Origin of the sequence: Arthrobacter sp. YAF17, assembly GCF_052113365.1 — a bacterium.
Lineage (GTDB): Bacteria > Actinomycetota > Actinomycetes > Actinomycetales > Micrococcaceae > Arthrobacter.
The window spans coordinates 1-181170 of sequence record NZ_JBFRDB010000005.1 but is presented as its reverse complement, the minus strand read 5'-3'; the positions used below and the strand labels follow the sequence as shown (position 1 = coordinate 181170).

Annotated in this window: 168 protein-coding genes, 2 tRNA genes and 4 riboswitches; of the genes, 126 read left to right on the top strand and 44 right to left on the bottom strand. The window is 66.7% G+C overall.

What is annotated here, in order from left to right; translation table 11 throughout:
* Positions 1–584: 584 nt before the first annotated feature.
* Together AB4Y67_RS06770 and AB4Y67_RS06765 are read left to right on the top strand one after the other, a co-directional pair.
* Positions 585–1085, top strand: a complete 501-nt coding sequence (locus AB4Y67_RS06770; RefSeq protein ID WP_441405010.1) for an SRPBCC domain-containing protein — start codon at positions 585–587, stop codon at positions 1083–1085.
* Between the two features lie 150 nt (positions 1086–1235).
* Positions 1236–2603 (top strand): FAD-binding oxidoreductase, encoded by a 1368-nt coding sequence (locus AB4Y67_RS06765; RefSeq protein ID WP_441405009.1) that lies wholly within the window; start codon positions 1236–1238, stop codon positions 2601–2603.
* A gap of 27 nt (positions 2604–2630) precedes the next feature.
* Here the strand turns inward: AB4Y67_RS06765 and AB4Y67_RS06760 are convergent, their stop codons facing one another.
* The 4 genes from AB4Y67_RS06760 to AB4Y67_RS06745 form a co-directional block, all read right to left on the bottom strand.
* Positions 2631–4067, bottom strand: coding sequence for a DUF4032 domain-containing protein (locus AB4Y67_RS06760; protein WP_441405008.1), 1437 nt, complete (start codon positions 4065–4067; stop codon positions 2631–2633).
* Positions 4068–4184: 117 nt separating this feature from the next.
* Positions 4185–5267: an ABC transporter ATP-binding protein gene (locus tag AB4Y67_RS06755; RefSeq protein ID WP_441405007.1), complete on the bottom strand. Its 1083-nt coding sequence runs from the start codon at positions 5265–5267 to the stop codon at positions 4185–4187.
* A 257-nt stretch (positions 5268–5524) separates the two neighbouring features.
* On the bottom strand, positions 5525–6337 hold the full coding sequence (otsB, locus tag AB4Y67_RS06750) for a trehalose-phosphatase (RefSeq protein ID WP_441405006.1): 813 nt from the start codon (positions 6335–6337) through the stop codon (positions 5525–5527).
* On the bottom strand, positions 6327–7847 hold the full coding sequence (locus AB4Y67_RS06745) for an alpha,alpha-trehalose-phosphate synthase (UDP-forming) (protein ID WP_441405005.1): 1521 nt from the start codon (positions 7845–7847) through the stop codon (positions 6327–6329). The genes otsB and AB4Y67_RS06745 overlap by 11 nt, the downstream gene beginning before the upstream one ends.
* A 178-nt stretch (positions 7848–8025) precedes the next feature.
* On the opposite strand from AB4Y67_RS06745, the gene AB4Y67_RS06740 reads away from it, so the two are divergent.
* From AB4Y67_RS06740 to AB4Y67_RS06720, 5 genes are all read left to right on the top strand, one after another.
* Complete coding sequence (locus AB4Y67_RS06740; RefSeq protein WP_441405004.1) at positions 8026–8916, top strand: DsbA family protein; 891 nt, start codon at positions 8026–8028, stop codon at positions 8914–8916.
* A gap of 167 nt (positions 8917–9083) precedes the next feature.
* Positions 9084–9157, top strand: a tRNA-Thr gene (locus AB4Y67_RS06735).
* Positions 9158–9294: 137 nt separating this feature from the next.
* Positions 9295–9786: a GyrI-like domain-containing protein gene (locus AB4Y67_RS06730; protein WP_441405003.1), complete on the top strand. Its 492-nt coding sequence runs from the start codon at positions 9295–9297 to the stop codon at positions 9784–9786.
* A 200-nt stretch (positions 9787–9986) separates the two neighbouring features.
* On the top strand, positions 9987–10289 hold the full coding sequence (locus AB4Y67_RS06725; protein WP_056741192.1) for a DUF4193 domain-containing protein: 303 nt from the start codon (positions 9987–9989) through the stop codon (positions 10287–10289).
* A 235-nt stretch (positions 10290–10524) separates the two neighbouring features.
* A complete protein-coding gene (locus AB4Y67_RS06720; protein WP_441405002.1) occupies positions 10525–11070 on the top strand; it encodes an AMIN-like domain-containing (lipo)protein in 546 nt (181 codons plus the stop codon).
* A gap of 28 nt (positions 11071–11098) precedes the next feature.
* Here AB4Y67_RS06720 and AB4Y67_RS06715 read toward each other — a convergent pair whose 3' ends face one another.
* Genes AB4Y67_RS06715 through AB4Y67_RS06700 form a run of 4 tightly spaced genes read right to left on the bottom strand, consistent with a single transcriptional unit; the run spans position 11099 to position 14351 of the window.
* Positions 11099–11506 carry a flagellar assembly protein FliW gene (locus AB4Y67_RS06715; protein WP_441405001.1) on the bottom strand — a complete coding sequence of 136 codons (408 nt, stop codon included), beginning with the start codon at positions 11504–11506 and terminating at the stop codon, positions 11099–11101.
* Positions 11503–12426, bottom strand: coding sequence for a flagellar hook-associated protein FlgL (flgL, locus tag AB4Y67_RS06710; RefSeq protein WP_441405000.1), 924 nt, complete (start codon positions 12424–12426; stop codon positions 11503–11505). The genes AB4Y67_RS06715 and flgL overlap by 4 nt, the downstream gene beginning before the upstream one ends.
* A 4-nt stretch (positions 12427–12430) precedes the next feature.
* Complete coding sequence (gene flgK, locus AB4Y67_RS06705; RefSeq protein WP_441404999.1) at positions 12431–13852, bottom strand: flagellar hook-associated protein FlgK; 1422 nt, start codon at positions 13850–13852, stop codon at positions 12431–12433.
* A 10-nt stretch (positions 13853–13862) separates the two neighbouring features.
* Complete coding sequence (locus AB4Y67_RS06700) at positions 13863–14351, bottom strand: flagellar protein FlgN (protein ID WP_441404998.1); 489 nt, start codon at positions 14349–14351, stop codon at positions 13863–13865.
* Positions 14352–14629: 278 nt separating this feature from the next.
* Between AB4Y67_RS06700 and AB4Y67_RS06695 the strand changes: the two genes are divergently transcribed.
* The 31 genes from AB4Y67_RS06695 (at position 14630) to AB4Y67_RS06545 (ending at position 41011) form a co-directional block, all read left to right on the top strand.
* Positions 14630–15463, top strand: coding sequence for a flagellin N-terminal helical domain-containing protein (locus AB4Y67_RS06695; RefSeq protein WP_441404997.1), 834 nt, complete (start codon positions 14630–14632; stop codon positions 15461–15463).
* A 187-nt stretch (positions 15464–15650) separates the two neighbouring features.
* Complete coding sequence (fliD, locus tag AB4Y67_RS06690; protein ID WP_441404996.1) at positions 15651–16982, top strand: flagellar filament capping protein FliD; 1332 nt, start codon at positions 15651–15653, stop codon at positions 16980–16982.
* Entirely contained in the window at positions 16979–17485 is a 507-nt protein-coding gene (locus AB4Y67_RS06685; protein ID WP_441404995.1) for a flagellar export chaperone FliS, read from the top strand. Before fliD ends, AB4Y67_RS06685 begins: the two co-directional genes overlap by 4 nt.
* On the top strand, positions 17478–17897 hold the full coding sequence (locus AB4Y67_RS06680) for a hypothetical protein (RefSeq protein ID WP_441404994.1): 420 nt from the start codon (positions 17478–17480) through the stop codon (positions 17895–17897). Before AB4Y67_RS06685 ends, AB4Y67_RS06680 begins: the two co-directional genes overlap by 8 nt.
* Positions 17898–18066: 169 nt before the next feature.
* Positions 18067–18408 carry a flagellar basal body rod protein FlgB gene (locus AB4Y67_RS06675; protein ID WP_441404993.1) on the top strand — a complete coding sequence of 114 codons (342 nt, stop codon included), beginning with the start codon at positions 18067–18069 and terminating at the stop codon, positions 18406–18408.
* On the top strand, positions 18408–18800 hold the full coding sequence (locus AB4Y67_RS06670; protein ID WP_346927724.1) for a flagellar basal body rod protein FlgC: 393 nt from the start codon (positions 18408–18410) through the stop codon (positions 18798–18800). Before AB4Y67_RS06675 ends, AB4Y67_RS06670 begins: the two co-directional genes overlap by 1 nt.
* On the top strand, positions 18800–19105 hold the full coding sequence (locus AB4Y67_RS06665) for a flagellar hook-basal body complex protein FliE (protein ID WP_441404992.1): 306 nt from the start codon (positions 18800–18802) through the stop codon (positions 19103–19105). The genes AB4Y67_RS06670 and AB4Y67_RS06665 overlap by 1 nt, the downstream gene beginning before the upstream one ends.
* Positions 19105–20712, top strand: coding sequence for a flagellar basal-body MS-ring/collar protein FliF (fliF, locus tag AB4Y67_RS06660; protein ID WP_441404991.1), 1608 nt, complete (start codon positions 19105–19107; stop codon positions 20710–20712). The genes AB4Y67_RS06665 and fliF overlap by 1 nt, the downstream gene beginning before the upstream one ends.
* Complete coding sequence (fliG, locus tag AB4Y67_RS06655; RefSeq protein ID WP_346927727.1) at positions 20709–21725, top strand: flagellar motor switch protein FliG; 1017 nt, start codon at positions 20709–20711, stop codon at positions 21723–21725. The genes fliF and fliG overlap by 4 nt, the downstream gene beginning before the upstream one ends.
* Positions 21715–22368: a FliH/SctL family protein gene (locus AB4Y67_RS06650; protein WP_441404990.1), complete on the top strand. Its 654-nt coding sequence runs from the start codon at positions 21715–21717 to the stop codon at positions 22366–22368. Before fliG ends, AB4Y67_RS06650 begins: the two co-directional genes overlap by 11 nt.
* Entirely contained in the window at positions 22365–23693 is a 1329-nt protein-coding gene (locus tag AB4Y67_RS06645) for a FliI/YscN family ATPase (RefSeq protein ID WP_441404989.1), read from the top strand. The genes AB4Y67_RS06650 and AB4Y67_RS06645 overlap by 4 nt, the downstream gene beginning before the upstream one ends.
* Positions 23690–24124: a flagellar FliJ family protein gene (locus AB4Y67_RS06640; protein WP_441404988.1), complete on the top strand. Its 435-nt coding sequence runs from the start codon at positions 23690–23692 to the stop codon at positions 24122–24124. The genes AB4Y67_RS06645 and AB4Y67_RS06640 overlap by 4 nt, the downstream gene beginning before the upstream one ends.
* Positions 24121–24798 carry a C40 family peptidase gene (locus tag AB4Y67_RS06635; protein WP_441404987.1) on the top strand — a complete coding sequence of 226 codons (678 nt, stop codon included), beginning with the start codon at positions 24121–24123 and terminating at the stop codon, positions 24796–24798. The genes AB4Y67_RS06640 and AB4Y67_RS06635 overlap by 4 nt, the downstream gene beginning before the upstream one ends.
* Before the next feature lie 1028 nt (positions 24799–25826).
* On the top strand, positions 25827–26537 hold the full coding sequence (locus AB4Y67_RS06630; protein ID WP_441404986.1) for a flagellar hook-length control protein FliK: 711 nt from the start codon (positions 25827–25829) through the stop codon (positions 26535–26537).
* An 18-nt stretch (positions 26538–26555) separates the two neighbouring features.
* The gene (locus AB4Y67_RS06625; protein ID WP_441404985.1) at positions 26556–26990 is read left to right on the top strand and encodes a flagellar hook assembly protein FlgD; all 435 of its coding nucleotides are present in this window, start codon (positions 26556–26558) and stop codon (positions 26988–26990) included.
* Between the two features lie 31 nt (positions 26991–27021).
* Positions 27022–28203, top strand: a complete 1182-nt coding sequence (locus tag AB4Y67_RS06620; RefSeq protein ID WP_441404984.1) for a flagellar hook protein FlgE — start codon at positions 27022–27024, stop codon at positions 28201–28203.
* 187 nt (positions 28204–28390) lie between these two features.
* Entirely contained in the window at positions 28391–29059 is a 669-nt protein-coding gene (locus AB4Y67_RS06615) for a CPBP family intramembrane glutamic endopeptidase (protein ID WP_441404983.1), read from the top strand.
* Between the two features lie 110 nt (positions 29060–29169).
* Positions 29170–30168 carry a zinc-binding metallopeptidase family protein gene (locus tag AB4Y67_RS06610; protein WP_441404982.1) on the top strand — a complete coding sequence of 333 codons (999 nt, stop codon included), beginning with the start codon at positions 29170–29172 and terminating at the stop codon, positions 30166–30168.
* Between the two features lie 102 nt (positions 30169–30270).
* Positions 30271–30558 (top strand): flagellar FlbD family protein, encoded by a 288-nt coding sequence (locus AB4Y67_RS06605; protein WP_441404981.1) that lies wholly within the window; start codon positions 30271–30273, stop codon positions 30556–30558.
* 3 nt (positions 30559–30561) lie between these two features.
* Positions 30562–31377 (top strand): motility protein A, encoded by an 816-nt coding sequence (locus tag AB4Y67_RS06600; protein WP_441404980.1) that lies wholly within the window; start codon positions 30562–30564, stop codon positions 31375–31377.
* Entirely contained in the window at positions 31374–32201 is an 828-nt protein-coding gene (locus AB4Y67_RS06595) for an OmpA/MotB family protein (protein ID WP_441404979.1), read from the top strand. Before AB4Y67_RS06600 ends, AB4Y67_RS06595 begins: the two co-directional genes overlap by 4 nt.
* 109 nt (positions 32202–32310) lie before the next feature.
* Positions 32311–33207 carry a flagellar motor switch protein FliM gene (locus tag AB4Y67_RS06590; RefSeq protein ID WP_441404978.1) on the top strand — a complete coding sequence of 299 codons (897 nt, stop codon included), beginning with the start codon at positions 32311–32313 and terminating at the stop codon, positions 33205–33207.
* Entirely contained in the window at positions 33204–33932 is a 729-nt protein-coding gene (fliN, locus tag AB4Y67_RS06585; RefSeq protein ID WP_441404977.1) for a flagellar motor switch protein FliN, read from the top strand. The genes AB4Y67_RS06590 and fliN overlap by 4 nt, the downstream gene beginning before the upstream one ends.
* Positions 33933–34511 carry a flagellar biosynthetic protein FliO gene (fliO, locus tag AB4Y67_RS06580; RefSeq protein ID WP_441404976.1) on the top strand — a complete coding sequence of 193 codons (579 nt, stop codon included), beginning with the start codon at positions 33933–33935 and terminating at the stop codon, positions 34509–34511. It abuts the gene before it with no gap.
* A gap of 89 nt (positions 34512–34600) precedes the next feature.
* The gene (gene fliP / locus AB4Y67_RS06575; protein WP_441405020.1) at positions 34601–35434 is read left to right on the top strand and encodes a flagellar type III secretion system pore protein FliP; all 834 of its coding nucleotides are present in this window, start codon (positions 34601–34603) and stop codon (positions 35432–35434) included.
* Positions 35431–35706, top strand: coding sequence for a flagellar biosynthesis protein FliQ (gene fliQ / locus AB4Y67_RS06570; protein ID WP_224048616.1), 276 nt, complete (start codon positions 35431–35433; stop codon positions 35704–35706). The genes fliP and fliQ overlap by 4 nt, the downstream gene beginning before the upstream one ends.
* A gap of 1 nt (position 35707) precedes the next feature.
* Complete coding sequence (locus AB4Y67_RS06565) at positions 35708–36466, top strand: flagellar biosynthetic protein FliR (RefSeq protein WP_441404975.1); 759 nt, start codon at positions 35708–35710, stop codon at positions 36464–36466.
* Positions 36466–37545, top strand: a complete 1080-nt coding sequence (locus tag AB4Y67_RS06560; protein ID WP_441404974.1) for an EscU/YscU/HrcU family type III secretion system export apparatus switch protein — start codon at positions 36466–36468, stop codon at positions 37543–37545. Before AB4Y67_RS06565 ends, AB4Y67_RS06560 begins: the two co-directional genes overlap by 1 nt.
* A gap of 37 nt (positions 37546–37582) precedes the next feature.
* Complete coding sequence (locus AB4Y67_RS06555) at positions 37583–39628, top strand: flagellar biosynthesis protein FlhA (protein WP_441404973.1); 2046 nt, start codon at positions 37583–37585, stop codon at positions 39626–39628.
* Positions 39606–40673, top strand: coding sequence for a hypothetical protein (locus AB4Y67_RS06550; RefSeq protein WP_441404972.1), 1068 nt, complete (start codon positions 39606–39608; stop codon positions 40671–40673). Before AB4Y67_RS06555 ends, AB4Y67_RS06550 begins: the two co-directional genes overlap by 23 nt.
* A gap of 74 nt (positions 40674–40747) precedes the next feature.
* Positions 40748–41011 (top strand): carbon storage regulator, encoded by a 264-nt coding sequence (locus tag AB4Y67_RS06545; RefSeq protein WP_441404971.1) that lies wholly within the window; start codon positions 40748–40750, stop codon positions 41009–41011.
* Positions 41012–41031: 20 nt separating this feature from the next.
* Here AB4Y67_RS06545 and flgN read toward each other — a convergent pair whose 3' ends face one another.
* Positions 41032–41586 (bottom strand): flagellar export chaperone FlgN, encoded by a 555-nt coding sequence (gene flgN, locus AB4Y67_RS06540; protein ID WP_441404970.1) that lies wholly within the window; start codon positions 41584–41586, stop codon positions 41032–41034.
* 226 nt (positions 41587–41812) lie between these two features.
* Between flgN and AB4Y67_RS06535 the strand changes: the two genes are divergently transcribed.
* Both AB4Y67_RS06535 and AB4Y67_RS06530 read left to right on the top strand, forming a co-directional pair.
* Complete coding sequence (locus AB4Y67_RS06535) at positions 41813–42631, top strand: sigma-70 family RNA polymerase sigma factor (protein WP_441404969.1); 819 nt, start codon at positions 41813–41815, stop codon at positions 42629–42631.
* Positions 42632–42828: 197 nt separating this feature from the next.
* Positions 42829–43308, top strand: coding sequence for a Dps family protein (locus tag AB4Y67_RS06530; RefSeq protein WP_441404968.1), 480 nt, complete (start codon positions 42829–42831; stop codon positions 43306–43308).
* A gap of 94 nt (positions 43309–43402) precedes the next feature.
* On the opposite strand, the gene AB4Y67_RS06525 is transcribed toward AB4Y67_RS06530, so the two are convergent.
* On the bottom strand, positions 43403–45064 hold the full coding sequence (locus AB4Y67_RS06525) for an MFS transporter (protein ID WP_441404967.1): 1662 nt from the start codon (positions 45062–45064) through the stop codon (positions 43403–43405).
* 70 nt (positions 45065–45134) lie between these two features.
* On the opposite strand from AB4Y67_RS06525, the gene AB4Y67_RS06520 reads away from it, so the two are divergent.
* From AB4Y67_RS06520 to AB4Y67_RS06495, 6 genes are all read left to right on the top strand, one after another.
* The gene (locus AB4Y67_RS06520) at positions 45135–45674 is read left to right on the top strand and encodes a TetR/AcrR family transcriptional regulator (RefSeq protein ID WP_441404966.1); all 540 of its coding nucleotides are present in this window, start codon (positions 45135–45137) and stop codon (positions 45672–45674) included.
* Between the two features lie 138 nt (positions 45675–45812).
* Positions 45813–45911: riboswitch (glycine riboswitch) on the top strand.
* 1 nt (position 45912) lies between these two features.
* Positions 45913–46029: riboswitch (glycine riboswitch) on the top strand.
* Between the two features lie 39 nt (positions 46030–46068).
* Entirely contained in the window at positions 46069–48951 is a 2883-nt protein-coding gene (gene gcvP, locus AB4Y67_RS06515; protein WP_441404965.1) for an aminomethyl-transferring glycine dehydrogenase, read from the top strand.
* A 13-nt stretch (positions 48952–48964) separates the two neighbouring features.
* The gene (gene gcvT, locus AB4Y67_RS06510; RefSeq protein WP_441404964.1) at positions 48965–50098 is read left to right on the top strand and encodes a glycine cleavage system aminomethyltransferase GcvT; all 1134 of its coding nucleotides are present in this window, start codon (positions 48965–48967) and stop codon (positions 50096–50098) included.
* A gap of 662 nt (positions 50099–50760) precedes the next feature.
* Positions 50761–51144, top strand: coding sequence for a glycine cleavage system protein GcvH (gene gcvH / locus AB4Y67_RS06505; protein WP_441404963.1), 384 nt, complete (start codon positions 50761–50763; stop codon positions 51142–51144).
* Positions 51141–52469: a serine hydroxymethyltransferase gene (gene glyA / locus AB4Y67_RS06500; RefSeq protein WP_441404962.1), complete on the top strand. Its 1329-nt coding sequence runs from the start codon at positions 51141–51143 to the stop codon at positions 52467–52469. The genes gcvH and glyA overlap by 4 nt, the downstream gene beginning before the upstream one ends.
* Before the next feature lie 168 nt (positions 52470–52637).
* Positions 52638–54035 carry an L-serine ammonia-lyase gene (locus AB4Y67_RS06495; RefSeq protein WP_441404961.1) on the top strand — a complete coding sequence of 466 codons (1398 nt, stop codon included), beginning with the start codon at positions 52638–52640 and terminating at the stop codon, positions 54033–54035.
* A 15-nt stretch (positions 54036–54050) separates the two neighbouring features.
* Here AB4Y67_RS06495 and AB4Y67_RS06490 read toward each other — a convergent pair whose 3' ends face one another.
* Positions 54051–54545 carry a TspO/MBR family protein gene (locus AB4Y67_RS06490; protein ID WP_441405019.1) on the bottom strand — a complete coding sequence of 165 codons (495 nt, stop codon included), beginning with the start codon at positions 54543–54545 and terminating at the stop codon, positions 54051–54053.
* A 209-nt stretch (positions 54546–54754) separates the two neighbouring features.
* On the opposite strand from AB4Y67_RS06490, the gene AB4Y67_RS06485 reads away from it, so the two are divergent.
* Complete coding sequence (locus AB4Y67_RS06485) at positions 54755–55828, top strand: lipid II:glycine glycyltransferase FemX (protein ID WP_441404960.1); 1074 nt, start codon at positions 54755–54757, stop codon at positions 55826–55828.
* Between the two features lie 31 nt (positions 55829–55859).
* Complete coding sequence (locus AB4Y67_RS06480) at positions 55860–57356, top strand: threonine/serine ThrE exporter family protein (protein WP_441404959.1); 1497 nt, start codon at positions 55860–55862, stop codon at positions 57354–57356.
* A 151-nt stretch (positions 57357–57507) separates the two neighbouring features.
* Here AB4Y67_RS06480 and AB4Y67_RS06475 read toward each other — a convergent pair whose 3' ends face one another.
* Both AB4Y67_RS06475 and AB4Y67_RS06470 read right to left on the bottom strand, forming a co-directional pair.
* Positions 57508–58347, bottom strand: coding sequence for a siderophore-interacting protein (locus AB4Y67_RS06475; protein ID WP_441404958.1), 840 nt, complete (start codon positions 58345–58347; stop codon positions 57508–57510).
* Between the two features lie 51 nt (positions 58348–58398).
* Positions 58399–59184, bottom strand: a complete 786-nt coding sequence (locus AB4Y67_RS06470; RefSeq protein WP_441404957.1) for a uracil-DNA glycosylase — start codon at positions 59182–59184, stop codon at positions 58399–58401.
* A 107-nt stretch (positions 59185–59291) separates the two neighbouring features.
* On the opposite strand from AB4Y67_RS06470, the gene AB4Y67_RS06465 reads away from it, so the two are divergent.
* From AB4Y67_RS06465 to AB4Y67_RS06440, 6 genes are all read left to right on the top strand, one after another.
* Complete coding sequence (locus AB4Y67_RS06465) at positions 59292–59609, top strand: DUF3263 domain-containing protein (RefSeq protein ID WP_441404956.1); 318 nt, start codon at positions 59292–59294, stop codon at positions 59607–59609.
* A gap of 81 nt (positions 59610–59690) precedes the next feature.
* Positions 59691–60299: a LytR C-terminal domain-containing protein gene (locus AB4Y67_RS06460; RefSeq protein ID WP_441404955.1), complete on the top strand. Its 609-nt coding sequence runs from the start codon at positions 59691–59693 to the stop codon at positions 60297–60299.
* A gap of 200 nt (positions 60300–60499) precedes the next feature.
* Positions 60500–60703 (top strand): cold-shock protein, encoded by a 204-nt coding sequence (locus AB4Y67_RS06455; protein ID WP_056426478.1) that lies wholly within the window; start codon positions 60500–60502, stop codon positions 60701–60703.
* A 98-nt stretch (positions 60704–60801) separates the two neighbouring features.
* A complete protein-coding gene (locus AB4Y67_RS06450) occupies positions 60802–62064 on the top strand; it encodes an ABC transporter substrate-binding protein (protein ID WP_441405018.1) in 1263 nt (420 codons plus the stop codon).
* Positions 62065–62383: 319 nt separating this feature from the next.
* On the top strand, positions 62384–64021 hold the full coding sequence (groL, locus tag AB4Y67_RS06445; RefSeq protein ID WP_144673165.1) for a chaperonin GroEL: 1638 nt from the start codon (positions 62384–62386) through the stop codon (positions 64019–64021).
* A gap of 263 nt (positions 64022–64284) precedes the next feature.
* On the top strand, positions 64285–65301 hold the full coding sequence (locus tag AB4Y67_RS06440; protein WP_441404954.1) for an RNase H family protein: 1017 nt from the start codon (positions 64285–64287) through the stop codon (positions 65299–65301).
* Between the two features lie 27 nt (positions 65302–65328).
* On the opposite strand, the gene AB4Y67_RS06435 is transcribed toward AB4Y67_RS06440, so the two are convergent.
* From AB4Y67_RS06435 to AB4Y67_RS06410, 6 genes are all read right to left on the bottom strand, one after another.
* Positions 65329–65616 (bottom strand): WXG100 family type VII secretion target, encoded by a 288-nt coding sequence (locus tag AB4Y67_RS06435; protein ID WP_441404953.1) that lies wholly within the window; start codon positions 65614–65616, stop codon positions 65329–65331.
* A 122-nt stretch (positions 65617–65738) separates the two neighbouring features.
* Positions 65739–67226 (bottom strand): ATP-binding protein, encoded by a 1488-nt coding sequence (locus AB4Y67_RS06430; protein ID WP_441404952.1) that lies wholly within the window; start codon positions 67224–67226, stop codon positions 65739–65741.
* 5 nt (positions 67227–67231) lie between these two features.
* Positions 67232–67942 (bottom strand): response regulator transcription factor, encoded by a 711-nt coding sequence (locus AB4Y67_RS06425; protein WP_441404951.1) that lies wholly within the window; start codon positions 67940–67942, stop codon positions 67232–67234.
* Positions 67943–68036: 94 nt separating this feature from the next.
* A complete protein-coding gene (locus AB4Y67_RS06420) occupies positions 68037–69683 on the bottom strand; it encodes a DNA repair helicase XPB (protein WP_441404950.1) in 1647 nt (548 codons plus the stop codon).
* Positions 69680–72172 (bottom strand): helicase-associated domain-containing protein, encoded by a 2493-nt coding sequence (locus AB4Y67_RS06415; protein WP_441404949.1) that lies wholly within the window; start codon positions 72170–72172, stop codon positions 69680–69682. Before AB4Y67_RS06415 ends, AB4Y67_RS06420 begins: the two co-directional genes overlap by 4 nt.
* A 10-nt stretch (positions 72173–72182) precedes the next feature.
* Complete coding sequence (locus tag AB4Y67_RS06410; protein ID WP_144673147.1) at positions 72183–72416, bottom strand: hypothetical protein; 234 nt, start codon at positions 72414–72416, stop codon at positions 72183–72185.
* 178 nt (positions 72417–72594) lie between these two features.
* On the opposite strand from AB4Y67_RS06410, the gene AB4Y67_RS06405 reads away from it, so the two are divergent.
* Genes AB4Y67_RS06405 through AB4Y67_RS06395 form a run of 3 tightly spaced genes read left to right on the top strand, consistent with a single transcriptional unit; the run spans position 72595 to position 75017 of the window.
* Positions 72595–72978 (top strand): cold-shock protein, encoded by a 384-nt coding sequence (locus tag AB4Y67_RS06405; RefSeq protein WP_024366560.1) that lies wholly within the window; start codon positions 72595–72597, stop codon positions 72976–72978.
* Between the two features lie 9 nt (positions 72979–72987).
* Positions 72988–73653 carry a DUF3027 domain-containing protein gene (locus tag AB4Y67_RS06400; RefSeq protein WP_441404948.1) on the top strand — a complete coding sequence of 222 codons (666 nt, stop codon included), beginning with the start codon at positions 72988–72990 and terminating at the stop codon, positions 73651–73653.
* 44 nt (positions 73654–73697) lie between these two features.
* Complete coding sequence (locus AB4Y67_RS06395; protein ID WP_441405017.1) at positions 73698–75017, top strand: MFS transporter; 1320 nt, start codon at positions 73698–73700, stop codon at positions 75015–75017.
* 92 nt (positions 75018–75109) lie between these two features.
* Here AB4Y67_RS06395 and serC read toward each other — a convergent pair whose 3' ends face one another.
* Positions 75110–76237, bottom strand: coding sequence for a phosphoserine transaminase (gene serC / locus AB4Y67_RS06390; RefSeq protein WP_441404947.1), 1128 nt, complete (start codon positions 76235–76237; stop codon positions 75110–75112).
* A gap of 264 nt (positions 76238–76501) precedes the next feature.
* Here serC and AB4Y67_RS06385 point away from each other — a divergent pair, with 264 nt between their 5' ends.
* The 9 genes from AB4Y67_RS06385 (at position 76502) to AB4Y67_RS06345 (ending at position 87141) form a co-directional block, all read left to right on the top strand.
* On the top strand, positions 76502–77197 hold the full coding sequence (locus AB4Y67_RS06385; RefSeq protein WP_441404946.1) for a metal-dependent transcriptional regulator: 696 nt from the start codon (positions 76502–76504) through the stop codon (positions 77195–77197).
* Between the two features lie 145 nt (positions 77198–77342).
* Positions 77343–77556: riboswitch (cyclic di-AMP (ydaO/yuaA leader) on the top strand.
* Positions 77557–77560: 4 nt separating this feature from the next.
* Positions 77561–78379: a M23 family metallopeptidase gene (locus AB4Y67_RS06380; protein ID WP_441404945.1), complete on the top strand. Its 819-nt coding sequence runs from the start codon at positions 77561–77563 to the stop codon at positions 78377–78379.
* A 136-nt stretch (positions 78380–78515) separates the two neighbouring features.
* A riboswitch (cyclic di-AMP (ydaO/yuaA leader) is annotated at positions 78516–78685 on the top strand.
* Positions 78686–78994: 309 nt separating this feature from the next.
* On the top strand, positions 78995–79753 hold the full coding sequence (locus AB4Y67_RS06375; RefSeq protein WP_441404944.1) for an NlpC/P60 family protein: 759 nt from the start codon (positions 78995–78997) through the stop codon (positions 79751–79753).
* A gap of 219 nt (positions 79754–79972) precedes the next feature.
* A complete protein-coding gene (locus AB4Y67_RS06370) occupies positions 79973–80473 on the top strand; it encodes an HNH endonuclease (protein ID WP_441404943.1) in 501 nt (166 codons plus the stop codon).
* Positions 80474–80576: 103 nt separating this feature from the next.
* Positions 80577–81287: a molybdenum cofactor guanylyltransferase gene (mobA, locus tag AB4Y67_RS06365; RefSeq protein ID WP_441404942.1), complete on the top strand. Its 711-nt coding sequence runs from the start codon at positions 80577–80579 to the stop codon at positions 81285–81287.
* Positions 81271–81558 (top strand): DUF6457 domain-containing protein, encoded by a 288-nt coding sequence (locus tag AB4Y67_RS06360; RefSeq protein ID WP_441404941.1) that lies wholly within the window; start codon positions 81271–81273, stop codon positions 81556–81558. The genes mobA and AB4Y67_RS06360 overlap by 17 nt, the downstream gene beginning before the upstream one ends.
* A complete protein-coding gene (locus AB4Y67_RS06355) occupies positions 81555–83066 on the top strand; it encodes a molybdopterin-binding protein (RefSeq protein WP_441404940.1) in 1512 nt (503 codons plus the stop codon). The genes AB4Y67_RS06360 and AB4Y67_RS06355 overlap by 4 nt, the downstream gene beginning before the upstream one ends.
* 76 nt (positions 83067–83142) lie before the next feature.
* Entirely contained in the window at positions 83143–84015 is an 873-nt protein-coding gene (fdhD, locus tag AB4Y67_RS06350) for a formate dehydrogenase accessory sulfurtransferase FdhD (protein ID WP_441404939.1), read from the top strand.
* A 102-nt stretch (positions 84016–84117) separates the two neighbouring features.
* The gene (locus AB4Y67_RS06345; protein ID WP_441405016.1) at positions 84118–87141 is read left to right on the top strand and encodes an alpha-mannosidase; all 3024 of its coding nucleotides are present in this window, start codon (positions 84118–84120) and stop codon (positions 87139–87141) included.
* Between the two features lie 226 nt (positions 87142–87367).
* On the opposite strand, the gene AB4Y67_RS06340 is transcribed toward AB4Y67_RS06345, so the two are convergent.
* From AB4Y67_RS06340 to AB4Y67_RS06325, 4 genes are all read right to left on the bottom strand, one after another.
* Positions 87368–88111 carry a hypothetical protein gene (locus AB4Y67_RS06340; RefSeq protein ID WP_441404938.1) on the bottom strand — a complete coding sequence of 248 codons (744 nt, stop codon included), beginning with the start codon at positions 88109–88111 and terminating at the stop codon, positions 87368–87370.
* Positions 88112–88212: 101 nt separating this feature from the next.
* Entirely contained in the window at positions 88213–88929 is a 717-nt protein-coding gene (locus tag AB4Y67_RS06335) for a hypothetical protein (protein WP_441404937.1), read from the bottom strand.
* Positions 88926–89525, bottom strand: a complete 600-nt coding sequence (locus AB4Y67_RS06330; protein WP_441404936.1) for a hypothetical protein — start codon at positions 89523–89525, stop codon at positions 88926–88928. The genes AB4Y67_RS06335 and AB4Y67_RS06330 overlap by 4 nt, the downstream gene beginning before the upstream one ends.
* 125 nt (positions 89526–89650) lie before the next feature.
* On the bottom strand, positions 89651–90397 hold the full coding sequence (locus AB4Y67_RS06325; RefSeq protein ID WP_441404935.1) for a hypothetical protein: 747 nt from the start codon (positions 90395–90397) through the stop codon (positions 89651–89653).
* A gap of 228 nt (positions 90398–90625) precedes the next feature.
* Here AB4Y67_RS06325 and AB4Y67_RS06320 point away from each other — a divergent pair, with 228 nt between their 5' ends.
* Complete coding sequence (locus AB4Y67_RS06320) at positions 90626–92296, top strand: ABC-F family ATP-binding cassette domain-containing protein (protein ID WP_441404934.1); 1671 nt, start codon at positions 90626–90628, stop codon at positions 92294–92296.
* Entirely contained in the window at positions 92293–94206 is a 1914-nt protein-coding gene (locus AB4Y67_RS06315; RefSeq protein WP_441404933.1) for an ABC transporter ATP-binding protein, read from the top strand. The genes AB4Y67_RS06320 and AB4Y67_RS06315 overlap by 4 nt, the downstream gene beginning before the upstream one ends.
* Here AB4Y67_RS06315 and AB4Y67_RS06310 read toward each other — a convergent pair.
* From AB4Y67_RS06310 to AB4Y67_RS06300, 3 genes are all read right to left on the bottom strand, one after another.
* Positions 94203–94607, bottom strand: a complete 405-nt coding sequence (locus AB4Y67_RS06310; RefSeq protein ID WP_441405015.1) for an NUDIX hydrolase — start codon at positions 94605–94607, stop codon at positions 94203–94205. The genes AB4Y67_RS06315 and AB4Y67_RS06310 overlap by 4 nt on opposite strands.
* Positions 94608–94618: 11 nt before the next feature.
* The gene (locus tag AB4Y67_RS06305) at positions 94619–95110 is read right to left on the bottom strand and encodes a DUF6314 family protein (protein ID WP_441404932.1); all 492 of its coding nucleotides are present in this window, start codon (positions 95108–95110) and stop codon (positions 94619–94621) included.
* Between the two features lies 1 nt (position 95111).
* Positions 95112–95184 (bottom strand) — tRNA-Arg (locus AB4Y67_RS06300).
* A gap of 86 nt (positions 95185–95270) precedes the next feature.
* On the opposite strand from AB4Y67_RS06300, the gene AB4Y67_RS06295 reads away from it, so the two are divergent.
* Complete coding sequence (locus tag AB4Y67_RS06295) at positions 95271–96041, top strand: hypothetical protein (protein WP_441404931.1); 771 nt, start codon at positions 95271–95273, stop codon at positions 96039–96041.
* 48 nt (positions 96042–96089) lie between these two features.
* On the opposite strand, the gene AB4Y67_RS06290 is transcribed toward AB4Y67_RS06295, so the two are convergent.
* Positions 96090–97622, bottom strand: coding sequence for a chitinase (locus tag AB4Y67_RS06290; RefSeq protein ID WP_441404930.1), 1533 nt, complete (start codon positions 97620–97622; stop codon positions 96090–96092).
* A 557-nt stretch (positions 97623–98179) separates the two neighbouring features.
* On the opposite strand from AB4Y67_RS06290, the gene AB4Y67_RS06285 reads away from it, so the two are divergent.
* The 3 genes from AB4Y67_RS06285 to AB4Y67_RS06275 are packed head-to-tail and all read left to right on the top strand — an operon-like array spanning position 98180 to position 102178.
* Positions 98180–100213: a glycosyltransferase family 2 protein gene (locus AB4Y67_RS06285; protein ID WP_441404929.1), complete on the top strand. Its 2034-nt coding sequence runs from the start codon at positions 98180–98182 to the stop codon at positions 100211–100213.
* On the top strand, positions 100210–100662 hold the full coding sequence (locus AB4Y67_RS06280) for a DUF7793 family protein (protein WP_441404928.1): 453 nt from the start codon (positions 100210–100212) through the stop codon (positions 100660–100662). Before AB4Y67_RS06285 ends, AB4Y67_RS06280 begins: the two co-directional genes overlap by 4 nt.
* Positions 100652–102178, top strand: a complete 1527-nt coding sequence (locus AB4Y67_RS06275; protein ID WP_441404927.1) for a putative bifunctional diguanylate cyclase/phosphodiesterase — start codon at positions 100652–100654, stop codon at positions 102176–102178. The genes AB4Y67_RS06280 and AB4Y67_RS06275 overlap by 11 nt, the downstream gene beginning before the upstream one ends.
* A 66-nt stretch (positions 102179–102244) precedes the next feature.
* Here the strand turns inward: AB4Y67_RS06275 and AB4Y67_RS06270 are convergent, their stop codons facing one another.
* Positions 102245–102394 (bottom strand): hypothetical protein, encoded by a 150-nt coding sequence (locus AB4Y67_RS06270; protein ID WP_441404926.1) that lies wholly within the window; start codon positions 102392–102394, stop codon positions 102245–102247.
* A gap of 210 nt (positions 102395–102604) precedes the next feature.
* On the opposite strand from AB4Y67_RS06270, the gene AB4Y67_RS06265 reads away from it, so the two are divergent.
* Positions 102605–103630: a hypothetical protein gene (locus AB4Y67_RS06265; protein WP_441404925.1), complete on the top strand. Its 1026-nt coding sequence runs from the start codon at positions 102605–102607 to the stop codon at positions 103628–103630.
* 108 nt (positions 103631–103738) lie between these two features.
* On the opposite strand, the gene AB4Y67_RS06260 is transcribed toward AB4Y67_RS06265, so the two are convergent.
* A complete protein-coding gene (locus AB4Y67_RS06260) occupies positions 103739–104392 on the bottom strand; it encodes a hypothetical protein (protein ID WP_441404924.1) in 654 nt (217 codons plus the stop codon).
* Positions 104393–104502: 110 nt separating this feature from the next.
* Here AB4Y67_RS06260 and AB4Y67_RS06255 point away from each other — a divergent pair, with 110 nt between their 5' ends.
* The 6 genes from AB4Y67_RS06255 to sucD all read left to right on the top strand — a co-directional run bounded on the left by AB4Y67_RS06255 (position 104503) and on the right by sucD (position 112819).
* Positions 104503–105360 (top strand): inositol monophosphatase family protein, encoded by an 858-nt coding sequence (locus AB4Y67_RS06255; RefSeq protein WP_441404923.1) that lies wholly within the window; start codon positions 104503–104505, stop codon positions 105358–105360.
* 322 nt (positions 105361–105682) lie between these two features.
* A complete protein-coding gene (pcrA, locus tag AB4Y67_RS06250; protein ID WP_441405014.1) occupies positions 105683–108211 on the top strand; it encodes a DNA helicase PcrA in 2529 nt (842 codons plus the stop codon).
* A gap of 187 nt (positions 108212–108398) precedes the next feature.
* On the top strand, positions 108399–109766 hold the full coding sequence (locus AB4Y67_RS06245; protein ID WP_441404922.1) for a glycosyltransferase: 1368 nt from the start codon (positions 108399–108401) through the stop codon (positions 109764–109766).
* A 39-nt stretch (positions 109767–109805) separates the two neighbouring features.
* Entirely contained in the window at positions 109806–110513 is a 708-nt protein-coding gene (locus tag AB4Y67_RS06240; protein ID WP_441404921.1) for a hypothetical protein, read from the top strand.
* Between the two features lie 223 nt (positions 110514–110736).
* Positions 110737–111906, top strand: coding sequence for an ADP-forming succinate--CoA ligase subunit beta (gene sucC / locus AB4Y67_RS06235; RefSeq protein WP_441404920.1), 1170 nt, complete (start codon positions 110737–110739; stop codon positions 111904–111906).
* Between the two features lie 10 nt (positions 111907–111916).
* On the top strand, positions 111917–112819 hold the full coding sequence (gene sucD / locus AB4Y67_RS06230) for a succinate--CoA ligase subunit alpha (protein ID WP_441404919.1): 903 nt from the start codon (positions 111917–111919) through the stop codon (positions 112817–112819).
* 115 nt (positions 112820–112934) lie between these two features.
* On the opposite strand, the gene AB4Y67_RS06225 is transcribed toward sucD, so the two are convergent.
* Together AB4Y67_RS06225 and AB4Y67_RS06220 are read right to left on the bottom strand one after the other, a co-directional pair.
* Complete coding sequence (locus tag AB4Y67_RS06225) at positions 112935–113417, bottom strand: SRPBCC family protein (protein ID WP_441404918.1); 483 nt, start codon at positions 113415–113417, stop codon at positions 112935–112937.
* Positions 113414–113779 (bottom strand): ArsR/SmtB family transcription factor, encoded by a 366-nt coding sequence (locus AB4Y67_RS06220; RefSeq protein ID WP_441404917.1) that lies wholly within the window; start codon positions 113777–113779, stop codon positions 113414–113416. Before AB4Y67_RS06220 ends, AB4Y67_RS06225 begins: the two co-directional genes overlap by 4 nt.
* A gap of 281 nt (positions 113780–114060) precedes the next feature.
* On the opposite strand from AB4Y67_RS06220, the gene AB4Y67_RS06215 reads away from it, so the two are divergent.
* From AB4Y67_RS06215 to AB4Y67_RS06175, 9 genes are all read left to right on the top strand, one after another.
* The gene (locus AB4Y67_RS06215) at positions 114061–114465 is read left to right on the top strand and encodes a tautomerase family protein (RefSeq protein ID WP_441404916.1); all 405 of its coding nucleotides are present in this window, start codon (positions 114061–114063) and stop codon (positions 114463–114465) included.
* A 225-nt stretch (positions 114466–114690) separates the two neighbouring features.
* Positions 114691–115695, top strand: coding sequence for a 5-dehydro-2-deoxygluconokinase (iolC, locus tag AB4Y67_RS06210; protein WP_441404915.1), 1005 nt, complete (start codon positions 114691–114693; stop codon positions 115693–115695).
* A complete protein-coding gene (locus tag AB4Y67_RS06205; RefSeq protein ID WP_441404914.1) occupies positions 115692–116654 on the top strand; it encodes a Cgl0159 family (beta/alpha)8-fold protein in 963 nt (320 codons plus the stop codon). The genes iolC and AB4Y67_RS06205 overlap by 4 nt, the downstream gene beginning before the upstream one ends.
* A gap of 39 nt (positions 116655–116693) precedes the next feature.
* A complete protein-coding gene (iolD, locus tag AB4Y67_RS06200) occupies positions 116694–118622 on the top strand; it encodes a 3D-(3,5/4)-trihydroxycyclohexane-1,2-dione acylhydrolase (decyclizing) (RefSeq protein ID WP_441404913.1) in 1929 nt (642 codons plus the stop codon).
* A gap of 59 nt (positions 118623–118681) precedes the next feature.
* Positions 118682–120193 (top strand): CoA-acylating methylmalonate-semialdehyde dehydrogenase, encoded by a 1512-nt coding sequence (locus AB4Y67_RS06195; RefSeq protein WP_441404912.1) that lies wholly within the window; start codon positions 118682–118684, stop codon positions 120191–120193.
* A gap of 91 nt (positions 120194–120284) precedes the next feature.
* A complete protein-coding gene (locus tag AB4Y67_RS06190; RefSeq protein ID WP_441404911.1) occupies positions 120285–121196 on the top strand; it encodes a sugar phosphate isomerase/epimerase family protein in 912 nt (303 codons plus the stop codon).
* Between the two features lie 28 nt (positions 121197–121224).
* Positions 121225–122238: a Gfo/Idh/MocA family protein gene (locus tag AB4Y67_RS06185; protein ID WP_441404910.1), complete on the top strand. Its 1014-nt coding sequence runs from the start codon at positions 121225–121227 to the stop codon at positions 122236–122238.
* A gap of 79 nt (positions 122239–122317) precedes the next feature.
* Positions 122318–123193 carry a sugar phosphate isomerase/epimerase family protein gene (locus tag AB4Y67_RS06180; RefSeq protein ID WP_441404909.1) on the top strand — a complete coding sequence of 292 codons (876 nt, stop codon included), beginning with the start codon at positions 122318–122320 and terminating at the stop codon, positions 123191–123193.
* Positions 123190–124611 (top strand): sugar porter family MFS transporter, encoded by a 1422-nt coding sequence (locus AB4Y67_RS06175; protein ID WP_441404908.1) that lies wholly within the window; start codon positions 123190–123192, stop codon positions 124609–124611. Before AB4Y67_RS06180 ends, AB4Y67_RS06175 begins: the two co-directional genes overlap by 4 nt.
* Before the next feature lie 127 nt (positions 124612–124738).
* On the opposite strand, the gene AB4Y67_RS06170 is transcribed toward AB4Y67_RS06175, so the two are convergent.
* On the bottom strand, positions 124739–125188 hold the full coding sequence (locus tag AB4Y67_RS06170) for a MarR family winged helix-turn-helix transcriptional regulator (protein ID WP_441404907.1): 450 nt from the start codon (positions 125186–125188) through the stop codon (positions 124739–124741).
* A 173-nt stretch (positions 125189–125361) separates the two neighbouring features.
* On the opposite strand from AB4Y67_RS06170, the gene AB4Y67_RS06165 reads away from it, so the two are divergent.
* The 7 genes from AB4Y67_RS06165 (at position 125362) to AB4Y67_RS06135 (ending at position 132897) form a co-directional block, all read left to right on the top strand.
* The gene (locus tag AB4Y67_RS06165; protein ID WP_441404906.1) at positions 125362–126603 is read left to right on the top strand and encodes an MFS transporter; all 1242 of its coding nucleotides are present in this window, start codon (positions 125362–125364) and stop codon (positions 126601–126603) included.
* A 261-nt stretch (positions 126604–126864) separates the two neighbouring features.
* A complete protein-coding gene (locus AB4Y67_RS06160) occupies positions 126865–127860 on the top strand; it encodes a substrate-binding domain-containing protein (protein ID WP_441404905.1) in 996 nt (331 codons plus the stop codon).
* A 53-nt stretch (positions 127861–127913) separates the two neighbouring features.
* A complete protein-coding gene (locus tag AB4Y67_RS06155; protein WP_441404904.1) occupies positions 127914–128963 on the top strand; it encodes an ABC transporter permease in 1050 nt (349 codons plus the stop codon).
* 14 nt (positions 128964–128977) lie between these two features.
* Complete coding sequence (locus tag AB4Y67_RS06150; protein WP_441404903.1) at positions 128978–129892, top strand: ATP-binding cassette domain-containing protein; 915 nt, start codon at positions 128978–128980, stop codon at positions 129890–129892.
* A 34-nt stretch (positions 129893–129926) separates the two neighbouring features.
* Positions 129927–131057: a Gfo/Idh/MocA family oxidoreductase gene (locus AB4Y67_RS06145; protein ID WP_441404902.1), complete on the top strand. Its 1131-nt coding sequence runs from the start codon at positions 129927–129929 to the stop codon at positions 131055–131057.
* On the top strand, positions 131057–131851 hold the full coding sequence (locus tag AB4Y67_RS06140; RefSeq protein ID WP_441404901.1) for a TIM barrel protein: 795 nt from the start codon (positions 131057–131059) through the stop codon (positions 131849–131851). The genes AB4Y67_RS06145 and AB4Y67_RS06140 overlap by 1 nt, the downstream gene beginning before the upstream one ends.
* A complete protein-coding gene (locus tag AB4Y67_RS06135) occupies positions 131848–132897 on the top strand; it encodes a Gfo/Idh/MocA family oxidoreductase (protein WP_441404900.1) in 1050 nt (349 codons plus the stop codon). The genes AB4Y67_RS06140 and AB4Y67_RS06135 overlap by 4 nt, the downstream gene beginning before the upstream one ends.
* Positions 132898–133016: 119 nt before the next feature.
* Here the strand turns inward: AB4Y67_RS06135 and iolB are convergent, their stop codons facing one another.
* From iolB to AB4Y67_RS06120, 3 genes are all read right to left on the bottom strand, one after another.
* Positions 133017–133913, bottom strand: coding sequence for a 5-deoxy-glucuronate isomerase (gene iolB, locus AB4Y67_RS06130; protein ID WP_441404899.1), 897 nt, complete (start codon positions 133911–133913; stop codon positions 133017–133019).
* Positions 133914–134013: 100 nt separating this feature from the next.
* Positions 134014–134754, bottom strand: a complete 741-nt coding sequence (locus AB4Y67_RS06125; protein ID WP_441404898.1) for a GntR family transcriptional regulator — start codon at positions 134752–134754, stop codon at positions 134014–134016.
* A gap of 176 nt (positions 134755–134930) precedes the next feature.
* Positions 134931–135719 (bottom strand): gamma-glutamyl-gamma-aminobutyrate hydrolase family protein, encoded by a 789-nt coding sequence (locus tag AB4Y67_RS06120; protein WP_441404897.1) that lies wholly within the window; start codon positions 135717–135719, stop codon positions 134931–134933.
* Positions 135720–135772: 53 nt separating this feature from the next.
* Here AB4Y67_RS06120 and AB4Y67_RS06115 point away from each other — a divergent pair, with 53 nt between their 5' ends.
* Complete coding sequence (locus AB4Y67_RS06115) at positions 135773–136273, top strand: polyketide cyclase / dehydrase and lipid transport (RefSeq protein WP_441404896.1); 501 nt, start codon at positions 135773–135775, stop codon at positions 136271–136273.
* 8 nt (positions 136274–136281) lie between these two features.
* Positions 136282–137415 carry an LOG family protein gene (locus tag AB4Y67_RS06110; RefSeq protein ID WP_441404895.1) on the top strand — a complete coding sequence of 378 codons (1134 nt, stop codon included), beginning with the start codon at positions 136282–136284 and terminating at the stop codon, positions 137413–137415.
* A gap of 4 nt (positions 137416–137419) precedes the next feature.
* On the opposite strand, the gene AB4Y67_RS06105 is transcribed toward AB4Y67_RS06110, so the two are convergent.
* Positions 137420–138328 carry a matrixin family metalloprotease gene (locus AB4Y67_RS06105; RefSeq protein WP_441404894.1) on the bottom strand — a complete coding sequence of 303 codons (909 nt, stop codon included), beginning with the start codon at positions 138326–138328 and terminating at the stop codon, positions 137420–137422.
* Positions 138328–139485, bottom strand: coding sequence for a VIT1/CCC1 transporter family protein (locus tag AB4Y67_RS06100; RefSeq protein ID WP_441404893.1), 1158 nt, complete (start codon positions 139483–139485; stop codon positions 138328–138330). Before AB4Y67_RS06100 ends, AB4Y67_RS06105 begins: the two co-directional genes overlap by 1 nt.
* Positions 139486–139760: 275 nt before the next feature.
* Here AB4Y67_RS06100 and AB4Y67_RS06095 point away from each other — a divergent pair, with 275 nt between their 5' ends.
* On the top strand, positions 139761–139994 hold the full coding sequence (locus tag AB4Y67_RS06095) for a hypothetical protein (protein WP_441404892.1): 234 nt from the start codon (positions 139761–139763) through the stop codon (positions 139992–139994).
* A gap of 183 nt (positions 139995–140177) precedes the next feature.
* Here AB4Y67_RS06095 and AB4Y67_RS06090 read toward each other — a convergent pair whose 3' ends face one another.
* A complete protein-coding gene (locus AB4Y67_RS06090; protein WP_441404891.1) occupies positions 140178–141701 on the bottom strand; it encodes a sodium:solute symporter in 1524 nt (507 codons plus the stop codon).
* 302 nt (positions 141702–142003) lie between these two features.
* Between AB4Y67_RS06090 and AB4Y67_RS06085 the strand changes: the two genes are divergently transcribed.
* A complete protein-coding gene (locus AB4Y67_RS06085) occupies positions 142004–142579 on the top strand; it encodes a helix-turn-helix domain-containing protein (protein WP_066433908.1) in 576 nt (191 codons plus the stop codon).
* Positions 142580–142722: 143 nt separating this feature from the next.
* Here AB4Y67_RS06085 and AB4Y67_RS06080 read toward each other — a convergent pair whose 3' ends face one another.
* On the bottom strand, positions 142723–143547 hold the full coding sequence (locus tag AB4Y67_RS06080) for a DUF559 domain-containing protein (RefSeq protein ID WP_441404890.1): 825 nt from the start codon (positions 143545–143547) through the stop codon (positions 142723–142725).
* A gap of 669 nt (positions 143548–144216) precedes the next feature.
* Between AB4Y67_RS06080 and speB the strand changes: the two genes are divergently transcribed.
* The 10 genes from speB (at position 144217) to AB4Y67_RS06030 (ending at position 157918) form a co-directional block, all read left to right on the top strand.
* Positions 144217–145305, top strand: a complete 1089-nt coding sequence (gene speB / locus AB4Y67_RS06075) for an agmatinase (RefSeq protein ID WP_441404889.1) — start codon at positions 144217–144219, stop codon at positions 145303–145305.
* Entirely contained in the window at positions 145302–146966 is a 1665-nt protein-coding gene (locus tag AB4Y67_RS06070) for a thiamine pyrophosphate-binding protein (RefSeq protein WP_441404888.1), read from the top strand. Before speB ends, AB4Y67_RS06070 begins: the two co-directional genes overlap by 4 nt.
* A gap of 185 nt (positions 146967–147151) precedes the next feature.
* Positions 147152–147631 (top strand): MarR family winged helix-turn-helix transcriptional regulator, encoded by a 480-nt coding sequence (locus tag AB4Y67_RS06065; RefSeq protein ID WP_441404887.1) that lies wholly within the window; start codon positions 147152–147154, stop codon positions 147629–147631.
* 10 nt (positions 147632–147641) lie between these two features.
* Complete coding sequence (locus AB4Y67_RS06060) at positions 147642–149357, top strand: MFS transporter (protein ID WP_441404886.1); 1716 nt, start codon at positions 147642–147644, stop codon at positions 149355–149357.
* Between the two features lie 256 nt (positions 149358–149613).
* Positions 149614–151347, top strand: coding sequence for an ABC transporter ATP-binding protein (locus tag AB4Y67_RS06055; protein WP_441404885.1), 1734 nt, complete (start codon positions 149614–149616; stop codon positions 151345–151347).
* A 146-nt stretch (positions 151348–151493) separates the two neighbouring features.
* Positions 151494–153425 (top strand): ABC transporter ATP-binding protein, encoded by a 1932-nt coding sequence (locus AB4Y67_RS06050; protein ID WP_441405013.1) that lies wholly within the window; start codon positions 151494–151496, stop codon positions 153423–153425.
* Positions 153426–153499: 74 nt separating this feature from the next.
* Entirely contained in the window at positions 153500–153928 is a 429-nt protein-coding gene (locus AB4Y67_RS06045; RefSeq protein ID WP_441405012.1) for an acyl-CoA thioesterase, read from the top strand.
* Between the two features lie 121 nt (positions 153929–154049).
* Positions 154050–154328 (top strand): hypothetical protein, encoded by a 279-nt coding sequence (locus AB4Y67_RS06040; RefSeq protein ID WP_441404884.1) that lies wholly within the window; start codon positions 154050–154052, stop codon positions 154326–154328.
* 103 nt (positions 154329–154431) lie between these two features.
* Positions 154432–156663, top strand: coding sequence for an McrB family protein (locus AB4Y67_RS06035; protein WP_441404883.1), 2232 nt, complete (start codon positions 154432–154434; stop codon positions 156661–156663).
* A gap of 37 nt (positions 156664–156700) precedes the next feature.
* Positions 156701–157918: a 5-methylcytosine restriction system specificity protein McrC gene (locus tag AB4Y67_RS06030; protein WP_441405011.1), complete on the top strand. Its 1218-nt coding sequence runs from the start codon at positions 156701–156703 to the stop codon at positions 157916–157918.
* 20 nt (positions 157919–157938) lie between these two features.
* On the opposite strand, the gene AB4Y67_RS06025 is transcribed toward AB4Y67_RS06030, so the two are convergent.
* A complete protein-coding gene (locus AB4Y67_RS06025; RefSeq protein WP_441404882.1) occupies positions 157939–158199 on the bottom strand; it encodes a hypothetical protein in 261 nt (86 codons plus the stop codon).
* Positions 158200–158351: 152 nt separating this feature from the next.
* On the opposite strand from AB4Y67_RS06025, the gene AB4Y67_RS06020 reads away from it, so the two are divergent.
* Entirely contained in the window at positions 158352–158978 is a 627-nt protein-coding gene (locus AB4Y67_RS06020; protein ID WP_441404881.1) for a TetR/AcrR family transcriptional regulator, read from the top strand.
* Here AB4Y67_RS06020 and AB4Y67_RS06015 read toward each other — a convergent pair.
* Entirely contained in the window at positions 158975–159481 is a 507-nt protein-coding gene (locus AB4Y67_RS06015; protein WP_441404880.1) for a very short patch repair endonuclease, read from the bottom strand. The two genes, AB4Y67_RS06020 and AB4Y67_RS06015, sit on opposite strands and share 4 nt — an antisense overlap.
* Positions 159482–159607: 126 nt before the next feature.
* On the bottom strand, positions 159608–160042 hold the full coding sequence (locus AB4Y67_RS06010) for a pyridoxamine 5'-phosphate oxidase family protein (protein WP_441404879.1): 435 nt from the start codon (positions 160040–160042) through the stop codon (positions 159608–159610).
* A 180-nt stretch (positions 160043–160222) separates the two neighbouring features.
* Here AB4Y67_RS06010 and AB4Y67_RS06005 point away from each other — a divergent pair, with 180 nt between their 5' ends.
* From AB4Y67_RS06005 to AB4Y67_RS05940, 14 genes are all read left to right on the top strand, one after another.
* Positions 160223–160879 (top strand): DUF6318 family protein, encoded by a 657-nt coding sequence (locus AB4Y67_RS06005; protein ID WP_441404878.1) that lies wholly within the window; start codon positions 160223–160225, stop codon positions 160877–160879.
* Between the two features lie 439 nt (positions 160880–161318).
* Positions 161319–161819 carry a PKD domain-containing protein gene (locus tag AB4Y67_RS06000; protein ID WP_441404877.1) on the top strand — a complete coding sequence of 167 codons (501 nt, stop codon included), beginning with the start codon at positions 161319–161321 and terminating at the stop codon, positions 161817–161819.
* A gap of 141 nt (positions 161820–161960) precedes the next feature.
* Positions 161961–163031 carry an alkene reductase gene (locus AB4Y67_RS05995; RefSeq protein ID WP_441404876.1) on the top strand — a complete coding sequence of 357 codons (1071 nt, stop codon included), beginning with the start codon at positions 161961–161963 and terminating at the stop codon, positions 163029–163031.
* 235 nt (positions 163032–163266) lie between these two features.
* On the top strand, positions 163267–163974 hold the full coding sequence (locus tag AB4Y67_RS05990; protein ID WP_441404875.1) for a GntR family transcriptional regulator: 708 nt from the start codon (positions 163267–163269) through the stop codon (positions 163972–163974).
* A gap of 139 nt (positions 163975–164113) precedes the next feature.
* Positions 164114–165454, top strand: a complete 1341-nt coding sequence (locus AB4Y67_RS05985; protein WP_441404874.1) for an MFS transporter — start codon at positions 164114–164116, stop codon at positions 165452–165454.
* Entirely contained in the window at positions 165451–166521 is a 1071-nt protein-coding gene (locus tag AB4Y67_RS05980; RefSeq protein ID WP_441404873.1) for a 2-hydroxyacid dehydrogenase, read from the top strand. The genes AB4Y67_RS05985 and AB4Y67_RS05980 overlap by 4 nt, the downstream gene beginning before the upstream one ends.
* 76 nt (positions 166522–166597) lie before the next feature.
* The gene (locus tag AB4Y67_RS05975) at positions 166598–167602 is read left to right on the top strand and encodes a sugar phosphate isomerase/epimerase family protein (RefSeq protein ID WP_441404872.1); all 1005 of its coding nucleotides are present in this window, start codon (positions 166598–166600) and stop codon (positions 167600–167602) included.
* Between the two features lie 108 nt (positions 167603–167710).
* Positions 167711–169468, top strand: a complete 1758-nt coding sequence (gene dhaL / locus AB4Y67_RS05970) for a dihydroxyacetone kinase subunit DhaL (protein WP_441404871.1) — start codon at positions 167711–167713, stop codon at positions 169466–169468.
* Positions 169465–169947 carry a ribose-5-phosphate isomerase gene (locus AB4Y67_RS05965; protein ID WP_441404870.1) on the top strand — a complete coding sequence of 161 codons (483 nt, stop codon included), beginning with the start codon at positions 169465–169467 and terminating at the stop codon, positions 169945–169947. The genes dhaL and AB4Y67_RS05965 overlap by 4 nt, the downstream gene beginning before the upstream one ends.
* Position 169948: 1 nt before the next feature.
* On the top strand, positions 169949–170935 hold the full coding sequence (locus tag AB4Y67_RS05960) for a 3-hydroxyacyl-CoA dehydrogenase family protein (RefSeq protein WP_441404869.1): 987 nt from the start codon (positions 169949–169951) through the stop codon (positions 170933–170935).
* Positions 170936–170969: 34 nt separating this feature from the next.
* Positions 170970–171737 (top strand): SDR family NAD(P)-dependent oxidoreductase, encoded by a 768-nt coding sequence (locus tag AB4Y67_RS05955; RefSeq protein ID WP_441404868.1) that lies wholly within the window; start codon positions 170970–170972, stop codon positions 171735–171737.
* 12 nt (positions 171738–171749) lie between these two features.
* Positions 171750–171875 (top strand): hypothetical protein, encoded by a 126-nt coding sequence (locus AB4Y67_RS05950; protein WP_441404867.1) that lies wholly within the window; start codon positions 171750–171752, stop codon positions 171873–171875.
* Between the two features lie 79 nt (positions 171876–171954).
* Positions 171955–173304, top strand: coding sequence for an MFS transporter (locus tag AB4Y67_RS05945; RefSeq protein ID WP_441404866.1), 1350 nt, complete (start codon positions 171955–171957; stop codon positions 173302–173304).
* An 89-nt stretch (positions 173305–173393) separates the two neighbouring features.
* Positions 173394–174191: a triose-phosphate isomerase gene (locus AB4Y67_RS05940; RefSeq protein WP_441404865.1), complete on the top strand. Its 798-nt coding sequence runs from the start codon at positions 173394–173396 to the stop codon at positions 174189–174191.
* Between the two features lie 163 nt (positions 174192–174354).
* Here the strand turns inward: AB4Y67_RS05940 and AB4Y67_RS05935 are convergent, their stop codons facing one another.
* Positions 174355–177996, bottom strand: a complete 3642-nt coding sequence (locus AB4Y67_RS05935; protein WP_441404864.1) for a TM0106 family RecB-like putative nuclease — start codon at positions 177994–177996, stop codon at positions 174355–174357.
* A 175-nt stretch (positions 177997–178171) separates the two neighbouring features.
* Here AB4Y67_RS05935 and AB4Y67_RS05930 point away from each other — a divergent pair, with 175 nt between their 5' ends.
* Both AB4Y67_RS05930 and AB4Y67_RS05925 read left to right on the top strand, forming a co-directional pair.
* The gene (locus tag AB4Y67_RS05930; protein WP_441404863.1) at positions 178172–178777 is read left to right on the top strand and encodes an SOUL family heme-binding protein; all 606 of its coding nucleotides are present in this window, start codon (positions 178172–178174) and stop codon (positions 178775–178777) included.
* 23 nt (positions 178778–178800) lie between these two features.
* On the top strand, positions 178801–181170 hold a 2370-nt coding region (locus AB4Y67_RS05925; protein ID WP_441404862.1), incomplete at its 3' end, for a Tex family protein.

Here is a 181170-nt window from a genome sequence, read left to right as displayed (position 1 = left end):
CCACAGCGCCGATGGTACTGCACCCGGGAGGGTGTGGGAGAGTAGGTCACCGCCGGAACATCATTACACGGTCGAGAGCCCCAACCACAGGTTGGGGCTCTCCCGCATTTAACCCACAAAACCAATATGGGCCACCCGCAGCGCGGCCCACCGGTCCAGGCACCGCGCCGAGTCAGCACGTCACGGCAATGCCACGCGCCAACACTGCCGCCAACTGCCCACTCACCGCAGATCATGCCGGCCACACCCGAACCCTCCCGCACGACCGGGGGCAAAAGGTCCAACCCTCCCGCACCTCCTGCCGGAGCGTCCAGGGCCCCACACCATCGCCGGCAACCACAACTGCCCCACCCGCCTCCGAACCGCAGACGACAGGCCAGCAGCCGGCCGGATACCGCCGTCGTCGGCCACCGGGACAAGCGCGGCAGCGTCGCCCCGGACACCACCCAAACTGCGTGAGCATCCGGGCGGATGCCGCCGGAGCTGCAGGAGCATCGCCATTATTCCTGCCGGATCTGTAGGAGCGTTGGCACCTAACCTGCCGGACGCGAGGGAGCGCCGGGGCGCGGGTAGAGTTGGTGCCCATGGACAACCTCTTCAGCCACGCAGCCCCTGACGCCGACGAGACGCCGGAACCAGAAGCGGCAGACGGGCTGGACCCTGTCGTCTATAGCGTCACTGTGCCGGGCGCCGTCGCCCGCGCGTTCGTGGGTTTCACCGAGCACACCCACCTGTGGTGGCCGCTGGAGGAGCACGGTGTCTTCGGCGCCGGCTCCTATGTGGAGTTCGAGGAGAACCTGGTCCTGGAGACTGCGGATGACGGCAGGACCTCCATCTGGGGGTCCATCGACGACTGGCAGCCGCCGCTCTCCTTCCACGCCAGTTGGCACCCCGGCTCGTCCGCTGCATGGTCCACGGAATTGCGAGTCGCGTTCCGGGCCGTCGAGGACGGTACGGAGCTGCGCCTCGTCCACAGCGGATGGGAGGGCGCCGAGGACCCTGCCGCAACGCGGGCGGCTTACGCCGCCGGCTGGCCCGGAGTCCTGGACCGGTTTGTGCGTTTCATGGGTGGTGCCAGCGACTGAGCGCGGCCTGATCGGCACTGAGCGCGCGGCAGGGGCACCAGCGATGCCGGACCCCAGCTGCCTGGAGCCACGCCACAAACAACCCGTCTCTCCGGCGCGCCCGGATCCGCGCCTTAGACTGAAGGCCGGATTCGACGAACTGGAGACCACATGAGCATCATCGACGAGCTCACCTCTGCCCTGGGCCCGGGGAAAATCACGCTGGATGCCCCCACCCTGAGTTTCTACGCCGTGGACCAGGCGCCGGTGCTGGACTATCAGCTGCCGCAGGCCGTTGTCCATGCCGAATCGATCGACGACGTCCAGGCCACCGTCCGCGCCTGCGCCGCCCGCGGAGTGCCGCTGGTGGCCCGCGGCGCCGGCACTGGCGTTTCGGGCGGAGCGCACGCGAGCAAGGACTGCGTCGTGCTGAGCCTGGAACGGATGAACCGCATCCTGGACCTCAACCCCGACGACGAGACGGCCGTCGTCGAACCCGGCGTAGTCAACGCTGACCTTAACGCCGCCGCGGCGCTCCACGGGCTGATGTACGCCCCGGACCCGGCCAGCTTCAAGCTCTCCACCATCGGCGGCAACGTCGCCACCAACGCCGGCGGCTTGCGCTGCGCCAAGTACGGGGTCACCCGGGACTCGGTGCTGGCGCTCGACGTCGTACTGGCAGACGGCTCGCTCATCCACACCGGCCACCAGACGTTCAAGGGCGTCGCCGGCTACGACCTCACGGGGCTGTTCGTGGGCTCCGAGGGGACGCTGGGAATCGTCGTCGGCATCACCGTCCGGCTCAAGTACCTCCCGCAGGACGTCCACACGATCGCCGCCTTCTACCCGGATTTCCGCAGCGCCGCGGCGGGCGTCCTCGCCGTAGGCAGGGCCCGCGTGCAGCCGGCCATCATGGAACTGCTCGACAGCGGCACCCTTGCCCAGCTCGATGAGATCCACGGCTCGGACCTCGCAACCCGCGGCCAGTCCCTGCTGCTGATCCAGACCGACGGCTTCGGCGCCGCGGCGGAGGCGGCGGCCATCCGGCCGGTCCTCGTGGCGGGCGGTGCCGTGGTGACGTTGGAGGCCAGTGCGGAAGCGGAGCGGCTCGTGGACCTGCGGCGCAACAGCCGGGGCGTGGAAGTCGACGATGAATACCGGGTGGGCGAGGACGTCGCCGTCCCGCGCTCCCGGCTGGTGGACTACGTCGCCGAACTGGAGGCCATGGCCGCGGAATACGGGGTCAGGCTCAAAGTGGTGGCGCACGCCGGCGACGGGAACCTGCACCCGACGTTCTGGGTAGACCGCGTGGACGCTGCCGTGGACGCCGGTGCCATGGAGCGCCTCGGTGCTGCCCTGGACAAGTCCATCACCGTAGCCCTGGCGATGGGCGGCACCATCACCGGGGAGCACGGGATCGGCCAGTTCAAGCTGCGCTGGCTGGGGCTGGAACAGAAGGAACCCGTGCGTGAACTGCAGCGCCGGATCAAGGAACTCTTCGACCCCGCCGGCATCCTGAACCCCGGCAAAGCGATTTAGCCCGGCTGTGCTGTTACCGGCGTGCCCCTAGTCGTCAGAGTCGGGGTATTCGTCGATTGACTCGTCGCCGCCGTAGCGAGATTCCTCGGTTTCGACCTCCAGGATCTTGAGCAGTCCCGTGTCCGGGTTGAGCATGATGGCGGCCTCGTCCCGGCGGTGGCGCAGCTCGGAGTCAATGTAGGACTGCACGGCTTCGGCCAGCGGGATGTGCCGGTTCTCCTTCTCAGACATGTACCAGCGGTGCTCCAGGATCTCGTGCACCGCTTCCGCCGGTTCCAGCTTCCCGGACAGGTCGCGGGGGATGGAACGGACGATCGGTTCGAAGATCTGGCTGACCCACAGGTGGGCGCTGTATTCCTCGTCCATCCCGGGGTTGTTGTCCGCCCGGAAGGAATCCATGTCGTTCAGGAGCCGGCGGGCCTGGTTTTCCTGCGCATCCAGGCCGGTCAGGCGCAGCAGCCGGCGCTGGTGGTGGCCTGCGTCGACCACCTTGGGCTGGAGCTGGATTGTGGAACCGTTCTGCGTCGTCTTGATCGCGTATTCCTCGACGTCGAACCCCAGCTCGTTGAGCTTCCGGATGCGGGCGGCCACGCGCCAGCGTTCGCCGATCTCGAACGATTCCTTCTCCGTCAGCTCGGTCCAGAGGCGGCGGTAGCTGTCCATGATGAGCTCGCTGGTGGCCACGGGGTCCACTTTTTCCTCGATGAGGCCGCCGTCGAGCAGGTCCATGAGCTCCCCGGCGATGTTGACGCGGGCGATTTCCAGATCGTATTCGCGCTGGCCGGTGGAGAGGTCCGGATACAGCTCGCCGGTCTCCGCGTCCACGAGGTAGGCGGCAAACGCGCCGGCGTCGCGGCGGAACAGCGTATTGGACAGCGAGACGTCGCCCCAGTAGAAGCCGATCAGGTGCAGGCGGACCAGCAGCAGGGCCTGGGCGTCGATCAGGCGCGTCAGGGTGTCCTTGCGCAGCATCTGTGAGAAGAGCGCCCGGTACGGCATGGAGAACTTCAGGTGCCGGGTGACCAGCACGGGGTTCAGCGGACGGCCTTCCGGGGTGGTGCGGCCCGTGATGACCGCGACGGGTTCCACGCAGGGGACGTCCAGCCGGGCGAGTTTGCGGAGCATGTGGTACTCGTGGCGGGCCACGTGTTCCGAGGTTTCCTTGATGGCGATGACCGAGCCGCCAAGATGGGCGAAGCGCACAATGTGGCGGGAGATGCCGCGGGGGAGGGCGGCGAGGTATTCCGCCGGCCAGTCTTCCAACGCGATATGCCACGGCAGGTCCAGGAGTTCCGGCTCGGTGGCGGCGGCCGTGATGCTCAGCGAGCTCGAGGCCACGGATCCCTTGCTGTCATTGGCGCTGGCGGCTTCGAACCGGGGCAGCTTGCCGATCTGGCCGTAGTCGGTGGGCTCGTCGTGCCACTGGGCGCTGTTTTCCTCGGTGCTGGGGCTTTGCTCGGTCATAAACCAATTCTTCCGTACTAAGGGCGCCGGCCCTAACGAATGGGTGCTGCAACGTCAGTTAAAGCCCGACGGCGGCCCTCCAGTGAGGAGGACCGCCGTCGGACGCGTCGGTGGGGACTAGTCGCCCAGGCGAAGACCCGTCTTGGTGTCGAACAGGTGTACGTGGCCAGACTGCGGGCGGACCCAGACGGTCTCGCCCTTCATCGGGGGACGGCGGCCGTCGACGCGGGCCACGATGTCGTGGTCCTTGCCGTCCAGCGTGGTGTGGCCGTAGACGTAGGCGTCCGCGCCGAGTTCCTCGACGACGTCGACCTCAACCTGCAGGCCCTCGCCCTCCGGTGCGGTCTCCAGGTCCTCAGGGCGGGAGCCGACGGTTACGGTCTGGCCGTGGGCTTCCTCGAGGACGTCGCGCGGTACCGGGTACACGGTGCCGCCGAACTGGACGCCGCCGTCGACGACGGGGAGTTCCAGGAGGTTCATCGCGGGGGAGCCGATGAAGCCGGCGACGAAGACGTTCTTCGGCTTGTCGTACAGGTTGCGCGGGGTGTCGACCTGCATCAGCAGGCCGTCCTTCAACACGGCGACGCGGTCACCCATGGTCATGGCCTCGACCTGGTCGTGGGTCACGTAGACCGTGGTGACGCCCAGACGGCGGGTCAGGGAAGCGATCTGCGTGCGGGTCTGCACGCGGAGCTTGGCGTCAAGATTCGACAGCGGCTCATCCATGAGGAAGACCTGAGGGTTACGCACGATGGCGCGGCCCATGGCCACACGCTGGCGCTGGCCGCCGGAGAGTGCCTTCGGCTTGCGGTCCAGGTACGGCTCGAGGTCCAGCAGCTTGGCGGCTTCACGGACGCGCTCGGCGCGCTCTTCCTTGCTGACGCCGGCGATCTTCAGGGCGAAGCCCATGTTGTCCGCAACCGTCATGTGAGGGTACAGGGCGTAGTTCTGGAAAACCATGGCAATGTCGCGGTCCTTGGGGGGAACGTCGGTGACATCGCGGTCGCCAATCAGGATTCGGCCGGCGTTGACGTCCTCAAGACCTGCAAGCATGCGCAGGGAGGTCGACTTGCCACAGCCGGAGGGTCCAACGAGGACCAGGAATTCGCCGTCGGCGATTTCAATGTTGAGCTTGTCAACAGCGGGCTTATCCGTGCCCGGGTACAGACGTGTTGCGTTATCAAAAGTAACTGTAGCCACAGTTATCAATCCCTTCACCGGCAGGTACGTGCCGGACGATCCGTAGTGAATGGTCTTATTCTTCAGTTGTTAATTCAGTTGTCAGCACCTAATCGTGCGCATACTCCCCGGCCGAAGCCGAGGAGTATCCAATGACGCCGCACGGTACTTGTGCGCCACATCACAACCAGAGTATGTCAGATGTATAGCAAAAGGGTCAAAGTGTTACAGATGTCACATGTGATTCGGCCGACTTCCGGGCCGGCCTGAGCTAGGGGTCACACGCCGAGAGCGCGCTTCCGTTCCCGCAGCAGGGCCTCCAGCAGTTCGGAAACGTGTACCGGAGCCTCGACCCGGAACTGGGCCTGGGTGAAGTCCAGGCCTACTTTCACGCCGATATCCCCGGGGAGCAGGCGGGCCAGGGCGTCCTCGTCGGTGGTGTCATCGCCGGCGAAGATGGTGGCGGTAGCGCCGGTCGCCTGGCGCAGGAAGGCTATGCCTTCCCCCTTCGAGGCATGGATCACGGAGGTTTCCAACACCCGGTTGCCGCTCTTCAGGAACACGCCGGGCCGGTCCTGCAGGACGGCCCGGGCCGCGGCGACGGCGTCCTCGGCAACATCGTCCGTGGCCAGCCGGGTGTGCAGTACGACGCCGGCCGGCTTGTCTTCCAGCAGGGTACCCGGCGCCACTTCCACGATGCCCTCCAGCTCGCGTCGGACGTCCGCGAGCAGTTCACGCCGGTCATCATCGAGTTCCAGCTTAGAAGACCCGGGTCCCATCCAGACCTCCGCACCGTGGCTGCCGATCAGCAGGGTCTTCTCCGGGGGGAAAGCGACCGCCCGCAGGCTGTCCAGTGCCCGCCCGGAGATGAGCGCCGTCGTCGTCCGCGGAAGTTCGGTCAGCGCGGCGAAGGCCGCGGCCGAGCGGGGGAGGGAGCGAGCATCCCCGGCATGGTCTACGAGCGGGGCCATGGTGCCGTCAAAGTCCATCGCGACCAGCAGGTGCTCCGTCGAGGCGATGGCGCGCAGGGCCGCCAGCAGGTCTGGGGAGAGCGAAAGGGGGGTCTGCTCCGGGGATAGCTCAGGAGTCATCGCGGATCACCTTCTCTTTGAGCGCGTTCAGGAAGTCGGCGGACCAGAGATCAACATCGTGGTCCAGGATCTGTTTGCGCATTGAACGCATCCGCCGCGCGGCTTCCGCGGGCTGCATGTTGACGGCCTTCATGATGGTGTCCTTGAGGCCGTCGATATCGTGCGGGTTCATGAGCAGGGCCTGCTTGAGCTGGTCCGCGGCGCCCGCGAACTCGCTCAGCACCAGCGCGCCGTCGTTGTTGGTCCGGGCGGTGACGTATTCCTTGGCCACCAGGTTCATCCCGTCCCGTAAGGCGGTGACGAGCATGACATCCGCTGCCAGGTACAGCGCCACCATCTCCTCGACGGGGTAGCTGTGGTGCAGGTAGCGGACCGCAGTGTTCTGCATCGTGTCGTAGGTGCCGTTGATGTGGCCGACGGTGCCTTCGACTTCCTCGCGGAGCAGGCGGTACTGCTCGACGCGCTCGCGGCTGGGACTGGCCACCTGGATCAGGGTGGCGTCCTCCACGGTGACCTCGCCGTCCGCCAGGAGCTCCTCGTAGGCCTTGAGCCGGTGCCGGATCCCCTTGGTGTAATCCAGCCGGTCGACGCCCAGCAGGATGGTCTTCGGGTTGCCAAGGTCCCGGCGGATCTGCTCGGCGCGCTCAATGATTTCCGGGTTGCGGGCCAATTCGCTGATCGCTTTGACATCGATGGAGATCGGGAAGGCCTGGGCGCGGGCAATATGGGTGGTCTCGCCGTCGTTGCCCTTGACGTGGACCTGCTGCTGCTTGACGCTGGCGCCGAGGAACCGGCGGGCGGAGCGCATGAAGTTGCCGGCGTCGCTGCTGCGCTGGAATCCGACCAGGTCGGCCCCGAGCAGGCCGTCGATGATGGCGCGGCGCCAAGGCAGTTGGGCGAAGATCTCCGGCGGCGGGAAGGGAATGTGGTTGAAGAAGCCGATCTTGAGGTCCGGGCGGGCTTCGCGGAGCATCTTGGGGACGAGCTGGAGCTGGTAGTCCTGCACCCAGACCGTGGCGCCGGGGCCGGCGTGGTGGATGACGGCGTCCGCGAACCGGCGGTTGACCTTGCGGTAGGAGTCCCACCAGGTCCGGTGGAACTCCGGCGGGGCAATCACGTCGTGGTAGAGCGGCCAGAGCGTGGCGTTGGAGAAACCCTCGTAGAAGAGTTCAATGTCCTGCGTGCTCAGCTGGACCGGAACGAGGTCGATGCCGCCATGGCTGAAGGGCTGGAGCTGCTCGTCCGGTGCGCCGTGCCAGCCGACCCACGCGCCGTCGGTCTTGGTCATCATGGGGGCGAGGGCCGTGACGAGGCCGCCGGGGGAGCGGCGCCAGCCATCCTCGCAACCGGGCTCGTCCGGGGAGCACCGGTCGACAGGCAGGCGGTTGGAAACCACCATGAAGTCATACTGCGCGTCCGGATCGGTGTCGCTGGTGCCGTGCACGGCGGTATCTTGCACGGACGCGTCTTCGGATTTTGGATCCGATTCGGCGTGTTTCGTGGCCTGCATTGGTGCCCCCTGGGGATCGCTCGTGGCTCCTATCCACCCTAGCCGGGCGGAATCTTCTGTGCTATTCGTCCGTTGGGACGCGTAGGGGAAGGTTGAAAGCGCAAGTTCCCAGTTTTCTCCCCTAAAATGATGAATTGCCACCCCGTGGACACCACAGGCCGATCGACCCGAGGAACTAATGAGCCCCGCAAACGAACCCCGTCAGTCCAAGTCAGAGCGCACTGCCGCGGCCCGCGAGAAAGCCCGTGAGATCCGCGAGGCGCAGCTGAAGAAGGACAAGCGCAACAAGCTGCTCATCGGCTGGGGCATCGTCGTCGCCGTCGTCGCCATTATTGTTGTGGTGGCGCTGGTTGTTACCACAAACCTCCAGAACAACGCGCCGGTCGCGGATGAGGGGCCGACCCCTGCCAACGGCAACGTTTACGGTGGCGTGACCCTGCTGGCCAACACCGAGGTGGCGAAGACCGAGCCCGCCACCGTCCGGGTCGCCGACATTCCCGCTCCGGCCGCAACCCCGCCGGCAGTGGTGACGGCGCCCGGTGCCGAGGCCGAAGCCGGCAAGCCGGTCAAGGTGGTCCTCTACATCGACTTCATCTGCCCGGTGTGCAAGAACTTCGAGGCCCAGTACAACGAGACCCTCACGAGCCTTCGCAACGAAGGAAAGATCACCGTCGAGTACCGTCCGCTCGGCTTCCTGGACACCCGCTCCACCACCAACTACTCCTCCCGAGCGGCCAACGCGGCGGCCTGCGTCGTGAATGAGTCGCCGGAGAAGTATGCGGACTTCGTCAATGTGCTCTTTGAGAAGCAGCCAAAAGAGGGCGGCGCCGGCATCTCGGACGCGGATCTGAAGAAGATGGCAACCGACATCGGGGCCAAGAGCATCGACACGTGCGTGGAACAGAAGACCTTCCGCCCGTGGGTCAAGTACACCACCCAGCAGGCTGCCTCCATCGGTGTCACCGGAACACCGACCGTCTTCGTTGACGGCCAGCAGTGGGGCAAGGGCGAGAGCGCCCAGACCCCGTTCGATCAGTTCCTGAAGGCCGCCATCGACGCGAAGCAATAAACGGCCCAGCTCATAGCCGGGCCCGTGATAACAAAAACAGGCCCGGCTCCGGATTCTTCCGGGGCCGGGCCTGTTTTTATGACCGGGCATCCGTGGGCTAACCTTATCTAGCGCCATGGCGCCAGGTCCTTCGTTTGCGGCCCGGTGCCGGCCGGTGCGCAGGAAATGCCTCCTTAGCTCAGTTGGCCAGAGCACCGCTCTTGTAAAGCGGGGGTCGTCGGTTCGAATCCGACAGGGGGCCCGAGAAGAACCGCGTCGTTACTGGGATGTTGCCCGGTGGCGGCGCGGTTTTCGTTTTGCCCTTACGTAGCCCGTTGCGCTGCTCCTGCGGGACGTTAGGCCCTAGACCGTATTAACGGTGAAGCGGAGTCTGGGCACATGAGCGAAACCAATCCGGGCAAGACGCCGGACATCAAGTCCACCGAACTCGATGAACAGCCGACGGCGGTGCTGCGCGAGACCGTTCCGATGAACGCCCTGAAGGAGTTCTTTGGGCGCGCCTACCAGGCCGTGATGACCGCGGCGGAACAGCAGCAGGTCCAACTGGCGGGCCCGCCGTTCGCCCTCTACCACGGGAAGCCGACCGACGTCGTGGACGTGGAGGCTGGCTTTCCGGTGGCCGCACCCCTGCCGTGGCCGGGCAGCCAAGGCGGAGTGACAGCGGGGTCCCTTCCCGCCGGCCGCGCAATGGAAGCGATGCACGTGGGTTCCTACGAGAAACTACCTGAGACCTACAGCGCCATCACGGGAAAAATGCAGGCCGAGGGGGTGACCCCCGGGAAGGTGATGTGGGAGTACTACCTCAGCGATCCGGCCGCCGAACCTGACCCGTCCACTTGGAAGACGCTCGTCGTCTGGCCGGTGGCCTGAGGGGTGTCCCGCCGCTGACCTGCCCCGGAACACGTCCATGGAGCCGCCGGCTGTGGCCCGTTGGGCGCGTCCCGGATACACGCGCTCGACGTAAACTGTCGGGTTCACCACACTATTCTTCAACTGCGTGCATAATGTCCTAAACTGCTTCACTGAGGTGCCTGAAATGGCGCTGCGCAGCAACGAAAGTGAACCCCCAAATGGCTACCGATTACGACGCACCACGCAAGACAGAAGAAGAGTCTCCCGCTGAGTCGCTGGAGGCCCTTCAGGCGTCCCGCGGCGGCGGCGCGCAGACTGCTGTCATCGACGTCGACGAGAACGACACCGCTGAAGGCATCGACCTTCCCGGTGCCGATCTTTCCGGCGAGGAATTGACCGTCATTGTTGTTCCCGAGCAGTCCGACGAATTTACCTGCTCCTCTTGCTTCCTGGTCCGTCACCGGTCCCAGGTTGCCAAAGAAAAGAACGGCCTGAAGTACTGCCGCGACTGCGAAGGCTAGGGGACCTTCCACCGCGCACCACCACCAAGGCAAAGCGAAGCGCCGGAACCCGCAAGGGGACCGGCGCTTCGCCGTTTCCACGAGTTTCCATGAACACGCACGACGGCGGCGCAACCGTCCCGTGACCCGGTGCGGCGCTGCTTAACGGTTGGACGCCTATCCGTCCGGAGCCCTCGATTCGGCAAGGAATCGCTCCTATTCTGGAGCTATCTCATCTCTTGAGGGGGCGGCCCAAATGAAGAAGTTCCGGGTGTGGCTGATAGCGATCCTGATGGCTGTTGGTTCGGGGCTCGTGGCGCCCGGGCCCGCATCAGCGGCTCCCTACTGCGGGCAGGTGTGGGGATCACTGGTCAAAGCGGACCCAGCCATGAGCCAGGCCAAACTGACCAACGTTCGCACCGGCCAGCATTACTGCTTCGACCGCCTGGTCATTGACCTCAACGGGCCCGTCGGCGGCTACACCGTCCGCTACGTGCCGCAGGTGACGCAGGACGGTTCCGGGGCGCCGGTCCCGCTGCGGGGGCAGGCGTTCATCCAGGCCGTGGTCAACGCCCCGGCCTATGACGACAACGGCAATGCCACCTACAACCCGGCAAACCCGAATGAACTGACCGACGTCAACGGCTACCAGACGTTCCGGCAAGTGGCGTGGGCGGGCAGCTTCGAGGGGTATTCAACCCTTGGCCTGGGAGTAAGGGCCCGTTTGCCGTTCCGCGTGTTCACCCTGGCCGGACCCGACACGGGCTCCCGGCTGGTGATCGACGTCGCGCACTTCTGGTGAGACGTGGTTCCGGGCAGGATGAGCGCCGTTAAAGCGAGTTGAGGTCCGCCCGGAGAGGGTATTCGCGGCCGTCCAGGACCAGCTGGGCACAGCGGCGCGTCACAGGGTTCAGCACAATCGGTGCCATCAGGTTCACCGTAGTGGCTTTGGGGGAGTGGTTGAGCACCACGAGGATCTGGAGATCCTGGTCCTGCTCCAGTTCCAGGGCCTGCAATGTGGCGTCCGGAACGGGCGGGGCGTAGCCCGGAACGAACACGGCGGCATCGGCGAGGAAGAGCCGGACCGGGCTGGGCGAACCGGCTTCCAACGCGTAGAGACCTGCGGCGCCTTCGACGCTGCGCAGGGTGAAGTCCTGAACGTTCTCGAGGCCCGGCATGGGCGCGGTGAACGTCACCGGGGTGTTGGTGACGGGCGCATCAGCCACAGGAGTGTTCATCGCAGGAAGTCCATCAGCGTGGGCTGCAGGACCCGCGCCGTGGCGGCCAGCGCCACCTGGTAGTTGGTCTCCTGGAGCTTCAGGTCCATGATGACGCTGCCGAGATCTGCCTTTTCAATGCCGGTCCGCTGGGCATCCAAGGTGGCCTCCAATTCTGTGTTGACGGTGCCTGCGCGTTCCAGCTGCGCCTGGCGTGTTCCTACTTCAGCACGTCCATCGACGATGCTATTAAACGATTTCTCAAGCGGTGCCAGATCCGAAGTGATATCCCCGCCGCTCCGGAGCTTCGCGGCGATGTTTGCCACCGTGGCAAAGACGGAACCGGCACCATTGCCGAAGATCTCTCCGCCGTCGGCGTCTACCCGGACCGTCTGCGTCGCACTGATGCGCCGGTCCACCGCACTGATGCCGGCTCCTTGGAAGACGGGCGGAGTGCCGGGGTCAGCCGGGTTGGCAGGGTCCCGCGGAGTGCCCGGCGTGAAGGCCTCTGACTTATCAGAGTTCCCGGCGAAGATGTTACGGCCCAGGTGCTTGGTGTTGGCGATTGAGACAAGGTCTTTGTTCAGGGCCTCCAGCTCGAGGGCGATGGCGTTTTTGCCGGACTGGTTCAGCGAGCCGTTACCCGCCAGCACGGTGAGGTCCTTGACGCGGTGCATGATATTAGTGGCCTGCTCGAGTGCGGAATCCGCTGCCGTCAGCCAGGTGTTGCCGTCGTCGATGTTCCGGCCGTACTGGGCGTTGGCGGCGAGAAGGGAGCGGGTCTCCAGCGCCTTGGCGGTAGCGGCGGGATCGTCCGAGGGGCGGGAGATCTTGTTGAGCGTGGTGGCCTTGTCCTGCAGCTCTGACAGCCGGGACTGCTGCGTCTGGAGGGTCCGCAGCGCGTTTGCGCTCATGGTCAGGTTTGTTACACGGTTCAGCATGGGTCTACCTTCCTACCAATCCGGTGCGGTTGATCAGGACGTCAAGGGCTTCGTCGACGGCGGTCATCACGCGCGCCGCGGCCTGGTAGGCGTGCTGGTTGGTGAGCAGGCTGACGTTTTCTTCGTCCAGGCTGACGGAAGTCTGGGAGGCCCGGCCGGTCAGGGCGGAGGCCTGGGCTGCGTTCGTGAGTGACTCGTGCTGCTGGGCACCACGGGACTGCACGCCGATCCCAGTGACGATGCCCGACCAGATCTTGTCCGGGGAATCCGCGCCGGTGCCGAGCTGAGAAAGCTTGTCGGCGATGCCGGTGTCCAGAGCGCCCTTGCCTGGCAGCCTGAGTGCAATGCCAGCGATGTCAGCGGGTCCCTTGATGCCAAGCGCCTCGCTTCCAGCCGGACCCACGGTGAAGAAGTCATGACCCCCCGGGTTGTCCGAAGTGTCGTCGGGGAGCTGGCCCCCGCGGTGGACTTCGTTGACGATCCTGGCCAGGTCGCTGGCGAAGCTGTTGTAGGACGCCGCCGCCTGGGCAATCGCACCGCCCTTGTCGGCTGGCGCCAGTACCGAGAGGGCGCCGGCGAGTTCGCCGCCGTCGAGGGCCGCGGTGCCACTGGGGTTGGTCCACTCGACGCGCGGGGCATCGGTGGCGGCGTTAGTCATGGCCGTCGCGCCCGCCAGTCGCAGGGTCCGCACGGAGCCGCCCGTGACGAGGGCATTACCGCTGATGAGGACGTCCACGGTGCCGTCGGGCTGTTCGCGGACGGTGCCGCCGGCGAGGCCAGCGATCTGGTCCGTGAGCTTGGCGCGCGCGTCGATTAGCTCGTTTGCCGATCCGCCTGCAGCGAGGGTGGAGCGGATGGTGGTGTTGTAGGAAGCAACCTGGGCGGCTGCCGCATTGACGGCGGTCACCGCGTCCTGCGCCTGGCCGCGGACACTGCTCCATTGGGAGTCGAGGGCTTTGTAGGCGGAGGAGATCTTGTCCGTCACGGAGTTGGCGGCGTTCAGGAGCAAGCCCTTGGGGCCCGACTTGTCGGGCTGGTTTGCGGCGCCCTGCCATGCTGACCAGAAGCCCTGCAATGCGGTGGAGATGCTGTTGTCGCCTGGTTCCTGAAGGACTCCCTCGATGCCCTGAAGCGCTGCGGAACGGACGCTGGCGTAGCCGGCCTGGGCGCCTGCGGAGCGGACACCGGCGTCGAGGAAGCTGCTGCCGAGCCGGGCGATGGCGTTCACGGAAACACCCTGGCCGGCCTGCAGCGCTTCGCCGCTGAAGAGTCCACGGGCGGGTGCTGCCACAGAAGACTGATCGACGCGCTGCCGCGTGTAGCCCTCGGTGGCGGCGTTGGCAATGTTCTGCCCGGCGACGTTCATGCCCTGCTGGGCCGCGGTCAGCCCGCGGTAGGCGGTGTTCAGGGCGCCAAAGGTACTCATGGTCGGTTCCTTAGAATTGCTTGTCGAAGATGCGGGAGCCGGCGGTGTCCCCGGTCTTACCGTGCGCGTCGTAGGTGCCCGCGGCGGCAGCCGGGCGCAGATCGGCCAGTGACTCCTGGGTGGAGCGGACGGCCGTGCGCAGGTACTGCTCGTTGGAGTCGCGCAATTCCTTGATCAGGGCGGTCTGGCGGGTGAGTGAGGTGAGGTGGGCAGTAAGGATCTCGGCCCAGGCACCTTCCGGGGCTGCAGCGGCGAGGTCAGCCAGGGACGCGTCCGTGGGGAGTCCCCAGACCTCGGCGACGACGGCGGCCTCGATAGTGCGTGCCAGGCTCGCTTGGGCCAGGTGCCCCAGGACCTGTTCTACTTCCCGGGTGCCGTGGGGCAGCCAGCGGGACTTGCCCGAGGTAAGCAGCAACTGCTCTTCTTCCAGCTTGAAAGTAAGAACGTCCAGGAGTTCACGCTCCCGCCACAGCAGGGCTGAAAGTTCGTGGATGGCCATGTTCCGGACGGCTCCCTCAAAGGTGACTAATACGGTGGTGCCGGGCATGCAGTACATAAGGAGTCAGCTGCAGCCTTCAGCAGGGTTCGTAGAAACTATCGGCAGGGGAGAGGGATGCGTTAGCTGGAATAAGGCTGATTACAGGCGGAATAGCGGGGAAAGCCGTCAGAAAAAGATTTTCGCAATTTTCCTTACGTGTGTATTCGAAAGGGCGATAGCTACTGCTGAAGGCCCACGGATGGGCCATCGCTTACAGTCCCACTCACGGAGGAAACATCATGGGCTTCCAGATCAACAACAACCTCGCGGCTAACAACTCTTACCGCAACCTCAACAACACCCAGAACGACCTCTCCAAGTCCCTGGAGAAGCTGTCCACCGGCCTGCGCATCAACCGCGCCGGCGATGACGCAGCAGGCCTGTCCATCTCCGAGGGCCTGAAAGCTCAGGTCACCGGTTCGGCCCAGGCCGCCCGCAATGCCCAGGACGGCATCAGTGTTATCCAGACTGCCGAAGGCGCCCTGACCGAGGTTCACTCCATTCTGCAGCGCGTTCGCGACCTTGCTGTCCAGGCCGGTAACGACTCGAACAACTCTGACGCCCGTGATGCGATCAAGGACGAAGTCAACGCACTTGGCGGCGAGCTCAAGCGCATCGGTGACTCCACCAACTTCAACGGCACGAAGCTGCTGAATGGCTCGGCGACGGCAGTTACCTTCCAGGTCGGTGCGGGTGACCAGGCTACAGAGGACCAGATCGTTCTGGATCTCTCAGGTGCCGACGTGTCGGCTCTCGGTACCACCATCTCAGCACTCACGTTTGACACTTCAGCCAATGCGCTTCTGTCCATCACTGCAGCCGACACCGCAATCAAGGACATCTCGGCCGAGCGTTCAAACCTGGGTGCAACTCAGAACCGTCTGGAGCRCACGATCAAGTCGCTGAACGTTGCCGGTGAKAACCTGCAGGCCGCTCAGTCCCGCATTGCCGACGTCGACATGGCTCAGGAAATGGTTAAGTTCACCAAGGCCAACATCCTGTCCCAGGCCGGCACCGCAATGCTGGCCCAGGCAAACCAGTCCAGCCAGGGTGTTCTTTCGCTCCTGCGCTAAACCGGTTCCGGCCGTTCGGTAGTCCAGCAGTAGGGCTGCCACTCTGATCGGACGAAGACTAAATCCCGATCAAGTTCCAGCGGAAGGGCCGGACGATGCGAGTAATCCATCGTCCGGCCCTTACGCGCAGCATTTGAACTTCCGAATATTTGGCACCAGCAGACACTTGCAGCAATGAGAGGCAGCGATGGGAATCTCACTCGACGGACTAGCCAGTGGGCTCGACACCACTGCCCTCATCAGTTCCGTGATGCAGGTTGAGGCCATCCCGCAGACGCTGCTGAAGTACAAGTCCCAGGACCTCCAGTCCATGGTGTCCGCGCTGCAGGGGCTGAACAGCAAGGTTGCCGCACTCGCCACCCAGGCCACCGCCGCGGCCAAGCCTGGCGCCCTGGACCTCAACACCGCAACCACCACCAGTGACAAGGTCACAGCCACCACCACGGCCGCAGCCAAGGCCGGTGCGATCGACTTCCAGGTCACCCAGCTCGCCCAGACCCAGGTCACCGTCACACCCAAAGTGAACGCTGTGGTCGGCTGGCCCTACACCACCATGACCATCAACAGCGGTGGCCAGTCTTACACCATTGAGCCGCTCTCCAGCGACCTCGACGACGTCGTGAAGTCCGTCAACGCGGCCGGAGCGGGCGTTACTGCGAGCAAAGTCGCCGTCGGCGCTGGCGAGTACCGTCTGCAGTTCACCGCTACCAAGCCCGGCGAAGCCGGTGCCTTCACGGTTGCGGACCCAGGCACGACGTTCACGAACGTCAAGACGGCGCAGGACGCCGAGATCTCACTCTGGCCTGGAACCACCGCAGCCCAGGTGGTGAAGTCCTCGACGAACACGTTCACCGACCTGCTGCCCGGTGTATCCATCACCGCCAAGGAAGTAAGCGCCACGCCCGTTACGCTCACCGTGGCCCGCGACGACGCCGGCATCACCAAGCTCGCCTCAGACCTCGTCTCCGGCGTCAACGGCATCTTCTCCTACGTTGCCGCCAGGATCGCCGTCACCAGCACCACTGGCACGAGCGGGACCTCCACCAAGGCTGGCATCTTCGCCAGCGACAGCGCCGTGCGCTCCGTGAACCAAAACATCCTCTCCGCCGCGTCCTTGCCGGTGGGCACCCCGCCGCGGTCGCCGTCGGAAATCGGGATCAGCATCACCAAGACCGGCACCATGGAATTTGACGAGAAGAAGTTCTCGGCCGCCCTCGCCGCCGATCCCGCAGGCACCGCAGCCAAGGTTCAGGAGATTGCCACGCGCGTCGCCGCGGCCGCGACTAATGCCTCAGACAAATACGACGGCACGCTGACCAAAAAAATCACTGGCCAGGAATCCGAAGTCCGTGACCTCGCGAACCGGATCAGCGACTGGGACACCAGACTTGAGTCCCGTAAAGCCACGCTGCAGCGTACCTATTCGGGCCTGGAAGTGGCCCTTAGCAACATGCAGGCCCAGCAGTCGTGGCTCACCGCCCAGCTCGGCGGCCTTTCTTCAGGAAGTAAATCGCAATGACCACCACGTCCTTCGGCAACGGCTACGGCGGCGCCGCCCAGCGCAACCAGTATCTCGCCGATTCCGTCCTCTCGGCCCCGCCGGCTCGCCTGCTCACCATGCTCTACGACCGCCTCATGCTGGACCTCGGCCGGGCGGAAAGCGCGCAGGAGTCTGCCAACTGGCCCGTCGCTTCGGAGAACCTCCTGCACGGCCAGGCCATCATCGCCGAACTTATCTCGTCGCTCAAGACGGACGCCTGGGACGGCGCCGACGGCCTCCTTGGCCTGTACAACTACGCCTTCACCGCCCTGGTCAACGCGAACATCCAGCGCGACCCGGCACTGACCCGCGAAGCCATCGAACTCCTGGAACCCTTGCGCCAGGCCTGGCACGAGGCGGCCGCCGCGATTCCGGCACCGGCCGGTGCCGCTGCATTCGCAGCCGCCCCCACGGGATTTTCCGCAGCGGGCGGATGGAACACCCAGCCAGGAACAGGTGGCGGGAGCCTCGGGTTTGGGTAACCAAACGGACGTGGAGACCGGCTTCGGGGGAGCCGGCATCCAGCTCTCCGAATCCACCCCGAGCACGCCCGCGGACACTGCCCTGGCGGCGTGGAATGCGATTCTGGACGTGCTTGAGATGGCCGTTGGCGCCGCAGAGCGCACCCTGAAGGACCCGCTCGGCCCGCTGTCCGCCGCACCCCAGTCCGTGGCGGCGCCCCTGCCGGAGACGCGTTGGCAGCCGCCGGCGCCTCCGGGGCCGTTGCCGGCCGAAGCCCGGCGCCGCGCAGTCGCGCTCTCGGCGGCCCAGGAGCGCGTCGCCAAGAGGCTCGAGGAGGCCCGGCTGGACGTCGCGAAGCAGCTGCAGGCGGTCGCTTCCGTTCCCGGCGTCGGCGGTCCCTCGGGTGCCGTCTACCTCGACGTGAACGGCTGACCGCACCCGGCCTCGCAGCCCGCCGAAACCACCCGGCAAAAAACCTGCAAAAATACTTTCACATTTTCTGCTAACGCGCGGCTGACCAGTGCCGATAACCACTGATAGAGCACGGATCGCTCGTTTACCGGCCACGGATCGGCCACCCCACCATCCCAGGCAGGACTCTGTGCTCGAATCCGTGACTTCCGCCGCCTTGGCCAGCGCCATGGACGGCCTCGCGCTGCGCCAGCGCGCCATCGCGAACAACATCGCGAACGTCAACACGCCGAACTACCACGCGAAGCGCGTTAGCTTCGAGGCAGCCCTCGCGGACTCCGTGCGGTCCGGTGTCGGCAGCGTCGGGGCCACCACCGGCACCTCGCTTGAGCCCACCCAGTTGAACGGCAACAACGTCAACCTGGACACCGAGACTCTGTCCAACATCGACACCGTGCTGCGCTTCCAGTTCGCGGCCCGCGCCATCGGCGGGGAATTCAATGCAGTGCGCGCCGCGATGAGGACCAACTAATGACCTTCGACGCAATCGGCATCGCCGGCTCAGCCTTGACGGTTCACCGCAAATGGCTCGACGCCGTCTCGGACAACCTGGCCAACATGAACAACGCCTCCCGCACCAACGGACCAGCATTCCAGGCCAAGTACGTCGAGGCCGCCGAAGGCGCCGAGGGCAGCGGCGTCTACGTCAAGAGCACCCAGCTCGGCAACGGCGAAGGCCGGATTGTCTACCAGCCGGACCACCCCCTGGCCGACGCCGACGGCAACGTGAAGTACCCGGACATCGACATGGCCGAACAGATGGGCGCCCTCATCATCGCCCAGCGCGGCTACCAGGCAAACGCCCAGGTTGTGGACCGCGCCCGTGAAAGCTACTTGGCCGCCCTTGAGATTGGAAGATCCTGATGCCTGTTTCCCCAATCGCTCCCGTCCAGGGCGTTATGCCCACCGACTACATCTCCGGTGCGGGCGCCGCCACCGGCACTGACGGCTCCGCCTTTGGCGCGTCCCTCACCGGTGCCGTCGACAACCTCCAGCAGCTGCAGTCAACATCGAAAGAGCTCGCCATCTCCGCCGTCACCGGCAACCTGGACGACATCCACAACGCCACCCTTGCCTCCAGCCGGGCCCAGATCACGCTCGAGCTCGTCGCCGCCATGCGCAACAAGGGCGTTGACGCGTTCAACGAGATCATGAGGATGCAGGCCTGATGCCTCCGCAGATTACGGGCTTCTTCCAGCGCTTCGGCGCGGGCCTCAAGGGCTTCACCACCGGTCAGCGCACCGTCGCCGTGATCGGCGCCGCCCTGCTGGTAGTCGGCATCATCGCCCTCTCGGCCTGGCTGTCCAAGCCCGCCCTGACGCCGCTATTTTCTGGTCTCAAAGACACCGACGCCAACGGAATCGTGGAGCAGCTGCGTAAGGACAACGTGCCGTATGAGCTCAGTGACGGCGGCTCCACCATTCTGGTGCCGCAGGACAAGGTCTACGACGAGCGCCTCAAAGCCGCCGCCGCGGGCCTCCCCACGGCCGCAGCTACCGGCTACTCCMTGCTGGACAAGATGGGCGTCACCTCCTCCGAGTTCCAGCAGTCCGTCACCTACAAGCGGGCCCTCGAAGGGGAACTGGCGAGCACCATCTCCGCTATGGACGGCGTCAAGACCGCCGCCGTCCGCCTCGCGATTCCGGAAAAGACCGTCTTCGTCTCCAAGACCCCGGACACCACCGCCTCCGTCTTTGTGGAGACCGCCCCCGGCTCCACGCTCTCCGGCGATAAGGTCCAGGCGATCGTCCACCTGACCTCTGCCGCCATCGAAAACCTCAAGCCCGCCAACGTCTCTGTCGTCGACTCTCAGGGCAACGTCCTGTCCTCCGTCGGCGGCGGCGCCACGGGATCCGCGTCCAAGCAGGCCACTGACTACCAGCAGCGCACCTCCGACGCCGTGAAGGCCGTCATGGACCGCGTGGTTGGCCCGGGGAACTCCACCGTGGCCGTGGCCGCGGACGTCACCGGCGAATCCGCCCAGCAGAAAAGCGAAACCTTCACCAACGCCGAGGGCGCCCTTCCGCTCAGCGAGTCCTCCAAGACGGAGAAGTACACCGGCACCGGGGGAGGCGCCGCGGGCGTCCTCGGGCCGGACAACATTGCGGTTCCCGGCGGCACCAGCGGCAACGGCAACTTCGATTCGTCCACCGAAACCAAGAACAACGCCGTCAACAAGATCACCGAGGACCGGGTGATCCCGGCAGGCGCCGTCAAACGGCAGACCATCTCCGTCGCCGTCGACCAGGCCTCCGCCGGTGGACTCAACCTCGCTTCGCTGACCGCGCTCGTCACCGCCGCCGCCGGCGTCGACGCCACCCGCGGCGACGTCGTGACCGTTGAAGTCGTGCCGTTCAGCACCGCCGCCGCGGACCAGGCTGCCGCGTCCCTCGAGGCCGCCAAAGCCGACCTTGAAGCCCAGAAACAGTCTGCGTTCTTCGGCACCCTGGTCACGGCAGGCAGCATCCTGCTCGGTTTGCTGATCCTCGCCCTCGTCATCGCCATGGTGCTGCGCCGCCGGCAGAAGCGCGAACCGGTGGATCTTGGCGAACGCCTCGACCTGGAGATGATTCCGGTAATGCCAACCGTCACGGCACTGCCGCCGGCACCCGCGACGTCGGCCATCCCGCTCACCGCGCTGCCGCCGATGGCCCCGCCGCCTGCCCAGGTGGAGGCGGAGCGCCGCCGCTTCGAGATCGAGAGCATGGTCGCCTCCAACCCGGAGAAAGCGGCCGACTACCTGCGCGGCCTCATGGATGACAGGCAGCCGGTATGAAACTAGCCGATTCGACCCTCACCGGCACCCAGCGCGCGGCCGTCGTGCTCATGCAGATGAGCCCGGCCAACGCCGCCAAGGTGATGGCCCAGTTCAACGACGCCGAGGCGGAGGACATCGCCGCGGAAATCGTCCGGCTCCGCAAGGTGGATCCTGACGTCGCCGAGCAGATCATGAAGGACTTCCACGAGGCTGCGATGTCCAGCCCCCGGCAGGCCCGCGGCGGCCGCGAGCTGGCTGAAGGCCTCCTCGAGGCATCCTTCGGCTCGGAAAAGGCCGCCGGCCTGCTCAACCGGCTCACCGTCAACATGGCCGGCAAGTCCTTTGAGTTCCTCGAGGACATCGAACCGGTCCAGATCCTTGCCCTGATCGACGGCGAGCTGCCGCAGACCATCGCCCTGGTCCTGGCCCACCTCAGCCCCCGCAAAGCCTCTGCCGTGATGTCCGGGCTGCCCGGCTCGCTGCGGGCCGACGTCGCCCTCAGCATCGCGACCATGGGTTCCGGTGCGCCGGAGGCAATCGGGATTGTGGCCGACACCCTCAAACTGCGCGGCGGCGCGGCTGTCTCACAGCAGGCGTCCAAGGTGGTGGGCGGCATCCAGCCGCTGCTGGAAATCATCAACCGGACCGACGCCGGCACGGAACGCTCCGTGCTGGACGGCCTGGACCTGCTGGATCCGGACCTCGCCGTGGAAATCCGCGCCCAGATGGTCACCTTCGACGACATCGTGAAACTGGAACGCCGCGACGTGCAGCTGGTCCTCCGCGGCCTCGACGCGTCCGTGCTGGCCGTGGCCATGAAGGGCGCCTCGGAGCCCGTCCTGGAGACCATCACCACCAACGTTTCCGGCCGCAACCTGGAGATCCTGGAATCCGAGATCGCCGCGCTGGGGCCGCTGCGCGCCTCCCAGATCGAAGAAGCCCGTGCCGCCGTGGTCCGGTCCATCCGCGAACTCGAGGCCGAAGGCCAGATCACCATCCAGCGCGGGGACGAAGAAGATTATGTCTACTGACGGGACCGCTACCGAAAGCGCCCCGGCCCGGATCATCTTCCCCTCGCTGCGCGCCAGCGGGCCCGCCAGCGAACAGGCCGGCTACACCGAAGGCCACGCCGCGGGCTACGCGGCCGGCGTCCGGGCCGCCGCCAAGGAACAGCGCCGTTGGCGCGACCGCATGACGGCCGAGCAGGCCGCCACGCTGGCCTCCGGGCAGCAGGATCTCGACCGAGCGGTCCGCGCCCTGGCCGTGGCCCGGACGGACTTCGCCCACCGAAACGTCCAGGCCCTGCACGACGCCGAGGAGGTCCTCGCCCGCACGGCGCTGGAACTCGCCGAGGCCATCCTGGGCTACGAACTGGCTGAGGGAACCCGGACCGCCCGCGCCGCCCTGGACCGGGCCCTCTCCGGAAACGACGCCGCCACAGTGCTGGCCATCCGGTTGAACCCGGCTGACATCGAGGTCCTCGCCAAGGAAGGCCAGGACCTGCCGGCCGGCCTGCCGCTGCTCGCCGACCAGTCGCTCAACCGCGGCGACGCCAAGGTCGAATACCAGCAGGGCTGGCTCGACGCGAGCCTCGGCAACGCCCTGGCACGCGCCCGCGCGGCGCTGCTGGGCGACCAGGACCGGGCAGAGAATTCTTCGGGGGACCAGCGATGATCGCCGAGTGGCGTCCCAAGGGGGCCGACTACGCCTCGGCCCTGCGCGCCGCCGCCCCGCAGCGGGTCGGCGTCGTGACCTCCGTCATGGGCCTTGGCCTTGAAGTGTCAGGACTCGACTGTGCCCTGGGTGACCTGGTGACCGTGGGCTCGCACCCGGGACTGGACGCAGAGGTGGTGGCGGCCCTGGACAGCTCCGTGCGGTGCATGCCGCTGGGCCGGCTCGCCGGTGTCGCGGCGGGCGATCCCGTCCGGGCCAAGGGCGGTGCCGTCCTGGTCCCCACCGGGCCAGGGCTCTTCGGACGTGTCATTGACGGACTCGGCCGGCCGATTGACGGTAAGGGCCCGCTCACCAGCGGCCCACGCGTGCCGATCGACAACGAAGCGCCCAATGCCATGAAGCGCGCCCGCATCGACACTGCCCTGCAGACCGGGGTCCGTGTGCTGGACACGATGACCACGCTCGGCAAGGGCCAGCGCATGGGACTCTTCGCCGGTTCCGGCGTCGGGAAATCGTCCCTGCTGTCGATGATTGCCCGCGGCACGGACGCGGAGGTCTCGGTGATCGCCCTCGTGGGGGAGCGCGGCCGTGAAGTCCGCGAGTTCCTCGAAGACGATCTCGGCCCTGCCGGCCTGGCCCGGTCCGTCGTCGTCGTCGCCACCTCCGACGAACCCGCCCTGATGCGCATGCGCGCAGCGTTCACCGCGACCCGCATCGCCGAATCCTTCCGCGACAACGGCCAGGACGTTGTCCTGATGATGGACTCCCTCACGCGCGTGGCGATGGCGCAGCGCGAGATCGGACTCTCCGCCGGCGAACCGCCCGCCACCCGCGGCTACCCGCCGTCGACCTTTTCCATCCTGGCCCGGCTGCTGGAACGCGCCGGCACCGCGGAGACCGGCTCCGTCACCGGCATTTACACCGTACTGGTGGACGGCGACGACCACAACGAACCGATCGCCGACGCGGCGCGCTCCATCCTGGACGGCCACGTGGTCCTGGACCGGAAGCTTGCCGTCACCGGGCACTTCCCCTCGGTGGACGTGCTCGGCTCGGTGTCCCGCGTCGCCACCAAGGTCAACGCCCGCCCGCACCTTGAAGCGGCGGCCACCCTGCGGCGCGTCCTCGCGGCCCGCAAGGCCGCGCAGGACCTGATCGACGTCGGCGCCTACCAGGCAGGTACCAACCCGCTGGTGGACGCGGCCCTGAACCACGAGCACGACGTCAGCGCCTTCCTGCAGCAGCCGATGGACGAATCCACGGCCCACCCCGAGTCCTGGCAGCGGCTAAACCACCTCACCTCGATCCTGGGAGCAGCAGCATGAACCGCCAATTCTCACTGGCAGGGCTCCTGCGCCTCCGCCAGATCCAGCAGGACCAGGCGGCCACCGGGCTGGCCAGCGCCCGCTCACGCTCCAGCTCCGTGCGGGCCCGCGAAGCGTCAGCGCGCCGCAGCCTCGCCGACGGCGACGCGCCCATTTCCAGCTCCGCATCCCTGCGGGCCGTCGCCGCGGCCCGGTCCTCCTCCCACAGCATGCTCGCGGACCTGCAGAACCTCTCGCGGATCGCGGAGACCGACGAGGCCACCGCCCGCGAGGAGTTCATCGCCGCCCGCACCCGTTCCGTCGGCCTGGAGAAACTGAAGGCCCGCCACGACGCAGAGGTCCACACGGCGGACCTGCGAGCCGAACAATCCACCCTCGACGAGATCGCCTCCACCGTCTGGCACCGCGAAGAGCAGGAGGTGAGGTCATGAGCATGACCGAGGCAATCGGCCGGATGCAGGGCATCCAGTCGATGATCGCTGAACTGACACGCCCCGCATCCTCCGAGGCCAACGCCGCCGCGCTGAAGTCGGCCGCCGCAACCTCACTCGCTACCGGGACGGGCAGCGGAGACGCGGCGTCCTTCACCGAGGCGCTGACCGCCGCGCTGGGCGGAACCAACGGCACCGACATCTCCTCTCTCACCAACAGCCTGGGGCTCGGCGGAACGACGGCGATCGGCGCACTGAAGGGCCTCACCGCACCAGCGACCGTTCCCGTAGCCGGCGCGGCGACAGGCACCGACGTCGTGGCCATGGCCAAGAAGTACATCGGCGTCCCCTACGTCTGGGGTGGAACCAACCCGGCCACCGGCATGGACTGCTCCGGCTTTACCCAGAGGGTCTTCAAGGACCTCGGCATCGAGATTCCCCGTGTGGTGAGTGACCAGATGCGCCAGGGCACGCCGGTGGCGTCCCTGGCCGAGGCCAAGCCCGGTGACCTGCTGGTGAGCTTCGGCGGGGACCACATCTCCATTTATCTGGGCAACGGCAAAGCCATCGACGCGCCGGTCCCCGGCAAGACCATCCAGATCCGCGACGCCTGGGAGCAGCACTCCAACCTGACCTCCATCCGGCGCATTGTCCCGGCAGGGACGGCGTCATGAAAGGCATGGATCTGGCCTCCTCCCTGGCCGCGCCGGTCCAGGGCCGCGTCCAGGAAGGCGCCCGCGGACAAGCGTCCGCCGGGAGCAAGGACACGGCGGCGTTCGCGGCGGTGCTCGACGACGTTCAGGGCTCAGCGGACTCAACGCAGGGTCCAACCCCCGACGCCGGCAGTGAGGTAGCCGATGACGCGCAGAACAACACTTCGTCCGGCGCCTTGGACCAGCAGCCCGGCGGGGGAGCCGACGGCGGGGCCGCCACTGTGCAGGATCCTTCCAACGCCGCCAACGTAGCGTCGCTTTCGGGTACCTCCTACACGGCGGCTGTTACTCAACTGCCCTCCGATGGCCAGGCCGGTCTGGCGAATACGCTGCCCGCCTCGGGTGTGCCTGCCGCTTCGGCCGTTCCCGCTATGGGTATTTCCGGTGTTCCGGGCACCGGCAGCCAGGAACAGGCCGGGACGCCCGTCGCCGACTCAGTGACAGCGACGCCGGGGCAGCGGCCCGGACTCGATCCCCGGTTTACGGCAGTCGCCGGACCGCAGCCTGGGACCGTGCAGCCTGGAACCGTACCGCCTGGAACAGCTCAGCCAACCGCACTGGCGGGGGCGCGGGGCGAACAGATCGAAGGCATGCTACCCAGCCAGGCACTTCGCGCTGCGGATGGACCCGCGGCGGTTCCCGGTACCGGCGCGATAGTGACGGCTGGCAAGGTGACAACAGCTTCCTTGGCGGCCCAGCAACCTGCCGCTGCGCAGGACCAGGCCCTGGCGCCGTCCCAAGCCGTCACCGCGGCGCTTCTAATGCCGCCCGGGGGTCCCGGCACGACCTCCCCGGCCGGTGCGCCTCAGGAATCCTGGCCGGTGCAAACAGTTTCCGCAGCCACAGCGGTGACTGGGGCGCCCGCAGCCCCTGCGGAAACTAAAACGGTTGCGGTAACCCCGTCCGTTGGGAAACCAGTACCACCAGCCGTTCCTGCAACGCCCGCTGCACTGCCGCCGGCAACAGCAGGCCAAGCCAATGTGCCCGCCGTGGCCGCCGGAACCGCCTCCGGTTTCCCGGGCACGGCGCCCGCCGAAGGCAGCACGTCCGGTGCCGCCCGCATTGAAACGACACCCGTGGCCGCATCAGCTGCCGCACCCGGCACGGCTCCCGCGGATGCGCTCGTCACGGCCGGAAGCGCAGCAGCCGCAACCCCGGTCAGCCAGCTGCCGTCGTCAACCGCTTCCGCGCCGCAACCCGCGGCCCCAGCGGCTCCCCAACCGGGCGCCACGCTCCAGCCGCAGTTGGCCAAGCCGCTCTTCACGCTCGCCGGAGCCCCGCAGGGGCAGCACATCATGACGCTGCAGGTCACCCCCGAGGACCTGGGCCCAATGACGGTCAGGGCGCACATTGATGCCGCAGGCGTCAGGATCGAACTCTTCGCCCCGGGCGACGCCGGACGCGAGGCCATCCGCGGGGTCCTGCCGGAACTCCGTAAGGAACTCGCCGATGCGGGCTTTGGTGCCAGCCTCGACGTCTCCGAACACACCGGGCCGGGCAACACAGCCCGGGACGGCACCAGGCAGGACGGAACCAGCCAAGGCGGCGCCGGGCGGGACTCCGGCTCCGGACCGGGCAACCGCAACGGATCTGGCGAACAACGGCCGGGCCACCGCTGGGAAGCCCTGGCCGATGGCGCGGCCCTGCGCGACGCCAGGATACTGAACGGCCCACAGACCACCCTCGACATTCTTGTCTGACACGAAGGAAAGCGACTCATGACGATTCAGCCCATCGCCTCCCAGCCCATCGGGGCCGCGGGGGAGACCGCCCAGGCTGCTGCCGTGCGGGCACCCGTGCAGACCATGGATTCGGAGGTCTTTATGTCCCTCCTGGTGGCTCAGCTCAAGAACCAGAACCCGAGCGCGCCCATGGACACCAACCAGATGATGAGCCAGACCATCCAGCTCTCCATGATGGAGAAGATGCAGGAACTGACAACCAACAGCAAGGAAGGGTTCTCCCTGCAGATGCGCCAGGCCGCCGCCCAGCTGGTCGGCCAGTCCGTCGACTACACACTGGGCGACGGCACCACAGGCACCGGAATCGCCAGTTCCGTTTCCTACTCCGGGGCAGTTCCCACCGTCAAGGTCGGCGAACTCTCCATCCCCCTAGACTCCATCACCGGGCTCACCGCACCGGCCGCTTCCTGACCAGTTTTCCACCCGTAGAAAGGCAGTTCCCATGCTCCGCTCGCTGTATTCCGGAATCTCCGGCCTCCGCGCCCACCAGACCATGCTGGACGTCACCGGCAACAACATTGCCAACGTCAACACGGCTGGGTTCAAGGCTTCTTCCACCCAGTTCCAGGACACGCTCTCCCAGATGACCCAGGGCGCCTCCGCGCCGCAGGGCGAGACCGGCGGCAGCAACCCCGCCCAGATCGGCCTCGGCGTCCGCGTCGCCGGCGTCAGCACCAACTTCGCCCAGGGCTCCTCGCAGAGCACCGGCCGCGCCACCGACCTGATGATCTCCGGCGACGGCTTCTTCGTCACCAGCAAGGGCGGCCAGCAACTCTTCACCCGCGCGGGCGCCTTCAGCCCCGACGCCGCCGGCCAGCTGGTCAGCCCCGACGGCGGCATCCTGCAGGGCTGGTCGGCAGACGTCGACGGTGTGGTCAACACCGGCGGCCCGGTCAATGGCATCACGCTGAACTCGAACACCCTGGTTCCGGCCAAGGCAACGTCTTCGGTTACGCTGGACGGCAATCTGCCCAGCGACGCCGCTGTCGCTCCGCCCGCCACACTTCAGCGCGTCGTCAAGGTCTACAATGCCGCCGGTGCCGAGCGGAACATCACTGTCGATTTCACCAAGACTGCGACCGGCTGGGGAGTTGCAGCCACCGACGGCGGAGCCACCTCGAACATCACCCTCACCCAGGGTGCGGGCGGCACGCTGACCCCGAGCGGTCCCTTGGCGGTCAACGGCGTCGACGTAGATCTCACCTCGGCGTCGGGATTCGCCGGGATGACTTCCCTCGCCGTCAGCGGCCAGAACGGCTCCGCTGCCGGCAAGCTGCAGTCCTACACCATCGGGAACGACGGATCCGTGATCGGTTCCTTCAGCAACGGCGTCAAGCAGGTCCTCGCCAAGATCGCGCTGGCCAACTTCACCAACCCCGCGGGCTTGGAGAAGGCTGGCGGCTCCTCGTACGTCGCCACCGCCAACGCCGGCGGCGTGCAGCTCGGCGGAGCAGGCGACGCCGGCATCGGCAGCCTCGCCGCCGGCTCGCTGGAAATGTCTAACGTGGACCTCTCCCAGGAATTCACCAACCTGATCGTCGCGCAGCGCGGCTTCCAGGCCAACGCCCGCATCATCACCACCTCGGACGAGGTGCTGCAGGAGCTCGGCAACCTGAAGCGCTAATTCTTCGGATAAGTTGGCTGTCTCCCGCTGATGGCGTCCACTCCCTGCCGAGCCTGGCGGAAGTGGGCGCCATCGTCGCGATCATTGCCCGGCACAACGCAACACGGACCACGAAGACGCTGCAGACACGAGGCGCGGATATCTCGCCTATCAGCGGGCCTGCGCTCGCTCGCCATACACTCACGGCATGACCACCCTTTCTGTCCGGCCACTGTTCCGCTCGCTTGTGCCGCTGAACCTCCGCACTGGCATCCTGCTGCTTGTCCTTTTCGGGCTGGCGCGCGTGGCGACCAAGGAAGGGCGCCAGCGCGTCGGCCTGGTCCGGCCGACGCGGCGACGCTGGATCGCGCCGGCCGCGATAGCCGGCGTTGCAATGGCCCTCTCAGTGCATTTCACGGCTGCCGCTGTGTGGGGGCAGAGCATGTCCAATCCGTTCGCGTACATCGCCCTTTCGTATTCAACCGTGCCGGCATCGCCCTCAGAGGACGACCGCCTGATCTACTTCATCATTTTTGCGGTTGTCGGGATGCTCTTCAGCCCGATAGGTGAAGAGGTGCTGTACCGCGGAGTGGCCCACGAGAGTTTCGCCGCGCAACTCGGTGACCGGCGGGCAGCCCTCATCGACGCGGCAGCGTTTGCAGTCACCCATCTGGCGCACTTTGGGGTGGTGCTTGTGGCCGGCTCCTGGGCGTTCCTGCCACTCCCGGCGCTGTTCTGGGTGGCTGCGATGTTCGCGGCGTCCCTGGCGTTCTACGGCTTCCGGAAGCTCACGGGATCATTGGCCGGGGCAGTAGTTGCTCATGCCGGGTTTAACCTCGCCATGAACTGGATCATCTTTTACGCGATCATGCCCTAACGACGACCGCGCCACCGCGGAACCGCCGGAGGAGACGGATCCGTCTGCTCAGGCTTGTGCAACGGTCGCGCGGCGGGTGCTGCGGCATCCGTCGCGGGTAGGATCGTGAGGTGAAAAAACAATCCTGCAGTGCCTGCGACTCGGCCGTGTTCTTTGAAAACTCAGTCTGCCTGCACTGCGGAACGAACCTCGGCTACGTGCGGGAGCTCCGCGCGATCGTCGCAGTGGACGGGCAGGGGCGGCACAAGGACTCCTCCGGCACCGAACGGTACATCTGCACGAACCTGATGCTCTCCGGGTGCACCTGGCTTGCCCCGAAAAGCGGCGGCCAGTGCTTCAGCTGTGACCTCACGCGGACACGCCCGAACGACAAAGACGCCAAGGGCCTTTCCCAGTTCATTGTGGCGGAGCGGGCCAAGCGTCAGCTCATCGCCGAGCTGGACGGGCTTGGCCTGCCGATCGTCACCCGCGCGGAAGACCCCAACAAGGGCCTCGCTTTCGACCTGCTGTCCAGTGCCAACGAGAACGTGGTCATCGGACATGCCTCCGGGATCATCACCATTGACCTCGCCGAGAGCGACGACGCTTACCGCGAAAGAATGCGCGCCCGGCTCGATGAGCCGTACCGGACGATGCTCGGGCATTTCCGGCACGAGGTGGGCCATTATTTTGAGGACGCGCTGGTCTTCAGCGATGACGAGCGGACCCGCGCGGCACGGGACCTCTTCGGCGACGACACCAAGGATTATCAGGCAGAGATTGACCGCCACTACTCCAAGGGCGCCCCAGCGAACTGGGAGCAGCACTACATCTCCCGGTACGCAACAATGCACCCGTACGAGGACTTTGCCGAGTCCTTTGCCCACTATCTGCACATCAGCGACACCATCGACACCGCCCGGGAATTCGGCCTGGTATCGAAGATGTCGGAGACCTCGTCTTTCCGCGCCATCGTGGAAACCGAGTGGCTGCCGCTCTCGATCGCACTGAACCAGGTCAACCGGAGCATGGGGAAAGACGATTTGTACCCCTTTGCACTCCCAGGCACGGTGATCGACAAGCTCGAGTTCGTCCACGCCCTCCGCACTTCAGCGAAGGCCTCCGCCTAACGAACCGGCCGCCTCTGCCGACAGTAGGAGGAGAACACCCTTCCCTTGCTGAACCACGCTGAGCGGAACACGCTGAGCAGAAAAACAGAGCAGAATCGGCCCATGATCGTCGTCACACGCCTCAACGGAACGCGCTTCGCGGTCAATCCGGACCTGATCGAGCGTATCCACGAGAGCCCGGACACCCATCTGGTGACCCTGGACGGCGCCGCCTATGTGGTGCTGGAAAGCCTCGCGGAAGTGGTCGAACTTATTGCCGACTACCGGGCGTACGTCCTGACTAAGGCGAGGGACTTTCCCGCCGTGACGGGATACCCGCTGAGCCTCGTGCCGCCGTCGGACCCCGCGGACGACGGCCGCCGCCCCGCACCTGAGCCACCAAGAAAGTAATCCATGGATCCCGCAACAGTCATAGGACTGCTCCTCGCCTTTGGCTCCCTCATCGTTATGGTCCTGCTGGAAGGCGGCAGCCTCTCCTCACTGCTGCTGCCCGCCCCCATGATCCTCGTTTTCGGCGCCACCCTGGCCATCGGGCTTGCCGGCAACACCCTCAAGGACGTCATCCAGGCGTTCAAAGCAGTGCCGGCGATGTTCATCGGGAAAACCGCGAAGCCGCAGGACAGCATCGACCAGATGGTCCGGTTCGCGGAAAAGGCGCGCAGCGAGGGCCTGCTGTCCCTCGAGGAAGAAGCCGCCAGCGTCAACGATCCCTTCCTTGCCCGGGCCCTGCAGAACATTGCTGACGGCACCGACGCCGAAGACCTCCGGATGCAGATGGAGGATGAAATCGACACGAAGGCGCGCAGCGACCACTCCAACTCGAAGTTCTTCGCGTCCCTCGGCGGCTACGCCCCCACTGTCGGCATCGTCGGAACCGTCGTGTCCCTGACCCACGTCCTGGAGAACCTGTCCAAGCCGGACGAGCTGGGGCACATGATCGCCGCCGCGTTCGTTGCCACGCTCTGGGGGCTGCTGTCCGCCAACTTCATCTGGCTGCCCTTCAGCGGACGCATGGCGCGGCTGTCCGAACTGGACATCGAACGCCGGACGCTGCTCATGGAAGGGATGCTCGCCGTGCAGGCCGGCGCCCAGCCGCTGTTGCTCGCCGAGCGGCTCCGCTCCATGGTTCCCGAGCACCAGCTTAAGAGCTCCGGAGGCGGCCGTAAGGCGGCTGCCGGCGACGCTGAAACGATGGACGCTGCGGCGTGAGTGGCCGCCGGAGCCCCCGCAAGAAACCCGAAGAGCACCACGTCGACGAACGCTGGATGGCGTCCTACATGGACATGGTCACGGTCCTCATGTGCCTCTTCATCGTCCTCTATGCCATGTCCACGGTGGACGCGAACAAGTTCGAGAAACTCCGCAATTCCCTCGCCACCGGCTTTGGAGCCGTCGCAAGCGAAACGGTGGACACCGCCGAGGGCACAGTGGTACCGCCGGAATTCGTGGACGAACACCTGGAAGCCTTCGCCGCGATGAAGGCGCAAGATTCAGCGGCGGCCCCCGACGCCCTCGCGGCGGCCCTCAAGGAAGTGGACCGGCTGCGTGCCCTGGAGGAGCAGATGAAGGCAGCCCTGGCAGCCGCCGGGCTCAGCGAAAACGTTGAGTTCCAGATCGACCAGCGCGGGCTCACGGTCAAGCTGGTCGGCTCCCAGACGTTCTTCGCACCGGACCGGCCGGAACTCACCGAGCGGGCCTCCCAGGTCTTGAAAATCATCTCGCCCATCCTCGGGCCAGCGGCCCTGGAGATCATGGTCGAAGGCCACGCGGCCAACGGTGTGACCGCCTACCCGTCCACGTGGGAGCTCTCGTCGGCACGTGCGGTGAATGTCCTGCGCTATATGGTGGACCGCGGCGGAATCGCCCCGGGAACCATCGGCGCCGTCGCCTTCGGCTCCGCGCGGCAGGTCAACGACGATTCCACGCCGGAGCTCATGGAGCTGAACCGCCGGGTCGACATCGTGATCATCTCGGACCAGCCCGACGTCGTCCGGGCACTGATTCCGGAAGTGCTGAAGCACAGCCAAAAATAGCGACTGTACTGCCTGCAATAGTGCCGCCTGAATTGCCGCCTGAATTGCCACTTGGATTGCCTCCGGCATACTGCTTACGCCACGCGATCCCTTGCCGATAGTGGCAACCGTGAGTGTTTTGGATGAGCGGGAAGTGGTGCGGGAGCGGACGGTAAGCGTCTACGACTTCCGGCGCCCCGCGACGCTCGCCCGCGAACACAGCCGCGTCCTGGAACTCGCCTTCGAAACCTACGCCCGCCAGTGGGGAACCCAGCTGACCGCCAAGGTCCGCGTCAAGTCCGTGGTGCGGCTCGAAGACGTCAGTATGCTCAGCTACGACGAATACGCCGCCTCACTGCCCGCGGTCACCGCGATGGTGCTGTGCACAGTGGAGGGCCACGATTCCAAGCTCGTGGTGCAGTTCCCCGCCCCGGCCGCCCTCGGCTGGGTGAACCGGATGCTGGGCGCCTCGAACGATTCGCCCATGCCGGACCGCAAGTTCACCCAGATTGAACAGGCCCTGGTCAAAGGCCTTATGGACGAGGCCCTTGAAGACCTTGGCTACTCCCTTGGGCCGCTGCTCAGCGAAACCGTCCGGGTGGACACCATCCAGTACAACTCCCAGTTCGCCCAGGCCGCAGCCCCCAGCGAACTGATGATCGTCGCGGCATTCACCATGAACGTCGGCGACATGAGCGCCCCCGCCACCTTGGCCGTCCCCGCGAGCATCCTGCTGGGCCGGCTCAAGAAGGTCAACCCGACCGACAACCGCGGAGATGCCGCAGCACGCGTCACCGCCCAGCTGGAACGGGTTCCGGTGGAACTTTCCGTCCGGCTTTCGACGTCGTTCGTCACCCCCAGCCAGGTCCTGGGCCTCGCGGTTGGCGACGTCCTGACCCTGCCGCACCTGGAAAACCGTCCGTTTGACCTCACCCTGGACGGCACGCGGCTCGCCACTGCCGCCCCGGCCCGCAACGGGTCCCGCGCGGCCGCCGTCATTGTCACAATCGAGGAGAATCACCGATGAGCATCACCCTGACCAGGCACGAATCGTCGGCGGAACGGCTCGTTGAAGAACTGCCGAGCCCGGTGGCGCTCAAGGTGCTGGCCCTCGTGCCGGCCCGTGCCGCCGCGCCCTACGCCCGCCAGGCCGTCACTGCGACCTTCGTCGGCTCCGTTACCGCAGACCTTGCCCTGATGTTGAGCGACCGCACCTTCCTCGACGAAGCCGCGGGTGGCATGGCGGGGACCCAGCCCGGCGTCGTCTCGGTGACCGACGTGCTGCGCCCTGCGATGGAAAGCGCCAGTTCCGTGTTCGGCGCCGGGGTCCTGAGCGACCTGCGTGAGTCCGATGCCTCCGGGCTGCTTTCGGACCCCGACACTGCTGTCTTCGAGCTTTCCGACGGCGCCAACGCCGCCGCTTGGTTCGCCGTCCGCCTCCGGGAGCACAGCACCAGTCAGGACCGTGCCGGGGACGTGTTCGCCGGCGGCGAGGCCGTAGCCGGCCGGCTCGGGCGGATCAACAACATCGAAATGGCCCTGACCGTGGAAATCGGCCGCACCCGGATGTCGGTGCGGGACGTGCTCTCGCTCGAACCGGGCAAGATCATTGAACTCGACCGCTCGGCTGGTGCCCCGGCAGACGTCCTGCTCAACGGCCGGCTGATCGCCCACGGCGAAGTGGTGGTTTTGGACCAGGACTACGCCGTCCGGATCACCCGCATCCTCGACGTTGCCGAGGGGCTCAGCTGAATGGACGCACTGATCCTCGGGCTGCGGGTATTCGTGGCCCTGGGCGCGGTGCTTGGCCTCATGTGGTTGCTGCAGCGCCGGCTCGGCAAAGGCACCGGACGGCGGCGGGCTGACCGTGCGCTGACCATTGTCAGCCGGCAGAGCGTCGGCCAGAAGGCCTCCGTGGTGGTGGTCGACGCCTCAGGGCAGCGCTTCCTGCTGGGCGTCACCGAACACGCCGTCAACGTCCTGCACACCGGCGACATCCCGGCCGAAGTCGAAGAAGCGTCGGTTCCCGAAGCCCGCCGCGGAGCCGGCGAATTTGCCCGGGTCCTTTCCGGGTTCGGCGCGCTTCCCAGCGGGCAGTCCAGCTTCGAAGAACTCCCCGGCGACGGCAGCGAAGACCCTGCCGGCTCCAGCCCCGGGAACGCCCCGCCGTCCCGCCGCAGCACCCTTCACCGGGACTCCCATGCGCGCGGGCCCGGGCTGCGCGGCAACGCGTCCGGCGCGGCCGGCCACCCGCCCCTGCACGGTTCGATCCTTGCCGGCTCCACGTGGAAGCAGGCCGCTGCCGCGCTCAGGAGCGGACGACGCAATTGAGCTCCCTGACTTTCCGCTCCGCCCCGGCAGTTTCGGCTGCCCCCACGCTCCCGCCCGTCGCTGCCGCTGAGACAGCCCGGCCGGGCTCCATCCAGCCGGCCCCGTTCCGATTTGGCAGGGCCGTGGTCCTGGGCCTTGCCGCCGTCCTTTTCGCGGTGCTGCTGCTGTGGCTGACCGCCTCGGCCGGCCACGCCGCCCCGATCGACCCCACCCCGCCGGTCGCCCCGACGGATCCGGCGAACCCCGGCGGCGGCAACGTCAACATCGAGATCAACGGTCTCGACGGCAAACCGTCGACGGCGGTCCTGACCCTGATCGGCATCACCCTGCTCTCGGTGGCGCCGGCGCTGCTGCTGATGATGACGTCGTTCACGAAGATCTTCGTGGTCCTGGCGATGACGCGCAACGCCCTGTCGCTGCCGTCCATCCCGCCGAACCAGGTCCTCGCCGGGCTGGCCCTGTTCCTCTCGATTTTCGTTATGTGGCCGGTCATTAACGAGATGAACACGCTCGGGATCCAGCCTTACCTCAACGGCACCCTGGACTTCAACGGGGCCGTGGGCGCTGCCAGCGGCCCGCTGCAGCAGTTCATGCTGGCCCACACCCGGGAAGAGGACATCGCCCTGATGTCCCGGGCCGCCGCACAGGAGAACCCGGCCACGCCCGAGGCCGTTCCCATGCAGACCCTCATTCCCGCTTTTATGATTTCGGAACTGCGCGCCGCGTTCATCATCGGCTTCGTCATCTTCATTCCCTTCCTCGTGATCGACCTCGTGGTCTCCGCGGCCCTTATGTCCATGGGCATGATGATGCTCCCGCCGGTGATGATTTCACTGCCCTTCAAGATCCTGCTTTTCGTCCTGGTGGACGGCTGGGGCCTGATCATCACGTCCCTCATCCAAAGCTATGCAGGCACCGGATGAACGCCAACGCCGTCCTGGACATTTGCCTCCAGGCCATGATCGTCGCGGCCAAGCTCTCTGCCCCCGTGCTGGTGACAGCACTCGTGGTCGGGCTTGCCATCGCGCTGCTGCAGTCCATCACGCAGCTGCAGGAAGCCACCCTGTCCTTCGTTCCCAAGGCTGCGGCCGTGGCCGTCGCCCTCGTGATCTGCGGCCACTGGATGATCTCGGAGATGGTCGCCTTCACCAACGATCTGTTCGCCAAGATCCCGGCGCTGCTGGGAGGCCTGTGAGGTGGGCATACCGATCGACCCGACGTGGCTGGAAGCGGTTCTGCTGGCCACCGTCCGGATGACGGCTTTCCTGATCGTGGCACCGCCCTTCGCGTCTCAGGCCTTCCCCGGCCGCGTGAAGGCCATGCTCGGGCTGGGGCTTGGCCTTGCGGTCTCCCAGTGGGTGTCCGCCGGCTACACACCGCGGGACACAGCCGGCTTCATCACGGGCGTGGTCCTCGAGCTGGTCACCGGGCTGGCTCTGGGTTTCCTGGTGCTGGTGATCTTCTCCGCCGTCCAGTCCGCCGGCAGCCTGATCGACCTCTTCAGCGGATTTCAGCTGGCCCAGAGCTTTGACCCCCAAATGAACGTCAACGGCGCCCAGTTCACCAGGCTGCTGCAGATGGCCGCGCTGGCGTTGCTGTTCGCCTCCGACGGATACCAGCTGGTCATCACCGGGCTCACGGGCAGCTTCGTGGCACTGCCCCTGGCCGGCGGCATCGATCTGGCCCAGCCGGTCCAGGCCATGACGTCGGCGGTCACCGGCATGTTCCTCGCCGCTGTCCAGATCGCCGGGCCGCTCGTGGTGGTCTTGTTCCTCGCCGACGTCGGGCTGGGCCTGCTGACCCGTGTGGCCCCGGCGCTCAACGCCTTCTCGCTCGGCTTCCCGCTCAAGATCCTGATGACGCTGATGCTGGCCGGGTTCATGTTCCTGGCGCTGCCCAGAATCGTCTCCAGTCTCGCCAACCAGGCCGCCAAGACTGTGCTGGGGGTGGGCTGATGTCGGATTCACAGGAGAAAACCGAAGAAGCCACCGACAAACGGATGAAGGAGGTCCGCTCCAAGGGCCAACTTTCCCGTTCCCAGGACCTCACCGCGTGGGTCGGCGTCGGCGCCGCCGCCATCATGATTCCGGCCACCGTTGAACGCGCCTCGAACGCCGCCACGGACCAGCTCTTCAGCGTCCGCGGCATAGTTGCGGCCCCGGACCCGGGCAAGGCCGTCAAAGCCCTGGAGGACGGGATGGCTTCCATGGCCGGGATCGTCGGCCCCATGCTGATTGTGGTGTTCATCGTGGTCCTCGCCGGGTCCGCGCTGCAGGGCGGCGTCCACATGAAGAAATTCAAGCTGGACTTCGAGCACTTCAAACTTCTCGAGGGCCTGAAGCGCGTCTTCGGCACCCAGGCGATCTGGGGCGGCGTCAAGGCGCTGCTGAAGGCCAGTGTGGTGGGGCTGGTCCTCTACGGCGTCGTGCAGGGGCTGGTTCCGGTGTTGCTGACGGCGGGGGGAATGCCGGTCTCGGGGGTTGTGCAGGCCGCCGGAGGCGGCATCGCCTCGCTGGTCCAGTTTGCCGTGGCGGCCGGCATCGTGCTGGCGGTGGCGGACTTCTTCGTCGTGATGCGCCGTAACCGCAAGAAGACCAGGATGTCCAAGAAGGAAGTCCAGGACGAGAACAAGAGCAGCGAAGGCGACCCCCTGATCCGCTCGCAGCGGCGGGCCCGGCAGATGGCGATGAGCCGGAACCGCATGATCGCGGCGATCGGGGACGCCGACGTCGTGCTGGTCAACCCCACACACTTTGCCGTGGCGCTTAAATACGAACCCGGAAAGTCCGCCCCCCGCGTGGTGGCCAAGGGCTCCGGCCACATCGCGGCCAGGATCAGGGAAGAGGCCGAAGCGAAGAACGTGCCGATGGTCCAGGACATTCCGCTGACCCGGGCCCTGCACAGCGCCTGTGACCTGGGCCAGGAGATCCCGGTGGATTTCTACCGCGCGGTGGCCGGCGTCCTGGCCTTCGTGATGTCGCTTAGGGCCCGCGGCGCTGCCAGCGGGATGCACCGGATGGCAACAGCCGTATGAACACTGCTCCAACCAGCGTCTGTGAAAGGACCGCATCATGAAGAAGTTCGCCCCGCTGACAGTGCCGATCGGCATCGTCGGTATTGTGCTGCTGCTGATTGTTCCGGTGCCCGCGCCTCTGCTCGACGTCCTCATCGTCTGCAATATCCTGCTGGCGCTCCTGGTCCTCCTGACCAGCATGTTCGTGAAGAAGCCCCTGGACTTCTCGGTGTTCCCCTCCCTCCTGCTGGTCGCCACCCTCTTCCGGCTGGGCCTGAATGTCGCCTCCACCCGGCTGATCCTGGGGGAGGCGCACGCCGGGCAGGTCATCGAGGCGTTCGGCCAGGTGACGGTGGGCGGCTCCATGATCATCGGCGCCGTCGTGTTCCTCATCCTTGTGGTCATCCAGTTCATCGTGGTCACCAAGGGTGCGGAGCGGGTGGCTGAAGTCGGCGCCCGCTTCACCCTCGACGCGATGCCGGGCAAGCAGATGGCGATCGACGCCGACCTCAATGCCGGGTTGATCACGGACACCCAGGCCCGCGAACGCCGCGCCGAAGTCTCGGCCGAGGCCGACTTCTACGGCGCCATGGACGGTGCCTCGAAGTTCGTCAAGGGTGACGCCATTGCCGGGCTGATCATCATTATCATCAACTTCGTCGGTGGCATCGCGATCGGCATGCTGCAGGGCGGCATGGAGATCGGCGACGCCGTAAACACGTACGGCATCCTGACCATGGGCGACGGGCTCGTGACCCAGATCCCGGCGTTGCTGATGGCAGTCTCCACGGGCATGATCGTGACCCGATCCAACGCCGAAGCGGACATGGGCCGCACTGCGTCCACCCAGCTGCTGCAGTCACCCAACGCGCTGATGATCGCCGGCGTCGCGGCCATCGCGATGGCCCTCATTCCCGGCATGCCGCCGCTGCCGTTCATCCTGGTCGGTGTTGGCCTGCTGTTGGCATCGCGCCGGATCGCGGCCCAAAAAGCGCAGGAGGCAAAGACCCTGGACGCCGAGGCCAGTGCCCTGAATTTCCCGGAAATGGATCCGAACGAGAAGCTGCTCGAGGACATGCGCGTCCATCCGGTGGAGATCCTGCTCGCCCCCGACCTCGTGGATATGGTCTCCGGCGCCTCCGATGACCTGCTGGCCCGGGTGAGGTCCCTGCGGCACAAGATTGCCATGGAGCTGGGCCTGGTCATTCCGCCGGTCCGCACCAGGGACAGCGTGGACCTGCCCCCGGCGAGCTACTCGATCCGGATCGCCGGAGTCGAGGCGGGCGCCGGCACCGCCCCCAGCGGCCAGATGCTGGCCCTGGGCGACAGCCTCGACTCGCTCCCGGGCATCGCGATGATTGAGCCTGTGTTCGGGCTGGCCGGGAAATGGATCCCGGCGGAAATGCGGCACAACGCGGAGATGACCGGCGCCACCGTGATCGACCGCGTTTCGGTCCTGGTTACACACCTGTCCTCGATCGTCACGGCCAACGCCGCCCGGCTGTTGTCCCGCGAGGACGTCCGGGTCCTGACCGAGGGAGTGCGGAAGCAGAGCCCCTCCGCCGTCGACGAACTCACCCCCGCGCTGCTCTCCCTCGCCGAGCTGCAGCGCGTGCTCCAGGGCCTGCTGGATGAGCAGGTGCCCATCAACGACCTGGCCAGGATCTACGAGGCGCTCACCCTCCGCGCGAAGGTCTCCACCGACCCGGAATCACTGGTCGAATCCGCGCGGCAGGCCCTCGGCCCGGCGCTGACGGCCAAGTTCATGGACGGCCCGGTGCTGAACGTAATCATGATCGACCCCGTCCTGGAACAACACATGCTCGAGGACATGCGGCCCGCCGAAGGCGGCAGCCAGATCGTGATGAACCAGGACAGGCTCGACGCAGTCCTCCGCTCAGTGCGTTCCGCCGTCGACTCCGCAGCGGCCGCCAACCGACCGGCAGTGCTGGTCTGCGCGCCGGCGCTTCGCCCCGCCGTCCGCCGCCTCGTGGGAGCGCAGCCCGGCTCGGTGCCGGTACTTTCTTACCGCGAAGTCACTTCAGCCAACGTCCGGATCGAAACAGTAGGAGTCGTTCGCCATGCAGAACCGCTTTCGGCTTAAGGGCGCCTCACTTGAGGAGATCCGCCGCAAGGCGGAACAGCAGCACGGCCCCGCGGCGCGCATCGTCTCGGCGGAACGGGTCATCAGCCCAGGGATCGCCGGACTCTTCGCCGGCGACCGTTACGAGGCGATCGTCGAGGTGGTGACGGGGCATGAGGTGGTCACCGGAGAGGTGGTTCCCGATCCCGACATCCTGGCCGAGGCTGACGCGCCGGCGGCACCGCCGGTAGAGGCTGCAACGCCCGCGGGGGCTGCGCCCGCCCACGACTTGAAAGGCGCCGCAATTGCGGCCCTGCTCGAGGAAGCCGACGCCGCGGAACTGAGCCTGCACCGCCCCGGCAACGCCGGGCTCTCGACGGAGTCCCCGGATTTCGCTGAACTGCTTGAACAGCTCGGCACCGGCCTGCGCGGCCCGGCCGCCGCCCCGGGTGTCCCGGGCAGCCGCAACCGGCAGGACTCCGGAGCGGCCACTGCCACGGCTCCTGGCGCAACCGAACTGACGGCCGGCGCTGCGGCTCCGGCAGCACCGGCGCCTGCCCCGGCCCAGGTGCTCGAATCCGTGCCGGTGCCGCTGAGCGGTACCGGTGATCTGGTGGTCCTGGTCGGGCTCGACGACGACGCGCTGGACACGGCCCTGGCGATGTCCACGGCCGCCGGCGGCGCCGATGTGCGCACGGCAGGAAAACTGTCCGCCTATGGCCATCTGCACGTGGAAGGACGCCAGGGCGCGACGGCGGCCCGCGCCCACGCCGTGATGACGGACCAGACCGTGCTCGTGGCCTTCGGCCTCGGGAAAGCCCGCGATGCCCTCGCCCGGCTCCAATCCGTCGCCATGCTCTCCGCCGACCAGCTGTGGGTAGTGGTCGACGCCGGACGCAAACAGGAGGACACGGCGCGCTGGGTCGGTGTGCTCGGCGCGCAGCTCGACATCACGGCGGTAGCGGTTGTGGGGGCGGCGGAGACCGCCACTCCGGAAACCGTCAACACGCTTGGACTGCCGGTGGGTTGGATCGACTCCGGCCAGGCCCGTTCGGTCAGGATCTGAAATGCACGGCACGATCCAGGCACCAGCAGCAGGATACGTCGGCAGCTCAGCACAGCGAAGGGTAGATTGAGAGGATGCTGGTACTTACACGCAAGCCGGGCGAACAGATCATGATCGGCGACGGGATCGTCATCACTGTTCTGGAAGGCCGCGGCGACGGTGTTCGGATAGGCATTGAGGCACCCCGCGGGGTGCCGATCCAGCGCCGGGAAGTCATCGAAGCCATTGCCGCTGCGAACCTGGCGGCAGCTGAAGCAGGCGCGGAATCCGGCCCGGACACGGAAGACGCGCTACGCGGGCTCCTGCCGCCGTCGGCCCCAGCCCCCGCCGCGGACTGAATGCCGGGACGGGAACCCGGTCAGCCGCGGTTGCCGCCGAGGTACTGGTCCAGAAGGGGCTGTTTGGTCCTGCGGGTGACTGCCAGGGCGCGCTCAATGTTCCCCGCCGTCGTCAGCTGATCAAGAACCCCAGCGGTGTCCGCCTGCACAGGCGCGGCGTCGCCGTTGCGCGGACCGGCCGACGCGCCGGACGCCACTGGACGGCTCAGGTTGCGCAGCGTGTCCTCGCTGGTCCGGGCGGCATCGTTGAGCTGCCGGACCAAAGTCCGCAGACCGTCCAGATGATCCTGCAGGACTTCGGCCCAGGCGCCGGGCGGTGCCCCCGCGACGAGCTCATTCAGCGTCGCCTGGGCGGGCAACCCCCACTCGGCCGCCACCGCTGCCGACTCGACACTCCGGGCCAGCGCTTCAAAGCGCAGCCGGTCAAGGACGCTTTCCACTTCGGAGGCGGTAAAGCTCAACCACTGCAGGTTGCCGGCCATGACATGGAGACGCTGCGTCTCCAGCCTGAATAAGAGCAATTCCAGCTGACGGCGCTCCTGCCAGAGAGCCGCCGAAAGATCACCTGCACCCATGGACCCCATTCCCCTTGCCGCCCCCGGCCGAGAAGCCTTACCGCATTTTCAGCCAAGCTTTTCCCTGAGGTTACACGCAGAGAGGGGATCAGGTGATAGGTTTCGTTCTGGGTGCTGCGCCCGGGTTTTTGAACTCCGACTTCCATGGGGGAGCACGGGGCCCATTTCGGGTGCGGCTCTCGGTCTTTTAAGGCTGCCGGATCCTGTCTCATGGGGGGACATTCTATTGAATCGCGTGGAACGCAACGAGATGGTCACACAGCATCTTCCGCTGGTGGGCTACCTCGTCTCAGACTTGTGCTCAAAGGCGTCACACCTTTCTCGCGATGACCTGGCGTCGGCGGGCGCCATTGCCCTGATCACCTCGGCGGACTCCTTCGACCCGGACCTCGGGGTGCCGTTCGGTGCTTTTGCGCGCCGGCGGATCCTGGGTGCTTTTGCCGACGAGATGCGGGCGAGCGACTGGGCCACCCGCTCGGCGCGGCGCCGGATCAAAGAGACGATGTCGGTCCAGGAAACCCTCGCCGCAGCCCTCGGGCGCACCCCCAGCGTCGACGAGATCGCCGCGGCCCTCGGTGTCCAGCAGAGCGTCGTCGAGGCAGCCCTCGCCGATGCCTCCCGGACGCTGACGCCCCTGGATGAAGCAGTCGTTGACACGCTGGCCGCCGAGACCCTGACCCCTGAACACTCCGTGCTCGCGGACGAGCGGCTCCAGTACCTCCGCGCGGCGGTGAAGTCCCTCCCCGAGCGGATGCGCTACGTCGTCGAGGAGATCTACTTTGGCGACCGGACCGTCAAGGATCTGGCCGCGGAACTTGGATCCACCCACGCGGCGGTCTCCCAGCAGCGCGCCGAGGCCATCCGGCTTATGCGTGACGGCCTGACCGCGCACTATTCGGACGATCCCGGGCAGGGCTTCGAGCCCCAGTCGCGGATCACCCCGAAGCGCCGAAATGACTACCTTGCCCAGCTGGCAGAGACCACCACGGGCGGCATTACGCGGGCTATCTTCCCGCAGGGGCCGGTGCTCAACCAGGCGGTCTGAGCGGTTTCGGACGTCCCCCCCGGCAGGTAGTAAGCCGACTTAGTAAGCTGACCGAGAAATTCTTCCCGGGGCGTCGCGTCCCTCTATGCCCTGGGGTAGCGTCGGTAGCATCGAATCCAGCGGTATCGAACGCAATAGCGGCTTGGTAACAGCGGATTCAACAGTCGCAACGGTATCGGACTTACTCAGGAGGACGCATGAAAGCATCACCAACGCTCACGACGAACCTGCAGGCAGTGCTCGTAGACCTGATCGAACTTCACGTTCAGGGCAAGCAGGCGCACTGGAACATCGTCGGGACGAACTTCCGGGACCTCCACCTTCAGCTGGATGAGATCATCGACGCCGCCCGCGCCTTCGCGGATGACCTGGCGGAGCGCATGCGCGCCCTGCACGCCCTCCCCGACGGCCGCAGCTCCACGGTGTCCAAGTCCACCTCGCTCGCTGAATTCCCGGCCGGCCTGATCAATACGAAGGACGCTATCGAGCGGATCGTCGCCGCCCTCGAGGCCGCCGTCGGAACCATGCGCAAGGTTCACGACGAAGTGGACGAGGAGGACCCCACGACGGCGGACCTGCTGCACGAGTTCATCGCCAAGTTTGAGCAGTACGCGTGGATGGTCAACGCCGAGACGATGCGGGCCAACGCCAGCGTCACCACGGCGGACAGCAAGTAGCAGCCGCCAGCAGTTTCAGCGCCCGGCGCCGGTTCCCCCCGGCGCCGGGCGCCCGGCATTTAATCCTGGTCTCCAAGATGCAGACTCCTACGGACTACCGCGCCGTTGGCACCTTCCGAAGGACGACGGCGGCGAGGACTGACGCTCCCGCCATCAAGACCAGCGCGATGGCTGCCGTGATGTGGACGCCCGAGTCGAAGGCGGCGCGGGCTGCGGTCATTACCGCGTCCGCCAGCGGTCCCGGGAGAGCCTCGGCCAGTTCCACGGCCCCGGCAAGGGTCTCGCCGGCCTGGGCGGACGCCTCGGCGGGGGCGCTCTCGGCGACGGCGGCGGGCAACCGGAGATTGCCCTGGTAGGAGGCCGTCAGGATCGAGCCCAGGATAGCGGTGCCGAGCAGTGAGCCGATTTCGTAGCCGGTCTCGGAAATTGCGGCCGCCGCGCCGGATTTCTCCGCGGGTGCTGCGCCCAGGATCAGGTCGTTGGAAATGGTTTCCGCGGCGCCCACGCCGAGGCACAGCACCAGCAGGGCCGCCAGCAGCAACGCGGGGCCATTGCCATGATCGCCGAAGGCTACCAGGAAGTAGCCCGCGGCGCTCAGGAGCAGCCCGCCGGCCACCACGAAACCGGGCCGGACCTTCTTCACCAGCGGGACCACCAGCAAGCCGGCCGCCACGGTGGCGATCAGGGCGGGAACCATGGCGACGCCGGATTCCGAGGGGGACTGGCCCTCGAGCAGCTGCAGGTGCTGCGCGAGGAACAGGATGAAGCCGTTGAAGGAGAACAGCGCCAGCACGTTCGCGATGATGGCGGTGCTGAAGACCCGGTTGCCGAAGAGGCTGATATCCAGAAGCGGAGCGGTGCGGTTCCGTGCCCCGGCGTCAGACGGTGCCGTCCTGTTCTGTGCCGGACCGCTTTGTGCCGGGGCTGCCGGCAGCAGGTGCCGCTGGCGCCGGATGAAGACGTAGCCCATCAGCAGGCCAAAGCCGATGGCGGCCAGCGGTTCCGCGGCCAGTCCGTGGGTGGCCAGGATCTTGATGCCATAGACCACGGGCACCATCACCAGCAGGGACAGGATGATGCTGGGCACGTCCACGCGGCCAGGATTCGGGTCGCGGGATTCCGGGATCAGGGCCGGCCCCAGGACCAGCAGCGGCAGGATGATCGGCACGGCCACGAGCAGGATCGCGCCCCACCAGAAGTGCTCCACCAGCCAGCCGCCGAAGATCGGGCCCAGCGCGGCGCCGCCGGAGAAGCCGGCGGCCCAGATGGCCACGGCCAGCCGGCGCCGGTTGGGTTCGGGGAAGATGTTGCGGATCAGGGAAAGGGTGGAGGGCATCAGCATGGCGCCGAAGAACCCCAAGCCTGCGCGTCCGGCGATCAGCCATTCGGCGCTGGGGGCGAAGGCGGTGACCGCCGAGACGGCAGCGAAACCCGTGCTGCCGACGAAGAGCAACCGGCGGCGGCCGATCCTGTCCCCGAGGCTACCCATGGCCACGAGAAGACCGGCCAGGACCAGGGGATAGGCGTCGACAATCCAGAGCAGCTCGACTCCGGTGGCGTCGAGGCTGCGCGCGATGGCCGGCAGCGCAAAGGTCAGGGCCGTGTTGTCGACGGCCACGAGCAGCACCGGAAACATCAACAGCGCCAGCGCCAGCCAGTCGCGCCACGGGGCACGCGGTGCATGGCTGGTTGTTGCCCCGGCGGCGGACTCGCCAACTGCGCCGGTGCTGTTGCGGGTGAAGGAAGTGTTGCTCATGGACTTAACTGTACCGTCTGGACGGTACAGTTAAGAAATGAAGCCCCCGCCAGGGGGCATGATAGGACCCATGGCCAGAAAACCCGTCGCCCGCGAAGCCGTCCTCGACGCGTTCGAATCCCTGCTGATCGAAGAGGGCGAGCGTGCCGCGACGCTGGATGCCGTGGCCCGGCTTGCCGGCGTCTCCAAGGGCGGGCTGCTGTACCACTTCCCCAACAAGGAAGCGATGATCTCCGTTCTGCTGGAACGGCTGGACCGGCTGCTCGCCGAGGACCTCGCTGCCATGGCCGCCGCCCCCGAAGGCGCTGCGGCGTTCTTCATCAAGTCCTCGGTCTGGGCTGACACGCCGCTGGACCGGGTCTTCGTCGCTGCCACCAGGCTCGCTGAGGTGGCCCATCAGGAAACCCTGCGGCGGATGGCCGCCGTGCAGGCGTCCTGGCTGGAACTGCTGGCGGCCGACGTCGGCCCTGCCATGGCCAAGCCGGTCCTTTATATGGGTGACGGGCTGTATTTCAATGCGATGCTGGCCCGCGGGCCAGGGGGATGGCTGCCGGAGGTCGGCCCCGACGTCGCAGGTCTCCTCACTGCCCTCGAGCGTCTCCGCGGCTAAGCCTGCGGCGGCCAGTCCGCCCCCGACGGCGGTCCCAGCGCGTAACTCTCGCAGGGGACCCGTCGCGGGTTTGCGGACGCGGGCCGGGCGTAGGACAATGAGAGCTGTGACTGTTGTCACGCCAAGTTAATATGCCTTTGATCTGCGGCGGGAGAGTTCTGCTTGTAGGTGCAAGCGGGCGCCGTAGGAGCAAATCCTCCCCAGGAATCTCTCAGGCCCATGTACCGCCGCGGCAAGGCAACTCTGGAAAGTAGCAGGCTGTCTTCTGACATGCTGTGCTCACCGACGGTGCAAGCGGAGCCATGCGAGAGCACGGTTGCGCGGAAACTCTCAGGTCCAATACAGAGCGGGGAGGAACCCGAATCAATGTGGCGTACCCTGCGCCGCCTTAGTTATGGAGTTCCTTGTGACTGTTACCTCAGCCTCCACGTCCTTCGTTGACCGGCACATCGGCGCCCGCCGTGAGTCCGACGTCGACGCCATGCTGAAGGCTGTCGGCTATGACACCGTCGACGCCCTCGTGGACACCGCCGTTCCGAAGGACATCCGCCAGGACTCCCCGCTCTCGCTCGGCGCAGCGCTCAGCGAAGTCGAAGTCCTCGCCGAACTGCGCCAGCTGGCCGCGAAGAACAAGACCGCGGTCCAGATGATCGGCCAGGGCTACTACGACACGGTCACTCCGGCCGTCATCCGCCGGAACATCCTCGAGGCCCCGGCCTGGTACACGGCCTACACGCCGTACCAGCCGGAAATCTCCCAGGGCCGGCTCGAGGCGCTGCTGAACTTCCAGACCATGGTCCAGGACCTCGTGGGACTGCCGATCGCCAACGCCTCGCTGCTGGACGAAGCCACCGCCGTCGCCGAGGCCGTGCTGATGATGCGCCGGGCGAATAAGAACAAGGCCGCCCACGACGGCAAGACCGTCCTCGACGCCGACTGCCTCCCGCAGACCATCGCGATCGTCCAAGGCCGCGCCGAGGCCCTCGGCTTCGAGGTCGAGGTCGCGGACCTCTCCAAGGGACTGCCCGACGGCGTCATCAACGGCGTCGTCCTCCAGCAGCCCGGCGCCGCCGGGCGCGTGTTCGACCACACCGCCGTGATCGCCGAGGCCAAGGAACGCGGCGCCCTCGTCACCGTCGCCGCTGACCTGCTCGCGCTGACCCTCATCACGCCGCCCGGCGAGCAGGGCGCCGACATCGCCGTCGGCTCTACCCAGCGCTTCGGTGTTCCGTTGTTCTTCGGCGGCCCGCACGCCGCCTACATGGCGGTCCAGAAGGGCCTCGAGCGGTCCATGCCCGGCCGCCTCGTCGGTGTCTCCAAGGACAACGCCGGCGTCCCGGCCTACCGCCTCGCGCTGCAGACCCGCGAGCAGCACATCCGCCGCGAGAAGGCCACCTCCAACATCTGCACCGCCCAGGCGCTGCTGGCCATCGTGTCCTCGTTCTACGCTGTCTACCACGGCCCGGACGGGCTGAAGGCGATCGCCGAGACCGTCCACGGCCACGCCAGGACCATCGCCGCCTCCCTGAAGGCCGCCGGCCTGAACGTGCTGCACACGTCGTTCTTCGACACCGTGACCGTCTCGGTGCCCGGCAAGGCCGCCGAAATCGTCGCGGCCGCCGACGCCAAGGGCATCAACCTGCGTTCCATCGACGCCGACACGGTCGGCATCTCCGCCGATGAGGCCACGACGGCGGCAATCGTCGCCGACGTCGTCGCCGCGTTCGGGGCTGGCGTCGCAGACAATGACGCCGGCTTCGCCCTGGACGCCGCCGTCGAGCGCACCTCCGACTACCTCCAGCACCCGGTGTTCAACACCCACCGCTCCGAAACCCAGCTGCTGCGCTACATCCGCCGCCTCTCCGACCGCGACCTCGCCCTGGACCGCACCATGATCCCGCTGGGCTCCTGCACCATGAAGCTGAACGCCACCGCCGAGATGGAAGCCATCTCCTGGCCGGAATTCGCCTCCATCCACCCCTTCGCCCCGGAATCCCAGACCGCGGGCTGGCGCGAACTGATCGAGGACCTCGAAGCCCAGCTCACGGAGATCACCGGCTACGACCAGGTCTCCATCCAGCCCAACGCCGGATCCCAGGGAGAGCTCGCCGGCCTGCTGGCCATCCGCGGCTACCACCTTTCCCGCGGGGACGAACAGCGCAACGTCTGCCTGATCCCGGCCTCGGCCCACGGCACGAACGCGGCCTCAGCCGTGCTCGCCGGCATGAAGGTCGTTGTCGTCGCCACCGCCCCGGACGGCACGATCGACCACGCCGACCTCTCTGCCAAGATCGAGCTGCACAAGGACGCCCTGTCCTGCATCATGATCACCTACCCGTCCACGCACGGGGTGTACGACGCCGACGTCCGCGAAGTCTGCGACGCCATCCACGCTGCCGGCGGCCAGGTCTACATCGACGGCGCCAACCTCAACGCCCTCGTCGGTCTGGCCCAGCCCGGCCTGTTCGGCGGCGACGTCTCGCACCTGAACCTGCACAAGACCTTCTGCATCCCGCACGGCGGCGGCGGCCCCGGCGTCGGCCCGGTCGCGGCGAAGGCCCACCTGGCACCGTTTATGCCCGGCAACGCGGCGGATCCGGCCAACGGCGAAAGCGGCACGCCGATCTCCGCCTCCCGCTACGGCTCGGCCGGTGTGCTGCCGATCTCCTGGGCGTACGTGAAGCTCATGGGCGGCCAGGGCCTCACCGAGGCCACCAAGTCCGCCCTGCTCGCGGCGAACTACATCGCCTCCCGCCTGAACGACTTCTTCCCGGTGCTCTACACCGGTGAAGGCGGACTCGTAGCCCACGAATGCATCCTGGACCTGCGCGAGCTGACGGCCAAGACCGGCGTGACCGCCGAGGACGTCGCCAAGCGCCTCATCGACTATGGCTTCCACGCGCCCACCCTCGCGTTCCCGGTGGCGGGCACCCTGATGGTCGAACCCACCGAGTCCGAGGACCTCGGCGAGATCGACCGCTTCATCACGGCCATGATCGCTATCCGCGCCGAAATCGACCAGGTGGCCCACGGCGACTTCACCGTGGAGCACAGCCCGCTGCGCAACGCACCGCACACCGCAGCAGCCGTCATCAGCACCGACTGGGCGCGCGAATACCCGCGCGAACAGGCCGTCTTCCCGGTGCACACGCTCCGCCAGGACAAGTACTTCCCGCCGGTCGGCCGGATCGACGGCGCGGCTGGCGACCGCAACCTGATCTGCTCCTGCCCTCCCCTCGAAGCCTTCGAGGACCATTCCGACGACTCCGCCAACTGAAGGACAGCGAACGATGACTGAGAACTACACGGCCCTTTACGAAGAGCACAAGAAGCTCGGCGCCTCCTTCACGGACTTCGGCGGCTGGCAGATGCCGCTTAAGTACAGCTCCGAACTCGCAGAGCACCACGCCGTCCGCAAGTCCGCGGGCCTGTTTGACCTCTCCCACATGGGAGAAGTCTGGGTCACCGGTCCGGATGCCGCAGCCTTCCTGGACTACGCCCTCGTGGGCAAGATCTCTGCGATGGCCATCGGCAAGGCCAAGTACTCGCTGATCTGCAACGAGGACGGCGGCATCATCGACGACCTCATCACCTACCGCCGTGGCGAGCAGAAGTTCCTCGTTGTCCCCAACGCCGGCAACGCGAAGGTCGTCGCCGCGGCCCTCGCCGAGCGGGCTGGCGCATTCGACGTCACTGTCGAGGACGCGTCCGCCGAAACCTCGCTGATCGCCGTGCAGGGGCCCAAGGCCGAGGAGATCCTGCTGCGCCTGGTCCCAGCCGCGCAGCACGAGCTCGTCACCGGGCTGAAGTACTACGCCGCCGTCGAAGTGCCGTTCATGTTCGGCGGCTCCAGCCAGGACCTCCTGCTGGCCCGCACGGGCTACACCGGTGAAGACGGGTTCGAAATCTTTGTCGCAAACGACGGCGCCGCCGCCCTCTGGCAGGCGCTCGTCGCCATCGCCGAAGACGGCGAACTGACCGCTGCCGGGCTCGCGTCCCGCGACTCACTCCGCCTCGAGGCAGGCATGCCGCTCTACGGCAACGAGCTCTCCCTCGACGGCGACCCGTACGCCGCCGGGCTGGGCCCGATTGTCGCGCTGTCCAAGGAAGGCGACTTCGTCGGCAAGGCCGCCCTGGCCGCGATGAAGGAAACCGGCGCCGGATCCACCACGGGCCGCAAGCTCGTGGGCCTCAAGGGCCTCGGACGCCGGGCCGGCCGCGGCCACTACCCGGTCCTCAAGGACGGTAACACCGTCGGCGAAGTCACGTCCGGCCAGCCCAGCCCGACCCTCGGCTACCCGGTCGCGATGGCCTACGTCGACGTCGAGTTCACCGAACCCGGCACCGCCCTGGACATCGACCTCCGCGGCAAGGCCGAGCCCTTCGAAGTTGTGGCACTGCCTTTCTACAAGCGCCAAAAGTAGCCCGGCTGTTCGGGGTCCTGGGTACCTCAGCGGTACCCGGCCCCGGGGTTGCGTAGGCCCGTCGGCCCCGACATCCTCTGCATGCTCGGTCGCGAAGACGCCCGCTGGGCGGACGTGACGCTCCCTTAGACGCATGCTGCCGGATGCCGGGCCCGAAGGGCCCGGCATCTCACCCGAGGATCAACTCACCTCTAGGACAAAAACCACAGCAGGACCAACGGGAACCGGCGCCTTTGAAAGCCAAAAGTGCTGGAGGATGAACCGCCTACCGAGGCGGCTCGTCCCAACGGTGTACTACGCCAAGCTCGATCATTGGGGGTTGAGCTTGACGGCACCATTGAAGCCGGGGGAGCAGCCAGGCCCTAGAAGAATACGAACGGCCACTGTTCTTTCCGGAACTGGCGGTCTGTCCGAAACTGTTTGATCGCCGAACTGAACTGAAAATTAGCGGCGGGGGCTCGGCATCCGGAAGCGTGCGTCTAAGCGAGTGCCCCATCGTCCGGGTTCCCTGACCGAGCTTGCGAGGTTAGGGGGACGGTGGGGTGTACGAGCGAGCACGCGGAGGATGGCGAACCCCGCCGCGTAACCCGGCCACGGTCGGCCCGTAACCCAGCAACAATAGATTTAGCACCATCGACCACTCCGAGACTTAGGAAAAACAAATGGCAAGAGTTGCCCCTGAACTGCAGTACTCCGACGAGCACGAGTGGGTTGCGCGGGAGGCCGGGAACGTTGTGTCCATCGGCATCTCCGCCGTCGCCACAGATGCCCTCGGCGACATCGTCTACGTGGACCTGCCCGAAGTTGGCGCCACGGTGACCGCGGGGGAGACCTGCGGCGAGGTCGAGTCGACCAAGTCCGTCTCGGACCTGTACTCGCCCGTCACGGGCGAGGTCACCGAGATCAACCCCGCCGTCGTCGACGACCCCGCGCTGATCAACAGCGATCCCTACGGCGCCGGCTGGCTCTTCAAGGTGGCTGCCGAATCGGACGGACCGCTGCTCTCCGCCCAGGAGTACGCGTCGAAGAACGGCGGCGAACTGTGAGCGCCGCTGCCGGCGCCGTAACCGGCACGTTCGAGCAGGTAGTCTCCCCGTCCCTGGACGCGGACCTGTCCGCGCTGGATCCGGAGATCGCCGCGAAGATCGACGCAGAGCTGACCCGCCAGCGGGACGGCCTGGAGATGATCGCCTCGGAGAACCACACTGCCAGGGCCGTCATGCAGGCGCAGGGCTCCGTGCTGACCAACAAGTACGCCGAGGGCTACCCGGGCAAGCGCTACTACGGCGGCTGCGAACACGTCGACGTCATCGAGCAGCTCGCCATCGACCGGGTCAAGGCCCTGTTCGGCGCCGAGTACGCCAACGTCCAGCCGCACTCCGGAGCGCAGGCCAACGCCTCCGTGATGCACGCCCTGATCCGTCCGGGCGACACCATCATGGGCCTGAACCTGGCCCACGGCGGGCACCTCACCCACGGCATGAAGATCAACTTCTCCGGCCGCCTCTACAACGTCATCCCGTACCAGGTCCGCGAGGAGGACCACCGGATCGACATGGCCGAGGTGGAGCGCCTGGCCCAGGAGCACAAGCCGCAGCTGATCGTTGCCGGCTGGTCCGCGTACGCCCGGCAGCTGGACTTCGCCGAGTTCCGCCGGATCGCCGACTCCGTCGGGGCCTACCTGATGGTGGACATGGCCCACTTCGCCGGGCTCGTCGCCGCAGGGCTGCACCCCTCACCGGTGCCGCACGCCCACGTCACCACCTCCACCACGCACAAGACCCTCGCCGGTCCGCGCGGCGGCATCATCCTCTCCAACGACGCCGACATCGCCAAGAAGATCAACTCGGCCGTGTTCCCCGGCCAGCAGGGCGGCCCGCTGGAGCACGTCATCGCCGGCAAGGCCGTGGCCTTCAAGATCGCCGCGTCCCCCGAGTTCAAGGAACGCCAGGAACGTGTGCTCGCAGGCGCGCGGATCCTCGCCGACCGGCTGGTCCAGCCGGACGTCACCGCCAAGGGCATCAACGTGATCTCCGGCGGCACCGATGTGCACCTGGTCCTCGTGGACCTGCGCAACTGCGAACTGAACGGCCAGGAAGCCGAGGACCGCCTCGCGGAAATCGACATCACCGTCAACCGCAACGCCGTCCCGTTCGACCCGCGCCCGCCGATGGTCACCTCGGGCCTGCGCATCGGCACCCCCGCGCTGGCCACCCGCGGTTTCGGCGAGGCAGCCTTCGCGGAAGTTGCGGATATCATCGCGGAGGCCCTGATCGCCGACGCCGGCGCCGACCTGTCCGGTCTGCGCTCCCGGGTGGAGGCCCTCGCTGCCGCCCACCCGCTCTACCCCTCGGTTGATAACCTCGCCTAAGGGACGTATTACAGAAGTAGTAGCAGTACAGATCACGACGCCGGGCCGCCGCCACAAGCTGCCGCCCGGCGTCGTGCATCCGGCGGCACTGCCGCCAACCGGCGGCCGGACCGCCTTCCGGCAGGACCCCCTGCCGGGCCACAGTTAAAAGCCAGTTAGGAACCGACAATGGCCGTTGGAGTCTTCGACCTCTTTTCCATCGGAATAGGACCATCCAGTTCACACACGGTGGGACCCATGCGGGCTGCCGCGGTGTTCGCCGAGGAGCTCAAGGCTTCCGGGGTGCTGGACCGGGTGGCATCGCTGCGCGTTGACCTCTACGGCTCCCTCGCCGCCACCGGCCACGGCCACGGCACCATGACCGCGATCCTGCTCGGCCTGGAAGGCTTCCACCCCGAGCTGATCCTCCCCGAGGAAGTCGAGGAACGGCTCGCCGCGATTGCCGAGACTGGAAAACTGCAGCTGGCAGGCTCCGTGCCGCTGCCCTACGGCGTCAAGGACATGATCCTGCGCCCCCTGACCATCCTCCCGCGGCACACCAACGGCATGACGTTCACCGTCTCCGACGCCGGCGGCGAAATCCTGCACTCCGCCACGTTCTTCTCCGTCGGCGGCGGCTTCATTGTCCGCGAAGGCGAGGAGGACGCCGCGCTCAAGGAACTCGACGAATCCAAGAAGGAACTGCCGCTGCCCTTCCGCACCGCCGCGGAGCTGCTGGGCCGCTGCCAGTCCAAAGGCCTCTCCATCGGCGAGATCATGTTCGTCAACGAGCGAGCCTCCCGCACCGAAGAAGAGATCCGCGAAGGCCTGCTGCACATTTACTCGGTGATGGAAGGCTGCGTCGAAGTCAGCCTCAAGCGCGAGGGGCTGCTGCCCGGCGGCCTCAAGGTCCGGCGCCGTGCGCCCGACTGGCACGAACGCCTCATGAAAGAGGACAAGGACCGGGACCCGAAGTATTGGCAGGAGTGGGTCAACCTGATCGCCCTGGCCGTGAACGAGGAAAACGCCTCGGGCGGCCGTGTGGTCACCGCCCCCACCAACGGGGCCGCCGGCATCATCCCTGCCGTGCTCTACTACGCCCTGCATTTTGCCCCCGGCATGGACAAGGCCACCCAGGCCGACCGCGACGACGTCATAGTCAAGTTCCTGCTGACCGCCGCCGCCATCGGGGTGCTGTACAAAGAGCAGGCCTCGATCTCCGGAGCCGAGGTCGGCTGCCAGGGCGAGGTGGGCTCGGCGTCGTCGATGGCCGCCGCAGGCCTGGCCGAAGTCATGGGCGGCACCCCGCAGCAGGTGGAAAACGCCGCGGAAATCGCGATGGAACACAACCTCGGCCTGACCTGCGACCCGATCGGCGGCCTCGTGCAGATCCCCTGCATCGAACGTAACGCCATCGCCGCGGCGAAGGCCATCAACGCCGCCAAAATGGCCCTGTGGGGCGACGGCACGCACCGGGTGTCCCTCGATGAAGTCATTGTGACCATGCGGGAGACCGGCAAGGACATGAGCTCCAAGTACAAGGAGACCGCGATGGGCGGCCTCGCCGTGAACGTGGTGGAGTGCTGAGACAGCTGTTCAGCGTCAGTTGTGCAGCGCCGCCCAGAGGTTCAGCGACGCGGCGAACACGATCCAGGACAGGTAGGGAAGCAGCAGCAGCCCGGCCGTCCGGCTGATCGGTCCGAAGTAGAGGATGGTGACGGCCACCGCCGCCGCCAGGGCGACGATAATGCCAAAGGCGATCCACAGCGCGGAGGTGCCGAGCGCCGGGTACAGGCCGAAGAAGACCGGCGTCCACAGCAGGTTCAAGACCAGCTGGACGGCATAGGCCGTCAGGGCGGGCCGGGTTCCCTCGGTCCGACGGCGCCAGACCAGCCAGGCGGCCACGGCTATTGCGGTGTAGAGGAGGGTCCAGACCGGCCCGAATACCCAGTTCGGCGGTGACCACGGCGCCTTGTCCGCGGTGGCGTACCAGCCGTTGACGTTGTTGGCGGTGGCAAGCCCGCCGAGCCCTGCCACCAAGGCGGAAGCAGCGAGGAAGGCCAGCAGTCCCAGCAGTTGGGGACCCAGCGCGCGCATCGGGGCCGGGTGTCCCTGGCGTCCGGATCCTGTGGCAAGAGATTGTTGGTCAGACGGCATGCTTCCAGCGTAGCGGCTCCGTTCCGGGCCGGCGTCTGGCCGGCGTATGGCCGGACCACGGACCGGACGACGGACCTTGGCGGATAGACTTGAATCTGCATGTCCGCATGCCGCCGACGCTCGTACCGCAATGATTGGATACCGCACCCTTGCGTGAATTCACTGCCCGCTTTGCCTCTGCCGAAGAGATCGCCAACTGGGATGCCCACGTCACCGCGAATCCCAACGGCGGCAATCTCTTGCAATCGGAGGCGTTCGCCGAGGTCAAGCAGCATTTCGGCTGGAAACCCCTTCACCTCGTGTATGAGACGGCCGATTACGCGAGCTACAACCTCGTCCTGGAGAAGTCCTTCCCGCTGCTGGGCAAACTCTGGTACTTGATCAAGGGCCCGGATGTGGCCTCCGTCGAGGACATCCCCGGCATCGCGGCGGCCAACGCCGAGTTCGTGAAGCGCGCCAGGCTGGGGGTCTTCGCCATCAAGATTGAGCCGGACATCGTGCTCTCCGAGGCCGCCAAGAGCGTGATCGAAGGCGCCGGCCTCGTCAAGACGCACAACCTGCAGCCAAACGACTCGACGGCACTGCTGGACATCTCCCCGGAAGAGAACCAGCTGCTGCGCAACCTGCACTCGCGGGGCCGCAACGCCGTTCGCCGCGCCATCCGCGAAGGGGTGGAGGTCCGCAACGTGGAGCCCACGGAAGAGAACTTCCGCGCTATGTACGCGCTGATGACCAACACCGTGGAAGCCAAGTCCCAGGTCCGCGTCCGCGAATACGACTACTACCAGCAGTTCTGGACGAATTTCATCAAACGGGACCAGGGGCGGCTCCTGTTCGTTTATGAGAACGGCGTGCCGTCGGTGGGCGCCTTCGTCATCAACTACGGCCGCAAGGGCACGTACAAGGATGGCGGCTCGTTGCAGAAGCGCGGCCAGTACGGTGACTCCCACCTGGTGCAATGGACGGCCATCAACCAGCTCAAGGACATCGGCTGTACTGAATACGATTTCTGCGGCACGCCTCCCAGCGACCAGCTCAAGGACACGTCCAACCCGTTCCACGGCCTGGGCCTGTTCAAGACCAGCTTCAGCAAGACCGTGACCGATTTTGTCGGCTGCTACGACCAGGTGCTGAACCCGCTGAAGTACAAGGCCTGGATGGCCGCGGGGGAGCGCGTTGCCCGCCAGCTCTACACCCGCCGCACGGGCCAGCAGTTCTACTAAACCGGCTGCCACGGAAACTGAGGACGCCGGAATGATCAAGGAACCTGACGGCCGCCGCAGGCCGCACACTGACGGGCTGCCCAAGACCGAGCCGATGTCGGCCACGCAGGTGCGGCAGAACGCCGCGGCCAAGCGGATGCTGCGCCGGCTGGTCCAGGGGGAGAACCCGCCCACCGCGCCGATGAGCATCGTGGACCGGCTCGCCGGCAGCCCCTACGCCAACCCGATGATCCAGGTGGGCGGGGTTGATGCCTCGGCCCGGAAGACCATCGACTTCGCGCTGCACCTGGCCGAGTCCATGTTCCGTTACGGCGCCGGTGCCCTCGAAGTGGAAACCAGCATCATCGCCATTACGGCCGCGCTGGGCCTCAAACACATCGAGGTGGACATCACCAACCAGTCGGTGGCCATCAATTACGCTCCCAAGGACCAGACGCCGATCTCGCTGCTGCGCGTCGTGCGGTCCTGGACCAACAACTACGCCGGCCTGTCCCAGGTCCACCAGCTGGTCACTGAAATCGTGGCCGGCGGGGTGGGCCGTGACGAGGCCGTGCGCAGGCTTGAGGAGATCACCCGCAGCGCCAAACCCTTCCCCCGCTGGATGGTCACCGTGGCGTTCGGAATCTTCTCCGCCGCCTTTGTTGGTGTCCTGGGCGGCGGACCGGGCGCCTCCGCGGTGGCATTCGTGTCCAACCTGCTGGTCAGCCTGCTGGCCCGGCAGTTGGGCCGCTGGCGTACCCCGGACTTCTTCATCACGGCCTCCTGTTCATTCCTGGTCACCTTCATCGCCCTGCTGTTATGGCGTTTCGGCGGCCTGGTGGGAATTCAGATTCCTCCGGCAATCGTGGTGGTCGGGGGGATCCTGCTGCTCCTGCCGACCGGGCGGCTGGTCTCCTCGGTCCAGGATGCGATCAACGGCTTCCCGGTCACCGCGGCCGGCCGGTTCCTGTCCACCATGCTGACCTTCGGCGCGCTCGTGGCCGGAATCGCCGTGGGATTCGTGGTGGGGGACATGATGGCGATGGAATCCATCGACGTCACCGAAACATTCCCGCCGGCGTATCCCTTGTTCGTGGTGATCCTTCTGATCGCCATTGCGGTGCTGATGATCGGCATCACCGAACAAACAAGCTGGACCCTGCTGCTGCCGACGGCGGCCGTGGGGGTGGTGGGCTATCTGGTCCTGTTGGAGGCAGGGAACCTGGGCATCGGCCAGCGTTTTTCGCCGGCCGTGGCCGCCGTCGTCATCGGCCTGCTTGCGCGGGTGGTGGCGCTCCGGATGGGCGCCCCCCAGCTGGTGGTCGCCGTGCCGGCCGCGCTGATCCTGCTCCCCGGCCTCACCATATTCCGTTCCATGTATGTACTGACCATCGAGGAATCGGAAATCCTGCTCGGCGCGGGGGGCATGCTCAACGCCGGTGCCATCGTGATGGGTGTGGCGGCCGGCGTCGTCCTCGGTGACACCCTTGCCCGGCCCCTGACCCGCGGCCTGGCCAGCAACGAACGACGGCGGGCGCGGCGCCGCTAAGCCTCCCGCAGACTGCGCCCCGGGTTTCCCCACCTTTGGCGGGTTCCGACGGCGTGGCGGGCCGCCACTCGGGGGAGTCCCGCCGTCGGGATGGCAAAGGTGGGGAAACTCCCCGGCGCCGTCAGGTCTTGGCTGTCCTAAATCTTCCCGGTCAGAGTTTCCCTATGGGGAGCTTCTTCTCCGCCTGGAAGTCGTCCTCCACACGGCCGTTTGCCCAGTAGCCGGACAGTGACACCTGAGCGCGTTCCAGCCCGTGGTGCACGTACAGCACATCCCGCAGGCTCTTCATGTAGCCGCGCTCGCCGTGCGCAAAGACGTGCACCCGGCCCTCGGGCCAGTCGGCGTCGCGCACGGCCGTGACCAGCAGGTCACTGGCCCCCGCCGGCACGCCGCCGCGCAGGAGCCAGCGAAGCTCGACGCCGGCCGGCGCGGCAATTGCCTGGACGTCCGCGTCGCCGTCCACCTCGAGGAAGGCGAGTCCGCGGGCGTCCGCCGGGAGCGATTCGATCGATGCACCGATGGCTGGCAGCGCTGACTCATCACCCGCGAACAGGTACCAATCCGCGGCCGGATCCGGGTTGTAGCCGCCGCCCGGGCCGGTGAACACCAGGGCGTCGCCGGGCTGAGCTGACGCTGCCCACGGTCCGGCCAGGCCTTCGTCCCCGTGGATCACGAAGTCGATGGCGAGTTCCCCGGCCGCCTCGTCGACCCAGCGGACGGTGTAGGTCCGGGTGTGCGGCCACTGCTCCCGCGGCATGGACTCCCGGATTTCCCAGAGGTCCAGCGGTTCCGGGTAGGTGATCCCGGGCTGCGGGAACACGATCTTGACGTAACGGTCCACGAAGGCGTTGTTCACGTAACCGGCGAAACCCGGGCCGCCGGCGATGATCCGGACCATGTGCGGCGAGAGCTGCTCGCGGCGCAGGACGGTGAGGTTGGTCTGCGGGCGGGAATTCCGGGTGGCCGAGGTGGCGGCGGGCACTGATGTCATAGTGCCAAGCCTAGCCAAGAAGCCTGAGCCCGGCCCCCACTGTGAAGCCGGCTAGGGAAGCGGCGGCAGTTCCCAGTCCACCGTGCCGTCGCCCTGTTCCCGCAGCAGCGTATTGGCCCGGCTGAAAGGCCGGGACCCGAAGAATCCCCGCGCGGCCGAGAGCGGGCTCGGATGGGCGCTGGCGATCACCGGGGTGGCACCCAGCAGCGGACGCACGGTCTCGGCGTCCTTGCCCCACAGGATCGCCACGAGCGGCGCGGGCGCGCCGCTCGGCGTCGTGCGGTTCACCAGGGCGCTGATTGCCGCCGCCGTGATGGCTTCCCATCCCTTGTTCCGGTGCGAGCCGGCCGCCCCTGCCCGGACACTGAGAACTCTGTTGAGCAGCAGTACACCCTGGTCCGCCCAGCCGCCCAGGTCGCCGTGGATCCGCGGCGGGAGCCCCAGATCGGCGTCGAGTTCCTTGTAAATATTTGCCAGGCTTCGCGGGATGGGCCGGGTGGCGCCGTCCACGGCGAAGGACAGCCCCACGGCGTGGCCCGGAGTCGGATACGGGTCCTGGCCCACGATCAGCACCCTGACATCCGCCAGCGGTTGCCGGAATGCCCGCAGGACGCTCGACGGCGGCGGCAGGACCGCGTGGCCACCGGAAACCTCGTCGCCCAGGAAGCGCAGGACATCCCGCAACTGCCCCTCGGCCGGCGCCAGCACTTCGGCCCAGCCGGGAGCCAAGAGCTCATTCAGCGGCAGGGCGGCCAGTCCGGCGTAGCCGACGGCCTCGGCTGCGGGGGCCCCCAGCTCAAACAAGGCATCGGAATCAAGGGAATCGGAGTTCGGCACAGGGCCATTCTCGCAGGGCGGCAAATGACAACCCTGTTATTCGTCCGTAGCATGGGGGAAGACTTTTCACCGGAACCAGCCGGGCCGGAACAAGCAGGGAGTGTGTGGTGGCCGAACAAGCGCAAGAGCACCTTTCGACGGCGGAGTCCGTTGCCGCGGATGTCCGCGCCGAGTCGCCCCTGAGTAGCCGGGATCAGCAGATGCTGGCGCTGGAACGGCAATGGTGGAAGTACGCCGGAGCCAAGGAACAAGCGATCCGGGAACTGTTCGATCTCTCCGCCACGCACTACTACCAGATCCTCAATGCCCTCATAGATACCGAGGATGCGCTGGCTCATGATCCGATGTTGGTGAAGAGATTGCGTAGACTACGTACGTCACGCCAACGTGCGCGCACTGCCCGCCGCTTGGGCTCAGACGCATAAAAGCACAGCCGGATGCGCGGATTCCCACGCACCAGCCGGCGTGGACAATTCGTCAGAAATCAGCAAGGACGTCGTTCTACCATGACCAAATACGCTCGGGATGAATTTGATCGGATCCCGGAGACCTCCACGCGCCAGGGTGTCCACCGGGCCGTCGCCGAATCCAGCCGCCGCCGTCTGGCGCCCATCCTGGCCGTCGGCGCTGCGGCCCTGGCCGTTGGCCTCGTGGCCTTCCTGATTCTGCCGAAACTCGGATTCTCCACCGGCGGTAACACGGTGGCCGTTTCGGCCGAGCAGGGTGCCGACAGTGCCGCAGCATCGCCCGCGCCCACAGCCTCCAGCCCCGCTCCCAGCGAGACACCGTCTGCGGCTGCCACGCCGTCCGCCACGCCGACGCCGACGCCGACTTCCGCCGTCGACAAGACCCAGCCGGTGGCGATTTACAACGGCACCACTACCGCGGGACTGGCCAACCGGGTTGGCGGGACCGTCTCCACCGCCGGCTGGAAGCTCGGCATGCTCGGAAACTGGGGAGGCGTGCCGCAGAAGAGCTCGGTCGTCTTCTACAGTGGCGCCGCGCAGAAGGGCAATGCCGAGGCCCTCGGCAAACTCCTCGGCATCCAAACCGTGGTGGACTCGGCCGAATTCCAAGTGCCGCTCGTCGTGGTGCTGGGCCCCGGCTTCGAGTAGCCCGTTCCGGTTACGCCTGAATAACTATTCGCAGACGGACCGGCCGGCTCCCTGCGCACCGGCCGGACGGTGTGGGTAGAGTACTTGCGGACAACTTTTGCATTCTGCGGCACGCTTTTTGTGTTGTGCATTCTGCCGCCCGCAGTCCGCGGCGCACATCGCGGTGTGCCGCCCGCAATCCGACTGAAAGTGTGGACACCATGGCACTGGGAACCGTCAAATGGTTCAACGCCGAAAAGGGCTACGGCTTCATCACCGTGGACGACTCCGGGGCCGATGTCTTTGTGCACTGGTCAGCGATAGCGGGCGAGGGCTACCGCGCCCTGGATGAGGGGCAGCGCGTGGAACTCGAAGTCGGCGAAGGCGAAAAGGGCCCGCAGGCCGAAAGCGTCCGGCCCGCCTAGTGACCTTCACCTCCGCAGCGCACGTGTCGCAGGACCCTGCCGCAACGATTTCCGGCCGGAAGGCTGCCGGCGGCACGGTCGGGCGCCGGAGGGTGGGCCTGCGGCGCGGCCGGGCCGTGGCCGTGGCGGCTGTTGCCGCCCTGGTCACCACGGCATGTTTGGGTCCGGCGGGCGGTGCCCGTGTCGAGCAAGCCGACGCCAGCGGCGACGGGACCCTGCGGATCGGCCTGATCCTCGACAACACCGGCCCGCAAGACTTCCTCAACGCGCCCCAACTCGCCGCCGCGAAGCTCGCCGTCAAGGAAATCAACGCTGCAGGCGGTCACAAGGGCAAACCGGTGGAGTTGCTTCCGTCGACCGTCAGCGGAGACACCGCAGCGCAGGCCAAGGCACTCGTTGCCGCCAAATCGGACATCGTCATCGGTCCGACGGACTCCAGCCGGGCGCCCGCCGCCATCGACGTCCTGTCCAACGCCAAGGTGGCCATGATTTCCCCCGCGAACACCGCCAGCGGGCTCAGCAGCTACGAGAGCAACGGCTACTACTTCCGCACCTCGGCGGCCGACATCGCCCAGGCCCCCGTTCTCGTCAAGCTAGCCAAGGACAGCGGCGCTGCAACCATTGCCGTTGTGTACGAGGAAGGCGCCTACGGCAAGGGCGTATCCAACGCGGTGGCCGCCGCGGCCAAGCAGGCCGGGCTCGGGCCACTCACCGTCGCCGGGTTCGCCCCGGGACAGGCGCAGCAGGCTGCTGCTGCAGCGAAGGCAGCGGCCCCCGACGCCGTCGTGCTGGTCTCCCGTGCCGGTGCCCAGGGTGCCATCGCCGAGCTGAACAACGCCGGCCTTGCCGGCAAGAAGCTCATCCTCAGCGACGGAGCGGTGAGCCAGTACGGTTCAGGGCTGGGTTCCCGCGCCCTCGACGGTGCGCGGGGGATCCTGCCGGGAACCTTTGCCTCAGCCCACTTCCAGGGCGAGCTGGTTTCCGTGGATCCTGGACTGAAGGACATGACGTTCGCCGCGGAGACCTACGACGCCGTCAACCTTGCCGCCATCGCGGCGGCCGCAGCGCAGGACGACGCCGGCACCTCCATTGCCGCGAGCCTGATCACCGTCTCGGGCGGGACGGGCCCGACGTCAGGCAACGGCGGGCCCGCCGGTGAGGCCGCGGTGTGCAAGAGCTACCAGGAATGCACCGACGCCATCCGGGCAGGCAAACGCCCCGACTACGACGGCGAATCCGGTCCGGTCGGCTTCGATTCCAACGGTGACGTCAGTTCCGCAAACTATGTTGTCTACACCTACGGGCCGGACAACACGGCAACCATGAGCGGCAACGAAACTGCCAGCAGCAGCGGGACTTAATCGCCCGTAGCGTAGTGTGCCGCGCCTGAGAGCCGCCAGCACGCCAATGGAGGGTCATCCTGCGCGGCCACTGCTTGCACTCTCCCCGGGGGAGTGCTAATTATTGAGTTAGCACTCCCGCGTATTGACTGCTAAAACGACGCCCGGTTCGCCCGGCTGCGGAGTTGAGGCAGCCGATCCAGGAGCGAAAGAAATACCTGGCTGGGGTGAGATCCCGGGCCCAACGGCATACAGAGGCCGCCGGGCCAGGGATCGTCCGTCGCGGGCACCGCAGCAAAGGTTCATTCTTAACGACTGTCCCGAAAGGACTACTGCCGTTATGGCCAAGATCATTGCATTTGATGAAGAGGCACGCCGCGGTCTTGAGCGGGGCCTGAACATCCTCGCCGACGCCGTCAAGGTCACCCTCGGCCCGCGTGGACGCAACGTCGTCCTCGAAAAGAAGTGGGGCGCCCCCACGATCACCAACGATGGCGTTTCCATCGCCAAGGAGATCGAGCTGGACGATCCTTACGAGAAGATCGGCGCCGAGCTGGTCAAGGAAGTTGCCAAGAAGACGGACGACGTCGCCGGCGACGGAACCACCACCGCCACCGTGCTGGCACAGGCCCTGGTCAAGGAAGGCCTGCGCAACGTCGCGGCCGGCGCTGATCCCCTGTCCCTCAAGCGCGGCATCGAGAAGGCCGTCGAGGCTGTCACCCGCGAGCTCCTGGCCTCCGCCAAGGAAATCGAAACCAAGGAAGAGATCGCCGCCACCGCGTCCATCTCCGCCGGTGACAACGAAATTGGCGCCCTGATTGCCGAAGCCCTGGACAAGGTCGGCAAGGAAGGTGTCATCACCGTCGAGGAGTCCAACACCTTCGGCCTGGAGCTGGAACTCACCGAAGGCATGCGCTTCGACAAGGGCTACATCTCCGCCTACTTCGTCACCGACGCCGAGCGCCAGGAAACGGTCCTCGAGGATCCGTACATCCTGATCGTCAACTCCAAGATCTCCAACGTCAAGGAACTGGTTGCTGTCCTCGAAAAGGTCATGCAGTCCTCCAAGCCGCTGCTGATCATTGCCGAAGACATCGAGGGCGAGGCCCTGGCCACCCTCATCGTCAACAAGATCCGCGGCACCTTCAAGTCCGTCGCCGTCAAGGCCCCGGGCTTCGGCGACCGCCGTAAGGCGCAGCTCGCGGACATCGCCATCCTCACCGGTGGCCAGGTCATCTCCGAGGAAGTCGGACTCAAGCTGGAGACCGCCGGACTCGAACTCCTGGGCCGCGCCCGCAAGGTCGTTGTCACCAAGGACGAGACCACCATCGTCGAGGGTGCAGGCGACGCTGACCAGATCGCCGGCCGCGTCTCCCAGATCCGCGCCGAGATCGAGAACTCCGATTCGGATTACGACCGCGAGAAGCTGCAGGAACGCCTGGCCAAGCTGGCCGGCGGCGTTGCAGTCATCAAGGCCGGTGCCGCAACCGAAGTTGAGCTCAAGGAACGCAAGCACCGCATTGAGGACGCTGTCCGCAACGCCAAGGCTGCTGTCGAAGAGGGCATCGTCGCCGGCGGTGGCGTTGCCCTGATCCAGGCCGGCGCCAAGGCGTTCGCCAACCTGCAGCTCGCAGGCGACGAGGCAACGGGTGCGAACATCGTCCGCGTCGCCATCGACGCCCCGCTGAAGCAGATCGCCTTCAACGCCGGCCTCGAGCCCGGCGTTGTGGTCGACAAGGTCCGCGGCCTGCCCGCAGGCCACGGCCTGAACGCAGCCACCGGCGAGTACGTCGACCTGCTGGCCGCCGGCATCAACGATCCGGTCAAGGTCACCCGCTCTGCCCTGCAGAACGCGGCGTCCATTGCCGGACTGTTCCTCACCACCGAGGCCGTTGTGGCCGACAAGCCCGAGAAGGCTGGCGCCCCGATGGGCGGCGGCGACGACATGGGCGGCATGGGCGGCATGGGCGGTTTCTAACCACCCGGCCTCCAGGCCCCGAACGCCTGCCTGACGGATTTCCGTCAGCAACGGCACGCTTGACGACGGCGGTCCCTCCTTCGGGTGGGGCCGCCGTCGGCGTTAAGCGGCCCTCTATCAAACGCTCCCTCAGTTGCTGCGGTGGTACGTCCGACGCTCTCTCAGTTGAGACCGGAGGTGAGGAAGCGTTGGGCGGTTTGGGGCCGGAGGCGAGGGAGCATCGGGCGGCATCGAGTGGGGCGGAGGTCTGGCAGGATAGTTCAGTGACGATTACTGCAGCAGCCGACGGTTCGGCTTTAGGAAATCCCGGCCCGGCCGGATGGGCCTGGTACGTGAACGACGACTGCTGGCGTGCGGGGGGATGGCCGCACGGCACCAACAACATGGGCGAGCTCATGGCCGTGCTGGACTTGTTCCGCTCCACCGCGCACCTGCCGGGGGAGGACCTGCACATCCTCTGCGACAGCCAGTACGTCATCAACTCCGTCACCAAATGGATGCCGGGCTGGAAGCGCAAGGGGTGGCGCAAGTCCGACGGCAAGCCGGTCATGAATGTCGACCTGCTCAAGGAAATCGACCAGGCGCTGGTCGGCCGCAAATACAAGTTTGAATGGGTGCGCGGCCACGCCGGGCACGACCTCAACGAGGCGGCGGATGACCGCGCCAGGGCCGCGGCCACGGCCTACCAGCAGGGTGTGGCCGTGCGCCAGGGCCCAGGGTTCGGCGCCGCAGCCGACGCTGCGGCAGAAGCCCCGGCCCCCGCAGCACAGGCGGCACCCACGGCCGCGCAGGCCGCGTCCCGCCCGGCGCACGCCCAGCCAATCGCGGCGCAGGCGCTGACCGGCCGGCAGCAGCTGTTCGGAGAACCGACGCTCTTCGATGAACCCGACCTCTTCAGCGAGCTCGACGAGGACATCACGCCTGCGCCCGGCACGGACGCGAGCCCGGAAGCGATCGTCGAGGCGCTCGAGCGCGAACTCCTCCGGCCGGAAACGCGTGCCGACCTCGGCCGCACCGGGGTGCTGCTGCACCCGGACTTCACCGAAATCGGCAGCTCGGGCCGGATCTGGACCAGGGACGCCATGATGATGTCCTTGGAAGAGAACCCGGGCGGTACCGCCGAGCTGGAAATGCTGGGTGCAGACCGGCTGGGCGAGCAGACCGTCCTCCTGACGTACCGCACCCACACCCGCACGGGAACGGCCCTGCGCAGCTCCCTGTGGGTCCACGACGGCGCTCAATGGCGGCTGCGCTTCCACCAGGGCACCCCGGAAGCCTGAGCCAGCCTCCGCCGCACCGGGGGCCGGTCAGCTGAACCGCTGGGTGTTTGCCTGTTCGGCCTGGGCATAGCTCGCAGCTGCGGAATTCAGCGCCAGGTTGATCGACGCGAGGGATGCCTCGACTTTTCCCTGCGTCAGCGTCCACTCGGCGACGAGAGCCTGGAAATTGGTTGCGGCCGAGCCGCGCCACGTGGCCTGCAGCTCGTCGAGGCCGCGTTTCATGGCCTGGACGTCAGCGCCGATCCGGTCGACCGTGGCTTTGACGTTCGCGGACTTGAGCTGGAGGAGTTCCGTATCGACGGAGATGATGCTCATGGGATGGCCTCTCGACGGTGCCTGATCCGGGCTCTCCGGACACTGCGAGCCTAGGCAGGCCGCGGGACCGGGGAACGGGTCAGGTCCCTGTATGTGGAAAAGGCGTACAGAATCCCGGCCGGTTACTTCCCGGCAGTGTCACGGGCGCCGGAGCCGGCATGGGAACCCTGCTCTTCCATGGCCTCGTCCAGGAACGGCAGGCTGACCACCAGGGTGGCGCCGCCGCCGTCGGTCTTTGTGACCCGGACGGTGCCCGCATGCGAGCCGACGATGGCCGCGACGATCGCGAGTCCCAGCCCGCTGCCTCCGGTCTCCCGGGTGCGGGAGGTGTCGGCGCGGTAGAACCGCTCGAAGATCCGTGCTGCTTCCTCGTCGGGTACGCCGGGGCCGTGGTCACGGACCTCGATGACGGACTGCCGGGTGCCGTCGCCGTCGGTCCGGACGCCGACGGCCAGCTCAATGGGCGTTCCCTCAGGGGTGTAGCGCAGGGAGTTGCCCACGAGATTCCCGACCACCTGCCGCAGTTTGGCCTCGTCGCCCAGGACGGGAGCCGGCCCGGGGGAGCCGCCGTCGAGCCCGGTGAGGGTGATGACGCGGCCGCGGTCGCTCGCCTGGGTGTCCACGACGGCGTCGTTGGCAAGCAGCAGCAGATCGGCGGGCTTCTGTTGGAGCGGCCGTTGCTCGTCGATTCTGGCCAGCAGCAACAGGTCCTCCACCATGGCCCCCATCCGCTTGGCTTCGCTCTCGATCCGCCCCATGGCGGTCGCCACATCCTCCGGGGTGGCCAGGGCGCCGTGCCGGTACAGCTCGGAGAAGCCGCGGATCGTCACGAGCGGTGTGCGCAGTTCATGCGAGGCATCGGCGGCGAAGCGGCGCATTTTGGCTTCGGAGGCCATCCGGGCGGCGAAGGCCGTTTCGATGTGGGCCAGCATGGCATTGAGGGAGCTGCCCAGCCGGCCCACTTCGGTGTTGGGATTTTCGATTTCCACGCGCCGGGACAGATCGCCCGCGGCAATCGCCGCAGCGGTCTTTTCGACCCGGCCCAGCGGCCGGAAGGACCGGGAAATGCTCCAGGTGGCGATAAAGAAGGCCAGGACCAGGGTCAGCAGTCCGACGCCGACCACCACCAGGACGGCGTGTTCCATGACGGAGTCGACCGGCCCGAGGGGGAGCCCAATGACCACTACGGAACTGCGGTTGTTGCTGTCCACGACGTTGAGTGCGACGACCCGCCAGTTGCGTCCGTCCGTGCCGCGGACCTGGAAGGGGTTCTGCTCCCGGTCCGCTGTCTCGGTGGCGGTGATGCTGGTGATATCCGGGTGGATGTCCGGGTCCCCGCCGAACGGCACCGCCGGCTGCCCCGGCGCGAAGAGCATCAGCGAGTAGTCCGTGGGGACGCTATGGTTTTGGTCCCGCAACTGGCTGAAAGACTGCTGTTGGCGCACCGAGGCTACCGCGGCCCGGAGTTTGTCGTCGACCTGACCCTGCAGATAGCTGTGCAGCAGGGTCAGGGTCCCGGCGCCGGTGGCGGTGAGGGCCACCAGCATCAGTGCGGTCATGATGGCGACAAGCTGCGACCTCAGCGACGCCGACTTCCAACGGTGCAGCAACAGGATCAGCGCTTCTCGGCCGTCCGCAGCACGTAGCCGACGCCTCGTTTCGTCTGGATCAGGGCCGGGGCGTCAGGATCAAGGTCCACCTTGCGGCGCAGATAGGAGATGTAGGACTCCACGATCGAGGCGTCTCCGTTGAAGTCGTATTCCCAGACGTGGTCCAGGATCTGGGCCTTGGACAGCACGCGGTTGGGGTTCAGCATGAGGTAGCGCAGGAGTTTGAATTCGGTGGGGGACAGCTCGATCACCGTGCCGCCGCGGCGCACCTCGTGGGCGTCGTCGTCGAGCTCCAGGTCATCGACGCGGATGACCGCGTCGTCGTCCTGCAACGGCTGGGTGCGGCGCAGCACGGCGCGGATGCGGGCCACCACCTCGTCGAGGCTGAACGGCTTGGTGACGTAGTCGTCGCCGCCCACCGTCAGCCCCATCACCTTGTCTTCGGTGTCATCCTTGGCGGTCAGGAAGAGAACGGGGAAGTGCTTGCCTGCGGCGCGCAGCCGGCGGGTGACGGTGAAGCCGTCCATGTCCGGCAGCATGACGTCCAGGACGGCGAGGTCCGGGGAATGGAGATCGGCCGCCGCCAGGGCCTCGCGCCCGTTGGACGCCGAGACGACTTCAAAGCCGGCAAAGCGCAGGGACGTGGACAGCAGCTCGCGGATGTTCGGTTCATCATCGACGACGAGCAGCTTGGCTTCGGGACCGTTCTTTTTCATAATTCCCATGATGCTCCCAGACTCTGGGAGTTTTCTGAATGAAAGATGTGTGTTGCATGCTCCCGCCGCGGCGGTCGCGGGGTACTTGTGGCGGTCAGGTCACTGTCCCGACGTCCTTGGCGTCCATGATCCGGTAGGCGTAGCCCTGCTCGGCCAAGAAGCGCTGGCGCTTGGCCGCGAAGTCCTGGTCCAGCGTGTCCCTGGCCACCAGGGAGTAGAAGCGTGCGGCGCGGCCGTCCTTCTTGGGACGCAGCAGCCGGCCGAGGCGCTGGGCCTCTTCCTGCCGGGAGCCGAAGGAGCCGGAGACCTGGATCGCGACCGAGGCCTCAGGCAGGTCGATGGAGAAGTTGGCGACCTTGGACACCACGAGGGTCTGCACGTCGCCGGCGCGGAAGGCATCGAAGAGCTTCTGGCGTTCCTTGACGGACGTGTCGCCCTTGATCACCGGCGCCTGCAGGCGCTCGCCGATCTCGTCCAGCTGGTCGATGTACTGCCCGATCACCAGCAGCTGCTCCCCGGCATGTTCGGCGACGAGCTGTTCCACCACCAGCGTCTTGGATTCGGACGTGGCGCACAGCCGGTACTTGTCCGCGTCCTCGGCCATTGCGTAGGCCACGCGTTCGTCCCGGGGGAGGTCGATCCGGACTTCGACGCAGTCGGCCGGGGCGATGTAGCCCTGCGCCTCGATGTCCTTCCACGGCGCGTCGTAGCGCTTCGGACCGATCAGGCTGAAGACCTCGCCCTCGCGGCCGTCCTCGCGGACCAGCGTGGCGGTGAGGCCGAGCCGGCGCCGGGCCTGCAAATCCGCGGTCATCCGGAAAATCGGGGCGGGCAGGAGGTGGACCTCGTCATAGATGATGAGTCCCCAGTCGTTGCCGTCCACCAGTTCCAGATGGGGGTACAGCCCGCCCCGCTTAGTGGTCAGAACCTGGTACGTGGCGATGGTGACGGGACGGACTTCCTTGACGGAGCCGGAGTATTCGCCGATCTCCTCTTCGGTCAGGGATGTCCGCTTCAGGAGTTCGTCCTTCCACTGCCTCGCGGACACTGTGTTGGTCACCAGGATCAGGGTCGTGGTGGAGCTTGTGGCCATCGCGGCGGCCCCCACCAGTGTTTTCCCGGCTCCGCAGGGGAGCACGACGACGCCGCTGCCGCCGGCCCAGAAGTTCTCCATTGCCAGCTGCTGGTAGGGGCGGAGCTTCCAGCCGGACTCGTCGAGCATGATGGGGTGCGGCGTGCCGTCGACATAGCCGGCCAGGTCCTCGGCCGGCCAGCCGATCTTCAGCAGAAGCTGCTTGAGCTGCCCGCGCTGGGAGGAGTGCACCACAACGGTTTCGCCATCGATCCGCGGGCCCAGCAGAGGGGCGATCTTCTTGGCGCGGCTGACCTCCTCCAGGACCGGATAGTCGGAGGTGCGCATGACCAGGCCGTGCTGGGGATCTTTTTCGAGCCGCAGCCGGCCGTACCGGGACATGGTCTCTTCGACGTCGATCAGCAGGGAATGCGGCACGGGGAAACGCGAGTACTTCAGCAGCGTGTCCAGCACTTTCTCGGCGTCGAGGCCGGCGGCCCGGGCATTCCAGAGGCCCAGCGGCGTGAGCCGATAGCTGTGCACGTGTTCGGGGGCGCGTTCCAGTTCGGCGAAGGCGGCGATGGCGTGGCGTGCTTCGGTGGCGAGTTCGTGGTCGACTTCGAGCAGGATGGTCTTGTCACTCTGGACGATCAGCGGTCCGTCGTTCACTGGAGCAATTCCTCCGCGGCTTCTACGTCAATAATCCGGTGGATGGACAGTACGCGTTCAGTGTCCTTCTCCGGGTCGAACACCCGGACCCGTCCACCGTTCACTGCTACCGGAACAACGGTTTCCCGCACGGAATTCCCCAGGCTGTCGACGACGTTCATCACCACGCGCTGTTTGAGCCGGATCGCCTTTTGCAAGGTCTCCAGGCCCAGCTGGGTTGCTTCTTCGCTGCCCGGGGCCGCCGTGGAAGGCCCGACGGCGGCCCCCGCGGAGGGCCGCTCGCTGCGCAGCACGGCCAGCTGGGCGTCGACGTCGGCTTCCGGAGGGGCCGTGCGCGGGGCGCTGTAGACCGGGCGGGCACTGCCGGGCAGCGCGGTGGTGCGGCGCAGCCGGATGCCGCCCGCCTCGGATTCCTCGACGGCGGGGGACAGCCCCAGGCTCCGGAGGACCTGCGCTGTGTCCCGCGGAGCGGCGTGCGAGACCAGCACGGTGGGTGCGATCCGGACCAATCCAAGGGCGGAGGCGCCGGGCGTGTTCAGCAGCTCCAGGAGCGCCGTTTCGTCGTCGCTCTGGATGAAACTCACGGCGGAGCCCACCCGCAGCCTGGCATGGCGGGCTGCGGTGTCCTCGATCAGGTACTTCAGCGGCTGCGGGATCGCCGTGGCCGAGTGCAGGCCCAGGAAATCCAGCAGCGCCTGGGCATCCTGGCCCGCGTCGAGCGCGCGCCGGACCGAGGAGACGGAGAAACGGTAGATCGTGGCCGGTCCCTGGCCCTCGGCGTCGGCCATGGTCAGGAGCTTCTCCGTCAGTTCCGGAGCGAGGTAGCCGGGTGCCACGGCGGTGAGGTCCGCCTGGAGCAGCACGTGGTTCAGGGCCGCCGGCAGGTGTTCGCCCAGGATCCCCAGGGCCTCGTCGGGCTGTTCGGCCGCGATGGCCGCCCCGATCTGGCTGAGGGCGCCCGAGCCGATGAGGCCGAGCATCTCCGCCTCGGCCAGGACGCCACGGATGAGGGAACTGAAACGCCGTGCCATCCGGGGCTGGGTCCAGTCGGCGCGCTCCAGCACCGCCGCGGCGTCCAGCACCGGAGCCTGACCGTCCGACGCCGCGGCCTCCTTTGTCAGTTCAGCCAGGATTTCCAGGATCCGCTTCCGGACCACCGGGGCGTCCGGGCGCTGGGCTTCGGCTGAAAGCGCGTTGATGGTACTCCCGGCGGTGCCGCGGTGGACGGCCTGGGCCGCGGCCTGGCCGTTGACGGGCTGCCCGACGAGGGAGGGCGCGCGCTCGCTGGCGAGCCAGGCATTGACGAGCCAGAGCCACTGCTCCTGCCGCGGAAGGGTGAGCCATTCAAGCTGGGCAGGCTGGACCCAGGCGGAACTGTCCACGTCCAGGCGGATGAGGCCGGACAGGGCGCACAACTCCGCCAGCACGCCGGCGTCGTGCATCTCGAGCCGCAGCCCGTCAGCCAGGCGCTTCAGCTCGCGGACGCCCACGCCGCCGCTGCGCAGCGTGACGAGGGGCTGTTCGCGAACAATATAGAGCAGTTCAGCGACCAGCCGCAGGGTCTCGGCGATCGCGCCCAGGGCGGCATTGCGGCGCAGCGCGGCAGAGGTGGAACCCAGCCGCGGCACCGGGGGGGCCAGCGCAAACTTCTCGATGACAAAACCGCCGCGCAGCGAGACGCCGACGCTGTGCGGCAGCTCCACGTGGGCGGCATCGAGCGGCACCAGCAGCCCGCGGGCGAGGAGCCAGTCCACCGGCCCGACGTCGGCGGCCTCGTGCAGCACGGAGGCGCGCCGTTGCGCCTGGGGAACGGCGCCCATGGCCCAGTTCCCGAAGCGTGCGAGCAGCGCGGTGGTGCGTTCCGGGGCGGTGTCAAGGATCTGCCGGAGGGATTCGGGAGTGGCCGTCCAGTGCTGCAGCGACAAGGCGGCTTCCATCGGGGTGGTTGCGGGGGCGACCGCCGCACCGCTGCGGTGGAGCTCCGCGACGAGCTGGACCACGCGCTGCGCGAAGGCCGGTTGGAGCCGCACGAGTTCGGTGTAGCTGCGTCCCAGCCCCGCCGGATAGATCCCGATCACGTCCTTGAGGCTGCCCACCGGCAAGTAGTACCGCTGTTTCGCGCCGGACGGGACTGCGCCGTGCGGGGGGTCCGCCCGGTGGACGAGGGCCAGTTCCTGCAGCGAATGCAGCATCTTTTCGATCGACGCCAGGGTGGAGCCGTTGATCAGCTTCTTCAGCATCGGGGCGGAGGCGCTGTGCCCGGTATCGGTGTTGGTGCACAGGTGCAGGGTTTCGAGGACCTGCATTTCCGGGCGGTTGAGCCGCTCCAGGGCGCGTTGCACGCTAACGCGGCCGCTTGCCCGGGCGGCGAGGGCCGCGAAATCCGGCACGCCCGGTGAAATGAGGTCCGGCCGCGCGGAGAACAAGGCACGCAACGAATCATCGCTGCGTGCCTGCAGTTCCTTGCTGAGCGCGCGGATCAGGGACATCAGTGCAACGCTACCTTTCGTCCGGCCCTCGGGTGCGCCGGCGGGCTGCAACGCCGTCGATCACGAGCAAGAGCATCAGCAGGAAGGCCACGGGAAGCCCGTAGAGCGCCGTGGAGGTAATCCACACCGGCGACACGGCATTGTTGAAGGCCATCGCCATCACGACGCCGACCGCCGCGAGCGACAGCACGGCGGCGACGGCCGCAACGATCAACAGTGGCCGCCGGAAACGCAATGGAGTCATGGAGCTAACGCTAACAGTCCGGCCAGTTCCGCGCCCCAAACGGCCAAAGTGGGCCGGGCACGATAACCTTGAGGGAACAGACCAACACGGTCCGGGCAGTCATACCCTGAACCCGCATATCAATGCGGATGCGGTGACCGTCGGCCGTGTCACCAGCAGAACGAAGAAGGTTGATTACGTGCCTACCGGCAAGGTCAAGTGGTATGACAAGGAAAAGGGCTTCGGATTCCTCGCGGGCGAGGACGGCCAGGAAGTCTTCCTGCCGAAGTCCGCGCTGCCTGAGGGCGTAACCGAGCTCAAAGCAGGCACCCGGGTTGAGTTCGGCGTTGCCGACGGGCGCAAGGGCGCCCAGGCCCTTGGCTTGCGCGTGCTGGACAAGACACCGTCCATCGCCAAGGCCAAGCGGCCCAGTGCGAAGGACCTCGCCCCGCTGGTCCAGGACCTCGTCAGCGTACTGGACAACCTGTCCGGCACACTGTCCGCGGGCAAGTACCCGGAAGGCAACAAGGGCAAAGCGATCGCCGTCGCCCTGCGTAAGGTTGCCGACGAGCTGGACGCGTAAGGCCCGGCGATGACTCCGGAAACCGATCTGACCGGCCCCACAGTTGTGGAGAGCGCAGCCGTGGACAGCACAGGGGTAGATAGCGCTGCGGCCGGTGACAAGAAAGCCGGAACCAAGGCGGGCTCCAAGCCGCGCGCCGGGGTGCCGGCCTGGCGCACCGGCAAGCCGGATGCCTTCCTGGCCGCCGCCGTCGACATCGCGCGTGCTGCCATCGAGGGCATCGCCCCCGCCGAACAGATCGGCCAGCACCTGGCGGCCAAGAGCGAAGGCGACCGCCTGGTCACGCACCTCTTCGAGTCAAAGCTGGCCGGCTACGGCGGCTGGCAGTGGTACGCCGTCCTGACCCGGAACTCCAGGTCCAAGGTAGTTACGGTCGACGAGCTGGGCCTGCTGCCCTCCGAAAACTCGATCCTGGCGCCCGAATGGATTCCGTGGGCCGAACGGGTCCGCCCCGGCGATGAGCAGGGCGAGGAAGAACCCGGAGAAGCCCCAAACGCGGCGCCCCGGGAAGACTCGGACGACGCCACCACCGACGCCGACGCGCCGGAATCCGACGCCGGCGGCGCGCCCGAAGACAATGCCGCCGAGGACGCCGACGACTCTGACGATGCCGACGACGCCGACGACGCCGACGACGCTCCGCAGGGCGCGTTGACCGCCGTGGAGGCTGACTAGCGGTTGGAACTCTCAGGGGCGCTGCGCGGTGAGGGCTGGACATGATGTCCACCTTCAAGTCCCTGCATATCCTGAATTACCGGATCTGGTTCATCGGCGCCATCATCTCCAACATCGGGACCTGGATGCAGCGCACTGCCCAGGACTGGCTGGTCTTTGACCACCTGACCGAGCACGACGCCGGGGCCATGGGCATCACCATGGCACTTCAGCTCGGACCTCAGTTGTTCCTCGCCCCGGTGGCCGGGCTGGTGGCCGACCGCTTCAACCGCAAGCAGCTGCTCGTCCTGACCCAGTCCGCGATGGCACTGTTGAGCGCAGCCCTCGGCATCCTCGTGGTGTCCGGGGCCGCCCAACTGTGGCATGTTTACGGTTTCGCCCTGCTGCTGGGCGTCGTTTCGGCCCTCGACGCCCCCGTGCGCCAGACTTTCGTCTCCGAACTGGTCCGGGACGACTACCTTCCCAACGCGGTGGCCCTCAACRGCGCCTCCTTCAATGTGGCCCGGATGATCGGCCCCGCTGTGGCCGGTATCCTCACGGTCGCTGTCGGCCCCGGCTGGGTTTTCCTGATCAACACGCTGACTTTTGTGGCACTGCTGCTGAGCCTGTGGAAGATACCCTCAGCGTCGCTGCGCCAATTGCCCCGGGCCGCACCCGGTAAGGGCAGGATCCGCGAGGGGCTGAGGTACGTGCGCTTCCGGCCGGACATCGTGGTGGTGCTGGTCGCGGTCTTCATCGTGGGCACCCTGGGCCTGAACTTCGTGCTGTTCATCGCGGCCATGGTCGGCACGGAATTCGGCCTGGACGCCAGCGCCTTCGGGCTGATGAACTCCATCATGGCCATCGGCTCCGTCGCCGGCGCCCTGCTTTCCGCCGGGCGCAAGAAACCCAGGCTGCGGATCATTTTCGGGGCGGCCGGAGCCTTCGGCGTGGCCTCCGGCATAGCCGCGCTGGCGCCCAGCTACTTCTGGTTCGGCGTGGCGCTGGTTCCCGTAGGGCTCTTCGCCATCACGATGATGACCAGCGCCAACGGCTACGTCCAGACGACCACGGATCCCGTGATGCGGGGCCGGGTGATGGCCCTTTACATGGCGATCTTCATGGGAGGCACACCGATCGGGGCGCCCTTCGTGGGCTGGGTCGCGAACGTGGCCGGCCCCCGATGGTCCCTGAGCGTCGCGGCGGCGTCCGGGCTGATCGCGGCCCTGATCGGGCTGGTGTGGATCATCCGTGCCAGGCAATTGCGGATCAGGTATGACCGCCGGGCCCGCGGGCTGCGCCATTTCCGGGTCGTGGCCGCCGGCGCGCCCGGCCATGACGCCACCGGCCCTGACGCGGAAGGCGCCGGCGCAACCGGCGCCTGACGCCGACGGCGCCGCCCGGGGATGCGACACCCGGACGACGCCGCCGACGGCGGTGGAAGCTGGCGCTGCCAGCCCCGCCTGATTCGGGGGAGCTACTTCTTCAGTTCGCCCACAACGAAGTCGATGCATTCCAGCAGCGCCGATACATCGTCCGGCTCGATCGCCACGAACGTTGCGATGCGGAGCTGGTTGCGGCCCAGCTTGCGGTAGGGCTCGGTGTCCACGATGCCGTTGGCGCGGAGCACCTTGGCGATTGCCGCGGCGTCGATGGACTCGTCGAAGTCGATCGTGGCAATGACGTTGGAGCGGTCCTCGGCCTGCGCCACGAACGGGGTAGCGTACTCCGAGGCCTCGGCCCAGCGGTAGATGCGGCCGGCCGAATCCGCGGTGCGCGCGGAGGCGAAGTCCAGACCGCCGCTCGCGTTGAGCCACTGCACCTGGGCGTCGAGGGTGACGAGCGTGGCCAGGGCAGGGGTGTTGTAGGTCTGGTTCAGCCGCGAGTTGTCGATAGCCGTCTGGAGGTCGAGGAAATCCGGGATCCAGCGGCCGCCGGCCTTGATCCGGGCCGCGCGCTCCAGCGCTGCCGGGGAGAACAGGCCAAGCCACAGGCCTCCGTCGGAGGCGAAGTTCTTCTGCGGGGCGAAGTAGTAGACGTCCGTTTCGGCGACGTCGACATCCAACCCGCCGGCCGCCGAGGTGGCGTCAACCAGCACGAGGGAGCCTGCATCGGCGCCGGCCACACGCCGGACCGGAGCTGCCACGCCGGTGGACGTCTCGTTCTGCGGCCAGGCGTAAACGTCGACGCCGGCCTCAGCCCGGGCCGCCGGGCGGGTCCCCGGCTCGGACTTGATGATGGAGGAGTCCGCCAGGAAGGGCGCCTTGTGGGTGGCGGAGGCGAACTTCGAGCCGAATTCGCCGAAGGACAGGTGCTGGGCCTTGTTGTCCACGAGCCCGAAGCTGGCAATGTCCCAGAACGCTGTCGACCCGCCGACGCCCAGGATGACCTCATAGCCCTCGGGTGCGCGGAAGAACTGGCTCAGCCCGCTCCGGACCGATCCCACGAGGTTCTTGACCGGCGCCTGGCGGTGGGAGGTTCCCAGCAGCCCGGAAGCCGCAGCGAGGGCCTCTATCTGTTCCGGGCGGACCTTGGACGGTCCGGCGCCGAACCGGCCGTCCTTGGGCAGGAGGTTGGCGGGAATCGTGATGCTGGTGTCGCTCACAGTGGCTCCAATTTTCGGCTGGTACAAAGCGTGGCTTGGGAGGCGGCCCGGCAGGGTGGCTGCAACGAAGCCTTGCGTTTCATTCTGCCTGACTGCCCGGCGGGGGAGGCAAAAGAGCCCGTCATAGTCCGGTCACTGAGATTATCCGGAGTAATTCAAAATAGGCTAAGCTGACCTGCGAACGTACGGCGGACCCCGCCAGGGCGCAAGCAGCTCGCGGTACGGTGGGAACACGCAAGGACGGCGCTCGAGGAGCTGAGCTGAATGACGGATCTGATCGATACCACCGAGATGTATCTTCGGACCATTCTGGAACTTGAAGAAGAGAACATCGTTGCCCTCCGCGCCCGCATCGCCGAACGGCTGCGTCACTCGGGCCCCACTGTTTCCCAGACTGTCGGCCGCATGGAGCGCGACGGGCTGGTGGTCGTTTCCGGTGACCGGCACCTTGAACTGACGGAAACCGGCCGGAAACGTGCGATTGAGGTCATGCGCAAGCACCGCCTTGCCGAGCGCTTGCTGGCGGACGTCATCGGGCTCGACTGGGCCTATGTGCATGAGGAAGCCTGCCGCTGGGAACACGTCATGAGCGAGCGGGTGGAGCGGCGCATCTTCGAGCTGCTGGATCACCCCACGGTGTCTCCCTACGGCAACCCGATTCCGGGCCTCGCGGAACTCGGCGGCCCGCCATCCCAGCCCTGCGGGGATGGCGTGGTGAACCTTCTCGAAGCCATGGCCGGCTACGGTCCGGATTCCCGGGTCCGGGTCAACCGGCTGGCCGAGCCCATCCAGGTCGAACCGGAACTGCTCGTCCAGCTCGACGAAGGCGGTATCCGGCCCGGAGCCCTGGTGTCGCTGGAACGGGTAGGGGAGTACATCTCCGTCCGGGTACCCGATATCGAAGGCGCCCTGGAACTCCCGCCCGAGGTTGCGGCCCACGTCTTTGTTACCGTCGGTTAACAGGACTTAACCCACTGCTCATCGGACGACCCATGAGTTATGCACAGATTCGATAACGGATTTATCTCTGCGGGGCTTAATCGCCTATAGTTGATCTCTAGTACCGATACCAAAGCGTTATCTGATCCGAAGCCGAGCTCTGCCAGCGGATCAGTAGCAGAGTCACCTTCTGGCAGGGGCGGGGGAACCACTTCCGGCTGTTCATCAGCCTTGGGGTGAAGTCCGTCAGCGGCAAGCACACACCACAGAGGGACTCTTTGGATGCCTCTGTGTCTGGACGCCTGCCACGGCGGACCGGGTCTTTGAACTCTCTGACCCGAATCCGACAGCTAACTCCGCAGGCTCTCCAGAGAGGAACCGTTTTTGACCACCCAGACCGCCAGGGGCCGCCGTCGTGCGACCGGTCCCGCTCCGGAGCCGCGACCGGCCGTCGCCGTCCTGGCCGACCGCCCACGTGACGCGCACCGCGACGAACGCAGGGGCCGCCGCAGCCCGTTCCGCCAGGTAACAGACTTTGCCGCCGCCAGCGGCGTTGGGCAAAAGGCCGGCATTGCACTCGCCGCTACGGGACTGGTCCTCACCGTCACCGTCCCCGCCACTGGCCCCGTTATGGCCACCAACGCGGGGTCGACGGGATCCATCTCGGCCGCAGTCCAGCCTGATGTCACGGCTGGCGAGGCCAAAATCGACTTCAACCGGACCGCCGTCACCACCCAGGGCGACCCGGACGGAAAGCTCAAGCAGTTGCTGAGTGCCCAGTCCGTCGGTTCGATCACCCGCGCGGCCTCCGCCGGAAGCCTCGGGGCGCCGCTGGCCCAGTTGAAAACCGCGTCACCCTTTGGATATCGCGTCAGCCCCATTACAGGCGGCTCCGGCGAGTTCCACCGTGGCCAGGACTATTCCGCCCAGTGCGGCACGGCCGTCCTGGCTGCAGCCAGTGGGACCGTGACGTTCACCGGCTGGCACCCCTACGGCGGCGGCAACCGTGTCGTGATCGACCATGGCAACGGCCTGGAGACCACCTACAACCACTTGTCCTCAGCCACCGTCAAGGTTGGCCAGCAGGTCTCCCGCGGCGAGGTCGTGGCGATGAGCGGCACCACAGGCGCCTCCACGGGCTGCCACCTTCACTTCGAGGTAATGGTCAACGGCGAAGTTGTCGACCCGACCGGCTGGCTGTAACAAAGCTGATCGGACGCTCTCGCATTCTTGTGACACGCCGTGATCCGAATGTGACATTGAGTCCCAACTGTTGTAAGTTTGACCTACGCCAACTTTTCCGAAGTTGGCGCTCTTGAGTGGATTGCCTAGCTCTGCCACCGCTCAAGGTCCGTTCGCATTACATCGTCTGGCAGGGGCGGGGGAACCAATTTTGGCCTTCTAAAGAAGGCCTTGGGGTTAAGTCGCAAAGCTTCCCAGGAAGCAGCGCGGCCGGGTGACTCCCATCCGAATCCGACAGCTCACCTCGCAGGCATTGGGAGAGGCTACTTTCGTGTCTTCACGCCACAATGCTGCGCGTCACCGCGCTTGCGCGGCTCTTACGAGCCCGCTGAAATCCGACTCCTCGGTTGCCCTTGCCGGCGCCCGGAACGGATCTCACACCGCCGTCTCAATCTCTGCTGAGTCCGGCCCGCAGGCCCTGCACCTGCACGCAGTTCCCGCTTTTGGCGCGTCTTCGCAGTACACCCTTCGCTAAGTAACCCACTTCGGGGCGATCCGGCGTACCCCCAAGATGCCGGAGCGTCCTCAGCACGCGCCTGAAAAGCGCGGCCACAGGATCACGAAAGAGAGAACTTAATGACTACTCGTGCAAACGCACGGCACCGCGCCGAGGTCACCAAGACCAACTCGCTGGCTGTTATTGCCAAGGCTGTCGGCGACAACGCCGGTGGCGTGGGCCGCCAGGCAGCAGTCATCGCTGCTGCTTCCGGCCTCGTCCTGACCAGCGGCATCGCAGCCAACGCTGCTGAGGCCAACGTTCAGCGCGAATCCACCTCCGCTTCCACGCTCGAAGTCCAGTCCGCCGCCCCCGCGGCCATCTCGGCGGCTTCCAGCATCTCGATCGCTTACGACAAGACCGAAGTCGCCACCATTGCTGCCCCCGTCAAGGCGAAGCCCGTCGTGAAGGTCCAGGAAACGCCCACCGCCAACACCGCCGGCACCAAGGTCGGCGCCGCCGCCACCGCTTCCGTGGCCGGCGCCAAGGCTCCGGCCGGCGTCGCCAGCGGCATGGGCGCCACGATTGCCGCTGCCGCCTACGCCCAGATCGGCGTTGGCCAGGATTGCACCGCACTCGCAACGAACGCGCTGGCTGCTGCAGGCATCAACTACCACGGCTGGCCGGCAGGTTACCTGTCCCTCGGCCGCACCGTGAGCGCCGCCGAGGCACAGCCGGGCGACCTCGCGTACTACCAGAACGGTGGCGCGGGCATGGCCCACATCGCTGTTTACGTCGGCAACGGCATGGCAGTTCACGGCGGTTGGAACGGTGGGACCACTTCCCTCCAGACCGTAAACGTCGGCTCCGGCCCGGTCTTCATCCGCGTCGGCGGCTAAGGACAACAGCTTTTTACGCAAAGGACCCCTGCCATGCGGCGGGGTCCTTTGCGTTGCCGCAACGTGAACTTCAGCCGACACGGGCCACGGCCAGCAAAAAAAGATTCGGTGAAACGGCACCTCGGTGTTTACTCTTGTTTTGTCGATCCATAGCCCGACCATGCAGAGGGCAGCCGGCCCTCGTGCCCCTGGCGGGTGCGGCCGTGAAGAGGTATGCGGATGCGCACTCTCGTTCTGAATGCTGGATATGAACCGCTGGCGGTTGTGACCTTCCGCCGGGCGCTCGTCCTTGTGCTGACTGGAAAGGCCAGTGTCGTGGCGGAAGGCGACGATCCCGTCGTTGGACCGCAGGACGTCCTTGGCCGGCCCTCGGTGATTCTGCTGAATCGCTACATCAGGCCCCGGTACAACACCCTGACGACCGTCAGCCGCCGCGGCGTGCTCCGCCGGGACGGGCACCGTTGCGCCTATTGCGGCAAGGCCGCCCACACCATCGATCATGTCCAGCCCAAATCCAGGGGTGGTGCGGATTCGTGGGAAAACCTCGTCGCCGCCTGCCTGCGCTGCAACAACGCCAAAGGCGACCACACGCCCGCCGAAATGGGATGGAAGCTCAGCTTCAGCCCCGCGCCCCCCAAGGGCGCAACCTGGCAGATCAAGGAGCTGGAGAAGCCCACCCCGGCCTGGGACCCGTTCCTGCTGCCGGAATCTGCCGCCTGAAACGGCGCCGCCGGCTGACCGTCGGGCCGGACTTCATCGCTTGCCGGCTGGTGGCCGATCTTTGCGACGCGGCGTCCGCGCCGGAGCGCGTTAGGCTGGGCCGGTGGAATTCGATGCAGTCATCCTTTCCGGGGGCCGGTCCTCCCGGCTGGGCGGCGTGCCCAAATCGGGGCTGATGCACGACGGCGCCACCCTCCTTGATCGTGCCCTGCAGGCCGCGCGGGGCGCGGCGGCAGTCGCCGTCGTCGGACCGGACCCGGGAACGTTGCCGGAAGGCGTGCTGAGTTGCCGGGAGGACCCGCCCTTTGCCGGACCGGCCGCAGCCATCGCGGCAGGCCTCTCCGCCCTGGAAAGGCACCGCGGTGCGGCCGGCCGCCCCCGGCCAGCGGCGCCGTTCACCCTGGTCCTGGCCTGTGACATGCCCCGGGCGGGCGCCGCTGTCCGGGCCTTGCTGGAAGCGGCAGGGGAAGCTCCTCCGGATGGCGGGCTGATGGCGGTGGCCGCCGACGGGCGTCGGCAGCCGCTGCTGGGTTTATATGGCACGGTTGCGCTACAACGGTGCGCCCGTGAAGCCGGGAAGCGCGGCACACTCGAAAACGCCTCGGTGTTCGCCCTTCTTGCTAGTCTGGAGGTGCGGGAAGTCAGCGTGCCCGGGGGGTCTACGGATGATGTGGATACCTGGGACGATGCGTCCGCATTAGGGGTAACCGTTCCACTCGGCAGCCATGGCCGCGACAGCCATGAGGCGGCCACCCGGCCCGGGGCTCCCCGGCAGAATTCGACCTTGGAGGCAAGCGGTGAAGAGCCAGGATGAAACACTGGAAGACTGGTGCCGTGCCCTGCTTCAGGCCCTGGAACTGGAAGACGTCGAGGTAGATGTGAACGCGGTTCTGGCTTTGGCCGGGGTGGCGGCGCACTCCGTGGTCCGCCCGGCCGCGCCCCTGACGACGTTCATCGCCGGTTTCGCGGCAGGCCTGGCCTCAGGCTCCGGTCAGGCCACCGATGCGGTCTCGATGCAGGCAGCAATGGGCGTGGCCGGCAAACTCGCCAAAGACTACGCAGCCAACGAAGCCTCCGGAGCATGACGCCTGCACCCCCTTCCGGCAGCGCAGCTGCCGCCGGGGATGAGCATGCCGGCGACATGCCCGCTGTAAGCCGCTCCGGTGCGACTCCCGGGGGTGGAGCCAGCGGCCCCGCCCCGGTCGAGGAACCTGAGGTGCCGCACCGGCACCTCGCGCACACCTGGCAGGAAGCCTGGCAGCTCGCCTTCGACTGCGCAGACCCCATCCCCGCCGCGCCCACTGCCCTTCGTGACGCCTTGGGGAGAAAACTCGCTGCCGACGTGGAAGCGCTCGCGGACATGCCGCACTACGCCTCGTCCGCCATGGACGGCTGGGCCGTCAACGGCAGCGGGCCCTGGATCCTCGCGGAACCCGGCCAGCGGCTGGCCCCCCACCAGGCGAGCCCGATCGCCACGGGCGGGCTGATCCCGCCCGGCGCGAAGGCCGTGCTGCGGAGTGAAAGCGGCGAGATAGCCGCCGATGAGGACGGGCTCCCGGTTCTGCAGCTCGCCGGCGCCGCCAAACCCGGTGAGCCCCGGAACGGTGAGCACATCCGGAAGGCGGCGGAGGAAGCCGCCGCCGGCGAAGTCCTGATCAAGCGCGGCACCCTGCTCAATCCCGCCCACCTGGCCCTCGCAGCCCTCGCCGGCCACGATGCGCTCCCGGTCCAGGGCAAGGCGCTGGTCCGTCTCGTGTTCACCGGCTCCGAGGTCGTCGCGGCAGGGATTCCGCGGCCGGGGGAGGTGCGCGACACGTTCGGTCCCCAGCTCGCGGCCGTTGTGGAAATGCTCGGCGGGATCTGTGCCGGCGAAACGAAAATAGGCGACAGCTACGCCGAGTGGCTCGCAGCGCTCGAGGACACCGAACCCGCCGAGGGCGCCGGCGAGGGTGCTGCGACCCAGCCTTCCGTGCATCCCGCCGCCGACCTGGTGCCAGCCGCTGAACTGCTGCCCGCCGACGTCGTCATCACCACCGGCGGCACCGGCCGGTCAGGCACGGACCACCTGCGCCGTTCGGTCGCCGAACTGGGCGGACGACTTCTCATCGACGGCATCGCTATGCGGCCCGGCCACCCCGCCGTCCTGGCAGAACTGCCCGACGGCAGGTTCATTATCGGGCTGCCGGGCAACCCGCTCGCGGCCATGATGGCACTCTCGACCATCGGGGCCCCGCTCCTGGCCGCGCTGGGTCACCGGACGCTGCCGCCGGTCACCGAGGTGCCCTGCGGCTCCATGATCGAGCCGGACCCCGGCAGGACCCGGCTGATGCCCTTCCGGCTGGTCTACGGCATGGCGTCCCCGGCGCAGCACACCGGCCCGGGAATGATGCGCGGACTGGCCGCCGCCGACGGCGTGCTGGTGGTCCCGCCGCACGGCGTGCAGCTCGGGGAACCGGTCCCGGCCTTCGCCCTCCCCTGGGGCGCGGCCCTCGCGGACCTGATGCCGGCCCAGGACAAACCTGCCCCCAAACGGGCCGCCCGGAAGCCCACGGGTACCGGCGGCCCCGTGGACTGGAGCGAACTGCTGGGGTAGTGCCCGGTGCAAAACCCGCGCTGGCCACCCGGCCCGGCGCTTGCCATGATGGAGTTATGTTGGTTAGGAGTACCTGATGGGCCGCGTCACGCAGCGCCGCAAGGTGCACAAGTATGTACTGGACGGTTCGCCACAAGCCCTCGAATTCCCGGTGCGCCACCGGGAGGACGTGCTGGCCGTCGAGGAGCCGCTGGAAATCCGGATCGGCAGCCTGTCCTTCTCTGTGACCATGCGGACCCCCGGCAACGACTTTGACCTTGTCGCGGGCTTCCTCGTTTCCGAGGGCGTCATCTGGACTCCGGACCAGCTCGTCTCGCTGCGGTTTTGCGCCGGGGAGGACGAGGACGGGGTCCAGACGTTTAACGTGGTGGAAGCCCAGCTCAGGCCCGACGTCGTCCGCCCCGACACCGGACGGAACGTCTACACGTCCAGTTCGTGCGGCATCTGCGGCACGGACTCCATCGAGGCCGTGCACAAGTCCTCGCATTTTAGTCCCGCGGCCGACCCGCTGATGGTTCCCGTGGCCACGCTCGCGTCGCTTCCGGACAAGCTGAGGGAAGCGCAGGCCGTGTTTGACGTCACCGGAGGCGTGCACGCCGCCGGCCTGTTCCGGATCGCCGGCGACGGTTCCGCCGAACTCCTGTGCCTGCGCGAGGACGTGGGACGTCACAATGCCGTGGACAAGGTGGTGGGCTGGGCCCTCCGCGAAGGTCTGCTGCCGCTGCGGGGAACCGTGCTCCAGGTCTCCGGGCGGGCGTCGTTCGAACTGGTGCAGAAGGCCGCCCTGGCCGGCATCCCCGTCCTGGCCGCGGTCAGCGCGCCGTCGAGCCTGGCCGTCGAGCTGGCCGAGGCCAGCGGCATGACGCTGGCCGGATTCAGCCGCGGCACATCGCTGAATGTGTATGCAGGCGCCCACAGGGTGGGCCTGCCCGCAGCCGTCGGCGGGTGAGGCCCGTTCTCGGTTCTGGCTTGAGGGCCGGCGGCGAAGTAAGTTATATCCATCGATTGGATGCATTTCAGCGTCATCCACGCCAGCGCTAAGAGGAACACATTGCACGACGACCGCCGTCTCACGGAAGTCCGGCTCGACCGCTTTGTTCGCGAACGCGTCGCCCCCGCGGTCTACCCGCGCAGCGTGCCGCTCACGCTGAGCAGCTGGGACGTCCCGGATGAACCGGTTCCTGTCCTGGAGGCGCTGCGGCAACAGTTCGCGCCGCAGGAGCATGGAGCGGCGTGGGGGCGGCCGTGGAGCACCAAATGGCTGCGCCTGCAGGGGCAGGTGCCGGACTCCTGGGGCACGGCGGCGGACACTTCGGTGGAAGTCATCGTGGACCTTGGCTTCAGCAGCGACCTTCCCGGCTTCCAGTGCGAAGGCATCGCCTGGCGGCCGGACGGAACGATCGTCAAGGCCATCTCGCCGCGCAACCAGTACATCCCGCTCAAGCTCCTGGGCAGCGGAATGTCCGTGGATTTTTATGTGGAGGCGGCCGCCAACCCCGACCTGTCGCAGGGGTGGACCTTCGCGGCCACCCCTTACGGGGACAAGGCAACCTCGGGCAACGAGCCAAAGTACCGTCTCGGCAGGATCGTCATTGCCGAACTCAACCAGACCGTCTGGGAACTGCAGCAGGACATCTGGACCCTCAACGGCCTGATGCACGAACTGCCGATGGAACTGCCCCGCCGCCACGAAATCCTTCGTGCGCTGGAACGGATGCTGGACATCATGGACCCCGAGGACGTCCCGGGCACAGCAGCGGCGGGGCGGGAGGCCCTCGCTGGTGTCCTGGCCCGGCCGGCCTACGCCTCGGCACACCACCTGCTCGCCACCGGGCATGCGCACATCGACTCCGCGTGGCTCTGGCCCGTCAGAGAAACCATCCGCAAATGCGCCCGCACCTTTTCCAACGTGGTGGCCCTGATGGACGAGGATCCCGGGTTCGTGTTTTCCTGCTCCTCGGCCCAGCAGTTGGCCTGGATCAAGGAATTTTATCCGGAGCTCTTCGGACGGATCCGGGAGAAGGTCATGACCGGCCAGTTCGTCCCGGTGGGCGGCATGTGGGTCGAATCGGACACCAACATGCCCGCCGGCGAGGCCATGGCCCGCCAGTTCCTGGAGGGGAAAAGCTTCTTCCTCGCCGAGTTCGGCGTCGAATGCGAGGAAGCCTGGCTTCCGGACTCGTTCGGCTATTCGGCGGCCATGCCGCAGATCGTCAAGGCCGCCGGCAGCAAGTGGTTCCTGACCCAGAAGATCTCCTGGAACCAGGCCAACCGGATGCCGCACCACACCTTTAATTGGGAAGGAATCGACGGCACCCGGCTTTTCACGCACTTCCCGCCGGTGGACAGCTACAACTCGGAACTCAGCGGCCGGGAGCTCGCCCACGCCGAGCGGAACTACCGGGACCACGGCCGGGGCACCATCTCGCTGGTCCCGTTTGGCTATGGCGACGGCGGCGGCGGGCCCACCCGCGAGATGCTGGCAGCGGCGCGCCGTACCGCGGACCTGGAAGGATCGCCGAAGGTGGAGCTCGGCCCGGCGGCCAGCTTCTTCGCCCGGGCCGAGGCCGAGTACGAGGCACTCCCCGTCTGGGTTGGCGAGTTGTATCTCGAGCTGCACCGTGGCACTTACACGAGTCAGGCTAAGACAAAACTGGGCAACCGTCGCAGCGAGCACTTGCTGCGCGAAGCCGAGCTCTGGTGCGCCACGGCCGCTGTCCGCACCGGGTACAGCTACCCGGCGGCGGAGCTCAAGCGTCTCTGGCGGCTGGTCCTGCTGCAGCAGTTCCATGACATCCTCCCCGGCAGCTCCATCGCCTGGGTGCACCAGGACGCGGAACGGAACTACACGGCCGTGGGCAAGAGACTTGAGGCGATCATCGACGACGCCGCCGGAGCCGTGCTGGGGGCAGGGGACACAGACTTCCTGCTCAACGCAGCCCCGCACGTTCGCAGCGGTGTCGCCGCGCTGGCCGCGGCCGTGCCGGCCGTCGACGGGCAGACCGTGCTGGTCACCGAGTCTGCCGGCGGCTACATCCTCGACAACGGGGTCATCCGGGCCGTCATCAACGCGGGCGGCCTCCTTGAATCCCTGGTCGACCACGCGAGCGGGCGCGATGCGATCGCCCCCGGGCAGTACGGGAACCTGCTGGAGCTGCACCGGGACACCCCCAACGAATGGGATGCCTGGGACATCGACGCCTTCTACCGCCGCAACGTCGTCCAGCTCACCGACGCCCGCTCGATGGCCGTGGAACACAGCGGCCCGGACGCCGTCGTCGTGGTGGAACGGCTGGCGGGTACTTCTGGGGTGACGCAGCGGATCTCGCTGGGGCCGGGAGCGGAATCTTTGGCGATTTCCACGGCCGTGGACTGGAAGGAAAGCGAAAAGCTGCTCAAGCTCGGGTTCGCGCTCGATGTCCGGGCGGACCGCTCGGCCGCGGAGACCCAGTTCGGCCATGTCTTCCGCCCGACTCACCTGAACACCTCGTGGGAGGCTGCGAAGTTCGAGATCTGCGCCCACCGGTGGATCCACGTGGCCGAACCTGGCTACGGCGTGGCTATTTCCAACTCGTCGACCTACGGCCATGACGTCACCCGGAACATCCGGGAGGACGACGGCGGGACCACCACCACCGTGCGGCTCTCGCTGCTGCGCGCACCCAAGTTCCCCGACCCCGGTGCGGACCGCGGCCGGCACGAATTGAACGTCACGATCCGGCCCGGTGCCAGCATCGCCGACGCCGTCCAGGAGGGCTACCGAACGAACCTTTCACCGCGGGTTCGCAAGGGTGCCCACGGCGCAGATCCGCTCGTTGCCGTCTCGAACCCGGCCCTGGTCGTTGAAGCCGTGAAACTGGCCGAGGACGGCTCCGGCGACGTGATCGTGCGGGTCTACGAATCGCTGGGGGAGCGGTCCGGGGGGCTGGTGACGGCTGGCTTCGACGTCAACGGCGTCCACACCGTGGATCTGCTGGAGCGCCCGGCCGGTGCGCCGGGCGTGACCCTGGCTGGGAACTCGGCGGAACTGGCGCTGCGGCCCTTCCAGCTGGTGACCCTGAGGTTCGTGCGCTGAGGTTGCCGCGCTGAGGACCGGAACGTCGAGCAGGGAGCTGGCCCGCGCGTCCGAATGTGCCGTTAAACAGGCTGAGTGGGAGCGGTCCAGCCGGACCGCTACCACTCATCCCCCCAATGGCGTTTGGGCGGCTGCCTCGGCTCCGCACGGATTGTTCCCGTTCACGAAGCGTATGCCGCTTTCACACATTCATGATTCTCTCACGGTCTAATGATTTTGTGAATGCTCAGCCGAGGTTCCGGCGTAATGTTGCCTTAGCGTTACCTGATGGGTTGCTGATCAGCCCGGAGAACCACAGGGCGGCAAGGCCTGCAACGTAGCCCAGAACCGCCGTGTAGTTGACGAAACGCAACGCCTCGGCCCAGGCGGCTGGGGCCAGTGAGACCGGAAGGCTAAGGATCGCGAACAGGGCCCCCAGGAGGACCAGCAGGGCTCCGGCCCTGACCAGGCGAGGCTGTCGGCTCCTGACCGTGGCCAGCAACGGGGGAACCAGAATGAGCGACACGAACGCCGGGTAGGTACGGCCCGCAGCGGTGTAATAGGCGGCCAGGGCGGCGTTCCTGCCGCCGACGTCGGAGGGGACCCGCAGCCCCGCCGATGCCCCGGCCGTGTCCAGCAGGAGAAACGTCGCCAGCACGGCCAGGCAGCAGAGCGCCAGCGCCAAGCGGCCGGCAGTGCCCGCGATGAGGCCGTAGCCTCTGGTGGCCGCGAGGCCCCTGGTGATGCGGAGGCCCACCAGCAAAACTGTCGCGAAGACAAGATAGCGCAGGATCAGGCTCGTCACATGCCGTCCACCCAGGGCGCCGTCAATCGCCACGTAGAGCTCGGAGACGGCGAGCAGGCTGCAGATCGTTGCCAGCAGGAGGATGCCGAAGACGGTTCTGTTCCGGCCCTTCACGGCGTCCGGGACCCGCAGGAGGAGCGCCACGCAGCACACGGTCAGTGTCGCCCACTCCAGCGTTGCCATCATCGGGATCTCTCAAATCGCTTGGCGGCTCAGCCCCCAATGCCTATCCAGTGAAGTCAGTTTGCATCTTCGGTGTCCGCTTAGCCACTGCCTTGGACGGCCAGTCAAGAGCGAACGGTGCGCTTCGACATCAGGCTGGAGATCCAGACGAAAGCGAGACCCAGGGCAAGACACAGTATCGAACTGAAATTGATAATGGATTCCACATATCCAACCTCCGACGGGATCAGGGGGAAGAAGGAGCCGAAGGCCATACCCGCGAAGGCGACGGTCAGCAATAGCGCTCCGATGCGGATGGCCAGGGGTAGTCTCTGGCCGACGGCAAGGCAGGTAGCGGGCAGGATGCAGGCTGCCACGTAGGAGGGGTACAGGCGACCGGCAGCGGCATACGACTCGATGAGGGCGGCATTCTGAGGGCTCCTGGCGGGGAGGTCTCTCAGCCCGGTTTCGGTTCCTGCGGTGTCGGCCAACAGGAAGAGGACCAAGGTGGCGATGCCTATGACGGAGAGAACTCCTCGACCGGCGGGGCCGACGATGAGGCGGATGCTCTTCCGCGCGTCGAAAGCCTTGGCTATCCGGTATCCGGCCAGAAGTACTGTCCCGTAGACCACGAACCGAAGGATGAGGTTGGTGTAGTTCTGCGAACCGAGCCACGAATCGATGGCCACATAGCTCGCATCAATGCCCAGCAGAATGGCGACGGTCAGGAGCAGGAAAACGCCGAAAAGTGACCGGTTCTCACCGCGCAGGGCACTGGGAATCCGCGCGATCGCAACAATGGCGCAGACCGCGAGAGTTGTCCACTGCAGGATCGAGATCATCCGAGAGGCCTGCCAGCGAGGCGCTTGGCCGCCAGCACCCGGCTGAGCCACATCAGTGTGAGCCCCAGGACGAGGCCGAGAATGGCGGTGGAGCTGATGAAGTACTGCAGGTAGGCGAGATGCCGCGGCAACAGGTCACTGAATGACAAAAGAATCATGGCGCAGGATCCTACGGCTAGGACCGCGGCCCCGCTCCGTGGAAGCCGTGGCAGCCCGCTTCTCATGGTCCTGATGGTGGCCGGCAACAGGCATGCGGCGACGAAGGACGGGTAGAACCTGCCGGCAACCGTATACAGCTTGATGAGCTCGACGTTGTTGGCACTCTGGTCCGGTAGCGTGCCCAGTCCGGTCGAGCTTCCCGTCGTGTTGGCAAGGAGGAACGGGACCACCGTGGCGACCGCTACGAGGGCCAGTACTGCGAGGCCAACCGGACCGACGATGAGCCACACGCTGCGTTGTGCGTCGAAGCCCTTGGCGATCTTGTATCCGGCCAGAAGAACCACACTGTAAATGAGGAAGCGGAGGATGAGGTTCGCAAAGTTCTGCGAACCCAGCCATGCGTCCACGGGAAGGTACACGGCGTTAATGCTCAACAAGATCGCAAACGCTGACAGCGCGAAAATACCGAATATTGACCGGTTTTCACCCCGGAGCGCACTGGGGACACGGATTATTGCGACGAGGGCGCAGACCGCCAACGTAGTCCACTGCAGGATCGCGATCATCCGAGGTTCTCCCATATCTTTTTTGTCTGTTCGTGTTCCTGCTCCTGGCGGCGCAAAGTCCGGCCTAGGGACTGCAGGCGCTCGCCGGAAAGGGCCGTGAGCTCGCCGTCGGAGAGTGCGTCCAGGGCCGCCTGCCTTGCCTCCGGCACCCAACCGGCTTCCCGCTCCGTCAACAGTCCGGTGGCGACGAGTCCGCCCGTGAATCCTACGCCAGCCGCGCGCGCGGTAGCGACCGCCAGTTCCGGGGACAGCCGGTTAGCGGTCAACTGCGCCGAATAGTTCTGGGGCGCGACTCCCGTTGCCGCCGAAACGCGGTGCCGCAGTTCGCCGTCGTCGATCGCGTCCACCCAGTTCCGGACGGAGGTGGCGTGCGGGGCTGCGCTGAGCGCGGGGGTCAACGCGCTGCCGCTGTCGCCGAAGCCGCCATACGCCGGGGACGAGCGGGAAATAACCGCGCGGAGCAGGTCCATCGTCGCAATCTGGCTCACGAGTTCTGCAGCGGTGGGCGGCTGCGGCTGCTTCGCAAGCTCCGCATAGCTGTCAAACGAGCCGAGGTCGGCCAGTGGGTTGCGTTTCAGGGCGCGGCTGATGCTTACCAGGGTGGTTTCCGCGACCTTTCCCCGAACCAGCTGCTGGGCGAGCGTGGTGCGTTTGATCCCGGAGATCCTGCAGATATCGGCCGTGCTCGCGGTGGGAGCAACGCCATGGAGCCAGTGTTGAAACGCCTTGGCGGGTAATGGCATCTATGGCTTCCTGCGGAGTCGAATGGAAGGGGCGCTTCTGAAGATCGGTGGAGCAAGAACTGCATTGATTTTACGGGAGGTGCTGATTCAACTATGCTAGGTCCTCGAACCCGCTGGTCCGTACACCCCCCAAGTCCGGACCAGCGGGTTCTTTCATGCCCGGCGGCTATTGGCCGCCCGGAGCGCCCCCCGGCCCTCTGTTTTGGGCCGCGGTGAGAGGATGGACTAATGACTGCAACCCTTGTTGCCAAGGACCTCGCCGGTGGTCACGACCACCGCACACTCTTCTCCAAACTCTCCCTGACCGTCGCACCGGGCGACGTCGTCGGCGTCGTGGGAGCCAATGGTGCGGGCAAATCCACCCTGCTCCGGCTCCTTGCCGGAGTGGACGAGCCGCAGGATGGCACGGTCAGCCTTGCCCCGGCCGACGCGTTCGTGGGCTGGCTGCCCCAGGAGCACGAACGGATCGCTGGCGAAACGGTGGGCGGATACATAGCCCGGCGTACCGGCTGCGCCCAGGCCACTGTCGAGATGGAATCCGCGGCGGAGGCCCTTGGTGCCGGAGCCCCCGGCGCCGACGACGCCTACTCCCATGCCTTCGACCGCTGGATGGCCTCCGGCGCCGCCGACCTGGAAGAACGCATCCCGGCTGTGCTGGCGGACCTCGGCCTGGAGGTAGGCCAGGACGCGGACATGACGGGGCTTTCCGGCGGCCAGGCCGCACGCGTGGCGCTCGCGGCACTGCTCCTCAGCCGCTTCGACGTCGTGCTCCTGGACGAACCCACCAACGACCTGGACCTCAACGGGCTGGCCAGGCTGGAGGCTTTCGTGCAGGGGCTCCGCGGCGGCGTCGTGCTGGTCTCCCATGACCGCGAGTTCCTCGCCCGCTGCGTCACCACCATCGTGGAACTCGACCTCGCGCAGAATTCCGTGGCCGTATACGACGGCGGGTACGAGGCCTACCTCGAAGAACGCGCCGTCGCGCGCCGGCACGCCCGTGAACGGTACGAAGAGTTCGCCAACACCAAGGCAGACCTGGTGTCCCGGGCCCGAACCCAGCGCGAGTGGAGCTCCCAGGGCGTCCGGAACGCGATGAAGAAGAACCCGGACAATGACAAGATCCGCCGCGCGGCCAGCACCGAATCTTCCGAAAAGCAGGGCCAGAAGGTCCGCCAGATGGAATCCCGCATCGCCCGGCTCGAAGAGGTCGAAGAACCCCGCAAGGAATGGCAGCTGCAGTTCACCATCGGGGCGGCGCCGCGGTCCAGCGCTGTTGTGGCGACGCTTCGCGACGCGGTGGTCCACCAGAGCGGTTTCACCCTCGGACCCGTTAACCTGCAGCTCAACGCCGGGGAACGGATCGGCATCACCGGGCCCAACGGCGCCGGGAAGTCCACCCTGCTCCGCCTGCTGCTGGGCGTCCAGCGGCCCGATTCCGGCGACGCCTCGATGGGCGCCTCCGTGGCGGTCGGCGAAATTGACCAGGCCCGCGGGCTGCTGGCCGGCGGGCTGAAACTGGCAGACGCCGTCGAAGCCGTCCTGACGGACCAGTCCCCGGCGGAAGTGCGGACCCTGCTGGCCAAGTTCGGCCTCAAGGCAGACCACACCTCCCGGCCGGTCGACTCCCTGTCGCCGGGGGAGCGGACCCGCGCCGCGCTGGCCCTCCTGCAGGCGCGCGGAGTGAACCTGCTGGTGCTCGACGAACCCACCAACCACCTGGACCTCCCGGCGATCGAACAGCTCGAAGAGGCCCTCGAAGGCTACGACGGCGCCCTGCTGCTGGTCACCCACGACCGCAGACTGCTGGAAAACGTGCGCCTCGACGCGCGCTGGAACGTGAACAACGGCGTCGTCACGGAGCTGCTGGGCGCCACCGCCCCGAAAGGCAAGAACTCATGAGCATGGACCGGGTTGCGTGGAGCTCCTTGTACAACATCACGCGCGCCTCCAGCGGCTCGAAGCCGTTCTCGAAGGAAACGCTCAAGCGTGTGTTCAGCTTCGCCCGTCCGCACAAGGGCCGGCTGATCGCCTTCGTCCTGCTGTCGATCGTGATGGCCGTGCTGGCCGTCGCCACCCCGGTCCTGGCCGGGCAGGTGGTGGATGCGATCATCGCGGGCGCGGGCACCGACGTCGTGGTCTGGCTGGCCGTGCTGATCGCCATCGTGGCGGTCGCCGAGGCCGGGCTGGGACTCGTCACCCGCTGGCTGTCCTCCACGATCGGCGAAGGCGTGATCGTGGACCTGCGCACCAAGGTCTTCGACCACGTGCAGAAGATGCCGATCGCCTTCTTCACCCGCACCCGCACCGGGGCGCTTGTCAGCAGGCTGAACAATGACGTGATCGGCGCGCAGTCGGCGTTCGCCGGGACCCTGTCCGGCGTCGTCAGCAACGTCGTTGCCCTCGCCCTGACACTGGTGGTCATGCTGGGCAAGTCCTGGCTGGTGACGGTGCTGGCCATGATCCTGCTGCCCATCTTCCTGATTCCGGCCCGTCGGATGGGTTCCAAGCTGGCCGACCTGCGCCGCGAGGCCGCGGAACACAACGCCTCCATGGGCACGCAGATGACGGAGCGTTTCTCCGCCCCGGGCGCCACGCTGGTGAAGCTCTTCGGCCGCCCCGACGAGGAATCCCGGGAGTTCGCGGCCCGCGCGGGCCGGGTGCGGGACATCGGCGTCCGCACGGCGATGCTGCAGTTCACCTTCGTGACCGCCCTGACGCTGGTCTCGGCGCTGGCCCTCGCCCTGGTCTACGGCCTGGGCGGTTTCCTGGCGCTGCAGGGGCAGCTGGCAGCCGGCGACGTCGTGGTGCTGGCCCTGCTGCTGACCCGCCTCTACGCGCCGCTCACCGCGCTCTCCAACGCCCGCGTCGAGATCATGAGCGCCCTGGTCAGCTTCGAGCGGGTCTTCGAGATCCTGGACCTCAAGCCGCTCATCGAGCAGAAGCCTGACGCGGTGCAGTCGCCGGCCGGGCCGCTGTCCGTGGAGTTCGACGACGTCCGCTTCTCCTACCCGTCGGCGGACAAGGTCTCGCTCGCCTCGCTGGAAGACGTGTCCACGCTGGACACCCGCGGCGGCGAGGAGGTGCTGCACGGCATCAGCTTCCGGGTGGAACCCGGCCAGACGGTCGCCCTCGTCGGCTCCTCGGGCGCCGGCAAGTCTACGATCGCGCAGCTGCTGTCGCGCCTGTACGACGTCGATTCCGGTGCCGTGCGCTTTGGCGGAACCGTTCCCGGCACCGGCGTGGACGTCCGGGACCTGACCTTCGATTCCATGCGGCACACGCTCGGCATGGTCACCCAGGACGGGCACCTTTTCCACGAGAGCATCGCCTCCAACCTGCGTCTGGCCCGCCCGGACGCCAGCGACGAGCTGATGTGGGACGTGCTGCGGCAGGCGCGGCTGGAAGTCATGATCCGCTCGCTCCCGGATGGTCTGGACACGGTGGTGGGGGAGCGCGGGTACCGGCTCTCGGGCGGCGAACGCCAGCGCCTCACCATCGCCCGGCTGCTCATCGCACAGCCGCGCGTCGTCATCCTGGACGAGGCCACCGCGGCCCTGGATTCCACCAACGAGGCCGCTGTCCAGGAGGCGCTCAGCGCCGCGCTCGAGGGCCGCACCGCCGTCGTGATTGCGCACCGGCTGTCCACCATCCGGGCCGCCGACGCCATCCTGGTGGTGGAGGACGGCCGGATCGTGGAGCGCGGAACCCACAGCGGCCTGCTGGCCGCCGAGGGCCGCTATGCGGAGCTGTACCGGACCCAGTTCGCCGAGGCCAGTGCCGTGGCCGAGGAGTCCGTTCCCGGGCTCTAGCCTTGCTGGCCCGAGAGGGCTGGCAGGACGTGGTCGGTGAGCAGCGGGGCGAGGTCATCCGGCAGCTCCGCCGCCAGGTCCAGCCAGCGGATCTCGGCGATCTCGGCGGAGGGCCGGGCATGCCAGACTCCGGGGGCGGTGAAGACCGTGGCCTGGATCTGCGTCGCGGCCTCGTTGGCGGCGTCCGCGAACCAGACGCCCAGGAGCACCAGCTTGTCCGCCGCGAGGACGATTCCGACTTCTTCCGCCAGCTCCCGGGCGGCCGTCTGGGCGGCTGTCTCGCCCGCCTCGGGCTTGCCGCCGGGGTGCATGAACTTGTCCGTGCCGCGTTTGCGGACGGTGAGGAGGCGCCCGGCCTCGTCGAAGACACAGACGGCGGAAACCACAATGAGCGGGTTCATGGCGGGCGTGTTCATGCGGCGTCCGTGGTCCGGTGGAGCACGGACGTGAGCAGTTGGTCCTTGGCTGGGCCGGTGACATCCCACTCGTAGCGGAACTCATCCGGACCGGTCCAGGTGTACTGCACGCGGTAGTTGTCCGGGTCGCACCAGTGCTGGTCCCGGCCGCTCTGCGGGCCGAAGCCCATGCGGTGGAACGGCCTGCCGTCGGGGAAGAACATGTCCATCGTGTCCGGTGCGCCGGCGGGCCGCAGCAGGTATTCCCGGCTCGCCGGCCCGGCGAACGGTGTGCCCGCCGGTCCGCCGGGGACGGATGCCCAGGCAACGGTGCCCTCTTCGCGGAAGCGGAGGCCGCCGTCGGGCGTTTTGGTAAAGCGGACGACGCCGGTGAAGGACCCGCGGGTGCCGGTGGACCTGTCGAGGAGGGTGCGTTCCACGGTCCAGGAGCCCAGCAGGTAGGCGCGGAGATCGAAGTCCGGAGCGGCGGCCGGCGGCTGGGGGTTCAAGTGCCCTCGATTGGAATCGAACCAACGACACCGGCTTTAGGAGAGCCGTGCTCTATCCACTGAGCTACGAGGGCGGGTATCCGTGCTGGACGGCCGCGGGCCGGCCCGTTCGGACACGGATATAAGCATACAAGGTGACGGGCCGTACTACGCTCTTGGCATGGCCGCCCCCGCTGACTCGCCGTCCCAAAACATTATCTACATCCCCGATCTGCCGTCCACGCGGTTTTATGCGGGCGCACTGGCGCTGCTCAGCGTGCTGCAGTATTTCGTGGCGGAGGCGGCCGTGATCGGCGCGTGGGCGGGGCAGCAGCCGTACAGCCGCCGGACCGGTTACATCAGCGATCTGGGCGCCGCGGGCTGCGGGCTTTTCGACGGCCGCGACGTCTGCTCGCCGGCGCATGTGCTCATGAACGCCTCGTTCGTGGTCCAGGGCATCGGGATGATGGTCGGCGCCCTGCTGCTGAGTTCGGCGCTGCTGTGCACGGCAGCGCGGCCCGGCGCACAGTTCACACTGGTGCCGGGTGGCCGTTTCACTTGGGCTGCCGCGGTCTCCGCACGTTCCCTCACCGCCGTCGCCGGAGCCGGCACCGTCCTGGTGGGGCTGGTCCCTGAGGACGCCGGTTCCGTGTGGCACGGGGTGGGCGCCATCATGTATTTCGGTGCCGGGAGCCTGGCCCTGTTGCTGCTGGGGTGGCTGTGGCTTCGGCAGACACCCCTTAGCTGGCCCATCCTGGTCTGCGGCCTCGTGTCTCTCGGCGACCTGGTCACCGGCGGGGTGACAGGGATGGACGTGCCGGAGCCGGGGACCCTGGAGCGGCTCATGGGGTACCCCATCACCATCGGCACGGCCGCCGTGGGTCTGGTGGTAGCCCAGCGGGTGGGCCGGGACCGCTCGCTCCGGAAGTCCCGCGGGGCGCTGCAGGCATGAGCCGGGCCCGACCCCATAGGGCGGGCCCGGGGACGGCCTGAGCCCGCCCTATGGGGACGGCGCCGGCGTGGGAGCCGGCGTCGTCATCAGCTTCAGCAGTTCCTCGTCGCGGAGCTTGGACCACGGCGATTCCGGTGATCCCTGCAGGGCAGCCTCGGGGCTGTCCGTCTGAGTCCACCATTTCGCCTCAAACACCCGGCCCTCAAAGAGCACCCGGTCGCCCTTGCGGTAGACCTTGGCAGGCTCCCACTGCGGCGCGGTGCCGTCCGGGGCGGTGAGCTGCGGGGTGGGCCTGTCGCCGGGCAGTACCGGGCCGATGATGCGCCACGGCGTTGCGGCGCCCTGGAGCACCGGGTTGTCCGGCGTGTCGGCCCGGGTCCACCACTTGGCCTCGTAGACATTGGAGTGCCAGACGATCCGCTCGCCACTCGTGTAGGCGGTGCTTTCGTTCCAAACCGGGTAAGGGCTGGTCGACGGATCATCGGTGACGGCCGGGGCCCGCGTCGGCTGCGCCACGGCTGCTGGCGCGGTGGGAGGACTGCCGGTGACGCCGGCACCGAGAATCGTGGCAAACGTTGCTGTTCCCTGCTCGACGCCGCTGCAGCCGTCCGAGACTTGCGTGACGTCGGGGTAGTTGGGGCTGCATGTCCGGTCACGGTTCAGGGACCACATGGACAGGCGGCCGACGCCCTTGGCGCTCGCGTAGGCGCTGAGTTCCTCCGCGTCCTTGAGCGTGAAGATTTCACCGGCGATGTCGTTCTGGCCGATCATCGGCGTCAGCCCGATCTTGCGCCATACGGTCTCACTACCCAGCTCGCTGCCGGCGTCCCGGTACAAGCCGGTGAGCTGCCGGTGGGCGGCTTCCGCAGCCGAGACGGCATTCCCGTACATCGACCGGTCCGTCAGCCTGCTGCCGCCATAGTCCATGGTCATAATGTTCACGCCGGCCAGGTCAGTCCCCGCGGCGATCATCCGGCGCACGGCGTCGCTGCCCGCCGTCGTTAGTCCGTTGGGGTCTGCCGGCAGGGTCAGCCACACGGTGAGGTCCTTGCCGCTCCCGCGGCGATCCTGCTGCAGCGCCGCGACGGCCGCTGCCCGCCGGTCAAGGGAAGCGACGTCGCTGAGGGCTTCGCCTTCGATGTCCAAGTCGATGCTGCTGACGTTGTAGCGGTCCACGACGGCGCCGTAGGCGGCCTCGAGTTTGCCAGCGTCAGTGCAGGTCGTGGCCAGTTCCTTGTTGATCAGGCCGCCGAAAGAGATCGAGACGGTCCCGCCCAACTGCTGGAGCCGGGCAACCCTGCGGTCCACGTCCAGCGCGGATCCGGCCTCGTCGAGGGAGTAGGCGGCGCCCCAACTCGGGGTGCAGCCATTCCCGGCGTCCGCCACAATGAAGGACAGCAGTACGTTTTCGGCTTCCTTCGATACCGGGTCCTCGAAGGCGTAGCGCGGAGTCGCCGTGACGTCCACGTAGCCGGAGAAAATGGACGGAATGGATTCGGCCGTCCTCACATCCTGGAAGTTGCCCCATGCGGCCACACTTCCCGCCGTGATTGCCATGACGACGCCGGTGAGAATGCCCACCCGAACGATCGATAATTTGCGGCCTGGGAATCTTTTGGACACAGGGCCCCCTTATGTCTTTTAGTGAACCGCCGGGCACACGCCGGCCATCGGGATCAGTTCGTGGAATTTCCGGGGTGTCTTATGTCCGGTAGCGGTCTGACCTTGCATTATCATAAGGGCACTCACTGGAACATTCCGGTGCACCGGGCGCGATTTGTCGTCAGCGCACGCCAAAACGCCGATTTTGCAGTCTATGGGGACCAATGTCTGATCAGCTAGTCTTGCCGCGCCCTGACGCAGAAAGCGTCGTTAGTGAACAAAAGGGTGCAGTTCGGCGCCGTCAGTGGGGCGCTGAAAAGCGGTCCGAACCGCTTTCGATTGTTCACCCACGGCCCTCCCGCCGGAAAATTATCCTTGGCCGGCTGGGCATTCTCACCACGCTCCTTGCCTGGGTCAGCTACGTCATTTCGACAATTCTGCGGGAGTTGGCCGACAACCCGAATGCCGGGTTCAGATTCCAATTTGAGACAGTCTCCTATCTGGTTGTCGTAACATTCCTGACTTTTTCGGCGCTAATGTACCTGATAGCGCGTCAGGGTGCCCTGTACCGGTTCCGGGACCATTCACGGGTTCCGCGCGGGGAATTGGACCGCCACTTCGCTGACTACGCCGAAGGCATTACGGTGCTGGTGCCGTCCTACGCCGAGGAACCGCAAGTGGTGCGGGCCACGCTGTGGTCAGCAGCACTGCAGGAATTTCCCGACCTCAAAGTTGTCCTTCTGGTTGACGATCCGCCCAATCCCTCCGACCCGGCTGATCGAGCCAAACTTGAAAGGACCCGCGGCCTGTCGGCCGAAATTTCCGCGGCTATGAGCATCCCCGCGGCGCGGTTCAACTCCGCCCTGACGGATTTCCGTCGCCGTGCAAAGACGGTAGCTCCCAAAGAGCGCGCCGAGCTGGCGTTGCTGATCGTCGAGTACGAGGCGGCAGCAGAATGGCTGGAATCCATGGCGGCAGGCGAGCAGGTCGAAGACCACGTGGACGAGTTCTTCGTGGACCTGGTCCTGATGGGGCTCGCCCGCGAGCTGCGGCTGGTCCTGGTTGGCCTGAACGCTGCTTTCGTGCAGCACGCCTCGCCGCCGTGGTCCCGGCTCGACGAGCTGTACCTGCGCCTCACCTGGATCTTCAACGTTTCCACCGAAACTTTCGAGCGCAAGAAATACGCCAGCCTCTCGCACGAGGCCAACAAGGCGATGAACCTCAATGCCTACATTTCCCTGATGGGACACTCCTGGAAGGAAGAGGACACCGCCGACGGCGTGGTCCTGCGTAAAGTCCAGGGCGACGCCGAGCTTGAAGACTCGGACCGGATCCTGGATTTCCCGGACACCACCTACCTCCTCACCCTCGACGCCGACTCGCTCCTTCTGCGCGACTACTGCCTCCGTCTGGTGTACTTCCTCGAATCGGYGGGCAACGAGCGCGTCGCCGTGACCCAGACGCCCTACTCTTCCTTCCGGGGCGCACCCACCCGGATCGAACGCGTCGCGGGAGCCACGACTGATCTGCAGCACATCCTTCACCAGGGAATGACGTACTACGGAGCCACCTTCTGGGTCGGCGCGAATGCCATCATCCGGAAGCGCGCCCTCGAGGACATCGTGGAGGTTGAAGCCAGGGGGGGATTCGAGATCCGGACGTACATCCAGGACCGCACTGTCATCGAAGACACCGAGTCCAGCATTGACCTTGGTCAGCACGGCTGGACTCTCGTGAACTATCCGGAGCGACTAAGTTACAGCGCCACGCCGCCCGACTTCGGCTCGTTGGTGGTCCAGCGCCGCCGCTGGGCCAACGGCGGACTCCTGATCCTGCCCAAGCTGTGGGCCCAGCTCCGCCAGCGCCGGTCAGACCGCCGCCGGATCCTGTTCCGCGAAGTGCTGCTGCGCGTTAACTACATGGCCTCCATCGCCTGGGCGAGCTTCGGCTTGGTCTTTCTGCTGGCCTACCCCTACGACAGCCGGCTGCTGAGCCCCATCGTGTTCCTCGCCGCCCTGCCCTATTTCCTGGCCATGGGCAGCGACCTGCGTGACTGCGGGCACCGCTTCAGCGACATCCTGCGGATTTATGGTTTCAACCTGGTGCTGCTTCCGGTGAACCTCGCCGGGGTGCTGAAATCACTGCAGCAGGCCGTCACCGGCGACAAGATTCCTTTTGTCCGCACTCCCAAGGTCAAAGACCGTACTGCCGCCCCCGGGCTCTACGTCCTGACGCCCTACGTGATCGTCGCGTTCTCGCTGCTGACAGTCTGGCGCGATGCCCAACTGGGTAACTGGGGCAACGTGGCATTCGCATCGCTCAACGCCATCTTGGCTGCCGGAGCAATTCGTGCCTACATCGGTGTGTTCAATTCCGTGGTCGATATTTCCCTCGGTATGGTCAACTGGCTGTATGTCAGTCCCCGGCCCAAGAAAGTAGAGGAGAGCCTCGTGGTTGAGAAGACAGCCGAGGAGGTCGACTGGGAGACCATTTTGTACCATGGCGACCGCCGGTTGAACCGGGATCTCCGCGGATCAACCGACCGCCGTCGTCGAATTGCTGTCCGGTGAGCGTCGAAGCGCCGGTGGCGCCCGATGAGCGCATTCCGGAGGAAGGCCCGGACGCCGACTTCCCGGCCGCGACGGAGACGCCGGCCGGTGCCGTGATCGGTGTCCGCGTGCGCGACGGCGGCATCATCGAAGTCGCGCTTCCGGCCAACGCCGAAATCGAGGGGCCCGAGGCGCGCGTGGCCGGCGCCACGGTCCGCGCACTGGCCAACGGCCGGCGCATGCCGGTGCTGCTGGTCATCACCGGGGTCGTGGGCGTCAGCCTCGAGGCGCGGCACGTCTATGCCACCTCCATTGCGGCGTCGGCCTTTGCCCTCGTGGGGGAAAGCCCTGTCGACCGCGTGATCGCGCACTACCTGCTGCGATCAAAGACCGAGACGATCCCGGCGCGGTTCTTCACGTCCGAGGCTGAGGCCATCGACTGGTTAGGGCAATACACGAGTGAAGACTGATCCGCCGGACCCCAGGCTGCATGCCCTCGTCGAAGGCATCGTCCGCATCGCAGGAGGCGACCTGACCACCAGGATTCCCCACTCCGGTGCCAGGGACGACGTCGCCGCGGTCATTGCCGGGATCAACCTGATGGCTGACGACCTGCAGACCATTTACCAGGAACTTGAGGAACGCGTCGAAAGCCGGACGGCGATGCTGCGCGAGGCCCAGGTCGAGCTTGAGCGGATGGCACTGACTGACCCGCTCACCCAGCTCGCCAACAGAACGGCGCTCAATTCGGTCCTGAGCCACGCCCTTGCCGAAACGTCCCGGGGCGAAATGCCGCCGGCACTGCTGGTCCTGGACCTGGATTCCTTCAAGGGCATCAACGACACCCTGGGACACAGCGCCGGCGACGACGTCCTCCGCGTGATCTCCCGGCGTCTGCAGGACGCAGTCCGGGAGACGGATACCGTTGCACGCCTCGGCGGCGACGAGTTTGCTGTCATGCTGCCGAAGTCCAACCTGGTCCGGGCCCGGCGGGTCGCGAACCGAATCCTCAAGGCGCTCGGCGAGAGCCTGGAAGTCGGCGATCTGCGCATCACGTGCGGTACCAGCATCGGATTGAGGGTGGCGGAAGCCGGGCAGTCCGTCGACGATCTGGTCATGGAAGCAGACACGGCGATGTACGCGGCCAAGGCCCAGCCACACAGCAGTATCAAGGTGTTCGAGCCGGCCCTGCTCTACGCCCGCCGGCTGCAGAGTGTCATGATCACCGAAATGCGCGAGGCGATCCTCCAGGACCAGCTCACGCTGCACTACCAGCCGGTCGTGGACCTGGCCACCGGAAAGATCGAAGGTGTCGAGGCGCTGGTGCGCTGGAACCACCCGGAGCGCGGCCTTCTGATGCCCGATTCCTTCATCCCGCTGGCTGAAGAGACGGGGATGATCGTGGACCTCGGCCACTGGGTGCTGAGGAACGCGGTGCGCCAACTGAGGCGCTGGCAGCAGGACCTGAACGTGGACGCCGACTTCAACGTCCGGGTCAACATCTCAACCACCGAGCTGCAGAACCTCGATCTGATAGAACACGTCCGCGACATCCTCCGGGAAACAGGGGTGGACGCCGCCAACCTCGTCGTGGAGTTGACGGAGTCCATGGCCGTCAATGGCGGGGATGTGGACAAATACTCCCTCAGCGGCCTGCGGCGTCTGGGCGTGCAGCTTGAGATCGACGACTTTGGCACCGGCTATTCGTCCATCAGCTACCTGCGGAAGCTTCCGGTCAACGTTGTCAAGATCGACAAGAGCCTGATCGACGGGCTGGGTTCAGACGCAGACGAGAGCAAATTCGTGGAGGCGGTGCTGCACCTCATCCACGCCTGCGGCCTCAAAGCTGTGGCCGAGGGCATCGAGACGGCGGAGCAGGCCGCCGAGCTGGTCCGACTGGGCTGCTCAAGCGGCCAGGGCTACTATTTCGGCCGGCCAGTTCCGGCGTCGGACATCGAGGCGCTGATCGGGCGGGCGAGACCGTAGCTTCGGCAGCACGAAAAACGGTGGGTGTCGGAATTCGACACCCACCGTTCGACTACGCCGTCTCCGTTAGTTCTTCGGCGTGGAGTGCGGCCACCATTCGACAGCCACTACAGAGCCCTGACCCGAGTTTCCGGTTGCCGAGACGGCAGCAGAGGCGGACAGACCCGCGGCGGCCAGCGCACCGGCGACGAGGAGTGTAGCGAGGGTTTTCTTCATGTGGACTCCTGATACATAAGGGGCTGATGTGACTCATGTGATGCGAGTTCAGTATAGGGGCATTCGACACGCCTAAAAGTAACAATATGTCTCCCAACTCAAACTCCTGTGTTATTCGTGCGTGCCTGCGCGACTCCTGCGCGAATACTGCGACGCCCTCACTTGCACGTCATGTACGTATATCCGTCCTGGGCAACGGATAATTGGTCCATGCAACAAAATTCCGTTTCCTCCTCGTATGTCGCCGCTGAGTTCAAAGCCCGGCAACACCGGGAGGGCCACGACTTCATGGCGGCCGCCCAAAGTGCGGGAGACGCCGCTGCCATAGCCGCGGCGGAAGGGGATTCCGCTGCAGAGTGGGACATGAAGTTCTTTCAGGCAGAAAACCTCATGGACGCCGGAGAATTCGACGAGTGCGCCGACATTACGTTTGCCTTGGTTCAAGGTCCCTCGGCAGCCCTTTCGCCCCAGTTCCTGGCGAAAGGCTATGTCCTGCTAGCAACTGCCCGGCAGCGGGCAGGGCTGCTCGAACAGGCTGTAGATTCTGCCCGGACGGCTGCGGACCTCTCGAAGGACGATCCGGACATTGAGACCAATGTGAAGGCCCGGCATGCACTGATTGCTGCCTTAGCAGACTGCGGAATGCTGGAAGATGCCTGGGACGAGTGCAATGTGCTCGCCGACATCGTTTCGGACGAAGTTGACGACCAGTTGGTGGGTAAAGCGTATTGGGCTATCGGCAATGTGGCGTTCCTCTGCAACATGATCGAGGAGGGGTTGCGCTACCACGAGCTTGCGGCCGACACCTTTTCGCCGGCCAATAATCTGGACGTCTGGGCAAAGTTCAACAAAGCGTCAGCAGCCATGCGATTGGCTGCGGACATCGCCGACGCCGACACATTGCGGTGCATCGAGCGCGCAGAACTGGCAACTGACGTTATCGGCGGAAGTTCGAATGACTATCACTTGTTGAAACTTAACCGCGCGCACTGGACGCTACTAGCGGGCGACGCCGCGACTGCTATAGGTCTTTTGGACGATCTTTGCAGGCTGGAGGACGGAATCTCTCCACAAAGGACAGGGGAGGCCTGCCTGCTGCTGGGCAGGGCGTACATAGCAACCGGAGACAAGCCGGCGGCAAAGGACGTTCTGTTGCGCGCCGCCGAGCAATTCGAAACGGCGGGCGCCCCGCAGCGCGCGGACCAGGCCCGGGAGTACCTCGCCAGCGAGGCCTGAGACCACCTTGGCTCGGTTCCCCACCGGCCTGGCGGGTACACACCGCTGCGCATGCCCTCCGGGTGCGGCGACGGGTGGACATAGTGGGATTATGTCCAGTGGCCGGGCCTAAGGCTGGGCATGTCCCGCGGTGGGAGCCTTTGCCGCCGCAGGCTTGCGGCCGAGGAACACCGCGGCGCCCCCGACAACAAGGCTCAGGACCAGCAGCACCCAACCGGCGACGGTGAGGCCGGATGCCAGGGCAACCTGGCCGGCGTCGACAGTTTGGGCGGACAGCATCGAATCGATGGCCGCATTGCCCCACAGCCTGACTGCCGCGAAGAGCAGGGGCACGGCCCACAGCGCCCAGCGCAGTCCCTTACGTGCCACGTTGGTCCCGATGAGCAGCAGCCACGTGAAGCCGAAGATCAGCGGGAACAGCGTGCCGGCGGTTTTGTGGATGTAGTTCAGCTGCCCGCGGGCGTCTTCGTCCATGGCGGTGCGCAGCTGCTCCACGTAGCCCGCGTCGAAGCCCCCGACCAGGGAATCCGGCATAGCAAGACCCCCGCTGAGCTGGGTGAGCTGGTTCAGCGTGAGCAGGTGGAGGTACCAGAACAGGAACAGGCTGGCCACAACACCCGCAATCAGGATCAGGTTGCTGTTGCTCTGCGCCTTTTGGGGGGTCCGGCTGGTGCTGGGGTTGATCACCGACGGCAGCTGGTGCTGGGGGACGACGGCGTTCGCGCCGTGCTTCTTGATCCGCTGTGCGGGTGTCTTGGCCATGGCTCCATTATCGCCCGGGCACACGAGTCGCTGAGCGCGGATCCCGCGACGCCGTCCGCTGTACGCCTGCCGCCTGTTCACTGCAGGCAGGCGCCGATAGGCTGGAGCGCGTGACCGAACTAGGAAAACACCGGCTCGGCCGGCACAGCTCCGCTGAACTCAATCCCGCACTGGACGACTACCAGCTCGCCGAGGCCCTCGTGCGCGAGGCCGGGACCCTCGCGCTCCTTATGCGGCAGGCCGGCTTGGAAGGCCGGCAAAAGACCTCGGTTTCCGACGTCGTTACGGCCGCGGACCACGCGGCCGAGGCGTACGTGCTGGAACAGCTCCAGCGCTGCCGGCCCGACGACGGCATCCTCGGCGAAGAGGGCGCCTCCGTGGACGGCACCAGCGGCCGTACCTGGGTGATCGACCCGGTAGACGGGACATACAACTTCCTGCACGGGTCCACCTACTGGTGCTCCGCCATTGCCCTGAAGGACTCATCCGGTGTCGTGCTCGGCGGAATCTTCCAGCCGGAGGAGGACAAGCTCTGGCTCGGCGGAACAGCCAGGCCCTCAACCCTCAACGGCGAACGGCTGACCACTTTCGGTACGGAGGGGGCTCCCGGCACCGGCCGTTCGGACGTGCCCCTGTCCGAACTCGGCGCCGCGACTTACATCCACCCCACCTGGCTGGCCGACCCGCTGTGCGCCATGCCATGGCACGCCGCCGCGACCTCCGCCGCCGCGCTGCGCATGTTCGGCTCCGGCTCCTGCGACCTCAGCCGGGTGGCCGACGGCGAACTGGGCTGCTGGTTCCAGCACAGCTGCCCGGAGTGGGATTGGCTGCCGGGGAAAGCCATCGTCCTCGCTGCCGGCGGCGCGGCCGACGTCGTCCGGGTCAACGGACTGGACTGGTTCGTCGCGGGAGGCACCACGGCGGTCCGTCACCTGCGCGCCGCCCTCGAATCCGGCTCCGTGACGTAGGTCCGGGCGCCCAACTCCGCGCCGCGCGGCACTTGCCCAGTTCGTGGGCCTGAGACTGGACATGCCCAGTCCTTTCACGGATGGGGGACATGCTCATTCTTGGCCGCGGGGCTTGGGCATGCGGGCACTCTGTCCAGTGGTTGCGGGCGGGCGGGGCATGTCCGTTGGGCGCCTTTGGAGGGCCAGGGAACATGCTCATGCTTGGCCGCGGGGCATGGGCATTCGGGCACTATGTCCAGTGGCTGCGGGCGGGGGAGGGCATGTCCCGAGGGGGCGGACCTGACTGTCAGTGGCACCGCCTAGACTTGTTAACACCATGGATATGTTGTTTGACCCTTACGCCGACGGACCCTTCCAAGCTGCCTCGAACACGGCGGCGCGCACCAAAACGCCTGCCGGCCATGGGATGGCGGCGCTGGATTCCGCACTGAATTCTGCCTCCGGCGCCGGGTCCAGTGGCGGCCACGGGGGCAATCCGGCCGGGGAACCGGACCACCACCGGCTTCCGGGCGCGGCCGAGCTCCTGGAGGGGCTGAACCCGCAGCAGGAAGAGGCCGTCAAGCACGCCGGCAGCGCCCTGCTGATCGTCGCGGGCGCCGGCTCGGGCAAGACCCGCGTGCTCAGCAACCGCATTGGCTACCTGATCGCCACCCGGCGCGCGCACCACGGCGAAATCCTGGCCATCACCTTCACCAACAAGGCAGCCGCGGAAATGCGCGAGCGGGTTGAGGCCCTGGTGGGCGGCCGGGCCAAGACGATGTGGGTCTCCACGTTCCACTCCTCGTGCGTCCGGATCCTGCGCCGCGAAGCCAAGAATGTCGGCCTGAACTCCAACTTCTCCATCTACGATTCCGCCGACTCGCTGCGCCTCATCACCCTCGTGGCCAAGAACCTGGACCTCGATCCGAAGCGTTTCGCGCCCAAGGCGATCCAGCATAAGATTTCGGCGCTCAAGAACGAACTGATCGACGCTGACAGCTACTCGTCCAGCGCGAACTACAACGACCCCTTCGAACAGGCCGTCGCCGAGGTTTTCAAGGGCTACACGCAGCGGCTGCGCCAGGCCAACGCGATGGACTTCGATGACCTGATCGCAGAGACGGTCTACATGTTCCGCGCCTTCCCGGCGCTCGCCGAATCCTACCGGCGCCGTTTCCGGCACGTCCTGGTCGACGAATACCAGGACACCAACCACGCCCAGTACGCGCTCGTCCGCGAGATCGTGGGCGAAGGCCCCGGCGCGGCGGAACTCACCGTCGTGGGCGACTCTGACCAGTCGATCTACGCCTTCCGCGGCGCCGACATCCGCAACATCGTGGAGTTCGAGAAGGACTACCCCGACGCCCGCACCATCAAGCTCGAGCAGAACTACCGCTCCACCCAGACGATCCTCAGCGCGGCCAACTCGGTGATCTCCCGGAACCCCAACCGGCCGGAGAAGCGGTTGTGGACGGCGGAAGGCGACGGCGAGAAGATCGTCGGCTACGTCGGCGAGAACGAACACGACGAAGCCCAGTTCATCGCCAAGGAGATCGACCGCCTGCAGGACGAAGGTGACCTCCGCCCCGGCGACGTCGCCATCTTCTACCGCACCAACGCCCAGTCCCGCTCCATCGAGGATGTCCTGGTCCGCGTCGGACTCCCGTACAAGGTGGTCGGCGGGACCCGGTTCTACGAGCGCAAGGAAATCAAGGACGCCCTCGCCTACCTGCGCGTCCTGGTCAACCCGGACGACGACGTCAACCTCCGCCGCATCCTGAACGAGCCCAAACGCGGCATCGGAGACCGTGCCGAGGGGGCCGTGGCCTCCCTCGCGCAGCGCGACAGGATCTCGTTCATGGCCGCCGCCCGCCGCGCCGACGAGGCACCCGGCATGGCCACCCGCTCCGTCAACGCGGTCCAGGGCTTCGTGAAGCTGCTCGACGACCTCGCCGAGGTGGCCTCCGGATCCGGTGCTGCCGCGGCCCTGGAGGCTGTCCTCGAACAGACCGGCTACCTCGCGACCCTTCGTTCCAGCACAGACCCGCAGGACGAATCCAGGGTGGAGAACCTCGCCGAACTCGTCGCCGTCGTGCGGGAATACGAGCGGGACAACCCCGAAGGTTCCCTCGGCGCCTTCCTGGAAGGCGTCTCCCTCGTGGCCGACGCCGACCAGATCCCGGACGCGCCGGCGGGCACCGCCGACGAGCTGGCCGCCGCCGTCGCCGAAGCCAAGCGGCTCGGCGTGGTCACCCTGATGACCCTGCACACAGCCAAGGGACTGGAATTTCCGGTGGTGTTCCTGACCGGCATGGAGCACGGGCTGTTCCCGCACCAGCGCTCCGCCACCGACCCCAAGGAATTGGCCGAGGAACGCCGGCTGGCCTACGTCGGCCTGACCCGGGCCCGGAAGCGCCTGTACCTGACCCGCTCCGAAGTGCGCAGCATGTGGGGCCAGAGCCAGTACAACCCGGCCAGCCAGTTCATCGAGGAAATCCCGGCCGAGCTGGTGGAGTGGAAGCGTGAGGGCTCCACCCGCCAGGCCGGCGGCTGGGGGAGCGGCGGCTCCATTGGCTCGAGCCGGTACGGCGGATCCTTCTGGGGAGCGGGCACGGCCCGCGGCACGGAGGCCAGCCCCTCGGCCGGGTTCAACGCCGATGTTCCTGCGGCCATCGCCAAGAACCGGGTGCAGCCGCAAAAGGAGGTCGTCGCCGTCAGCGTGGGCGACAAGGTCAACCACACGAGCTTCGGCAACGGCACTGTGCTGGCCGTCGAGGGCGCCGGGGACAAAACCGTCGCCAAGGTGAAGTTCAGCGTCGGCGAGAAGCGGCTCCTGCTCCGCTACGCCCCGCTGACAAAGCTCGACGCCTGAGCGGAACGGGCCCGCCCGCCAGCGGCCGGGGACGCGGGGCGGCACCAACGACTCCGGTGGCCCGGATTCTTCGGACTGCGCTGCATCGTTGTGCCGGGGGCCTCGACCCGTCTACAGTCTGAGCATCGGGCGCCAGGAAGCGGCATTCCGCTCCGGTGCGCTACCGCAAGCTACGACGGGGCGCCGCATGAGAATTCTGTTGGCCAGCCAGGCGATCGCCGGACACTTCAATCCCATGACGGGCATCGGTGTCCGTTTGAAGGACGAGGGCCACGAGGTCGGCTGGTACACCGGCCGCACGCTCGCCGGCAGGCTGGACGAGCTGGGCATCCAGCACTACGCGTTCGATCGCGCGATTGAACACACCGGGGACAACCTCAATGAGCTCTACCCGCAGCGCGCCAAGCTCAAAGGACCGATGGCCATCAGGTTCGACGGCGAACGCATCTTCGCCAGCAACGTCACGAATTTCTTCGAAGACATCAGGGACCTGCACCAGCGCTTCCCGTTCGATGCCGTCGTTATGGACAACACCATGTTCATCCAGCGGCTCGTGGCGGTGGTGCTGGGCAAACCGGTAATCAGTTTTGTCCCTATCGGCAACATGGAAAGCGATCCGCTGGTGCCGCCGATGTTCTTTGGCTTTGCCCCGGCGCGGAACCCGGCCGACAGGGTCCTCCATTCGGGCGCGCGGCTGGTCTCGGACCAGTTCGTCACCAAGCCCGCGCGGAACAGTTACGTCCGGCAACTCGCCGGTTACGGTCTCCGCACCGAACGGGGCCACCCCATCACCGACGAGCCGTACCTGTGGTCGCATGCGATCATCCAGACTGGCACTGCCTCGCTGGATTTTCCGCGGCGGAACGTCAACCCGAAAGTCCACTACGTCGGCGCCCTGCTGCCTCACCGGTCGGGAGCCGCCGACGGGCCGGAGACCGCCACTGCGCAGGCCGCCCCCGCACCGTCCGCCGACGCCCGGCAGCCGACGGCGGCGGACGGAACGCACCGCCGGACCGTCGTCGTCACGCAGGGAACGGTCGACAACAGGGACCCGGCAAAGCTGATGATCCCCGCCATCGAGGCGCTGAAGGACACTAACACCCTCATCATCGTGGCCACCGGCGGCGCGAACACCGAAGAACTGCGACGGCGGTACCCGCAGCCCAACGTCGTTGTCGAAGACTACGTCGACTTCGCCCGGGTCTTTCCGGCCACGGACGTCTTTGTCACCAACGGAGGCTTCGGCGGGGTGCTGCTGAGCCTGTCCCACGGGGTCCCGCTCGTGACGGCGGGCCTCAATGAGGGCAAGAGCGACGTCAATGCCCGGGTGGAATACGCCGGCGTCGGCGTCAATCTAAAAACCGAGACACCCAGCGCCGCCGCGGTCCGCTCCGCCGTCGACACGGTACTGGGAGATCCGTCCTGGCGCGCCCGGGCGCAGGCGGTACGGGGGCAGTTCGAGGCGGAAGACAGCATCGGCGCCGCCGTCGACGTCATCACAGCTGCCGCCGCCGGCGGGACCAGCGGCGGCGGGACACCCGGCGTCGGGGGCTGACGCCGTCAGCCGCGGGCGCCCTGCATTCCTGCAGGCATAATGGAGCCCATGCGACGGACACTTCTGGGGATCCTGGCCGCCCTCACCCTGCTGGCGTCCACGGCGTGCACCATCACGCAGAAGGACCCGGACTACGTTCCGCCCGCGCCCCTGCCCGCGCTGGAGCAGCTCAGGCAAGCGCCCCTGGCGGACGCCACGAAGTACGCGGCAGGCCAGGACGTCCTCAGCTTCGCCACCACGGACCGGAACATTGTCTGTTCCCTGACGTCGGCCAGGGGCGGGCACGTGAATCTGCCCTACGAGCAGAACGGGTTCCCGGACTCCGCCAACAACAAGTTGGCCACCGTCCCGGTGGCGCACTGCGAACTCGCGGACTATCCCAAGCCTGAGGGCCAGGACATCGCAGACGATTGCGGCGGGACGGGGCTCGGCTACCTCGGGGGCGCGGTGCTGCTGACGCCGGAAAAAGCCGGTTACGGCGAATGCCGCTCGGGCGTCACACAGCAGGAAGCGGAATTCGGGCCCAAGGGAAGCCGCACGGGCCCGATCTCCCAGCTGCCGGTCCTCGGCGAGGGCCAGGGTTTGGAGCGTAACGGCCTGCGCTGCTCCGCCTACAACGGCGGTGTCGCCTGCGGAAACGTCTCCGCCGGCGTCGCCTTCTTCGTTACGCGGGACCGTTACGAACTGATTCCAAACACCGGGAAACAAGCCGCGCAGGACCCCTCAGCGGCCCCAAAAACCCCGTAATCTAGCGGTTTTTCTACGCTCCATAGAATAGTGTCCTTACTCACATAACGGGTACTCTGGAACGGGCCGCTCCCAAGGAAGGACTAGAGTTCCGAAAGGAGCATTGCGCCGTGTGGCTCGTTTCCAGCTAGTCGCAGGGTGCGTTTATTCCGCAGCCCGGTAACCGCGATAACGTGGGGTCCGGCTGTACAGAAACTACTTCGACGTAGAAGGACACTAAACCGTGGACCTGTTTGAATACCAGGCGCGCGATATGTTCGAGGCGCACGGTGTACCCGTGCTTGCTGGCATCGTGGCGCACACCCCTGAAGAAGCAAAGGCAGCTGCCGAGAAAATCGGCGGCGTAACCGTCGTAAAGGCGCAGGTCAAGGCCGGAGGCCGCGGCAAGGCCGGCGGCGTCAAGGTCGCCAAGACCGCTGACGAGGCGTTTGAACACTCCACCAACATCCTCGGCATGGACATCAAGGGCCACACCGTCCACCGCGTGATGATCGCCCAGGGTGCAGACATCGCCGAGGAATACTACTTCTCCGTCCTTCTGGACCGGGCCAACCGCAACTACCTGGCCATGTGCTCGGTTGAAGGCGGCATGGAAATCGAGCAGCTCGCCGTTGAGCGCCCCGAAGCCCTGGCCAAGATCGCGATCGACCCGGCCGTCGGCATCGACCAGGCCAAGGCCGACGAAATCGTCGCCGCCGCAGGCTTCGCCGAGGAACTGCGCGGCAAGGTCGCCGCCGTCATCCTGAAGCTCTGGGACGTCTTCAAGAAGGAAGACGCCACCCTCGTGGAGGTCAACCCGCTGGTCCTGACCGGCGCCGGTGACATCGTTGCCCTCGACGGCAAGGTCTCCCTCGACGAGAACGCGGACTTCCGCCACCCGAAGCACGCGCACCTCGAAGACAAGGACGCTGCTGACCCGCTCGAGGCCAAGGCCAAGGCGCAGGACCTCAACTACGTCAAGCTGGACGGCTCCGTGGGCATCATCGGTAACGGTGCAGGCCTGGTCATGTCCACCCTCGACGTCGTTGCGTACGCCGGCGAGAACCACGGCAACGTCAAGCCCGCCAACTTCCTGGACATCGGCGGTGGAGCTTCCGCCGAGGTCATGGCAGCAGGCCTCGACGTCATCCTGGGCGACCCGCAGGTCAAGTCCGTCTTCGTCAACGTCTTCGGCGGCATCACCGCCTGTGACGCCGTCGCCAAGGGCATCGTCGGCGCACTGGCCGAGCTGGGCAACTCCGCGAACAAGCCGCTGGTAGTCCGCCTCGACGGCAACAACGTTGAGGAAGGCCGCCGCATCCTGGCCGAGGCAAACCACCCGCTGGTTACCCTGGCCGCCACCATGGACGAGGGCGCCGACAAGGCTGCCGAGCTCGCCAACGCAGCTAAGTAAGGGACGCACCATGTCTATTTATCTGAACAAGGACTCCAAGGTCATCGTCCAGGGCATCACCGGCGGCGAAGGCACCAAGCACACCGCCCTGATGCTGAAGGCCGGCACCAACGTTGTCGGCGGCGTCAACGCCCGCAAGGCCGGCACCACGGTCCTGCACGGCGAGACCGAGATCACCGTCTTCGGCACCGTCAAGGAAGCCATGGCCGAGACCGGCGCCGACGTCTCCATCGTCTTCGTACCGCCGGCCTTCACCAAGGACGCCGTCGTTGAAGCCATCGAGGCCGGCATCGGCCTGGTCGTCGTGATCACCGAAGGCGTGCCGGTCCAGGACTCCGCCGAGTTCTGGGCACTGGCCCAGTCCAAGGTCGACGCCAACGGCAAGCAGGTCACCCGCATCATCGGACCGAACTGCCCCGGCATCATCACCCCGGGCGAGGCCCTCGTCGGCATCACCCCGGCCAACATCACAGGCAAGGGCCCCATCGGCCTCGTCTCCAAGTCAGGCACCCTGACCTACCAGATGATGTACGAACTGCGCGACCTCGGCTTCTCCACGGCCATCGGCATCGGCGGCGATCCGGTCATCGGCACCACCCACATCGATGCGCTCGAAGCCTTCGAAGCCGATCCCGAGACCAAGGCGATCGTCATGATCGGCGAAATCGGCGGCGACGCCGAAGAACGTGCCGCCGACTACATCAAGGCACACGTCACGAAGCCGGTTGTCGGCTACGTGGCCGGCTTCACCGCTCCGGAAGGCAAGACCATGGGCCACGCAGGCGCCATCGTCTCCGGTTCCGCGGGCACCGCCCAGGCCAAGAAGGAAGCCCTCGAGGCTGCCGGCGTCAAGGTCGGCAAGACGCCGTCCGAGACCGCCAAGCTCCTGCGCGAGGTCTTCGCAGCCCTCTAGGCTCCAAGCACCGCCAAGCACCAACGCAACGCGGGGTCACTTCCGGTCCGTCCCCCCCCCTGGGATGGACCGGAAGTGACCCCGCGTTGTTTGTTTAAGAACGACGACGGCGGTCCTAGACTTTCGCGCCGGCCAGCAGTTCCTCGAGCCGCTCGTAGGCCTCGGAGAGTCCGCCCTCCATCCCGGACCCCGCCATGCCGTCGCGGGCCTCCATGCTGGGGTAGACGGCATGCGCGGTCAGCCGGGTGCGGCCCCCGCCGAGGTCCTGAAAGGTCAGGGACTCGATGCTGACAACGTCCGGGTAGCCGTCGAACTCGAAGGTCTGGATGGCGAACTCGTTTTCCCGGACTGTGTGGAAGACCCCGCTGAAGCCGTAGGGGGTTCCGTCCGGTGCCGTGTGCGTGTAACGGTAGCTGCCGCCGGCGCGGAAGTCGTAGTGGTCGACGTCCATGGTCAGCCCCCGCGGGCCGAGCCACTGGGCGACGAGCTCGGGTTCCTTATGGGCCCGGAATACGTCGGCGACGGGAAAATCGAACTCCCGCTCTATGTCGATGAAGGGCAGGCCTTCCGGAACACTGAGTTTAAGCGCGTTGGTCATGATGATGAATCCTTTGCCTGTGTGCCGCGTGTTGCGGCGCTGGATTGGAGCACGGCGTCAAGGCTGCGGAACTGCCCCTCGCGGACCAGCCGGTACTGGTCGATCCATGCGGTGAGCGCCTCCAGCCGTGCGGGGTTCAGGTGGACGGGCCGGCGCTGGGCGTCACGAGTGCGCGTGACCAGCTGTGCCTGCTCGAGGACCTGGATGTGTTTCGAAACCGCCTGCTTGGTGATCGCGAAAGGTTCCGCCAGTTCGTTCACGGTGGCAGGGCCCCGGCTGAGCCGGGAAATGATGCGCCGGCGGACGGGGTCGGCGAGGGCCAGGAAGGCTGCGTCGAGCTGTTCGTCGTCGCGTTCGTCCACGGGGTGTCTCATTCCCTCCCGGATCCGGTGGTGTCTCTTTGCTGCTCCACTGGCAGTGACTGTGATCAAAAACTTCGGTGATCAACCACTTTGTTGATCAACCTCTAGGTTGTCAACGCTACGCCTGATCCCAGGTCGGCGCAATAGTGCAACGCGGGGTCACCTCGCGCCCATCCCGCGCCCCGCGATGGACGCGGCCTGACCCCGCGCTGCTGTTTACTCTTGCTCTGCGTATCTTCAATTTGTTAGTATGTCAGGACAAACTAATGAAGGAGTAGCGAGTGCCTCTCGTGCGAATAGACGTCAACCAGGGCCGCAGTCCCGAACAGCTCCGCTTGATCAGCCGCGGCATCCATGACGCCATTCTGGCCGAATATGGCATTCCGGCGCGGGACTACTTCCACGTCCTGACCGAACATCCGGCGGGGCAAATTGTCGCCCAGGATGCCGGCCTCGGCTTCGAGCGCACGCCGGATGTTGTCATGATCCAGATCTTCACCCAGGCCGGGCGGGACCAAGGGGCCAAGCAGTCGCTGTTTGCCGCCATCGCGGAGAAGCTGGCCGCCGTCGGTGTCGCAGGCGAGGACGTATTCATCGGCTATGTCGAGAACGCGGCGGGGGACTGGTCGTTCGGATTCGGCCGGGCGCAGTACGTCACCGGCGAGCTGGGCGTGCCCGGCAGGTAGCCCGCCGGCGGCCGCAAGGGTGCGCAGGCGGCCGCTGCGGCGGCCGGGCGGCGGGTGCATTTGGCCTCCCCGTGTCATGTTGTAAATATGTCAGTACAAACCTTTGACAGCACATAGATTCTAGGGCAAAGTAGTGGATGTGGCCCGGCTCACGCCGGCTTCCTAAGCACCGAAGCTCAGGCTGCGCAAGGTACCGAGTCTCCACCAGAAAGGTCCGCGATCACCGTGACCCACGAACTTCTCACGATCGGGCGCATCAGCGTTGATATCTACCCGAATGACATCGGGGTGGATCTGGAGGATGTCACGTCCTTCGGAAAGTACCTTGGGGGATCGCCGTCCAACGTGGCGGTCGCAGCCGCCCGCCACGGCCGCCGCACCGCCGTCATCACCCGCACAGGCGACGACGCCTTCGGCAAATATCTGCACCGCGAGCTTCGCAAGTTCAACGTGGATGACTCCTTCGTCACCCCGGTGAAGGAATGGCCCACGGCGGTCACGTTCTGCGCAATCAAGCCGGCTACGGACGAGTTCCCGCTCTACTTCTACGGACGGTTCCCCACGGCGCCGGACCTGCAAATCAAGGCCGGGGAGCTTGACCTCGCCGCCATCAGGGACGCCGGCATCTTCTGGTCCACCGTCACGGGCCTCTGCCAGGAACCCAGCCGCTCGGCCCACCTTGCTGCCCATGACGCCAGGCCCCGCACCGGACTGGAACCGGGGCAGTTCACCATCCTGGACCTCGACTACCGGCCGATGTTCTGGGCCTCCGAAGCCGAAGCCCGGGAGCAGGTCGCCAAGATCCTCCCGCACGTCACGGTCGCGATCGGCAACGACAAGGAATGCGCAGTCGCTGTCGGTGAAGGGACCCCGGACCAGCAGGCGGACCGGCTGCTCGCCGCCGGCGTCGAAATCGCCGTCGTGAAGCTGGGCCCGGACGGAGTGATGGCAAAGACCCGCACCGAACGTGTTGTGTCCGCTCCGGTCCCGGTGGAAACCGTCAACGGACTCGGAGCCGGCGACTCCTTCGGCGGGGCCTTCTGCCACGGACTGCTCTCCGGCTGGCCGCTCGCGCAGGTCCTCGACTTCGCCAACGCGGCCGGCGCGCTGGTCGCCTCCCGGCTCTCCTGCGCTGATGCCATGCCGACGCCGGACGAAGTCACCTCCCTGCTCGCCGAACGCGGCCGCCTGGTAGCGGGCACCCACGCCCCCGAAGGAGCCACCCTGTGAGCCTCATTCCAGCATCCGTCACCGCCGCCGTCGACGACGATCCCCGCCGCTACGAGCACCTGAGCACCATCCGGCTCGAGGATCCCGCCGCGATCGCCCGCGCCGCCAAGGCGCGCCGCCGCCACCCCGGCGTCAAGGCAGGCAAACAGAACTTCATCGTCGCCGCCGACCACCCCGCCCGCGGCGCCCTCGCGGTCGGCAACGACCCGGTGGCGATGGCGGACCGCCGCCAGCTCCTGGACCGCCTGCAGATCGCCCTCGCCAACCCGGACGTGGACGGCATCCTCGCGTCCCCGGACATCATGGACGACCTGCTCCTGCTCGGGGCACTGGACGGCAAGCTCGTCTTCGGCTCGATGAACCGCGGCGGGCTCGCCGGCCTGGTCAACGAGTTCGACGACCGCTTCACCGGCCACACGGCCGCCGCACTGGAAGCACTGGGGGCCGACGGCGGCAAGATGCTCACCCGCATCTGCCTCGGCGACCCGGACACGGTGGCAACCCTGGAAGCCACCGCCAAAGTCATCGATTCGCTCGCCGAACGCAGGCTCATCGCCATGGTGGAACCCTTCCTCTCCGTCCGGGAACACGGAATGGTCCGCAACGACCTCTCCACCAACGCCGTGATCAAATCGATTGCCATCGCCGAGGGACTCGGCTCCACCAGCGCCTACACCTGGATGAAGCTCCCGGTCGTGGCCGAGATGGAACGCGTCATGGCGGCCACCACCATGCCCACCGTGCTGCTCGGCGGGGATCCGGACAGCAGCCAGGACGACGTCTTTGCGAGCTGGGAAGCGGCCCTCGCACTGCCCGGCGTCCAGGGACTCACCGTCGGCCGCACCCTGCTCTACCCGCACGACGGCGACGTCGCCGGCGCCGTCGCGACCGCGGCCTCCCTGCTGAACCGGTCCGCCCAGCGCACCCCGTCCACCCGCACCGCAGAAGTATCGGAGTAACGACCCATGGGAATGAGCACTGCCTCAGGAACACGCAGAATGACGGTCGCCCAGGCCGTCGTCGAATACCTGTCCATGCAGTACACCGTTGACACAGTCGGCGGCCAGGACTTCCGGGAGCGCCTGATTCCGGGCATGTTCGGCATCTTCGGCCACGGCAACGTTGCCGGCGTCGGGCAGGCCCTCAAGCAGTACCAGCAGCTCGATCCGACGATCATGCCGTACTACCAGGGCCGTAACGAACAGGCCCAGTCGCACCAGGCCGTCGGCTATGCCCGGCACACCCGGCGCCGCCAGACCTTTGCGATCAGCACGTCGATCGGCCCGGGTTCCTCGAACCTGCTCACGGGCGCCGCGCTGGCCACCACCAACCGGCTGCCCGTGCTCCTGCTGCCGAGTGACACCTTCGCGACCCGCGCCGCGGACCCGGTGCTGCAGCAGCTCGAGCAGCCCTACGCCTACGACATCACCGTCAACGACGCCTTCCGGCCGCTGTCGAAGTTCTTCGACCGCGTGACCCGGCCCGAGCAGCTGTTCTCCGCGTTCCACCACGGCCTGCGCGTCCTGACGGACCCTGCCGAGACCGGCGCCGTCACCATCTCGCTGCCCCAGGACGTCCAGGCCGAGGCCTTCGACGTGCCCCAGGAGTTCCTCACCGAACGCGAATGGCGGATCCGCCGCCCCGACGCCGACGACGAGGACATCCGCCGCGCCGCAGAAGCGATCCGCACCGCCAAACGCCCGCTCATCATCGCCGGCGGCGGTGTCCTGTACGCGTACGCCAACGAGGAACTCGCGAAGTTCGCCGACCTGACCGGCATCCCCGTGGGCAATACCCAGGCCGGCGTCGGCGTCCTGCCCTGGGACCACAAGCTTTCCCTCGGCGCCATCGGCTCCACCGGCACGACGGCGGCCAACGCCATCGCCGCCGAAGCGGACCTCATCATCGGCATCGGCACCCGCTACGAGGACTTCACCACCGCGTCCAGGACGGCGTTCCAGAACCCTGACGTGCAGTTCATCAACATCAACGTCGCCCCGATCGACGCCTACAAGCACGGCACCTCCCTGCCGATCGTCGCGGACGCCCGCAAGGCGCTCGTCAAGCTGAACCAGGCCCTCGGCGGCTACCGGATCGGCGCTGACCTGGAACGGCAGATCGCGGCCGAGAAGACCCGCTGGGACGCCACGGTGGACGAGGCCTTCGGCACCCGCTTCACCCCGCTGCCGGCCCAGAACGAGATCATCGGGGCCACGCACCGGGCCATGGATGCCCAGGACGTCGTCATCTGCGCCGCCGGGTCCCTGCCTGGTGACCTGCACAAAATGTGGCGGGTCCGGGACCCGTTTGGCTACCACGTGGAATATGCCTACTCCTGCATGGGCTACGAAATCCCCGGCGGCCTCGGCGTCAAACGCGCAACCCTGGCCGAAGCCGCGCGGGGCGGGGTGCAGCGCAACGTCGTCGTGATGGTGGGGGACGGCTCCTACCTGATGATGCACACCGAGCTGGTCACCGCCGTCGCCGAGCGGATCAAACTGATCGTGGTCCTGATCCAGAACCACGGCTACGCCTCCATCGGCTCGTTGTCCGAATCCCTCGGCTCGCAGCGCTTCGGCACGCAGTACCGCGCCCTGGACGAGGAGCACCACAGCTTCGACGACGGCGACCGGCTCCCCGTGGACCTGGCCCTGAACGCCGAAAGCCTCGGCGTAAAGGTGATCCGGATCGAACCGGGGGAGAAGGTCATCGCCGAACTCGAACAGGCCGTCCGGGATGCCAAGGCCGCCCCCGAACGCGGGGGCCCGATTGTTATCCACGTCGAATCCGACCCGCTGCTGGATGCCCCCAGCTCCGAGTCCTGGTGGGACGTGCCCGTCTCCCAGGTCTCCGAGCTCGACTCCACGAAACAGGCCTTCCAGACCTACACCGTCCACAAGAACCGCCAGCGCAAGCTGCTGGGCTGAGCTGGCCGCTGAACCCCGGCCCGCAGCCACCACTGACTCCAACTCCCAAGGACATTCTGATGAGCACCCTCACCACCACCAAAACCATCCACCACTTCATCAACGGTGCCGAAACCGCAGGGCAAGGCACCCGCACCCAGCCCGTCTACAACCCCGCCACCGGCGCCGTCACCGCGGAGCTGCGGCTGGCCAACCGGGCGGACCTGGACGCCACGGTCGCCGCCGCCCGGGCCGCCGCCGATTCCTGGGGCGACTTCTCGCTGGCCAAGCGCACCGCCGTGCTGTTCAAGTTCCGCGAACTCGTCGCGGCCCACGTGGACGAGCTCGCCGAGCTGATCACCGCCGAGCACGGCAAGGTACTCTCCGACGCCAAGGGCGAGATCGGCCGCGGCCTCGAGGTCATCGAGTACGCCTGCGGCGTCCCGACCCTGCTCAAGGGCGACTACTCGGACCAGGTCTCCACGGGGATCGACGTCTTCTCCTTCCGCGAGCCGCTCGGCGTCGTCGCAGGCATTACCCCGTTCAACTTCCCGGTCATGGTCCCGCTGTGGATGGCGCCGATGGCGATCGCCACCGGCAACGCGTTCATCCTTAAGCCCTCCGAACGCGACCCCTCCGCCTCGATGCTGCTGGCCAAGCTGTGGAAGGACGCGGGCCTGCCCGACGGCGTCTTCCAGGTCCTGCACGGCGACAAAGAGACCGTGGACGGCCTCCTGACCCACCCGGACGTGGACGGCATCTCCTTCGTCGGCTCCACCCCGATCGCCCAGTACGTCCACGAAACCGCCACCAAGCACGGCAAGCGCGTCCAGGCCCTCGGCGGCGCCAAGAACCACGCCATCATCCTGCCCGACGCCGACCTCGACAATGCTGCGGACCACCTCGCCGCCGCCGCCTTCGGCTCCGCCGGGGAACGCTGCATGGCCATCTCCGTCGCCGTCGCCGTGGGTGACGCCGCCGACCTGCTGGTCAAGAAGGTCGAAGAGCGCGCCCTCGCCGTCAAGGTCAACAACGGCACCGAGCCCGGCGCCGAGATGGGACCGGTCATCACCCCGGCGTCCAGGGAACGCATTGTCCGGATCGTCACCGAAGCCGAGGCCGCGGGAGCTGCCATGGTGGTGGACGGCCGCGACCTCGTCGTCCCCGGCCACGAAGACGGCTTCTGGGTCGGCCCCACCGTCATCGACCACGTCAAGACCGAAATGACCGCCTACAGCGAGGAAATCTTCGGGCCCGTCCTGGTTGTGGTCCGGGTGGAAGACCTCGACGCCGGCATCGCTCTGATCAACTCCAACCCCTACGGCAACGGCACCGCCATCTTCACCTCCTCCGGCGCCAACGCCCGCAAGTTCCAGCGCTCCGTCACGGTGGGCATGATCGGCATCAATGTGCCGCTGCCCGTGCCGGTGGCGCACCACTCCTTCGGCGGCTGGAAGGCCTCGCTCTTCGGCGACAAGCACATCTACGGCCCCGAAGGCGTCTCCTTCTACACCCGCGGCAAGGTGGTCACGTCCCGCTGGCCGGAACCAACCCACGCCTCAGGCGCCTCCTACAACTTCCCGTCCAACTGACGACCCGACTCACCACCATCGACTGCTCCGTAACCGCCGTTTTGAACGTCCAAAACGGCACCTGCGGAGCAATCGATGAGAAGGAATGGCAATGACTGAGAACAAGCTGATCATCGGCACCGCACCGGACTCGTGGGGCGTCTGGTTCCCGGACGATCCGCAGCAGACCCCGTGGGAACGCTTCCTGGACGAGGTGGCCGAATCCGGCTACAAATGGATCGAACTTGGCCCCTACGGCTACCTCCCCACCGACCCCGGCCGCCTCGCTGAGGAACTCAAGTCCCGCGACCTGAAAATCTCGGCCGGGACCGTGTTCACCGCGTTCCACCGCGGGCTGGACCAGTGGGAAACCGCCTGGGAACCGGCCCGCAAAGTCGCCGAACTCACCGCCGCGATGGGCGGCGAGCACATGGTAGTCATCCCGGCCATGTGGCGCGACGACGTCACCGGCGAAGCGGTGGAAAGCGGCGAACTTAGTGAGAAGGCTTGGAGTGACCTGTTCGCCGGCCACAACCGGCTTGGCAAGACCCTGCTGGAGGACTTCGGCCTGCAGCAGCAGTTCCACTCGCACGCAGACTCCCACGTCGGCGCGCAGAAGGACATCGAGACCCTCCTCGCCGCCACCGACGCCAAGTACCTCAACCTCTGCCTGGACACCGGCCACGCCGAATACTGCGGCGCTTCCAGCCTGGATCTGATAAAGAACTACCCGGACCGGATCGGCTACCTGCACCTCAAGCAGATCAACCCGGACATCCTCAAAAGGGTCAACGAGGAGAACCTGACGTGGGCTGCCGCAAACCTGGCCGGCGTGATGACCGAACCGCCGAGCGGACTGCCGGACCTGCGTGCCGTCATCGAAGCCGTCGAGGCGCTGGACCGGCCGATCTTTGGCATTGTGGAGCAGGACATGTACCCCGTTGCCTTCGACGTCCCGATGCCGATCGCCAAGCGGACCCGCAACTACCTGCTCTCCTGCGGCTCCCGCACCGCGGTCAACTAGACGCAAACCAGAACGAAGGACAAGAACCATGACGAAGACCCTCCGCGTAGCTGTCATTGGCGCCGGCCGTATGGGCGCAGACCACATCCAGCGGCTCAACACCCGCATCCACGGCGCCGAAGTTGCCGCCGTCGTCGACGTTGACCTTGCCCGCGCGCAGGCGGCCATCGAAGGAATCCCGGGCGCCGTCGCCCTGGCCGACGCCGACGAGGCGCTCAACAACGGCGACGTCAACGCCGTCCTGATCGCCACCCCCGGCTTCCTGCACGAGGACATCCTGCTCAAGGCGATCGCCAAGGACATCCCGATCCTGTGCGAAAAGCCGCTCACGCCTGACGCCGCCTCCGCCTGGAAGATCGTCCAGGCCGAGGAGAAGCTGGGCCACCAGCGCATCCAGGTCGGCTTCATGCGCCGGTTCGACGCCGAATACGCCGCCCTGGGCGACATCATCCGGAGCTCCGAACTCGGTGAACTGCTGATGCTGCACCACCAGCACCGCAACCCGACCACCCCGGCCGGCTTCACGAACGAGATGCTGATCAACGATTCCGTGGTCCACGAGTTCGACGCCATCCGCTTCTTCACCGGCGAGGAGATCACGTCCGTCCAGGTCCGCCTGGGCAAGGCCACGAGGAACGCCCCGGCCGGCCAGCACGACCCGCAGCACGTGCTGGTCGAAACGGAGTCCGGTGTCCTGGCCGACGTCGAGATCTTCGTCAACGCCAAGTTCGGCTACGAGGTGGCAACCCAGGCCGCCTTCGAGGACGGCATCGTCAACATAGGCGGCGACAAAGGCCCCTACACCCGCAGTGCCGGCCGCTGGGGCGGGAACGTCACCCCCGGCTTCGAGGAGCGCTTCGGCGCCGCTTACGACGTCGAGATCCAGTCCTGGGTGGACGCCGCCCTCCGCGGTGAAATCGGCGGTCCGACGGCGTGGGACGGGTACGCCACCGCAGCCTGCTGCGAGGCCGGTGTCGAAGCGCAGAAGAACGGCGAGAAGGTCGCCGTGAAGCTGAACCCGAAGCCCGGCCTGTACAGCTAGGACCAACGGGAGGTGCCGCGGCCCCTCCCGTTCGTTCGTGCCACGCACAACCCGACTGACCCACAATGGAGTGTTCCACGTGAAAATCGCACTTGATCCCACGCCCTTCCACCACTCGCACAGCCTGCTCGAATTTCCCCGGGTGGTGGCGGACCTCGGCTACAAGTACATGCAGATGACCCCGCACGCCGACCTCATCCCGTTCTACAACCACCCCAAGGCCGACGACGAACTGGTGGGCCAGCTGAAGGCGGCCTGCAAGGACGCCGGGATCGAAATCGCCTCCGTGCTGCCGGTTCTCCGCTGGTCAGGCCCGGACGAGGACGCACGCGAAGCCGCCGTCCGCTACTGGAAGCGTGCCATCCAGATCGCCGTGGACCTGGGCGTCAGCACGATGAACACCGAATTCAGCGGCCGGCCGGAGAAGGCCGAGGAATCGGAACGCGCGTTCTACCGCTCCATGGAGGAACTGCTGCCCATCATCGAACGCGAAGGCATCGACCTCCTGATCGACCCGCACCCGGACGACTTCGTCGAGGAGGGCCTGGCCGCGATCCGGGTGATCCGCGGCCTGAACTCCAAAAATGTCGGCCTGGTCTACGTGGCTTCACACAGCTTCCACATGAAAAACGCGCCGCTGGACATCATGCGCGCGGCGGGAGACAAGCTGCGCCTGGTCCACGTCGCCGACACCATGGACCACCACGCCTCACACGGGCTGCGCTACATCACCAACCCGCCCGGCAACCCGGTCCGGGTGCATCAGCACCTGAAAATCGGCGACGGCGACGTGAACTGGGACGAGTTCTTCGGCGGCCTGCACGAAATCGGGTTCCTCGACCGCGAGGACACCGTGATGGTCTCCAGCGTGTTCGCAGAGGACGACGACGCCGCCGAGGTCTCCCGCTACCAGCTGGAGACCATGAGGCAGCAAATCCAGAAGGTGAGCGTATGACGTCTACGGCCACCGCCCACCAGCGGAAGGTGCCGGGAAACCACAAACGGGCGCTGCGCACAGCGACCATCATTTCCACCTTCGGCGGGCTGCTCTTCGGCTACGACACCGGAGTGATCAACGGCGCCCTGCCGTACATGCAGGAAGACCTGGGCCTGACCCCGCTCACAGAAGGGCTGGTGACCTCCTCGCTGCTCTTCGGCGCGGCCTTCGGCGCCCTGTTCGGCGGGCGCCTGGCGGACCGCAACGGCCGGCGGAAGATGATCATGGTGCTGGCCGTGATCTTCCTGATCGGCACCCTGGCCTGCACGTTCGCCCCGAACACCGAAGTCATGATCCTGGCCCGCTTCGTCCTCGGCCTCGCCGTCGGCGGCGCGTCCGTCACCGTGCCCGTCTACCTCGCCGAAGTCTCGCCGAGCGCCCGGCGCGGACGGATCGTCACCCAAAACGAGCTGATGATCGTCACGGGCCAACTGCTGGCCTTCATCTTCAACGCCTACCTCGGCAACACGTTCGGGGAGTCCGGCGGGATCTGGCGCTGGATGCTCGTCATCGCCACCCTGCCGGCAATCGCGCTCTGGATCGGGATGAACTTCATGCCCGAAAGCCCGCGCTGGCTGGCCTCGATGGGCAGCTTCGGCGAAACCCTCAGTGTGCTGCAACGGATCCGCTCCCAGTCCGAGGCCCGGGCCGAGTTCGAGGAAGTCAAGGCCATGGCCGTGGAGGACTACAAGTCCAAAATGGGTTCCTGGAAAGATCTCAGCGTCCCCTGGCTGCGCCGCATCTTCGTGGTGGGTGTCGGCCTCGCTGTCATCCAGCAGATCACCGGCGTGAACTCCATCATGTACTACGGCACCCAGATCCTCGCCCAATCCGGCTTCGGAAGGGAAGCCGCCTTGACGGCGAACATCGCCAACGGCGTCATCTCGGTCGTGGCCACGTTCGTTGGGATCTGGCTGCTGGGCAAGGTGGGCCGGCGCAGGATGCTCATCACCGGCCAGATCGGCACGACGGCGGCGCTGCTGCTGATCGGACTCTTCTCCCTGATCCTGCCCGAAGGCACCACCCGCGGCTTCGTGATCCTGGCCCTGACCGTGACGTTCCTGGCCTTCCAGCAGGGCGCGATCTCCCCGGTCACCTGGCTCATGCTGTCCGAGATCTTCCCGCTGAAGATCCGGGGCCTCGGCATGGGCGCCTCAGCCTTCGTGCTGTGGACGGTGAACTTCCTGGTCGGCTTCGGCTTCCCGCAACTCCTTGCCGCGATCGGGCTCTCCAACACCTTCTTCGTCTTTGCCGTGCTGGGCGTCGGAGCCATCACGTTCGCCGCGAAGTACATTCCGGAGACCAAGGACAAGAGCCTGGAAGACCTGGAGCACCACTTCAAGAACGCGGCGGCCAAACAACCCGCCACCGCCTAGCCTGACCAGGAAGCCCGCCCCGGCACCACCCAAGTAACCAGCAGCAGGGGCCGTTTTGAACCCTCAAAACGGCCCCTGCTGCTAGCCAGTTGCGCTGCCGTGGTGCGGGGCGTGCTGTGTCCCCGCCCTAGACCACGGCGTGGAGCCGGGGGAGCGCATCGACCAGCGGCGCCAGTTCCGGCACCTCCTGCGCCTCGGCCAGCGCACGCTCCAGTGTGGTGTCATGGCTGGGCCGGGCCTCCTCCAGCAGCTTGATCCCGCTCGGGGTGAGCTCCGTGTAGATTCCCCGGCGGTCATCGGCGCACAGGATTCGCGTCAGCAGGCCCCGGTCCTCGAGCCGGTTGACCAGCCGCGTGGTGGCGCTGGCGCTCAACGCGGTGGCGCGGGCCAGCTGCTGCATCCGCATGTGCCAGCCGTCCTGGCGGCTCAGCGCATCCAGCACCGTGTACTCGACGACGGACAGCTGCGCCGCAGCCTGCAGCGCGCGTTCCAGCTCCGCCTCGATCAGTCCGTGCAGGGCCGCCAGGGTCCGCCAGCCTTGTGCCCGGACCTCGACGGCGTCGTCCTTGATGCCCATCAGTTCTTCCCTTCAGATCGGCCTGCCGGGTCCCCGGAAACCAGGGAACGCCCACAGCCCACAATTTAGTTGCTTGCGCGGCATACTTGCTTGTGCAACAATAAATAACGCGTCTGCAACTAATATCTTACGCTTCACACTTCTTTCCGTACAGTTTTTGAAGGAGCTCCTCCATGCCCATTGGCCTGATTGCCCTCGCCCTCGGCGGGTTCGGGATCGGACTTACCGAGTTCGTCATCATGGGCCTGCTGCCCGAAGTGGCCGCCGACTTCCGGGTCAGCGAAGCCACGGCAGGCTGGCTCATCTCCGGCTATGCGCTCGCCGTCGTTGTCGGGGCGCTGCTCCTGACGGCCGCCGTGACACGCTTCGAGCGCAAGCCCGTACTTGCCGTGCTGATGGTGCTGTTCATCGCCGGCAACCTGGTCTCCGCCGTCGCGCCGGACTATGGGCTGATGATGGTCGGCCGCATCATCGCGGCGCTCGCGCATGGCGCCTTCTTCGGCATCGGCGCGGTGGTCGCCGCCAGCATGGTCGCCCCCACCAAAAAGGCCGGCGCCATCGCCATCATGTTCACCGGGCTCACGGCGGCCAACGTCCTCGGCGTCCCGTTCGGCACGATGCTGGGCCAGGCCGCCGGCTGGCGGTCCACGTTCTGGGCCATCACGGTCATCGGTGTTCTGGCCCTGGTCGGCATCCTCACCCTGGTCCCGAAAACCGGTGCGGGCCAGGCCGGCGGACTGCGCGGTGAACTCCGCGCCTTCCGGTCCGGCCAGGTCTGGCTCTCCATCCTGGTCACCATCCTTGGCTACGGCGGCATGTTCGGCGCCTTCACCTATATCGCCTTCACGCTCACCGAGGTCACCGGGTTCACGGCCTCCACCGTGCCGTGGCTGCTCATCCTGTTCGGCGTGGGCCTCTTCATCGGCAACACCGCGGGCGGCAAAGCGGCCGACCGGAACGTGGACCGCACGCTCCTGGTGGCGCTCTCCGCGCTGGTGGTTGTCCTCGTGGTCTTCGCCCTCACCGCCGGCAACCAGCCAATGACCATCGCCTCCATGGTGCTGCTGGGCGGGTTCGGCTTCGCTACCGTCCCCGGGCTGCAGATGCGGGTCATGAAGTACGCCACGACGGCGCCCACGCTGGCTTCCGGCGCCAATATCGGCGCCTTCAATGTGGGCAACGCCCTGGGCGCCTGGCTGGGCGGCGTGACCATCACCGCCGGTCTCGGCTATACCTCGCCCATCTGGGCAGGCGCGGGCATCACGCTGCTCGGCATGGCCGTCATGGCGTTCGCGGCGGCCGCGGCGAAGCGGCACGACGCCGGACGACCCGGCGGAGGCCAGGGAACCGGCGTCGGAACCGGCGAAGCTGGTGCGGACCTCAAGCGGGACGGCGCGGAGCTCCAGCGGGCGTAGCCCCTGGGCAGTGTGGACATAACGACGACGGCGGCCTTTCGGGGCCGCCGTCGCTGTCGTTTCCAGGCACTGGGCGTCCCGTGGAACGCCCGCAATCCGGTGCTTCTTTACGGCGGGAAGGGCGATCGTTACGTGATTACATCCTAATGTCAGGACAAACTATTGACATTAGTGAGCTATATCACCATGATCAGTTGTAGATGGCTCACGGACTGACGCAACGAAGCGGTCGGCGTGACCCGGAATCAAAGGAGGTTGATCGTGACCAAGTTCTCGTGGCGGAAGACGGCCCTAGTCGCGGCTGTAGTACCCATGCTGGCCCTGAGCGCGTGTTCGAGCACCGGCGGCAAGCCCGCTGACACGGGCAATGCGGCCGGCGGGGGCCAGGTCGCCTCCACGGAGCGGATCAAGATTGCCTTGATCACCCACGCTCCCGCCGGTGACACCTTCTGGGACACCGTCCGCAAGGGCGCCGAGGAAGCGGCAGCGAAGGACAACGTTGAGCTGCTGTACACGGGCGATCCGGAAGCCGGCCGCCAGTCCCAGCTGATCCAGCAGGCCATCGACCAAAAAGTCGACGGCATCGCGGTAACCCTCGCCACGCCGGACGCGCTGAAGGACTCACTCAAGAAGGCCACCGACGCGGGCATCCCGATTGTCAGCCTGAACGCCGGTGAATCGGTCTCGGCTGCGCTGGGAGCATTCACCCACTTCGGCTCCAACGAGCAGCTCGCCGGTCAGGCCGTGGGCACCAGGCTCGCGGCAGAGGGCTACAAGCACCCGATTTGCGTAATCCAGGCGCAGGGGCACGTGGGACTCGAGGCGCGGTGTGCCGGTGTGAAGGCCAAGGTGCCAGGGGCGGAGATCCTGTACGTGAACGGTGCGGACATGACCTCGGTCGAGTCGACTGCCACCGCAAAGCTGCAGGCCTCCAAGGATGCTGACGTCATCATCGGGCTGGGCGCTCCCATCACCCTGACCCTCATCAAGTCTGTGGCGACCGCCGGAAGCTCGGCCAAGGTTGCAAGTTTCGACCTGAACAAGGAGCTGGCGTCGAAGATCGTCGACGGTACTGTCCTTTTCACGGTTGACCAGCAGCCGTGGCTGCAGGGCTACGGCGCTGTGGATGCGCTGTGGCAGAACAAGCGCGGCGGATTCAAGATCGGCGGCGGCCAGTCCGTCCTGACCGGACCCGCGATCGTCGACAAATCAAATGCAGCCGATGTCCTGAAGTTCGCCGAGCAGGGTATCCGCTAACAGCCCGCTGGCCGCGCCGGCCCCGCGCCGGCCCGGCAGCAAGGAGACTTATCATGACCATCACCCAGACCAAGATAAAATCGCCGGCGCCCGATGAGCGCGTCGCCAAGCGCAGCCCGTTCCAGAAACTCCTCGGACGTCCCGAGGTCGGTGCCCTGGTCGGCGCCATCGTCCTCTTCATCTTCTTTGCGTTGGTGTCCCCGACGTTCACCCAGCCCGGTGCGCTGGCGACCATTATGTACGGCAGCTCCACGATCGGGATCATGGCCGTGGGGGTGTCCTTGCTGATGATCGGCGGGGAGTTCGACCTCTCCACCGGTGTCGCCGTGATCTCCTCGGCGCTGACGGCGTCGATGTTCAGCTGGTACTTCAGCACGAACGTTTGGGTCGGCGTCGGCCTGGCCCTGGTGGTCTCTTTGTCCATTGGCTTCATCAACGGCTGGATCCTGATCAAGACCAAGCTGCCGTCCTTCATCGTCACCCTGGCGACGTTTCTGATGCTGACCGGCCTGAATCTGGGCCTGACCCGGCTGATCGGCGGTTCGGTGTCCTCGCCTTCGATCGCCAACATGGAGGGCTTCGCCTCCGCCCGGGCGGTCTTCGCCTCTTCGGTGAGCATCGGCGGGGTCGACGTCAAGATCACCGTGTTCATCTGGTTCGCGCTCGTCGCGGTGGCCACCTGGGTGCTGATGCGGACCCGGGTCGGGAACTGGATCTTCGCCGTCGGCGGCGACGCAAACGCGGCCCGCGCCGTGGGCGTGCCGGTCAAGGCCACCAAGATCGGCCTGTTCATGGCCGTCGGGTTCTGCGCCTGGATCCTGGGCATGCACAACCTCTTCGCCTTCGACACCGTGCAGTCCGGTGAAGGCGTGGGCAACGAGTTCCTCTACATCATCGCCGCGGTGATCGGCGGCTGCCTGCTCACCGGCGGCTACGGCTCGGCGATCGGCGGCGCGATCGGCGCGTTCATCTTCGGCATGGCCAATAAGGGAATCGTCTACGCACAGTGGAACCCGGACTGGTTCAAGTTCTTCCTCGGCCTGATGCTGCTGCTGGCCACAATCGTCAACCTCATCGTCAAGCGCCGCGCGGAACTCAAGTAAAGGGGCCCGGACCCATGAATGCCAACGAGATCGACCAGCAAACGCTGCTGCAGAACGAAAAAGATCCACTCACCCACACCCCGGTGCACCTGCTTTCCCTCGACGGGGTCGCCAAACACTACGGGAACATCATCGCCCTGAGCGATGTCACGATGGCCGTGGACAACGGCCGGGTCACGTGCGTGCTGGGCGATAACGGTGCGGGTAAATCCACGCTGATCAAGATCATCGCCGGCCTGCACCAGCACGACGCCGGGATCCTGAAGGTCATGGGCGAGGAACGGAAATTCACCTCTCCCCGTGACGCGCTGGATGTGGGCATCGCCACCGTCTACCAGGACCTCGCCGTGGTGCCCTTGATGCCGATCTGGCGGAACTTCTTCCTCGGTTCCGAGCTCACGTCCGGCTTCGGCCCGTTCAAGAGCATGGACGTCGAGAAGATGAAGGAGATCACGCTCAAGGAACTCGCCGCGATGGGCATCGACCTGCGCGACGTCGAACAGCCCATCGGCCAGCTCTCCGGCGGTGAACGCCAGTGCGTCGCGATCGCCCGCGCCGTGTATTTCGGCGCGAAGGTCCTGATCCTCGACGAACCCACCGCGGCCCTGGGCGTGAAGCAGTCCGGCGTGGTCCTCCGGTACATCCTGCAGGCCCGCGATCGCGGCCTCGGCGTCATCTTCATCACCCACAACCCGCACCACGCCTTCCCGGTCGGCGACCGGTTCCTGCTGCTCAAACGCGGCAAATCAATCGGCTACTACGACAAAAAAGACATCACCCTCGACGAACTCACCGCCCAAATGGCCGGCGGCGCCGAACTCGCCGAACTCGCCCACGAACTCGAACAACTCGGCGGCCACAGCGACATCGTCAAGGAAGTCAAGAACGAAGTCGCCGACGTGGCCCAGACCACCGGCAAGACCTTCTAGGCGCAGCCGTCCCGATTCCCGAAAGGACAAGCCTTTGGCTTACCTGAACCGCAACCCGTCCGACGCCACCCAGCCCGTCCGGATCGGACTGATCGGCTCCGGCTGGATGGGCGCTTTTCACGCCGAGAGCATCGCCCGCCGGGTCCCCGGCGCCGAGCTCACGGCCATCGCCGACCCCAATGTTGAATCCGCCGCCGCGCTGGCATCCGCCCTGGGTGCCGGCAAGGTGACGGCCGACGCCGGCGACATCCTTGCCGACCCGGAGATCGACGCGGTGATCATTGCGAGCCCCGCACGGTTCCACTCGTCGCTGATCGCCCAGGCCGCCGCCGCCGGCAAGCACGTCTTCTGCGAGAAGCCGGCCGGTCTTGGCCTCGACGAACTCGACGCCGCCTTGGCCGCCGTGGAGACGGCAGGGGTGCACTTCCAGATCGGGTTCAACCGCCGGTACGCGGCGGACTTCCAGGCGGCCAAGAAGGACCTCGCCGCCGGAACGGTCGGGACGCCGCAGCTGCTGCGTTCGCTGACGCGGGACCCGGGCACGGGAAGCATCCCGAACGCAGCCAGGGTCCCGGCCTGGACCGTTTTCCTGGAAACCCTGATCCATGACTTCGATACCCTCAACTGGTTCAACGAAGGCGCCGAGCCGGTGGAGGTCTACGCCATTGCCGATGCGCTCGTGGAACCCGGACTGCGCGACCAGGGCTTCCTGGACACGGCAGTTGTGACCATCCGCTACAGCAACGGCGCCATCGCAGTGGCCGAGGCAAACTTCAGCGCCCTCTACGGCTACGACATCCGCGGGGAGGTCTTCGGCTCCAAGGGCATGGTGCAGGCCGGGCGCGCCACGGAAACCGCGGCCCGCCGGTACACCGCCGACGGGATGTCGGCCGATACTCCCCGGCTGAACGTCGAGCTCTTCCGGCAGGCCTACACGGATGAACTCATCGACTTCGCTGAGGCCGTGCGCGCTCGGCGCGACGGTCGCAGTGGCGATGCCGCGCCGTCGTCGGCGGCTTGCTCACTCACGCCGGGGGCAGCGGATGCCCGGCGGGCGCTGGCCGTGGCCCTGGCCTGCATCGAGTYGGTCAAGCGCGGGACGCCAGTGGGAGTCAATACAGCGGCCGTCAATACAGTGGCCGTCACCGAGACGGCAGTCCTCTGATGCGTCTTGCCGTCTGTGCGGAGATGGTCTTCACGGACCTCCCGTTCACGGAGCGGGTGCGCCGGATCCACGAGGCCGGCTTCGACGTCGAACTCTGGGACTCGCGCACCAAGGACATCGGTGCGCTGAAGGCCACCGGGGCGGTGTTTTCCTCCATGACCGGATATACCGCCGGCAGCCTGGTGGATCCCGACACGGCGGACGAGGTGGTGCGGACGGCGGAGTCGCTCATCCCCACCGCCCTGGAGCTCGGCGTGAGCCGGATGGTGGTGCACCCGGCTGAACTCATCGACGGCCAGGCGGCCCGCCCGGTCTACCGGGCCACCGGCCAGATGTGGGCCACCGGAGCCCGGACCCTGGAACGGCTCGGCAAGCTCGGCGAGAGGAACGGGGTGACCTTCTGCCTCGAGAATCTCAACACCATCCTCGACCACCCCGGCATCCCGCTGGCCCGCGCCAAAGACACCCTGGCGCTGGTTCAGGCCGCCGGGCACCCGAATGCCAGGCTCATGCTGGATCTCTACCACGCCCAAATGGGGGAGGGGAATCTGATCGAGCTCGTCCGGAACGCACTGCCGTACCTTGGCGAAATCCAGGTGGCGGATGTTCCCGGGCGCTGTGAACCCGGCACCGGGGAAATCAACTATGCGGCCGTCGCCAGGGCGCTCGCGGAGGCCGGCTACGACGGCACCGTGGGCATGGAAGCCTGGGCCAGCGGTGACAGCCATGCGTCCCTCGAGGCCTTCAGGGCAGCATTCACCGTGCCCGCACTACACACGGAAGCTCAAGTATGAAAGACGTTATTCTCGGACTGGTCGGCGTGGGGCGGATCGGCGTCATGCACGCCAACAACATCGCCTCGCTCAACGACGTCCTGAATCCGCAGGGCATCAACGTCCGGCTCCGGCTCACGGACGTCGCTGAAGACCACGCCCGGTCCATAGCCGCCGGGCTCGGCGCCGAGTTCCTGCCGTCCGTGGAGGCGCTCCTCGCCTCCGGGCTGRACGGCCTCGTCATCGCCACGGGAACCGGAACCCACCCGGACCTGATCAAGGCCGGGGTGGACGCCGGGATTCCGGTTTTCTGCGAGAAGCCCGTGGCCTTGAACGTGGCGGACGCCCTGCCCGTGCTGGAGTACATCCGGGACCGGCACGGCGTGGTGCAGATCGGCCACCAGCGCCGCTTCGACGCCGGCTACCAGGAGGCCCGGCGCGCTTACCAGGCCGGCGAGCTGGGCTGGATCCACTCCCTGCGCGCCGTCACCTGCGACATGGCGCCGCCGCCGGTCGAGTTCCTGGCCAGCTCCGGCGGGCTGTTCCGGGACTGCTCCGTCCACGATTTCGACATCCTCCGCTGGCTCACCGGCCGCGAAATCGTCGAGGTCTATGCCAAAGGGTCCAACAACGGGGACCCGGCCATCGGGGCGGCCGGCGATGTGGACACGGCCCTCGCGCTGGTGACGTTCGACGACCGCACCGTGGGCACGGTCTCGGCCACCCGCTACAACGGTGCCGGCCACGACGTGCGCCTGGAAATTCAGGGCTCGCGCAGTTCGCTTCTGGTCGGCCTGGACGACAAGACGGCGCTGGCCTCGGCGGAAGCCGGGATCACTTTCCCGGCAGGCGAGCCCCACCGCACCTTCGCCGAGCGGTTCCACCAGGCCTACCGCTCCGAGATGGCCGCCTTCGTGGAGCTGATCCTGGGCCTCCGGGAGAATCCCTGCACCCCGGAAGACGCCGTGGCCGCCTCGCGCGTGGCGGACGCCGCCCAGGAATCCCTCGCCACCGGCGTGCCGGTCCGTGTGGTCCAGCCCGTGGCCCACCGATCCGGCCCACACTGAATTGCCCCCTGATCCGGCACTCCACCCCGGTTCCGTCGCCGGGGTGGAGCGCCGAAGACTAAAGAACCCCGAAGCCGTCAGGCTCCGGGGTTGTTTAGTCTTCGCCAGACTCTGCCGTTTCAGGCGCCGAACGGCAGCCGCGGGTCGAGATCCTGGCCCTCCCAGGTCTGGCGGATCCAGCCGTGGTGCGGGTCGTCGCTGATCAGCCAGTCGCGGACCGGGCCGGGGCCCGCCATCACGTTGAGGTAGTACAGGTCGTAGCCCGGGGCCGCCATCGCCGGACCGTGCCAGCCGTAGGGCACCAGCACGACGTCGCCGGTCCGCACCTCGGCGGAAACGTCGATGGGCCGCTCATCGGAGGCGTAGACCCGCTGGTAGCCGATCGCGTCCACCGGGCCCGGCCGCGCCGGGTGGCCCGGAGCGGCCCGGGTTTCGAAGTAGTAGATCTCCTCGAGGTTGGTCTCGCCGTCCTTTTCCTCGTCGTGCTTGTGCGGGGGATAGGAGGACCAGTTGCCGGCCGGGGTCAGGACCTCGCACACGATGAAGCGGTCCGCCTCCAGTGCCGCGGGCGTGCCGAAGTTGTGGACCTGGCGGGAGCAGTTGCCGGCTCCGCGCAGTTCCACCGGCGTCTCCGCGGCCGTGATGAGGCGGGTGGGGTAGGACGCTTTGGCGGGAGCGGTGGCCACGGCGACGCGTCCGCCGTCGGGCGACGTGATGGTCACGGCCTTACCGGTGCCCGAATACAGGACGTCGCTGGGACCGCTGAAGACGCTGGCCCGGCCGGCCAGCCGGTATTCCTCGCCCTCGACCGACACGGTGAAGGAGCCGCTGAGCGGGACCACAATGCGTTCCTCATCCGCGGCGGGAAGTTCGACGGCGGCCGCCGCACCCAGCGTGGCGACCTTCAGGCCGGTGTGGGCCCAGCCCTCCACCTCAAGAGTGGAATCGGCGGTGCCGAGCGAGACGTCCCATTTTCCCTGGGTGGCGGTGCCAAGCGGATAGACCCAATTGGCCATGAGTTCTGCCCTTTCGTTGCCGTGCCGGAGGACTGCACGGATGTATGCGGGTTTGGTTCAGGACGGCGGGGAGTGCCCGGGAGCCCGGCGCGGGCAGCGTCTAGCGCTGGACCAGCGTCATTTCGAAGCTGTAGGAATCGGCACGGTAGACGTGGTGGCCGGTCTCCACCTGGCGTCCGGTGTCATCAACTGCGGTGCGCTCCATGGTGACGAGGGCCGAGCCGGGGGTGGTTTCCAGCAGGGGCGCCTGGTAGTCGTTGGCGATCATGGCGCCGATCCGCTGCGAGGCGAGCCGGAAGTTCACGCCGCCGTTGCGCAGGATCCCATAGAGGCCCTGGGAGCCCAGGAGCGCCTCGTCGATGGCGGTGATGTCATCGCGCACCCAGTTCTCCATCAGCGCCAGCGGTTTTCCGCCGACCTTCCGGAGCCGGGTGAAGTGGTAGACCTTCGCGCCGACGGGAAGCTGGAGCGCCGCCCGGGTGGCGGCGTCGGCCTCATCGTGAGAGAAGCTCAGCACCTCTGTGGTGGGCTTGCTGCCGTTGTTGCTGAGGTCATCAAAGAGGCTGGACAGCTCAAGGGGCCGCCGGACCTGGCTCGAAACCACCTGCGTGCCGACGCCGCGCTTGCGCACCAGCAGGCCCGAGCGGACCAGTTCGTCCATGGCCTTGCGCATAGTGGGGCGGGAGAGGTTCAGTTGCGCGGCAAGGTCGATCTCGTTGTCGAGCCGGCTGCCCGGGGGAAGCACCCCGCCGTGGATCGCGGCCTCGATGCCCTGGACCACCTGGTGGTAGAGCGGCACCGGAGAGGACCGGTCGATGTTGAGATTGAGTTGATTAGCCACTTTTTGCATCGCCACTGTTGAAGCGCTCCCTTGTGCCCCGGACCGGAAACCCGGTGCGGCCGCCGATTGTTTGTCGGCTTATGTTTTGCAGCCGCATGTTCTCTTGATAGGACATACTGCCTAAGTAGATGGTATCAGGGGGCTACCGGGGATGTCAGGAGCTAGTACGCGCGGATTTACCGGCGCCGGCAAACGTCGACAAACGCCCGGAACGGGGTGAGCCGTTCTTCGGCCGGGAGTTCCAGCGCCTCGGGATGCCACTGCACTGACGCGACCCAGCGCTCCGGGTCCTCCAGCGCCTCTACGGTCCCGTCTTCGGCAACCGCTGTCACCACGAGTCCTTCGGCGACCCGGGCCACTGCCTGGTGGTGGCCGGAGGCAATCTTGACCGTGATGTTTGCGGCGCCGTGCCCCTTGCCGCTATTCCCCGTCGCGCCGTCCCCAGGGCCGCCGTACAGTCCAGCCACCTTGGTTCCGCCCTGCACCTCGACCTCGTGCCACGCCCACGGGCCGGCGCCCTGCACGGGCGTGGGCTCCCGGTGCGCCACGGTCCCCGGATCCATGTCCTGGATCAGCGTTCCCCCGTAAAGGACGTTGAGCAACTGGTGCCCCCGGCAAACGCCAAACACCGGCAGCCCGGCGTCGATCGACCGCCGCGCCACCGCCAGGTCCAGTTCGTCCTGGGCATGGCTGACGTCGTAGCAGGCATCACCGGGCACCTCGCCGTAGAGCCGGGGGTCCAGGTCGCCGCCGCCCGGAAGGACGACGCCGTCGAGGGCCTCGAGAGGCTCGTCCGGTGACGTGAGCAGCACCGGTTCGCCGCCGCCGTCGCGCACCAGGTCCACAATGTAGTCGAAGAGCCCATTGGCCTCCGCCACCCGCGGATCCGGGTCCGTGGAACTGCTGAGCCGGACGGGAATGCCGATGCGTGGCCGGCTGCTGCGGGGGAGGGGTGGAGTCTGCATGATTTATTTTGCACCACAATTTCTGCCCCACAACGCAGGACTAGGATTGCCGGATGACGAACAGATATCTCGTGTCCCGCAGCCGCTTCATCGCGGCCGCTCCGGAGGCCATCTTCGAGGTGCTCGCCACTCCCGCGCTGCACAGCGTGATTGACGGTTCCGACACCGTCAAGGGTGCCCAGCCGCGCGGCCCGGAACGGCTCGCGCTTGGGGCCAAGTTCGGCATGGAAATGAACATGAAGATGGACTACAAGATCCTCAACACGGTCTGCGAGTTCGAGGAAGGCCGGCGGATCGCGTGGCGGCACTTCGGTGGCCACGTCTGGCGCTACCTGCTGGAGCCTGCGGCGGACGCCGCAGGCAACCCCGGGACCCTCGTTACCGAGCAGTGGGACGCGCGGGAAGTGCGCGCCAGGATCCTGCTGCGCCTGGCCGGCTACGTCCGCCGCCACCCGGCCAACATCGAGCAGACCCTCGCCAAGCTGGACGCCTACATGAATTCCGAGGCCGCATCCGGCGCAGGGTCAAGTCCCGGCCCGGATCAACTCCGCTAGGCGCCCGGATGAGTGCCGCCCGCAGCCTGCACCCCAGTCCGCGCACGCTGGAGATCGAAAGCCTGGACGGCTTCGACCGGCTGGTCGCGGCCGGGGCGAGGTCCATGCAGGGCTGGCATGCCCAGTCGCTGGACCTGCGCGGACGTACGGCGCAGCTCGACGCCATGCAGGCGCAGGGCGGAATTTTCCTCGGGTGCACCTTCGACGCCGGCGTGGAAGAATCACTGCGCAGCCGCGGCGCCCTCATCTTCCCCAAGCTTGAGGCAGTACCGTTCAACCCTTACCGCGGGCGGCTTTACACTCCGCAGGAGCTCTACGAGGGGATCACCGAATCGCGCTATGAGGACACCCCGGACGCCCGGGTGTACCAGTGGAGCATCCGGCCGGGACAGCGCCATCGCCTGGACGCGACCCTGGCCGCGGCCCTGCACGACCATTCGATCGGCGATGCCCTCGATGAGCTGACCCGCTCGGAACTCTGTGCCGGCCGGACCATGGTGGGTGTGATGGGCGGGCATGCCGCGCACCGCGGTTCCGCCGTTTTCGAGGAAGCCGCGCTGCTGGGACGGCTCCTGGCAAGGGACGGCCGGGTGGTTGCCACCGGCGGCGGTCCCGGCACCATGGAGGCTGCCAACCTCGGCGCCTACCTGAGTGATGCCCCGGAGCAGGACTTCCGGCGGGCCCTGGACGACCTCGCCGCGGTCCCCGGATTCCGACCCTCCGTTTCGGCGTGGGCGCGCTCCGCCGCCGCCGTCGTCGAACGCCACCCGGGCGGCACACCGTCGCTGGGCATACCCACCTGGTTCTACGGGCACGAGCCGCCGAACTTCTTTGCCACGCACATTGCCAAGTACTTCGCGAACGCCATCCGCGAGGCCGTCCTGCTGGAACTGTGCAACGGCGGCATTGTCTTCCTGCCCGGCTCCGGTGGCACGGTGCAGGAAATCTTCCAGGACGCCTGCGAGAACTACTACGGCACGCCGGAAACCATCATGCCGATGGTGCTGGTGGGGCAGGAGCACTGGCTCCGGCGCTACCCAGTGTGGCCCCTGCTGCAGAGCCTCGCGGCGGGACGGCGGATGGAGAGCAGGATCTTCCTGGTGGACACGGTCGAAGAGGCGCTCGCCGTCCTGGGCAGCTAGGCGCCTAGAGGTCCTTGCGGCACTGCGCCTTGCCCAGCTCGTACAGGCCGTTCAGGTCGCCGGCGGCCAGACCGTCCGGGGCGCCGATCTCCGGATACATGAGCTGCACCGGGTCGTTCACATGCTCCAGCCCCATCACGTGGCCGAGCTCGTGCAGGATCACCGCGGTGGCATACGCTGCGCCGTCCGTCCGGCCCAGGTCCTCTGCGATCTGCGGGGCATCGAGTTCCAGGCTGCCGGTGACGAAGGTCTTGGGCCCGTCGCCGAAGCTGAAGTGGGTGCTGCCCCCCGTGCCGATCACCGGGCCCTTGAGCTGCGGCGCCTGGTCCGGGGTGGTCCACGCGATCAGCAGCGGCGCCCAGCGTTCCCCGTAAACGTCCTTCTGGTACGGGACGCGGGACTGGGAGGGCGCCTCGGTGGTCGCGCCGTCATTGACGAACTTAATGCCGGTCGCCCGGGACATCGTCCTGATCGCGTCCTCGACCAGACGCTCGGCACCCTCGGGCGCTAGTGCCGCGTTCACTACGTAGTGCAGCGGCCGGCACGGCGAATAGCCCACCGGGGTGCCGTCGTCGTTCACGGCCAGGAACTTGTACGAGCTGCTGGCAACGGCCGGTTTCTGCGGGTGTCCGAGCGGTTTGTCCTGCTCTTCGACGCCGGGCGGGGGAGTGTCTGTCCGCACCGCCTCCGCCGACGCCGGCTGGCCGGGCTGGCCTGCCATCGCCGTGCCCGGTCCGGTGCCGCGGCTGACTTCGAAGAGTCCGGCGAAGCGCGGATCCCCGTAGATGAAACCGGCGGCCAGGAATGCGGCGCAGGCAATCAGCGCTGCGGTCGCCAGGCCGCGGAAGATCCTCCATGTGGTACGGGGGCGGCTGTGCCGAGGTGACCGGTCCCGGAACTCAGGACCCTCCACTAGGCGACCACGGCGCCGAAGGCCATGCCCAGCAGATAGGTCACGCCGGCCGCGCCGATGCCGATCGCCAGCTGGCGGAGGCCGCGGCTTGCGGGCGAGGTGCCGGACAGCAGGCCTACGACGCCGCCGGTGACCAGGAGCGCCAGGCCCACCAGGACGGCGGAGACCACGAGGGCGGCAATTCCGGTCATGCCCAGGACGAACGGGAGGATCGGCACGATGGCGCCGGACGCGAAGAAGCAGAAGCTCGACGCCGCCGCGCTCCAGGCGGTGCCGACGGCTTCGTGCTCGTCCCGGGTTTCCGGGACCTCCGGCTGCAGGGAAAGGCTGGGATCGCAGTCGCAGTCCAGAAGGCCCATGCGCTCCGCGACGCGGTGTTCTGCAGCTTCCCGCGACATGCCGCGGGCAAGGTAGACCAGCAAAAGTTCGTTGTGTTCGATGTCCAGCGAGGGTGCGGCGGACAGGGTGATCTGGGTGGGGCGGGTCGCGGCCAGGAGTTCGCGCTGGGAACGCACGGAGATGAATTCGCCGGCACCCATGGACAATGCGCCGGCCAGCAGCCCGGCGACGCCGCTGAGCAGGACCACGGAACTGCCCACGCCGGAGGCGGCCATGCCCATGACCAGGGACAGGTTGCTGACCAGCCCGTCGTTGGCGCCGAACACGGCGGCGCGGAAGGTGCCGGCCAGCCGGTTGCGGCCACGGGTGGCGAGGCCCCGGACCACTTCCTCATGGATCTGTTCGTCGGCGACCATGGCCGGCGTGGCGGAGGGGTCGGTGGCATACGGCGAGCGGCTTTCGGCCCGCTGGGCGAGGGCCAGGACAAACACCGAGCCGAAGTGGCGGGCCAGGAAGCCCAGCAGCTGGCTGCGGAGCGAGGCGGGGCGCGGGCGGCCCGCCTGGTCGCCGAGCAGCTGGAGCCAGTGGGCTTCGTGGCGGCCCTCGGCTTCGGCCAGGGCGAGGAGGATGTCGCGCTCTTCGCCGGTGCGGTTCTGGGCCAGGTCCCGGTAGACGGCCGCTTCGGCCCGTTCGTCGGCGAGGTACTGCCGCCACCGCTTGATGTCCGCGGAGCTCGGCGCCGCAGCGGGAGTCTCGTGGCGGAGTGCCGGGCTCTGGGGTCCGGTGTTGAAGGGATCAGATGTGGCGTGCTGGGACACGGAAGCTCCTGGGCTTGAAAGGGCATGGTTCGGCCCCGTTGCGTCTCCAGCGTACCGCGAATTTCCGCGGATTTTCGGCTGGTGATCCTGAGCGCGGAGTTTAGGCAGACCGCAAAAAAAGTACGGCGCCGCGGGGCAAATCCGGGCCGGGCCGCAGCCGGACTTGCCCCGGGCCGTAGAGCCCTTGACCGTCCGGGGCGGCAGTGTTCGAATGAAATCCACGGCGGGTTCTCCGGAGCCTGCTGCCGCCACCGAGGGCCTACGGAGGTTGCACCATGGACAACAGCGGATCCCATCCCGTCCAGCCGGCGAGGGACACGGTCGAATCTGATCCGGCCTATGACTACGCGGAGGACACCCCTGTCGATGCATCGGAGACCGAGGAGGAGGAACTGCTCGAAGAGGCCGATCGGCTGGTTCCGCTGGACAAGGACGATTTCCTCGGCGAGGACCAGCCGGTGGCGCCCCGGGACGGGGACGAATTCCGCCAGCCGGAGGAAGCGGAGTAAACGGCGCTCCCTAATGGACGTCGGCAGTTACGGTATTTGGGGCTGCCATTGGAACGGCGTGTGGAACGACGACGGCGGCGCCTCCCGGAAGGGAAGCACCGCCGTCGTCGTTGGTTCAGTTGCCGTTGGGATCCTCAGCCCGGCGGATCCAACGGCGAGACCGGGCGCTTGGCGCCCAGGATCCTAGTGGGTCAGGACAGGAACCTGTTCGTCCCCGGCCGCGCCGCCGGCCACCCGGCGGTGCCAGTTGGCCATGACCGCGGGATCCGTCGGCTTGGTCAGCAGCGACACCGCAATGTAGACCACCGCGGAGGCCAGCAGGCCGAAGTAGATCGGCTCGTTGGCGTAGATGCCGTCGAGCGGCACCTCGGCGTTGATCTCGAGGATGATCATGGTGCCGAGGGTGATGACCGAGCCCACGGCCATGGAGGCGGCCGCGGCAACACCGGTTCCTCGCTTCCAGACCAGGCCGCCGAGGATGGCAACGAGGAGCCCGCCGACCAGGATGTCGTAGGCGATGGTGAGGGCCGCGACGACGTCCTTGGTGATGATGGCGATGACGATCGCCACGATGCCGAGCCCCAGGACCCACATGCGGTTGGCCTTGACGTCGTGCTCCGGGTTGTCCGTGTCATCGGTGTTGATGTTCTTACCGAACCAGCTGGCGACGAACGGCAGCACGTCGGCGCGGGCCACGGTGGCGGCCGCGATCAGTGCGCCGGAGGCGGTGGACATCATGGCGGCAACGGCGGCGGCGAGGACGAGCCCGCCGATGCCGATCGGCAGGAGCTGCGTGGCAACTTCGGCGTAGACAACGTCCTTGCCGAGGGCCTTGACGTCGATGTTCGGCAGCGCGACGCGGGCGCCGAGGCCGATCAGGGCGCCGGCAGCGCCGTAGAGGATGCAGTAGATGCCGGCGGTGGCGCCGCCCCAGCGGGCGACCGTGGGGGTCTTGGCTGTGAAGACGCGCTGCCAGATGTCCTGGCCGATCAGCAGGCCGAGAGTGTAGACCACAAAGTAGGTGATGATGGTCTGGACGCCGATGCCGTCAATCTGGAAGAAGCTGGCATCCACGCGGGCACGGATGCCTTCGAAGCCGCCGGCGGCGTTGAGCGTGAACGGCAGCATCAGCAGGAAGATGCCGACTGTCTTGATGACGAACTGGACCTGGTCGGCCAGGGTGATGGACCACATGCCGCCGATGGTCGAGTAGACCAGGACGATCGCGCCGCCGATGGCGATGGCGAGGGCGCGGTCCCAGCCGAAGAGCACCACGAAGATGGTGGCGTAGGCGCCGGTGGACGTGGCGCAGAGCATCAGCGTGTAGGCCAGCATCACGATGCCGGAGGTCTGGGTGGCGTGGCTGCCATAGCGCAGGCTCAGCATCTGGGAAACGGTGTAGATTTTGAGCTTCTGGATGGTGCTGGCGAACAGCAGGCTGAGCAGCAGCACGCCGACGCCGATCGCGACCACGAGCCACATGCCGGAGATGCCGAACTTGTAGCCCAGGCCGACGCCGCCGACGGTGGAGGCGCCACCGAGCACGACGGCGGCCATGGTTCCGGTGTAGAGGAACGGGCCGAGGCGGCGGCCGGCCACCAGGAAGTCGCTGTTGTTCTTGGTGCGGGACTTACCCCACCACCCGAACGCCAGCATGGCGACCAGGTACACCACCACAATGGCGATGTTGACGAAACTTGCATCCATTAAGGGCTCCTCAGAGCTGTTCGGAGCAGGGCTGAACGGGCCGGCGCTCAGCAGGGCGCCGGGGATCAGCTGCTTCTTGACGGGTACGGTGACTGACTGCCGGCGGAAATGTCCTTTGGGTAAGGTGTCTTTTCGGCAGCTATTGCCCTATAGGCAACACTTGTTGCCAAACAGTATGTTGTGATCCGGGTAACAGTCAAGACGCATTACGCGTCGCGGGTGGATCCGGCGTCCACGACGGGCCGTCCCGCTAGTATTGCTCCAACGATGGGGCCGAGCGGCCGGCCGTGAAAGGTTCCTAAATGAAGGCTCTACCAGTAGAACCGAGCAACGTTCCCGTTGCCATCGGTTCCCGGATCCGCGCCGCCCGGCAGTCGCAGCGGCTCACCATCGAGCAGGTCGCCGACGCCACCGGGCTGACCAAGGGATTCCTCAGCCGGGTCGAGCGGGATCTCACCTCTCCGTCGGTGGCGTCCCTTGTGACACTGTGCCAGGTACTTTCCATTTCGATCGGCGACCTTTTTGCCGCCCCGGAAACGCATCTCACCAAAAAGAACGAAGGCCCGCGGATCTCGCTCGGCGGCGAGGGGATCGTTGAGCGGCTCCTGACCGCGCGCTCAGAGCGCCGCGTACAGATCATCCAGGCCGTGATCGAGCCCCGCGGCCGCGGCGAATCGGAACTCTACGCGGTGGACTGCGACGTCGATGTGCTCCACGTTGTCCGGGGCAGCATCCGGCTGATTCTCACCAATGAGGAATTCGAACTGCACACGGGGGACACCGTGACCTTCCCGGGCCGTGAGCCGCACACGTGGGTGAACCCGACTGACGACGCCGTCGAGGTCCTCTGGGTGCTGGTCCCCGCCGCGAGCCGCTAGGTTTCCGGGTCCGGGTTGGGGCTGCACCTTTGTGGCTGCGTTCCTGCCCAGTTACTCCCTATCCTGGCCGCCAGCAGCAGTTGGCAGTCCCCGGAATTCCGCGGGCACCGCTTTGTGGGCGCCGGAGTAACTAGGCAGGAGCGTCAGCGCGCGAGCTGTGGACGCCGGCCCAGCACCGCCCGGATCTCGGCCAGGACGCGCTCCGGTTCGAACCAGATGTGCTCGGGCATGTACCGGAGCACGGCAAAGCCGCTCAGGGTTGAGGCGTTGTTTCGGCCCAGGTCCCGGCGCAGGGACTCGCGGCTGGAATGGAACGCGAAGCCATCCACCTCGACAATCAGATATCCCTCGATCAGGAAGTCGACCCGGCCGATCCCGGGCAGGTAGACCTGCGCGTCGTAGCCAATGCCGTTGGACCGGAACAGGTGCTGGGCGTCGACCTCAACAATGGATTCAGTCCGCAAATCCAACTGGTGCAGCGCTTTCAGAGCCCGGCCGGACCGGTCTGCTGTGAGCTGGGCCTTCAACAGCTCGAGCGGGACGCCATGCAGGCGCATGGCAGAGGTGGCGATGGCTGTTGATGCCGGGGGAGCGAGGCACATTATTGCATGCAGCACCACGTCCTCGATCCCGGCCAACGGCAGCGTGGGATGACCGTCGAACCGGACCGTCCGGTGCCGGATGAAGCCATCTCCGCGGCCGTGGTTGCACGCGAGGTGGTGGCGGGCCGGGGCCTCTCGCAGCCAGAGACCGTAATGTCCCGCCGCGCTCGCGCAGCTGACCCGGGCGTTGTGCCGGATCGCGGCCCCGAACTCGGGTTGGCACTCGGGGAGGATAAAGACGCCGCGCCGGGGCTGGCAGACAACCGTGGCCAGCCGGGAAATGTCCGTCCGGGAGTAGCCGGCGGCCAACAGTTGCCCGGTCCGGGCGACGCCGCCGAGCTGGGTCAGGAAGTCCAAGGGGTCCATCCAGCCAGTACACGGCCGCGACGGCCTGGAAAGCGCCGGCGGATTGGGCTATCTGGATAAGTCACGCCCACAACTTCGTGGCTCGGTGCCCCTGGCCCGGCCGCGGTCCTGCCCAGTTACTCTCCGCGGCGCCGGCCCCAATCCAACACAGCCCCCGGTTTTCCGCGAAATCGCGCGGCGCGGGCGGCCTGCGGCTGGAAGTAACTGGGCTGGAGCGCAGGCCAACGGCTCGTCCCGGCCGTCGGCCGCCCTGGCGACCAGACCCAGCCAGCCCGAGGGGTCGAGCCTGAACATGGGCTTGGCGGGTGCCCCAGAAATGTTCAATTAGATCAGCAGGACATTCGGCCACGCTCCTGCCCAGTTACTCCCGGCAGGACCGGCCCCAGACAAACGCAGCCCCCGGATTTCCGTGGTTTTGCGAGGCGGTGGCGGGTTGCGAGCGTAAGTAACTGGGCAGGAGCGTCAACGCCGCCTATCTCAGTCCATCGCCGCCTACCCAGCTGCGCCCGTCAACAGTGGCCCGCCGTCTCAGCCCGCCAGTGGCCCGCCCGCCTCCGCCCGCCGCCACCAGGCTTGGCGCACAAGTAAACATTTGATGCACAAGGGACAACTTCGAGTGTATGATGGCTGTCACACCCGTCGGTCAATCCTCGAAGGAGAGGCTTTCTTTTGGAAGAGCTGCGCATCGAGGCCAATGGCAACCTTGGCCCCATCGATTCATCCCGCATTCCGCGCTACGCGGGAGCCGCCACCTATGCGCGCCTGCCGCGGCTGGACCAGGTCGCCAAGGCGGACGTCACCGTTGTGGGCGTGCCCTTCGACTCGGGCGTCTCGTACCGCCCCGGCGCCCGTTTCGGGTCCAATCACATCCGCGAGGCCAGCCGCCTGCTGCGCCCGTACAACCCGGCCTGGGACGTCAGCCCCTTCGAAAACATCCAGGTGGCCGACGCCGGCGACATGGCCGTCAATCCCTTCAATATCAATGAAGCGATCGAGACCATCCAGCAGAACGCCCTGGACCTGACCGCCTCCGGCAGCAAGCTGGTGACCCTCGGCGGGGACCACACCATCGCGCTCCCGCTGCTGCGTGCCGCCGCCGAACGAGCCGGTGAGCCCGTCGCGATGCTGCACTTCGACGCGCACCTGGACACCTGGGACACCTACTTCGGCGCCGAATACACCCACGGCACGCCCTTCCGCCGCGCAGTCGAGGAAGGCATCCTGGACACCGAGGCCATCAGCCACATCGGCACCCGCGGCCCGCTCTACGGCAAGAAGGACCTCGACGACGACCACCGCTTCGGCTTCGGCATCGTCACCTCCGCCGACGTCTACTACCAGGGTGTACTGGAAACTGTCGCCAAGGTCCGCGACCGGATCGGCAACCGTCCGCTCTACATCTCGGTGGACATCGACGTGCTCGATCCCGCCCACGCGCCCGGCACCGGAACCCCGGAAGCCGGCGGCATCACCAGCCGCGAGCTGCTGGAGATCATCCGCGGCTTCCGCGGCATGAACCTGGTCGGGGCCGACATCGTCGAGGTGGCCCCCGCGTACGACCACGCGGACATCACCGGTGTCGCCGCCAGCCATGTTGCCTACGAGCTCGTCACCCTGATGGCGGACCGCGCGGTGGAAGGCGACCGCTTCGGTGCAGCCAACGGCTACGCCGCCCAGGCCCTCGGCCAGGAATCCCACCGCCCGGCCGGCTTCGCGGCGCCGGCGTCCCAGCGTGTCGAGAGCGGGGTGTCCCAGTGACCGGCGTGCGCAACGGCGGCGACCTCGTCGTCGAGACCCTCGAGGCCCTCGGGGCCAAAACCGTCTTCGGCATCCCGGGCCAGCACGCCCTGGGCCTCTTCGACGCCATGGGCCGCGGCAACCTGCACTTCGTCTCCTCCCGGGTGGAGAACAACTCGGCCTTCGCCGCCGACGGCTACTCCCGCACCACCGGCGAGGTCGGCGTCCTCTTCCTCTCCACCGGCCCGGGCGCGCTGACGTCCCTGGCCGGGCTGCAGGAGGCCTACGCCACCGGTGTTCCCATGGTGGTCGTGGCGAGCCAGATCCCGCTGGAAGGACTCGGCGCGCGCCGCAAGGGCATGCTGCACCAGCTCGATGACCAGAAGGCCTCGGCCGCGAACGTCACCAAGAGCCAGCGGCTGATCCAGCACGCCTCGGGCATCCCCTCCGCCATCCAGGACGCCTGGACCGAGGCCATCTCCTCGCCGCAGGGCCCCGTGTGGCTGGAAATTCCGCAGAACGTGCTGCTGGATCCCATCATGGTTCCCCCGGTGGAGGACGCCCTCGCCGAAGCGGCCGACAATCCGCCCCGCGTCGAACTCGTCCGCGAGGCCGTGAAATGGCTGTCGACGGCGGAACGTCCCGCCATCATCGCCGGCGGCGGCACCCGACGCGGCCGGGCCGAGGACTCCCTGCTCTCCATTGCGGAGAAGCTCCGGGCTCCGGTCATCTGCACCCCCGGCGGCAACGGCGCATTCCCCTGGAACCATGAGCTCTCGCTGCAGTCCTGGATCGAGGACCAGCACATGACGGAGCTCCTCGAGGACGCCGACGTGCTGATCGTGATCGGCTCCTCGCTGGGCGAAGTCACCTCCAACTACTTCACCTTCGAGCCGCGCGGCCGGATCATCCAGATCGATGCAGAACCCCGCGTACTGGAATCCAACCGGCCCGGCCTCGGCATCCGGGCCGACGCCGGCCAGGCGCTCGCCGCCCTCGACGCCGCCCTGACGGAACCGCACGGGGAGCGTGCGGACTGGCACGGCACCTCGCCGGAGACGCTGGTCAAGGAAACCCTGGCCAAGGTCAAGGCCCGGCTGGAATCCCAGGACCTCGGCAAGGAACTCAAGTTCATGGCGGACATCCGGGAGGCCGTCCCCGCCGCCATGCAGACGTTCTGGGACATGACCATCTCCGCCTACTGGGCCTGGAGCTGCTGGGACGCCCGCGAGGGCCAGTTCCACTCCGCGCAGGGCGCCGGCGGACTCGGCTTCGGCTTCCCCGCGGCGATCGGCGGCGCCGTCGGCCTGGAAACAACCGGCAAGCCCGGCGGCTCGGCGCGCGTGCTCGCCGTCTCGGGCGACGGATCGGCGATGTACTCCATCTCCGAACTGGCCACGGCCAAGCAGCACAACGTCCCGGTTACCTGGCTGATTGTCGACGACGGCGGCTACGGCATCCTGCGCGAATACATGGTGGGCGCCTTCGGCAAGGCCACCGCCACGGAGCTCGCCCGCCCCGATTTCGTCAAGCTGGCCGAGGCCTTCGGTGTTCCTGCCGTCCGGGTTGCCCCCGAGGACGTCGGGGACGCGCTCAAAGCCGGTTTCGCCGCCGACGGACCGAACGTCGTCGTCGTCGAAACCCTGCTCCAGATGTTCGCCCCCACCCACCTGGAGGCCTGAGCGACTACGCGACTCCCACTGGAAAACGCTCAGCGCGGACCGGCAGCACTGCTGCCGGTCCGCGCCGGCGTTTAAGCCGGCGGCACCCCCGAAAACAGGGTTAGTTTCCCAAAGTAACTAATTTCCTGCTATATTTGTTGCCTAAGGCAAGCAAGGCCTGCAAAGGCAAGAAGTAGGGAGCCGTGATGGCAGTCGCGCCGGACACCGCAGCCAAACTCGTCCACCAGATCTTTGATCTGCAGCGCGCCGTCCGCTGCGTAGCCGCCGTAAAGCTTCGCGGCGAGGACACAGGTGTGGCCCTCCAGGGCGTGCTGCGTTTCGTGGGGGAGGGGGAAGCCCGTGCCACCACGCTCGCGGACCGGCTCGGAGTCAGCGCCCCCGTCCTCAGCCGGCACATCGCCGAACTGGAGGAACAGGGCTACGTGATCCGCCGGCCCGACCCCCTGGACGGACGGGCGCAGCTGATCGCGCTCTCCGCGTCAGGAGTCGAGAAGCTCCGTTTCATCGAGGAGCAGCGCGCCGCCGCCCTCCTTGGCTTCCTGCAGGACTGGAGCGAGCAGGACGTCGCAGAGACAACGAACACCCTCCAGAAACTTGCTGAGTCCCTCAGGACATCAGCCCGGGCAACGACGGCCGGATCCACCACCACGACCGACATTGTTTAAGGAACGCCCCATGGCAGCAATCACAGAACAGCCCCCCGCACCGCCGGCGGTGATGACCCACCGCCAGATCATGGAAGCCCTGACCGGCCTGCTGGCCGCATTCTTCACCGCGATCATCAGCAGCACTATCGTGGCGAACGCCCTGCCCACGATCATGTCCGAGCTGCACGGGACCCAGACCGACTTCGCGTGGGTCATCACCGCGGCCCTGCTGGCCAACGCCGCGACCACCCCGATCTGGGGCAAGCTGGCCGACCTCTTCAACAAGAAGTTCCTGGTCCAGCTCAGCATCGTGATCTTCGTGGCCGGGTCCGTCATGGCGGGCCTGTCGGAGACCATCCCGCTGCTGCTGACCGCCCGCGTCATCCAGGGCGTTGCCATGGGCGGGCTCACCGCGCTGGCCATGGCCATCATCGGCTCCATCATCCCGCCCCGCGACCGCGGCAAGTACTCCGGCTACATGGGCGCCGTCATGGCCGTGGGCACCGCCGGCGGACCGCTGCTCGGCGGTTTCATCGTGGACAGCCCGCTGGGCTGGCGCTGGACCTTCTTCGTCTGCGTCCCGCTGGCCGTGATCGCCCTGATTCTGCTGCAGGTCACCCTGAAACTGCCGCACGTCAGGCGCCCCGCGAAAATTGACTGGCTCGGCTCCATCCTGCTGACCTCCGGCGTGAGCCTGCTGCTGATCTGGGTGTCGTTCGCCGGCAACCCGGACTACTACGACTGGTGGTCCTGGCAGAGTGTGGCCATGGTGGGCGGCGGCGTCGTCCTGCTGGCATTGCTCGTCCTGGTGGAATCCAAGGTGTCGCAGCCCATCATTCCGCTGAAGATCATTTCGCAGCGCACCACCGCCCTCGCCATCCTGGCCTCAATCGCGGTCGGCGTCGGGATGTTCGGTTCGTCCACCTTCCTCGGACAGTACTTCCAGGTGGCACGCGGCGCGTCGCCCACCGAAGCGGGCCTCCTGACCCTGCCCATGATCGCCGGCAACCTCATCGGTTCCGTGGTTTCCGGGCAACTGATCAGCCGGACCGGAAAATGGAAGCGGTACCTGATCGCGGGAGCCATCCTGCTGATCAGCGGCCTCGGACTGACCGGAACCATCGATCACACCACCGAACTCTGGCAGACCGGTGTCTTCACCGCGATCCTCGGCCTCGGCCTGGGCCTGCTGATGCAGAACCTTGTCCTGGCCGTGCAGAACACCGTGCGGGCCAGCGACATCGGAACCGCCAGCGCCTCGGTGGCGTTCTTCCGGTCGGTCGGTGGCGCCATCGGTGTCTCTGTCCTGGGCGCCGTCATGGCCAACCGGGTCAAGGTACTCGCCACCGAGGGACTCGCCTCCGCGGGGATCCCCGTCGGCGGGGGCGCCGGCTCCAGCATGGACCTGAAGGACATGCCGCAGCCCGTCCGCGAAATCATGCGGGCCGCCTACGGCGACGCGACCGCCCAGATCTTCATGATTTCCGCGATCATCGGCCTGGTTGCCCTGGTGGCGATCCTCTTCATCAAGGAACAGCCGCTGCGGCGCACCGTGGACATCGTCAGCCCTTCAGTAAAGGGCGACGGCGGCCAGGCCCCGTCCGCCGCGACTGCGGTTGAGTCGGCGGCCCCCGCCTCGGCGGCATCCGCCAGCCCCGTGGCCGGGACCGGAATCGTCGACCTCGACCGGGAATTCGTCGACGTGCTCAGCCGGGAGCGCGAAAGCCACCGCTTGGGCGACTGAGCGGGCTGCAAGCTGGCGGTTCCGCGGCCGTCCCGGACAGGGGCGGCCGCGGGCTCGACGGGAATTAGCGGAGCGAAAGTACGCCGTATGGATGATTTTCCGCCGCAGATGTTCCCCGCGGGCCGGTCGTTTCGTACAGTTGGATGGCTATGGCTGTCGGCCCCCTCTGCTAGTAATAGGAGCATCCGGTGGATGTTCCCTCGCCAGAACCTTCTCCAGCCTCATTTATTCGGTATTTCCTTAAGGACTCGTGGGCATGCTTGTCACTCTCATACGGCGCTATTCGAAGCCGTATCTGCCATACATCTGGGCAGTCATTTTCTTCCAGCTCGCCTCTACCATCGCGGCGCTGTACCTTCCTAGCCTGAACGCGCAGATCATTGACGAGGGCGTCTCCCGCGGCGACACGGACTACATCTGGCGCACCGGCGGCGTGATGCTCGGCGTAGCGCTGATCCAGGTCGCCACCGCGATCGCCGGGGTGTACTTCGGGTCCAAGGCCGCCATGGCTTTCGGCCGCGACCTGCGCCGCGGCGTGTTCCGGAAGGTCACGAGTTTTTCCGCGAAGGACGTCAACGTTTTCGGCGCCCCGACGCTGATCACGCGCGGCACCAACGACGTCCAGCAGGTGCAGATGCTGATGCTGATGGGCCTGAACTTCATGGTGGCCACACCCATCATGTGCATCGGCGGCATCTTCATGGCCGTCCGCGAGGACCTCAACCTGTCCTGGCTGGTCTGGGTTTCGGTGCCGGTGCTCATCGTGGTGGTGGGCTACCTCGTGGTCCGTCTGATGCCGCTCTTCCGGTCCATGCAGGTCAAGATCGACCGGCTCAACGGCATCCTCCGCGAGCAGATCATCGGCATCCGCGTCGTCCGTGCCTTCGTCCGCGAACCCCACGAGGCCGAGCGGTTCGGCGCGGCCAACAAGGAACTGACCGATGTCTCGCTGAAAATCGGTGCGCTCTTCGTGCTGATGTTCCCGGCTATCGGCATGATCCTGCACATCTCCACCGCCGCCGTGCTGTGGTTCGGCGGGCAGCGGGTCGACGCGGGCGAAATGCAGGTCGGCCAGCTTACGGCCTTCCTGCAGTACCTACTGCAGATCCTGATGGCGGTCATGATGGGTACCTTCATGGCCATGATGATTCCGCGCGCCTCGGTCTGCGCGGACCGCATCGGCGAGGTGCTCGACGTCGAACCTTCCATCCACGAGGCACTCACTCCCGTGGCGCCGGCCGCAAAGGCGGGCCGCGTCGAGTTCCGGAACGTGTCGTTCGCCTACCCCGGCGCCGAGGCGCCGGTGCTGAGCGACATCAGCTTCACCGCTGAGCCCGGCCAGACCGTGGCGATCATCGGCTCCACCGGCGCCGGCAAGTCCAGCCTGCTTTCCCTGCTGCCCCGCCTCTACGACGCCGCCTCGGGGGAGGTGCTGCTCGACGGCGTCCCCGTCACGCAGCTGGACCGGGCGGAAATCACCGAGCGCGTCGCCATGGTGCCGCAGCGGCCCTACCTGTTCTCGGGGACCATCGAACACAACCTGCGCTTCGGCAAGCCCGAGGCCACGGACGAGGAACTGTGGGACGCGCTGACCGTGGCCCAGGCCGCAGACTTTGTGCGCGAGAAGAAGAACGGACTCGGCTCCCGGATTGCCCAGGGCGGCACCAACGTCTCGGGCGGCCAGCGCCAGCGGCTCTGCATTGCCCGCGCCCTCGTCACCGAGCCGAAGGTCTTCCTGTTTGACGACTCCTTCTCCGCCCTCGACGTCGCCACAGACGCCAGGCTCCGCCGGGCACTGAAGGCGAAAACCGCCGATGCCACCGTGATCATCGTCGGCCAGCGCGTCTCTACTATCGCCGACGCCGACCAGATCCTGGTCCTCGACAACGGACGGATCGTGGACCGCGGCACGCACGAAGAACTGCTGGAGACTTCCAGTACCTACCAGGAAATTGTCGAATCCCAGCTGACCGCGGAGGCAGTGGCATGAGCACCAAAGAGAACGTCTCGCCAAACGCCGGAAAGCAGGCCGAGCCGGCCGCCGAATCCCAGCTCTCCGACCCGCAGGTCCCCGGCGCGGATCCGGACGACGATTTCTACGAAGAGGAATACCGGCCTGGCGAGGCCGACGGCGGCATGTTCGGCGACATTCCGGCCAAGAAGGCCCAGCATTTCTGGCCCTCCGCGAAGCGGCTGATGGGCCTGCTGAAGCCGGAGCGGGCAGGCATCATCGTCGTGCTTGCGATGGTGACGGTCGCCGTGGTCCTCAACGTCGTGGCGCCGCGGATCCTCGGCCAGGCGATGGACGTGATCTTCGGCGGCGTCGTCGGCAAGCAGCTGCCGGCCGGCGGCACCAAGGAGCAGTTCGTCGAGGGCCTGCGCGCCCAGGGGCAGGACAACTTCGCGGACATGCTCTCCAAGATGGACGTTGTCCCCGGCGTCGGCATCGATTTCCAGGAGCTCGCGTTCCTGATCAGCGTGGTCCTGGTGATGTACTTCGTCGCCAACATCTTCCTCTGGCTGCAGGGCTATGTCCTGAACATCCTGGTCATGCGGGTTGTCCGCAAGCTGCGTGACGATACCGAGAAGAAGCTCAACAGGCTCCCGCTGAACTATTTCGACACCCGCCAACGGGGCGACATCCTCTCCCGTGTAACGAACGACGTGGACAACATCCAGCAGGCGCTGCAGCAGGCCTTCGCGCAACTGGTGAACTCGGCGCTGACGGTCATCGGCATCGTCATCATGATGTTCATCGTGTCCTGGCAGCTGGCGCTGATTGCCCTGGTCGCGCTGCCGCTCTCGGCTGTCGCCGCCGGTATCATCGGCTCCCGCAGCCAGAAGCTCTTCGCCGCCCAGTGGAAGAACACTGGCGAGCTCAACGGCCAGATCGAGGAGTCCTTCTCCGGCCACGACCTGGTCCGGGTCTTCGGCCGAGACGCCGACATGCTGGAACGCTTCGACGAGCGGAACGAGGCCCTCTACAAGGCCAGCTTCGGGGCGCAGTTCGTCTCCGGCATGATCATGCCGGTCATGCAGTTCGTGTCCTACCTCAGTTACGTCGGCATCGCCGTCGTCGGCGGTCTCCGCGTGGCTTCCGGCGCGATGAGCCTGGGCGACGCCACCGCGTTCATCCAGTACTCGCGCGAATTCACCCAGCCGCTGGGCCAGATGGCGGGCATGGCCAACATGCTCCAGTCCGGCGTCGCCTCCGCGGAGCGGGTCTTTGAATTCCTCGACGCCGACGAGCAGGACGCCGAGACCGCCACCGAGCAGCTGCCGGCCAAGACCGACGGCCACGTCGAGTTCCGCAACGTCACCTTCAGCTACACCCCGGACAAGCCGTTGATTGAGGACCTGTCCTTTACGGCCGAGCCCGGGCACACCGTCGCGATCGTCGGCCCCACCGGTGCCGGCAAGACCACCCTGGTGAATCTCGTGATGCGCTTCTACGAGCTCCAGGACGGCAGCATCACCCTCGACGGCGTCGACATCACCCATCTGAGCCGCGCGGAACTGCGCGCCAAGGTGGGCATGGTGCTGCAGGATGCCTGGCTGTTCGGCGGGTCGATCTACGACAACATCCGCTACGGCAAGCTGGACGCCACCGAGGAACAGGTGATGGAGGCGGCGAAGGCCACCTTCGTCGACCGCTTCGTCCGCGCCCTGCCGGACGGCTACAACACCGTCATCGACGAGGAAGGCAACAACGTCAGCGCCGGCGAGAAGCAGCTGATAACCATTGCCCGGGCCTTCGTGGCCAATCCTTCGCTCCTGATCCTGGACGAGGCCACCAGTTCGGTGGACACCCGTACCGAAGTGCTCGTCCAGAAGGCGATGGCCGCCCTGCGCACCGACCGCACCAGCTTCGTGATCGCCCACCGTCTCTCCACCATCCGCGACGCCGACACCATCCTGGTGATGGAGGCCGGCCGGATCGTGGAGCAGGGTGCCCACGCCCAGCTGCTGGACCTCAAGGGCGCCTACTACCGCCTGTACATGTCCCAGTTCGCCGGTGAGGACGCCGACCAGGTGCTCGAGGACGACGCGACAGCGGTGCACAACTGAGCACCGACGGCCGTGCGGCAGAGTCCGCAGAGCCAGCGTCCGTGCAGGCCCGGCGCATCGAGGTGCAGATCCCGATGCGCTGGGGCGACATGGACGCCTACGGCCACATCAACAACGTCCAGATCGTCCGGATCCTCGAGGAGGCCCGCATCGCGGCTTTCGGGCCGCCCCGGGGCTCCGGGCTGCCGGGCCTTGAGCCTCCGGTTCCTCTCTTCAACGAGGTCCCGGAGGGGACGCTCGCGTTGATCGTGGAGCACAAGATTCGCTACGTGCGGACGCTCGAGTACCGCAATGTGCCGGCCCTGGTCCAGCTGTGGATCGGCGCGGTGAAGGGTGCCAGCTTCGACATCCACTACCTCGTCCAGGATCCCGTCACCCGGGAGGACTGCGTCCGGGCCACKAGCCATCTGGCGTTCGTTGACGAGGCCACCGGAAGGGTGCTCAGGCTGACGCCGGAGCAGAAAGGGAAGCTCGCCCGGTTCACGCCGGTTCACTCCGGATGAGCCAAGCTTCCTCCCAGCGTGCCGGGCAGAACCGGTCCCATGGCCTCTACCTCGCTCTACGTATCGTCCCTAGAATGAACAATCTGAGGGCAGTCAGCCCCGAAGCCAAGGAGCGCGGATCATGGCGAACAAACGAGCACAGATGATGGCGAACAAGCGCAAGAACTACGCCCGGAAGAAGGCGTGGAAAGACCTCTCGCCGGCGGCGAAGTTTGGAACCATCACCACCGCCGCCGTCCAGCTGTCGCTGCTTGTCGCGGCCCAGACGGACATCACGCGACGCCCGGCGGATCAGATCCGCGGCAGCAAGGCGATGTGGCGCGTCGCCACGCTGATCAACTTCGTCGGGCCGGGCAGCTACTTCACCTTTGGCGTCAAGCGGCATCCCGCCGTCAAATAGCGACGGCTGAATGGGAGGCTGGCCGCTCTTCCGGACCTACTTCTCAGTAGGTTCCGGGCGCACCGTGATGCGGGCTGTCAGCTTAAGCCTGTAAATTGAAAGCATGACCCCATCCAAAAAGCCTGCCATGCACCGCGCCCTCGGCATCTCCAAGGAGATCGAAGACGCTGCGTGGTTTGTCTTGGGGCCTGGGCTGCATGGCAAGCCGTCCGCCTTGGACGGACGCACCAAAACGTGGTCGGTGCAGGCCGCCGCGGAGCTGCTGGACCGCCTCGAACGCGGGGTCCCGGATCCCAAAGCCCCCATGATGACCAACCTGCGGCAGAACCTCCAGGACGCGTCCCGCGGCGCCAAGCAGCTGGCCGTGGAGCTGCTGTTCCTGCAGTCCCTGCCGTTGGCCCACGAGGTGAAATCCCTCAAGGTCAAACGCGCACGGGTGGCGGAGGCCGCGTCCTGGCTGGAGCCGCCGCTGGAACTGCCGGACGAGCTGTTCGCCGGCATGACCGATCACGGCGTCATCCGTGACCGCACCGCTGAGTTCAACTGGACCATCTGGGACCACCTGAAATGGCTTTGCCGGTTCGTGCAGCACGTCGCCCAGCGTCCGCCCGGCGCCGTCGCGGCGGCCRTGAAGGATCCGCTGGCCTTCCACCAGCTGGTGGCCGGCGCCCCCGATGACCAGCCGGCCATCCGCCGCAGCATCGAATTCCTGGTCTGGCCCAGCTACTTCGAGCCGGTGGTGGCTGACGTCGAGCGCCAGGAGATCCGCGACGCGTTTGCCTCCCTGGTGGGCGGGGCGAAGGGCGATACGGACGAGGAAATCTCCGCGGACATCCACCGCATCCGGCTGCACCTCGACGAACAGGCCGGGCAAAGGATCGACTGGTACTCCCGGCAGCTAGTGAGCCAGTGGCGAAAGGTGGGCGACCCCGGCCGGCGTGCCTGGCTGCTGCGCACCCACCACGACAACACCGACCTCCTCGGCGCCTGGCAGGCGGAGGAGTCGGTAACGCTCGACGTCGAGCACCTCCGCCTGCTGGACCCCGGCGTCACCGCGGGGCTGGTCCAGCACGCCGTGGACGAGGACTACAAGCACCTCGGCTACGTGGAGCGGGAGGACACCAAGACCGCTGTTTTCGCCTTCCTGACCGTGATGAAGCCCGGCGACCTGACCCTGTACCAGAGCGCCGGCACCGTCCGGGTGGGGGTGGTTCTCGGTGAGCCTGAGCACCACGAGGACAACCGCCGGCTGCGCCGCAAGGTCCGCTGGTTCGACGAAACCCACAACATGACCGAGCTGCCCCGCCACGTGCAGCGGCAGCTGGCCACCTCCGGCATCATCGTGGACATCACCCGTGTCATCCAGGCCCTTGAAGCGCTGCTGCCCGCGGAAGCGGAAGCCGAGCCCGGCGACGGCACCGAGCCGGCCGCCGTCGTCGAACCTGCCATTGAAGGGTTCCGCCCGCTGACGCCGGAGTTCGCCGCGTCGCTGCACATGGACCTGGAGCCGCTGCAGGAGATCGCCGAACTGCTGGAGGAGAACCGGCAGCTGGTGCTGTACGGCCCGCCCGGCACGGGCAAGACCTACCTGGCCAAGCACCTGGCCGCCCAGCTCGCCGGCGACACCACCGACGAACGCGTCAAGCTGGTGCAGTTCCACCCCTCGTACGCCTATGAGGACTTCTTCGAGGGTTTCCGCCCGGACAAGACCGAAGAGGGCCAGGTGTCCTTCAAACTCGTGGCCGGGCCGCTGCGCCGGATCGCCGAAGAGGCGGCCAAGCCCGGGAATGAGAGCAAGCCGTACTTCCTGATCATTGATGAGATGAACCGGGCGAACCTCGCGAAGGTGTTCGGAGAGCTGTACTTCCTGCTCGAATACCGCGACGACAGGATCTACCTGCAGTACAGCCCCAACGAGCCGTTCACACTGCCGGACAACCTCTACATCATCGGCACCATGAACACCGCGGACCGGTCCATCGCGATGATGGATGCCGCCATCCGCCGCCGCTTCTCCTTCATTGAGCTGCACCCCAAGACCGAGCCGGTGAAGGGCTCACTGCTGCGTTTCCTGCAGGCCCGCGACCTGGATACGACGCCGGCCCTGCTGATGGACGCTCTCAACGACGCCATCGATGAGTGGGACCGGGACCTCATGATCGGCCCGTCCTACTTCATGAAGAAGTCCGCCCAGACGCCCAAGGGCCTGCGCCGGATCTGGAAGTACGAGCTGATGCCGCTGCTGGAGGAGCACTACCACGGCCAGCTGAACCGGGCCCAGCTGGAGGAGCGGTTCGGGCTGGACCCGCTGCTTGACCGCCTTGCGCGCGCCTAGCCAGCCGAAGCCCGCCGGCCACGGCGCACCGGGTTCCCTGCCTGCGCGTCGGATCGTCCTCGACGAGCTCTCCGGCGGCGTCGTCGACCGGCTGGACCCGGACAGCGCGGCCTTCCTCAACGGCAGCGGCCTGGCCAAAGCCTCGCCGATGGGCCTGGGGCTGTACCGGATCGAGCCCGTGGGCAAAGTCGGCTCGGTGCGGACGCCGACGGTGCAGCTCGAAGTGCGGCCCAAGGAACGGCTCGGCCTGGACCGGCTCCTGTTCCTGCTCGGCTACGCCGGGGACCAGGGCTTCCGGGAGGATTCCGTCGCCGCGGTCGAGGAAGCGGATCTGTGGAGCGCACTGGCGGAGTCGCTCGCACAGCTCTCGGACCGTGCGCTCAGCCGCGGCGTCCTGCAGGGCTACCTGAATGTCGACGAATCGCTGCGGACGGTCAAGGGCCGGATCCGCATCTCGGACCAAATCTCGCGCCGGCCCGGGATGCTCGTGCCGCTTGAGGTGTCCTACGACGAGTTCACCGAGGACATCGCGGAAAACCGCATCCTGCGGGCGGCGCTGGAACGGATGTCGCAGGTCCCGGGTGTGCGGCCTGAGGTGCTGAGCCGGCTCCGCCAGCTCAAGGGCAAGCTCGCCGCCGTGACCCGGCTGCAGTCCGGCGCTCCCTTGCCGGCATGGCGGGCCAGCCGGATGAACACCCGGTACCAGGCTGCGCTGCGGCTCGCCGAGGTGATCCTGCGCCACGCCTCGGCGGAGGCCGGCGACGGCACGCAACAGTCGGCGTCGTTTGTCGTCGACATGTCCGTGGTCTTCCAGGACTTCGTGGGGAGCGCGCTCCGCGAGGCCATGGCCGCATATCCGGGGGAGATGCGCCTACGCTACAACGCCCTGCTCAACGAGGCCGTGCGTGATTCAGACCGGATCGTGGTGCAGCCCGGCGCCGTGCACTTCCTGGGCGGGCGGCCCGTGATGGTCTACGACGCCAAGTACCAGGCCGAGGCCGACGCCGGGGCGTCCCTGTCGGGGGACCACTACCGGATGCTGGCGTACTGTACGTCCCTGCGCGTGCCGACGGCCTGGCTGGTGTATCCGGGCGCGGGCGAGATCAAGCTGCGCAGGATACTCAACACAGACATCGACGTGGTGGAGTTTCCCCTCGACCTGTCGAGGCCGCCGTCGGAAATTCTGGCCTCCGTGGCGGACCTCGCACAGCAGTCTTGGGGCGAAGTAGTGCGTCAGGCGACCATCAGCCGCTGACATACGCTTTGGATTCGCCGCTAGCTGGCTTCCTCGTCCACGGAAACAGACAGGAGGTGGCTCAAGAGGGCCTTCTCCGGCTGGCCGGGGTTGTTGGCGACATGCCGGCGAAGTTTTTCGCGCACCTGAGCCTCTTCGGGCTTGGTGTCGGAGAGAATCGCATCAATGATCGCGGATACCTGCCGACGCAGGGGTTCGAGATCCGGATCGACTTCGGGGGACCGCCGGTACTCCTGCGGCCGAAAGCCAGGGGAAGACTTTGACGGCCAAGTGGCAGTCATGGGCGACGTAGTGGACCTCAGCAAGTGCGGCATCTGGCGCTCCCGTGGAGTAGTAGTACGACTAAGTGCGGACCCGGTAGGGTCGTTGTCCCCAGATTCGGATATTACCCGAGGCAGAACAGTCTGTCTCGCATACACGCAAAGTGATTCTTATGCCGCTCTCAGCTAATGCCGGACTATCAGCACCGCGGCCGCGTGGCGCGGCCGACGGCGGGTCCGTTGCGCCCGGGGTCCGGGAAAGGATTCTCACGGTCGCCTACGAACTGTTCTCCGCCCGCGGTGTCCGCGGCGTCGGCGTGAACGAACTGATCAGCCGCTCGGGCGTGGCGAAGGCGAGCTTCTACCGGCACTTTGCTTCCAAGGATGAACTGGTGCTCGCGTTCCTGGCGCGACGGGACCAGCAGTGGACCGTGGACACGATTGTCGCCGAAGCGCTGCGGAGGGGAGCCAACCCTGAGGAGCAGCTGCTGGCGATCTTTGACGTGTTCGCCGACTGGTTTGCGCGCGAGGACTTCGAAGCGTGTTCGTTCGTCAACGTACTGCTCGAGATGGGTCCCGGACATCCCCTCGGCAGGGCCAGCATCGACTACCTCGCGAAGATCCGCGGCCACGTGCAGCAGCTGGCCGAGGAAGCGGGGCTGCGGGATCCGGAAGAGTTTTCCCGGTCCTGCCACATCCTGATGAAGGGCTCGATCGTTTCAGCGGCCGAGGGGGACCTTGCCGCGGCCGGCCGCGCCCGGCAAATGGCCGGTTGGCTGATCGACCACCACCGGGCTTAGTCTTCTGGGGCGGAGGCCGACGCGGGGCGTGCTGCGGCGGGTGGTTTTGGGGCGGCGCGTGCTGCGGTGGGGCGGGGGTTGCTGGCCAGCAGGAACTCGTCCAGCTGCTTTTCCAGCGCGGAAAGATCCTTGAGCCCGCACTCCCAGACGGTGAGGACTTCCCAACCCAGGCTCGCGAGCTGATCGCGCTGTAGGGCGTCGCGGTTCCGCGTCCGGGTGCGTTTGGTTTCCCAAAACTCGGCGTTCGCCTTGGGCGCGTGTTGCCCCACCCTGCAGTCATGGAAGTGCCAGAAGCAGCCGTTGACGAAGATGACTTTGTGGCGGCCGGCGAAGACCAGGTCCGGGTTGCCGGGGAGGCGTCCACCGCGGGTGGTGCCGTGCAGCCGGTAGCGGTAGCCCTTGGCGTGCAGCAGCTTCCGGACCAGCAGTTCAGGCTTTGTGTTCTTCCCGCGGATACGGGACATATTCCAGCTGCGCCGCTCGGGTGTCAGCTTGTCCGCCATGAATTAAGTCTAGGCGGCGGTGTCCGGTCTGACGGCGGACCGATGTGGTCTCGCGGGATTGGGCCATTTAACGCTCGACGGCGGTGGCCAAGCCGAGCAGGCGACGTTGCCGCCGTCGTACGGCTGTTAGATCTCCCGCTCCGGATTCTCGCCGAACTGGAAGTGTCGCCCGCTGACGGTGGTGGGCTCGATCTCGACGTAGAAGTCCTTCAGGGTGGGTACCCACGGCTTGAGCCCCAGGGCCTCTGCCGCTGCGATGTCGGCGGACTGGTCGAGCACCCTGGCCGTGCCGCGAAGGACAACCGACCAGGCTTCGTCGGAGAGGATGCCGTCCGTTTCGAACAGCACTTTGGCATTGATGGTCAGTTCAGCGAGTTTGTTGCCGGGGGCTGTCCGGAGGTAGAGCTTCCGGGCGCTCGCGGCGTAGTTCACTGGGAAGATGTCTGGCTCGCCAGCCACGTTGACCACGAGCCGGCCGTGTTTGGTGCCCTCAATCAGCTTCCAGCACTGATCGTCGTCGAGTACGAGGACGGGGTTTTCGTCTGCATGTTCGAACATCATGGGTTCATTGTTCTGGCCCGTGTAGAAAAGCGCCAGAGGCTTGCGAGGGGAAATCGGCGGGGGCCGGGGTCAATCGAGCACCTGTGGATAACTTTGATGTCCGGAATGTGATGTCAGTTACCCTTAAGGCATTGTTTGGCTTCAGGCGTCTTGATTTTCTATCGGGGGGAATAGCTGACCATGACATCTCGCACTTCAACCTTCGGCCGCCGCCGACGCATTTGCGCGGTCATGGTTGCGATGACCCTGTTGCCAATCACAGCGTGCACTGGTGGAGGAACAACTCCTGGTGCAACAGCCGCGCCCGCGACGTCGAGCTTGGCTGGGACGCCGACTCCCACGGCTACCCCCACCCCGACGGCCAGCTACAAACCGGCGGACGCCTCGGGCAGGGCACAGAACGTGCCAGTTCCGGTGCTGCCGGAAGCTGCGAAGGCGGAGACCAAGGAAGGGCTCGAGGCGTTCGCGCGGTATTGGTTTCAGCTGCTTAGTTATGGCTACGAGACCGGCGACATATCGCGGATTGTGGAAATCACGAGTCCGGGTTGCCGAGCATGCGAGCGGGCAAAGGCAGTCATGACGGGTTGGAACGAGCAAGGGCGGTGGCTGGTTGGTGGCAGGGTGGATACACCCTCCGTCAGCACGACATTTGTCGTGGCACCCGATGGCAACTATCAGGTCGCTATCCAAGGTTCACAATCGTCGATTTCCTACTACAACGCCGGTGGAACACTGCATCAAGCCGACCCAAAGCCCGAGGACACTGGCAATTTAATGCTCGCTATTTTCCGCGATGGCGCCTGGTACGTGAATAACATTCAGCCAATAGTCGGCTAGCCAAATGAAAAAGTCATTGTGGTTCAGACTAGTCTGGCTCGCGGCAGTAGTCGCCGGACTGCTACAACCCGTGCCAGCGTTTGGTGCCAATGACTTGCCGCCTATTACCGGTGACTGGGGAGAGGACACCGTCGATGTAGGCGGCTGGACGGTCGACTCAGGCACGGGTCGATTCGTCTGGGCCGAACCGGGAGCCACGCATGCCGACCCCAACCAATACAAGTACGAGCTGCAGTGCCACCTGGGCGGCGGCGACTTTGACACGGACTGCCTTGCCGTCCTCGTGGATTGTAAGAATGGGCCCGACGGAAAAGAAGGAATTCCAGTCGTCTGGCTGAAAGCGCCGGCGGGAGTGCCGAATCCAACATGGACCTTTCACTCCGGACCCACGTGTCTCTTCGACCCGAGACCGGAGGACTTGCTTCCCAGAATTGCCGCCATGATCCAAACGGAATTCCAACGGTTGCCGGTCGCTGCAGGTTCCGTCACGGCCCAGCCGAGCCCGCACACTCTCAGGGGCGCTGAGACCAACTTCTTCGCGGCCGCGGCCGAGCAACAATTCGACGTCACCATCCTGGCCCAGAAGGTGCATGTTGTCGCCAGACCCGTCCAATACACCTGGAGTTACGGCGACGGTACCTCGTTTGGGCCGCAGACTGCCGCCGGCGGCCCCCTCCCCCAGGAGCGCTGGGGCGAAAAGACCGCCACCAGCCACGTCTACACCCAGACCGGCGACTTCCCAGTGGTGCTGACGACCCACTTCCAGGGGACTTACTCTGTCAACGGCAGCCCTCCCTTGCCTATCCCGGGCCAAGGCCAGTTCAGTTCGCCCCCACAAACTGTGAGCGTGTGGCGTTCCATCACCCGGAACTACGCCGACGACTGCCTCCGCAACCCACAGGGTCAGGGTTGCCCAGGCGTCGCGCCTCCGGCGCCTTAGGGCTTGGACACGCTGGTCCACAACACCGGCACCGCGGTGAAGATGATCGTCCACCGGCAGTGATCCGAGTCGCACATGGAATAGTTGCAGGCGCCCTGCAGTTGCCGCATACAGACTCCAATGTCTTGTGAAAGGAACTGCATGCTGTTTTCTCCGATGACCCTCGGCGAGCTGGAACTGCCCAACCGACTCGTGATGGCGCCGCTGACCCGCGTCCGCTCCGGCAGGGAAGGCATCCCCGGGCCTCTCGTGGTCGAGCACTATCGGCAGCGTGCGTCGCTCGGACTGATTGTCAGCGAGGGCACCTACCCCAGCCGCGCCGGCCGGGGATTCCCGGGCCAGCCCGGCCTCGTGACCGAGGAACAGCTCAAGGGCTGGGCCAACGTCACTTCCGCTGTGCACGCCGAGGGCGGCCGAATCTTCGCCCAGGTCATGCACGCCGGACGCGTCACGCATGAAGACACCAACGGTGGCCACGAAGTCGTCGCGCCCAGCGCCATTGCGATCGACGGCCAGACCCGTACCTACGAGGGCAAGCAGCCCTTCCCCGTGCCCCGCGCTCTGTCCACTACTGAGCTTCCGGGCATCGTCCAGGAATTCGTCACGGCGTCCCTCAACGCGATCGGTGCGGGTTTCGACGGCGTCGAGCTTCACTCCGCCAACGGCTACTTGCTGCACGAATTCCTGGCTCCGTCCTCCAACCAGCGCGATGACGTCTACGGCGGCTCGCCGGCGAACCGGGCACGTTTTGTCATCGAGGTAGCCCAGGCCGTCGCAGACGCCGTCGGAGCGGACCGGGTCGGCATCAGGATCTCGCCGGAACACAACGTCCAGGGAGCTGTTGAGATCGACGAAGCGGATGTCAATGAGACCTACCAGCTCCTCGTGGACGCACTGGCGCCCCTGAAGCTCGCCTACCTGAGCGTGCTGCACAAGGACCCCACGAGCGAGCTCGTGCGGGACCTGCGCACCCGCTTCGCCGGAACCTTCCTGCTCAACTCCGGATTCGGTGTCATCACCACCCGCGAGGAAGCCCAGGCCCTGGTTGCAGACGGCCACGCTGACGCCGTCGTCGTCGGACGGCCCGCCATCGCCAACCCGGACCTGGTCCGCCGCTGGCGTGAAGGACTCCCGACCAACGAGCCGGACCCGGCCACGTACTACACCGACGACGCCAAGGGCTACACGGACTACCCGGCGTACCAGAACTAGTACCGGCCGTCTCCCAGCAGCACACCCGCACCGCACCGCTGGACATGTCCCTCGGTTGCTACCTTCACGACTGGACATGTCCCGCGGCGGTCGCGGAAGGTGGGCAGAATGCCATTCTGCCCACCTTCCGTGCTTAAGAATGGACATGTCCCTTGGTCGCGGGTGCGAGGACTGGACATGCTCGGTGGTCTCGGGTTTGGGAGCTCCGCCGCGGCTGGTCCTATAGGATTTGATCATGAAACCTTCGTCCGGGAGCGGGACCGAGATGCGCCCCGCAGGCCGTCCCGTCAGCCGCCAGGTCCTCGCCGACCACGTGTACGAGGAACTCCTTGCATCGCTGATGGACGGGAGACTCGAGCCCGGGGCCGCGGTGAGCATCGATGGAACCGCCCGGGAGCTTGACGTGTCCCCGACGCCGGTCCGCGAAGCGCTTGCCAGGCTCGAACACACCGGTATGATCCGCCGCGTGGCGCTCAAGGGGTACCGGGTCGCGCCGGTCTTCACGCAGGAAGACTTCGCTGAACTCATGGAAGCGCGGCTGGCGATCGAGCCGGTCAATGCCCGCCTCGCATGCGCCCGGTTGACCCCGGGGCACCTCGCCGAGTTAACGCAGGCCGTCGCCGATCTCAAGAAGGCGCCCAGAGGTCCCTCTTTTGCCGAATACCGCGACTACTTGGAGGCTGACGAGCGCTTCCACCGGCTGATCGCAGAATATACCGGCAACCAGTTTATGGTTGCCGCCTACGCTGCCCTCGGCGGTCAGGTCCAGCGCTTCCGGCTCTTCGGAGGAGTGGGCATCACCGACGCCGAACACGCCATAGCCGAGCATCAGTCCGTGCTGGACGCACTGTCTTCCGGCGACCCGGAGCAGGCGGCCGACGCCATGGCCGAGCACGTGCGGAAGGTCCGCGGCCGGGCCATCGCCGATGCTCCGGCGCCGTAGTTTTTTCCCAGATCACAGACACTACGTCAGCGGTCCGATAACTTTTCTGTGATGCCCTTCACAAATGAATCACATACCCTATAGGATCTTCGATTGTGGCGGCTATGGTGCCGGCATCGGAATCACGAGGGAGTGAACAGTGCATACAGAGACTTTGGCCGCTGGGCCCAAGGAATCAGCAACACGCCGCACCATCAAGAATCTGCGGTGGTGGATCCTGGGCTGGGCGCTGGCCGCCGGCATCATCAACTACATGGACCGCAGCGCGATCTCTATCGCCGCCCCGCAACTGATCAAAGAATTCGGCATGACCCGGACGGACATCGGACTGCTCGGCACTGTGTTTTCCTGGACGTACGCCTTCTGCCAACTGCCCGCCGGGTGGCTCGTGGACAAACTTGGCGCCCGCCGGATGTACTTCCTCGCAATTGCCGGCTGGAGCATCGCCACCGCGCTGATGGCCGTCGGAGGCAAGATGTGGCACTTCGTCGCCTTCCGCTTCCTGCTCGGCGTCACCGAGGCACCAAACGGCCCGGCGTCCGCAAAGCTCACGGCGGACTGGTTCCCCCGCGCAGAGCGTGGGCAGGCCACAGCCATCTGGGACAGCGGCTCCAAGTGGGGGCCGGCGATTGCGCCGCCGGTGTTGACCGCCATCATGCTGGCCTTCGGTTGGCAGGCCATCTTCATTTTCCTCGGAGTCGCCGGACTGGTGCTGGCACTCGCCTTCTTCATCTACTACCGCTCCCCGGAAGAGCACAAGCGCATCAGCACAAAAGAACTGGACTACATCGAATCCCAGCGCGCCTCACAGGTCCTCACGGCCAAAAAGGTCTCTTGGCTCGGACTCTTCAAGCACCGCCAGATCTGGGGAATGATGGCAGGCTTCTTCTGCGTCATTTGGATCTGGAACATCTTCATCGTCTTCCTGCCGCTGTACCTGCAGGAAGAGCGCGGCGCCAGCATCGCAACGTCCGGCTGGCTGGCAGCGGTCCCGTACCTCGGCGCTGCCATCCTCGGCATCACGGGCGGCTGGGTCATGACGCGCTACTCCAAGAAGGCCGGCCGCGATCCGCTCCTGGCTAAGCGCCACGTGATGTCAGTCGCCGCCGTCGCCGCCGGCATCCTGATCTGCCTGATTCCCTTCGTAGATTCGCTGCCGCTCGCAATCGTTGTGATGACCGTCGCGCTGGGCTTCGTCGCCACTATGCAGGCCGCCGCATGGGCAATGCCCGGCGACATCGTCGACAACTCCCAGGTGGCATCGGTCGGCGCCATCCAGAACTTCGGTGGCTACTTCGGCGGTGCCTTCGCCCCGCTGCTCACCGGCGTGATCGCCGACGCAACCGGCTCCTACGCGCCGTCGTTCGTCATCGGCGGCATCATTGCTGCCCTCGCGGCAGTGGCGTACACGGTATTGGTTCGCGGGCCCATCAAGGACAAAGATGCAGCACTCGAACCGGCGAACGGAACGGACGCATGAGCTCATCAACCGATGAATTGACGACGGCTGACTCCGCGGCTGTCGCTGCCCTGCCCTTCACTGTGGCCGTTACGGCCGACGCTGCCCGGCCCGACGGAAGCTCCATTCATGGGGATCTGGGGCTGCAGCGGCTCGGCGAGCACGGCATCAGCTGGAGCGTCCTGCCCAGTTATACAGACCCGGTGCCGCTCGCTGATCTCGACGGCGTCCACGCAGTGCTGTCGCTGGGGCACATCGCTTTCGATGCGCGCACCGTGGACCACGCCCCGGACCTGAGGCTGATTGCCCGCTTCGGGGCGGGTTACGAAACGATCGACCTGGAGGCCTGCACCCGCGCCGGCGTCGTCGTCACCAACACCCCGGACGCCATCCGGCGGCCGTTGGCAGTGGCGGGACTGACCCTCCTCCTGGCTCTCTCACACAAGCTCCTCGCCAAGGACAGGCTGACGCGGACTTCGGATTGGGCCCGGCGCGAGCACTACCGCGGCGCGCCGCTGGTGGGGCAGACGGTCGGCATCGTGGGTTTCGGCAGCGTGGGCGCCGAGCTAGCCCGCCTGCTGGCCCCGCTCGGGATGAACGTGGTGGGCAACAACCGCAGCGGCCGCCATGCGGAGGCCGCCGGCCTCGGCGTCGAGCTGCTGGGCCTGGACGAGCTCCTGGAGCGCTCCGATTACATAGTGCTCTGCGCGGCGCTGACCCCGGCGACCGAGAAGCTCATCGACGCCGCAGCGTTGGCCCGGATGAAGGCAAGCGCCTACCTGATCAACATAGGCCGCGGAAAGCTCGTGGACACGGATGCCCTCCGGGACGCCCTGCGGAACGGCCGTCTCGCCGGAGCGGGACTGGATGTTTTTGAACCGGAGCCCCTCCTTCCGGATGACGAGCTGCTGAGCCTCGACAACGTGGTCCTCTCCCCGCATTCGCTGTGCTGGACCGAGGACTTTACGCGGGACGTGGCCGCCAGCGCCCTCGAGTCCATCCTGGCTGTGGCGGCGGGGGAGCGCCCCGCCAACGTCCTGAACCCGGGCGTCTTCACGACGGAGGCATTCGCCGCGAAGCAGGCATAACCCGGGTGTGACCTTGACAACAACGCACGCGATAGTAAATCCTATAGGAAACAGGATTCCACGAAGGAGTGAACCCATGGCCTACACAGCCGAAAACTGGCCCATCACCGCGGCCCTGCTGCAGTTCCCGGGCGTCGACGCCTCGGGGACCCACATCAACGACGCCGAGGCTTCCGCCTGGGCCGACGTACTCTCCGAAGTCAAGGAGGCAGGCTTCACCAACGCGGACCTCACCGACAGCTGGGTCCGGCCCGGCGACCTGAGCCCGGCCCGCCTCGCAGAATTCAAGCAGACCGCAGAAAATGTCGGCATCGGCATCCCCGTCATCTCCGCCATCCGCCGCAGCGTAATCGAGGAGCGGAACTGGGAAGCGAACCTGGCGTACAGCCACCGCACCATCGACGCCGCCGCCGAACTCGGCTGCGAGGTGGTCTCTTTCGGCCTGCACCAGGCCATCACTGCCGAGCAGCAGAAGCAGCTCTGGTTCTGGACCGTCGAAGGATACAAGGACCCGGTGGGCGACAAAGAAACCTGGGGCAAGGCCGTGAGCCGCCTGCGGGAACTCGGCCAGCACGCGGCCGACGTCGGGATCCTGCTTTCGCTCGAAATGTACGAGGACACGTACCTCGGCACCGCGGATTCTTCAGTCCAGCTGGTCCAGGACATCGGCCTGGCCAACGTCGGCATCAACCCTGACATCGGCAACCTGATCCGGCTCCACCGCCCGATCGAGGACTGGCGCGAAATGGTGGCCAAGACGCTCCCGTACTCCAACTACTGGCACATGAAGAACTACATCCGCGATGAGGATGTGGCCCGTGACAGCTACGTCGCCATGCCCGCGCCCATGGAAAGCGGCCTCATCAACTACCGCGAGGCGTTCAAGATTGCGCTCTCGGCCGGCTTCCAGGGAATCCTCTGCACCGAGCACTACGGCGGTGACGGGCTCAGTGTCACCGCCAGTAATCAGGACTACCTGCGGAGCCGGATCCTGCCGAAGACTGACGGCTATGCCCTCGGCCAGAGCCAGGTGGCACAGGGCCGGCAGCAGCCGGCGACCGCAGAACTCGCCGGCGTCTGACCCAGCGTCTGACCAGGCGTTCGGTGCGGCCGCACAGCCAATTGGGGGCGGCCGCACCACCGCAGATCTCCCAGCAATACTTCACCAACACGGATTCAATGAGGAACCATGACCCAGATCTTCGACAACCCCGCTGACTTTGCGGATGAAGCGTTGGACGGCTTTGTGGCGGCCAACCGCGGGTACGTCGCCCGTGTGGACGGCGGCGTCGTCCGATCCACTGAGGTCCCGGCCGGGCAGGTGGCCCTGGTGGTTGGCGGCGGCTCCGGACATTATCCCGCCTTCGCAGGACTCGTGGGACCCGGGCTGGCCGCGGCCTCGGCCTGCGGCAACATGTTTGCGTCCCCGGCCGCCGGCCAGGTCTACCGGGTGGCCAAGGCCGCCAACGTCGGGGGAGGCGTACTGCTGAGCTATGGCAACTATGCCGGGGATGTCCTGCACTTCGGCCAGGCCCAGCTCCGCCTCAACGCGGAGGGCATCAGAACCCGCACAGTTCTGGTAACGGACGACATCGCCAGCGCCCCGCTTGACCAGATCGAAAAGCGGCGCGGAATCGCCGGCGACCTGACGGTCTTCAAAATCGCGGGAGCAGCCGCCGAAGCGGGACTGGACCTGGACGACGTCGAACGGCTGGCCATCCGGACGAACTACCGTACCCGGTCGCTGGGCGTGGCATTCGACGGGTGTACCCTCCCGGGAGCCGAGGCTCCGCTGTTCGCGGTGCCCGCAGGACAGATGTCCCTGGGCCTGGGCATCCATGGCGAACCGGGGATCTCGGAGCACCCGATGCCCACGGCCTCTGAACTCGCCGAACTGCTGGTCACCAGGCTTCTCGCCGACAAGCCGCACGACGCCGGCAGCCGCGTCGTGGTGGTTGTCAACGGCCTCGGCACCGTCAAGTACGACGAGCTGTTCCTGCTCTTCGGAAAAATCGAAAAGCTTCTGGTCGCGGCCGGGCTCACCGTAGTGGAACCCGAATGCGGCGAGCTCGTCACCAGCCTGGACATGTCGGGGCTCTCCCTTACCCTCCTGTGGCTCGATGACGAACTGGAGCAGTACTGGGCGGCCCCGGCCGACACACCGGCGTTCCGCAAGGGCAATCTGGCACCGCGGCCGGCCCGTCAGATGGCCGCCGCGGACGCGGAAGTGGCGTCCGCCGTTGAACGCCCCACGGCCGCAGCGGCAGAGCTCGGACGGCTGGCCGTCGCAGTGCTCCGTCAGGTGCGGGACGTCGTCGTCGAACATGAAGAGGAACTGGGCCGGCTGGACGCAATCGCCGGCGACGGCGATCACGGCATCGGGATGCGCCGAGGCGTGGAAGCAGCGGTCACTGCCGGCGAGCAGGCGGCCGCGAACGACGGCGGCGCTTCGCCGGCGTCCGTCCTGACGGCCGCGGGGGAAGCCTGGAGCGAACGCGCCGGCGGTACCTCCGGCGCGCTCTGGGGATCCGCAATCATCGCCGCGGGCCTGGCCCTGGGAAACCGGGACAGCTACAGCGGCGAGGATGCCGCCGACACGGTCACCGCCTTCGTCGCCGCGATCACTGAACTCGGCAAGGCAGATCCAGGGGACAAGACCATGGTGGACGCCCTGCTGCCTTTCCGGGACGCGTTCTGCACAGCGCTCGACGGCGGCGCTTCCGCCGCTGAAGCGCTCGCCGACGCCGCGGCTGCCGCGCAGGCCGCCGCCGACCGGACCGCGGACCTCCGCCCGCTGAAGGGACGCGCCCGGCCGCTCGCGGAAAAGAGCCTTGGCCATCCAGACCCCGGGGCGGTTTCGTTCGCCCTCATTGCAGCAAGAATTTCCGCCCACACCGAAGACCGGCTCGCTAACCCCGAACTGGCCCAGCAAGGAGTACAGGCATGAGCACAACAACAGGCTGGCGCGTCGTCGTCGGCAATGACGAGGCCGGCGTCGAATACAAGAACGCACTCAAAGCCCTGCTTGAGGCGGACCCCCGCGTCGCCTCCGTGCACGACATCGGAGTCGGCGCCAACGATTCCACCGCCTACCCTCACGTCGCCGTTGACGCCGCCCGCAAAGTCGCCGAGGGCGACGCCGACCGGGCCCTGCTGATCTGCGGCACCGGCCTGGGCGTGGCCATCGCGGCCAACAAGGTCCCCGGCATCCGCGCCGTCACCGCGCACGACAGCTACTCAGTGGAGCGATCCGTGCTGAGCAACAACGCGCAGGTCCTCACGCTCGGACAGCGCGTCATCGGCCTGGAGCTCGCCAAGAAGCTCGTCGGCGAATGGCTGGGTCACCGGTTCGACGAAAACTCTTCCTCCGCCGCCAAGGTGGACGCCATCTGCTCCTACGAGCCCGAATACACGAAGGCAGTCTGACATGACCGCATCAGCTAACACCGCAGCCGCCATTAACGCCGCCCGCAAGATCGCCGTCGTCGGCTCCGGCTACATGGGCGGCGGGATCGCGCAGGTCCTGGCCCTCGGCGGAGCCCGCGTGGCCCTCGCGGATGTTTCCGCCGAAGTGGCGCAGAAGAACTACGAGCGGCTGCTGGCCGAATCGGACGAGTTCGTTGCCGCCGGGCTCTTTCCGGAAGGCTCCACGGCCATCCTGAAGGAGAACCTCTGGGCAGCCAAGGACATCGAGGAAGCCGTGGCAGATGCCGACTTCATCGAGGAAGCCGTTCCCGAAGTCATCGCCATCAAGCACCAGACGCTGGCCCGTATCAGCGCCGCCGCCCGCCCGGACGCCATCATCGGGTCCAACACCTCCACCATCTCCATCGCGGAGCTGTCCGGGCCCGTCACCAACCCGGGGCGATTCCTGGGCGTGCACTTCTCCAACCCGTCCCCGTTCATCCCGGGCGTGGAGATCATTCCTCATGCCGGCACCTCGGCGGCAACCATCGGCGATGTCCGTGACCTCGTTCACGCCGCCGGCAAGCAGACCGCCGTCGTCAAGGACGTCACGGGCTTTGTGCTCAACCGCCTGCAGTACGCCTTGTTCCACGAGGCCGCCCAGCTGGTGGAGCAGGAAATCGCGACCGCAGAGGACATCGACACCCTGGTCCGCACCACCTTCGGCTTCCGGCTTCCGTTCTTTGGACCGTTCGCCATCGCCGACATGGCAGGGCTGGATGTCTACAACTTCTGCTACAAGTCGCTGCAGACGGAGTTCCCGGAGCGTTTCGCGACGCCGAAGGTCCTCAGCGACCTAGTCGACGCCGGGAAGCTGGGCACCAAGACCGGTGCCGGCTTCCTCAACGTGCCGGCCGAGCGCACCCCCGAGCTGATTGCGTACCGGAACAAGGCGTATGTGGCCATGCAGAAGCTCATCGACGAGCTTGGCCCCGCCCCCATCAACTAAGCCCCGCCACTTTCAAGCCTTCAGGAGTATTCCCATGAACACCTTCCCCGCAGAACGCACCGCCATCGTCACCGGCGCCGTCTCGGAGCGTGGCATCGGCCGCGCGACCGCCAACTATCTGGCCTCGCACGGCTGGAACGTCGGCATCATCGATCTCGACGACGCTCTGTGCAAGGCGGCTGCCAAGGAACTGGCCGCCGAGCACGGCGTGAAGGCGTTCGGAGCCGGCGCCAACATTTCCGACGAAGCGTCCGTCCGGGCGGCCATCGACGCGATCGAGGCGGAACTTCCGCAGATCGTCGCTCTGGCCAACGTGGCCGGTGTCAGCTCGCCGGTCCCGTACCTGGAACTCGACGCGGCCGAGTGGGACCGCGTGCTGAGCATCAACCTCAATGGCGTCCACTACGCCACGCGCCGGGTCGCCGAGTCCATGGTGAAGAACAGGATCGGGCGCATCGTGAACATCTCTTCCGTCTCCGCGCAGCGCGGCGGCGGCACGTTCTCCAAGACGCCGTATTCCGTGGCCAAGGCCGGCGTGATCGGGCTGACCCGCTCCACGGCCCGCGAACTGGGCGAGTACGACATCACGGTCAACGCCATCTCGCCGGGCCCCATCGACACCGACATCATGGGCGGCACGCTCAGCGAGGAACGCAAGGACGAACTCACCAAAGACCTCGTGGTGAACCGGGTGGGCTCCACCCGGGACATTGCGGCCGCCATCGCCTTCCTCATCAGCGAGGACGCCGGGTACATCTCCGGCCAGACGCTGAATGTGGATGGCGGACTCTACATGCACTAGGGAAGAACAAACGTGGCACAGCCAAAAAACACCCCCGCGACAGGGTTCGCCTCATGGAGCAAAGCACGGAAGCTCTATCTCGCAGTCGGAGTCCTGGCCTGCCTGGCCGGAATCATGATCATCGCATTTTCTCGCTAGGAACTTTCCCGCTCCACCGCTCTACCCGCACCTGATTCATCCTGAGTTACACCACTGATTGCTCGACGAGGAGTTTTTGATGTCCGTAACAACAACGTCCACTAGGGACCTCCTGGAGACGCCGGTACTGAAATCGGCGATTTCCAAGGCGTCCTTCCGGCTTATGCCCATGTTGGTCATCCTCTATGTGGTCGCCTTCCTGGACCGCACCAACGTGGGCTTCGCCGAAGCCGCTCTGGGAGTGGACAGGGGCATCACGGCCGGCGCGTACGCACTGGGAGCCGGGATCTTTTTCATCGGCTACGCCCTCTTCGAAATCCCCAGCAATCTCCTGCTGACGAAGTACGGTGCCAAGGTCTGGTTGGCCCGTATCGCCATCACGTGGGGCATCGTCTCCGCGTGTTTCGCGTTCGTCCAGGGCGAGACGTCGTTCATCATCCTGCGGTTCCTCCTCGGCGTCACCGAGGCCGGTCTCTTCCCGGGCGTCATCATGTTCCTCGCCGCGTGGTTCCCCAACAAGGTTCGCGTCAAAATGTTCGCCATCTTCTACCTGGCGCAGCCCTTCTCGCAGATGATGGGCGCGCCGCTGTCCGGCTGGCTGATCAACATCGGCGATCAGGTCCCCGGCGTGCAGGGCTGGCAGGTCATGTTCTTCGTTGAAGGCATGCTGGCGGTTGTGGCCGGCATTGCCGCGTTCTTCTTCCTCATCAACAGCCCGCAGGACGCCAAGTTCCTCAACAAGGACGAGAAAAAGGCACTCCTGGACGTCATGGCTCTGGAGGATTCCGTCAAGGAGGAGACCGGCCCGCGCGGTGTGCTCGCCGCGATGAAAAATGGCAAGGTCTGGTACTTCACGGTCATCTACTTCTGCCTCCAGATCGCCGTCTACGGTGTGACGTTTTACCTTCCGCAGCAGGTGGCCCAGCTGACCGGCCAGAAAGTCGGCTTCGCGGTGGGCATGATGGCCGCCATCCCGTGGTTCTTCGGCATCTTTGCCTGCTACTTCATCGGCAAGGCCGCCAACACCGTCATCCGCCGTCGCCTATGGGGTACCGGACTGTTCATCTCCACGGGCCTGTGCATCTTCGGTTCCGCATGGGCGGGCGCCAACCACCTTCCGGTGCTCGGTATTCTCTTCATCACGCTGGCTGTCTGCAGCTTCCTCTCCATCGGTCCCATCGCCTGGTCCTACCCGACGGCGTTCCTCACCGGCACCGCCGCGGCGGCAGGCATCGGCCTCATCAACTCCCTGGGCAACCTGGGCGGTTTTGTGGCCCCGATCCTGCGGACCTCGGTCAACCAGGTCACCGCCTCGGACACCGGAACCATGGGCATCTACGCCCTCGGTGTGCTCCCGTTCCTGGCTGCGGCCATGATGTTCGCGACCAAGCGGTTCAAGAACAAGGCAGACGACCTGCTGGAGCAGTAGCAACCGTCCAGACGCGCCGGGCGCACCAAMCGCGCCCGGCGCGTCCGGGCATCGACCGGCTCGGCCGGGTTCGAGCAGAAAGCACCAACATGCAGCAAAGTGACACCAGCCAGACCTTCCCTCCACTGCTGGTGGGCGTCAGCTCCAAGATGTACCTGGGCTACCAGGACAGCCTGGACTGGCTGGGGCAGCTGCGCCACGAAGTGGACACCCGTCCGGCCCTCGCGGCCGGACGGGTAGTCCCGTTCGTGATCCCGTCGTTCCCGCTTCTCCCGGCGGCCGCCGCGCTTCTGGCGGGTTCGCCGCTATTGCTGGGTGCGCAGAACTGCGGCTGGGCGGAGGGCCCGTGGACCGGGGAGGTGGCCCCGTCCATGCTCGCGGAGCTTGGCGTAAGTCTCGTTGAGATCGGGCACGCGGAGCGTCGCCGGCACTTCGGCGAAGACGACGGCATGATTGCCCGAAAAGTCCGGGCCGCCGCTGCAGCCGGGCTGAATCCGCTGGTCTGCGTGGGAGAGCCCGACCATGGCAGCGCCGCCAACGCCGCGGAATTCGTGTATCGCCAGATCCGCTCGGCCGTGGACGGCGACTGGGAACTCGCCCGCCGGCTCGTCCTCGCCTACGAGCCCGTCTGGGCCATCGGTGCGGCCGAGCCCGCCGCCGCGGTCTACGTGTCCGACGTCGTCCGGCGGCTCCGGAGCCACGTCGCCACCGCCGGACTGGAGAACCTTCCCGTCATCTATGGCGGCTCGGCCAGGCCAGGGCTTTTGCCGACGCTTGACGGCGTCTCGGGCCTGTTCCTGGGCAGGTTCGCGCACGATCCGGTGAACTTCGGCGCTGTGCTGGACGAGGCCCTCCTGCTCGCGGAAGGCCTCCCGGCGTCCCGCTGAGCATGTCCCGCCTCGGTCCACGTTTACCGCTGGACATGCCCCGCGGGAGCCACGAGCAGTTGGCAGAATGCCATGGTGTCCACTGTTCACGGCGAAGAATGAGCATGTCCCCGTGACGCCGTGACAAAAGAGTGGTCCCGTCCCGCGGGCTGGCGGGCAAAGCTCAGGAAGCCACCGACCGCTGGCACAATCCGATGAACCCGCCCAACTGCTCCAGCCCCTCGGGGTGCGGGGGGAGGTAGTTGGTCAGTTCGGGTGCCCGGACCACGACGGCGCGCCACTGGCCGCGGGAGACTGCCACGTTGATCCGGTTGCGGGAGAGCAGGAACTCCATACCGCGCGGCGCCTCGGCCACCGCCGAACACGCCATCGACACAATGACGACGGCGGCTTCCTGGCCCTGGAACTTGTCCACGGTTCCCACCCGGACTCCGGCGAGCCCCGCCCCATCGAGCGCATCGCGGATGACGTTGACCTGGGCGTTGTACGCGGCCACCACCAGGATGTCCGCCACGCCCAGCGGACGCTTATCCTGCTCCGAATGCCAGCTCAGCCCCAGATGCCGCTTCACCTGGCGGACAACCTCGGCAGCCTCCTCGGAAGACGACGTGATGTTGCCGCTGTGTTCCACCAGGACGGTCTCGATCCCGGCAGGAACCCCCTCGAGCCGCCGGAGGTCAGCGGCTGGCGCCGATTGCAGCCTGCCCTCATAGGAGAGTTCGGAGACGGCCAGGCACAGCACCGACGTCATCCGCCACGAGTCGGCCAGGAAATAGCCAAGTTCCGGCGGAAGCGTGGCATGACCGGCGGAACCCCAGCCCAAGGCTGACTCGTCCACGGGCTCGGGGTGCGCGCCCTGGCTGACCTGCGGCAACTGCTGGGGATCGCCGAGCAACAGCAGCCGGCTGCTGGCCTGGGCCACGGCCAGGGTGTTCGCGAGGGAGAACTGTCCGGCCTCGTCGATCACCAGCAGGTCCAGAGACCCGGCCGGGACATTCGCTCCCGTCATGGTCCACGCCGTGCCGCCGACTAGCGCCCCGCCGGGTGAACTGAGCAGCCGCGCCACATCCTGCGCCGAACGCTGAGCCCAGGGAAGGGGCTCCGAGTGCTTCACGTCCTTGGCGACCACAGACGGATCGACGCCGGCCTTGGTCACAGCCGTCTTCAGCAGATTCTCCACCACGGCGTGGGACTGGCCGACGACGCCGACCTTCCACCCAAGCGCCACCAGCCGGGCGATGACGTGCGACCCCACATGGGTCTTGCCGGTCCCGGGAGGACCCTGGACCGCAACGTAGGAATGATCCAGGGCCTCGACGGCCGCCGTGATCGCGTCGATGAACCGGTCCGGGCCGTCGCCGGGCAGGGGCAGCGGTGCCCCGGAGGCGAGACGTGGCGGAACCCGGCGGACCAGATCCAGGGCCGGATGGCGCGGGAGGGCGGACCCAGCCTGCAACGCCGCGGTGACCCCGGCAGCCAGGGCCGCCAAGGCGTCCTCGAGGCTTTTGGTCTGGATGGGTTGGTCTTCGGTCAGCGCTACCGGAACCTGGGCATACGGCTCGATGGCCTTGCGCAGCTTGTCGCGGATGATGACGGTGTCCTTGCCGTCCTCGTGGCCCAGCTCCAGGACCTCGGTGCCGAACCAGCCGTTGCGCCCGGTCCCAGTGATACCTGTGCCCTCAAGCCCGGCCGGAAGCGGAGGCTGGTACATGCGGAACCACGTGCTGCCCTCACGGAGGTCCGAGCCGGGACTGACCGTGCCGATGAGTTTCACCCTCCGCTCCGGAAGCTTGGCTCCGTCCTTCCACCAGTCCTTGAGCACCTCCGCATTTTCAACGAGGAAAACATTGCGGTCCTGCTGGTGGTGCGTGTCGGGGCCGTTCTCGCAGCGGTCGAAGTGCGCCCACCAGAACGCCTTGCGCTCCCGGCGGTGATAGCTGACCGCCGCCGCCAGCATCGAGACCGCCTTCCGGTCGTCCTCGGACAGCCCGACGCCGGGAGCCGCCAGTTCAGCCAGCGCCACTTCGAGCGGGTCCAGGTCGGCGGCACCAGGCCCGATGACTGGATCCGTGGCCGCGCCGGTGACAGCGCCGGCGCCGGCAGACGTCGTGGGGGAGGCGCCGTCGCCGGGTTCGACCCCGCCGAGTGGTGTGATCCCTCGCTCCCGGGCAAGTCCCAGGAGCCAGTCCCGGAGCTCCAAGGTGGAAAGGCAGTCGTATTCGTTGTAGTCGGAGATCCCCGCGAGGATGGTGGCCGCTTCCTCGGCCCGGCCGTCGTCGCGGGCATCGCAGTAGTGGGCGTAGGCAACCACCGAGGCGCCGGCGTCCTTCACGTCCCCGGAGCGCAGATTCGTCCCCATGTAGAGCGGCTCGAGTTTCTTGATGCTGTAGGAATTCTCGGAGATCCGGATGCTGTTCCGGACCGTCTGGTACAGATCCACCAGGAGCCCGTCCCGCAGCCACTGGTCCACCGTTTCTTCGCCGGCAACGTGCATGACGGAAAGCTTCCGGAGCGCCGTCTTCTCGTAGGCGGCGTAGTGGTAGACGTGCATGTCCGGGTAGTCCTGCCGGCGCTTCTGCACATACTCGAGGAAGTCGAGGAAAGCCTGTTTCTCCGCCTCCCGGTCATGCGCCCAGAACGGCCTGAAAACTCCGGGGACGCCGGGACCCGTCGGCGCCTCGATGACGCCGAACAGGTACTCCAGCCCCCAGACTCCGGTGGCGCTTTCCTGCCATAGGGGATCGCCCTCGAAGTCGAAGAAGATGTCGCCCTCGCTGGGCGGGGGCAGCTCGGCGAGCGAGTTCTCCGGGATCACGCCGAAGCGGATGTAGTGCTCTTCGCCGTCCTTGAGGAAGCGGACCTCACCGTCCGCTGCGCCGATGCCGCTCTGCATCCTGGCCTGGTCCTGCAGGCGCAGCAGCGAGGCGCTGGGATTGACCAGGGCGGCTTCCGCGAGTTCCCGGACCGTGCGGATGCCGTCGGCGCGGAGTTTCTTGCGCTGGGCCGAGCTCATCCGCGCCACGAGCAGCAGATCATCGGCGGCCACGACCTGCTCCTGGCAGTAATCGCAGCGGCCGCAGGCGGTGATTCCGGGAGAATCCCACCGCACGGGGCCGGGCTGCGCCAGATGCGAGGAGGTCAAGGCCAGGAAGCCGTCCCGCCGCTCCCGGAACACCGGCAGGATCTCCGCAAGCTTGTGGTGGCTTCTGACGTAGTCGAAGCCGCCGCCCGGGAGCGGAACGGTGGCTCCCAGGATCAGGGTCACCGCAGGGTCCGGCGCAATACCGGCCTTCAGCAACTGGTCGCCGTAGGCCGCAAGCTGAAGCAGTGCCGTCACCTTGGCATGGCGGGCCAGCTTGGTGTCGAACACGGCGTAAGTCCCGGTGGCCTGGCGGACCAGGAAATCGGAGCGGCCGTGGAACTGGCCGTCGAAAAAAGCCGCCTGGAACACCACATCGGCGCCCGAGCGCAGGGCGTCGATGGATTCCCGGTGCTTGGCCAGCAACGTGGCGCGGTCCATGGCCTCGGCCGGCACGACGTCGTACACGCCGCGGCCGGCGGCCGGATTCCAGTGACCGAACTCCTCGACGAAGCGGTCAAGGACTCTGTGCTCGTGGAGATCGCCCAATACGGCGGCATGCCTGAGCATCTCGTCATCTTCGAAGGATGCTTTGGGGGAGCGGCCCAGCTTCTCGTCGAGCTTCCGGAGCAGCTGGTACTCACAGCTGGCGGCCGTCACGAGGTCGCTCGCGGAGAAGACCAGGTCCGGTGCGGAACCTGGGACTTCCGGTTCAAGGAAAAACACTGTGCCCCCGATGTTGTTGCACTGCCGCGTTGCAGGCGCTGCTGCCTTGGCCGAAAGGTCAATGCAACCCCGGCCGTGTGCTCTTCAAGCTATCAAAGCCCTCCGACATTTCCGGCGGGCACCCGGCGGAACGGGCTGGTTCCTGACGCAGGCCCGGCGTATGGTCTGAAAGACCATGACCGAACAGCAACCCTTCCAGCTGGTGCAGCGCTACCCGCATTTCGAGTTGCGCCGCTATCCCGCGCATGTCGTAGCCGAAATTCAGGTCACCGCGACGTTCGACCGGGCGGGCAACGCAGCTTTCCGCCACCTGTTCAACTACATCAGCGGCAACAACACCGCCCGTCAGAAGCTGGCGATGACCGCCCCGGTGATCCAGGAGCCCGGCCCTTCGCAGCAGCTTGCGATGACCGCCCCCGTGCTCCAGACAGGTCCGTTGCCGCGAAGCGGAGAATCCGCTGATTTTGTGGTGGCCTTTGTGCTCCCTGCAGACCTGACAGCGGAGACAGCCCCGGTCCCTGCGGACTCCCAGGTCAAGATCCGGACCGTCCCCGGGTCCCTGGCCGCGGCCCTCCGGTTCTCGGGCAGCGGGTCGGAAACTGCCTTCGAAAGGCGCAACGACGGCCTCCAGGCGGCACTGGTGGTGGCCGGACTGGCAGCCGCGGGTCCGCCACGATTCGCGCGCTTTGATCCTCCGTTCAAACCTTGGTTCCTGCGGCGAAACGAGGTGGTTCAGGACGTCGAACAGTCCCACCCAGCTGCCGGCGCCGCCAGCCCCTGACCCCGGTGAGGCAAAATGGCTGGGTGACTCAACTTCCCCAGCGTCTTTCCCCGTCAGCTTCCACACCGTCGCCCCAGACCCGGACCAAGAACCAGACTCCGCACACCCAGGAGTCCGGCATCGCGGCCCAGATCGCCGCCGAACTTGGCGCGCAGGCCTGGCAGGTCAAGGCCGCAGTGGACCTGCTCGACGCCGGCTCCACCGTGCCCTTCATCGCCCGGTACCGCAAGGAAGCCACCGGGACGCTCGACGACACCCAGCTCCGCGAGCTCGAGGAGCGGCTGCGCTACCTGCGCGAGCTGGAGGACCGCCGTCGGACAGTCCTCGAAGCGATCGCCGCCCAGGGTGCGCTGACCCCGGAACTGCAGGCCGCGATCGTCGGCGCGGACACGAAGTCGCGGCTGGAGGACATCTACCTCCCGTTCAAGACCAAACGGCGGACCAAGGCGCAGATCGCCCGCGAGGCCGGCCTGGAACCGCTCGCCGATGCCCTGCTGAAACGGCCGGAGCTGGATCCGGAACGGGAAGCGGCCAAGTATCTCAACACCGAGCACGCCATCGGGGACGCCGTCACGGCGCTCGCCGGCGCGCGCTCCATCCTGGTGGAGCGGGTCGCCCAGGACGCCGACCTGGCCGCCACGCTGCGGGAGCGGCTCTGGGCCCAGGGCCGGATGGTTTCCCGGGTCAAGAAGGGCAAGGACGCGGAAGGGCAGAAGTTCAAGGACTATTTCGAGTTCTCGCAGCAGCCGTCGGGGATGCCCTCGCACCGCGTGCTGGCACTGCTGCGCGGCGAAAAGGACGGCGTGCTGGAGCTGGATCTCGCCGAGGCTGAACCGAACGACGACGCCGCCCTCACCGCCGCGCGGGGCCGCTACGAAGCCGCTGTGGCCCGGTTCCTCGGCGTTGCCGACCGCGGCCGGCCCGCCGACGCCTGGCTGCTGCAGACCGCACAGGTCGCCTGGCGCTCGCGGGTGCTGGCCCGGCTGACCGCTGATCTGCGGAGCAGGATGTTCGCCGCCGCCGAGGACGAGGCCGTGCGGGTCTTCGCCGCCAACCTGAGGGACGTGCTCCTCGCCGCGCCCGCCGGGAACCACGCCACCCTGGGCCTGGACCCGGGACTGCGCACCGGGGTGAAAGTCGCTGTCGTGGACGGCACCGGCAAGGTGGTGGCGACCGACACCATCTACCCGCACGCCCCGGCCCGGAAGTGGGACGAGGCGCTGCGGACGCTCGTGAACCTGGCCCGGAAGCACGGCGTCGAACTCGTGGCGATCGGCAACGGTACGGCGTCCCGGGAAACGGACAAGCTCGCCGCTGAACTGTTGAAGCAGCTCAGCGCCGGCTCGGATCCTGCCACCGACACCAAGCCGCAGAAAATCGTTGTCTCGGAAGCAGGCGCCTCCGTGTATTCCGCCTCGGCACTGGCGGCCGCGGAGCTGCCCGGCATGGATGTGTCCCTGCGTGGCGCAGTGTCCATCGCACGGCGGCTGCAGGACCCGCTCGCGGAGCTGGTGAAGATCGAGCCGAAGTCGATCGGCGTCGGGCAGTACCAGCACGACGTCACCGCCGCGAAGCTGGACCGCAGCCTCGACGCGGTGGTCGAGGACTGCGTGAATGCGGTGGGCGTGGACGTCAACACCGCCTCGCCGGCGCTGCTGAGCCGCGTGGCCGGCGTCGGGCCGCTGCTGAGCGAGAACATCGTGGCCTACCGGAACGAGCATGGCCCGTTCAGCAAGCGCAGCGAGCTGAAGAAGGTGCCGCGGCTCGGCGCGAAAGCCTTTGAGCAGTGTGCCGGCTTCCTGCGCATCACCGGGGGAGCGGAGCCGCTGGATGCCTCCAGCGTGCACCCGGAGGCGTATCCGGTGGCACGGAAGATCAGGGCCGCCGCCGGCGGGAAGGGTCCGGCTGCGGGCAGCTTCGCCGCCCTGAATCCGCAGGACTTTGTTGACGGTGCCTTCGGCCTGCCGACGGTTCAGGACATCATCGCCGAGCTGGAGAAGCCCGGCCGTGACCCGCGTCCGGCTTTCGCGGCCGCGACGTTCTCGGAAGGGATCGAGAAGATCTCCGACCTCAGGCCCGGCATGGTGCTCGAGGGGACCGTGACCAATGTGGCGGCGTTCGGAGCGTTCGTCGACGTCGGGGTTCACCAGGACGGCCTGGTGCACGTTTCCGCGCTGGCGAACCGCTTCGTCTCCGATCCCCGCGACGTGGTCAAATCCGGCCAGGTGGTGCGGGTCAAGGTACTGGAAGCCGATCCGGAACGGAAACGCATCTCCCTGACGCTGAGGCTCGACGACGAACCGCCAGCTTCCGCGGCACGCGGGGGTGGCGGCCGCGTGGGCGGCGGCCGCGCGGGAGGCGGGCGTGCGGCCGGGGGTCCGGCCGCCCCGGGT

Bases quoted from the DNA above. Each gene is read 5' to 3' on its own strand.
- AB4Y67_RS06770 (WP_441405010.1), top strand. From the start codon at position 585: ATGGACAACCTCTTCAGCCACGCAGCCCCTGACGCCGACGAGACGCCG.
- AB4Y67_RS06765 (WP_441405009.1), top strand. From the start codon at position 1,236: ATGAGCATCATCGACGAGCTCACCTCTGCCCTGGGCCCGGGGAAAATC.
- AB4Y67_RS06760 (WP_441405008.1), bottom strand. From the start codon at position 4,067: ATGACCGAGCAAAGCCCCAGCACCGAGGAAAACAGCGCCCAGTGGCAC.
- otsB (WP_441405006.1), bottom strand. From the start codon at position 6,337: ATGACTCCTGAGCTATCCCCGGAGCAGACCCCCCTTTCGCTCTCCCCA.
- AB4Y67_RS06745 (WP_441405005.1), bottom strand. From the start codon at position 7,847: ATGCAGGCCACGAAACACGCCGAATCGGATCCAAAATCCGAAGACGCG.
- AB4Y67_RS06740 (WP_441405004.1), top strand. From the start codon at position 8,026: ATGAGCCCCGCAAACGAACCCCGTCAGTCCAAGTCAGAGCGCACTGCC.
- AB4Y67_RS06730 (WP_441405003.1), top strand. From the start codon at position 9,295: ATGAGCGAAACCAATCCGGGCAAGACGCCGGACATCAAGTCCACCGAA.
- AB4Y67_RS06725 (WP_056741192.1), top strand. From the start codon at position 9,987: ATGGCTACCGATTACGACGCACCACGCAAGACAGAAGAAGAGTCTCCC.
- AB4Y67_RS06720 (WP_441405002.1), top strand. From the start codon at position 10,525: ATGAAGAAGTTCCGGGTGTGGCTGATAGCGATCCTGATGGCTGTTGGT.
- AB4Y67_RS06715 (WP_441405001.1), bottom strand. From the start codon at position 11,506: ATGAACACTCCTGTGGCTGATGCGCCCGTCACCAACACCCCGGTGACG.
- flgL (WP_441405000.1), bottom strand. From the start codon at position 12,426: ATGCTGAACCGTGTAACAAACCTGACCATGAGCGCAAACGCGCTGCGG.
- flgK (WP_441404999.1), bottom strand. From the start codon at position 13,852: ATGAGTACCTTTGGCGCCCTGAACACCGCCTACCGCGGGCTGACCGCG.
- AB4Y67_RS06700 (WP_441404998.1), bottom strand. From the start codon at position 14,351: ATGGCCATCCACGAACTTTCAGCCCTGCTGTGGCGGGAGCGTGAACTC.
- fliD (WP_441404996.1), top strand. From the start codon at position 15,651: ATGGGAATCTCACTCGACGGACTAGCCAGTGGGCTCGACACCACTGCC.
- AB4Y67_RS06685 (WP_441404995.1), top strand. From the start codon at position 16,979: ATGACCACCACGTCCTTCGGCAACGGCTACGGCGGCGCCGCCCAGCGC.
- AB4Y67_RS06670 (WP_346927724.1), top strand. From the start codon at position 18,408: ATGACCTTCGACGCAATCGGCATCGCCGGCTCAGCCTTGACGGTTCAC.
- AB4Y67_RS06665 (WP_441404992.1), top strand. From the start codon at position 18,800: ATGCCTGTTTCCCCAATCGCTCCCGTCCAGGGCGTTATGCCCACCGAC.
- fliG (WP_346927727.1), top strand. From the start codon at position 20,709: ATGAAACTAGCCGATTCGACCCTCACCGGCACCCAGCGCGCGGCCGTC.
- AB4Y67_RS06650 (WP_441404990.1), top strand. From the start codon at position 21,715: ATGTCTACTGACGGGACCGCTACCGAAAGCGCCCCGGCCCGGATCATC.
- AB4Y67_RS06645 (WP_441404989.1), top strand. From the start codon at position 22,365: ATGATCGCCGAGTGGCGTCCCAAGGGGGCCGACTACGCCTCGGCCCTG.
- AB4Y67_RS06640 (WP_441404988.1), top strand. From the start codon at position 23,690: ATGAACCGCCAATTCTCACTGGCAGGGCTCCTGCGCCTCCGCCAGATC.
- AB4Y67_RS06635 (WP_441404987.1), top strand. From the start codon at position 24,121: ATGAGCATGACCGAGGCAATCGGCCGGATGCAGGGCATCCAGTCGATG.
- AB4Y67_RS06625 (WP_441404985.1), top strand. From the start codon at position 26,556: ATGACGATTCAGCCCATCGCCTCCCAGCCCATCGGGGCCGCGGGGGAG.
- AB4Y67_RS06620 (WP_441404984.1), top strand. From the start codon at position 27,022: ATGCTCCGCTCGCTGTATTCCGGAATCTCCGGCCTCCGCGCCCACCAG.
- AB4Y67_RS06615 (WP_441404983.1), top strand. From the start codon at position 28,391: ATGACCACCCTTTCTGTCCGGCCACTGTTCCGCTCGCTTGTGCCGCTG.
- AB4Y67_RS06605 (WP_441404981.1), top strand. From the start codon at position 30,271: ATGATCGTCGTCACACGCCTCAACGGAACGCGCTTCGCGGTCAATCCG.
- AB4Y67_RS06600 (WP_441404980.1), top strand. From the start codon at position 30,562: ATGGATCCCGCAACAGTCATAGGACTGCTCCTCGCCTTTGGCTCCCTC.
- fliN (WP_441404977.1), top strand. From the start codon at position 33,204: ATGAGCATCACCCTGACCAGGCACGAATCGTCGGCGGAACGGCTCGTT.
- fliO (WP_441404976.1), top strand. From the start codon at position 33,933: ATGGACGCACTGATCCTCGGGCTGCGGGTATTCGTGGCCCTGGGCGCG.
- fliQ (WP_224048616.1), top strand. From the start codon at position 35,431: ATGAACGCCAACGCCGTCCTGGACATTTGCCTCCAGGCCATGATCGTC.
- AB4Y67_RS06560 (WP_441404974.1), top strand. From the start codon at position 36,466: ATGTCGGATTCACAGGAGAAAACCGAAGAAGCCACCGACAAACGGATG.
- AB4Y67_RS06555 (WP_441404973.1), top strand. From the start codon at position 37,583: ATGAAGAAGTTCGCCCCGCTGACAGTGCCGATCGGCATCGTCGGTATT.
- AB4Y67_RS06550 (WP_441404972.1), top strand. From the start codon at position 39,606: ATGCAGAACCGCTTTCGGCTTAAGGGCGCCTCACTTGAGGAGATCCGC.
- AB4Y67_RS06545 (WP_441404971.1), top strand. From the start codon at position 40,748: ATGCTGGTACTTACACGCAAGCCGGGCGAACAGATCATGATCGGCGAC.
- flgN (WP_441404970.1), bottom strand. From the start codon at position 41,586: ATGGGTGCAGGTGATCTTTCGGCGGCTCTCTGGCAGGAGCGCCGTCAG.
- AB4Y67_RS06530 (WP_441404968.1), top strand. From the start codon at position 42,829: ATGAAAGCATCACCAACGCTCACGACGAACCTGCAGGCAGTGCTCGTA.
- AB4Y67_RS06525 (WP_441404967.1), bottom strand. From the start codon at position 45,064: ATGAGCAACACTTCCTTCACCCGCAACAGCACCGGCGCAGTTGGCGAG.
- AB4Y67_RS06520 (WP_441404966.1), top strand. From the start codon at position 45,135: ATGGCCAGAAAACCCGTCGCCCGCGAAGCCGTCCTCGACGCGTTCGAA.
- gcvP (WP_441404965.1), top strand. From the start codon at position 46,069: ATGGAGTTCCTTGTGACTGTTACCTCAGCCTCCACGTCCTTCGTTGAC.
- gcvT (WP_441404964.1), top strand. From the start codon at position 48,965: ATGACTGAGAACTACACGGCCCTTTACGAAGAGCACAAGAAGCTCGGC.
- gcvH (WP_441404963.1), top strand. From the start codon at position 50,761: ATGGCAAGAGTTGCCCCTGAACTGCAGTACTCCGACGAGCACGAGTGG.
- AB4Y67_RS06495 (WP_441404961.1), top strand. From the start codon at position 52,638: ATGGCCGTTGGAGTCTTCGACCTCTTTTCCATCGGAATAGGACCATCC.
- AB4Y67_RS06490 (WP_441405019.1), bottom strand. From the start codon at position 54,545: ATGCGCGCGCTGGGTCCCCAACTGCTGGGACTGCTGGCCTTCCTCGCT.
- AB4Y67_RS06480 (WP_441404959.1), top strand. From the start codon at position 55,860: ATGATCAAGGAACCTGACGGCCGCCGCAGGCCGCACACTGACGGGCTG.
- AB4Y67_RS06475 (WP_441404958.1), bottom strand. From the start codon at position 58,347: ATGACATCAGTGCCCGCCGCCACCTCGGCCACCCGGAATTCCCGCCCG.
- AB4Y67_RS06460 (WP_441404955.1), top strand. From the start codon at position 59,691: ATGACCAAATACGCTCGGGATGAATTTGATCGGATCCCGGAGACCTCC.
- AB4Y67_RS06455 (WP_056426478.1), top strand. From the start codon at position 60,500: ATGGCACTGGGAACCGTCAAATGGTTCAACGCCGAAAAGGGCTACGGC.
- groL (WP_144673165.1), top strand. From the start codon at position 62,384: ATGGCCAAGATCATTGCATTTGATGAAGAGGCACGCCGCGGTCTTGAG.
- AB4Y67_RS06435 (WP_441404953.1), bottom strand. From the start codon at position 65,616: ATGAGCATCATCTCCGTCGATACGGAACTCCTCCAGCTCAAGTCCGCG.
- AB4Y67_RS06425 (WP_441404951.1), bottom strand. From the start codon at position 67,942: ATGAAAAAGAACGGTCCCGAAGCCAAGCTGCTCGTCGTCGATGATGAA.
- AB4Y67_RS06415 (WP_441404949.1), bottom strand. From the start codon at position 72,172: ATGTCCCTGATCCGCGCGCTCAGCAAGGAACTGCAGGCACGCAGCGAT.
- AB4Y67_RS06410 (WP_144673147.1), bottom strand. From the start codon at position 72,416: ATGACTCCATTGCGTTTCCGGCGGCCACTGTTGATCGTTGCGGCCGTC.
- AB4Y67_RS06400 (WP_441404948.1), top strand. From the start codon at position 72,988: ATGACTCCGGAAACCGATCTGACCGGCCCCACAGTTGTGGAGAGCGCA.
- AB4Y67_RS06385 (WP_441404946.1), top strand. From the start codon at position 76,502: ATGACGGATCTGATCGATACCACCGAGATGTATCTTCGGACCATTCTG.
- AB4Y67_RS06375 (WP_441404944.1), top strand. From the start codon at position 78,995: ATGACTACTCGTGCAAACGCACGGCACCGCGCCGAGGTCACCAAGACC.
- AB4Y67_RS06370 (WP_441404943.1), top strand. From the start codon at position 79,973: ATGCGCACTCTCGTTCTGAATGCTGGATATGAACCGCTGGCGGTTGTG.
- AB4Y67_RS06355 (WP_441404940.1), top strand. From the start codon at position 81,555: ATGACGCCTGCACCCCCTTCCGGCAGCGCAGCTGCCGCCGGGGATGAG.
- fdhD (WP_441404939.1), top strand. From the start codon at position 83,143: ATGGGCCGCGTCACGCAGCGCCGCAAGGTGCACAAGTATGTACTGGAC.
- AB4Y67_RS06340 (WP_441404938.1), bottom strand. From the start codon at position 88,111: ATGATGGCAACGCTGGAGTGGGCGACACTGACCGTGTGCTGCGTGGCG.
- AB4Y67_RS06335 (WP_441404937.1), bottom strand. From the start codon at position 88,929: ATGATCTCGATCCTGCAGTGGACAACTCTCGCGGTCTGCGCCATTGTT.
- AB4Y67_RS06325 (WP_441404935.1), bottom strand. From the start codon at position 90,397: ATGCCATTACCCGCCAAGGCGTTTCAACACTGGCTCCATGGCGTTGCT.
- AB4Y67_RS06320 (WP_441404934.1), top strand. From the start codon at position 90,626: ATGACTGCAACCCTTGTTGCCAAGGACCTCGCCGGTGGTCACGACCAC.
- AB4Y67_RS06315 (WP_441404933.1), top strand. From the start codon at position 92,293: ATGAGCATGGACCGGGTTGCGTGGAGCTCCTTGTACAACATCACGCGC.
- AB4Y67_RS06310 (WP_441405015.1), bottom strand. From the start codon at position 94,607: ATGAACCCGCTCATTGTGGTTTCCGCCGTCTGTGTCTTCGACGAGGCC.
- AB4Y67_RS06295 (WP_441404931.1), top strand. From the start codon at position 95,271: ATGGCCGCCCCCGCTGACTCGCCGTCCCAAAACATTATCTACATCCCC.
- AB4Y67_RS06270 (WP_441404926.1), bottom strand. From the start codon at position 102,394: ATGAAGAAAACCCTCGCTACACTCCTCGTCGCCGGTGCGCTGGCCGCC.
- AB4Y67_RS06265 (WP_441404925.1), top strand. From the start codon at position 102,605: ATGCAACAAAATTCCGTTTCCTCCTCGTATGTCGCCGCTGAGTTCAAA.
- AB4Y67_RS06260 (WP_441404924.1), bottom strand. From the start codon at position 104,392: ATGGCCAAGACACCCGCACAGCGGATCAAGAAGCACGGCGCGAACGCC.
- pcrA (WP_441405014.1), top strand. From the start codon at position 105,683: ATGTTGTTTGACCCTTACGCCGACGGACCCTTCCAAGCTGCCTCGAAC.
- AB4Y67_RS06245 (WP_441404922.1), top strand. From the start codon at position 108,399: ATGAGAATTCTGTTGGCCAGCCAGGCGATCGCCGGACACTTCAATCCC.
- AB4Y67_RS06240 (WP_441404921.1), top strand. From the start codon at position 109,806: ATGGAGCCCATGCGACGGACACTTCTGGGGATCCTGGCCGCCCTCACC.
- sucD (WP_441404919.1), top strand. From the start codon at position 111,917: ATGTCTATTTATCTGAACAAGGACTCCAAGGTCATCGTCCAGGGCATC.
- AB4Y67_RS06225 (WP_441404918.1), bottom strand. From the start codon at position 113,417: ATGACCAACGCGCTTAAACTCAGTGTTCCGGAAGGCCTGCCCTTCATC.
- iolD (WP_441404913.1), top strand. From the start codon at position 116,694: ATGACGGTCGCCCAGGCCGTCGTCGAATACCTGTCCATGCAGTACACC.
- AB4Y67_RS06195 (WP_441404912.1), top strand. From the start codon at position 118,682: ATGAGCACCCTCACCACCACCAAAACCATCCACCACTTCATCAACGGT.
- AB4Y67_RS06190 (WP_441404911.1), top strand. From the start codon at position 120,285: ATGACTGAGAACAAGCTGATCATCGGCACCGCACCGGACTCGTGGGGC.
- AB4Y67_RS06185 (WP_441404910.1), top strand. From the start codon at position 121,225: ATGACGAAGACCCTCCGCGTAGCTGTCATTGGCGCCGGCCGTATGGGC.
- AB4Y67_RS06175 (WP_441404908.1), top strand. From the start codon at position 123,190: ATGACGTCTACGGCCACCGCCCACCAGCGGAAGGTGCCGGGAAACCAC.
- AB4Y67_RS06170 (WP_441404907.1), bottom strand. From the start codon at position 125,188: ATGGGCATCAAGGACGACGCCGTCGAGGTCCGGGCACAAGGCTGGCGG.
- AB4Y67_RS06165 (WP_441404906.1), top strand. From the start codon at position 125,362: ATGCCCATTGGCCTGATTGCCCTCGCCCTCGGCGGGTTCGGGATCGGA.
- AB4Y67_RS06155 (WP_441404904.1), top strand. From the start codon at position 127,914: ATGACCATCACCCAGACCAAGATAAAATCGCCGGCGCCCGATGAGCGC.
- AB4Y67_RS06150 (WP_441404903.1), top strand. From the start codon at position 128,978: ATGAATGCCAACGAGATCGACCAGCAAACGCTGCTGCAGAACGAAAAA.
- AB4Y67_RS06140 (WP_441404901.1), top strand. From the start codon at position 131,057: ATGCGTCTTGCCGTCTGTGCGGAGATGGTCTTCACGGACCTCCCGTTC.
- iolB (WP_441404899.1), bottom strand. From the start codon at position 133,913: ATGGCCAATTGGGTCTATCCGCTTGGCACCGCCACCCAGGGAAAATGG.
- AB4Y67_RS06120 (WP_441404897.1), bottom strand. From the start codon at position 135,719: ATGCAGACTCCACCCCTCCCCCGCAGCAGCCGGCCACGCATCGGCATT.
- AB4Y67_RS06115 (WP_441404896.1), top strand. From the start codon at position 135,773: ATGACGAACAGATATCTCGTGTCCCGCAGCCGCTTCATCGCGGCCGCT.
- AB4Y67_RS06110 (WP_441404895.1), top strand. From the start codon at position 136,282: ATGAGTGCCGCCCGCAGCCTGCACCCCAGTCCGCGCACGCTGGAGATC.
- AB4Y67_RS06095 (WP_441404892.1), top strand. From the start codon at position 139,761: ATGGACAACAGCGGATCCCATCCCGTCCAGCCGGCGAGGGACACGGTC.
- AB4Y67_RS06090 (WP_441404891.1), bottom strand. From the start codon at position 141,701: ATGGATGCAAGTTTCGTCAACATCGCCATTGTGGTGGTGTACCTGGTC.
- AB4Y67_RS06085 (WP_066433908.1), top strand. From the start codon at position 142,004: ATGAAGGCTCTACCAGTAGAACCGAGCAACGTTCCCGTTGCCATCGGT.
- AB4Y67_RS06080 (WP_441404890.1), bottom strand. From the start codon at position 143,547: ATGGACCCCTTGGACTTCCTGACCCAGCTCGGCGGCGTCGCCCGGACC.
- AB4Y67_RS06065 (WP_441404887.1), top strand. From the start codon at position 147,152: ATGGCAGTCGCGCCGGACACCGCAGCCAAACTCGTCCACCAGATCTTT.
- AB4Y67_RS06060 (WP_441404886.1), top strand. From the start codon at position 147,642: ATGGCAGCAATCACAGAACAGCCCCCCGCACCGCCGGCGGTGATGACC.
- AB4Y67_RS06055 (WP_441404885.1), top strand. From the start codon at position 149,614: ATGCTTGTCACTCTCATACGGCGCTATTCGAAGCCGTATCTGCCATAC.
- AB4Y67_RS06050 (WP_441405013.1), top strand. From the start codon at position 151,494: ATGTTCGGCGACATTCCGGCCAAGAAGGCCCAGCATTTCTGGCCCTCC.
- AB4Y67_RS06040 (WP_441404884.1), top strand. From the start codon at position 154,050: ATGGCGAACAAACGAGCACAGATGATGGCGAACAAGCGCAAGAACTAC.
- AB4Y67_RS06025 (WP_441404882.1), bottom strand. From the start codon at position 158,199: ATGACTGCCACTTGGCCGTCAAAGTCTTCCCCTGGCTTTCGGCCGCAG.
- AB4Y67_RS06020 (WP_441404881.1), top strand. From the start codon at position 158,352: ATGCCGCTCTCAGCTAATGCCGGACTATCAGCACCGCGGCCGCGTGGC.
- AB4Y67_RS06015 (WP_441404880.1), bottom strand. From the start codon at position 159,481: ATGGCGGACAAGCTGACACCCGAGCGGCGCAGCTGGAATATGTCCCGT.
- AB4Y67_RS06010 (WP_441404879.1), bottom strand. From the start codon at position 160,042: ATGATGTTCGAACATGCAGACGAAAACCCCGTCCTCGTACTCGACGAC.
- AB4Y67_RS06005 (WP_441404878.1), top strand. From the start codon at position 160,223: ATGACATCTCGCACTTCAACCTTCGGCCGCCGCCGACGCATTTGCGCG.
- AB4Y67_RS06000 (WP_441404877.1), top strand. From the start codon at position 161,319: ATGATCCAAACGGAATTCCAACGGTTGCCGGTCGCTGCAGGTTCCGTC.
- AB4Y67_RS05995 (WP_441404876.1), top strand. From the start codon at position 161,961: ATGCTGTTTTCTCCGATGACCCTCGGCGAGCTGGAACTGCCCAACCGA.
- AB4Y67_RS05990 (WP_441404875.1), top strand. From the start codon at position 163,267: ATGAAACCTTCGTCCGGGAGCGGGACCGAGATGCGCCCCGCAGGCCGT.
- AB4Y67_RS05980 (WP_441404873.1), top strand. From the start codon at position 165,451: ATGAGCTCATCAACCGATGAATTGACGACGGCTGACTCCGCGGCTGTC.
- AB4Y67_RS05975 (WP_441404872.1), top strand. From the start codon at position 166,598: ATGGCCTACACAGCCGAAAACTGGCCCATCACCGCGGCCCTGCTGCAG.
- dhaL (WP_441404871.1), top strand. From the start codon at position 167,711: ATGACCCAGATCTTCGACAACCCCGCTGACTTTGCGGATGAAGCGTTG.
- AB4Y67_RS05965 (WP_441404870.1), top strand. From the start codon at position 169,465: ATGAGCACAACAACAGGCTGGCGCGTCGTCGTCGGCAATGACGAGGCC.
- AB4Y67_RS05960 (WP_441404869.1), top strand. From the start codon at position 169,949: ATGACCGCATCAGCTAACACCGCAGCCGCCATTAACGCCGCCCGCAAG.
- AB4Y67_RS05955 (WP_441404868.1), top strand. From the start codon at position 170,970: ATGAACACCTTCCCCGCAGAACGCACCGCCATCGTCACCGGCGCCGTC.
- AB4Y67_RS05945 (WP_441404866.1), top strand. From the start codon at position 171,955: ATGTCCGTAACAACAACGTCCACTAGGGACCTCCTGGAGACGCCGGTA.
- AB4Y67_RS05940 (WP_441404865.1), top strand. From the start codon at position 173,394: ATGCAGCAAAGTGACACCAGCCAGACCTTCCCTCCACTGCTGGTGGGC.
- AB4Y67_RS05930 (WP_441404863.1), top strand. From the start codon at position 178,172: ATGACCGAACAGCAACCCTTCCAGCTGGTGCAGCGCTACCCGCATTTC.